At 65.7% G+C, this 224,208-nt stretch carries 216 protein-coding genes, 3 tRNA genes and 5 pseudogenes (3 of these 224 cut by a window edge); 111 read left to right on the top strand and 113 right to left on the bottom strand.

Translation table 11 applies throughout. The features are described 5' to 3' along the window. On the bottom strand, positions 1-4 hold the start of the coding sequence (locus NMQ09_RS03145; RefSeq protein WP_345781276.1) for a uroporphyrinogen-III synthase. It extends 749 nt beyond the left edge of the window; only the first 4 of its 753 coding nucleotides appear in the window; its start codon is at positions 2-4; its stop codon lies off the left edge, out of view. Then, positions 1-1,124, bottom strand: partial view of a hydroxymethylbilane synthase gene (gene hemC / locus NMQ09_RS03140; RefSeq protein ID WP_255192996.1) — the 5' portion only. 16 nt of this gene lie to the left of the window's left edge; only the first 1,124 of its 1,140 coding nucleotides appear in the window; the start codon lies at positions 1,122-1,124; its stop codon lies off the left edge, out of view. The genes NMQ09_RS03145 and hemC overlap by 20 nt, the downstream gene beginning before the upstream one ends. 113 nt (positions 1,125-1,237) lie before the next feature. On the opposite strand from hemC, the gene NMQ09_RS03135 reads away from it, so the two are divergent. Beyond that, the gene (locus NMQ09_RS03135; protein WP_255192995.1) at positions 1,238-1,603 is read left to right on the top strand and encodes a group I truncated hemoglobin; all 366 of its coding nucleotides are present in this window, start codon (positions 1,238-1,240) and stop codon (positions 1,601-1,603) included. 13 nt (positions 1,604-1,616) lie between these two features. On the opposite strand, the gene NMQ09_RS03130 is transcribed toward NMQ09_RS03135, so the two are convergent. The 3 genes from NMQ09_RS03130 to NMQ09_RS03120 form a co-directional block, all read right to left on the bottom strand. Then, on the bottom strand, positions 1,617-2,288 hold the full coding sequence (locus tag NMQ09_RS03130; RefSeq protein WP_255192994.1) for a hypothetical protein: 672 nt from the start codon (positions 2,286-2,288) through the stop codon (positions 1,617-1,619). Between the two features lie 78 nt (positions 2,289-2,366). After that, positions 2,367-4,658 (bottom strand): heavy metal translocating P-type ATPase, encoded by a 2,292-nt coding sequence (locus tag NMQ09_RS03125; protein ID WP_425607254.1) that lies wholly within the window; start codon positions 4,656-4,658, stop codon positions 2,367-2,369. Between the two features lie 2 nt (positions 4,659-4,660). Then, a complete protein-coding gene (locus NMQ09_RS03120; protein ID WP_255192993.1) occupies positions 4,661-5,002 on the bottom strand; it encodes an SHOCT domain-containing protein in 342 nt (113 codons plus the stop codon). Between the two features lie 208 nt (positions 5,003-5,210). Here NMQ09_RS03120 and NMQ09_RS03115 point away from each other — a divergent pair, with 208 nt between their 5' ends. Further along, on the top strand, positions 5,211-6,500 hold the full coding sequence (locus NMQ09_RS03115; protein ID WP_255192992.1) for a M48 family metallopeptidase: 1,290 nt from the start codon (positions 5,211-5,213) through the stop codon (positions 6,498-6,500). Between the two features lie 22 nt (positions 6,501-6,522). On the opposite strand, the gene NMQ09_RS03110 is transcribed toward NMQ09_RS03115, so the two are convergent. From NMQ09_RS03110 to cofG, 3 genes are all read right to left on the bottom strand, one after another. Beyond that, positions 6,523-7,764: a carboxylate--amine ligase gene (locus NMQ09_RS03110; RefSeq protein WP_255192991.1), complete on the bottom strand. Its 1,242-nt coding sequence runs from the start codon at positions 7,762-7,764 to the stop codon at positions 6,523-6,525. 80 nt (positions 7,765-7,844) lie between these two features. Next, positions 7,845-9,665 carry a PAS domain S-box protein gene (locus NMQ09_RS03105; protein WP_255192990.1) on the bottom strand — a complete coding sequence of 607 codons (1,821 nt, stop codon included), beginning with the start codon at positions 9,663-9,665 and terminating at the stop codon, positions 7,845-7,847. A gap of 73 nt (positions 9,666-9,738) precedes the next feature. After that, on the bottom strand, positions 9,739-10,890 hold the full coding sequence (gene cofG, locus NMQ09_RS03100) for a 7,8-didemethyl-8-hydroxy-5-deazariboflavin synthase subunit CofG (RefSeq protein ID WP_255192989.1): 1,152 nt from the start codon (positions 10,888-10,890) through the stop codon (positions 9,739-9,741). 150 nt (positions 10,891-11,040) lie between these two features. Here cofG and NMQ09_RS03095 point away from each other — a divergent pair, with 150 nt between their 5' ends. Beyond that, the gene (locus NMQ09_RS03095) at positions 11,041-12,420 is read left to right on the top strand and encodes an LLM class flavin-dependent oxidoreductase (protein ID WP_255192988.1); all 1,380 of its coding nucleotides are present in this window, start codon (positions 11,041-11,043) and stop codon (positions 12,418-12,420) included. Positions 12,421-12,483: 63 nt separating this feature from the next. Here NMQ09_RS03095 and NMQ09_RS03090 read toward each other — a convergent pair whose 3' ends face one another. The 3 genes from NMQ09_RS03090 to NMQ09_RS03080 form a co-directional block, all read right to left on the bottom strand. Continuing rightward, positions 12,484-16,692: a DNA-directed DNA polymerase II large subunit gene (locus NMQ09_RS03090; RefSeq protein ID WP_255192987.1), complete on the bottom strand. Its 4,209-nt coding sequence runs from the start codon at positions 16,690-16,692 to the stop codon at positions 12,484-12,486. A 1-nt stretch (position 16,693) separates the two neighbouring features. Next, positions 16,694-17,113, bottom strand: a complete 420-nt coding sequence (locus tag NMQ09_RS03085) for a PPC domain-containing DNA-binding protein (protein ID WP_255192986.1) — start codon at positions 17,111-17,113, stop codon at positions 16,694-16,696. A 79-nt stretch (positions 17,114-17,192) separates the two neighbouring features. Then, positions 17,193-17,360: a DUF7556 family protein gene (locus NMQ09_RS03080; RefSeq protein ID WP_255192985.1), complete on the bottom strand. Its 168-nt coding sequence runs from the start codon at positions 17,358-17,360 to the stop codon at positions 17,193-17,195. 403 nt (positions 17,361-17,763) lie between these two features. Between NMQ09_RS03080 and NMQ09_RS03075 the strand changes: the two genes are divergently transcribed. The 6 genes and pseudogenes from NMQ09_RS03075 to NMQ09_RS21135 all read left to right on the top strand — a co-directional run bounded on the left by NMQ09_RS03075 (position 17,764) and on the right by NMQ09_RS21135 (position 24,033). After that, on the top strand, positions 17,764-19,368 hold the full coding sequence (locus tag NMQ09_RS03075) for an ABC transporter substrate-binding protein (RefSeq protein ID WP_255192984.1): 1,605 nt from the start codon (positions 17,764-17,766) through the stop codon (positions 19,366-19,368). A gap of 177 nt (positions 19,369-19,545) precedes the next feature. Then, positions 19,546-20,598, top strand: a complete 1,053-nt coding sequence (locus NMQ09_RS03070; RefSeq protein ID WP_255192983.1) for an ABC transporter permease — start codon at positions 19,546-19,548, stop codon at positions 20,596-20,598. A gap of 1 nt (position 20,599) precedes the next feature. Further along, on the top strand, positions 20,600-21,610 hold the full coding sequence (locus NMQ09_RS03065; protein WP_255192982.1) for an ABC transporter permease: 1,011 nt from the start codon (positions 20,600-20,602) through the stop codon (positions 21,608-21,610). 18 nt (positions 21,611-21,628) lie between these two features. Next, the gene (locus NMQ09_RS03060; protein ID WP_255192981.1) at positions 21,629-22,738 is read left to right on the top strand and encodes an ABC transporter ATP-binding protein; all 1,110 of its coding nucleotides are present in this window, start codon (positions 21,629-21,631) and stop codon (positions 22,736-22,738) included. Continuing rightward, positions 22,735-23,313 (top strand): annotated as a pseudogene (locus NMQ09_RS21140) (ATP-binding cassette domain-containing protein); the annotation flags it as partial. The gene NMQ09_RS03060 and the pseudogene NMQ09_RS21140, both read left to right, overlap by 4 nt. A 54-nt stretch (positions 23,314-23,367) precedes the next feature. Beyond that, positions 23,368-24,033 (top strand): oligopeptide/dipeptide ABC transporter ATP-binding protein, encoded by a 666-nt coding sequence (locus NMQ09_RS21135; protein WP_425607265.1) that lies wholly within the window; start codon positions 23,368-23,370, stop codon positions 24,031-24,033. A 42-nt stretch (positions 24,034-24,075) separates the two neighbouring features. On the opposite strand, the gene NMQ09_RS03050 is transcribed toward NMQ09_RS21135, so the two are convergent. Then, the gene (locus NMQ09_RS03050; RefSeq protein WP_255192979.1) at positions 24,076-24,561 is read right to left on the bottom strand and encodes a DUF7974 family protein; all 486 of its coding nucleotides are present in this window, start codon (positions 24,559-24,561) and stop codon (positions 24,076-24,078) included. A gap of 116 nt (positions 24,562-24,677) precedes the next feature. Between NMQ09_RS03050 and NMQ09_RS03045 the strand changes: the two genes are divergently transcribed. From NMQ09_RS03045 to NMQ09_RS03030, 4 genes are all read left to right on the top strand, one after another. Continuing rightward, positions 24,678-25,529 (top strand): CBS domain-containing protein, encoded by an 852-nt coding sequence (locus tag NMQ09_RS03045; RefSeq protein ID WP_255192978.1) that lies wholly within the window; start codon positions 24,678-24,680, stop codon positions 25,527-25,529. Positions 25,530-25,708: 179 nt separating this feature from the next. Beyond that, entirely contained in the window at positions 25,709-26,068 is a 360-nt protein-coding gene (locus NMQ09_RS03040; protein WP_255192977.1) for an ArsR family transcriptional regulator, read from the top strand. 207 nt (positions 26,069-26,275) lie between these two features. Further along, positions 26,276-28,021 (top strand): glycine--tRNA ligase, encoded by a 1,746-nt coding sequence (glyS, locus tag NMQ09_RS03035; RefSeq protein WP_255192976.1) that lies wholly within the window; start codon positions 26,276-26,278, stop codon positions 28,019-28,021. A 42-nt stretch (positions 28,022-28,063) separates the two neighbouring features. Next, positions 28,064-28,648 (top strand): diacylglycerol/polyprenol kinase family protein, encoded by a 585-nt coding sequence (locus NMQ09_RS03030; protein WP_255192975.1) that lies wholly within the window; start codon positions 28,064-28,066, stop codon positions 28,646-28,648. Positions 28,649-28,670: 22 nt separating this feature from the next. Here NMQ09_RS03030 and NMQ09_RS03025 read toward each other — a convergent pair whose 3' ends face one another. The 3 genes from NMQ09_RS03025 to NMQ09_RS03015 are packed head-to-tail and all read right to left on the bottom strand — an operon-like array spanning position 28,671 to position 31,147. After that, positions 28,671-29,516 (bottom strand): ABC transporter permease, encoded by an 846-nt coding sequence (locus tag NMQ09_RS03025; protein WP_255192974.1) that lies wholly within the window; start codon positions 29,514-29,516, stop codon positions 28,671-28,673. Next, positions 29,513-30,448 (bottom strand): ABC transporter ATP-binding protein, encoded by a 936-nt coding sequence (locus NMQ09_RS03020; RefSeq protein ID WP_255192973.1) that lies wholly within the window; start codon positions 30,446-30,448, stop codon positions 29,513-29,515. Before NMQ09_RS03020 ends, NMQ09_RS03025 begins: the two co-directional genes overlap by 4 nt. Positions 30,449-30,499: 51 nt before the next feature. Further along, positions 30,500-31,147, bottom strand: coding sequence for a helix-turn-helix domain-containing protein (locus tag NMQ09_RS03015; protein WP_255192972.1), 648 nt, complete (start codon positions 31,145-31,147; stop codon positions 30,500-30,502). Positions 31,148-31,258: 111 nt separating this feature from the next. Here NMQ09_RS03015 and NMQ09_RS03010 point away from each other — a divergent pair, with 111 nt between their 5' ends. Continuing rightward, positions 31,259-32,170 carry a DUF6176 family protein gene (locus NMQ09_RS03010; RefSeq protein WP_255192971.1) on the top strand — a complete coding sequence of 304 codons (912 nt, stop codon included), beginning with the start codon at positions 31,259-31,261 and terminating at the stop codon, positions 32,168-32,170. A 190-nt stretch (positions 32,171-32,360) separates the two neighbouring features. After that, on the top strand, positions 32,361-34,004 hold the full coding sequence (locus NMQ09_RS03005) for an HTTM domain-containing protein (protein ID WP_255192970.1): 1,644 nt from the start codon (positions 32,361-32,363) through the stop codon (positions 34,002-34,004). A gap of 98 nt (positions 34,005-34,102) precedes the next feature. Here NMQ09_RS03005 and NMQ09_RS03000 read toward each other — a convergent pair whose 3' ends face one another. Further along, a complete protein-coding gene (locus NMQ09_RS03000; protein ID WP_255192969.1) occupies positions 34,103-34,981 on the bottom strand; it encodes a transcription initiation factor IIB in 879 nt (292 codons plus the stop codon). A gap of 183 nt (positions 34,982-35,164) precedes the next feature. Here NMQ09_RS03000 and NMQ09_RS02995 point away from each other — a divergent pair, with 183 nt between their 5' ends. The 5 genes from NMQ09_RS02995 to NMQ09_RS02975 all read left to right on the top strand — a co-directional run bounded on the left by NMQ09_RS02995 (position 35,165) and on the right by NMQ09_RS02975 (position 39,610). Beyond that, the gene (locus tag NMQ09_RS02995; RefSeq protein ID WP_255192968.1) at positions 35,165-36,301 is read left to right on the top strand and encodes a thiolase family protein; all 1,137 of its coding nucleotides are present in this window, start codon (positions 35,165-35,167) and stop codon (positions 36,299-36,301) included. Positions 36,302-36,373: 72 nt separating this feature from the next. After that, positions 36,374-36,640, top strand: a complete 267-nt coding sequence (locus tag NMQ09_RS02990) for a PLD nuclease N-terminal domain-containing protein (protein ID WP_255192967.1) — start codon at positions 36,374-36,376, stop codon at positions 36,638-36,640. Positions 36,641-37,101: 461 nt separating this feature from the next. Further along, a complete protein-coding gene (locus tag NMQ09_RS02985) occupies positions 37,102-37,680 on the top strand; it encodes a LemA family protein (protein WP_255192966.1) in 579 nt (192 codons plus the stop codon). A 10-nt stretch (positions 37,681-37,690) separates the two neighbouring features. Continuing rightward, positions 37,691-38,668 (top strand): E3 ubiquitin ligase family protein, encoded by a 978-nt coding sequence (locus NMQ09_RS02980; RefSeq protein ID WP_255192965.1) that lies wholly within the window; start codon positions 37,691-37,693, stop codon positions 38,666-38,668. 165 nt (positions 38,669-38,833) lie between these two features. Next, complete coding sequence (locus tag NMQ09_RS02975; protein WP_255192964.1) at positions 38,834-39,610, top strand: hypothetical protein; 777 nt, start codon at positions 38,834-38,836, stop codon at positions 39,608-39,610. Between the two features lie 48 nt (positions 39,611-39,658). Here the strand turns inward: NMQ09_RS02975 and NMQ09_RS02970 are convergent, their stop codons facing one another. Beyond that, a complete protein-coding gene (locus tag NMQ09_RS02970; RefSeq protein WP_255192963.1) occupies positions 39,659-41,281 on the bottom strand; it encodes an acetate--CoA ligase in 1,623 nt (540 codons plus the stop codon). Between the two features lie 118 nt (positions 41,282-41,399). On the opposite strand from NMQ09_RS02970, the gene NMQ09_RS02965 reads away from it, so the two are divergent. Next, positions 41,400-42,158 (top strand): ABC transporter ATP-binding protein, encoded by a 759-nt coding sequence (locus tag NMQ09_RS02965; protein WP_255192962.1) that lies wholly within the window; start codon positions 41,400-41,402, stop codon positions 42,156-42,158. 27 nt (positions 42,159-42,185) lie between these two features. Here NMQ09_RS02965 and NMQ09_RS02960 read toward each other — a convergent pair whose 3' ends face one another. Then, positions 42,186-43,865, bottom strand: a complete 1,680-nt coding sequence (locus NMQ09_RS02960; RefSeq protein WP_255192961.1) for an aldehyde ferredoxin oxidoreductase family protein — start codon at positions 43,863-43,865, stop codon at positions 42,186-42,188. A 265-nt stretch (positions 43,866-44,130) separates the two neighbouring features. Here NMQ09_RS02960 and NMQ09_RS02955 point away from each other — a divergent pair, with 265 nt between their 5' ends. After that, the gene (locus tag NMQ09_RS02955; RefSeq protein WP_255192960.1) at positions 44,131-44,508 is read left to right on the top strand and encodes an SHOCT domain-containing protein; all 378 of its coding nucleotides are present in this window, start codon (positions 44,131-44,133) and stop codon (positions 44,506-44,508) included. Between the two features lie 38 nt (positions 44,509-44,546). Here the strand turns inward: NMQ09_RS02955 and NMQ09_RS02950 are convergent, their stop codons facing one another. The 4 genes from NMQ09_RS02950 to NMQ09_RS02935 form a co-directional block, all read right to left on the bottom strand. Then, positions 44,547-44,984 (bottom strand): acyl-CoA thioesterase, encoded by a 438-nt coding sequence (locus NMQ09_RS02950; protein WP_255192959.1) that lies wholly within the window; start codon positions 44,982-44,984, stop codon positions 44,547-44,549. A gap of 206 nt (positions 44,985-45,190) precedes the next feature. Beyond that, positions 45,191-46,195 carry an AAA family ATPase gene (locus NMQ09_RS02945; protein ID WP_255192958.1) on the bottom strand — a complete coding sequence of 335 codons (1,005 nt, stop codon included), beginning with the start codon at positions 46,193-46,195 and terminating at the stop codon, positions 45,191-45,193. A 77-nt stretch (positions 46,196-46,272) separates the two neighbouring features. After that, positions 46,273-47,148, bottom strand: a complete 876-nt coding sequence (locus tag NMQ09_RS02940; RefSeq protein ID WP_255192957.1) for a hypothetical protein — start codon at positions 47,146-47,148, stop codon at positions 46,273-46,275. A gap of 156 nt (positions 47,149-47,304) precedes the next feature. Further along, positions 47,305-48,393: a DUF7282 domain-containing protein gene (locus tag NMQ09_RS02935; RefSeq protein WP_255192956.1), complete on the bottom strand. Its 1,089-nt coding sequence runs from the start codon at positions 48,391-48,393 to the stop codon at positions 47,305-47,307. A gap of 438 nt (positions 48,394-48,831) precedes the next feature. Between NMQ09_RS02935 and rnz the strand changes: the two genes are divergently transcribed. Beyond that, on the top strand, positions 48,832-49,764 hold the full coding sequence (rnz, locus tag NMQ09_RS02930; protein WP_255192955.1) for a ribonuclease Z: 933 nt from the start codon (positions 48,832-48,834) through the stop codon (positions 49,762-49,764). A gap of 1 nt (position 49,765) precedes the next feature. Here the strand turns inward: rnz and NMQ09_RS02925 are convergent, their stop codons facing one another. Together NMQ09_RS02925 and NMQ09_RS02920 are read right to left on the bottom strand one after the other, a co-directional pair. Next, positions 49,766-50,221 carry a type II toxin-antitoxin system VapC family toxin gene (locus tag NMQ09_RS02925; RefSeq protein ID WP_255192954.1) on the bottom strand — a complete coding sequence of 152 codons (456 nt, stop codon included), beginning with the start codon at positions 50,219-50,221 and terminating at the stop codon, positions 49,766-49,768. After that, positions 50,218-50,466, bottom strand: coding sequence for a hypothetical protein (locus NMQ09_RS02920; protein WP_255192953.1), 249 nt, complete (start codon positions 50,464-50,466; stop codon positions 50,218-50,220). The genes NMQ09_RS02925 and NMQ09_RS02920 overlap by 4 nt, the downstream gene beginning before the upstream one ends. Positions 50,467-50,610: 144 nt before the next feature. Here NMQ09_RS02920 and NMQ09_RS02915 point away from each other — a divergent pair, with 144 nt between their 5' ends. Next, positions 50,611-52,584 (top strand): DUF460 domain-containing protein, encoded by a 1,974-nt coding sequence (locus tag NMQ09_RS02915; RefSeq protein WP_255192952.1) that lies wholly within the window; start codon positions 50,611-50,613, stop codon positions 52,582-52,584. A gap of 118 nt (positions 52,585-52,702) precedes the next feature. Here NMQ09_RS02915 and NMQ09_RS02910 read toward each other — a convergent pair whose 3' ends face one another. From NMQ09_RS02910 to NMQ09_RS02900, 3 genes are all read right to left on the bottom strand, one after another. Then, positions 52,703-53,092, bottom strand: coding sequence for a hypothetical protein (locus NMQ09_RS02910; RefSeq protein WP_255192951.1), 390 nt, complete (start codon positions 53,090-53,092; stop codon positions 52,703-52,705). Positions 53,093-53,237: 145 nt separating this feature from the next. Then, complete coding sequence (locus NMQ09_RS02905; protein ID WP_255192950.1) at positions 53,238-53,495, bottom strand: DUF8015 family protein; 258 nt, start codon at positions 53,493-53,495, stop codon at positions 53,238-53,240. Between the two features lie 87 nt (positions 53,496-53,582). Beyond that, positions 53,583-53,762, bottom strand: coding sequence for a DUF7470 family protein (locus tag NMQ09_RS02900; RefSeq protein ID WP_255192949.1), 180 nt, complete (start codon positions 53,760-53,762; stop codon positions 53,583-53,585). A gap of 129 nt (positions 53,763-53,891) precedes the next feature. Here NMQ09_RS02900 and eif1A point away from each other — a divergent pair, with 129 nt between their 5' ends. Further along, on the top strand, positions 53,892-54,179 hold the full coding sequence (gene eif1A, locus NMQ09_RS02895; protein ID WP_255192948.1) for a translation initiation factor eIF-1A: 288 nt from the start codon (positions 53,892-53,894) through the stop codon (positions 54,177-54,179). 181 nt (positions 54,180-54,360) lie between these two features. On the opposite strand, the gene mdh is transcribed toward eif1A, so the two are convergent. Further along, positions 54,361-55,275: a malate dehydrogenase gene (gene mdh / locus NMQ09_RS02890; RefSeq protein WP_255192947.1), complete on the bottom strand. Its 915-nt coding sequence runs from the start codon at positions 55,273-55,275 to the stop codon at positions 54,361-54,363. 128 nt (positions 55,276-55,403) lie between these two features. On the opposite strand from mdh, the gene NMQ09_RS02885 reads away from it, so the two are divergent. The 3 genes from NMQ09_RS02885 (at position 55,404) to NMQ09_RS02875 (ending at position 58,038) form a co-directional block, all read left to right on the top strand. Beyond that, the gene (locus NMQ09_RS02885; protein WP_255192946.1) at positions 55,404-55,850 is read left to right on the top strand and encodes a TIGR00725 family protein; all 447 of its coding nucleotides are present in this window, start codon (positions 55,404-55,406) and stop codon (positions 55,848-55,850) included. Between the two features lie 162 nt (positions 55,851-56,012). After that, complete coding sequence (locus NMQ09_RS02880) at positions 56,013-57,263, top strand: MFS transporter (RefSeq protein ID WP_255194546.1); 1,251 nt, start codon at positions 56,013-56,015, stop codon at positions 57,261-57,263. A gap of 43 nt (positions 57,264-57,306) precedes the next feature. After that, positions 57,307-58,038, top strand: a complete 732-nt coding sequence (locus NMQ09_RS02875; protein ID WP_255192945.1) for an Sjogren's syndrome/scleroderma autoantigen 1 family protein — start codon at positions 57,307-57,309, stop codon at positions 58,036-58,038. Between the two features lie 28 nt (positions 58,039-58,066). On the opposite strand, the gene NMQ09_RS02870 is transcribed toward NMQ09_RS02875, so the two are convergent. Then, the gene (locus NMQ09_RS02870; protein ID WP_255192944.1) at positions 58,067-60,487 is read right to left on the bottom strand and encodes a DEAD/DEAH box helicase; all 2,421 of its coding nucleotides are present in this window, start codon (positions 60,485-60,487) and stop codon (positions 58,067-58,069) included. Positions 60,488-60,613: 126 nt separating this feature from the next. Between NMQ09_RS02870 and NMQ09_RS02865 the strand changes: the two genes are divergently transcribed. From NMQ09_RS02865 to NMQ09_RS02835, 7 genes are all read left to right on the top strand, one after another. Beyond that, on the top strand, positions 60,614-60,808 hold the full coding sequence (locus NMQ09_RS02865) for an antitoxin VapB family protein (RefSeq protein WP_255192943.1): 195 nt from the start codon (positions 60,614-60,616) through the stop codon (positions 60,806-60,808). Continuing rightward, positions 60,805-61,023, top strand: coding sequence for a PIN domain-containing protein (locus tag NMQ09_RS02860; protein WP_255192942.1), 219 nt, complete (start codon positions 60,805-60,807; stop codon positions 61,021-61,023). The genes NMQ09_RS02865 and NMQ09_RS02860 overlap by 4 nt, the downstream gene beginning before the upstream one ends. 149 nt (positions 61,024-61,172) lie before the next feature. Further along, positions 61,173-62,039, top strand: a complete 867-nt coding sequence (locus NMQ09_RS02855) for an ABC transporter permease (protein ID WP_255192941.1) — start codon at positions 61,173-61,175, stop codon at positions 62,037-62,039. Next, positions 62,036-62,923, top strand: a complete 888-nt coding sequence (locus NMQ09_RS02850; RefSeq protein WP_255192940.1) for an ABC transporter ATP-binding protein — start codon at positions 62,036-62,038, stop codon at positions 62,921-62,923. Before NMQ09_RS02855 ends, NMQ09_RS02850 begins: the two co-directional genes overlap by 4 nt. A 103-nt stretch (positions 62,924-63,026) precedes the next feature. Continuing rightward, positions 63,027-63,659, top strand: coding sequence for a hypothetical protein (locus NMQ09_RS02845; protein WP_255192939.1), 633 nt, complete (start codon positions 63,027-63,029; stop codon positions 63,657-63,659). Between the two features lie 2 nt (positions 63,660-63,661). Further along, positions 63,662-63,961, top strand: coding sequence for a winged helix-turn-helix domain-containing protein (locus NMQ09_RS02840; protein ID WP_255192938.1), 300 nt, complete (start codon positions 63,662-63,664; stop codon positions 63,959-63,961). A gap of 45 nt (positions 63,962-64,006) precedes the next feature. Beyond that, a complete protein-coding gene (locus NMQ09_RS02835; RefSeq protein ID WP_255192937.1) occupies positions 64,007-64,507 on the top strand; it encodes a TspO/MBR family protein in 501 nt (166 codons plus the stop codon). A 124-nt stretch (positions 64,508-64,631) separates the two neighbouring features. On the opposite strand, the gene NMQ09_RS02830 is transcribed toward NMQ09_RS02835, so the two are convergent. Both NMQ09_RS02830 and NMQ09_RS02825 read right to left on the bottom strand, forming a co-directional pair. Further along, positions 64,632-65,030 (bottom strand): DUF7855 family protein, encoded by a 399-nt coding sequence (locus tag NMQ09_RS02830; RefSeq protein WP_255192936.1) that lies wholly within the window; start codon positions 65,028-65,030, stop codon positions 64,632-64,634. A gap of 418 nt (positions 65,031-65,448) precedes the next feature. Then, positions 65,449-68,628: a cell division protein gene (locus NMQ09_RS02825; protein ID WP_255192935.1), complete on the bottom strand. Its 3,180-nt coding sequence runs from the start codon at positions 68,626-68,628 to the stop codon at positions 65,449-65,451. Positions 68,629-68,816: 188 nt separating this feature from the next. Between NMQ09_RS02825 and NMQ09_RS02820 the strand changes: the two genes are divergently transcribed. Continuing rightward, on the top strand, positions 68,817-69,047 hold the full coding sequence (locus tag NMQ09_RS02820; RefSeq protein WP_255192934.1) for a hypothetical protein: 231 nt from the start codon (positions 68,817-68,819) through the stop codon (positions 69,045-69,047). 686 nt (positions 69,048-69,733) lie between these two features. Here NMQ09_RS02820 and NMQ09_RS02815 read toward each other — a convergent pair. Beyond that, positions 69,734-70,339 (bottom strand): annotated as a pseudogene (locus NMQ09_RS02815) (DUF4397 domain-containing protein); the annotation flags it as partial. 131 nt (positions 70,340-70,470) lie between these two features. After that, positions 70,471-71,202, bottom strand: coding sequence for a profilin-fold protein (locus NMQ09_RS02810; protein ID WP_255192932.1), 732 nt, complete (start codon positions 71,200-71,202; stop codon positions 70,471-70,473). Between the two features lie 198 nt (positions 71,203-71,400). On the opposite strand from NMQ09_RS02810, the gene NMQ09_RS02805 reads away from it, so the two are divergent. Continuing rightward, positions 71,401-72,066, top strand: a complete 666-nt coding sequence (locus tag NMQ09_RS02805; RefSeq protein ID WP_255192931.1) for a helix-turn-helix domain-containing protein — start codon at positions 71,401-71,403, stop codon at positions 72,064-72,066. Between the two features lie 61 nt (positions 72,067-72,127). Here NMQ09_RS02805 and NMQ09_RS02800 read toward each other — a convergent pair whose 3' ends face one another. Further along, the gene (locus tag NMQ09_RS02800) at positions 72,128-72,403 is read right to left on the bottom strand and encodes a DUF8106 domain-containing protein (RefSeq protein ID WP_255192930.1); all 276 of its coding nucleotides are present in this window, start codon (positions 72,401-72,403) and stop codon (positions 72,128-72,130) included. A gap of 502 nt (positions 72,404-72,905) precedes the next feature. On the opposite strand from NMQ09_RS02800, the gene NMQ09_RS02795 reads away from it, so the two are divergent. Further along, positions 72,906-73,529, top strand: coding sequence for a sensor domain-containing protein (locus NMQ09_RS02795; RefSeq protein ID WP_255192929.1), 624 nt, complete (start codon positions 72,906-72,908; stop codon positions 73,527-73,529). A gap of 290 nt (positions 73,530-73,819) precedes the next feature. Here the strand turns inward: NMQ09_RS02795 and NMQ09_RS02790 are convergent, their stop codons facing one another. Then, complete coding sequence (locus NMQ09_RS02790) at positions 73,820-75,124, bottom strand: polysaccharide deacetylase family protein (protein WP_255192928.1); 1,305 nt, start codon at positions 75,122-75,124, stop codon at positions 73,820-73,822. Positions 75,125-75,968: 844 nt separating this feature from the next. On the opposite strand from NMQ09_RS02790, the gene NMQ09_RS02785 reads away from it, so the two are divergent. Further along, the gene (locus NMQ09_RS02785; RefSeq protein ID WP_255192927.1) at positions 75,969-76,406 is read left to right on the top strand and encodes an ester cyclase; all 438 of its coding nucleotides are present in this window, start codon (positions 75,969-75,971) and stop codon (positions 76,404-76,406) included. A 291-nt stretch (positions 76,407-76,697) separates the two neighbouring features. Here NMQ09_RS02785 and NMQ09_RS02780 read toward each other — a convergent pair. Further along, positions 76,698-76,770, bottom strand: a tRNA-Pro gene (locus NMQ09_RS02780). An 84-nt stretch (positions 76,771-76,854) separates the two neighbouring features. Between NMQ09_RS02780 and NMQ09_RS02775 the strand changes: the two genes are divergently transcribed. Further along, positions 76,855-77,112, top strand: coding sequence for a hypothetical protein (locus NMQ09_RS02775; RefSeq protein WP_255192926.1), 258 nt, complete (start codon positions 76,855-76,857; stop codon positions 77,110-77,112). A gap of 2 nt (positions 77,113-77,114) precedes the next feature. Here NMQ09_RS02775 and NMQ09_RS02770 read toward each other — a convergent pair whose 3' ends face one another. The 10 genes from NMQ09_RS02770 to NMQ09_RS02725 form a co-directional block, all read right to left on the bottom strand. Then, positions 77,115-77,756, bottom strand: coding sequence for a DUF7504 family protein (locus NMQ09_RS02770; RefSeq protein ID WP_255192925.1), 642 nt, complete (start codon positions 77,754-77,756; stop codon positions 77,115-77,117). Positions 77,757-77,832: 76 nt separating this feature from the next. Further along, complete coding sequence (locus NMQ09_RS02765; RefSeq protein ID WP_255192924.1) at positions 77,833-79,887, bottom strand: DEAD/DEAH box helicase; 2,055 nt, start codon at positions 79,885-79,887, stop codon at positions 77,833-77,835. 91 nt (positions 79,888-79,978) lie between these two features. After that, positions 79,979-80,650: a DUF8130 domain-containing protein gene (locus NMQ09_RS02760; protein ID WP_255192923.1), complete on the bottom strand. Its 672-nt coding sequence runs from the start codon at positions 80,648-80,650 to the stop codon at positions 79,979-79,981. Continuing rightward, positions 80,647-81,657, bottom strand: coding sequence for an ABC transporter ATP-binding protein (locus NMQ09_RS02755; RefSeq protein WP_255192922.1), 1,011 nt, complete (start codon positions 81,655-81,657; stop codon positions 80,647-80,649). Before NMQ09_RS02755 ends, NMQ09_RS02760 begins: the two co-directional genes overlap by 4 nt. Further along, entirely contained in the window at positions 81,654-82,544 is an 891-nt protein-coding gene (locus NMQ09_RS02750) for an ABC transporter permease subunit (protein ID WP_255192921.1), read from the bottom strand. Before NMQ09_RS02750 ends, NMQ09_RS02755 begins: the two co-directional genes overlap by 4 nt. Before the next feature lie 193 nt (positions 82,545-82,737). Further along, positions 82,738-83,382, bottom strand: coding sequence for a class I SAM-dependent methyltransferase (locus tag NMQ09_RS02745; RefSeq protein WP_255192920.1), 645 nt, complete (start codon positions 83,380-83,382; stop codon positions 82,738-82,740). Positions 83,383-83,544: 162 nt separating this feature from the next. Beyond that, a complete protein-coding gene (locus NMQ09_RS02740; RefSeq protein WP_255192919.1) occupies positions 83,545-83,916 on the bottom strand; it encodes a cupin domain-containing protein in 372 nt (123 codons plus the stop codon). 206 nt (positions 83,917-84,122) lie between these two features. After that, positions 84,123-84,317 (bottom strand): cold-shock protein, encoded by a 195-nt coding sequence (locus NMQ09_RS02735; RefSeq protein WP_246973898.1) that lies wholly within the window; start codon positions 84,315-84,317, stop codon positions 84,123-84,125. A 115-nt stretch (positions 84,318-84,432) separates the two neighbouring features. Then, a complete protein-coding gene (locus tag NMQ09_RS02730) occupies positions 84,433-84,648 on the bottom strand; it encodes a hypothetical protein (protein WP_255192918.1) in 216 nt (71 codons plus the stop codon). Between the two features lie 51 nt (positions 84,649-84,699). Beyond that, complete coding sequence (locus NMQ09_RS02725) at positions 84,700-85,404, bottom strand: carbonic anhydrase (RefSeq protein WP_255192917.1); 705 nt, start codon at positions 85,402-85,404, stop codon at positions 84,700-84,702. A gap of 119 nt (positions 85,405-85,523) precedes the next feature. On the opposite strand from NMQ09_RS02725, the gene rimI reads away from it, so the two are divergent. Next, complete coding sequence (rimI, locus tag NMQ09_RS02720; RefSeq protein ID WP_255192916.1) at positions 85,524-85,997, top strand: ribosomal protein S18-alanine N-acetyltransferase; 474 nt, start codon at positions 85,524-85,526, stop codon at positions 85,995-85,997. Positions 85,998-86,043: 46 nt separating this feature from the next. Here the strand turns inward: rimI and NMQ09_RS02715 are convergent, their stop codons facing one another. Continuing rightward, a complete protein-coding gene (locus tag NMQ09_RS02715; protein WP_255192915.1) occupies positions 86,044-88,701 on the bottom strand; it encodes a hybrid sensor histidine kinase/response regulator in 2,658 nt (885 codons plus the stop codon). A 141-nt stretch (positions 88,702-88,842) separates the two neighbouring features. On the opposite strand from NMQ09_RS02715, the gene NMQ09_RS02710 reads away from it, so the two are divergent. From NMQ09_RS02710 to NMQ09_RS02700, 3 genes are all read left to right on the top strand, one after another. Further along, positions 88,843-89,496: an HVO_0476 family zinc finger protein gene (locus NMQ09_RS02710; RefSeq protein ID WP_255192914.1), complete on the top strand. Its 654-nt coding sequence runs from the start codon at positions 88,843-88,845 to the stop codon at positions 89,494-89,496. Between the two features lie 11 nt (positions 89,497-89,507). Continuing rightward, positions 89,508-90,143 carry a protein-L-isoaspartate(D-aspartate) O-methyltransferase gene (locus NMQ09_RS02705; protein ID WP_255192913.1) on the top strand — a complete coding sequence of 212 codons (636 nt, stop codon included), beginning with the start codon at positions 89,508-89,510 and terminating at the stop codon, positions 90,141-90,143. A 158-nt stretch (positions 90,144-90,301) separates the two neighbouring features. Then, entirely contained in the window at positions 90,302-91,033 is a 732-nt protein-coding gene (locus NMQ09_RS02700) for a protein-L-isoaspartate O-methyltransferase family protein (RefSeq protein WP_255192912.1), read from the top strand. Positions 91,034-91,145: 112 nt separating this feature from the next. Here NMQ09_RS02700 and NMQ09_RS02695 read toward each other — a convergent pair whose 3' ends face one another. Continuing rightward, a complete protein-coding gene (locus NMQ09_RS02695) occupies positions 91,146-91,727 on the bottom strand; it encodes a cysteine hydrolase family protein (RefSeq protein ID WP_255192911.1) in 582 nt (193 codons plus the stop codon). Positions 91,728-91,813: 86 nt separating this feature from the next. On the opposite strand from NMQ09_RS02695, the gene NMQ09_RS02690 reads away from it, so the two are divergent. The 5 genes from NMQ09_RS02690 to ddfA all read left to right on the top strand — a co-directional run bounded on the left by NMQ09_RS02690 (position 91,814) and on the right by ddfA (position 97,962). After that, the gene (locus NMQ09_RS02690; RefSeq protein WP_255192910.1) at positions 91,814-93,457 is read left to right on the top strand and encodes an Hvo_1808 family surface protein; all 1,644 of its coding nucleotides are present in this window, start codon (positions 91,814-91,816) and stop codon (positions 93,455-93,457) included. Between the two features lie 103 nt (positions 93,458-93,560). Beyond that, on the top strand, positions 93,561-95,219 hold the full coding sequence (locus NMQ09_RS02685; RefSeq protein ID WP_255192909.1) for an Hvo_1808 family surface protein: 1,659 nt from the start codon (positions 93,561-93,563) through the stop codon (positions 95,217-95,219). A 42-nt stretch (positions 95,220-95,261) separates the two neighbouring features. Continuing rightward, on the top strand, positions 95,262-96,740 hold the full coding sequence (locus NMQ09_RS02680; protein ID WP_255192908.1) for an Hvo_1808 family surface protein: 1,479 nt from the start codon (positions 95,262-95,264) through the stop codon (positions 96,738-96,740). Positions 96,741-96,813: 73 nt separating this feature from the next. Next, positions 96,814-97,557 carry a DNA polymerase sliding clamp gene (locus NMQ09_RS02675; RefSeq protein WP_255192907.1) on the top strand — a complete coding sequence of 248 codons (744 nt, stop codon included), beginning with the start codon at positions 96,814-96,816 and terminating at the stop codon, positions 97,555-97,557. A gap of 120 nt (positions 97,558-97,677) precedes the next feature. Beyond that, positions 97,678-97,962 carry a DdfA family disk-determining factor gene (gene ddfA / locus NMQ09_RS02670; protein ID WP_255192906.1) on the top strand — a complete coding sequence of 95 codons (285 nt, stop codon included), beginning with the start codon at positions 97,678-97,680 and terminating at the stop codon, positions 97,960-97,962. Positions 97,963-97,970: 8 nt separating this feature from the next. Here ddfA and NMQ09_RS02665 read toward each other — a convergent pair whose 3' ends face one another. Beyond that, positions 97,971-98,858 carry an alpha/beta fold hydrolase gene (locus NMQ09_RS02665; protein ID WP_255192905.1) on the bottom strand — a complete coding sequence of 296 codons (888 nt, stop codon included), beginning with the start codon at positions 98,856-98,858 and terminating at the stop codon, positions 97,971-97,973. A 302-nt stretch (positions 98,859-99,160) separates the two neighbouring features. Here NMQ09_RS02665 and NMQ09_RS02660 point away from each other — a divergent pair, with 302 nt between their 5' ends. Both NMQ09_RS02660 and NMQ09_RS02655 read left to right on the top strand, forming a co-directional pair. Then, positions 99,161-99,589 (top strand): universal stress protein, encoded by a 429-nt coding sequence (locus NMQ09_RS02660; protein WP_255192904.1) that lies wholly within the window; start codon positions 99,161-99,163, stop codon positions 99,587-99,589. A gap of 147 nt (positions 99,590-99,736) precedes the next feature. After that, the gene (locus NMQ09_RS02655) at positions 99,737-100,060 is read left to right on the top strand and encodes a 4Fe-4S dicluster domain-containing protein (protein ID WP_255192903.1); all 324 of its coding nucleotides are present in this window, start codon (positions 99,737-99,739) and stop codon (positions 100,058-100,060) included. Between the two features lie 30 nt (positions 100,061-100,090). Here NMQ09_RS02655 and NMQ09_RS02650 read toward each other — a convergent pair whose 3' ends face one another. Beyond that, complete coding sequence (locus NMQ09_RS02650; protein WP_255192902.1) at positions 100,091-100,255, bottom strand: DUF6757 family protein; 165 nt, start codon at positions 100,253-100,255, stop codon at positions 100,091-100,093. A 132-nt stretch (positions 100,256-100,387) separates the two neighbouring features. Then, positions 100,388-101,167: a PHP domain-containing protein gene (locus NMQ09_RS02645; RefSeq protein ID WP_255192901.1), complete on the bottom strand. Its 780-nt coding sequence runs from the start codon at positions 101,165-101,167 to the stop codon at positions 100,388-100,390. A gap of 175 nt (positions 101,168-101,342) precedes the next feature. On the opposite strand from NMQ09_RS02645, the gene NMQ09_RS02640 reads away from it, so the two are divergent. Beyond that, positions 101,343-101,630: a DUF2795 domain-containing protein gene (locus NMQ09_RS02640; RefSeq protein ID WP_255192900.1), complete on the top strand. Its 288-nt coding sequence runs from the start codon at positions 101,343-101,345 to the stop codon at positions 101,628-101,630. Between the two features lie 209 nt (positions 101,631-101,839). On the opposite strand, the gene NMQ09_RS02635 is transcribed toward NMQ09_RS02640, so the two are convergent. Next, complete coding sequence (locus NMQ09_RS02635; RefSeq protein WP_255192899.1) at positions 101,840-102,847, bottom strand: DUF5784 family protein; 1,008 nt, start codon at positions 102,845-102,847, stop codon at positions 101,840-101,842. 155 nt (positions 102,848-103,002) lie between these two features. Between NMQ09_RS02635 and NMQ09_RS02630 the strand changes: the two genes are divergently transcribed. After that, positions 103,003-103,176 (top strand): DUF5786 family protein, encoded by a 174-nt coding sequence (locus NMQ09_RS02630; protein WP_255192898.1) that lies wholly within the window; start codon positions 103,003-103,005, stop codon positions 103,174-103,176. 105 nt (positions 103,177-103,281) lie between these two features. Here the strand turns inward: NMQ09_RS02630 and NMQ09_RS02625 are convergent, their stop codons facing one another. Beyond that, the gene (locus tag NMQ09_RS02625) at positions 103,282-104,202 is read right to left on the bottom strand and encodes a YkgJ family cysteine cluster protein (protein WP_255192897.1); all 921 of its coding nucleotides are present in this window, start codon (positions 104,200-104,202) and stop codon (positions 103,282-103,284) included. Between the two features lie 99 nt (positions 104,203-104,301). Between NMQ09_RS02625 and NMQ09_RS02620 the strand changes: the two genes are divergently transcribed. After that, on the top strand, positions 104,302-104,535 hold the full coding sequence (locus tag NMQ09_RS02620) for a DUF7561 family protein (RefSeq protein WP_255192896.1): 234 nt from the start codon (positions 104,302-104,304) through the stop codon (positions 104,533-104,535). A gap of 35 nt (positions 104,536-104,570) precedes the next feature. On the opposite strand, the gene NMQ09_RS02615 is transcribed toward NMQ09_RS02620, so the two are convergent. Beyond that, positions 104,571-104,658: transfer RNA gene (locus NMQ09_RS02615), tRNA-Asp, on the bottom strand. Positions 104,659-105,163: 505 nt separating this feature from the next. Here NMQ09_RS02615 and NMQ09_RS02610 point away from each other — a divergent pair. The 4 genes from NMQ09_RS02610 (at position 105,164) to NMQ09_RS02595 (ending at position 109,507) form a co-directional block, all read left to right on the top strand. Further along, entirely contained in the window at positions 105,164-106,300 is a 1,137-nt protein-coding gene (locus tag NMQ09_RS02610) for a hypothetical protein (protein WP_255192895.1), read from the top strand. Positions 106,301-106,399: 99 nt separating this feature from the next. After that, positions 106,400-108,214 carry a helicase C-terminal domain-containing protein gene (locus NMQ09_RS02605; RefSeq protein WP_255192894.1) on the top strand — a complete coding sequence of 605 codons (1,815 nt, stop codon included), beginning with the start codon at positions 106,400-106,402 and terminating at the stop codon, positions 108,212-108,214. A 287-nt stretch (positions 108,215-108,501) separates the two neighbouring features. Continuing rightward, on the top strand, positions 108,502-109,350 hold the full coding sequence (locus tag NMQ09_RS02600; RefSeq protein ID WP_255192893.1) for a prohibitin family protein: 849 nt from the start codon (positions 108,502-108,504) through the stop codon (positions 109,348-109,350). Next, a complete protein-coding gene (locus NMQ09_RS02595; RefSeq protein WP_255192892.1) occupies positions 109,343-109,507 on the top strand; it encodes a hypothetical protein in 165 nt (54 codons plus the stop codon). Before NMQ09_RS02600 ends, NMQ09_RS02595 begins: the two co-directional genes overlap by 8 nt. Before the next feature lie 198 nt (positions 109,508-109,705). Here NMQ09_RS02595 and NMQ09_RS02590 read toward each other — a convergent pair whose 3' ends face one another. After that, a complete protein-coding gene (locus NMQ09_RS02590) occupies positions 109,706-110,239 on the bottom strand; it encodes a winged helix-turn-helix transcriptional regulator (RefSeq protein WP_255192891.1) in 534 nt (177 codons plus the stop codon). Positions 110,240-110,462: 223 nt separating this feature from the next. Between NMQ09_RS02590 and NMQ09_RS02585 the strand changes: the two genes are divergently transcribed. Beyond that, positions 110,463-110,828 (top strand): DUF7471 family protein, encoded by a 366-nt coding sequence (locus NMQ09_RS02585; protein ID WP_255192890.1) that lies wholly within the window; start codon positions 110,463-110,465, stop codon positions 110,826-110,828. 177 nt (positions 110,829-111,005) lie between these two features. On the opposite strand, the gene NMQ09_RS02580 is transcribed toward NMQ09_RS02585, so the two are convergent. Then, positions 111,006-112,172, bottom strand: a complete 1,167-nt coding sequence (locus NMQ09_RS02580) for a class I SAM-dependent methyltransferase (RefSeq protein WP_255192889.1) — start codon at positions 112,170-112,172, stop codon at positions 111,006-111,008. Further along, positions 112,165-113,295, bottom strand: a complete 1,131-nt coding sequence (locus tag NMQ09_RS02575) for a 60S ribosomal export protein NMD3 (protein ID WP_255192888.1) — start codon at positions 113,293-113,295, stop codon at positions 112,165-112,167. The genes NMQ09_RS02580 and NMQ09_RS02575 overlap by 8 nt, the downstream gene beginning before the upstream one ends. A 441-nt stretch (positions 113,296-113,736) precedes the next feature. Here NMQ09_RS02575 and htpX point away from each other — a divergent pair, with 441 nt between their 5' ends. After that, positions 113,737-114,621, top strand: coding sequence for a zinc metalloprotease HtpX (gene htpX / locus NMQ09_RS02570; protein ID WP_255192887.1), 885 nt, complete (start codon positions 113,737-113,739; stop codon positions 114,619-114,621). Positions 114,622-114,666: 45 nt separating this feature from the next. Here htpX and NMQ09_RS02565 read toward each other — a convergent pair whose 3' ends face one another. Then, entirely contained in the window at positions 114,667-114,978 is a 312-nt protein-coding gene (locus NMQ09_RS02565) for a HalOD1 output domain-containing protein (RefSeq protein WP_255192886.1), read from the bottom strand. Positions 114,979-115,310: 332 nt separating this feature from the next. Here NMQ09_RS02565 and NMQ09_RS02560 point away from each other — a divergent pair, with 332 nt between their 5' ends. From NMQ09_RS02560 to NMQ09_RS02535, 6 genes are all read left to right on the top strand, one after another. Next, positions 115,311-115,583 carry a hypothetical protein gene (locus NMQ09_RS02560; protein ID WP_255192885.1) on the top strand — a complete coding sequence of 91 codons (273 nt, stop codon included), beginning with the start codon at positions 115,311-115,313 and terminating at the stop codon, positions 115,581-115,583. 99 nt (positions 115,584-115,682) lie between these two features. Next, a complete protein-coding gene (locus NMQ09_RS02555) occupies positions 115,683-116,687 on the top strand; it encodes a TIGR04024 family LLM class F420-dependent oxidoreductase (protein ID WP_255192884.1) in 1,005 nt (334 codons plus the stop codon). 54 nt (positions 116,688-116,741) lie between these two features. Then, positions 116,742-117,347, top strand: a complete 606-nt coding sequence (gene pspAB / locus NMQ09_RS02550) for a PspA-associated protein PspAB (protein WP_255192883.1) — start codon at positions 116,742-116,744, stop codon at positions 117,345-117,347. Between the two features lie 133 nt (positions 117,348-117,480). Continuing rightward, positions 117,481-118,512, top strand: coding sequence for a DNA repair and recombination protein RadA (radA, locus tag NMQ09_RS02545; protein ID WP_255192882.1), 1,032 nt, complete (start codon positions 117,481-117,483; stop codon positions 118,510-118,512). A gap of 316 nt (positions 118,513-118,828) precedes the next feature. After that, the gene (locus tag NMQ09_RS02540) at positions 118,829-119,515 is read left to right on the top strand and encodes a hypothetical protein (protein ID WP_255192881.1); all 687 of its coding nucleotides are present in this window, start codon (positions 118,829-118,831) and stop codon (positions 119,513-119,515) included. A gap of 585 nt (positions 119,516-120,100) precedes the next feature. Then, the gene (locus NMQ09_RS02535) at positions 120,101-121,405 is read left to right on the top strand and encodes an IS4 family transposase (protein WP_425607253.1); all 1,305 of its coding nucleotides are present in this window, start codon (positions 120,101-120,103) and stop codon (positions 121,403-121,405) included. 394 nt (positions 121,406-121,799) lie between these two features. Here the strand turns inward: NMQ09_RS02535 and NMQ09_RS02530 are convergent, their stop codons facing one another. Beyond that, positions 121,800-122,972 carry an ISH3 family transposase gene (locus NMQ09_RS02530; RefSeq protein ID WP_255192880.1) on the bottom strand — a complete coding sequence of 391 codons (1,173 nt, stop codon included), beginning with the start codon at positions 122,970-122,972 and terminating at the stop codon, positions 121,800-121,802. Positions 122,973-123,155: 183 nt separating this feature from the next. Beyond that, positions 123,156-124,499 carry an ISH6 family transposase gene (locus NMQ09_RS02525; RefSeq protein ID WP_255191950.1) on the bottom strand — a complete coding sequence of 448 codons (1,344 nt, stop codon included), beginning with the start codon at positions 124,497-124,499 and terminating at the stop codon, positions 123,156-123,158. 215 nt (positions 124,500-124,714) lie between these two features. Between NMQ09_RS02525 and NMQ09_RS02520 the strand changes: the two genes are divergently transcribed. Together NMQ09_RS02520 and NMQ09_RS02515 are read left to right on the top strand one after the other, a co-directional pair. Beyond that, positions 124,715-125,650: a hypothetical protein gene (locus NMQ09_RS02520; protein ID WP_255192879.1), complete on the top strand. Its 936-nt coding sequence runs from the start codon at positions 124,715-124,717 to the stop codon at positions 125,648-125,650. 110 nt (positions 125,651-125,760) lie between these two features. Further along, positions 125,761-125,893 (top strand): annotated as a pseudogene (locus NMQ09_RS02515) (ISH3 family transposase); the annotation flags it as partial. Positions 125,894-126,126: 233 nt separating this feature from the next. On the opposite strand, the gene sufU reads toward NMQ09_RS02515, so the two are convergent. Further along, positions 126,127-126,546: a Fe-S cluster assembly sulfur transfer protein SufU gene (gene sufU, locus NMQ09_RS02510; protein ID WP_255192878.1), complete on the bottom strand. Its 420-nt coding sequence runs from the start codon at positions 126,544-126,546 to the stop codon at positions 126,127-126,129. Between the two features lie 180 nt (positions 126,547-126,726). Next, the gene (locus NMQ09_RS02505) at positions 126,727-126,990 is read right to left on the bottom strand and encodes a DUF8015 family protein (RefSeq protein WP_255192877.1); all 264 of its coding nucleotides are present in this window, start codon (positions 126,988-126,990) and stop codon (positions 126,727-126,729) included. Between the two features lie 192 nt (positions 126,991-127,182). On the opposite strand from NMQ09_RS02505, the gene NMQ09_RS02500 reads away from it, so the two are divergent. Then, entirely contained in the window at positions 127,183-128,202 is a 1,020-nt protein-coding gene (locus tag NMQ09_RS02500) for a phosphoribosylaminoimidazolesuccinocarboxamide synthase (protein ID WP_255192876.1), read from the top strand. A gap of 41 nt (positions 128,203-128,243) precedes the next feature. Here the strand turns inward: NMQ09_RS02500 and NMQ09_RS02495 are convergent, their stop codons facing one another. The 3 genes from NMQ09_RS02495 to NMQ09_RS02480 form a co-directional block, all read right to left on the bottom strand. Continuing rightward, complete coding sequence (locus tag NMQ09_RS02495; RefSeq protein WP_255192875.1) at positions 128,244-129,254, bottom strand: histone deacetylase family protein; 1,011 nt, start codon at positions 129,252-129,254, stop codon at positions 128,244-128,246. A 3-nt stretch (positions 129,255-129,257) separates the two neighbouring features. Continuing rightward, the gene (locus NMQ09_RS21045) at positions 129,258-129,689 is read right to left on the bottom strand and encodes a histone (protein ID WP_303842722.1); all 432 of its coding nucleotides are present in this window, start codon (positions 129,687-129,689) and stop codon (positions 129,258-129,260) included. Between the two features lie 63 nt (positions 129,690-129,752). Further along, the gene (locus NMQ09_RS02480) at positions 129,753-131,156 is read right to left on the bottom strand and encodes a single-stranded DNA binding protein (RefSeq protein WP_255192874.1); all 1,404 of its coding nucleotides are present in this window, start codon (positions 131,154-131,156) and stop codon (positions 129,753-129,755) included. Between the two features lie 244 nt (positions 131,157-131,400). On the opposite strand from NMQ09_RS02480, the gene NMQ09_RS02475 reads away from it, so the two are divergent. From NMQ09_RS02475 to NMQ09_RS02460, 4 genes are all read left to right on the top strand, one after another. Further along, positions 131,401-131,473 (top strand) — tRNA-Arg (locus NMQ09_RS02475). A 452-nt stretch (positions 131,474-131,925) separates the two neighbouring features. Then, positions 131,926-132,810 carry a DUF7351 domain-containing protein gene (locus NMQ09_RS02470; protein ID WP_255192873.1) on the top strand — a complete coding sequence of 295 codons (885 nt, stop codon included), beginning with the start codon at positions 131,926-131,928 and terminating at the stop codon, positions 132,808-132,810. Between the two features lie 217 nt (positions 132,811-133,027). Continuing rightward, positions 133,028-133,963, top strand: coding sequence for an ABC transporter ATP-binding protein (locus NMQ09_RS02465; protein ID WP_255192872.1), 936 nt, complete (start codon positions 133,028-133,030; stop codon positions 133,961-133,963). Next, entirely contained in the window at positions 133,960-134,832 is an 873-nt protein-coding gene (locus NMQ09_RS02460; protein WP_255192871.1) for an ABC transporter permease subunit, read from the top strand. The genes NMQ09_RS02465 and NMQ09_RS02460 overlap by 4 nt, the downstream gene beginning before the upstream one ends. 89 nt (positions 134,833-134,921) lie before the next feature. Here NMQ09_RS02460 and NMQ09_RS02455 read toward each other — a convergent pair whose 3' ends face one another. The 6 genes from NMQ09_RS02455 to thrC (NMQ09_RS02430) form a co-directional block, all read right to left on the bottom strand. After that, complete coding sequence (locus tag NMQ09_RS02455; RefSeq protein ID WP_255192870.1) at positions 134,922-135,323, bottom strand: VOC family protein; 402 nt, start codon at positions 135,321-135,323, stop codon at positions 134,922-134,924. A 56-nt stretch (positions 135,324-135,379) separates the two neighbouring features. After that, the gene (locus NMQ09_RS02450; protein WP_255192869.1) at positions 135,380-136,519 is read right to left on the bottom strand and encodes an LEA/WHy family protein; all 1,140 of its coding nucleotides are present in this window, start codon (positions 136,517-136,519) and stop codon (positions 135,380-135,382) included. Positions 136,520-136,675: 156 nt separating this feature from the next. After that, positions 136,676-136,819, bottom strand: a complete 144-nt coding sequence (locus NMQ09_RS02445) for a hypothetical protein (RefSeq protein ID WP_255192868.1) — start codon at positions 136,817-136,819, stop codon at positions 136,676-136,678. Between the two features lie 239 nt (positions 136,820-137,058). Beyond that, complete coding sequence (locus NMQ09_RS02440; RefSeq protein WP_255192867.1) at positions 137,059-137,625, bottom strand: endonuclease dU; 567 nt, start codon at positions 137,623-137,625, stop codon at positions 137,059-137,061. Then, positions 137,625-137,798 (bottom strand): DUF5786 family protein, encoded by a 174-nt coding sequence (locus NMQ09_RS02435; RefSeq protein WP_255192866.1) that lies wholly within the window; start codon positions 137,796-137,798, stop codon positions 137,625-137,627. The genes NMQ09_RS02440 and NMQ09_RS02435 overlap by 1 nt, the downstream gene beginning before the upstream one ends. Before the next feature lie 67 nt (positions 137,799-137,865). Next, the gene (thrC, locus tag NMQ09_RS02430) at positions 137,866-139,119 is read right to left on the bottom strand and encodes a threonine synthase (protein WP_255192865.1); all 1,254 of its coding nucleotides are present in this window, start codon (positions 139,117-139,119) and stop codon (positions 137,866-137,868) included. A gap of 132 nt (positions 139,120-139,251) precedes the next feature. Here thrC (NMQ09_RS02430) and NMQ09_RS02425 point away from each other — a divergent pair, with 132 nt between their 5' ends. From NMQ09_RS02425 to NMQ09_RS02415, 3 genes are all read left to right on the top strand, one after another. Continuing rightward, the gene (locus tag NMQ09_RS02425) at positions 139,252-139,548 is read left to right on the top strand and encodes an SUI1 family translation initiation factor (RefSeq protein ID WP_255192864.1); all 297 of its coding nucleotides are present in this window, start codon (positions 139,252-139,254) and stop codon (positions 139,546-139,548) included. A 51-nt stretch (positions 139,549-139,599) separates the two neighbouring features. Further along, a complete protein-coding gene (locus tag NMQ09_RS02420) occupies positions 139,600-140,097 on the top strand; it encodes a ubiD operon protein (RefSeq protein ID WP_255194543.1) in 498 nt (165 codons plus the stop codon). A gap of 334 nt (positions 140,098-140,431) precedes the next feature. Next, positions 140,432-142,600: a right-handed parallel beta-helix repeat-containing protein gene (locus NMQ09_RS02415; protein WP_255192863.1), complete on the top strand. Its 2,169-nt coding sequence runs from the start codon at positions 140,432-140,434 to the stop codon at positions 142,598-142,600. Between the two features lie 61 nt (positions 142,601-142,661). Here NMQ09_RS02415 and NMQ09_RS02410 read toward each other — a convergent pair whose 3' ends face one another. Together NMQ09_RS02410 and NMQ09_RS02405 are read right to left on the bottom strand one after the other, a co-directional pair. Continuing rightward, positions 142,662-143,120, bottom strand: a complete 459-nt coding sequence (locus NMQ09_RS02410) for a PaaI family thioesterase (RefSeq protein WP_255192862.1) — start codon at positions 143,118-143,120, stop codon at positions 142,662-142,664. A 108-nt stretch (positions 143,121-143,228) separates the two neighbouring features. Continuing rightward, positions 143,229-143,933, bottom strand: coding sequence for a hypothetical protein (locus NMQ09_RS02405; protein ID WP_255192861.1), 705 nt, complete (start codon positions 143,931-143,933; stop codon positions 143,229-143,231). Between the two features lie 215 nt (positions 143,934-144,148). Between NMQ09_RS02405 and NMQ09_RS02400 the strand changes: the two genes are divergently transcribed. The 3 genes from NMQ09_RS02400 (at position 144,149) to NMQ09_RS02390 (ending at position 146,663) form a co-directional block, all read left to right on the top strand. After that, on the top strand, positions 144,149-145,549 hold the full coding sequence (locus tag NMQ09_RS02400) for a serpin family protein (RefSeq protein ID WP_255192860.1): 1,401 nt from the start codon (positions 144,149-144,151) through the stop codon (positions 145,547-145,549). 106 nt (positions 145,550-145,655) lie between these two features. Beyond that, on the top strand, positions 145,656-146,174 hold the full coding sequence (locus tag NMQ09_RS02395) for a winged helix-turn-helix domain-containing protein (protein WP_255192859.1): 519 nt from the start codon (positions 145,656-145,658) through the stop codon (positions 146,172-146,174). 6 nt (positions 146,175-146,180) lie between these two features. Continuing rightward, the gene (locus tag NMQ09_RS02390; RefSeq protein WP_255192858.1) at positions 146,181-146,663 is read left to right on the top strand and encodes a hypothetical protein; all 483 of its coding nucleotides are present in this window, start codon (positions 146,181-146,183) and stop codon (positions 146,661-146,663) included. A 189-nt stretch (positions 146,664-146,852) separates the two neighbouring features. Here the strand turns inward: NMQ09_RS02390 and NMQ09_RS02385 are convergent, their stop codons facing one another. The 4 genes from NMQ09_RS02385 to NMQ09_RS02370 form a co-directional block, all read right to left on the bottom strand. Continuing rightward, positions 146,853-147,125, bottom strand: a complete 273-nt coding sequence (locus tag NMQ09_RS02385; protein WP_255192857.1) for a hypothetical protein — start codon at positions 147,123-147,125, stop codon at positions 146,853-146,855. A 488-nt stretch (positions 147,126-147,613) separates the two neighbouring features. Next, positions 147,614-147,787 carry a hypothetical protein gene (locus NMQ09_RS02380; protein ID WP_255192856.1) on the bottom strand — a complete coding sequence of 58 codons (174 nt, stop codon included), beginning with the start codon at positions 147,785-147,787 and terminating at the stop codon, positions 147,614-147,616. A gap of 166 nt (positions 147,788-147,953) precedes the next feature. Beyond that, entirely contained in the window at positions 147,954-149,018 is a 1,065-nt protein-coding gene (locus NMQ09_RS02375; protein ID WP_255192855.1) for a cytochrome d ubiquinol oxidase subunit II, read from the bottom strand. Positions 149,019-149,021: 3 nt separating this feature from the next. Continuing rightward, positions 149,022-150,449, bottom strand: coding sequence for a cytochrome ubiquinol oxidase subunit I (locus NMQ09_RS02370; protein WP_255192854.1), 1,428 nt, complete (start codon positions 150,447-150,449; stop codon positions 149,022-149,024). Positions 150,450-150,718: 269 nt separating this feature from the next. On the opposite strand from NMQ09_RS02370, the gene NMQ09_RS02365 reads away from it, so the two are divergent. Both NMQ09_RS02365 and NMQ09_RS02360 read left to right on the top strand, forming a co-directional pair. Further along, complete coding sequence (locus NMQ09_RS02365) at positions 150,719-151,813, top strand: rhodanese-like domain-containing protein (RefSeq protein ID WP_255192853.1); 1,095 nt, start codon at positions 150,719-150,721, stop codon at positions 151,811-151,813. A 205-nt stretch (positions 151,814-152,018) separates the two neighbouring features. Further along, positions 152,019-152,255 carry a hypothetical protein gene (locus NMQ09_RS02360; RefSeq protein WP_255192852.1) on the top strand — a complete coding sequence of 79 codons (237 nt, stop codon included), beginning with the start codon at positions 152,019-152,021 and terminating at the stop codon, positions 152,253-152,255. Between the two features lie 47 nt (positions 152,256-152,302). Here the strand turns inward: NMQ09_RS02360 and NMQ09_RS02355 are convergent, their stop codons facing one another. Next, positions 152,303-153,235, bottom strand: a complete 933-nt coding sequence (locus NMQ09_RS02355; RefSeq protein WP_255192851.1) for a DUF8155 domain-containing protein — start codon at positions 153,233-153,235, stop codon at positions 152,303-152,305. 54 nt (positions 153,236-153,289) lie between these two features. Here NMQ09_RS02355 and NMQ09_RS02350 point away from each other — a divergent pair, with 54 nt between their 5' ends. Next, positions 153,290-154,039: a lipoate--protein ligase family protein gene (locus NMQ09_RS02350; RefSeq protein ID WP_255192850.1), complete on the top strand. Its 750-nt coding sequence runs from the start codon at positions 153,290-153,292 to the stop codon at positions 154,037-154,039. Positions 154,040-154,133: 94 nt separating this feature from the next. Next, positions 154,134-154,616, top strand: a complete 483-nt coding sequence (locus NMQ09_RS02345) for a DUF7529 family protein (RefSeq protein WP_255192849.1) — start codon at positions 154,134-154,136, stop codon at positions 154,614-154,616. 9 nt (positions 154,617-154,625) lie between these two features. On the opposite strand, the gene NMQ09_RS02340 is transcribed toward NMQ09_RS02345, so the two are convergent. Next, complete coding sequence (locus tag NMQ09_RS02340) at positions 154,626-155,363, bottom strand: DUF5806 family protein (protein ID WP_255192848.1); 738 nt, start codon at positions 155,361-155,363, stop codon at positions 154,626-154,628. A gap of 218 nt (positions 155,364-155,581) precedes the next feature. On the opposite strand from NMQ09_RS02340, the gene NMQ09_RS02335 reads away from it, so the two are divergent. Next, positions 155,582-157,141: a GAF domain-containing protein gene (locus NMQ09_RS02335; protein ID WP_255192847.1), complete on the top strand. Its 1,560-nt coding sequence runs from the start codon at positions 155,582-155,584 to the stop codon at positions 157,139-157,141. Positions 157,142-157,826: 685 nt separating this feature from the next. Next, positions 157,827-158,249 carry a hypothetical protein gene (locus tag NMQ09_RS02330; RefSeq protein WP_255192846.1) on the top strand — a complete coding sequence of 141 codons (423 nt, stop codon included), beginning with the start codon at positions 157,827-157,829 and terminating at the stop codon, positions 158,247-158,249. Between the two features lie 223 nt (positions 158,250-158,472). Here the strand turns inward: NMQ09_RS02330 and NMQ09_RS02325 are convergent, their stop codons facing one another. Then, the gene (locus tag NMQ09_RS02325) at positions 158,473-159,456 is read right to left on the bottom strand and encodes a replication factor C small subunit (RefSeq protein ID WP_255192845.1); all 984 of its coding nucleotides are present in this window, start codon (positions 159,454-159,456) and stop codon (positions 158,473-158,475) included. 113 nt (positions 159,457-159,569) lie between these two features. Between NMQ09_RS02325 and NMQ09_RS02320 the strand changes: the two genes are divergently transcribed. Beyond that, on the top strand, positions 159,570-160,673 hold the full coding sequence (locus NMQ09_RS02320) for a DUF8173 domain-containing protein (protein ID WP_255192844.1): 1,104 nt from the start codon (positions 159,570-159,572) through the stop codon (positions 160,671-160,673). 20 nt (positions 160,674-160,693) lie between these two features. Here NMQ09_RS02320 and NMQ09_RS02315 read toward each other — a convergent pair whose 3' ends face one another. After that, positions 160,694-161,149, bottom strand: a complete 456-nt coding sequence (locus NMQ09_RS02315; protein WP_255192843.1) for a histidine kinase — start codon at positions 161,147-161,149, stop codon at positions 160,694-160,696. A gap of 119 nt (positions 161,150-161,268) precedes the next feature. Here NMQ09_RS02315 and NMQ09_RS02310 point away from each other — a divergent pair, with 119 nt between their 5' ends. From NMQ09_RS02310 to NMQ09_RS02295, 4 genes are all read left to right on the top strand, one after another. Further along, positions 161,269-161,523 (top strand): DUF8001 family protein, encoded by a 255-nt coding sequence (locus NMQ09_RS02310; protein WP_255192842.1) that lies wholly within the window; start codon positions 161,269-161,271, stop codon positions 161,521-161,523. A 178-nt stretch (positions 161,524-161,701) separates the two neighbouring features. After that, positions 161,702-162,079, top strand: a complete 378-nt coding sequence (locus NMQ09_RS02305) for a helix-turn-helix domain-containing protein (protein WP_255192841.1) — start codon at positions 161,702-161,704, stop codon at positions 162,077-162,079. A gap of 47 nt (positions 162,080-162,126) precedes the next feature. Further along, on the top strand, positions 162,127-163,404 hold the full coding sequence (gene thrC, locus NMQ09_RS02300) for a threonine synthase (protein ID WP_255192840.1): 1,278 nt from the start codon (positions 162,127-162,129) through the stop codon (positions 163,402-163,404). Positions 163,405-163,531: 127 nt separating this feature from the next. Then, complete coding sequence (locus NMQ09_RS02295) at positions 163,532-163,852, top strand: hypothetical protein (protein WP_255192839.1); 321 nt, start codon at positions 163,532-163,534, stop codon at positions 163,850-163,852. Positions 163,853-163,863: 11 nt separating this feature from the next. Here NMQ09_RS02295 and NMQ09_RS02290 read toward each other — a convergent pair whose 3' ends face one another. Together NMQ09_RS02290 and fdhF are read right to left on the bottom strand one after the other, a co-directional pair. Beyond that, a complete protein-coding gene (locus tag NMQ09_RS02290; RefSeq protein ID WP_255192838.1) occupies positions 163,864-164,508 on the bottom strand; it encodes a helix-turn-helix domain-containing protein in 645 nt (214 codons plus the stop codon). Between the two features lie 223 nt (positions 164,509-164,731). Then, positions 164,732-166,843, bottom strand: a complete 2,112-nt coding sequence (gene fdhF, locus NMQ09_RS02285) for a formate dehydrogenase subunit alpha (protein WP_255192837.1) — start codon at positions 166,841-166,843, stop codon at positions 164,732-164,734. 179 nt (positions 166,844-167,022) lie between these two features. Between fdhF and NMQ09_RS02280 the strand changes: the two genes are divergently transcribed. Further along, entirely contained in the window at positions 167,023-167,580 is a 558-nt protein-coding gene (locus tag NMQ09_RS02280) for a hypothetical protein (RefSeq protein WP_255192836.1), read from the top strand. A gap of 74 nt (positions 167,581-167,654) precedes the next feature. Here NMQ09_RS02280 and NMQ09_RS02275 read toward each other — a convergent pair whose 3' ends face one another. Continuing rightward, positions 167,655-168,125: a hypothetical protein gene (locus tag NMQ09_RS02275; protein ID WP_255192835.1), complete on the bottom strand. Its 471-nt coding sequence runs from the start codon at positions 168,123-168,125 to the stop codon at positions 167,655-167,657. Between the two features lie 211 nt (positions 168,126-168,336). Between NMQ09_RS02275 and NMQ09_RS02270 the strand changes: the two genes are divergently transcribed. Further along, on the top strand, positions 168,337-168,714 hold the full coding sequence (locus NMQ09_RS02270) for a GNAT family N-acetyltransferase (RefSeq protein ID WP_255192834.1): 378 nt from the start codon (positions 168,337-168,339) through the stop codon (positions 168,712-168,714). A gap of 39 nt (positions 168,715-168,753) precedes the next feature. Here NMQ09_RS02270 and NMQ09_RS02265 read toward each other — a convergent pair. The 8 genes and pseudogenes from NMQ09_RS02265 to NMQ09_RS02230 all read right to left on the bottom strand — a co-directional run. Next, positions 168,754-169,041, bottom strand: a pseudogene (locus NMQ09_RS02265) (hypothetical protein); the annotation flags it as partial. A 113-nt stretch (positions 169,042-169,154) separates the two neighbouring features. Beyond that, positions 169,155-171,242 carry an NAD-dependent DNA ligase LigA gene (gene ligA / locus NMQ09_RS02260; RefSeq protein ID WP_255192833.1) on the bottom strand — a complete coding sequence of 696 codons (2,088 nt, stop codon included), beginning with the start codon at positions 171,240-171,242 and terminating at the stop codon, positions 169,155-169,157. Between the two features lie 53 nt (positions 171,243-171,295). Further along, the gene (locus NMQ09_RS02255) at positions 171,296-172,054 is read right to left on the bottom strand and encodes a YqjF family protein (RefSeq protein WP_255192832.1); all 759 of its coding nucleotides are present in this window, start codon (positions 172,052-172,054) and stop codon (positions 171,296-171,298) included. 211 nt (positions 172,055-172,265) lie between these two features. Continuing rightward, complete coding sequence (gene leuS, locus NMQ09_RS02250) at positions 172,266-175,115, bottom strand: leucine--tRNA ligase (protein ID WP_255192831.1); 2,850 nt, start codon at positions 175,113-175,115, stop codon at positions 172,266-172,268. A gap of 156 nt (positions 175,116-175,271) precedes the next feature. After that, positions 175,272-176,429, bottom strand: coding sequence for an acyl-CoA dehydrogenase family protein (locus NMQ09_RS02245; RefSeq protein WP_255192830.1), 1,158 nt, complete (start codon positions 176,427-176,429; stop codon positions 175,272-175,274). Positions 176,430-176,513: 84 nt separating this feature from the next. Continuing rightward, complete coding sequence (locus NMQ09_RS02240; protein WP_255192829.1) at positions 176,514-176,870, bottom strand: DUF7344 domain-containing protein; 357 nt, start codon at positions 176,868-176,870, stop codon at positions 176,514-176,516. 84 nt (positions 176,871-176,954) lie between these two features. Next, entirely contained in the window at positions 176,955-181,103 is a 4,149-nt protein-coding gene (locus NMQ09_RS02235) for a PAS domain S-box protein (RefSeq protein ID WP_255192828.1), read from the bottom strand. Between the two features lie 318 nt (positions 181,104-181,421). Beyond that, entirely contained in the window at positions 181,422-181,844 is a 423-nt protein-coding gene (locus tag NMQ09_RS02230; protein WP_255192827.1) for an Hsp20/alpha crystallin family protein, read from the bottom strand. 488 nt (positions 181,845-182,332) lie between these two features. Here NMQ09_RS02230 and NMQ09_RS02225 point away from each other — a divergent pair, with 488 nt between their 5' ends. Both NMQ09_RS02225 and NMQ09_RS02220 read left to right on the top strand, forming a co-directional pair. Next, positions 182,333-183,694 carry a serpin family protein gene (locus tag NMQ09_RS02225; protein ID WP_255192826.1) on the top strand — a complete coding sequence of 454 codons (1,362 nt, stop codon included), beginning with the start codon at positions 182,333-182,335 and terminating at the stop codon, positions 183,692-183,694. Between the two features lie 108 nt (positions 183,695-183,802). Continuing rightward, the gene (locus tag NMQ09_RS02220; RefSeq protein ID WP_255192825.1) at positions 183,803-184,405 is read left to right on the top strand and encodes a flavin reductase family protein; all 603 of its coding nucleotides are present in this window, start codon (positions 183,803-183,805) and stop codon (positions 184,403-184,405) included. 4 nt (positions 184,406-184,409) lie between these two features. Here the strand turns inward: NMQ09_RS02220 and NMQ09_RS02215 are convergent, their stop codons facing one another. The 6 genes and pseudogenes from NMQ09_RS02215 to NMQ09_RS02190 all read right to left on the bottom strand — a co-directional run. Next, positions 184,410-184,802, bottom strand: a complete 393-nt coding sequence (locus tag NMQ09_RS02215) for a DUF5811 family protein (protein WP_255192824.1) — start codon at positions 184,800-184,802, stop codon at positions 184,410-184,412. A 79-nt stretch (positions 184,803-184,881) separates the two neighbouring features. Further along, a complete protein-coding gene (locus NMQ09_RS02210; protein WP_255192823.1) occupies positions 184,882-185,361 on the bottom strand; it encodes a pyruvoyl-dependent arginine decarboxylase in 480 nt (159 codons plus the stop codon). Positions 185,362-185,409: 48 nt separating this feature from the next. Beyond that, positions 185,410-185,970 (bottom strand): metal-dependent hydrolase, encoded by a 561-nt coding sequence (locus NMQ09_RS02205; protein WP_255192822.1) that lies wholly within the window; start codon positions 185,968-185,970, stop codon positions 185,410-185,412. Positions 185,971-186,028: 58 nt separating this feature from the next. Continuing rightward, positions 186,029-186,508, bottom strand: a complete 480-nt coding sequence (locus NMQ09_RS02200; protein WP_255192821.1) for a deoxyuridine 5'-triphosphate nucleotidohydrolase — start codon at positions 186,506-186,508, stop codon at positions 186,029-186,031. A 49-nt stretch (positions 186,509-186,557) separates the two neighbouring features. Then, positions 186,558-187,781 (bottom strand): CBS domain-containing protein, encoded by a 1,224-nt coding sequence (locus NMQ09_RS02195; RefSeq protein WP_255192820.1) that lies wholly within the window; start codon positions 187,779-187,781, stop codon positions 186,558-186,560. Positions 187,782-187,971: 190 nt separating this feature from the next. Further along, a pseudogene (locus NMQ09_RS02190) lies at positions 187,972-188,168 on the bottom strand (hypothetical protein); the annotation flags it as partial. 576 nt (positions 188,169-188,744) lie between these two features. Here NMQ09_RS02190 and NMQ09_RS02185 point away from each other — a divergent pair. From NMQ09_RS02185 to NMQ09_RS02175, 3 genes are all read left to right on the top strand, one after another. Then, entirely contained in the window at positions 188,745-188,978 is a 234-nt protein-coding gene (locus NMQ09_RS02185; RefSeq protein WP_255192819.1) for a MarR family transcriptional regulator, read from the top strand. Positions 188,979-189,148: 170 nt separating this feature from the next. After that, complete coding sequence (locus NMQ09_RS02180; protein WP_255192818.1) at positions 189,149-189,679, top strand: 50S ribosomal protein L16; 531 nt, start codon at positions 189,149-189,151, stop codon at positions 189,677-189,679. Positions 189,680-189,864: 185 nt separating this feature from the next. Continuing rightward, positions 189,865-190,752: an ATP-grasp domain-containing protein gene (locus tag NMQ09_RS02175; protein ID WP_255192817.1), complete on the top strand. Its 888-nt coding sequence runs from the start codon at positions 189,865-189,867 to the stop codon at positions 190,750-190,752. Between the two features lie 15 nt (positions 190,753-190,767). Here the strand turns inward: NMQ09_RS02175 and NMQ09_RS02170 are convergent, their stop codons facing one another. Both NMQ09_RS02170 and NMQ09_RS02165 read right to left on the bottom strand, forming a co-directional pair. After that, a complete protein-coding gene (locus NMQ09_RS02170; RefSeq protein ID WP_255192816.1) occupies positions 190,768-191,163 on the bottom strand; it encodes an Hsp20/alpha crystallin family protein in 396 nt (131 codons plus the stop codon). A gap of 64 nt (positions 191,164-191,227) precedes the next feature. Beyond that, complete coding sequence (locus tag NMQ09_RS02165) at positions 191,228-192,241, bottom strand: type II glyceraldehyde-3-phosphate dehydrogenase (protein WP_255192815.1); 1,014 nt, start codon at positions 192,239-192,241, stop codon at positions 191,228-191,230. A gap of 170 nt (positions 192,242-192,411) precedes the next feature. Between NMQ09_RS02165 and NMQ09_RS02160 the strand changes: the two genes are divergently transcribed. Further along, positions 192,412-193,008, top strand: a complete 597-nt coding sequence (locus NMQ09_RS02160) for a uracil-DNA glycosylase (protein ID WP_255192814.1) — start codon at positions 192,412-192,414, stop codon at positions 193,006-193,008. A 1-nt stretch (position 193,009) separates the two neighbouring features. Here the strand turns inward: NMQ09_RS02160 and NMQ09_RS02155 are convergent, their stop codons facing one another. Continuing rightward, on the bottom strand, positions 193,010-193,297 hold the full coding sequence (locus tag NMQ09_RS02155; RefSeq protein ID WP_255192813.1) for a hypothetical protein: 288 nt from the start codon (positions 193,295-193,297) through the stop codon (positions 193,010-193,012). 136 nt (positions 193,298-193,433) lie between these two features. Between NMQ09_RS02155 and hisH the strand changes: the two genes are divergently transcribed. The 5 genes from hisH to glmM all read left to right on the top strand — a co-directional run bounded on the left by hisH (position 193,434) and on the right by glmM (position 198,612). Beyond that, on the top strand, positions 193,434-194,093 hold the full coding sequence (gene hisH / locus NMQ09_RS02150; protein ID WP_255192812.1) for an imidazole glycerol phosphate synthase subunit HisH: 660 nt from the start codon (positions 193,434-193,436) through the stop codon (positions 194,091-194,093). 54 nt (positions 194,094-194,147) lie between these two features. Then, positions 194,148-195,497, top strand: a complete 1,350-nt coding sequence (locus NMQ09_RS02145; protein WP_255192811.1) for a cytochrome P450 — start codon at positions 194,148-194,150, stop codon at positions 195,495-195,497. Positions 195,498-195,577: 80 nt separating this feature from the next. Next, positions 195,578-196,135 carry an RNA 2',3'-cyclic phosphodiesterase gene (gene thpR, locus NMQ09_RS02140; RefSeq protein ID WP_255192810.1) on the top strand — a complete coding sequence of 186 codons (558 nt, stop codon included), beginning with the start codon at positions 195,578-195,580 and terminating at the stop codon, positions 196,133-196,135. Between the two features lie 142 nt (positions 196,136-196,277). Next, complete coding sequence (locus NMQ09_RS02135; RefSeq protein WP_255192809.1) at positions 196,278-197,198, top strand: cation diffusion facilitator family transporter; 921 nt, start codon at positions 196,278-196,280, stop codon at positions 197,196-197,198. 49 nt (positions 197,199-197,247) lie between these two features. Continuing rightward, positions 197,248-198,612: a phosphoglucosamine mutase gene (gene glmM / locus NMQ09_RS02130; protein WP_255192808.1), complete on the top strand. Its 1,365-nt coding sequence runs from the start codon at positions 197,248-197,250 to the stop codon at positions 198,610-198,612. 36 nt (positions 198,613-198,648) lie between these two features. Here glmM and NMQ09_RS02125 read toward each other — a convergent pair whose 3' ends face one another. Next, entirely contained in the window at positions 198,649-199,782 is a 1,134-nt protein-coding gene (locus tag NMQ09_RS02125; protein WP_255192807.1) for a DUF7118 family protein, read from the bottom strand. A 7-nt stretch (positions 199,783-199,789) separates the two neighbouring features. Further along, positions 199,790-200,158 carry a phosphoribosyl-AMP cyclohydrolase gene (hisI, locus tag NMQ09_RS02120; protein WP_255192806.1) on the bottom strand — a complete coding sequence of 123 codons (369 nt, stop codon included), beginning with the start codon at positions 200,156-200,158 and terminating at the stop codon, positions 199,790-199,792. Between the two features lie 87 nt (positions 200,159-200,245). Here hisI and NMQ09_RS02115 point away from each other — a divergent pair, with 87 nt between their 5' ends. Continuing rightward, positions 200,246-200,566 (top strand): cupin domain-containing protein, encoded by a 321-nt coding sequence (locus NMQ09_RS02115; protein WP_255192805.1) that lies wholly within the window; start codon positions 200,246-200,248, stop codon positions 200,564-200,566. 28 nt (positions 200,567-200,594) lie between these two features. Here the strand turns inward: NMQ09_RS02115 and NMQ09_RS02110 are convergent, their stop codons facing one another. The 4 genes from NMQ09_RS02110 to NMQ09_RS02095 all read right to left on the bottom strand — a co-directional run bounded on the left by NMQ09_RS02110 (position 200,595) and on the right by NMQ09_RS02095 (position 205,650). Then, positions 200,595-201,263 carry a helix-turn-helix domain-containing protein gene (locus NMQ09_RS02110; protein ID WP_255192804.1) on the bottom strand — a complete coding sequence of 223 codons (669 nt, stop codon included), beginning with the start codon at positions 201,261-201,263 and terminating at the stop codon, positions 200,595-200,597. 124 nt (positions 201,264-201,387) lie between these two features. After that, the gene (alaS, locus tag NMQ09_RS02105) at positions 201,388-204,162 is read right to left on the bottom strand and encodes an alanine--tRNA ligase (protein WP_255192803.1); all 2,775 of its coding nucleotides are present in this window, start codon (positions 204,160-204,162) and stop codon (positions 201,388-201,390) included. 126 nt (positions 204,163-204,288) lie between these two features. Next, the gene (locus NMQ09_RS02100) at positions 204,289-205,062 is read right to left on the bottom strand and encodes an FkbM family methyltransferase (RefSeq protein WP_255192802.1); all 774 of its coding nucleotides are present in this window, start codon (positions 205,060-205,062) and stop codon (positions 204,289-204,291) included. A 144-nt stretch (positions 205,063-205,206) separates the two neighbouring features. Then, complete coding sequence (locus tag NMQ09_RS02095; RefSeq protein ID WP_255192801.1) at positions 205,207-205,650, bottom strand: hypothetical protein; 444 nt, start codon at positions 205,648-205,650, stop codon at positions 205,207-205,209. 215 nt (positions 205,651-205,865) lie between these two features. On the opposite strand from NMQ09_RS02095, the gene NMQ09_RS02090 reads away from it, so the two are divergent. Further along, the gene (locus NMQ09_RS02090) at positions 205,866-207,044 is read left to right on the top strand and encodes an aspartate kinase (protein WP_255192800.1); all 1,179 of its coding nucleotides are present in this window, start codon (positions 205,866-205,868) and stop codon (positions 207,042-207,044) included. Here NMQ09_RS02090 and NMQ09_RS02085 read toward each other — a convergent pair. Next, positions 207,041-208,903, bottom strand: coding sequence for a PAS domain-containing sensor histidine kinase (locus tag NMQ09_RS02085; protein ID WP_255192799.1), 1,863 nt, complete (start codon positions 208,901-208,903; stop codon positions 207,041-207,043). The genes NMQ09_RS02090 and NMQ09_RS02085 overlap by 4 nt on opposite strands. Before the next feature lie 265 nt (positions 208,904-209,168). On the opposite strand from NMQ09_RS02085, the gene NMQ09_RS02080 reads away from it, so the two are divergent. Then, the gene (locus NMQ09_RS02080) at positions 209,169-210,515 is read left to right on the top strand and encodes a tryptophanase (protein ID WP_255192798.1); all 1,347 of its coding nucleotides are present in this window, start codon (positions 209,169-209,171) and stop codon (positions 210,513-210,515) included. A gap of 1 nt (position 210,516) precedes the next feature. Here NMQ09_RS02080 and NMQ09_RS02075 read toward each other — a convergent pair whose 3' ends face one another. The 3 genes from NMQ09_RS02075 to NMQ09_RS02065 all read right to left on the bottom strand — a co-directional run bounded on the left by NMQ09_RS02075 (position 210,517) and on the right by NMQ09_RS02065 (position 212,814). Next, complete coding sequence (locus NMQ09_RS02075; protein ID WP_255192797.1) at positions 210,517-210,861, bottom strand: cupin domain-containing protein; 345 nt, start codon at positions 210,859-210,861, stop codon at positions 210,517-210,519. A 114-nt stretch (positions 210,862-210,975) separates the two neighbouring features. Beyond that, a complete protein-coding gene (locus NMQ09_RS02070) occupies positions 210,976-211,425 on the bottom strand; it encodes a universal stress protein (RefSeq protein ID WP_255192796.1) in 450 nt (149 codons plus the stop codon). 78 nt (positions 211,426-211,503) lie between these two features. Next, positions 211,504-212,814, bottom strand: a complete 1,311-nt coding sequence (locus NMQ09_RS02065; RefSeq protein WP_255192795.1) for a mechanosensitive ion channel family protein — start codon at positions 212,812-212,814, stop codon at positions 211,504-211,506. Positions 212,815-212,981: 167 nt separating this feature from the next. Between NMQ09_RS02065 and NMQ09_RS02060 the strand changes: the two genes are divergently transcribed. The 4 genes from NMQ09_RS02060 (at position 212,982) to hisG (ending at position 222,064) form a co-directional block, all read left to right on the top strand. Further along, positions 212,982-213,881, top strand: a complete 900-nt coding sequence (locus NMQ09_RS02060; protein ID WP_255192794.1) for an EamA family transporter — start codon at positions 212,982-212,984, stop codon at positions 213,879-213,881. A 450-nt stretch (positions 213,882-214,331) separates the two neighbouring features. After that, positions 214,332-215,297, top strand: a complete 966-nt coding sequence (locus NMQ09_RS02055) for a phage tail protein (RefSeq protein ID WP_255192793.1) — start codon at positions 214,332-214,334, stop codon at positions 215,295-215,297. A 175-nt stretch (positions 215,298-215,472) separates the two neighbouring features. Beyond that, positions 215,473-220,950: an MSCRAMM family protein gene (locus NMQ09_RS02050; RefSeq protein ID WP_255192792.1), complete on the top strand. Its 5,478-nt coding sequence runs from the start codon at positions 215,473-215,475 to the stop codon at positions 220,948-220,950. Between the two features lie 205 nt (positions 220,951-221,155). Beyond that, positions 221,156-222,064 (top strand): ATP phosphoribosyltransferase, encoded by a 909-nt coding sequence (hisG, locus tag NMQ09_RS02045; RefSeq protein ID WP_255192791.1) that lies wholly within the window; start codon positions 221,156-221,158, stop codon positions 222,062-222,064. 20 nt (positions 222,065-222,084) lie between these two features. Here the strand turns inward: hisG and NMQ09_RS02040 are convergent, their stop codons facing one another. Together NMQ09_RS02040 and NMQ09_RS02035 are read right to left on the bottom strand one after the other, a co-directional pair. Next, a complete protein-coding gene (locus NMQ09_RS02040) occupies positions 222,085-222,435 on the bottom strand; it encodes a DUF7344 domain-containing protein (RefSeq protein ID WP_255192790.1) in 351 nt (116 codons plus the stop codon). Between the two features lie 385 nt (positions 222,436-222,820). Continuing rightward, on the bottom strand, positions 222,821-223,381 hold the full coding sequence (locus tag NMQ09_RS02035; RefSeq protein ID WP_255192789.1) for a TATA-box-binding protein: 561 nt from the start codon (positions 223,379-223,381) through the stop codon (positions 222,821-222,823). A 211-nt stretch (positions 223,382-223,592) separates the two neighbouring features. Here NMQ09_RS02035 and NMQ09_RS02030 point away from each other — a divergent pair, with 211 nt between their 5' ends. After that, positions 223,593-224,208, top strand: the 5' portion of a protein-coding gene (locus NMQ09_RS02030; RefSeq protein ID WP_255192788.1) for a methyltransferase domain-containing protein. The gene runs 446 nt beyond the window's last position; only the first 616 of its 1,062 coding nucleotides appear in the window; the start codon lies at positions 223,593-223,595; the stop codon falls past the right edge of the window.

Here is a 224,208-nt window from a genome sequence, read left to right as displayed (position 1 = left end):
GCATCGTCGATCTCGTCGGCCTCTTTCCGGGCCGCCGCGATCAGGTCGGCCGCGCCGCGGTCGGCGAGGTCGGCGGCGAACTCCCGGGTCGCCTTCGGGTAGGTCTCGACCGGGAGGTCCCGGGTTGCTATCACCGACTCCTGGCCGTCGCGGTCGTACACCTGGACGCTCGCGTGGACGTACTCACCCTGGACAACGGCGTAGATGCCGATCGGGGCGATGCAGCCGCCGCCGAGTTCGGCGAGCAGGATCCGCTCGACGGTCGTCTCCACGCGCGTCCGGGGGTGATCGATCGCTTCCCGGAGCTCGCGGGCGGTCTCGCCATCCTGGGCGGTCACCGCCAGCGCGCCCTGGCCGGGCGCGGGCGCGAACTGCGTCGGCGGGAGCCGCCGGTACTCGACGTGGTGTGCCAGACCGCTGCGTTCGAGGCCCGCCTCGGCGAGGACGATCGCGTCGTAGGCGACGTCGACCTCGCGCCCGAGCGCCTGCTTTTCGATCTCCGAGAGCTCGTCGAACCAGTCGTCGACCGTCCGGGGTTCGTCCTCGTCCTCGTCGTAGTCGGGTTTGTAGCTCTCGTTTCCGACGTTCCCCTTGCGTTCTTTGTCCGCCTCGCTGCGTTCCTCGTGCTCGGCCTGCAGCGCGGGTGCGAGCAGCTTCTCGAGGCGCGTGTCGACGTTTCCGCGAAGCGGCTCGACCTCGAGATCCGACCGGGTCGAGAGCAGCTGCGCCCGCCGACGGAGGCTCGAGGTCCCCACGACGGCACCCTCGGGGAGCTCCTCGAGTTCGAGGCCGTCGGGCGTGACCAGTACGTCGTTCGGCCGGCCACGTTCGGGGACGGCCGCGGTCACGAGCTCGCTCGGCTGTTCGGTCGGCACGTCCTTCATCGAGTGGATCGCGCCGTCGACGTCGCCCTCGAGGACGCGCTCGTCGAGTTCGCGGACGAACGCCCCGGTCTTGCCGAGGCGGTGGATCAACTCGTCTCTGATCTGGTCGCCGGTCGTCTCGACGGTGACGAGTTCGACCTCGTAGCGGCGATCCTCCAGCGCCTCCTTGACGAGCCCCGCCTGTCGTCGGGCGAGCGTCGACCCCCGCGTCGCCAGTCGCAACGTCCCACGTGTTCTCATGGTCACCCCTCGACGCCACGGCGATTAAAAGCGCACGCTCTGGCGGCGGCGAGCTGGAAGCGAACGTGTTCGGACGAAAATTCACGTGTTCTGAACGGTAACCCAACAATCGGATGAGTCAGACACTCTACGAACGACTCGGTGGCGGGGCGTCGATCGCAACAGTCGTGGACGACTTCTACGAGCGCGTGCTCGCGGACGAGCGGGTGGCGCACTTCTTCGACGAAACGGACATGCAGAAACAGCGCGCCCACCAGACGCAGTTTCTCAGCGCCGTCGCCGGTGGACCAGTCGAGTACACGGGCGCGGAGATGGAGGCGGCACACGCCCACCTCGAGATCGACGACGCGGACGTCGACGTGATCGCAGCCCACCTCGAGGAGGCGCTCGTCGCGTTCGACGTGGGCGAGCGAGAACGCAAGGCCGTGCTCGGGGCGTTCGAGTCCTATCGGGAGCCGGTGGTCACCGCGAGCGGTTGAGGTCGACCCCCTGTCAGAGCGCTCGTCGGCGTTTGTACAGGTAGTACGCCGCGAGCACCGGCTGAATCGGCGGGACGAACAGGCTCACGAACGCCAGCCCGAGGTAGCCACCAGGGTTCGGGTTCCAGGCCGTCTTGCGCGTACAGACGTAGGCGGCGTCCTGGTGGATCGCCACCGGAAACGCGCCGACGGCGATCGCACCGGCGATCGCGACCGCAGAGAGGAGCAACCCTGGCAGCTCGAGGACGACCGCGACCGTGGCGACGGCCGAACCGAGCAGGGTCGCGACGAGCGAGAGGGCGACGACGAGCCACCAGCCCGACCAGCCCGGACGGGTGCCGAAGTGGCGGTGTCGCCGGTAGAGGTAGCCGACGCCAGCCGCCGGCGCCCAGACGACCGCGAACGCGGCGTTGAGCCAGGGATTCGGCCGCCAGGCGACGCTCGAACGGGTTCGGATCCGTCGGGCGTCGAGAAACAGCGCGAGCGCCAGCCCGACGGTCAGCAGGGTGTAACCGAAGGTGCTGATCAGCACGAGGGTTAGACCCAGCCCGGGAACGCCCGGATCGAGCTCCCGAACGACGCCGATGGCCCCGACGCCGATCACCGGCGGGAAGAGAAAGCACAGCCGTTCTGCGAGCCTGGCCCAGTTGACCTCCTCGGCACTCGAGCGGACGGCCGGCGTCATCGCTGGACGGGACGTTTCGACCGACGGCGGATACGTTTACCGTTCGCTGCCGGGGGTGAGAAGAGCGGGGCCGCCACGTCACCCTTCGAGGTCCGCCCGTCGGAGCAACTGGGCGTTGATCGCGACGATCACCGTGCTCGCGGACATCAAGATCGCACCGACGGCCGGCGAGAGCAGGATACCGATGGGCGCGAGCACGCCGGCCGCCAGCGGCAGCGCGAAGACGTTGTAGCCCGCCGCCCAGGCGAGGTTCTCCTGCATCTTCCGGTAGCTCTTCCGGCTCAGGCGCACCAGGCTGACCACGTCGCGCGGATCGTTCTCGACGAGGACGACGTCGGCCGACTCGACGGCCACGTCCGTCCCGGAGCCGATGGCGATGCCGACGTCCGCCCGCGTTAGCGCCGGGGCGTCGTTGACCCCGTCGCCGACCATCGCCACGAGGTCGCCTCGCTCCTGTAACTCGACGATCTTCTCGTCTTTGTCCGCCGGCAACACCTCGGCGAAGTAGGTCTCGATGCCCAGCTCCGCCGAGACGGCGCGGGCGACGTCCTCGTCGTCGCCGGTGAGCATCGCGACCTCGACGCCCATCTCGGCTAAGGCCTCGACGGCTTCGACGCTCTCCTCGCGGATCACGTCCGCGAGCGCGAGTGCGCCGACGACCGCGTCGTCGCGGACGAGGTAGACGACGCCCTGTCCGCGCTCGCCGGCCCGGTCGGCGAAGCGCTCGAGCTCGTCGCCGGGGTCGACCTCGAGGTACCGAAGCAGGTTGGGGCCGCCGACGGAGACCGCCGCCTCCTCTCGCGACCCGCCGTCGCCGCCGGGAATCGCGACGGCGTCGGCCTCGACGGTCGCGCGGACGCCCCGTCCCTCGAGCGCCTCGAACCCGCGCACGTCGGGGACGGTGAGGTCCCGCCCCCGGGCCTCCTCGCGGATTGCCTGGGCGATCATGTGCTCGGAGTCGCCCTCGACAGCGGCCGCCAGCGCCAGCGCATCGTCGGCGTCCCAGCCCTCGATCGTCGCGACGTCGACGACGCCCTGTTCCCCCTCGGTGAGGGTACCGGTCTTGTCGAAGACGACCGTGTCGAGCTCTCTCGCCTGCTCCATCGCAATGCGGTCGCGGACGAGCATCCCCTCGCCTGCGGCCATCGTCGTGTTGATCGCCACGACCAGCGGGACCGCGAGGCCGAGCGCGTGTGGGCAGGCGATGACGAGCACGGTGACGACGCGCTCGACGACCGGCAGGCCGAAGCCGACCGCGGCGGTCCAGGCGACGGCCGTGATCGCCGCTACCCCGATCGCCGCGTAGAACAGCCAGCCCGCGGCGCGATCGGCGAGCACCTGCGTCCGCGAGCGACTCTCCTGGGCCTCCTCGACCAGCCGCACGATCCCCGACAGGGTCGTCTCCTCGCCCGTGGCGGTCACGCGAACGCGCAGGCTGCCGTCCCGGTTGGTCGTCCCGCCGATCACCTCGTCGCCCGGCTCCTTCGACACCGGCTTGGACTCGCCCGTGATCATCGCCTCGGTGACGTTCGAGACTCCCTCCTCGACGACCCCGTCGGCGGGAACGTTCGTCCCCGGCCGGACGAGCACGAGGTCCTCGTCCTCGAGGTCGTCGACCGGGACCTCCTCGGTGTCGCCGTCCTCGGTCAGCCGCTCGGCGGTCGCGGGCAGCAACTCGGCGAGTTCGTCGAGCGCGCCCGAGGCGCGCCTGATCGAGCGCATCTCGATCCAGTGACCGAGCAGGAAGATGACGATCAGCGTCACGAGCTCCCAGAAAAAGGGCTCGCCGATCCCGAAGCCCACGGCCGCGAGGCTGTAGCCGAACGCGACGGTGATCGCGAGCGAGATCAGCAACATCATTCCGGGTTCGCGGTTGCGCGCCTCGACGGCGCCCATCCGGAGGAACGGGACGCCACCGTAGGCGAAGATCACGACGCCGAGGACGGGCCCGACGAATTCGCTCCCCGGGAACGCAACGGCCGCGTAGCCGAACCACGCCTGGAGCATCGGGCTGTAGTAGAGCACCGGCAGCGAGAGGACGAGACAGACGACAAAGCGCCGCCTGAACAGGTCCTCGTGGCCGGCGTGATCCACGTGGGCCTCGTCGTGATCGGCGTGTCCCGGGCCGTGGTGGGCGTGGTCGGCCGCCTCCTCGTCCGGATCGACGGCCTCGGTATCGGACTGATCCGCGACGTCGTCGGGTTCGACGCTCCTCTCGGCCTGGCGGTCACCCTCGAGCCCGCACACCCGACAACACGGACAGGTGCGGTCGGTCGGCCGCTCGCCTCGCTCGAGCGTCCGCCCTGGCGCGTGGCCGCCGGAGCCGTGGTCGGTCACCACGTCGTGGGCGTGGTCGTCACCGTCGGACACGGTCACTCACTCCGTTCCAGACGCGTCCGTCGCTCCTCGAACTCCTCGCTCGAGATGTCCCCGCGGGCGTAGGCGAGACGCAGTTCCTCGAGCGCCGGGTCGTCCCGGCCCTGGCTATCCTGTCGGGTGAACGCGGCGTACAGCAGGTAGCCGACGCCGAGGAGCACGCCCAGTGGGACCAGCCACGTGACGAACCACAGCCAGCCGACGCCCGTTCCGTCGTTCCAGGCCCACATGTGCCCGCCCATCATCGGCATCGCGAACGTCATCGCGACCACCGGGACGAGCAGGAGGAGCACCAGGACGAGCAGGACTGCCCTGGTAAGAGAGTCAGTCTCTGTCATAGGAAGAGGTACGTGGAACGACCTAATAGTATCCCCAGTGGTTTCGCGACCGGTGACGTCCGTTTTTTGCGAGGCGTGGATCAGCCGGAGCAACCGGTCGGGCGAGCGACCGGTCGTCCGGCGGTGGCCTCGAGCCCACAGTTACGTCGGTGCAGGCGAACCATTCGTGCGAGAAACCGTTATCCCGCCGGCGCGTCACGCTACGACCATGCTCGCCTACCACGTCGCATTCCTCGTCCTCTTCGTCGGGACGACGGCGTTTTTCACCGCGCTGTCGATCCTGAACCTCCGCTACGGCGCACGGACGCTCGAGCGCGAACGCGACTGGGTCGAGGATCGACTGGACCTCGAGGACACCGACCGGGTCGTCGCCTACCAGCGGGCGAAGACGACGCTCTCTGTGGTCCGGACGTGGGCGGTCGTCGCCCTCGTGCTCGCGGTCCTCTACTCGGGGGTGCTGTCGGCGTTCGTCGAAGCACTCGAGGGACTGGGCTACGGCCCCGTCGTCACCGGTGCGGCCTTCGTCGCCGCGCTGATCGTCGGCCTCCGGCTCTTCTCGGTGCCGTTCGACGTCTACGACACGTTCGTCCTCGAGGAGCGGTTCGACTTCAACCAGACGACGCCGGGACTGTTCGTGAAGGACCTGCTGCTCGGGACGGCCATCTCGGTCGTTTTCGTCGGCGCCCTCGCCGGCGGCGTGCTCTGGTTCGTCGAACTCGTGCCGACGTACTGGCCGGTGGCCGCGCTCGCGCTGTTCACCGCGTTCTCCCTCGGAATGCTAGTCGTCTACCCGCGGGTGATCGCCCCGCTGTTCAACGACTTCGAACCCGTCGAGGCAGGCGAGCTCCGCGAGGCGGTCGAACGCGTCTTCGAGCGCGCCGGCTTCTCCTGTGAGGCGATCTACGTCATGGACGCCAGCCGGCGGTCGGCGCACTCGAACGCCTACTTCACCGGCTTCGGCCGGACGAAACGCGTCGTGCTGTTCGACACGCTCGTCGAGCGGATGGCGCTGTCGGAGATCGAAGGCGTGCTCGCTCACGAACTCGCCCACTGGAAGTTCGGCCACGTCTGGAAGGGCTTCGCCGCAGGCGTCGTTCGCGTCGGGGCGATGCTGGCCGTCCTCTGGTTCCTGCTCGAGACGGCGTGGCTCTACGAGCTGTTCGCCCTCCCCGAGACCGTCTACGCCGGCCTGCTCGTCGGCCTGCTGTGGCTCCAGCCGCTGGCGAAGCTGAGCCGGCCGCTCGAGAACCGGCTCTCGCTGGCTCACGAGCGCGAGGCCGACGCCTTCGCGACCGCGGTGATGGGCGACGGCGAGCCGCTGATCGACGCGCTCTGTCGGCTCACGAGCGAGAACCTCTCGAACCCGTTTCCCCACCCGCTGTACGCGACGTTTCACTACACCCACCCGCCGATTCCCGACCGGATCCGGTACATCCAGGAGCTAAGCGAGGATGATGGAGACGAACCGTCGCCCTCGCCGGTCGGAACGGCCGGCTGAGCGTCGCTCGAGCGTCGTTCGGTCAGCAGGCGCAGTAGTACTCCCGTCCGGAGAACTCCGTCTCGAGCAGCTTCGCCGTTGGGCCCGGATCCGACGGCCGGTAGACCGCGGTCGTCAGCCCGCCGTCGCTCCGCTCGAACGAGCCCGAGGCGAGCGCCCGCCAGTGGGTCCCGTCGAGGACCGCCGGCGTCGAGTCGTCGGTCGCGAGCGCCGAGACGTACTCCTTGAGGGCGACCCACAGCGCCTCCCGGAACGGCTCGGGCTCGTATTCGGCCTCCGTCACGGCGGCGTACGCCGCCGCCGGCAGGTTCGCACCTGCCTCGACGGGCATCCCGATCCACTTCCAGGGCCGGGTGTTGACGTCGAGGAGGACGTACTCGCCCCGGTCGGCGTCGTAGACGAACTCCGCCTCGCTGATGCCGTGGTAGCCGGTTTCTGCGAGGACGTCGAACGCCCGTTCCTCGAGTTCCGGCCGTTCGACCCGTTCGACCGCACAGGAGCTGCCGTACGCCCGGGGGTAGCGCAGCCGCGGGTTCCCGACGACCGAGAGCGCGTCCCCGACGCCGCTCGGGGGCACGTAGGAGCCGACGGAACAGTCCTCGCCCGGGGCCACGTTCACCCGCTCCTGGGCCATGATCCGGACGTCGGCGTCCTCGGCGGCGGCGACGATCTCGGCGAACGCCTCCTCGTCCTCGACCTCGATCACGTTGGTGCCGAGGGCCTCCTCGCCCTCGCGCTTGCGGGCGGGCTTGACTACGAGCGGGAAGCCGAGCGCGTCGGCGGCCTCCTCTGGATCGGTCTCGCGCAGGCGGTACGTCTCGGGGTACGGCACGCCGAGTGCCTCGGCGACCGCGTACAGCGACTCCTTGTCGAGCACGCGCTCGATCCCCGCCGGTCCCGAGAACGGCCGCCGAACGCCGTCGACGTCCGCGCCGGCGTAGGCGTGGACCCACTCGTCCATGCAGGGGAAGGCGACCACCTCCGAGCCGACGGCGTCGACCACCGCCTCGAGGTCGGACTCGAACCCGTCGGCGTCCTCGAGCGGGTACGTGATCCGCCCGGCGTAGTCCACCGCCGTCGACGGCGGCGCGACGCCGTCTCCGGTCCGGTCGAGCGCGACGACGGGCACGTCGAGGGCCTCGAGCGCGCGGGAAACGGCGAGACCGGTGTAGTGTGCGTTCGAGACGATCGCCGGGGGCCGGTCGAACGACGCGTCCTCGAGGTCGGCGAGGAGCGACGCGGTCGACTGAAACTCGGTTGCCATACGGTTCCGATAGCCCCTGCCGAGCAAAAGGACACGACAACCGGCCAGTGGTGCCGACGTCGGTGACGGCCGCGCACCGCTCACCGGACGACGTCGACGCCGGTGAGCTCGAACCGGGCACCGCCGTCGGCGCCGTCGGCGACGTCGACCTCCCAGCCGTGTGCCTCCGCGATCTGTTCGACGATGCGCAGTCCGAAGCCGGTGCCGGACCGTGAGGTCGAGTAGCCGGCCTCGAAGAGTCGGTCGTGATGCTCGCTCGGAACGCCGCGGCCGTCGTCCTCGACGGCGAACCCCCCGTCGACCTCCTCGACGGTGACGGTTACGGCCTCACCCCCGTGTTCGACGGCGTTTCGAAGGAGGTTTTCGAACAGCTGCCGGAGGCGACTTCGATCGGCGCGGATTACGCAGTCGAGGTCGGTGACGAGCGTCGCCTCGGCCGTGTCCACGGTTCGCCAGCAGTCGTGGACGAGCACGTCGAGCTCGACCGACTCGAACGCGCCCACCTGGGCCCCCTCGCGTGCGAGGACGAGCAGGTCGTCGATCAGCTCCTGACTTCGGTCGAGGGCCTCGGCGACGACTTCGAGGTGCTCGCTTTCACACTCCTCTTGGGCCAGATCCAGCCACCCCGTCGCCACGTTTAGCGGGTTGCGGAGGTCGTGGGAGACGATGCTCGCGAACTCCTCAAGCCGGGCGTTCTGGCGCTCGAGCTCGGCCGTCTTCCGGTTGAGCTGCTCGAGGTTGCGTCGTTGTTCGGTGATGTCCCTGGCGATCGCGACGGAGCCGAGGCGCTCGTCGTCGGCCGTCTCGATGCTGCGGGAGTGCCAGGCGAGCGTCCGCTCCTCGCCATCGCGCGTGCGGATCATGGTCACGTACTCCCGGGCTTCCTTCTCGCCGCGCAGAATCGCCGCGGCGTCCTCGGTGATCTCGGCCCGATACGCTTCGTCGGGATAGAGCCACGCCCAGATCCCGTTGTGACCAACGACCTCCGCTGCGGGGTAGCCGCTGATTCGCGCTGCGGCCTCGTTCCAGATCGCGACGTTTCCCTCGGTGTCGAGGACGTTGATCCAGACGTTGGCGCTCTCGATGATCGCCTCCCGGAACTCCGCGAGCTCGGCCAGCCGTCGCTCCCGTCGCTTGCGGTCGGTAATGTCGCGGGCGACGCCCCGGTAGGCGACGGGCTCGCCGTTCTTGACGACGGGCTCGCCGATCGTCCTGATCCACCGCGTCCGCCCGTCTGCCGCGGTGATCTCGACCTCCTCGTCGTACGGCTCGGCCCGCTCGAGACACCGCTCGAGAGTGCGCTGAAACCCCTCCCTGTGATCGGGATCGACGAACGAAAAGTACTCCTCGACCGTCGGCACGGCCCCCTCGTCGGGGTCGATGCCGTGGATCTCGAACAGCCCCCGCGTCCATCGCTGGTTGCCCGTCTCGAGGTCGGCTTCCCAGCCGCCGGTGTCCGCGAGCCGCTCGGTGTGGCGCAACAGCTCCCGTCTCCGGTCGAGTTCCCGTTCGGTCCGCGCCGCTTCGACCGACTTCACGATCCGGTTGGCGAGCACGCCGGGTCGCTCCGACAGGTCGTCCTTTCGCACGTAGTCCGTGACGCCCGCCGAGATCGCCTCGATCGCGACCGCCTCGCTCCCCTCGGCGGTGAGCAGGATGAACGGCAGCCGAGGGTCGACCTCGCGGACGGCGGCGAGCAACTCGAGTCCGTCCACCCGCGGCGCGTCGCGATCGGAGAGGACGCAGTCGACCGCGTCGCTCTCGACCGCGTCGAGCGCGTCCCGGACGCCGGTCGCCGTCCGTACGGAGATCCGGCGGCTCTCACGCTCGAGCGCCGTGGAAACGGCGTCGGCGAACGCGGCGTCGGCGTCGACGTGGAGCACCCGGATCGAGTGGGGCATGCCCCCTGCCTAGACGGCGACGTCTAAAAACGTCCCGGCGAGTGACAGTCGGTTCCGATGGGGCCGTCACCGGTCAGCGCTCGCGTTCCTCGAGCACCGCCCGGTAGCGCTCGCCCGCCGCGTCGTCGGCCGCGAGCGCCTCGCGGATGGGCGGCGAGAGCCACTCCCGGTCGCCCTCGGCACCGTCCGCCAGCACGCCGTCGAAGCGCTCGGGGCGCAACGCGGCCGGCAGGTACCGCTCGTAGATCGGCAGCCGCTCGAGCAGGGGGACGCCCGCCAGCTCGGCGATCAACTCGAGTTCGTCCAGTGCGGGCCAGGCGTAGTCCGGGTTGACGTGGTCGTCGGTGACCGGCGACACCCCGCCGAGGTCGTCGATCCCACAGTCGAGCAGCTCGCGAACCGGCGCGAGGTTCGGCGGCACCTGTACCGACACCTCCTCGGGTAGGGCGTACCGCGCCATCGCCGTCACCCGCCGCAGGGTCTCGCGGTCGGGCGTTCCGCCGCGCCAGCGCTCGTTCTCCCGGACGGGCTGGACGATCACCTCCTGGATATGGTCGTACCGCTCGTGGAGTTCGCGGATGGCGAGCAGGCTCTCCGCGCGGTCTTCCCACGTTTCACCGATGCCCACCAGGATACCGGTCGTGAACGCCACGTCGAGTTCGCCCGCGTTCTGGATCGTCCGCAGGCGCTGGCCTGGCACCTTCGTTCGCGGGCCGGCGTGAGCCGCGACGTCGGCCGTCGTCTCGAGCATCGTACCCATACTGGCGTTCAGGTCCGCGACGGTAGCCATCTCCTCGCGGGTCTGGTCCCCCGGGTTCGCGTGCGGGAGGAGTCCTTCCTCCAGGGCGACCTCGCAAGCCGCCCGCAGGTAGTCGTGGATCGAGTCGTAGCCCCATGCCTCGAGCTGGGCGTGAATCTCGGTGTAGCGATCGTCGGGGTCGTCGCCGAACGTGAACAGGGCCTCCGTACAGCCCGCGTCGGCCCCGTGCCGGCAGATCTCGCGGACCTCCTCGAGCGAGAGGATCGACGCTTGCCCCGGCGGGTCGAAGTAGGTGCAGTAGGTGCAGGTGTACCGACACGCCGTCGTCAGCGGGACGAAGACGTTTCGGGCGAAGGTGAGCTCGGGTGCCGGGGAGACGTCTTCGGAACCGACCTCGAGCAGGCGCTCGACCTCCGCGTCGTCGATCGACAGCTCGACGCCGTACTCGGCCGCGCCCGGGATCATGGTCGGTGTTGTTCGGCCAGTCAATAAGGGCTTACTGTCCACCAGCGCGACGAGGCGGTCTCGCGTGACGCCCACGCCGTGGCGTCACAGATACCGCCAACAACGGTCACGGACTCTCCGCTCTTGGGCGCCCCGACCGTAGCCTCTCCTATGGCGATGCATCTCAACCTCTTCACCATGAACGCCCCCGAACACGTGTCGCCCGGCTCGTGGACCTACCCGGGCGACGGCTCGACCCGCTACACCGACCTCGAGTACTGGACCGAGGTCGCCCGGACCGCCGAGCGTGGCGGGTTCGACGCCGTCTTCTTCGCCGACGTGCGCGGGATCTACGACGTCTACGGCGGCGACCGCTACACGGCGCTCGAGCGTGGCGTGCAGACGCCGTCGAACGACCCACAGCTGCTCGTGCCCGCGATGGCCCAGGTGACCGACGAACTCGGCTTCGCCGTGACGCGGTCGACGACCTACATCCACCCCTACCAGCTCGCCCGCGAGTTCTCGACGCTCGACCACCTGACCGACGGGCGGATCGCGCTCAACGTCGTCACCTCCTACCTCGAGTCCGCCGCCCGGAACCTCGGCTTACACGAGCGTATGGACAAGGAGACGCGCTACGACCGCGCCGACGAGTTCCTCGAGGTCTGTTACGCGCTCTGGGAGTCCTCGTGGGACGAGGACGCAGTCCGGGTCGACGCCGACGCCGGGGTGTACACCGACCCCGACGGAGTCTCGTCGATCGACCACGATGGTGAGTGCTTCACCGTGCCGGGACCCCACGGCTGTGAGCCGTCGCCCCAGCGAACGCCGGTGCTCTACCAGGCGGGCTCCTCCGATCGCGGGCGGGAGTTCGCGGCCGCCAACGCCGAGGCCGTCTTCGCGAGCCAGCCGACGGAAGCGGGCGTTCGCGAGTATATGGCCGACCTCCGGACGCGGGCGGAAACGTACGGCCGCGATCCGGACTCGCTGCGCTTTTTCATCGGGGTCGTCCCGATCGTCGGCGAGACCGAGGAACTCGCGCAGGCGAAATACGAGTCCTACGAAGACCACGTCGACGTCGAGGCGACGCTCGCGCTGTTGTCGGGCTTTCTCGACATGGACCTCTCAAAACTCGATCCGGACCAGAAGGTCGAACACATCGAGACCGAAGCGATCCAGGGAACGATGAACGCCTTCACCCGTTCCCAGCCCGACCGGGAGTGGACCGTCCGCGAGGTCGCCCAGTTCTGTGGCCTCGGAACGACCTCGCCGAAGATCGTCGGGACGCCGGAAACGATCGCCGACGAACTCGAGTACTGGCACGAGGAGATCGGCGTCCACGGCTTCAACGTCAAGGAGGTCGTCCGGCCGGACTCGCTGCGCGACTTCGTCGACCTGGTCGTCCCGGAGCTCCGCGCTCGCGGGCTGCTCTCAGAATCCCAGCCCGGTCAGACGCTCCGGGAACGGCTCTACGAGGAGGACGAGCCGCGACTTCCCGCCGACCACCCGGGCGCACCGGAACGGCGGGCGAACGTCAGCCCGTCCCCGTGAGCGTGGGTTCAGATGGGCGTCGACCCGCCGACTGGGTGATTCCGGACGGATCGACCGATCCGATCACATGAAGTCCGCGATCCCCGACTGCTTGTTTTTGTCGTTTTCGAAGACGCTCTCGAGGGACTTCTCTAAGACCTCGAGGCGCTGTTTCGTGTAGTCCCGGCAGCCATACTCCTCGGCGACCTCGATCGCGGTGTCCATGTACTTGTTCACCGAGCCCTTGTGGACGGTAAGATTCACCCGCCCGCCACACTCCCGGCACACTTCGGTCAGCGGCACCCGACGGTACTTCTCGCCGCAGTCGAGACAGCGGGTCTCCTGGCGGGAGAAGGCCCGAAGATTGCCGATCAGGTCCGGCAGGAAGTGATACTCGATGACGCGTTCGGCGACGTCCGTCTCGTCGACCGCCCGCAGCTTTCGGGAGAGTTCGAGCTGGGCGTCCATCTTGTCCATCATCGAGCCGAGCGTCTTGTACGCCGAGAGATCCGGCCCCATCGCGATGTCGGTCGTGTCGTGGGTGTGCTCGAAGCCGGTGTACTCGAGGTCGGTGCCGAGGGTGTCCTCGGCGATCTCGACGTCGACGTCGCCGGGATCGGCCTGCTCGAGGGTCGCCTCGTAGAACTCGCGGGGGTACTGGGAGACGACGTCCATGTTGTGAGCCTCGTCGTCGATTTCGGCGGGGTCGATGCGAGAGGACATGACGAGGGGTGCGTCCATCTTACCACCCCTCTTATCAGGCAAAAATGATTTACTGAAATTCAACAATCCGTCAAGCAACAACATTACGCAATCCTCGTCACCATCACATTGACCTGTGAGGATCCCATTTGCCGAAAGAGTATGAGATTCCTCTACTTCCAGACAATATACGTAATCAGTATCTGATTCGATAATTTCAATATCGGTGATCGTATCCCAGCCTGTGACGGCAGGCGGATAGTCGTTGATCTCCTTGACGGGACCGAACAGGAAGTCATCGACCGTCCGATCCCCAACGGGCGACGGCGTCGGAAGTTCGTCACCAGGGGAGAGTTCCTGGGCCGATACCGTCTCCGCTTTCCAGTACTCTTGTGAGAGCTGATCGGAGGACTCTTCGTCGAACCGGAGCATCGTGTGATCCGGCGTTACTCGAAGTTCGCGGCCGCTTTCGGTCGTGATCGAGAGGAGATGGTTCGGCGCCGGATGCTTCGAGACGGTCGTTACGCGTTTCGGACAGCACACACCCGTGTACGAGAGGACCCAGACGTCGTCATCGAGGTCCTGGTACTCCGTACCGAAATCGTCCTGCTCCGGGCTCTCGAGTCGATCTTCGACGAAGGTCCGAATACTGGCCCGTCGTGGTCGTTCCTCGGGTGGCAACCCGTCACCGGCTTCGAGTTGCTGTTTGTCGTAAATAGACCGTGGCTCCCCTTCACGATAAACGATCTCCGTCTCCGGGTGGAAGCAGTTCCGACGCTTGGCTGCATGGAAGAACGGGTGGGCGTAGCCCACGGCCGCGCTGGTAAAGCCAACCACGCGGCCGACGGTCGCCGCCGAGGTGTGCGGGGCCATCCCGAAGACGAGCCTGCCCACGAGGTCCTGGCGCTCCTCGAGTTCGTAGAACGGCTCGAGGCCGTAGTACTGCTCGAGCAGGTCGTCGATGAACGCGGCCGTCTTCATCATGTGCTCGGCGGCGCCGTCGGAGAGAACGACGTCCTGGACTTTGAGTTCGACCAGCTGGTCCTCGTGGGAAAGCGGCTCGCCGTAGATGTCTTCCTCGTAGCCGAGCGCCTGGAGCTGGCCGACGGTGACGTCGAGTTCGCTCGCCCGGACCGACGTGACGGGGAGGTCGGTCATGTCGTAGCGGACGGTGCCGTCTTTGAACGTGGAGACGTCGTGTTTCGCCCGAAGGATGCCCTTCTCGACCGGTTCGGGGATCTTGGTCGTCGAGGTCAGTCCCTTCACGCCTTTCAGGATCTCGAAGGCGTTCTCGCGTTCGCCGACCGACTCGAGTGCATCGCGATAGACTGCGTTGAGGTCGACCTCCCGGTGTTCGACGCAGGTCGCCTCGATCTCACAGCGGCCACACTCGACGCGGCCGGCCTCGTCGGGTTCGATCTTCGTCTCACAGCTCGGACAGCGATAGTCGGGTTCGGTACGCGAGCCACACTCCGGGCAGCGGTTCTCGAACGTCTCCGTGTCGCAGTTGTGACAGTACTGGCGACCGATCTCGAGTTCGACGACGCCGGGCGTATCCGACATCGTCTCGGCGTGTTTGCCGGCCTTGGCGACGTCCCGCTGGGCGCCGCCGGCTTCGCCGATGGGAAACAGCGTGTGGACGGCCGGGCTGAGGTCTCTGCTCTCTGATTTCTCCGGACGACCCATCCGGTTGCCGATCCGGGTCGGTGCACGTTCGCGGACCCGGAAGGGGGCGACCTCGTTGACCGCCTCGATCGCGTTCTCCCCATCGGCCCACGTTCGCGCGCGCTCCGTGAGGTCCTCGTCGGCCCACGTCCGCTCGAGGTCGTCGGTCAGCCCCAGCGTTCGGACGAACGGCTTCCAGTCGTCGACCTCGATCCGGCCCTCGCTCTCGCGCTGGCGGTGCTCGACGACGATCGTCTCGAGTGCCCTTCGAGTCTCTTCGGCCCACTCGAGGACGAGCGTCGCGCCGTCGTCCTCGAGTTCGCCCTCGGAGACGGCCTCGGCGAGGGCACAGAACGCCTCGACCGAGAGGTCGTGCCAGAGGTAGGTGTACATGGGGTGAAGCGGCGCGTCGTACGCCTCGGCCCACTCGAGCGCCCGCTCGGCGGTGGGGTGCTCGAGGTCGATCCGGGGGTCGTCCTGGAGTGCCTGGACGTCCGCGCCGGCGGCCGCGAGGTCCTGGATCCACCACTCGGGGACGTAGGAGGCGGGGGCGAGGGGGTGGTTGTTCTCGACGAACTCGCCGTAGTTGACGAGGTACTCGCCGAGGTCGAGGATCTCGACGATTCCGTTTCTGACCTCGAGGGCCTCCTCGGGGTCGTCGATCTGGCGGACGTCGCCGTTGGCGAGTTTGACCGTCGGGCCCTCGATGGTGTCGACGGGGACGACGCCTGCGGCCTTGCCGGGGCGTTCGGTCTTGATCTGGGTCCCCGTGGCGAGGAAGTCGTCCAGCACGTGCATCGCCGCCGGGTGGACGCCCGCGGTTGCGAAGCCGTGGTTACGCGCGCGGCCGTACCGGAGCCGGAAGCCACCCTCGGCACAGGGATGGGAGAAGACCGGCCGGCCGGCGATGAGGTCCCGAAGGAACTTCTTCGACTGCTCGACGCGAGGCGGCCCCGCTGGCTCCTCGGTTTCCTCGGCGCCGTCCCCGTCGCTCTCGTCGCCGTCTTCGTCCGCCTCGTCCGCGTCCGCGTCCGCATCGGCCACCTCCTTCTCGGCGTCGTCCTCTGATTCGGACGCCTCGTCGTCGCCGTAGGTGCCGTCGATGAGGTCCTGGAGCCACGGCCAGTCGATCTCGTCGAGTTGGGAGGTGTAGCGCTGGATCTTCGGAGCCTTGAGGGCGATCCCTTCGGCCATAACGAGACACATCCCGCCACGGGCGGAGTTGGTGTCGACGCGCTCTATATCGCGATAGCCGGAGACCTCCTCGTCGCCGGTGGCCTCCCCGTCGAGCATGATGGGGAGGTGTTTGGCGATGAACTTCGTTTCCGTGTCTTTCGGGGTGTACTGCAGCCCCGTCTCGGAGTCGTACAGCGCGATCTCCTCGGCGTAGCGTTCGATCTCCTCGGTGCGTGCCTCGTACTGCTCGAGCCCGACGAGCGCGCGGGTGTAGTCGGCGACGAGCACCGACAGCGCCTGGGCGGTCCCACCCGCCGACCTGATCGGGCCGGCGTAGTAGACGTTGACGAACTCACTGCCGTCGTCGTTTTTCAGGAGCTCGACCTTGTCGATCCCCTCGATCGGGGCGGCGACGACCCCCTCCGTGAGCAGGGCGACCGCCGTGCGGACGGCTCCCTCGACCTTCCCGGCTTTCGTCTCGTAGTCGCCGACTCTCCCCTCAGCGAAGTCTTTCGCGAGCTCGAGGGCGGCTTCTTCCCGACTCATCTGCCCCTCGAGTTCGCGCACGCGTTCGGCGACGCCGTCGATCCCTAAGATGTTCTCGACGCGGTCGGCCATGTCCTTCGCGACTGGAATCTCGACTTCGGGTTCTGGGTCGGCGCCGCGCCGTTTGGCCTCCTCGGCGACGTCGAACGCCTCGTCGAGACGCGATTCGAGCCCTTCGAAGTACCGTTCGTCTACCTCGCGCATCTCAGAGCCAGAGGTCGAGGTCGGTGGTCTCGTCGTGGGCCCGCTCCAGCGGGTCCTCGAAGGCGCGCATGTGGATCTCGCCGGCGAAGACGGTCGCCTCGTTCAAGTGGCCGGCGACGGCCTCCCCGTCAGGTCGCGAGCAGACGACGTGCGTGTGGGCGAACCGCTCGCCGTCCAACAGGGCGACGTTCCCCACGCAGCTCGCGACCTCGAGTGGTTCGTCGAACTCGACGGGGGCGTACTCGAGCCCGTCCTGGTCGTAGAACCAGAGTTCGGCGTCGGAGACCGCACCGAGGCCGGTGAACCAGGCCGCGTCGGCCTCGACCTCCGCTGCGAGCGATTCGATCTCGGATCGCCACTCCGCGCCCGTCTCGAGGCGGGCGACGTACTCGCCTGTGGGTTCGACGGCTCGGTAGTTCATACGCCGATACTGTGTTCGCCAGTGGAAAAAGATCACCGTTCGCGATCGGGAGTCGATCGTCGTGAACGAATCGGGACGGTTATCGCCACGCTGGAAGTGTCGCCGCCTCGTCGGCAGCCATCGAGAGCCACGCCCCGTCGGCGGAGATGTCCGCGATGACGTACTCGTCGCTGCGGCCGTCAGAGTCGATCGCGCCGACGATCGTGTCGCCAGGCACGTCCGTGTGCCCGTATGGGTTCGACACCATGCTTGTATATCACACACACCATAGTATAAAGTCGTCGGAATCTACCTCCAGTGGTGATCACGACATGCCCGCCAGAGAACGAAGCAGGATCTGGCGAACGCCGGGGGTCGGCAAAGTTTCACGGCCGAGTATCAGATCGACGACACAGATAGTAATTCGGCAGGCACCGGACACAGCGTGTGGTAATTGTAGATAAAAAGTAGCTCATATCAAATATCGGGTGCTCAGACGTTCATTCAACGACAGTAGACAGAGTCGTTCACAGCCGTACACAATGCCCCGTTGAGGCGAAGTACGATTCACCAGAAGCGTGGATCCACGGCAGTTCTGCACCAGGACAGTACTATCAGAATAATCTGAAATACAGAAAAAACTATATAACCGAGGTAGCATTTGTGTGGGTATGTCTCGTCAAGACAACCCACACGGTTTGACGTCGATTACGCGGCGCCGACTCATCGGGAGTGGCGTGGCGGTGTCGGCCGCGTTCCTCGCAGGCTGCATCGGCGGTGACGACGCCGCCGTTCCCGCTGGCGACCGACTCAGCTTCACCCAGCAGGTAGCCCCAATCGAGTGGGACCCGGTCGTTCTCAACGACGCGTACTCCTCTCAGATCACGCAGGTGCTCTACGACGGACTCTACGAGTACGACGTCGGGACTCTCGATCCGCAACCAAAGCTCGCAGCCGACGCTCCAGAGATCGAACGAGACGGCCAGCGGTTCGTCGTCGAACTCCGCGACGGGCCCGAGTTCCACAACGGGGATCCGGTCACCGCCGAGGACGTCGTCCACTCGTTCCTCGCACCCGTCGAGGAGCAGACGGACAACATGCCGGACTTCGACATGATCGAGTCCGCCGAGGCCATCGACGACACGACGGTTCAGTTCGACCTCGAGTACCCGTACGCGCCGTTCGAGACGATCACCCTTCCGACGAGCATCGTCAACTCGGAGGTTCGCCAGAGTGATCCCGACGCGTACAACACGGAGAACCCGATCGGGTCGGGGCCGTACCAGTTCGCCGAGTGGGAAGACGGCGAGTACGTCGACGTCGAGCGCTGGGACGACTACTGGGACGAGCCGAGCCAGGTGGCGGCGATCCGGTACGAGCCGGCAGAGGACGACGCCGGGCGCGTCTCCCGAATTCTCGCCGAGGAGACCGACATTATGGAGGGGATTCCCCCGCAGGACTGGGACGATATCGAGTCCGAAGACGGTATCGAGATCGCGTCCATCGACAGTACGAGCTACCTGTACATGGCGTTCAACTGTAACGAGGGGCCGACGGCCGATCCCGACGTTCGCCGGGCGATCGCCCACTGCCACTCGCGCCGTGACTTCGTCGAGGACATCTTCGGGGAGGCCGCCGTCTTCACCAACATGTCGGTGGCGCCCTCGGTGGCCGAGGAGTTCGACATGCCCGCCGACCAGTTCCTCGAGATGAACTACGAGTTCGATCCCGACCGTGCCCAGGAACTGCTCGACGAGAGCGACGCGATCGACGACGGTGAGGAACTCGACATCATCGTCCCGCCGGACGACATTCGCCAGCAGTGGGCCGAGGTCATCGCCGACCGCCTCGACGAGATCGGCTACGGGGCCAGCGTTCGGCGCCTCGATTGGGACGTGTTCACGGACACGTACCAGTCGGGTGACGCCGACGAGTTCAACATCTACGCCCTCGGCTGGACCGGCGGTGCTGACCCCGACGTGTACTTCTACCAGCTGTTTCACGAGGACAACGAGGGACTCACACAGGGCCACTTCTACGACAATCCGGAGTTCCACGAGAACATCCAGGACGCACGTCGGTCCGTCGACCCCGCCGAACGGAGTGAACTCTACACCGAAATCCAGACCGAGATCAACGAGCAGGCGATTCACCTCCCGGGCTGGAGCGACCTGAACGCAGTCGCCTACGTCGAAGACGCCGTCGAGGGCGTGCACGCGAGTACGTCGGTCTCCACCAACCCGCACCTCGACCACCCGGACCTCAACCTGCTGTAGGCGAATCGGGCGATTGCGACGAGGAGCGGAGCGACGAACCGCCGCCGGTTCGTTCATCGACCGACTGACTACCACACCCGTCCCAAAATTAACAGAAGAGTAGAGTTTCAGCGCACATGGAAATGGTTGTACCCAATATTGCCGAAGTGAGTGTGAGAGAGACGGTAGCGTGATACGATGGGGCTGTTACGATACACGATATATCGACTGATGCAGGCCGTCCCGGTGATGTTCGGGATCGCGGTCGTCACGTTCCTGCTCGTCAATCTGGCGCCCGGTGACCCGGTCGACTACATGGTCGCCGAACAGATCGCCAGCGAGGAGTTGATCGAGGCGATCGAGGAACGGTACGGCCTCGACCAGCCGCTTCACATGCGGTTTCTCAACTACCTTGGACTGCCGTGGTTCCTCGAGGTACTCGGCGTTCCCGGGTTCGAAGAGTCCCCCAGAGGGCTGCTGCAGGGCGACCTCGGCCTCAGCATGTACTACGATCGGCCGGTTAGCGAACTGATGCTCGTCCGGCTGCCACCGACGCTGCTGTTGATGCTCTCAGCGTACGCGTTCGCGATCGTGACGGCGATCCCGCTGGGCGTGCTCGCGGCGAAACGCCGGAACGAGCCCACCGACCACGTCTCCCGAATCATCGCGCTCGTCGGCGTCAGCACGCCGTCGTTCTGGATCGGCATCATGCTGATCATCCTCTTCGGCGTCCACCTCGGCTGGCTGCCGACCGGTCGGCTGGTGTACCCCTGGCGCGACCCCGCTCACTACGGCTACAGCGGCCACCTCGAGTTGTACTACCAGACGATCAGACACCTGCTCTTACCGATGATCGCCCTCGGCACGTTGCAGATGGCGACGATCATGCGCGTCGAACGGAGCGCGATGATCGAGTCGTTCCAGAAAGACTACGTCAGGCTCGCCCGCGCCTACGGCGTCCCCGAACGGACGATCATGCGAAAACACGCGTTCCGCGTCTCCCAGCTGCCGGTCATCACGCTCGTCGGGCTCAACCTGACGAGCGCGATCGGCGGTGCGGTGCTCATCGAGGAGGTGTTCGCGATCAACGGCATGGGCCGGCTGATCATCCAGGCGATCGGGACGTACGACTACCAGCTCGTCCTCGGGACTACCATCGTCGTCGGATTCGTGTTCGTAATCGGCGTCATCGTCACCGACATCGCCTACGCGTACGTCGACCCGCGGGTATCGTACGGGGAGGAGAGCTAACATGGCTGTCGGAGAACAACAGACGGAGAGCGAGACCGAACTCGAGATCGGCGACGGGACGGCGGACGACGAGTTCGAGGCGGACGTCGGCTGGCGGTACACGCTCAGGAAGGTCAAGGCGGATACCACGGCCCGCTTCGGGATGTACGTCATCGCGATCGTGCTGGGCATCGCGCTGATCACCGCCATCGACAGTAACCTCTCGAGGCTCACGCTCGGGCGCGCCGAGAACTTCCTGCTGGCGGAGACGTTCCTCTCACACCCCGAGCGTCACCCCGATCCAGGAGCGACCGAGCGCCGGCTGCCACCGGCGTTCGTCGAGGGTGGAACGTGGGAGCATCCGCTCGGGACCGACCAGAACGGTCGCGACTACCTCACGCGACTCATCTACGGAACGCAGGTGTCCGTGTTCGTGGGGATCGTCGCGACCGGAATCGGACTCGTCGGGGGAACGATCGTCGGCGCAGTTTCGGGCTACTACGGCGGCCGGGTCGACGACGTGCTGATGCGCGCGGTGGAGACGCTGTACGCCATCCCGCCGCTCGTCCTCGTGATCGTGTTCACGGTGTTCGTCAGCGGGGGGAACCCCGACATCACCTACGCCGCCCTCGGCGTCGGGATCGCGTTCATCCCGGTGTTCGCTCGGCTCATCCGCAGTCGGGTGTTGAGCGTCCGCGAGATGGACTACGTCGAGGCCGCACGAGCCGCTGGCGTCAGGGATCGGGACATCTTGCTCCGCCACGTGATCCCGAACAGTTTCGCCCCCGTGCTGGTGCTGGCGACGCTGTACATCGGCGTGACGATCCTCATCGTCGCCGGCCTCTCTTTCCTCGGCTACGGCGCACAGCCGCCGACCGCCGACTGGGGAGAGATGCTCCGCCTCGCACACCAGTACATGCACTCGAACTACTGGTTGAGTATCTGGCCCGGCCTCGCCATCCTGATCACCATCATGGGGTTCAACCTCTTCGGCGACGGCCTGCAGGACGCGCTGGACCCGCGAATCAAGTGAGACGATTATCAATCTACAATGAGTGAAACGATACTCGAAGTGACCGACCTGAAGACGCAATTTTTCACCGAACGCGGCGTCGTCCGTGCAGTAGACGGCGTCTCGTTCGACGTGAAACGAGGGGAGATCGTCGGCCTCGTCGGCGAATCCGGTGCCGGAAAGAGCGTCGCAACCTCGAGCATCATGCGCCTGATCGAATCGCCCGGCGAGATCGTCGGCGGCGAGATCGACTACATGGGCACGACCGTCGTCGGGTTCGAAGAACGCGACGGCGAGCTCGTTCCCCGCGACGAGATGCTCACCGACGCCGAGATGCGCGAACAGATCCGCGGCAACGAGATCGCGATCATCTTCCAGGATCCGATGGAGTCGCTCAACCCCGTCTACACCGTCGGCGGACAGGTTCGCGAGTTCATCGAGCTCAACCGCGATCTCAGCCGCGAGGAGGCGAAAGAAGAGGCGATCGAGATGCTCCGGCGCGTCGGCATCCCCGAGGCCGAGAGCCGCTACGACGACTACCCACACGAGTTCAGCGGCGGGATGCGCCAGCGCGTGCTCATCGCCATGGCGCTCGGCTGCCGACCGAACCTCATCATCGCCGACGAGCCGACGACCGCCCTCGACGTCACCGTCGAAGGGCAGATCTTAGAGCTCGTCGACGACCTCAGGACGGAGTTCGACACGAGTTTTATCTGGGTCACCCACGACATGGGCGTCGTCGCCGAGATTTGCGACCGCGTGAACGTCATGTACCTCGGCGAGATCGTCGAGCAGGCGCCCGTCGACGAGCTGTTCTACGACACCAAACATCCCTACACGAAAGCGCTGTTGAACTCGATTCCCCGGCCGGACCGGACCGTCGACGACCTCGAGGCGATCGAGGGGACGATGCCGAGCGCGAGGAGTCCGCCCGCAGGCTGCCGGTTCCACCCGCGATGCGTCGACGCCCGGGAGGAGTGTCGCGTCACCGAACCCGAGTTCGTCGAGGTCGGCGAAGACGGCGAGCCACACCGGGCCGCCTGTCTCAAACACGGCGACGACGGCTACTGGGAGAGCGAACCGCTCCCGGGGCGCGAGGGCGAGTCACGCAGCGAACGTGAGCGTGGGTCCATGGAGGGACGACGATGAGTTCCGCGCTCGAACAGCTCGAGGACGTCGAAGCGGGCGAGACGCTGCTGGAAGTCGAGAATCTCTCGAAGTACTTCGCAGCCGACACCGGCATCCTCGCGGGACTGTTCGGCTCAGGGGACGTCGAGGCGGTCGACGACGTCAGCTTCGAGATCGAGAAGGGCGAGACGCTCGCGCTCGTCGGCGAGAGCGGCTGTGGGAAGAGCACGCTCGCTCGGACGATCCTCCAGCTGATCGAGCCGACCGCTGGGAGCGTCCGGTTCAAAGGCGTCGAACTGACCGAGCGGTCGTCTCGGGAGCTCCGACCACTCCGGCGAGACATGCAGATGATCTTTCAGGACCCGCAGTCGTCGCTCAACCCGCGGATGAAAGTCGGCCAGATCATCGAAGAGCCGATGAAGGCCCACGGGATGTACACGAAAGACGAACGGCGAGAACGGACGAAGGAGTTGCTCGAGCAGGTCGGACTCGAGCGTGCGTACTACAACCGGTATCCACACGAGTTCTCGGGCGGTCAGCGCCAGCGGATCAACCTCGCCCGGGCGATGAGCACCGACCCTGACTTCATCCTGTGTGACGAACCGGTCTCGGCGCTCGACGTCTCCGTCCAGGCGCAGGTGCTAAACGCCATGCGCGAACTCCAGGAAGAGTTCGGGCTGACGTACCTGATCATCTCCCACGATATGAGCGTCGTCAGGTACATCGCCGACCGGGTCGCCGTGATGTACCTCGGACACGTCGTCGAGCTCGCCGAGAAAGAGGAGCTGTTCGAGAACCCGAAACATCCCTACACGAAAGCGCTCCTCGATGCGATCCCGGTTCCCGACCCCCGGTCTCGAGACGTCCGTGGGACGCTCGAGGGCGACGTCCCGAGTCCCATCGATCCGCCTTCGGGCTGCCGGTTCCGGACTCGCTGTCCGGCGCTGATCCAGCCGGAGCGCTACGGGCTTTCCGAAGACGAGTGGGAACGTGTCCTCGAGTTCGTCCGAGCGGTCGACCGCCGAACGTTCGTCCTCGAGGGTCCGGACGACGGAGAGGGGCGCTCGCTCGCCGCGGTCGAAGCCGACATCGATTCGACGTTCTTCCCCGACGGCCGACCTGGCGGGGACGCAGGGGCGCTCGTCGAGGACGTCTGCCGGCGGCTGGCCGAAGGCGACTGGGACGGCGCGCGTGAACTGGTTCGCGAGGCGGTCGAGACCTCGAGCATCTGTGCACAGGAACGGCCGAGCGCGACGGTCCCGACCCAGCACGGCTCGGCCACGCACGACGTCGCCTGTCACCTGTACCGGGAGTGACCGGGCGTCGCTCGAGGGCGTCTGAGGTGACGGTGACCGAACTCACCGAATAGTGATCGTCGTCGAGTCGCTGGTCTCTGGCGCCGTCGCGACGAAAGCGGCGATTTCGTGGGTTCCGCTAGACGGTTCGACCCACCGGGTCGGTGTCCCGTGTCGTTTGATTCGACCGTTCCACGTCCGGGTGAACGTTCGGGTCTCGCCGGCTCGAAGCGAGAGCGACCGGGCGACGTCGGGGACGTAGATCGGTTCGTCGGTCGCCTCGACGAGCCCGTCCACCGACCAGCCCCAGATTCGAGCGCCCTCGATTCGGACGGTGATCGGGAGTGGCAACCGGTTCGAGACGTCGATCCGGATCTCGACGGAGTCGCCTGGATCGTACACCTGCTCGTCCGTTTCGACCGAGACGGCTAAGGCCCGGCGAGCGATCGACGCCGGAACCAGCGCATCGAGTCCTCGGGAGAACACCGAGGGATCCTGGTCGAAGCCGAACTCGTCGTCGGCGTCGGGCCGTCGCCGAACCCGTGACATATCGGTTCGAGTAGACGTCCCGTCCGTGTTGAACGTTGCGGTCGGCTGCCAGCGACGGTCGTTTTGTCGTCCGGGAAACACTGGCTTTATACTCGGTTTAACCGTACGAGGGTGACATGAACGTAGCCGATGCGATGACCCCCCGCTCGGAGGTGGTGACCGTCGAGTTGCCCGGTACCCGAAACGACGTGCTCGAGTACCTCCAGGAACGCTCGTTCTCCTCCGTTCCCGTCGTGAAATCGACCGACGACGGCCCCGAGTACCGCGGCCTCGTCTCGCGGGACGCCCTGATCGAACAGCCCGACGAGGACCAGCTCGTCATGCTGATGGAGGACGTCCCGACGACGACCGCCGAGGCGACGATCGAGGAGGTCGCGACGCTGATGGTCGAGGAGGGTGCCCGCCGCGTCCCCGTCGTCGACGGTGAGTTCGAGGGGATCGTCACGGTGACCGACGTGATCCACGCGATCGCGACCGGCGACGCCGAGACCGACGCGACCGTGGGCGACCACGCCAGCGAGAACGTGAACACGACCTACGAGGGCGCACCGCTGCCCGTCGCCGAGCGCGAACTCTCCTACGCGAACGTCCCCTACACCGTCGCGCTCGACGAGGAGGGTCGGATGAGCGGCGTTCTCACCGAGGTCGACATCATCGACGTCGCCCGGATCGTCGAGGGGGAGGAATCGACGGGTGACAACTTCCCCGATCAGGACTCCCAGTGGTCCTGGGAGGGCATCAAGGCCGTCGGCAGCCGCTACCTCCCGACGCGGGACATCGAGATCCCCTCCGAATCCGTCAGCGAGTTCATGACCGAGGACGTCATCACGGTCTCGAGTCGGCGATCGGTCGAGGAGGCCGCCCAGCTGATGATCAGCAACGACATCGAACAGATCCCGATGGTCGGCGGCGACGAACTGGTCGGCATCGTTCGCGACGTCGACTTGCTCGAGGCACTGTCGAACTGATCGCCACACCGTCGTGGCGATGCGGTCGGCGTGGTGGTCGTCGGCGGACTGCCGATGATCGATCGGGCGACGCTCGAGCGGCCGTTCCACAACGAACCGTGCACCCGACGACGAGGCGTCATTTTTCGGTCGTCACACAGACGTACAATACTAAGAGCGTGTCGTGCGAACGGGAGGCTATGACGTTACTAGACGACGCGAGCGATCCGATCATGGACGTCGAAGAGATCTTAGAGACCGTCGCCGCACTCGGCGACCCCGACCGATTCGAGCTGACCTACGCGGTGTACGCCGCCGAGGTCGACGGACGCACCCTCGAGGAGATCGCGGCGGACGTCGGTCGCCCGGTGGCGGCCGTCGAGGCAGACGTCGAGGCACTGATCGACGGCGGCGTCCTCGCCGAACGGATGGCGTGTCTGATCGGCGACGACTGTGACGGCGAGCAGTACGAGGTGACCGAGTTCGGGCGGCTCGCACTCGAGGAGGGCGTGCTCGCGCTCTTCGAGGCGGCGGGGGCGATCGGCGAGCTATCTGAGTGATGAACACACGATTGTCGGTGAGCTGAGCACGCGAGCGCCGGCAATCGCTGAACGCGTGTGAACGCGTCACGACGCGACGAAAGTGACTTTTAGGCGGGGTTTCACGGTACGATTGAGTATGAACGCACAGGAGTCGCGGCGATCGACCGACGCCTCGTCGGTTCGGTCGAACGCCCATCGAACGAGTCGAGTCCACACGCGAGAGCTATGAGCGAGGAGGCAACGAGCGAGAAGTTAGTCGAGCTCGCCAAGCGACGCGGCTACTTCTTCCAGTCCTCAGGTGTCTACGGCGGCGTCGGCGGCTTCTACACCTTCGGCCCACAGGGCGCGTCGCTAAAGAGCAACCTCGAGGACGCCTGGCGCGAGCGATACGCTCTCGGCGAGGGTCACATGGAGATCGACGCGCCGACGATCATGCCCGAACCGGTCTTCGAGGCGTCGGGCCACCTCGAGGGGTTCGACGATATGCTGGTCGAGTGTCCCGAGTGTGAGACGAGCTCCCGTGCGGATCACCTCGTCGAGGACAACACCGAGTACGAGGACGCAGAGAGCCTCCCGATCCCCGAGGTCGAGGAGATCATCGCCGAGTACGAACTCGTCTGTCCCGAGTGCGGTGCGGGACTCGCGGGCGTCGCCGTCGAGGACTTCAACCTCATGTTCGCGACGAACATCGGCCCCGGCGACGCCCAGCCCGGCTACATGCGCCCGGAAACGGCCCAGGGCATCTTCGTCGAGTTCCCCCGGCTCAAGGAGTACGCCCGCAACCAGCTCCCCTTCGGCGTCACCCAGATCGGCCGGGCCTACCGAAACGAGATCAGCCCCCGCCGCTCGATCATCCGCACCCGGGAGTTCACCCAGGCCGAACTCGAGCTGTTCATCGATCCCGAGGAGGACGAACCAGAGCTCTCGAGCGTCGAGGACGTCCCCGTGACGCTCTACCCAGCGCCCGAGCAGCAGGCCGACGACGGCGAGCCCATCGAGACGACGATCGGCGAGGCGGTCGCCGACGGCACGATCGCCGACCCCTGGATCGCCTACTTCCTCGGCGTCTCCCAGGAGTGGTACGCGTCGGTCGGCGTCGACGCAGATCGCTTTCGCTTCCGCCAGCACCTCTCGGGCGAGCGAGCTCACTACGCGAGTGACTGCTGGGACGCCGAGTCCGAAATCGACGGGAACTGGATCGAGATCGCGGGCTTCGCCCACCGGGGCGACTACGACCTCTCGAACCACGCCGACCACTCCGGCGAGCGCTTCACCGTCTTCAAGCAGTACGACGAGCCGAAGGTCGTCGAACGCGCCACCGTCGACCCCGACATGAGCTACCTGGGTCCGGAGTTCGGCGGCGACGCTGGCGCCGTCGTCGAGGCACTCGAGAAACTGGCCGAGCGCGACCGGGCCGCGTTCGACGGCGAAACGGTCGAAATCGACCTCGAGGACGAGGCTCACGAGATTCCCGTCGAAAAGACCGGCTTTGCCGTCGACGAGGAGACGATCGCCGGCGAGCACGTCATCCCGAACGTCGTCGAGCCCTCCTTCGGCGTCGACCGACTCGTCTACACGGTCTTGCATCACGCCTACCGCGAGGACGAGGTCGACGGCGAGGAGCGGACCTACCTCGCGCTCGACCCCGAGGTCGCGCCGACCTTCGTCGGCGTCTTCCCGCTCCAGCGCGACGACGACCTCGAGGCCGAGGCGAACGCGATCGCCGCCGAGTTGCGCGCCGAGGGCCTGTCGGTCACCTACGACGACTCCGGTGCGATCGGCCGGCGCTATCGCCGCCAGGACGAGGTCGGCACGCCCTTCTGCGTGACGGTCGACTACGAGAGCCTCGAGGACGACGCCGTGACCGTCCGCGAGCGCGATTCGACCGCCCAGAAGCGCCTCCCGATCGACGAATTGCCGGCGACGCTCGCGGCGTTGCGGGCGGGCGACCTCGCGTTCGCGGAGCTCTAAGTATCGACGAACTGAATATCACGGCGTTCGGAAGACGACTGGATGGCCGACGAACTCAAGCGACGACTGGTTCACGCGAGCGGCGCCGGCCTCGTCGCCCTCTACCTCCTCGCGCAGTTCCTCGAGTTGCCGCTCACCTGGGAGCGCTTTGGCGTCCTGATGGTCGTGCTCGCCCTCGGTGCGATCGGCCTCGAGTTCCTCCGCCTGCGGGTCGGCCTCGAGTGGTGGGTCTACGAGAAGCTCACCCGCGAGTACGAACAGGACCAGTTCGCGGGCTACGGTTACTACGTGGTGAGCATGACGATCGTCGTGCTCGTCTTCGGGCCCGAGGTCGCCCTCCCCGCCATGTTGATGCTCGCGATCGGCGACCCCGTAAGCGGCGCGCTCTCGGACGATACGTTGCGCCGGATCAAGCGCCCGCAGGTGCTCGCCGCGACGTTCGGCGTCATGCTGGTGCTGGCCCTGCCGTTTCTCCCGCCCGCGGCGGCGATCGCCGCCGCCCTCGGCGGGACGCTCGCCGACGGGGTGAAGGTCACTTACGGCGAGTTCGTGCTCGACGACAACCTGACGATCCCGATCTACGCCGCCGTCTTCGCCTGGCTCGCGCTCGAGTTCGTTCCGGTGTGATCAGCGATCGGTGGATCGCCGATCAGAGATCGGTGGCCCGAAAGCGGTGGTAGCCGGCCCCGACCGAGACGACGATCCAGCCGACGAGCACGGCGAGTGCGAATGCCGGCCGTTCGTAGACGGCCGGCTCCGACGGCGGTCTGACGAACCAGCCGCCAGTGAGGTCGGCATCGAATCCGGTGAGCAGGTACGTGTACGCGGCGACGGGATTGATCGCCGCGACGAGTTCGACCCACGCCGGAGTCGTCTCGGGGAACGAGAAGCCGTGGCGGACGTACAGCACGGCGGTAGGAAGCTGTGCCCAGAACCCGAAAAAGAACAGGACGAACGCTCCGAACGCGGCGATCGTCGCCCGGGTCGTCGTTCGGACGACCGCCGAGATCGCGACCGCGAGGGCCGTAAACGTCACGCCGAGGAGCGCGAGGATCAGCGTCACGACGACGAGCCTGACGGGATCGACGGTCACCCCGAATAACGCGGCGATCGGGGTCGCAACGAGCATCGACGCGACCACCGCCGTACAGATCACGATCGATCGCCCCAGGAACGTCCCGAGGACCACCGTTCCGCGGGAGATCGGCAACCCGAGAACGACTTTGAGCGCGCCGGTCGTTCGCTTCTCGACGAGCGAGGACGCGAAGAAGCCGAGCGCGAGCAGCGGCGTCAGCATCGCGAACAGCGGGAGGAGCGTTGGGATCAGCTCGGGCTCGCCGCCGCGGGCCGACGTCGATCGCCCGGCGGCGTAGGTCACGAGCGCCGCGAGGAGGACGAAGATGCCCACGAGGAGGTGGAACTGTCGCTCCCGGACGGTGTCCTGGACGTCCTCGCGGACGAACAGCGCGAGCGTCTCGGGGGACGGGACGGTCACTGCGCGACACCTCGCGTGTAGCGCTCGAACAGGTCTTCCAGGGGCATTTCGCTCGTGGTGACGTTCCGCACGTCGGCCCCGGCGTCGTAGACCGTGGCGACGACCGCTGCCTTCGCCGCGTTCTCGCAGGCGACGACGACGGTCGACCCGTTCGATCTGACGCCAGAGACGCCTTCGAGCGAGCGAACGCGCTCGAGCGCGTCGTCGGGAACGCTCGAGAGTTCGAGGGTGACGGCAGACGTCCCGCCGCTCGATTCGCGCAGCGCGTCGATCGTGTCGACGGCGACGAGTTCGCCGCCGTCGACGATGGCGACTCGGTCACAGACCGCCTCGACCTGCTCTAAAATGTGACTCGAGAAGAAGACCGTCGCGCCGCGGGCGTTCTCCTCGCGGACGATCCGGCGCATCTCGCGGGCGCCGTTGGGGTCGAGGCCGGTCGAGGGCTCGTCGAGGATCAGCAGGTCAGGCTCGCCGACCAGCGCCATCGCGAGCAGGAGCCGCTGAGCCATCCCCTTCGAGTACTCCTCGACGGGGTACGCGTCGGGTCCGCGCATGCCGACGCGCTCGATGAGTTCGTCCGGGTCGTCGTCGGCGCCTTTCGCCTCGATGGCGAACTCGACGTGTTCGCGACCCGTTCGCTCCCCGATCGGGCCGTAGCCGTCGGGGAGGACACCGACGCGCTCGCGAACGGCGGGCCCTTCGGTGGCGACGTCGCGACCGAGGACGCGAACCGAGCCCGCGGTCGGGGCGGTGTAGCCGAGCAGGACGTCGATCGTCGTCGACTTCCCCGCGCCGTTGGGGCCTAAAAAGCCGAAGATCTCGCCGGACTGGACGGTGAGGTCGAGGTCGTGGAGGGCGGTGACCGACCGGCCCCCGAAGAGGCCGAACCGCTCGTAGCGTTTGGTCACGCCGCGAAGTTCGATCGCGGCCATACGACCAACATATCTGTGTAAATGTATTACTCTTCTGATTTATTCAGGGCGTTACGGGCCGACCTCGAGTACCCCCTCGACGGCCCGCGCCTCGCCCCGGCGGAGCAGTTCCGAGGCCGTCGACACCGCACACTCGAGTTCGGCCGCGACGGCCTCGATGCCGTTTCGCCGGGGAACGTCGTAGTAGCCGACGTCGCGTGCGAGCCGGAGGGCTTCGCGCTGTCTGTCGGTGATCGAGATCCCCGTCGTCGAGACGCCGTCACCTACGTGCCGGACGTCCAGGTCGACGCCGTCGGGAACGAGTTCGAGTACTTCCCGGAGATCGTCCGGGTGGCCGACGAGGGTCAGGCGAATCGTTCGATCGGACCGGACTTCGACCGGTGGGACGACCACGACGGTGTCCCGGGCGAGGGCGTCGAACATCGACTCACCGTCAGGCCCGAGTTCCCGGCGGGCGTAGACGAAAAAGCCCTCCGGTGTCGGCGTGACGTCGTACTCGAGCACCGACGCCTGCGCCTCGAGGAGCGACTCGTAGGCGGCCGGCTCGCCGTACACGAACGAGGTGATCGTCTCGACGCCGTCGACGGCCTGCCCGCCGAGGATCAACTCCCGCTCGAGGTCGGGATCGGTACAGAGGAGATCGTGAATCGGCATCGTCGTCTCGGGAGCAAAGCGGAGTTCGACTCGCATCGATCGCATAGCCGGACGTTTCGACTCGAGGTACTTCAATGGCCGATACAGTTCGGGAGCAGGGTGAACGGCGTACCAGGCCAACGTCGGTGTATGCGCAGGCGACTTCCTCGACGGTGGATGCGACGCGGCGTGATCGCTGGAACGATGCTCGCGGTCGCAGCCGTGGCGTACGGGCGGCATCGATCTCGATCGGACTCGGCCCGGCGCGAACCGCCGGCGGCGACCGAACGAGAGGGGGCGGCGTTCCTCGTCCGACGGCGCGTCGATCCCGCCGAACTCGAGTCGCTCCGGGCGCACGTCGCAGGGATCGTCTCGGCGGGCGACCCCGAGCCGGTGCTGGGCCTCGAGGAGGCGACGACGGCGTCGCTGTTTCTCGACCTCGAGGGAGCGGGTCCCGAACTCGTCTGGTACGGAGAGGTGCCCCGGTCGGTGACCGATCGGTGGGACGAGCCGCGTTCGACCGTCGCCGAGGCGTTTCCCGTCGACCACGAGGCGGTCGAATTCGCCGACGAATCCGTGGTCGACCGCGAGTTGCTCGTTCACGCCGCCAACCCCGCCCGTCCCCGAACGGTTGCGAGCGGGGACGGATCGCTCGTCACGGGACCGGACGGAGCGGCCGTCGACGTCGACCTGGTCCGGATGCGACTCAGGCCCGGGCTTCCGGAACGGGTCGCCGACGGGTTCGCGGGGTTCTCGCGGCGCGTCGTCGACGGCAACCTCGAACTCGGGCCGATCGAGCGCTGGAGCGCGGAGATGCTCGACGCCGAGAACATGTACACCGAGTCGGTCTTCCTCGAGCGACGGGCCGACGGCTACGCACTGGTCGGGTACATGGAAGCCGAGGAGATGGCGCGCGTGTACGACGCCTACTACGACACCGAAAACCCCGTCGCACGGGGTTCCGAGATCGTGCTCGGACGGGTTCTCGAGGCGCCCGAGACGATTCTCGAATACCCGCTCGAGACCGACGTCGAACTCCTCGCCCACGCCATCGCCCCCGACCGGCCGCGCCGACTCGAGGAGTGGTGAGCGAAAGCCGATCCACTCGAAGAGTGGTGAGCGAAAATCGAGTCCGAGCGATCGCGAGCAGTCGATTTACCTCGTCCCGTCCGAATCGAATAGTCGGTCCACCTCGGCTCGGCCGAACGACCGACGCCAGCGTCTCCGTCGACAGCTAGTGAGTAACGCCTATATCGCTCGCCTGAAATGACGGATACTGATGGGTCCCGTAACACGTCCCTCCTCCCTCGAGTCGGGCCATCGGCTCTGGCGCTACCTGCAGCGGTGCGTTCGGATCGACACGCGAACGCTGGCGGTCTTTCGCGTTTTCGCCGGTCTCCTCGTCGTGGCCGACCTGTTGCTCCGCTCGCGAAACTTCACGTACTTCTACACCGACGCGGGAGTCGTCCCGCGATCGCTCGCGATGGAGTACTCGGGCTACTCGATCTACCACCTGACGACGAGTTCGACCGTCATCGCCGCGCTGTTCGTCCTCCAGGGGCTGATCGCACTCCAGTTGATCGTCGGCTACAAGACGAAGATTGCGACGGTCCTCACGTTCGCGTTCGTCGTCTCGCTCGACCACCACAACCCGTTCGTCCTGAGCTACGCCGACACGCTGTTCCGACTGCTCCTGTTCTGGGCCATCTTCCTGCCGCTGGGCGAACGCTGGTCCGTCGACGCCGTCCACCGGGAGCGGTCGCCGCGACCGTTCGTCGCGAGCGTCGCCTCCGCGGCGATCCTGGCCCAGATGGTCTTCATGTACTTCTCTAACGGCCTGATCAAGGCGCAGTCGTCGGTGTGGACGAGCGGGGACGCCGCCCCGCTCGTGCTCGCCATGGACGAGATTACCTTCCTGCTGGGCGACGTCGTCAGCCAGTACCCGACGCTGCTCGAGTACGGCGGCCTGCTCTGGTTCTACATGCTCCTTGGTTCGTGGCTGCTCATCGTTTTGCAGGGCCGGCCGCGAATGCTGGTGGTCGCGCTGTTCGTCGCCGGCCACCTGTCGTTCGCCCTCACGGTCCGCATCGGCGCCTTCCCCTACGTCGCCCTCATGGGCGTGTTGCTCTTCTTGCAGGCGCAGTTCTGGGACGACGCCGACGCGGCGCTCGCGGCCGTCGGGTTCGACGCCGCTCGGCTGACCGAGCAAGCGCGGCGCCTCGAGCGAGTCGCGACGGCGATTCCGGACTACCGACTCACGTCCGACCGGGCAGTGGCCGCAAAGCGTGTGACGTACACCGCCGCCCTCGGAATCGTCGTCGTCACCGTCCTGTTCGTCGCCGCCGTGATCCTGTTCAACGTCGCGGCCGTCGTCGCCGCGGACCCAGCGGACGACCGACCGATCGAAGTGCGAGTCGACGAGTCGATCGCGGAGACGCTCGAGACGTCATCCGGCGTCAAACAGGTGGAGTCGGTCGCGACCCAGGTCGGAATCGACCAGCCGGTCGGCTGGGGTGTGTTCGCCGGTCCGAATCCCCGAACGGAAGACCGCTACTACGTCTTCCCGGCTGAAACCGAACGCGGCGAGCGACTCGACGTCTGGAACGATCGGGAGCTGACTTTCGACCGGCCGGGCGACCAGCTGCAGACGCAGTACGGCACCTACCGCGAACGCTTCTACATGAACAGCGTCCGCCGCGGCGGCCACGGCAACGACGTCGCACCGACGCTGGCCGAATACATCTGCGAGCAGTGGTCGGCAGCGCACGACGACGAACTGACACACCTCTCGATGTACATGGTCGGCGAAGACGTGACGCGCGAGACGATCGACTCGCCGGCAGACCGGGACCGAACGTACACCACGATCTACAGACACGGCTGCGGCGACCGGAACCCGAAACTCATCGAGCGGCCGGACTGACCGGCTCGAGCACGGGTCCACACGGGTTGCGTACCGGGCGACTGACACAGCCGCGACCGTGGTGCGAGGAGGTCGGCACTGACGGACAGCGGTGCCGCTCAGGGGAGTTCCGAGAGACTCGAGACGGTCGATCGGATCGTGACCGGCGAGACGTCGGCAACGGCGGCTGCGTCGGCTTGCGTGACGGTGTGGCCGTCCTCGAGCGCGGCGGCGTAGAGACAGGCGGCGGCGACGCCGCTCGGATTTCGGCCGCCGACGAGTCCGGCTTCCTGGAGGCTCGAGACGTACTCTCGAGCACGGTGTTCGATGGCCGTGTCGAGATCCAGGTGAGACGCGTACCGCGGCAGGTACTCGGTCGGATCGATGGGACCGGTCGGGAGCCCGAGTTCGCGGTTGAGGGCGCCGTAGGCGGCTTTGAGTTCTGCCTCGTCGGCGGCGGCGATCGTGACGACTTCGTCGACCGTTCGCGAGATCGAGAGCGTTCGACACGTCGCGTAGACGGCAGCGGCTGCGAAGCCTTCGATCGACCGCCCGCGGAGGAGCCCTTCCGATTGTGCCGACTCGAATAAGGCACACGCCTGTTCTCGAGCGGCGATCGGCAGCGACAGCTGGGCGACGATTCGTCGGATCTCCGTAAAGCCGTGCATCCGGTTCGTGTCGGCTTTCGACGAGAGACGGGCGCGGTTGTGTTCCCTGCGCAGTCGGGCGAAGCGCCGGCGTTTTCGGCCGGTGATCCTCGTTCCCGTCCCGTAGCCGATCTCGGTCGAGAGACCGCGGTCGTGGCGCGAGCGAGTGAGTGGTGCACCGGTTCGCTTTCGGTCGGCGTCGTCGTCTTCGAAGGTTCGCCACTCGGGACCGTAGTCGATGGCGTTCTCCGCGGAGACGAGTCCGCACTCTTCACAGACCGTCTCGGTGGCCGTGATTCGCAGTCGGCCACCACACTCCGGACAGCTCGGTAGGGTGTTGGCTTCTGCCATTGGTAATCTTCCTTCCCCATTGAGTGTTAAATTCACCATAAGATTAATAGATTTCGGAATTGGATCGTCGAACATAACGAAGTTCGATGGCTTCGGCGACGGGGACCGGCATCCGGGTAAACTCAGCGTCCGTCAGCTGCAGTTTTACCGGTGTTTAAGGTCGTGAGGGTAGTTGCGAATTCTATGTCACAGACACCAGTGATCGCACGGGCCGTGCGAACGCCACAGGGGAAAGACGACGGCGTCTTCGCCGACGTGCGCAGTGAAGACCTCTCGATTCCGCTCGTGAACGACATCCTCGCCGAGACCGGACTCTCCGGGGCGGACGTCGACGACCTGATGTGGGGCTGTGCCCAGCAGCGAGAAGAGCAGGACAACAACCTCGCACGCGTCATCGCTTTGCTCTCCGATCTCGGCGAGTCCGTGCCGGGGACGACGATCAACCGCTGGTGTGCCTCCTCGATGGAGGCCGTCATCGCGGCGTCGAACGCGATCCGCGCCGGTCAGCGCGACTGCATCGTCGCCGGCGGCGTCGAGAGCATGTCCCGCCAGCCGATGGGCGAGAGCATCGGCTACCTCCACCCGGAGCTGGCGACGACGTACAACGTCGGCGAACTCCAGATGGGGATGACCGCCGAGAAGGTCGCCGAAGAGTACGACATCTCCCGCGAGGTCCAGGACGAGTACGCCGCCCAGAGCCAGCAGCGCGCCGCGGCGGCGACTGAAGAGGGCCGCTTCGACTCCCAGATCGTCCCGATCGAGACCGAGGAGGGAACGATCACCGAGGACGAAGGGATCCGCCCCGGCACAACGCCGAAGAAGCTCGCCGAGTTGCCCACCGTCTTCAAGAGCGACGGAACGGTCACCCCCGGCAACGCCTCCCAGATTTCTGACGGTGCGGCCGCGCTGCTGATCACGAGCGAGGCGTTCGCCGAGGAACACGACCTCGAGATCCTGGCGACCGTCGGGTCGAACAACGTCGCCGGCGTCGACCCCACCGTGATGGGGATCGGTCCCGTCCCCGCGACGCGCGGCCTGCTCGAGCGTACGGGTCGTGAGATCGACGACTACGACCTGGTCGAGCTGAACGAGGCGTTCGCGAGCCAGACGGTGTACTGCCGCGACGAACTCGGGATCGACCCCGATCGGTTCAACGTCAACGGCGGCGCGATCGCGCTCGGACACCCGCTCGGCGCGTCCGGCGCGCGGCTCCCGGTGACGCTGCTCCACGAACTGCGCGAGCGCGGCGGCGGTCGCGGGCTGGCGACGCTCTGTGTCGGCTTCGGCCAGGGTGCGGCGATCGAGCTCGAGGTCGAGTAACGAGACTGGCCTTCGGTGAGACGCTCGCCGATCCAGCACGTGATTTACAATCGGTGGCGTCGTACGCTCCCTATGAGCACCGCACTTCTGCTGTTCCTGATCGCGTTTCCGTTGCTGTGGCTCTGTGTCCTCTCGGCAGTCACGTACTACGACGCGACCAGGATCGGCATGAACAGGCCGCGAAAGTGGGCGCTGATCGTCCTCCTGATACCGTTGTTCGGCCTGTTCGCGTACCTCTTCGAGCGGAGCGAACTGTCCTACGACCCGGAAACGGATCCCTACGCACAGGGAACGTACAACTTCCACCCCTCACGCGCGGACGAGGATCGGGACGAGTGAGCGGTCCACAGGAGGTTGGGTGAGATACTAACACCACCATATGTGATCACACGTATGTAGAAAGCGGTTATACGTCACCCAAATGGATCTGGAGCCTTGCCGACCAGTACGACTTCCTAGACGGACCCGTCGACCTGCCCGTTCTGTACTCGTTGAAACGAGTTCCGCCCGGTCACAGCCGAGCGGTCAGCCTCGGCCTCGTCGACGAAGCTGACCGCCGATGGTCGTGACCGGATGTGCAACGACGTTCAACGGTTACTATAGGACGCCTCGACGGCCCCGACGTCGGGGTCGTCGTCGCTCGAGCGGCTCGCGTTCTCGGGGGCAGCACCGTCTCGTCGCTGGCGTTGACGTCCGTTTCCAGATCTCGTCGGTGCTGTCCTCCTGCACTGGTTTTCCGTGGACGCGAATCGTGATCTCCCACAACACTTTTGATATTTCATCATAGTCTGTCAGCAACGATGTCACTAACACTCGTTCTCGTGGGGGTGTTCGTAGTTGGCGTGGTCCTGGTCCTGTTCGTCGGGTACGGAATCAGCACGTACAACACCCTCGTGAGTCTCAAGAAACGCGTTGATCAGTCGAAACAGAATATCGACGTCCTGCTCAAGCAGCGACAGGACGAACTCACCAAACTCATCGACGCGGCTTCTGAGTTCATGGACCACGAAAAAGAGCTGCTCACCGAACTCACCGAAGCCAGAGAACGCGCCGAGCAGGCCGAAACGCCCGGTGAACAGGCTACCGCGGACCAGATGGTTCGAAACGCCATGGCCACGTTCAACGCTCGAGTCGAGGAGTATCCCGACCTGAAGTCACAGGGCAACATGATGCAGTTCCAAAATCGCATCAGCGACATCGAGAACCAGATCGCCGACCGACGGGAGTTCTACAACGAGACGACGACGCGATACAACACGCGAATCTCGCAGTTCCCGTACGTTCTCATGGCACGACAGTTCGGCTTCACGGCGAAAGAGCTCTTCGAGGCGTCCGAAGAGGACAAAAAAGACGTCGACGTCGCAGCGGCGTTCGCCTGAAGTGAGTTCGATGGTGAGCACACACGTCAGTACCCCTGCGCCGTTGAACGTCGTTCGGGAGGAGCCTGGGGTGTTTCTCATCGTCCTGTTTTTCTTTCTCGCCGGGTTCGCGATCATGGCTGTCGGCGCCAAACAGTTCCAGACCGGACGGCTGATCAAGAACACGCCGCCAGAACGGGTTCGGTCGATGGCCGTCGGCCGAACCGAACTCCACGGCACGGCCCGGAGCGCTGGCGTCGTCTTCGACCAGCCGTTCACACCGGGCAAATGCCTCTACTACAAGTACAGCGTCCAGGAAGAACGGGAGTGGAAAGAGCGGAACAAAGACGGCGAGACCGAGACGAAACGCCAGTGGAAGACGGTCTCGAGTCACTCGCTGGCGGCGCCGTTTTACCTCGACGACGGGACGGGAGAAGTCCTCGTGCTCGGGAACGGCGGCGCGAGCTACCACATCTCCGGGGACAACCGACTGAGCGAAACCTTCAGGAGAGGGAGCAAGCAGGTGCCCGGCAAGTACCGGCGGAGTGTCGACACGTCCGTCGACGTCGCCGAGGCGATGCCGGAGGACGTCGAACTCGAGTCGTTCAACCTCTCGACGCGGATCGAAGAGAAGCTGCCGCTGGTCAGCGTCGGCGGCTCGGGCAGTCGAAAGCGCGCTCGGACCAGCGGTTCACCGAAGCAGCCGACGTACAGGGGAACCGGCCGCGGACGGGTGAGACGGCGGCGGATCAGACAGGAAGTGCTGCCGGTCGACGAGGAGGTGTACGTCTACGGCGCCGCGACGATCCGCGACGACGCGGGGGGGTCGAACGAAGACCGACTCGTCATCCAGGGCGACGACGACACCGGTCGATTCATCGTCTCCTGTCGAGACGAATCGGGGCTCTCGCGACGGTTTCTCCTGGTGGGATCGGGGTACGTCCTCTTCGGACTGGTCGTCAGCACGATCTGTGTCGCATTCTTGGCCCAGTGGTTCGTTTCCGCGTAAACGGATCCAGTCGCTTCCCGGGACGATCGGCCCCGGACCTCGAGTCGGCCGTCGCCACGGCGTTCGCCAGCCCGGCTGTACGCGACGACCGACGCCAACGGGGGTCGACCGTCGGTTCGGTGCTCGTCCGACACGTTTAGCGTCGCCCCCGTGAAATGGACGAACGTGACAGACCGGGAGACCGAATCGGTTCGATCGGACGAGGTCGCCGAGCGCGAGTCGACTGCCGCCGAGGCGTCGAACTCCGCGAGATCGATCGCCGACGAGCAGGCAGACTCGTTCTTCGCGGTGGGTGACGCCGGCCCGACGACGGGCGAACCCGCCATCGGAGGGGGACGTGCTCACGCTCGAATCGTCGAGGCGGCAGTCGTCCCGGTCGAGGACGTCCCCACCGACTACCCGTGGGAGCTCCGTACCGACTCGGCGCTGGCGCTGACCGTCGAGTTCCCCGGCGGGACGCAAGCGATCACGTACGTCGAATACCGAGAGAACGGTCAGGACCCCCGGTTCGCCCGCGTGCTCGAGGTCGCCGGTCCGCGTTACGGCTCGTACGCAGATCTCTACGGCGAACGCCTCCTGCTCGAGGTCGTCGACGGCTACTGGGTCCCCTACGTCCCGCCGAGTGGGCCGCGGGGTTCGCCAGTCGGCGCCTACGGCGTCTGGTTCGGGCTTGCGTTCAACCTGCTATCGATACTCGGCGTCATCGTCGGCGGCGGCTGGCTCCTCACCGCCGCCTGGTTTCTCCTCGCGTTTCTCCTGGTGAACGTCCTCCTCGTTCCCGCCGCGACGCTGACCGACGCGTGGTATCTGGAGTCTCACACCGACTGGGGCCACGCGCCGCTGTTCTGGGCGACGTGTAACGCGGTTCCGCTGCTCAACGTCCCGGTCTCGGCCTGGTACCTCGCCACGAGGATGGGCGTTCGGTCGATCAACGGCCGATGAGGGTCCCGCGTCGACGACGAACCAGGTACAAACCGAACGAAAAGCCGATCAGACCTCGTGGCGCTCCCGTTCGACCTGTCGAAGTTCGACCCGCCTGATCTTCCCACTCGAGGTCTTGGGTAACTCCTCGACGAACTCGATCCGTCGCGGGTACTTGTACGGCGCCGTCTGTGCTTTCATGAACGCCTGAAGTTCGTCCGTCAGCTCCTCGCTCCCCTCGTAGCCCTCAGCGAGGACGACGTAGGCTTTGACGACGCTCCCGCGCTCTGCGTGAGGGCTGTCGACGGCGGCGGCCTCGGCGACGGCGTCGTGGCTGACGAGGGCGTCCTCGACCTCGAAGGGGCCGATGCGGTACCCCGAGGAGATGATGATGTCGTCGGCCCGTCCCTCGAAGTAGAAGTAACCCTCGGCGTCGCGGCTCGCGAGGTCGCCCGTGCGGTAGTACTCGCCGCCGAACGTTCGGTCGTCGAGGGTGGGGCTCTCGTAGTAGCCGTCGAAGATGGCCGGGGAGTCGACGGGGACCGCAATCTCACCGATCTCGTCGGCCTCGACCGCTCGTTCCTCGTCGACGTCGATAATCGTCGTCCCGACGCCCGGCGTCGGTTTGCCCATGCTGCCGGGTTTCACGTCGATGCCGGGGTAGTTCGTCACCAGCGCGACGGTCTCCGTCTGGCCGTAGCCGTCCCTGGGCGTGACGCCGAACGCCTCCTCGAAGCGGTCGATCGGTTCGCGGTTGAGGGGTTCGCCCGCCGAGAGCGCGTCGGTGAGCGCGAGGTCGTAGGCCCCGAGGTCGGCGTTCGCGAACATTCGGTACTGAGTAGGGACGGCACAGAGCCGGGTGACGCCCTCGGTTTCCAGCACCTCGAGGAACGTCTCGGGCTCGAACTCGCCCTCGTAGAGCAGCTGGCTCGCGCCCGTCGTGAGGCCGACGCCGACGGGGCTCCAGAACCACTTCGCCCAGCCCGTGCCCGTGGTGGCCCACAGCAGTTCCTCCTCGAGGTCCGTGTCCTCGTCGATTCCCCACCAGTAGGGGGCGTTGATCCGGCTGAAACAGTACATCCAGCGGTGTTTGTGGAGGACGGGTTTGGGCTGGCCAGTCGTTCCGCTGGTGTAGTTGATCGACATCGGATCCTCGGCGGCGAGGTCGGGGCCGTCGTACGCGGTCGGCTGGTCGTCGATCAGCTCCGCAAACGAGGGGTGGGCCTCGCCGTCGCCGTCGAGGACGATCACCCGCTCGAGCGGCGTCTCCTCGAGGACGGGCTCGACCATGTCGGTGAGCGAGTCGTGGACGACGATCGTCTCCGCCTCGCAGTCGGTGGCGCGGAACGCGACGTCCTTCGGGCGGAGCATCGACGAGCAGGGGACGAGCAGCCCGCCAACCGCGAGCGCGCCGAGCTGGATCGCGAAGGCGTCGGGGTGGCGCGGGAAGAGGTGCAACACCCGGTCACCGCTCCCGACGCCGAGATCCTCGAGGGCGTTCGCGAACCGGGAGGCGTCGTCGCGCACGTCGGCGTAGGTTCGGTCGGCGCGTTCGCCCCCGGCGTCTACGTAGCGAACGGCGAGCCGGTCGCCGAACGCCTCGGCGTGGGCGTCGACGACGGCCGGGATGGCGTACGCATCGGGAACGTCCCACTCGAACGCTGAGACTTCGGTGTCGTAGTCGGTGGCCATGTGAAATACGTCACCGAATACCACTATCAAAGTACTGTCCGTTAGCCCTCTCAGTGGCTCCACGCACGCTGAAACGGGTGGGCACCGTTATTACGCTCGCCAGACGAGTTTCCGTCGAATGACCGACCTCGCCATCGAAACCCGGGCACTCACCAAGCGGTACGGGGACGCGACCGCCGTTTCCGACCTCTCGCTTTCGATCGAACCCGGGACGGTGTACGGCTTTCTGGGACCCAACGGGGCGGGCAAGACGACGACGATGCGGATACTGACCACGCTCACCCGTCCGACGTCGGGAACCGCGCGCGTCGCCGGCCACTCCATCGAGGATCGCGACGCCGTCACCCCGCACATCGGCTACCTCCCCGAGGAGCCGCCGCTGTACGACGAACTCACGGGTCGCGAACAACTCGAGTACGTCGCCGGCCTTCGCGACCTCCTCACCGCGGCATCGGCCGAGCGCATCGACCGGCTGCTCGAGCGCTTCGACCTGCTCGAGGAGGCGAACAAGCGCATCGACGCCTACTCGAAGGGGATGCGCCAGAAGGTGGGCGTCATCCAGGCCGTCCTCCACGATCCGTCGGTCGTCTTCCTCGACGAACCCACCAGTGGGCTCGACCCCCGGGCGGCACGGACGATGCGCGAGACGATCGCCGACCTCGCCGACCGGGAGATGACGGTCTTCCTCTCGACGCACATCCTGCCGGTCGTCGACGAACTCGCGGACACCATCGGCGTCCTCCACGACGGACGCCTCGTCGCCGAGGGCCGTCCCGGGGAGTTGAAACGGCGCGCAGAAACCGGGGCAGCGCGGAGCCTCGAGGACGTCTTCCTCGAGGTCACCGACAAGCCGACGTACGGGGAGCCGTCGGCGTGACGCCGGCGGTCGCGTAGCCGCCGTGGATCAGTCGTCCGCGGGCGCGCCGGCCTCGACCTGCTCGCTCGAGACGGTGCCGTCGTCGTTCCAGCCGCGTTCGGCGTAGTACTCCTCGAGCGCCGCCTCGAAGTCGGGGAGGTCGTAGGGGAGGGTGTCGTCCTCGCGGTCCATCCCGCGCTGGTTGTTGAAGTGGCGTTCCATGTCGATGACGCGGCCGCCGATTTCGAGGAGGTCCTCGTAGTCAGCGTCGAGCAGCGTCGAAAGGCGCTCTTCGTTGACGAAGTCCCGGGAGAACTTACAGAGCACGGCACTGTCTTTGATCGCGTTCAGATTCTCCTTCTCGACGACCTTCGGCGGCTTGCCTTCGAGTCCTTCCTTGTCCATCGCCTGCTCTTCGTCGACGAGGGGGTACTCGAGTGAGTAGAACTCGGCGTACATGTGATCGGCGCCGCGGTTGGAGGTGGCAAAGGCCAGCCCCTGGCCGTTGAGGGTGCGGCCGTCGTGGGCTGGGAACTCCATGCCCTTGACGGTCCAGTTCTCGACCTCGAGTTCGTCGTAGAATCGGTCGATTCCCTCCGCGAGGACGTCGCCGACGCCGTCGCGGTGAGCGATCTGTTCGACGAGGTCGTGGATTAGCTCGACGTTGCCGAATTCGTCCTCGCTGGCGAGATAGGCCGCGACGACGTCGCCCGCCGAGATGGTGTCGAGCCCGAGTTCGTCACAGAGCTTGTTCGATTTCATCACGTCGACGATGTCGTCGACGCCCGAGTTCGAGCCGAAGGCCATGACGGTCTCGTACTCCGGCCCCTCGGTCTCGAGGCCCGTCTCCTCGTCGCGGGTCGGGAGTTTGCAGGCGAACGCACAGGCCGAACAGGTCCCCTTCTTGTACTTTTTCTCCTCGACGCGATCGCCGCTGATACCCTGGGCACCGTCGAAGGAGAGTTCGGAGAAGTAGTGGGTGGGGAGGGCGTTGACGGCGCTCGCGAACTCCGTCATCGAGGAGGTGCCCTGGCGTTTCATGATGTGGTCGGACTGGGCGGCCTCGCGGTGGACGTCCATCTGCAGCGGCGGGATCTCGACCTCGGGCGTCGAGTCGCCGTCGAACGTGATCGCCTTCACGTTCTTCGCACCCAGCACGGCACCCAGGCCGCCGCGGCCGAACGCTCGCTCGCGCGAGGTCATGAGCGAGGCGAAGCGAACCTGGTTCTCGCCGCCGGGACCGATCGTCACGGTGTGGTCCTCGGAGAGGCCGTGTTCGTCCTCGATGTAGGCACAGATCTCCGACGTTTCGGCTCCCTCGAGCTCCGGCACTGCTTCAAACTCGACGCCCTCGTCGGTGACGTGGACGATCAGGAGTTCGTCGCTCGCGCCCGTGAGCTCCACCGCACCGTAGCCCGTCGCGGTGAAGTTCCGCGAGAGGAAGCCGCCCGCGTTCGAGGAGAGCAACCCGTCGGTGAGCGGGGAGACGGCCGTCGCCGACATCCGTCCCGTGAAGCTCATCGTCGAGTGCTGGAGCGGCCCCGTCGCCAGGTAGAGGCGGTTTTCCGCGCCCAGCGGGTCGACGTCGAACGGAATCCGGTCGTGGGCCAGCTTCGTGCCGACGGCTCGCCCGCCGACGAACGACTCGAGGACGTCGTCGATCGCCTCGGTCTGGTACGTCCGCTCGCCGACGTCGATCGAACACAGTGGGCCTTTTGCGTGTTTCATGTGGAACTACTGCACGCCGAATCCGCAAAACCGTACCGGTACGCAATCGGACCTCCGTACCTGTGGGGTCGCGGGACGCGGGACGAGCCCTGGGCCGACCTCGTCGAGTGTCCACGATTTTCACCGAGACGGCCGTGGCGGCGCGCTCGGTACCATCCTCACCGACGAGAGCGGAGCAGCGCGGAACCGCTGAACACCACGGCGGGCCGTCGACACACGGCGGGCCGTCGACAGGTTTTTGAACCGATCACGAAAGATCACGTTCATGACGCCCAACGAGGACGAGGATCGGACGACGCTGCTCATCGGGCTGGTCTCGCTCGGGATCGGTGCCGCGATGATCGTCCTCGGTCAGCCCGCCGGTCCGCTCTCGAACCTCGGGGTGGCGATCCTCCTCCTCGGCTGGTTCGTCGTCACCCCGCTGTACCACTTTCGGCTGTCTCGGAATACCGACGACACCACCGACGGGCCGGCGAACGAGGACGATCCGCTAACGGTCCTCAAGCAGCGATACGCGGCCGGCGACCTCTCGGAAACCGAGTTCGAGCGGAAACTCGAGCACCTGCTCGGCCTCGAGGACGTCGACCTCGACGACGGCGCTCACGACGACTCGGCTGTCGGCCACGAACTCGAGGTCGACTGACGATCGTTCACCCGTCTGGGAGCCGGTTTCGGCCGGTCTCACTCCGCGATCTCGAGCGCCCGCTCGCGCAGCCGCTCGCCTTCCTCGGTCTCGACGGTGAGGTCGGGAACCGGCGTCGGCGTCCCGTCGTCGTCGACGGCGACGAACGTGAACGACGAGCCGGTCGTCTCCTCGAGGTCGCCCGTCCGCGGCGCCTCGCGCCAGGCCCGGAGTGCGACGTGAACGCTCGTTCGCCCGGCGTCGTAGACGTACGACTCCACGAGCGCCGTCTCGCCGACCGGGATCGGCCGCTTGAAGTCGAGTTCGTCAACTCGCGCGGTGACGCAGGTTTCCCCGGCGAAGCGCATCGCCGACATCGCCGCGACCTCGTCGAGCCACTTCATGAGGTTGCCCCCGTGGAGTGCTCCGAGGTTGTTGGCGTGATTCGGCTGGACGCGAAACCGGTTCCGGATGTGTGTCTCGAGGACGGCCACCATAGCTGAGCTGCGAGTGCGGGGAGGATAAAACCGATCGCTCGAGGCCGCCGGCCGAGACTCATACTACTGGACAACAGTCAGTAACCACTCGATCGCGCTGTGACCGGCCGTCGGACTCGCTGACGGCCGATCGCGTGCGGTCGATGTCGGACTCGCTGACGGCCGGTCGCGTGCGGTCGATGTGGGAACCGTTTTGTCCGGCAGTATCAGTCGTCCCGACCGAGCTCCGCGAGCAGCCGCGAGACGTGGACCCGGTCGCTCGTCCCCTCCTGCATCTGGAACTCGATGTCGGCGACGAGGCGGTGGATCCGGGCGAGTTCGGTCCCCTGATAGCGCGAGCGGGCGACCGAGAGAATCTCCTCGAGCACCTCCTCCCCGTCTAACCCCTCGTCGACGAGCAGATCGTCGAGCGTCTTGCGGGCGTCGGTGAACGCGCCGGCCTCGGCGTCGTCGAGCATCGATTTGACCTCCTCGTCCAGGCCGACGGCACCGAGCGTCTCGTAGGCCGCGCTCATCGTGAGCTCGCCTTCCTCGAGCGCCGTCGTCTGGGCGGCGAGAATCGCCCGCCGGAGGTTGCCGCCCGCGTAGCCCGCGACGAACTCGAGGCCGTCGGGGTCGTAGGCGACGGCCTCGGCCTCGACGATCCGCTCTAAGACGGTCACGATCTCCTCACTCGAGGGCGCGCGCATCGAGACGGGGAAACACCGCGAGCGGATCGGCGGGATGAGCTTCGTGGGCTGGCGCGTACCGATGATAAACTGGGTGGTGCGGTGGTGTTGTTCCATGATCCGGCGGAGCGCCTGCTGGAAGTCCTCCCGGACGTCCTCCGCGTTGTCGAGTAAGATCGTCTTGTACGTCCCCGAGACGGGCGCGTAGCTCGCCGACTCCTTGAGGACGTGGTTGATCATGTCGCGTTTGGACAGTCGCGAGCGGCCGACGAGGAAGTGCTCGAACCGTGGGTCGTTTTTGATCTCCGTCTTCGTCCGACCGAAGAAGTCGGCAACGTTGATCTCGATCAGGTCGTTGTCGGGGTCATCGTGCGCCTCGCGAGCCAGCGCGCGCGCCGCCGCCGTCTTCCCACAGCCCGGCGGCCCCTGGAGAATCAGGTTGATCGGCTCATCGACCGCCCGCGCCAGGTACTCGCGGGCGTCGTCCTGGGACAGCTCCTCGAGGGCGGGCGCGTGCGTCTCGGTCCACAGCGGCGCGTCCATCGGCCCCAGGTAGGGACGGTGGCGGTAAGAATCGGTCGATTGTCCGGCTGGTGCGTCGTGGCCGCTCGATCGTGTCGTCAGGCGAGCGCCAGCCCCGCCCAGCAGAAAAACAGTCCCAGCAGCCCGGTCACCAGGGAGCCGTACACAGCGACGGGCGGATTGGCCGCCGCGAGCAGCCAGATCGCGGCGGCGAGGCCGAGAAAGGACAGCCCGATCCCGACCGCCACGAGCCTGACCGCCCGGTTCGACGACCGCGGCTCCGCCTCGTCCGCCTCGGCAGCCTCGAGCGCCCGGTCGAGCGCGTCGGCTGCCTCGGGCGTCAGCGTGAGCCACGACGGCGTGGAAAGTCGCCTCGTTCCCGACCGGTAGGAGAGCCAGTAGACGACCACGTCGCCCAGCCGGCGTCGCCGGACGGTCTCGACGGCCTCGAGCGGGACGGCGCCAGTGCGGTACTCGAGCGACGGCTCGTCGGGGTCGACCCGGCCCCAGACGACGAAGCCGGAGGCGATCGGCAGGAGGACGAACCAGAGCACGACGTAGGCGAGCAGCGCACGGCCGTCGAACCGGGCGAGCGCGACCAGCGCCAGCGCGCTGAGGACGATCGAAGTGATCGCACCGCGCCAGGAGAAGGCCTCGGCGTAGCGGTCGGCCAGCGGCTCCTCGGGGTCGGCGGCGGAATCGGGCACGAAGAGCGAGCGCGGCGGGCGCGTCTCGGACCGGATCGCCGGCCAGAGGTAGAGTACCGAGAACGGCCCGCCCACGAGGACGAGCAACACGAGGAACGCGAACCGGCCGAACTCTCCCTCGAGCGCCGAGGCGAGCGCGCCGCTGGCGACGAGGCCGAACGCGAGGAGGCTGCCGCCGCCGAAGAGGCCGAGCCAACCGTAGACGACCCAGCGGACGAACCGCGAGTTCGCCGCGTCGATTCGCCACTCGACCCGTCGATCACTCATTACGGTTTCGGAGTACGAATCGGCGTCCGATAAGCGTGCTGTCCGTTCTCAGCTGGCACCCGTTCTCGTGCGTCGCTCATCGATCGCGTCGCTCATCGATCGCGTCGCTCATCGATCGCGTCGCTCATCGATCCGGACGTCAGTGAGGGTACTCGCTCACTCATCGTCGTCCTCGTCGGCTTCCTCGGCAGTCGCCGTCGCGTCGACGCGCTCGCCGTCTTCCTCGAACGGTTCTGCCTCGTCGAGTTCGGCCGGCTCGCCCTCGTAGAGGACGACCGTCAGCTCCTCGCCGTCGTCTACCTCCTCGTCGAAGCCGACCGTCACCTCGGCGTGTTCGCCGGCCTCGAGCGGATCGCTGGTCCCGACGACGTCGCCGGTCTCGTCCTCGATGGCGACGAAGCCGTCGTCCGGGAGCGTCGCGTCGACGGTCACGCTCGAGGTGCCGGCCTCGAGCACCTCGATGGTCGCGGGGCCGTCGTAGATCACCTCGAGCTCGCCGAGTGCGCCGTCGTCGGTCGTGTAGACGCCATAGACCTGCTCGCCGGGCTCGAGGGCGCTCCCGTCGACTTCGAAGGTGAGCTCGCGCGTCTCCTCGGCCTCGAGTGCGAGGATCTGGCGCTCGAGAACCTCGCCGCTGACGCGGAGTTCGACGTGCTGGCGCATCTCGACCTCGTTGGGGTTTCTGATCTCCGCGACGACTTCGAGCGTCTCGTTCGTTGTGACCGACTCGGGGGCGTCGACCGATTCGACGAGGAACGACGTGCTCGGCGCCTCCTCGTCGAGTCGTTCCTCGACCGTGACCGTCGCGGTGTCGCTCACGGGGTAGCCGTCCTCGACGTAGGGTCTGTCCTCCTCGCCGTCGGTCTCCTCGAACGCGAACGTCTCGTCGTCAGTCGTATCACGGTGGACGGTCGCCGTTAGCTGGCCGAGCATCTCGAGGTCGTCGTCTTCGCGTTGCTCGACCGTGACGTTCTCGTGCTCGCCGGCGCCGAGATAGTCGGAGACGCCGACGATCGTTCCCGTCCCGTCATCGACGACGACGAACCCACCGTGTGAGAGCGAGACGTTGTCGATCGTCACGGCCGTCCCGTCGCCGGTCTGGTCGGTGAACTCGATCGACGCCTCGGGATCCTCGACGACCTCCGAGCCGAAGAGTTCGGGGGCCTGTCCGACGACCGCTCCGGCCGCGATGACGATCGCGACGGCGATCAGAACCGCGAGGAGCCGCTTCAGCGTGCCAAACATCCCTTTCGCGTGCCGTTGATGGGTTTCGTGTTCATCTCTCCTGTCCCATCGACCTGTTCCGGGACGATGTCGAAGATGGTATGCGCTCGAGCCACGTAAATTGCCCCGTTCGTTGCACGTGCAAGCCGGTCGTTCGAACGGCTAGCCCCCACCTACGCAATTTACGGCGTGAATTCGACGGACTGAAGCGAGGTGACAGGCGTCGAGGAACGCTCGCTGATGGTGCTTACGAATGGTCGAATTCGATTCTCGACGGCGGTGCATCGAGCGATCCGGCGTTCAAGCCGGACGTTCTCGTCGCTCGAGTCCACGTTGTGGCCGGCCGAGACCGATCGCCACCAGTTCGGACGCGAGCCGTATCCGCCCCGTTCGGGACACGTCGACTCGCCCGGGTCGGATTCGAAGCCGGTTTAGCCCCGGCGAACGGAGACGCGACCGATGCCACTGCGCGTGACGTTCCTGGGGACAAGCGGGGCCATCCCGACGACCGAGCGAAACCCGAGCGCAGTCCACGTCGCTCGCGAGGGCGAGGAGTTGCTGTTCGACTGCGGCGAGGGTACCCAGCGTCAGATGATGCGCTTTGGCACCGGCTTTTCGGTCTCACAGCTGTTCGTCACGCACACCCACGGCGACCACGTCCTCGGCATTCCGGGGCTGATGCAGACGCTCGACTTCAACGAGCGCGAGGCACCGCTCACCATCCACGTCCCGCGGGGGCGCCGTCGAGAGGTCCGCTCGCTCGTCCACGCCCTGGGCAACCGACCTTCGTTTCCGGTCCGCATCGAGGAGGTCGCCGGCGGGGACGTCGCCCACCGCGCCGACGAGTACGCGGTCCGCGTCTTCGACGTCGACCACGACACCCGCGCCGTCGGCTACGCCCTGGTCGAGGACGAGCGCAAGGGCCGGTTCGACCGCGAGCGCGCCGAGGAACTCGGCGTCCCCGTTGGCCCCAAGTTCTCACGGCTCCACGAGGGCGAACCGGTTGAACTCGAGGACGGCACCGTCGTCCGGCCGGAGCAGGTCGTCGGCGAGCCACGCCCCGGCCGCAGCGTCGTCTACACCGGCGACACCCGTCCGACGGTCGAGACCGCCGAGGTCGCCGACGAACCCGACCTGCTGATCCACGACGGCACGTTCGCCGACGACCGCCTCGAGCGCGCGCTCGAAACGGGTCACGCGACGGCCCGCGGCGCCGCCCGGATCGCCCAGGCGGCCGAAGCGAGACGGCTCGCGCTCGTGGGCACCTCCTCGCGCTACGCCGGCGACGTCTCCGCACACCTCGCCGAGGCCAGGGACACCTTCGACGGCGAGGTGCTGATTCCGGACGACGGAGACACACTCGAGGTGCCGTATCCGAACGCCGGGGAGTGAGTCACCGTGGGACGACCGTCAGTCCGAGGGTCTCGAAGTCTCCGTCGTACGCCAGTACGTGATCGACGTTCAACTCCCGCATCGTGACGGCGATCATGTGATCGGTGAACGAAATCCCGTGGTCGTCGTACCGCTCGAGCGCGTCCCCCACTGCGTCGAAACGTGATTCGTTCTCGTAGACGAGTTCGATCGCGCCTGACTCGACGATCCGCTCGAACGCCTCCCACGCGATCGACGGCGTCGCCTTCGACTGGAGTAGCGTGACGAGTTCGTCGACGACGTAGGTGTTCGTGTAGAGCGGTCGATACGGAGTCGATCCCGTCACAATCCGGTCGAAGAACGCCTTCGTCTCCTCGTGCTCGTCTGCCCGTGGATGAAAGTACGCGAACAGCCCGCTCGTATCGAGAAAGAGTGGCGTCGGTCCGTCCTGCAACGGCTCGAATCGCGTCGTCGTCATTTGTCTCCGTACAGGTACTCGTCAGTCTTCGTGGCCGTCACGCGTTCGTCGTCGACCTCCGGCGGCCGGTACGAGAAGAACGGATCGTCCGGGTCCGGTCGATCCCTCGAGCCGACGTACTCCTTCGCCGCGTCCCGCAACGCCTCCTTGAGCGTCTTGTCCTCTCGCTGCGCGATCGCTCGGAACCGTTCGTACTCCTCCGGGGAGAGTGCGGTCTGGACGACGGTCTTTTCCGATTTTCCCATGGCCATGGCCACCTCCATGAACATAGACACTCGGCCCACATCAATCGCTCGGCTGGGTCGTCCGTGACGAAACACTCGAGTCGGTCTCGACCTCGACTCGAGTCCCGCGCCGGATTTATACCGCGGTACCCCTTACCACCGTCCGTGAGCACGCGAACGAGTGCGCTGGACGCGGTCGTTTTCGGGGTCGACATCCAGAGCGGCGACGTGCGTGGTGACTCGCCCTCCTACGCGCTGGTCGTCTACGACGGCGAGGACCTCGAGCGCGACGTCGTCTCCTACCGGAAGCTGTGTCGGTTGATCGAGGCCGAGGAGCCCGCCATCGTCGCGACGGACAACATGTACGAGCTCGCGACGGATAAGGACGCGCTCGTCCGATTTCTGGGCTCGCTTCCCGCCGAAACGAAGCTCGTCCAGGTGACGGGTGCCGAGCAGCCCGAACCGCTCTCGCGGGTCGCAAAGCGTCACGGCATCCCCTACGCCAAAGAGCCGATGGCCGAAGCCGAGGCCGCCGCCCGGCTGGCCGCCCACAACGTCGGTCACGAGGTCTCCGCGTTCACCGACACCACGGAGGTCAAGGTCTCGAGGGGTCGCTCGACCGGCAAGGGCGGCTGGAGCGCCGACCGGTACACCCGACGCATCCACGGCGCGGTCAAGCGCGAAGCCCGCGAGGTGGAGGGAGCACTCGAGGCGGCGAACCTCGAGTACGAGACGGAGATCCGTGAGGCCTACGGCGGCTACGCGAATGCCGTCTTCACGGTCGAGGCCCGACCAGCCGACATCCCCGTCTCGACCCGTCGCTCGGGCGACGTCCGGATCGAAATCGAGCGACTCCGGCGGGACGGCATCGAGTTCCGCCCGCTGGCGAAACGGCGCGACCACGTCATCGTCGGCGTCGACCCCGGGACGACGACCGCGGTCGCGATCGTGAGCCTCGACGGCGACGTCCTCGACGTCTGGAGCTCGCGGCTGACCGATCCCGCCGGGGTCATCGAGTGGATCGTCGAGCGCGGCCGGCCGGTGATCGTCGCCGCGGACGTGACGCCGATGCCCGAAACGGTCGAAAAGTTCCGCCGGAGCTTCGACGCCGCGGGCTGGACGCCGGATCGGGACCTGCCGATCGACGAGAAGCAACACCGCACCCGCGAACATCCCTACGAGGACGACCACCAGCGCGACGCGATGGCCGCCGCGCTGTCGGCGTTCGACGCCCACGAAGACCAGTTCGAACGCATCGCCAGAAAGCTCCCGCCGGGGATCGACCGCGGCGAGGTGATCGCCCGCGTCGTCGCCGGTGAGGAGAGCGTCGAGGCCGTCCTGCGCGACCTCGAGGGCGAGGAGGAACCCGACGAGGAAGAATCCGACCACCAGCCGCGGGAACCCACCGAGGAAGAACAGCGGATCCGCGACTTAGAGCGCCAGGTCGACCGGCTCCAGTCGCACGTCTCGACGCTGGAGGAACGAGTCGAGGACCGCGACGAGCAGATCGAGGACCTCGAGGCCGAACTCGCCGTCACCCGTCGCGAGGAGCGCCGGAAGGTGCTGAAAGAGCGGGAGGTCACTCGCCTCGAGCGAAAGGCCGATCGACTCGAGCGCGAACGTGACGAGGCCCGCGACGAGGTCGCAGAACTCGAGCGGAAAGTCGAGCGGATGAAGGCGCTGTGGAAACTCGATCACTCGAACTTCAGCGACGTCTCGGCGAAAAAGGAGGGGCTCGTTCCGGTGAAGGTGGTCGAGAAGTTCACGAAGGGGGCGATCCGTGAAGCACACGAGAGCTACGGACTCGTTCCCGGCGACGTCGTCTACCTGCGCGACGCCAGCGGCGCGGGCACGTCGACGGCCGAACAGCTCGCGGAGTTCGAGCCACGGGTCGTCCTCAAAGACGGGGGCCTCTCGCAGGTCGCCGACCGGATCCTGTTCGATCACGGGATCCCCGTCGGTCCCGCCGACGACGTCGCGATGCAGGAAGTCGACGAACTCGCCGTCGCCCGGGAAGACGACGTCGAGGCCGTGATCGACGACTGGCACGACCGCGCGAAAGATCGCAAGAAACGCCGGACGACCGCGATGGTCGACCGGCTCATCAGCGAACACCGGGCCGGCGACAACGAGGCCTAATGTCGCTTCGCGGCCGGCTCGTCCGGTTCTGGATGGCACTCGAGCGCCGCGTCGCGAACCCGGCCGTGGCTGCGATCCGCCGCTCGTCTACGAGGAAAACAGCACCGACCACACCACATTATCGAGTGCTTTGGATAAACTGAACGCCACCTTGCCAGATGAGTAGATAGCCGAAAATCAAGCCGACTACGAACGCGACTGGAAGGTACAGGCCAGCGGTTACGGGGTCGGGAGGGGCTACTAACACTCCGACATAACCGATAAGGGTTGCAACAAACACCGTTCCGACTGCGCTCTCTTTTCGACCAGGGGAGGTACGCCGAGGTCCAATCTTCTTTCGATAGACAAGGTAGAGAACCGCCGGGATTCCTGCAAGCGCGATAACAGCGATCCCCCAGAAAACTGGCGTCTTACTGCCTCTGTCACTTGCATCGATCGTAACCCACCAGCCTAGCAAGACGAGAGACAGTATCGTGTTCAATACTGGGAGGGCCAGTAGATATTCCATACATATCCGATTCGACACTCTATTATTTATCCCTTCCTAAATATATATATGACAAAATTATTTAAATGGTTAATGGCCTATGAATTAAAACGTTTGGTCAGTGAGACCGAAGCAGCCAAACGCTCGAGTGCCTGACGCGACCGACTCACTCCGAGGGTGACTCGAGCGGCGACAGCACCTTCGGCACCTCCTCGACCGCCACTTCCTCGGTGAGGTCCTCGGCCTCGTCGACGGGGCCGTTGACGAACAGCGCGTGGGCGACGAACGCGATCGCGACGACGCCGAACAGCGGGACGGCGACCTCGAACGCGATCGCCGTCGTGAGCCCGATCACAGCGCCGAGTCCGAGGCTGGCGATGATGCAGAGCAACACGAGATCGTAGTAGTGAAGCGAGTAAGCCATGGTGGCCATACGGGCTCGAGCCTCAAAATCGTTCGGAGCGATGGGTGTCCGTGACGCTCTCGAGGGGGGTGACGTCTCGCCGGTCGATCAGAACATCCCCCAGGCGCTGAGCATGCTGGTGACGAGCGACTTCACGACGAGGCCGAGGCCGGCGAGCACGAGGGCGATGCCGGCAGCGATCTGGAGGTTCGCGTGGGCCACGACGGCGATTCCGACGACGAGTGACAGGACGCCGACGATGCCGACTGGGCCGAGGTTCCTGAGCATGACCCGGACTGCTCGTGGAAGCGCCATAAACGCCGTGATTCACAGAGGGCACACGAAGCCCGCGCCGTAAGCCGGTTCAGCCGCCAGAAACGATAAAACGTTAAACGCCTCGGCCGCAAACGTCGGGCCATGAGTGGCGACGAGGGCGGTCGCAAGAACCTCCGAATGCCCGAGGAGGACGAAGTCTTCGCGACCGTCACGGACATGCTCGGGGCGAACCGCGTCAAAGTACGCTGTGCGGACGGGAAAGAGCGCACCGCGCGCATTCCCGGCAAGATGCAAAAGCGCATCTGGATCCGCGAAGACGACGTCGTGCTCGTTTCCCCCTGGGACTGGCAGGACGAGAAGGCGGACATCACCTGGCGCTACGAGAAGAACGAGGCCGACCAGCTGCGCCGGGAAGGGCACATCCAGTGACGACGAGCTGGTACTGATGACTCGAGCGACCGATGTCGACTCGAGTAGCCGAGACGCACTGCTTCTATCGAGACCGAGCGCGGCTCCGATCTGACGTCGACGATGGCGACGCCGATCGAGCGTCACGCTCGAGGGCCTGGACTGCGAAAAGCGGCCAGTGAGATGGTGAGCGCCCCGGCACCTACGCGATCTTCTCGTACTGCTCTGCGAGCTTCTCGGCGGCTTCGCCGAGTTGTTCGCGCTCGAACGCCGAGAGCTCCCACTCGACGATCTCCTCGACGCCCCCGGAACCGAGCTTGACGGGGACGCCGAAGGCGGTGTTCTCGTGGCCGTACTCACCCTCGAGGACGACGCTCGCGGGCAGCACTTCGCCGGTGTCGTGCAGGACGGCCTCGACCATGTGAGCGACCCCCGTGGCGGGCCCCCACTCCGTCGCGCCCTTCTTCTCGATGACGTTCATCGCGCTGGTTTTGAGCTCGCCCAGGATCGCTTCTTTTTCGTCTTCGGAAACGTCGAGGTCCTGGCCGTCGACCCGAACTTTCGAAAAGACGGGGACCTGGGCGTCGCCGTGTTCGCCGAGGATCGTCGCCTCGACGTTTTGCACCGGCGCGTCGTAGCGCTGGGAGAGGACGTAGCGGAATCGGGCGGAGTCGAGTCGGCCGCCGAAGCCGATCACCTGCTCGCGAGCGCGGTCGCCGACCTCGTAGAGGTGGCGGTTCAGGAGGTCGACCGGGTTCGAGGTGGTGATCGTGACGAAGTCGTCGTTGTACTCGGCGAGTGAGGCACCGATGTCGTCCATGATCGGCGCGTTGTCGCCGGCGAGGTCGATCCGGGTCTGGCCCGGCTTTCGCGGGATGCCCGCCGTGATGACGACGACGTCCGAGCCCGCGGTGTCCTCGTAGTCGCCCTGCCGGACGACCGTGTTGGCGTCGTAGGCGACGCCGTGGTTGACGTCGGCTGCCTGGCCGACCGTCGTGTCCTCCATGTCCGGAATGTCGACGAAGACGAGCTCGTCGGCGATCCCTCGCAGTGCGATGTTGTAGCCGGCCGCGGCGCCGACCGTGCCGGCCGCGCCGACCACGCTAACTTTCGTCATACCACGTGAAGCTCCAGCCGGTACGGCGTTAAATCCGTCGAATACTGTATGATTTGTGATGAAAGGCCGGGTGTCGTGTCCCGACCCAACCCGTCACGTTCATCCGTGCCGGCGCCGCGCTCGAGGACATGCGCGTGAGCGTCATCGGCGGCGGATCGATCACGGACGACGAGGCGGCCGTCGCGGAGGCCGTCGGCCGGGAACTCGGCCGACGCGGCCACGCGGTCGTCTGCGGTGGACTCGGTGGCACGATGGAAGCGGTCTGTCGCGGGGCGAAAACCGAGGGTGGCGAGACGATCGGAATCCTCCCCGTCGAGGACCGCGGCGCCGCGAACGAGTACGTCGACACGGCGATCGCGACCGGACTTGGCCACGCCCGAAACGCCCTCGTCGTGCTCAACGGCGACGGTGTGGTCGCCCTCTCGGGGAGCCACGGCACGCTCACGGAGATCGGCTTCGCGGGCATCTACGACCGCCCGGTCGTCGGCCTCGAGAGCCACGACGTCCCCGGCGTCGAGCCCGTCGAGACGCCCGCCGAGGCGGTGGACCGACTCGAGGACGCCCGGGATCGGTGAGGAGTTCGCGTCACAGATCACAACCGTTTTTGACCGACTCTCGAGAGAGTCGGTGTGAGACCGCGCGAGGACCGAAGCCGGGGAGCACCCGCTGAGTCGACGGATTCAGGAGCCACTGAAGGCGGACGGTCGGATTCGGGGGCCGACGCCACCCAGTTCTGGATCCTCTATCTGACGCGATTCGCCGAGGGATTCGGCTTCATAACGCTGTTGACGCTGCTGCCGACGTACATCAACGTCCTCGATCCGCAGGCGACGACGATCCTCGGGATCACCATCAGCGCCGGGTTCGTCATCGGGATGTACACGACAGGGTTCACCCTCGCACAGACGCTCGCGGTCGTTCCGCTGGCCTGGGCCGGGGACCGGTTCGACAAACGGACCGTACTGCTGTGCGTGCTCGCCGTCGGTGCCGTCGTCTACGCGCTCTTCCCGCTCGTGGACTCCTCTGGGTCGTTCATTCTGGTCCGGGCCCTGCAGGGGATCGCCGTCACCGGCGCCGGGCTGATGACGCTCTCGCTGGTTGGCGAACTCGCGTCGGTCGGGACGCGCGCCGACCGGATCGGGAAAGCGAACGCCGCGTCCTTTCTCGCCTCGATCGTGGGCTCGCTCTCGGCGGGCTGGATCTTCGACGCCGTCGGCTTCGGGCCGATCTTCACGATCATCGTCGTCCTCGTGGTCGTCGCGTGGATCGGCCTGTTCACCACCCTCGAGTCCGACGACACCCGGATCACGGGCTTTCCGTTCGCCGACCTCGCGCTCAATCGCAAGCTCCTGACGATCACGAGCTTCCGGGCCCAGTACGCCTTCGCGGTGACGATGGTCCGGACGTGGGTTCCGATCTACGCGGGGACGGCCCTCGCCGGCGGCGGGCTCGGGGTTGCGGCGACCGCCGTCGCCGTCACCGTCACCGCCGAGAAGGCGACGAACATGGTCGGCCAGCTGTTCACCGGCCGGCTCTCGGACGGCTACGGCCGTTCGCTGTTCGTCTTCGCCGGCGGGGGCACCTACGGCCTGATCGCGATCGCGATTCCGCTCTCACCGGCGATCGGCGCCGCGATCGGGACCGGAGTGAGCCTGCCCGTCCTCGGCGACGTTCCCCCGGCGTACCTGCCGCTGGTCGTCTGTTCGGGGCTGCTCGGCGTGGCCGACTCCTTTCGTGAGCCGGCGAGCATGGCACTGTTCGCCGACGAGGGAACGGACCAGGGTGGCGTCGCCTCGAGTTTCGGCATCCGAGAACTCGTCTGGCGGCCGGGCTCGGTGCTGGGGCCGCTCATCGCCGGCTGGCTCATGGTCGAGGTGAGCATGGCGTCGGTGTTCTACGTCGGTGGCGCGTTCGCGCTCACCGGCGCGCTCACCTTCCTTGCGATCCTCGTCGCCGACCACGGCCGTCGAGCGCTGACGGCCTGGTGAACTATCCGTAGCCTTTTCGACCGATGACGGCCTTGTCTCTTCCATGAGCGACTTCGACAAGGAAGCCGAGCGCGAGAAGCTTCGGAAGAAGTACGAGCGCGACAAACGCGACCGGGAAGCCACCCAGCGGATGAGCGACCTCCTGCTCAAGGGGGCGACGATGACCAACACCCACTGTGACACCTGTGCGGACCCCCTCTTTCGCCAGAACGGGGTGACCTTCTGTCCCTCCTGTCACGGGGGGCCCGAGGCCGTCGAAGGACCCGACCTCGAGGAGTCGGACGACGAGGTGGCTGAATCGGCAGCCGAAGAAGAGTCGGCGGCAGAGACGGCTGACAAGGGCGAGGCCGAGGCCGAGGACGCCACGGCCGCCGAGTCGCGAGCCGAGCCGGAGCCGGCCACCCCGACGGCCGACGAGGAGAAAGCGACCGAACCGCCGGCGTCCGCCTCCGAGGAAGAACGGACGGACTCGAGTCGGACCGCGGACGCGAGCGTCGTCCGCCACACGACACCACCCCGTCGGACGCCGCCGTCACAGCAGTCGTCCGGCCGTCGCGAGGAACGCGTCGACAGGGGCCGGCGAACCCGCGAGCGAACGGGCCGCCGTTCGAGCCCACCGGTCGACGCCGACCTCGAGACGGCCCGGGCGTCGCTCACCGAAGCGCTCGAACGCTTCTCCCGCGAGGCGGCCGAGACCGACGACCCCCGGTACGCGCGCGACTGCCTCGAGGCGGCCCGCGAAGCGGCGGAAGCGCTCGCGGTGCTGGGTCGGTGAGGCGAGCCCCACGAACGGTTCGAGCGGGTCAGCCCGTGTAGTCGCTCCCGACGACCTCGCGGATTCGCTCGGCCGTCACCTTCCCGACGCCGTCGGCTTCCATCAACTCCTCCTCGGTGGCGATCATCACCGCCTCCACGGAGCCGAACTCCTCGAGTAACGCCCGTGCCGTCACCGGCCCGATCTCGGCGATCGAGGAGACGACGTACTCCTGCTGTTCGCCGAGCGTCTTGGTCCCCTTCTCGCCGTGGACCGACACCGACCGACCCGAGGTCTCCTGTTCCCGGCCGGCGATCACCGCGAGCAGCTCCATCGTGTCGGCCTCGCTCTCGGTTCTGAGCACGCTCGCGCCGAAGTCCACCGCGAGGCTCGAGAGCGCCCCGCGGATCGCGTTCGGATGAATGTCGCGCTGTTCGTAGAGCCCCTCGCCCTCGACGAGCACGATCGGCCGCGAGTAGTTTCGTGCCATCGCGCCGACCTGCTCGAACACCGACCGATCGTCGCCGACGAGCGAGTCGACGAAGTCCGCCGTCGACTTGCGCTCGACGACGACGCGATCGGAGAGCACGTAGTCGCCCACGGCGAGCGTCTCGAGGCGAATCTCGACGTCCGCGCGCCTCGAGAGCTCCCGTGGAACGTCCGAATCCATCTCTCGCTGGTCGGCGACGATCTCGATCGTTTCCGCCTCCTCGTCCGGCGTCGGTGGCTCGACGTCCCCGGTGCCGGCTTCGGCGTCGCCGTCGTCCACGTCGGCGAAGTCCTCGAGCCCCGGCTGCTTCGCAACCCCCTTGCTTCCACTCGAGACCCCGCTTCCGTCACCGGGTTTTTCCGTTCCGTCGTTCACTTTCGCCCCGGTCTCGAACGCCTCGAGCGACTGCTGGCTCGCGTCCAGTTCCTCCTCGATCTCCTCGGCCACACCCTTCAGCTGACGCAACTCCGACTCCATCTCCTTTTCGCGCCGGCGGGAGATCCAGAAGTACGCCTCGTCACGAGTGTCCTCGGCCATCAGGACGACGACGCGCCCTTTCGACTGCCGGCCGGTTCGGCCCTTGCGCTGGATCGACCGGATCGCGGTGGGGACGGGCTCGTAAAAGAGCACGAGATCGACCTCGGGGACGTCGAGGCCCTCTTCGGCGACCGACGTCGAGACGAGCACCTCGAACTCGCCAGCCCGGAACTCGTCGAGCACCGCCTGTTGTTGGTTCTGGGTCATGCCATCGGAGCCCTCGCGGTCGCCCTGGCCGACGAAGCGCTTCGCGTCGAAGCTCGTGCACAGGAAGTCAGTCAGCGCCTCGGCCGTGTCCCGCGACTCGGTGAAGACGATCACGCGCTCGCCGCCCTCGAGGCCGAGCGTCTCGGCCAGGAGCATCCGCGTCTTGCGGTACTTCGGGTGCAGCTGGTCGAACGACTCGGCTTTGCGCATCGCCTCTCGAACCCGGGGATCGGAGACCATCCGCTGGCTCGCCTTCGAGGCGCCCGACGTCCGGGCCTGGTTGCGCTGGCGCTCGAAGTACCGCCGCAGAGCCTCGACGCTCTGAGTCTCGACCAGGGTCACGGCCTGGCGCAGTTTCATCACCTCCGCGTGGATCGACATCCCCTTGTAGCCCGTCGACTGGTCGTTGCCGATCAGCTGCTGAAGCTCCGCGCGCATCCGGTTCAGGTCCGACTGGGACTGATCCGGCTTCGTCGAGCGGGCGATCCCGAGCTCTTTGAGCTTCTCGAGTCGGTCCGTGATCACCTCGTTCAGCGCGTCGCGGATCTCGAGCACCTCCTCGGGCAACTCGATGCGTTCCCACTCGAGGTCGGTCTCGTGGGTGAACTCGGCGACGTCGGCGTCCTCCTCGGTCATCACCTCGACCTCGTGGAGGCCCAGGTTCTCACAGACCTCGAGGATGGCCTCCTCGTCGCCGCCCGGCGACGCGGACATCCCCGTCACCAGCGGCTCGCGTGCGTCGGCGTGGTAGCGTTCGGCGATGTAGTTGTAGGCGTAGTCGCCGGTGGCGCGGTGACACTCGTCGAAGGTGAGATGGGTCACGTCCCGGAGGGAGATTCGCGAGCCGACGAGGTCGTTCTCGATCACCTGCGGCGTCGCCATGATCACGGTCGCCTCCTCCCACAGTGTGGCCCGATCGTCGGGGCTGACGTCGCCCGTGAAGACGACGATCTCCTCGTCGGGAATCCGGAGCGCTTCGCGGTAGAAGTCGGCGTGTTGCTGGACGAGCGGCTTGGTGGGTGCGAGCATCAGCGACTTCCCACCCACTTCGTCGAGCCGTCGAGCGGTCACGAGCAGACTCACCGTCGTCTTACCCAGCCCCGTCGGGAGACAGACGAGGGTGTGATCGTTCGCCGCTGTTCCGGCGAGTTTCAGCTGGTAGAGGCGTCGCTCGAGGAAGTTCGACTCGAGCAGCGGGTGCTCGATGGAAGGGACTTCCTCGTCCGTCGTAGCCATTGGGACGGGATTCGAGCGCGCCGTGGTTAAGGGTTCTCGTACCGCGGTGAAAGTGGTCAGGCCGGATCGGGAAAACGGCCCTGTACACTGGTCCGTATACAAACGGCTATAAGCAAGACCATCCGCGTGGACGACGAGACGCACGCGGCGCTCGAGGCACTCAAGGGCGAGGACGAGACCTTCGACGACCTGCTCTCGCGTCTCGTCGAGGACCGGCGCGAGACGGTCCGGGACGGGGCCGGGCTCTGGGCCGGTACCGACGCGGCCGAACGCGCACGGGAGAAGCGCAAGGAGATGAAACGCGGCGTCGGCGACCGATGACGGTCTACGACAGCAGCGTCCTCATCGACTGCCTCGATGGCGTCGATGAGGCCGTCACGTACGTCGACGACCACCTCGACGAGCGTGCCGTCGCCCCACCGCTGGTACTGTTCGAGGGCTACCAGGGTGAGGTGTTCAAGAGTGGACCCGCGGACTTCGACACCGATTTCGACGCTCCCGGGATCACCGACGTTCTCGAGGTCGACTTCCTGTAGGCACCCTACACGGCGATACGGTCGACACCACCGGGTTACGGGTGACGTTCGAGTACATCTGTTGTTTAGCTGCCCATTTGCTTTGTGCTACAAAGTACATTTATTGGCAATGCTTATTGCACAGGAGAGTTATTTGTAACACGAGAACGATGACGGCCGACACGACCACGCTGTCGACCCCGACCGGGAGACGCGACCTCGAGCGGTGGACGAGCCAGTCGCGGGCGTTCACCGAGCGCTACGTCCGGGAGCTGTTCCGGGACACCGGCGTCCTGTTCTGGACCATCGGCTTTCCCGCCGGCTTCTACCTGCTGACCATCCTGGTGTTCGTCCCCGGCGACGTTCCAGCGGACGTCGAACCGTACGTGAAAGCCAGTATTGCGGTCAGTTACGGCACCTTTGGAGCCATCATCGCCGCGCTCAACAGTTTCAGCGAACAGCTCGGGGCGGACCTCGAGGCTGACCGCTACGTCCACTTCCGGGCACTCTCGATCGCACCCACTGCTGACCTGGCGGGACGGATGGTCGCCGGGGCCACCCTGGCGCTCGTCGCGTTCGCGGTCGTCCTTCCGATCGGCGTCGCGACCGGCGCGAGCTTCGACCTCCGCTCTGGGTTCTCGCCGCTTTACGTCCTCGCAGCGCTCGTCACGTTCGCGGTCTTCTGGATGGTCGTCGCCGTCGTCGTCTCCGTCGCCGTTCGTAACTCCCGCTACGCCTCGATCATCACCGTCAGCCTCGCGCTGGTGGCGTTCATGCTCTCGGGGTACAACGGCACGGATCCCTCCGTTTTCCACGGGCCCGACTGGTTGCTCAACTGGATGCCACACACCCTCGCCACGCGACTGGTCGCCCACCACCTCGTGGTCCCGCCGTCGGCGGAGATTGGAATCGCGCCGCCGGTGGCCCCCGACGCGGCCGTCGGGCTCGCCGTGCTCGCCGCCTACGCCGTACTCGCCCTCGGCGTCGGGATCGCCACGACGCGTCGCGTCCTCTACAAACGGGAGGTGATGCCGTGACCGACCTCGCACTGTCCGGAACGGGCCTACACAAGACGTTCGGCCCCGACGACCAGATCCTCGAGGGCGTCGACCTCGAGGTCCACGAGGGCGAGATCCTCCTTCTGATGGGTCCCAACGGCGTCGGGAAGACGGTCCTGCTGTCGTGTCTCGCCGGGAGCGAACGGCCCACCGAGGGGGAGATCGAGGTCTTCGGACAGCCTCCGCAGGCGGCCGCCGGCGACACGCTGGGCTTTCTGCTCCAGGATTCGGTCGCCGTCGAGACGCTGACCGGCCGGGAGAACGTCGACTTCTACGGCCGAGTTCAGCCCCGATTTACCGACCGCTGGGAGAGCTACGTCGAGGAGCTCGGGCTCACGGCCGACCTCGGAAAACTCGTCGAGACCTACTCCGAAGGGATGAAACGGAAACTCGAGTTCGCCCTGACGATGAGCGCGGACGTTCCGCTTTACTTGCTCGACGAGCCGACCGCCGGCGTCGACCTGACGAACGTCCAGCGGTTTCACGACGTCGTCCTCGAGCGCAACGCGGCCGGCGCGACGGTCGTGCTCTCGAGTCACCGCCCGATCGACGCCACCCTCGCCGACCGCATCGCCTTCATGCCCGACGGGACGATCTCAACGGTCGGCACTCCCGAGGAGTTACTCGAGTCGGTGCCGCCGGTGGTTCGCGTCAGCGGGCGGTCGGCGATCCGCACTGCACAGACGTACGTCGTCGACGGCGAGTTGTTCCCGCTTGGCGGGGAGGCACGCGGCTTCCTCGCCGCCGACAGCGACCTCGAGACCCTCCGGGCGGCGATCGAGGGAGGCGACAACGCCCGCGTGACCGAGGTCGAACCGAACTACACCGACCTGTTCAACTACTACGTCCACGTCCAGCCATGACCGATCGACACTACGGACCGACAAACCCACGAACTGCCAACAAAACGGAGCCGCCACGTCTCATCCCCTCCGAGGCCGGAACGATCCGTTCTGAGGTGAGGAGATGACCGACGACGGCGAGGTCGACGTCGACGCGCTCCGGGCCGACCTCGAGGGGATCAAAGACGCGATGGGGCTCCACGAGCGCTATCCCTCGCAGTTCCAGCTGTGGCTCGTCTACGCGCCGCTGACGATGCTCGCCGCCTTCGGCTCACAGGCCGTCGTCACATACGAACTTCCCGGCTGGGGCCACGCCGCCGCCTGGGGAGGGTTCATGGGCGCCGGTGCTCTCTACGCGTGGTACGTCGGCGACGAGTACGACGAACCGGAACGTGGCCCACCGAAACCGGGCACGAGGGTTCAGCTCCTGGCGATCGTCGGCTACCTGCTCGCGGTCCTGTTCGTCGTGAGCCCGTTCCTCGAGGACGCCACGGCACTCGTCGAGAGCGCCACGATCTTCGCGCTCGTCGTCGGCGCCGTCGGGGCGAGTTACGTCGTGACGGGAGCGACCCTCGCCGCCTACTACGTCCGCGACCGCGACAGGTACGCCTTTTATATCGGCGGTGCCTGGATTCTGGTGTTCGCAGTTGCGATGGTACGGATCCCCTTCCTCCAGGAGTGGGGATACGCGGTCTTCGGCGTCTGCTACGCCGTCTACGGCGTCCTCGCGTACCTTTCGCTGGCTCGAGACAGCTGACGATGGACCTCGACAAACTCGTACACCAGCCGACCCGGTTACAGATCTTCGCGTACCTCTATCGCCACGGCGAGACGGCGTTCCCAGAACTCGTCGAGGCACTCGAGGTCACCGAGGGGAACCTCTCGAGTCACCTCGGCCGGATGGAAGACGCCGGGGCCGTCCACGTGGAAAAGCAGTTCGTCGACCGCAAGCCCCAGACGACCTACGAGCTGACCGACGAGGGTCGCGAGCTGTTCGAAGAGCACGTCGCGGCCCTCGAGTCGCTCATCGAGGGGCTGTCGGCGGACGACGACGGATGACGACCTCGAGGAACACGTTATCCGCGTTCGACCCGTAGTGGGGACATGGCGACGGACACGGCGAGTGGCAGCTCCCTCGAGCGCGACGAGCTCCTGCGAGCGATCGGTTTCGTCCTCCTGATCAACGTCGTCGGCAGCGTTCCCGGCATCCTCTCGAGTCCCGACAGCCCGTGGTTTCGCGCCCTCGAGAAGCCCACCTTCTACCCGCCCGAGATCGCCTTTCCGGTCGTCTGGACGCTCCTCTTTACCCTGATGGGCGTCGCGTTGTGGCTCGTCTGGCGCAGCGACGCGGCCGGCCGGCGGCTCGCACTCGGGCTGTTCGTCCTCCAGATGGCGTTCAACGTCGCCTGGACGCCCGCGTTTTTCACGCTCGAGGAACTGCTCCTCGCCCTCCTCGTCATCGTGGTCCTATGGATGCTCGTCGTCGCCACGATCGTCGCGTTCGACCGGGTCGATCGTCGGGCCGCGGCGTTGCTCGTCCCCTACCTGGCGTGGGTGACGTTCGCCGCCGTGCTCAACGCCGAACTCTGGCGGCTGAACGCCTGACGTCACCCTGTCTCGACAGTTTTCGGACCGAAGAAATCGATCAGCGGGAACGGCTCGACCGGGTATCGGTAGTTGCCTCGAGCAGCGACGTCCTCGAGGCTGACAATCACCGATAGTACCTCGATCAGCTCGTCTCGGCTGCCTCGGCGTTGTCAGCGGGAGTCGGCAGCTCGCAGCTGCGCATCTCCTCTGGCATCGGATGGTCGGTGCCCGACGCGAACTTCGGATACGGCGTACTCTTGTGCTCTCGGCGTTCGAACGCCACCGCCGCCTCTCGTGCGCGTCGGAACGCCTCACGCTGGCTGTCGACTGGCACCGTCCGCACGACGGTGACCGAATCGCCGTGTTTCACCTGCAATCGGAGCGCAAGAAACGCGCCGAACTCGGTCCCCTCGAACAGCACCGCGCGACCGAACCGTCTCACGACGGCTGTTTCGTACGCGTTACAGGTATTCCAGAGCGTCCGTCGCGCGTTCGGCGAATCGGCGACGACGAGCATCGCGCCCCCTAAATTCCCGTTCATTTCAACCATAAGTAATCTCCACATTATAAAATTCCTTGGCATACTGTCAAATTTGGCAGTGTGGTTCGCCACAAGATATAGTAACCGTTGAAAGTCATTGCACACCCGGTCACGACCATCGGCGGTCTGCCTCGTCGACGAAGCCGAGGTAGACCGCTCGGCTGTGACCGGGTGTAACTCGTTTCAACGAATACGATAGCAACTGGTCACCAGTGCACCTGCGAGGAGTGTGTACGCCGCTCCAGTTGGGAGCGATGGTGGTCGTCGAAACGGATACGACCTGAGAACCCGGGAACCGACGCTCGCCAGCGAGTCGATACGACGCCGGTCGTCGCCTCTCAGCCCGCTGGGTGGCGGCTCGTACCGATTCTCGCCGTCCCGGTGGGACGATCATCGGTACACAGTTACACCCACCCTATCAGGTCGTCCGCAGGTGATCGGTGCTCGGCTCGTACACCTCGCCTTTCTGTTTGAGCTTCTCGATCTCGTGCTCGGCTTTCGACTCGTCCATGCCGATCTCCCCTGCCCGCTCGAGCACCACGTCGATCGGCGCCCCGTCGTCGTACTCCTCCTCGACGTCGGCGATCAGTCCCTTGATGTTCTTGATCCGGTCGCGCTGGGACTTCGAGGTGCCCGCCTCGACGATGTCCGCGTCGAACTCGCCCGTCTCGGGATCGACCCCGATGTCCTGCAGACACGAGCGCACGATCTCGATCACTCGCTGGGCGTCCTCGAGTTCGACCGTATCCGACAGGCGCACCCGCGCGCTGGCCTCCGAGAGCCGAACCAGTCCCTCGAGCTTTCGCGCCGTCACGGGCACCGGCGCGTCCTCGTCGGTCCCCTTCGAACGCAGATCGACGTAGAAGTCCCGGATCGCCTCCCGGGCCGCCTCGGTCATCCGCGGGTGGCAGTTCTGCTTGGCGTAGGCGATGTACTTGCGCAACAGCTCGGCGTCGATCACCGGGTCGACCTTCGCGGTCATCGCCTCGATCTCCTCGGTGCTGACCTCGAGGGAGGTCATCTCCCGTTGCTGGGTCGTCAGCTCGCCCGCGTAGTTCGTGTTGATGATGTGCTCTGCGAGGTCGCGGTCTTTCTCCTCGTCGGGCTGGTCGGTGACCGTGAAGATGAGGTCGAACCGCGAGATGAGCGCCGGCTCTAAGTCGATCTGCTCGCCGATCGGCTCGTACTGGTCGAACCGGCCGTACTTGGGGTTCGCCGCGCCGAGCAGCGAGCAGCGGGACTTGAGCGTCGCGTTGATGCCGGCTTTCGACACCGAGATCTTCTGTTGCTCTAAGGCCTCGTGCATAGCCGAGCGGTCTTCGGAGTTGTGGACGACCATGCCGTTTGCGAGGAAGTTGTGGGTTCCGGAAACGGTGAGGTCGTAGACGGACTCCCGGTCGCCGCCGTCGATTCGTCGGACCTCGACGATCTCTCGTGGCTCGACGTCACGGAGACTCGAGTCGACCGACGAATCGGCGAGTACGGCACCGCCGTCCGTCGCAGCGATGGACTCACTGCGTGGCGCGAGCGTGTCGTCTCCAGGCTCGAGGTGCTCCGCGGCTCGTTCGACGACGTGGCCGTTCTCGTAGACGAAGAACGGGTGGTCGGACGTCGATCGAAGCCGATTCCCGTCTTCGGTGACGACTTCGATCAGTTCCGCCGGAGCGTCGTACTGATGGACGGCCGTCACCGGACGTTCGATGATCGCGCCGTCTTCGGTCATCGTCCGAACGGAGATGTCCACGTCGCGAATTGTCCGACCGTTCTCGAGGTGTTCGATCGTCCCTTCCAGCTCGTGGGATCGCGCCACGTCCCGAATCGGAACGGTCGATCCGTCGGCCAGCTCGACGAGTGTCTCGCCCGTCACACACCGCATCTTGTCGAGCTCGTCGACCGCCGCGATCCCCTGGTCGGCGAGCACGAGTGCGCCGGCCTCGAGCGTCCACTGCTGGCCGTCGCCGAAGTCGTCGCGTACCGCAGCGGCGGTAAGCCCAGCTGAGCTGCTACCTTTGCCAGACGTGTAGACGGAGCGGGGGGCGATGTTTTGGATATACCCGAGCATCTGGGAGTTGTGCGAGACGATCCCGTTCGAGACGTAATTGTGCGTGCCTTCGACCTCGAGGTCGTACACCCACTCGTAATCGGGTTCACTCGTCTCGATCGAGACGATCGAGTCGGTCGTTGCCCGACGACGGTGTACACCACCGTCGGCAATCACGTCATCCGCAACCTCTCCGGAGACTCCCCCTTTGGGCTCTGCCGCGACACCATCCCCGACGGACAGTTCGTCGGCACGGATCGCTTCGTATCCATCAGTCGGATCAAAGACGAACAGGGGATGGGACGGCGTCACCTCGAGTTCTCGTCCACTCGAGGTTCGAATCCGGTACATCCGATCCGGAGCCTCGCGCTTCCAGACCTTCGTGGCACGCTGTGGGGCGATCGATCCGTCGTCCTGTACCGATGGAACCTCGAGATCGATCTCGTCCCACCAGCCGTCATCGATCGGTTTGGGATCCTCGAGGTTCGATTCCACGAGAGTTCGGATGGGCACCTCGCGGTCGTCGGCCAGTGTCACACATGTATCACCCGAGACACATTTACCAGTACCAGGATCACCAATCAGTAACATGTGCAGGTCACCCCGGATCCTCGAGCCGTCGGGCAGTTGCTTCGTCACGCCGGAAAAGAGCTGGAGGATCATCGCGAGTTTCTCGTCGTCGTAGCCGAAGATCGCCGGCGCGATGGAGCCGATCATCTTCTCGTAGATGTCGTCCTCACCCGAGAGGCGGACGATCTCCTGTTTGTCCTCCTCGGTGATGTCCATGTCCTCGAACTGCTCTTCGTCGACGTCGACGGAGATGCCCTCCATGTAGAAGTCGAAGATGGGCGACTTCTCCTGCTGGTTGCCCTGTTGCTCGAGGCGGAGGACGCCCACAGCGGAGACGTGGTCGCCAGGGGTCACTTCGCCGGTGATGTCGTCTTCGACGTGGACGTCGATCGCCTGAGGAGTCTCCCCCCCTCTGAGCCCTTCGGGGCTCTCCTGGATGCGGAGTTTCTGGGCGTCGACGAACTCGGACTGGTCGAAGTTTACCCGGAAGGGTCCCTGTCGTTCACAGCCCTGGCACTCGTGGGGTTCCTGGAAGTCGCCGGTCGATTGGGGGACGCGATTTAAGGTGCCACAGAGCTGGCACTCGAAGGCGGCCTCCTCGATCTTCGGGCGGACGTCCGTGGCCTTGCGAATAATCCCGCGCACCTGCACGAGTCTGTTCATGTGGCGGGCGCGGATCTCACGGATCTCGGGCGACTCGGAGTCGGGGAGATTCCGGATCCGGACGTGTGCCTGGCCGAGGCTCACGTCGATCGGGAGGTCGTACAGTCGGAGGGCCTCCTCGGCGTAGCGCTGGAGCTGTTCGGGCTGGTTGAGGTAGTCGTCAGCCAGATCGGGGTCGAACCGGTAGAGGTCGTTCCAGTCGACGGAGAGCGAGCGCTGTTCGTTGGGGTACCGTTGCGCAAGCTGTTTGACCTCGTTGTCGTAGTAGTTCCGGAAGAACTGCTCGAACGCGTCGACGAGTTCGGAGTTTCCCGCTTGCGCCATTGCAGGTGGCTAGGTCCGCCATACGGTATAAAGGGTCGCAAACCGGACCGGAAGTGGTCGGGCGAACAGGTGTCGACCGGGTCGCTCGAGTGCCGACTGCCCGAGAGACGAAACCATCAGGAACTCCCGAATGTAGCCGCGAGAGGCCACTAGGGAGACTTTTGTCCGTCGGTGATCTACAGAAGTGGATGACCCAACGTCGCATGCCACCACGGCTCGAATCGAACGCGGAACTGGCTGAGCGAGTCGACGCGCTCGGGCGTCGCCTCGAGCAGGTCGAGCGGACGCTGGCGGCAGTCACGCGCGACGCGACGGGCGTCTCGGTCGCCGGCCCCTGTGCGAGCTGTCAGCGGAGTCTGTTACTCGTCCGGGATGGGGTGCTCGAGTGTCCGGCCTGTGGACACAGCCGGCCGCTGTGACGGTCGACGGCGGCAGCTGATACTGCCGGACAAAAACGGTTCACACATCGATCGCACGCGACCGGCCGTCAGCGAGTCCGACGGCCGGTCACAGCGCGATCGAGTGGTTACTGACTGTTGTCCAGTAGTATGAAAACCCACCACGGTGATGGAGGACGTCGGTGAACGCGCCGACCGGTCGACGCCCCAGACGATCAGTAGTCGTTCTCTTCGTCGTCGTGATCGTTTTCGACGGGTTCGTCAGGATCGTCTTCCGGGACGTCCTCTTCGGGCTCGTCCTCCGGGACAGCATCGTCGTCGGGGTCGTCTTCCGGGACGTCCTCTTCGGGCTCGTCCTCAGGCTCCTCCTCGGGCGCTTCTTCCGGCGGCTCGTCCGGCATCACCTCGGGTGGCTCCTCGTCGGCGAACGGGCCGTCGACGGTGACGTTCACGTCGAACGCCGGCTGGTCGCCCTCGGGCATCAGGTAGCCGATCGCGTAGCCGGTGTAGGCCGTTGCGGGCGCGAGGTCGACGCTGACCGTGAAGACGGCCTCCTCCATCTCGTCGACTGGGAGGTCGTCGTCGACGTCGTTCTCGTCGTGATCGGCATCGTCGTCGACGTCGTTCTCCTCGACATCGTCGTGGTCGTCAGCGGCGTTCTCGTCGTGATCGGCAGCGTCGTCGGTGGCGTCGTTCGCCATCGGTTCGTCCGCTGCCGGGCGAACCTCGAGTTCGTACTCGCCGACCGGCAGTGGGACGTAGTCGGTGGCGTCGCCGAAGGAAACGTTCGCAAACAGGGATTCCTCGGCACCGGCGGGGAAGACGTCGACCGCCGGGGCGTCGGGCGAGGCGTGGACGAGCCGGGCGAGTGCGGCGCCCGCGTCGACGAGCACCAGCGGTTCGAAGGTGCCGGCCTCGAGTTCGCCGATGGCCGCGATCGTGTAGAACGCCTGGCCGAGTTCGACGTCGCCTTCGAAGGCGACCGTCTCGGGGTCGCCGGCGGCCGTCACCTCGACGGTGTAGGTGCCGGGATCGATCTCGAGGTAGTCGGAAACCTCGTCGTACGCGAGGTCAGCGAGGACCTGCTCACCGTCGACGTAGACGTCGACGTTCGGGGCGTCGGGGGAGAAGTGTCCGACGCGGACGGCCGCACCGGCCGGGTCGACTGGTTCGACCTCGTCGTCTTCTTCCTCGGCGTCCGGCTCGCGTTCGTCGTCTTCGTGTTCGCCAACGGCGAGGACGGTGCCGCTCGCGGCGAGGGTTGCGCCAGCCGCCCCGAGGGCTCTCAGCGTCGTGCGTCGTGTTACGCTCATGATGCACCCGATACGGGGGGTGCTGACCGGAAAAACTCGTTAGTCAGTAGTCCTGATTGTCGAGTCGTTTACTCGAGCGACCCCGGCGTAGGGTGTCCATGACGTCGGAAACGGCCGGCTACACGTGACGGTCACGTCGACGAGTCGAACGTGATCCGTGATACGTCCGCCTCGAGCTCGTCGACGTGGTCGTTGAACGCCTCGACGAAGCCGGCGACCTCCTCGGCGTAGCGGCGGACGTCGAGCGCCGACGGCTGGCCGTACTGTGAGACGAGGTAGGTGCCGCCTTCCCCGCCGACGCGCAGGTAGGAGGCGGCGTCGCCGTCCCACTTCAGCTCCCAGCGCGTTCCCGAGACGCGCGCGGTGAACGTGCCGTACTCGCCGTCGTGTCGGTGGAGTTCGCCGGCCATCGCGTCGGCGACGTCGCGGATGCGGTCGGCGATCCGATCCCGCTCAGCGACCAGCGACGCCGTCGACGCGGGTTCCGGAAACTCCGTCGGCACGTCGTCGAGGACGCCCTCGAGCGACGCGACGTGGTCCGCGTAGGCGTCGACGAACGCCCCGTAGTCGGTCATCGCCGTCGCGAGCGCCTCCGGCTCAGGCGGCGACTTCGAGGAGACGACGTACGTCTCCGACCCCGAGCGCGGCTTGTACCGCAGGTACTCGACGTCGCCCGCTTCGAACTTCAGCGTCCACGTCCCGGCGTCCGTCTCGAACGTCTCGCTCCCGTACTCGCCGCCGTCGAGCACGGCGAGTTCGCGTGCGATGCGGCCCGCATGTGCGCGAACGCGAGCTGCGACCTCGTTTCGACGGGTCGCCGCCTCGTCGGCCTCGTCGACGGCTCTCTCGAGTTCATCGGTCATTCGGCGGTCAGAAGCGTGGCGGGCGCTTAAGCGTGTGGTTCCAGCGGGACAGCGCCCGCGAGGCCAGTCGTGGACGCTCGTCCGATGAGCACCCCACTCGAGACGACCGTCGTTCGGCGGAGACGTTCAGGTAGACCCTCGCTAACTGTTTTGGAAACGGGGTTAATTCGCTGGTCCGGCTACGATGGCTGAAGACCCATGACGACAGTAGCAGATCTCCACGTACCCGCGACGGACACCGTACTGGGATCGGTGTTCGAATCGAACCCGTCGATCGTCTGTGAGATGGAGCAGGTGATCGCATCCAGCGGCCACCGGCTGTGGCTCGCCGGTGCGACGCGAGCGGAGATCGAATCCGCGCTCGAGGCCGCACCATCCGTGGCGTCGCACACGCCCGTGCTGGACAGCGAGGAGCGGTGGCTGTACGAGGTCGAGTTCGCCGACAGCGGCGTCAACGTCTTCGAGCTGATCGCCGACGAAACGGGGACGGTGCTCTCCGCGTCGGCCGCCGACGGGCGGTGGCACCTCACGGCCCGGTTCGCGGATCGCGAGGACGTCAGCCGTGTCTACGATCGGCTCGTCGACCGGGACGTCACCGCGAACCTCGTTCGACTCACCGACCTCACCGAGACGCAGTCGTCCACGACCGGACTGACGCCCAAACAGTACGAGACGCTCGTCGCCGCCCACGAGTACGGCTACTTCGGGATCCCCCGGGAGACGTCGATGCAGGAGCTGGCCGAACAGCTCGGCGTCTCACACCAGGCGCTCTCCGAACGGCTGCGCCGGGCCTACCGTGCGCTCGTCGCCACGGAGTTGAACGCCGCCGAGGACGGGGACGCCCCGCCGATCGAGGCGAAGTGACCGACGCGAATCGATCCAGTACGTTTTCGACGACCGTCCCATCGGAGAAGTGACCACGGCGTCAGAACGACGGCGTCGCTCGACAGTACCAGGTCGTCCACTGTTCGACCCAGTCGGCGTACAGCGACGTCCACTGGGCGGCCGCCCCCGTCGCACTGTGAGCCGGCCGGCTCGCGATCGTCGTTCGGCAGACGGGACACTGATAGACCAGCGCTCCCCGCTCGCGACGAACGAGCCAGTCGCCGTCGACGAGACTCTCGTGCTCACACTCGAGACAGAAGAGCACCGACTTTCGAGACCGCGGTCGCTCATCCGGCGACGAAGCTGAACGGGTCATCGGTCGAACGACCCTACGGCGAGTGATAACGGTGCCGTACTAGGAATTGGGGAGGAATTTAACCACGCGGTCGGTGACCGCCGAACTCGAGCTGGACGCGATGCGACTGGCGGACTCGAGCTGGACGCGATGCGACTGGCGGACTCGAGCTGGACGCGATGCGACTGGCGGACTCGAGCTGGACGCGATGCGACTGGCGGACTCGAGCTGGACGCGATGCGACTGGCGGACTCGAGCTGGACGCGATGCGACTGGCGGACTCAAGCTGGACGCGATGCGACTGGCGGACTCGACGGACGGACGCAATGCGACCGGCAGACTGGACGGACGCGACTGGCGGACTGGATGCGAGCGGCGAGTCGATGAATCTAACATATAACTGTTGTGCAGGGTTAGCGGGCCGGGAGTCGTGGGAGCCGTTATACGGCCGTTGGGCCGCTACGCTCAGGTAGCGATGCACGCAACCGAGACACTCGATTCAGAACTCTCACCCCGTCGACTAGTGACCGCCCCGTTGCGGGCGCGAACCTACCTGAACCTCATCTACCTCGTGCTGGCGTTCCCGCTCGGGCTGGCGTACTTCGTCGGCGTGGTGGTGGGACTCTCGACGGGGGTGGGAATGGCGATCACGCTCGTCGGTATCCCGCTGCTGATCGCGACGATCCTCGGCGCGACCATCGTCGCGGCGTTCGAAGCCCGCCTGGCGACCCACCTCGTCGGCGTCGACGTCCCGCTCCCGGAAGCGGTCCGCGACGGCTTTCTCATGGACGAGGACGACGGCGTCCTCGAGGCCCTGAAGCGGCTGCTGACCGCGCCGACGACCTGGACGAGCGTGCTGTTGCTGGTCGTCAAGTTCGTCTACGGCGTCGTCGCGTTCACCCTGCTGGTCACCGTCGGCGCGGTCGTCGCCACGCTGCTCGCGGCGCCGCTGGCGTACGACCAGCCCGGCGTGACCTACCAGTTCGGCACGTACACCGTCGAGACGCTGCCGGCCGCCCTCGTCCTCTCCGGTACTGGCGTCGTCCTCACGGTGCTCGCGCTCAGCCTGTTCAACCTCCTCGCGATCGGAGGCGGCCTGCTCAACGCCGCCCTGCTCGACGTCGGCCTCGAGCAGGAGCCGTGTTAAGGGGTTGCACAGTAAGAACGGCCGCTTTTTCTGCTCGAGTGCGTACAGTATTGTGGTCCTAGAACGGACGACACGTCGCCCACGTGTTCCTGAATTTTCTAGGACCACTCCAGCACGCCGGCAGCGAACGCTGTGGCGCCAACGGACCGGTAGCGGCCGGTCTGACGCCGTTGGCACGTGGTGAGCGGAATCGAATCGGTCGGCGACGACGGAGTCGGCCGCTCGGCCGGGCCGTCGGACTCGCTGACGGTCGGTCGCGTGCGATCGATGTGTGAACCGGTCCGACAGTATCAGTAGACGTACTCGTCGGCCATCTCCTGGGGCGTGATTACGTCCAGTTCGCCTGCCGATACGAGTTCGTCGAGGTGGGCGGCCGTCTCCTCGAGGCCCTCGATCGACTCACTCTCCTCGAGTCGGTAGAACGGAATCGTCGTGATGCCGCCGAGTTCGGCCGTCCAGTCGAGCAGTTCCGCTGCCTCCCCGGCGTCGGGGCTAGAGGCCACCGAGCAGAGATGCGGGTTCGCCGCGTAGCCCTGAGATCGGGCGTCACCTGCGAACGCCAGGTCGTAGTGCTCCTGGACGAGCTGGTACGACTCCGCGTCGTATCGCGAGCCCGGGAACGCGAAGAACCGAGCGCCGTCCTCGTAGCCGTGCTCTTCGAGCCAGTCGATCGGATCGACGATGTCCGACTCCCGCTCGGTCGAGCCAGCTTCGTCCAGGGGAGCCCCGCGAGCCGAGTAGCTTCCGATCGTCCAGCCTGCACCGGCGAGCGTCTCGACCTGCGCCTCGGTCAGTCGGTCACCCGAGGCCTGGTCGTCGGGGCGGATTCGGTCGGTCGGGACGAACACGGTCGCCGGGAGGTCGTACTCCTCGAGGATCGAGAGCCCCTCCGTGTAGTGCGTCTCGAAGCCGCCGTGGAACTGGAGCATCACCTTGCCGGTGGTGGGTCTGGGGACGAAGTGGAAGTCGTCGACCCACAGCGACCCCTCGACGTCTTCGCCGAACCAGTGGATGATCTGGAGGAGCGTCACCTCGGTCAGGTCGGGCGCTCCACGAACTCGAGTGAGCCCGAAGTTGTGGCGAACCAGTGGCAGTCCGGGACGAACTCGCTGGCTGTACTCGACGTAGTCGCCATCGCTGTCTTGCAGCTGGATGAGGACCGTCCCGGTGCGATCGGCGGCCATAGCGAGTCCGGGAGCGACGTCGGTGACGTCGATCGAGTCGTCCAGCTCGCGGCGGACCCGGACCTGGCCGTCGTCTTCTCTCGGCCCGAGGAGCGCCGACTGGGAGCCTTCGTAGTAAAATTCCGTCTCGGCGTCGATGGAGCCGATGAATTCGTACCACGGGTCGAGCGCTTCGAAGTCGTCGAACGTTCCGACCAGTTCCGAGTGGTCCCCGTCCGACTCTTCGTCCTCGTCTTCTCCCTCCGATTCTTCCTCGTCTTCCAGTTCCTCGTCCCCGTTTTCGTCCTCGAGTCCGTCGTCGTCACCGACATCGTCGTCCCCGTCGTCGGGACTCTCGCCGCCCGCACACCCAGCGAGCACGAGCCCAGTAGCCGTCACCGTCGCAGTCGTGAGATACGTTCGTCGCTTCATTGGTACATCCTGCAGTGACTCAGGCCAGACGAATTGTTATGCGCGGGGGTAGTCAGAATCGAACGTTCTTACTGCGAACAGGGTCACCAGTAACCGAATCGAACGGGTGGGACCGAGCTCGGAACCGACGGACGGGGCGTTGCCAGCCGTCTCGAGACCGGCGCGACGAGGTGACGAGACCACCACCGAGGCGGTGTCCAGCGTTCGCGCGTTCCACTGGTCGCCCGTGCTCAGAGGGTTCCCATCACACGCCCGTTCAATCCGTCCGTATCACGTCGGTGGCGAGCGTACGCTCGTCGTTCACGACGCCAATCGTGACTGTCCCCGTATCCGATCAAAACACCGATGTCGACGTGGCCGTGGCTGCAATCGACACCGGAGAACGCGACGGCGTTCGTGAACGTTTCGACGCGATTTCGGCTGCGGCACCGGATGCATCGCAACCACGTAAGGGAGACGTATCGCCGACAGCCGTCGAACTCGAGCCGGGTTCAGTTAGAATCAGATAGTGGAACCACTGACGACACAGTTCGTCGCCTGACCGCTATAGTACTCGTTGAAACGATTTACACCCGGTCACAGCCGAGCGGTCAGCCTCGACCTTGTCGACGAGGCTGACCGCCGATGGTCGTGACCGGGTGTGCAATGACTTTCAACGGTTACTATAGGTCGGACGCCCAGAAGGGAACCGGCTGACTGGGAGATTACGCTCGAGCCATCGCGTTCGTCGGTGGCTGCCAAACCGTATCCTGGGCGACTATAGGGCGATACAGCAATCGACGCGACAGTACTTTCATACAGGAATCACTTATCACGGTCACGGTCGAGTGAATAGCAGTTTCCGATGACTACTCCACGCGAATCTGGATCGAAGGTGACCCCCGCCCACCTGATACTTCGAGAGGTCTGGAGCACGGGCGACGTGGCGCTGATCGACGACCTGCTCACGGACGATCACGTCCACCACGAGCCGCTCCTTCCGGAGCCGCTCGAGGGCCGGGAGCCGCTGAAAGAGTGGATCGAGACGGTTCGGGAGGGAGCACCCGACCTGACGAAGACCGTCGGCGAGACGTACGTGGACGGCGATGCGGTGATCGTCACGTACACCGCGACGGCCACCCACGAGGGCGACATCCTCGGAATCGCGCCGACCGGCCGATCGATCGAGGTCGACGGCGTCTACGTCCACCAGGTCGAAGACGGCAAACTCGCCGAAACCACCGATTCGTGGGACGCGTTCGGCCTCTTCGCCCAGCTCGGTGCGTTTCCGGAGGTGAGGTGAGCGGGATCGGAAGACGGCGTCTCGACGACTCGTGGCTCGAGTCCGAGCCCGATACGCACCGCTGTCCGTCGGTTCTGACCCACCCGTAACTCGATCTCGGGTGTGCCGGGCACTCGGTACCGCAATCCGTATGAACGGGCGCTCGTGCGTTCTGTACTCGTCTCTCGTGGAGTTGCTCGCAGCGAGAATGGGACCGCGCGGATTTGAACCACGGTCGGAGCGAAGCTCCTCCCTGATTCAAATCCGCGCGCTTTCCAGTCCCGCTGCTCACGGGATTGTTCGCAGCGAGAATGGGACCGCGCGGATTTGAACCGCGGTCACGGGCACCCAAGGCCCGAAGTATACCAGGCTAACCCACGGTCCCGCACCAACACTTTCGAGCGAGCACCATAAAGGGTTTCGTTCTGCGTCGGAACCGCTTTTCGCGCTACCGAGCGTAACTGCTGGCATGAGTGGTGTCCTCGAGCTCGCCGTCCTGAGTGTCCTCCTCGTACTGGTCGCCGGCGTGGCGGCAGTGATCAACGCCGTCAGGCCGTTCATCGCCAACGCGGTCGTGGGGCTGCTCGTGTTCGTTCTCGCCGACGTGCTCTTCGGACTCGAGGTCGCACTGACGGTGCTCGCGGTGGCGATCGTCGTCCTCGGCGGTGCCCCGGGGGCGGCGCTCGTCCTCTTGCTGTCGGCGTTCGGACTCGCGTTCGTCCCCTGACGTTAGTTCTCGAGGCGTCGTGCGAGTTCCTCGTCCGTCGCCTCCGAGATCGACCCGGCTGTGGTGATGCCCTCGAGCGGATCGTCCGAGGCTGGCGTGGCGAACAGCTCGGCGACGTCCTCGTCTGAAGCCTCCGGAAGCGGTTCGCTGGCGTCGTCGAACCGCGATCGATCGACAGCGGCGTACGTGGTCGCGCCGACCTGCTCGAGTCGGGCGAGGAGGGCGTGAACGAACCGGAAGGCCTTCTCGGGGGGAGCGACGCGGAGGAGGCGCTCGAGCGATCGAACGGAGACGACGATCCGGTCGACGCCCGCCCAGCGTTCACAAAAGCGGCTCACCGAGACGCCGATCGCCCCGAGGTCAGTCGGATCGGAGATCACGTCGATGGCGACCGGCGCCGAGCACTCTGGAAGAGAGTCGGCGACAGACTGGAGGACGTCCCCCACGGCGACGACGCCGCGTGTTACCGACGCGTCGTCAGCAGTTCCCACCGCAGCTCGCTGATCGGGGAACGTAACCGTGAGCTCGGCCAGGTCGCCGTTGCCGGGATCGATCGCTCGAGGGTTACCCGGTTCGGTCCCGCCGGTGTTGACGAACAGGACGCTCGACGACGGCTCGAGCACGGTCGGTGCCCGTCCCTCCATGACTCTCCCCCTTCCGTTTTGATGGAGGGAGAACCGTACCTTGGTCGTTGTGGCCGTTCGGTCCCGGGAGTCGGCGTCACCGATCGGCGTCGCGCAGTTCGATGGTCGCGACGAGGTCGTAGGGGTGGGCGTTCTTGCGGATGCCATCGAGCAGCGCGAACGCCTCGCCGGGATCGAGGAAGTGTTCGGTGACGACCCGACCCAGCGGCGTCGGCTCGAAGCCGTCGAGAAAGTCGTACTGCAGGAGCTTGCCGAGAGCGTGTTTCGTCGGGACCTCGCCGAGCATCCGGTCGTTGAGCCGTTTGGCTGCCTTCCCGCCGACGGTGACGTTCGCGAGCGTCTCCTCGACGGCGGCGTCCTCGTCGTAGTAGGTCATCACCGACTCCATCTCCCCCTTGAGGAGTTTGAAAGCGATCTCGTCCTCGGTTCCCTCCATCGAGTTGTGGTAGGAACAGTCCGGCTCCACGAGAACGTACACCTTCCCCTCGTCGTGATAGTCGGGCCGACCCGCCCGCCCGAGCATCTGGTGGAACTCCTGGACGGAGAGCCACTCGATACCCATCGCCAGCGAGTCGAAGACCACCTGCGAGGCCGGGAAGTCGACGCCCGCCGCCAGCGCCGCCGTGGTGACGACCGCCGCCAGCTCCTGGTCGGCGAACTTGCGCTCGACCGTCTTCCGGCGCCTGTAATCGAGTCCGGCGTGGTACGGGGCGGCCGAATACTCGAGTTTGCGGCTGATCTCGTGACAGCGCCGTCTCGAGTTGGTGAAGATGATCGTCTGGCCGCGATAGCCCTTCGAGGACTCGGTGTCGAACTCGCGTTTGACCAGCTTGTTCTCGACGCTGATCTTCTCTCGGCCGTCGGCGAAGGTGACGTGGCGCTCGATGGGGACCGGCCGCTCCTCGAACTCGATGAGCGTCGCCTCGAGTGCACCCGCGAGCTGTTCGGGGTTGCCGACGGTCGCCGAGAGGTAGATCCACTGCGCCCCCTCGTAGTCGTCCTGTCGCTTCGCACGTCGTTCGCAGGTGTATTTGAGCCGCGAGATCAGACCGTCGAGGCGGTGACCGCGCTCCTCTTCTTTGAGCGTGTGGACCTCGTCGATGACCACCGTGCCGATGTCGCCTAAATCCTTGCCCGTCCGGAGGGCGTGGTCGATCCCCTCGTAGGTGCCGACGATGACGTCGGCGTTCGGGTCGAACCGGTTGCCCGAGTCGGTGATCCGGCTCGCGCCCACCCGGATCGAGACGTCCACGAGGTGGCCGTATTCGTCCTCGAAGTCCTCGTGTTTCTGGTTCGCCAGCGCGACGAGCGGGACGAGAAAAAGCATCTTCCCCTTGCCCTCGAGGACGCGGTTGAGCCCCGCGAGTTCGCCGACGAGGGTCTTCCCCGTCGCCGTCGCGCTCACGACCAGCTGGTCGTCGCCCTCGAACAGACCGTTCTCGGCTGAGAGGCTCTGGACGGGGAGGAGCGTCTCGAAGCGGTCCTCGAGCAGCGCCTGGAGGTCGGGGTGGAGGTCGAGGGTGTCGACCCTGACGGGGTCGACTTCGTCGGTCGTCGCGCTGATCGTGTCGAACTTCGTCAGGTCGGGATCGAGCCGTCCCTTGAGCAGGTTGACGATCCGCTCTAAGTCCTGCACCTCGAACATGAGCTCCTCGAGGCGCTCTTTCGCCGCGCCGGTCACCGAGCCAGTGTAGGAGAGCTGGCGCTCGAGTTCCTGTCGGGCGCAGTCGGCACAGATCCAGTCGTCGCCGTCCTTGATCGCCGTCTCCGTCGTGATCGGCGAGTACCGTCCCGCCGAGGCGCAGTAGCGACAGGTCCGGACGACCTTCGCCTCGAGCTGGTAGCCGTCGAGCATCGCCTGGAGCTCCCGTCGCCCCTCACGGGAGGTCTGCTCTGAGATGCGAATGCGTTCGGCCCGCCGGGCCAGTTCGACGAACTCGTTTGGCTGGCGGGGTTCCTCGCTCGAGCCGCGCTTGACGCGGAACTTCGATGGGCGGGGGCCTGCGTCGGTTTCTGCGAGGCCGAGTTTCGCCCGGAACAGCCGCTCGTCGTCCCGGATGGCGACCACGAAGTAGTCGTTCCCGGTCTCGTGACAGAACAGGGTATCGAGCGCGGCGACCTGCTGGGACACTGTCCGTTCGTACTCGCGCGGCGTACTTGAGCGGTTCGAAACGGCGTTTCACACGCGTCGGTTCGAGCCTCGAGAATCGGTCGTCGTGGGGTTAGACGAACGGAATCCGGCTCCGGGTGTCGATCTCGAAGTGGATCGGTGGATTGAGGCCGGTACCCGCGAGCGTGGAGTCGTCGTCACCGTCGGCGTCGGCCGCGTCATCGCCGTTTCGCTCGTCCGAATTGGCCCGACGGTACGTGACGACGTCGTCGCCCCACCCACCGGCGAGCGTGTACACGCCCCCATCCCGTGGGACGTCGTCACCGTGGATATCGTAGTCGAACGAGACCGTTTCGTTCGGCTCGATCGGCGTCAGGAGTTCGTCGCTGTCGACGCTCGTGCCATCGGATCTGACGTCCACGTGGGGGCTTGCTTCGTACTCCTCGCTCCACAGCCCGACGCGGGCGCTCCCGACGTCCGTCTCGGTTTGCAACTGGAGCATCCCGAACGGGGCGACGCCCCTGCTCACGAGTTCGAGTGGCTCGTCGCCGTCGTTGGTCGCTGCGAGTTCGAACGAACCCGGCGAGCCGATTCGGATGTCGGGATCGAGCACCGCGACGTCGAACGACAGCGGCTCGTCGGTGGTCGTCGACTCCCGTCTCACGTCGACGATCGTGTACTCGGTGTCGGCCAGACACCCTGCGAGCGAGGCGGTGGCACCGACGGCCGACGCCAGGAGAGCTCGACGTCGAAGCGTCGACTGGCCGGCGCGTTGGTCGCTCATCGGCGCTCACCTCCGGTCGGCGCCTCGTCCGTGTGGGCGACGAAAATCGACTCGATCGACGGTTCGTCAACCGCCGACCACGTGACCGGGATTCCTGCCCGCTCGACCGCCTCGAGGACGGCCTCGCGACGGTCGATCGACCCGAGTCGAACGACCAGCGTCTCGTCTGTTCGATCGCCCCCACGCTGGGTCGGCTGGGCCGCCGCTGCAACCGCCCGCTCGGCCGGCACCGACGCGTCGACGACGCCGTCGACGTCGGCGGCGATCCGGCGAGCGCGCTCGAGGTCACCGTCGACGACGAGTTCGAGTTCGGTCGCCACCGACGCGCGCTCGCGAAGCTCCTCGAGCGTTCCCTCGGCGACGAGCCGACCCTCGTGGAGGATGCCGAGTCGGTCACAGACGAGTTCGACCTGCCCCAGAACGTGACTCGAGAAAAAGACCGTCGCGCCACGGTCGTTCTCCTCGTGGACGACCTCGCGAATCGTCCGGACGCCGTGGGGGTCGAGGCCGGAGAACGGCTCGTCGAGGATCAGCAAGTCGGGGTCGCCGACGAGCGCCATCGCGAGCGCCAGCCGCTGGCGCATGCCCTTCGAGTAGCCGCCGGCTGCGTCGTCGATCGCGTCCGCGAGTCCGACGCGCTCGAGGAGGGCTGCCGGACTGTCGTCCGTTCCTTTCGTGTCGATCACCAGCCGCAGGTGGTCGCGACCGGTTCGATTCCCGTACACGCTGAAGCCGTCCGGAAGGATGCCGACCCGCTGGTGGACGGCGACGACGTCCGCGCGTGGATCGCGCCCGAGGACGCGAATCGAGCCGTCGGTCGGTCGGGCGAAGTCCATCAGCAGATTGATCGCGGTGGACTTGCCGGCGCCGTTCGGTCCGAGGAAGCCGTAAATCTCGCCCGCCTCGACGGTGAGCGAGAGGTCGTCGACGGCCGCCGTCGAGCCGTAGCGTTTCGTCAGCCCGTCCGTCTCGATGGCGGGCCTCGAGTCGCCGTCGGCCGACGTCACGTGAGATCACCCCGGCTGAACCGGTAGTACGCGATCGCGAGCGGCACCAGCCCCCAGGCGGCGAGGACGAGCAACCCACCCGCTTCGTGGAGGTACGGCGGGACGGTTCCGGGATCGAACGTCGTCTCGACGACGAGGACGTTCGTGTTCACGTTCGGCTGGCGTTCCTGTAACACGCTATTGTGGAAATCGGCGGAGTTGCCGACGTCGAGGATCCAGTTCGTCACGGTGTTGTACGCTCCGGACGGGGAAAGGCGCGCGAGCAGGAACAGCCCGCCTTCCGCCGGGGGATTCGACGGATCGACGGGAACGCCCGTGAGTCGTGAGTAAAGCGTCACGGACAGGAACTGCCAGGCGAGTTCGAAGATCAGTATCAGACCGACGAACAGCGTCGCCGCCGCAGTCGTCGTTCGCTCGACCAGTGCCGAGACACTGACGACGATCGAGACGAGCACCGTCACGTAGACGAGCGTCACCGCGAGGACCGCCAGGTAGCGCAGCGGCGAGAAGAGGCCGTACTGGACCGCGCCGAGGACGGTGACGGCGACGAACGAGAGGACGGCCGGAATCGCAATGGCGGCCGTCCGCCCGACGAGTTTCCCAGCCAGGATCTCGCCGCGGGTGAGCGGCAGTCCGAGGACGAACGTGAGGCTACCGGACGTCCGGTCGCCGACGATCGCCTGATAGCCGAGCACCACGGCCGCGAGCGGGAGCAACAGCCCGGCACCGAACTGCACGAATCCAATCGTCATGTCGGGACCGAGCCCGTCCCAGGTGTCGTACGACGGTCGATACGTCCACAGGAGGAGGGCCAACGCGAGCAGCCAGACGCCTTTCGAGGAGAGTAACGCCTTGCACTCCTCGCGGGCAAGGGGGTACCATCTCATTGGTAAATGTAAATATACAAACCAGATTGATAGTAATATCGGTTGGTGTGAGAGTTGTGACTCCGCGGAAGGGACAGTCTACGCAGGCGTGGATTCGGCTGCACCCAGCCCTCCCCGGTATCGACGGGAGACGGCTGCACACCCTCGAGTTCGGGCGTGGAGCCAGTCGTAATCGGGGAGCACGCTCGAGGGGTCACGGCCGGTCAGCTCGCGCCGTCGTGGCGATCACGAGGTCGGGACCCCAGACGGGGCCGGTGACCGCGTGATCGACGTCGGTCCATCCCGCCTCGCGGAAGAGCCGCGTCCCTTCCTCGGGGTCGTAGCGGAAGAAACACGTCGCGTTGAGCCACTCCTGGACGTTCCGCGCCGGGTTCCACGGCGAGAACGGCCGTCGATTGAACCCCATCACGAGCACTTCGCCGCCCGGCTTCGTGACCCGGCGGAGTTCCCGCAGCGCCTCGAGTGGGTCGTCCCAGTAGAGGATCGAGCCGACCGAGACCACGACGTCGAACGTCCCGTCCGCGTAGGGGAGGCGGTCGACGTCGCCACAGACGAACGAGACGTCCTCGAGGTCGGCTTTCCCCGCGGCAGTCTCGAGCTGCGGAACGCTCAGGTCGAGCCCGTGGACGGACGGGACGTCCGGCTCGAGGTGGCGGGTCGTCTCACCCGTCCCACAGCCGACGTCGAGGGCGCGCTCGGCCGACTCGAGGTCGAGCCGATCGATCGCCGACTGCTGGATCGCGTCGGGCCAAAACAGCGACGGGACGACGGCGTCGTAGCCCGGCGCGAGCAGGTCGAACCAGCGGCGAGCAGCCTCGCGTTCCTGCAGGACTCCCATGGCGGTTCGATGGGGACAAGCAGGCATAACGGTTGGCCGTGCACGAGCAACGACCGCAGCCGGTACTCGAGGAAGCTACTCGCTGCTCCAGGAAGCTACTCGCTGCTCCAGGAAGCTACTCGCTGCTCCAGGAAGCTACTCGCTGCTCGAGCCCCGGTCGACTCACTCGAGTAGCTGGATCTCGTCGTCGCCGTTGGGCACGGCGCAGATGAACGCACCCGACTCGTCGCCCTCGTTGCGGTACCAGTGGACGACGCCGGCGGGGATCAACAGCGAGTCGCCGGCGCTCACGGGGTACTCCTCCTCGCCGATGCCGACCGTGTACTCGCCCTCGAGGACGTACTGCTCGTGTTCGACCTCGTTCGTGTGCTTTGGCACCTCGGCACCGGGCTCGAGTCTGAACCGGCGGATCGCGAAGTTCGGCGCGCCGTGCTCGTCGCCGATCAGGACGCCCTTCTCCATCCCGTCGGCAGCCCCGACGGCTTCGTACTCGATTTCGTTGCGTCGGCGGATCAGCGGTTCGGGGTCGGTCATGTCCCAGTGTGGGCGGGCAGGGAACAAAACGTTGGCTCATACGGGCTGCTGTACCGGGTTACCGACCCGACTGCGACCGTGCTACGGCTGAGTCCGAACTGGCCGACAGTGGTGTGTATGACGCGAGCCGTTCGACCGACGGATACGGCCGTCGCTCGAGGGCGTAAAATACTGCAGTTAAGTGCCGATTCGTCCGCGAATTCGCCTTACAGGCGCTCGACGTTCGTCGCGCGCGGGCCCTTGGGGGCCTGCTCGATATCGAACTCGAGCTCCTGTCCTTCTTCGAGATCCGGGCCGCCGATGTCTTCCATGTGGAAGAACACGTCGTCGTCCGCGTCCTCAGTCGAGATGAATCCGTAGCCGCCAGTGTCGTTGAAGAAATCAACGGTTCCTTTCGCCATTGCTTCTAAAGAGAACGGCCCACCACGTATAATACTTCCGTCTCGAGGGAAACGCCGTTCCCGGGTTCGGTGAGTCGCCTCGAACGGATACTCGCCGAAATGGTGCCACTAGTTGTCACGCACCGTCGTCGGCCAGTCGGTAGATCGACAGCGAAACGGCGTACACCACGATGTAGAGGAGAAAGCCGACGACGAGGCCGACGAGTTCGACGGTCCCGATGGCGCCCGGACGGACCACGGCGAGGACGGCCAGTGCGAGGGCGAAGACGACGACCGTGAACGCGCCGACGGCGTAGTAGAATCGGGCGTCCGACTCGAGGATCGTTCGCATACCGTCCGATTGGGGAGGCGACCGCAAAACGCTGCTGGCAGCGGCGAGTCGTCAGTAGAGCAGACTCGAGACGGCGGGTTCGTACTCCGTCGGCAGTCCCTCGGCGATCGCCGACGGCTCCGTCACGCCGTCGTGGTTGACGAGGTAGGCCCGGCCGGCGTCCTCCCCGTAGACGCCGTGGAAGTCGTAGACGAAGCCGTAGACGGGAACGTCGTCGGGGACGTCCTCGGACTCTCGGAGGAACTGCGCCTGGTGGTCCACGTTGTACTCGACGAGCTGGTTGATCACCGTCTCCTCGTCGGCGTCGCGGTCGACCAGGCCGCTCTCGAGGCCCGCCTCGATCACGGGGACGAGTAACTCGACCCACTTCGTGACGCCGAGGGGACCCGGCGGTTCGGCACCCGTCGCAACCTGGTAGGCGGCGGTCACCGCGCCGCAGCCGGTGTGGCCGACGACGGCGACCGCCTCGGTTCCGGTGTAGTGAATTGGGTAAAGGAGACTCCCGTCGACGATCCGCTCGCCCTCGTGGTCGTCCCAGACCTGGTTGCCGATGTTGCTCGGGGTGAACACCGATCCCGGACGCTCCGTGTGCCACATCCGTTCCTGTGGGACTCGTGAGTCCGAACAACAGATCGTGACGACGTCCGGGTGCTGTTCCTCGCGGACGTCCTCGAAGTAGCCCGCTGGCAGTTCGGCGACGTGGTCGGCGTTGCCCGCGAGCAACGCGAGCAAGATCTCGTCCGATCCTCCGGTCATACGTGAACTCCCGACGAGCGACTCCAAAAGGGTTGCTTCTCGAGGAGATTGGGGCCGGCTCCAGCAGGAACGACGCCGGGACCGGGGGGTATTTTACACGCCGAGCCGTCAGTTCGGCCGTGACGTTCTCGGCAGCCGGCGTGAACGACCTCGTCGTGCGCCAGGCCGAGCGTGCCGACCTGCTCGCGATCGTTCGCATCGAGCGAGCGTCGTTTCCACAACCCTGGCCGTACGACGCGTTCGAGGGCTTTCTCGGCGAGCCGGGTTTTCTCGTCGCCGTCGAACCGGACGGGGCGATCGCCGGCTACGTGGTCGCCGACGTGACGCCGACGCACGGATACCGGATCGGCCACGTCAAGGACGTCGCCGTCCACCCGGATCGGCGACAGACGGGCGTCGGATCGGCGTTACTCACGCACGCGATCTCGTCCCTGGCGGCACAGGGCGCCGACACGGTCAAACTCGAGGTTCGCGAGTCGAACGACGGCGCACAGCGACTCTACCGTCGCTTCGGCTTCGACGAACTCCGGCGCGTGCCGGGCTACTACGAGAACGGCGAGGACGCCATCGTGATGATCCGGGATCTCAGGTGAGCCGGGATGCGTCGAGCGACTACGGACCGGACGCCGCGTCGAGCGACTACGCCGTCGACAGCTCGACGACGAAAACGGCGCCGCTGGGATCGTTGTCCTCGACCCAGACGTCGCCGCCGTACGCCGAGACCATGACGTCGACGAAGTAGAGCCCGAAGCCCGTCCCGGCGCTGGTGGCGCCGGTCTCGCCGCGGTCGAAGATCCGCTCTTTGAGGTCGTCCGGGACGCCCGGCCCGTCGTCGGCGACGCGCAGCGTCGTCGTCTCTGAATCCCGGTCGACGGCGATCGAGACGTGCGGTTCGTCCCCATCGTGGTGTTTTACCGCGTTGAGCACCAGGTTATCGAGGACGTCCGCGAGCAGCGAATCGGCCAGCACCGGCGCGTTCGACGGTGCGTCGACTGATACCACCGCATCGGGGCAGGAGTCGGCGAGCGCGTCGGCTCGCTCATCGACGATCGTAGCGAGGTCCACCGGCGACAGCGAGGGTTCGTGGTCGTCTGACAGCCGCTCGAGCACCGATCGAACCCGCTGGGTCAGCTCGACGACGTCGCCCGCGCGCTCGTAGACGGCCTCGGCGTACGGGTATCGATCGTCGTCCTCGGGGAGCGAGTCGAGCAGGAACTCGGCGTTCCCCAGGACGATCGTCATGCCGTTCAGCATGTCGTGGCGCAGCAGGCTGTTGAAGAACTCGATCTGGTCGGTGTACTCTTCGAGACGCCGGTGTTGGTCCTCGAGCGTCCGCTCGCGTTCGCGACGCTCGGTGACGTCCTGGACGACGCCGATGGCCCGTCGGGGCTGGCCCTCGTCGTCGAACTCGATCTCGGCTTTCTCGCGGACCCACCGGGTCCCGCCGTCGACCACGATCCGGTGTTCGATGTCGTAGGGCTCGCCCTCGAGCGCGCCCTCCCAGGCCCGGTCGACGAACGCCCGATCGTCGGGATGGACGAACGAGAGGAACTCGTCGTGGCTCAACGGTCCCTCCTCGGGCGACCGACCGAAGATTGTGTGCACCGCCGCAGACCACCGGATCTCGTCCGCGGTGACGTCCGTGTACCAGCTCCCGAGCGTGGCGACCGCCTGGGCCTGTCGGAGGTGCGCCTCGCGTTCGCGCAGTTCGGCGACGGCTTCCTTGCGCTCGGTGACGTCCTGGATGACGCCGTCGAAGAACACCTCGCCGTCTTCCTCGACCCGCAAGGCGGTGACCGACACCCAGATCGCCTCGTCCTCGAGCGTCCGGAGGCGGAGCTCCTCGTCGACGAGAAGGCCCTGCTCGAGGAGCCGTTCGCTGAACGCCGCCCGCTCGTCCGGATCGTCGTACAGCTCGTTGACGGGGCGCTCGAGGAGTGCCGTCTCGTCGGCGGCGTCGAACAGCTCGACCATCCCCGGATTGACGAGCTCGAATCCGCCGTCGTCCCCGGGCGTGTTCCGGTAGACGCCGACGGGAACGTTCTCGACGATGCGCTCGTAGCGCTCGAGTTCGCGTTCGTGTCGCCGCCGCTCGGTGACGTCGCGGTGGGTCGCGAGCGTCGCCGGCTCGCCGTCGTACCGAATGCGTGAGATTCGAACGTCGGTCGTCACGCGCTCGCCGTCGCCCGTCACGAGGTCGACGTCGTACCGTCGCGGTGGCGATTCGCCCCGAATTCGTCGCTCGTAGCGGGCTAGAACGAGTTCACGGTGCTCAGGGGCGATGATCTCCTCGAACGGACGACCGAGCAGCGCCGACTCGGTGCGACCGGTCAGCTCGGTGAACTCGTCGTTGACGAACCCGTACTCGCCGTCCTGGACGATGACCACCCCGTCCGGGCTCTGCTCGACCAGCGTCTCGTACAGCGCCCGCGCCTCCTCCAGTTCGCACTCGCGGTGTCTCACCTCGGTGACGTCCCGGGCGATCGCGAGGAACTGCTCCCCGTCGGGCAGCTGAATTCGGCCCAGGTTGACCTGGACCGGGAACTCGGAGCCGTCCGCTCGCCGGTGTCGACCCTCGAGGGTCAACGGCTCGCCGAACTCGTAGGTCGCCCAGAGCTTATCGAGTTCGTCGTGGTCGATGCCGACCTCGACGTCCTGGACGGTCAGCTCAAGTAGCTCCTCGTGATCGTAGCCGAGGCTCTCACAGGCCCGGTCGTTCGCCTCGAGGATCGCCCCTGCCTCGTCGTGAACGATGATGGCGTCCGGCGAGTGCTGAAAGAGCGACTCGAGGCGCCGTTCGGCCCGCTCACACCGGTGTCGCTCCGCGTAGTTCCGGACCCGTCGCGCGAGGAGCGGTGCCCGCCGCTCGTCGAGCGGCCCCTCGAAGACGTCGGTCACCCCCGCCTCGAGCGCGTCGAGCGGATCGACGGCGACCCCGTCGCCGGCGACCAGCACGACCGGGAGCTCCGGATCGTGGCGTCGAACGCGCTCGAGGACGTCGAGGCCCGCTGGGCTCGGCTCCGACGTCGAGGTCACCGAGACGACGCAGTTCGGTCCGTCACCGTCGAATCGGTCGTCGAGCGCGTCGACCGTCGCCGTCTCTACCGTGATCGGTTCGTCCGTCGCCGCCACCCGTGACCCAATCCGCCAGGACTGCTCGTGGTCGTCGGAGACGACGAGGACCTCGGCCGCGTCGGGTTCGTTCCGACGCCCCTGGTCCGCCGTCGACGCTCCGTTTGCCTCCTGCACACGGTAGCCCAGGCAGTCAGCTACCTTCAGCACTGGGGTATCAGCCATCGCGTCAATTTACTTATGTTGAACCACATAGTGGTTTACAGAATCGAGGTCCGAGCCGTCCGGACTCGAGACAGGCAGACTGGTGGGACGACCCGCGAGCCCGTCCAATCGCCTTTTAGGGCCGGGCCGTCTACGCCGACCATGAGCGAGATACCGGACCGACTGGCGACGCCGTGCCCGGCGTGTTCACCGGACCTCGAGACGGTCCACGAGGTCCTCTCACCCGGCGGCGGCGCGCTGACCGTCCGCTGTGGGGAGTGTGGCCACGTCCACAAGGTCCAGCCCGAACCCGAACGCGAGGAGACCCTCGACGTCGTCGTCTCCCAGGGCGGTGAGTCGTTCACCGCGAACGTCACGACGCCCGCCGAGGAGACCGTCGCCGTCGGCGACGAGTTCTTACTCGAGACCGAAGAGCTACTCGCGACCGTCCGCGTCACGAGCGTCGAGGTCGACGAACAGCGTCGCCTCGAGGCGGCGCCGGCCGAGGAGATCGAGACCGTCTGGACCCGTGAGGTCGACAACGTCGAAGTGAACGTCACGGTCCACCCGAAAGACGGCTCGAGAGACGACAGTCGGAGCGTCACGATGTACGTTCCCGGCGACTACGAACTCGAGGTCGGCGCCGTCGAGGAACGCGGCGACGAGGAGTTCGAGATCGACGCCGTCGTCGTCCGCAAGGACGCCACGGGCTACGACCGTGATCGGTACGAAATCGAGGGCGACGTCGTCTTCGCAAAGGACGCAAAGCGCGTCTACAGCTACGATCAGTCGAGTTCCGCCTGGTCCGCCTGGTGAGGTGACCGATCGTGAGCGACGAGTACGCCGACGAACGCCGGCAAATGGCCAACGCGCTCGCTCGCCGCTCCCGCGTCACCGACGAGCGCGTCCGCGATGCGCTCGCGACCGTTCCGCGCCACGAGTTCGTCCCGCCAGCCCAGCGCGACCGCGCCTACGACGATCGGCCGCTGCCCATCGGCGACGGCCAGACGATCAGCGCCCCCCACATGGTCGCGATTATGGCCGAGAAGCTCGACCTCGAGCCCGGCGAGCGCGTCCTCGAGATCGGCACCGGCTGTGGCTACCACGCGGCCGTCACCGCCGAACTGGTCGGCGACGAGGGCGCGGTTTACAGCGTCGAGTACAGCGACGAGCTCGCCAGCGAGGCCGAGAACCGGCTCGCCGACCTCGGCTACGACGTGGCGGTCCGGGTCGGCGACGGCCGCGAGGGGTGGCCCGAGCACGCGCCATACGACGCCGCCTACCTCACCTGTGCGGCCCCCGCGTTCCCCGACGCCGTCGTCGACCAGGTCCGCCCCGGCGGCCGACTGCTCGCCCCGCTCGGGACGGCGTTCCAGACGCTGGTGTTCGCCCGCAAGCGCGAGGACGGCTCGCTCGAGACGCGCGAGCACGGCGGCGTCCAGTTCGTCCGAATGCGCGGCTAGTTCGGGCGATCAACGCTGAACGAGAACGAGCGTCCTCGAGCGACGAGTCGACGCCGCCGAGGCCGAACGCGCCGGTGAACGGCCGAATCGCGCGACTGAGGGACGACAGGGACGGGCGTAAGCGCGCCATTGATTAGCGTCGGAGCGGTAGCCTGGCTATGGACCCCGCGGTGCTTAGAGAGGACATGGTCGACAGCCTCGAGCACGAGGCCAAGGCCGTCCTCACCGACGACGCCGTGGGCGTCGCGATGCGAGACGCCCCCCGCCACGCGTTCCTCGACGACGAGCGGGCCGCTTACGAAGATCGCGAGCACGAACGCCTCGGCACGCGCGTGCTCGCACCGAGCGCCGTCGCGCGACTGGTGCAGGCACTCGAGCCGCGGCCGGGAGACGCGACGCTCCTCGTGGGCGTCGGCGTCGGCTACACGGCGGCCGTCGTCGCCGAACTCGTCGGCGAGACGAACGTCCACGCGATCGATATCTCGCGGCCGATGGTGTACGAGGCCCGCGAGAACCTCGCCCGGGCGGGCTACGAGGGCGTGCTCGTCGACTGCCGGGACGGCGCGCACGGGCTGGCGGAGTACGCGCCGTTCGACCGAATCCTGGTCGAGGCGGCCGCGTTCGACCCGCCGCGGCCGCTGCTCGAGCAACTGCGCCCCGACGGGCGACTGGTGTTCCCGCGAGGCGGACAAAAACAGCGACTCGAGGCGATCGAGGCCGACGGCAGCCGCGAGACGTACGGCCCCGTCTCGTTCGACCCGCTGCTGATCGAGGGCGAACAGACGGGGGCGATCGAACGGAACCGGACCGAGCGAGAGGACCTCGAGTTTGCCCGCCAGCGCGCCGAATCACGACGGGGCTGGGAACAGGAGTGGATCGAGTGGGACTAGCGAGTCCACACGGGGGTGGTGGCCGTCAGTTCAGACGGATCGATGTGACGATGTACCGACCCAATCGCCCCACGGCCGCGGTTGGGCCGGAACTGACTCACAGCGGTCCGTATCAACTGGGACTCGAGAACTCGAGGTCCTCGCTCTCGACCACCTCGCCGAACAGCCAGTCGGCGTGCGCTAAGGCGTACTCGTGGTGGTCGTCTTCGATCGCGCCGATACAGTCGTGAACCAGCAGCGGCCGGAAGTCTCGCAGGCCGGCGCTACCGCCGGTGTGGAGCACGCAGACGTTTGCGAGCGTGCCACAGAGGGCGAGGTCCGTGATTCCGCGGGCGGAAAGCCAGCCCTCGAGTTCGGTCTCGTGGAACGCGTCGTAGGTGTGTTTCTCGACGATCAGGTCGGCCTCTTCGGCGGGTAGTTCCTCGACGATCTCGGCCTCCCACGAGCCCTCGAGGACGTGCTCGCCCCAGCGTTCGAACTCGTCGTAGTAGTGGGCGTCCTCGAACTGTTCGGGTGGATGGACGTCGCGAGTGTAGACGACCGTCACGCCGGCCGCCTGGGCCCGGCCGACGAGTTCGGCGATCGGCTCGATCACCGCCTCGCTGCCGGGAGCGTACAACGAGCCGTCGGGGTGGCAGAAGCCGTTTTGCATGTCGACGACGACGACCGCGGTGGTGTCTGGCTCGAGGTGCATACGAGGTGCTACGGACGCGACGCAAAAAACGCCCTCGCCGCCAGAGCCTTTATTTCGGCCCCGTCCAAACGGCAACCACGAACGAAATGAAGAGATCGAGTGCACTGGTCCTCGCACTGCTGGTCGTGACGTCGCTGGCGGCGATGCCGCTGGCCGTCGCAGGCGATGGCGGGCCGTCGACGGACGTCGCGAACGTCCACGCCGACGCACCCGTCGTCACCGACGTCACGTACGTCGGCGAGGACGACGATCCGAGCACCGACGGGACGATCGGCTACGTCGAGGGGATCAGGTACGACGACGAGTTACCGATCGACGAGCGCGACGACGCCGTCGTCGCCGAAGCCGAACTCGAGGCGGTCGTCTACCGGTCGATGGCCCGCGTCGAGGTGATCCGCGAACTCACCTTCGAAGAAGACGTTCCGGTCGAGGTCATCACCCGCGAGGAGTTCGCCGCGGAGGACGCCCAGTTCGGCGACCGCTCCGAGGCGGACCGCCTGTTCGAGGAGGTACGGCTCGAGGCGCTGTTCATGGTCGATCGAGAGACTGACGCCATCGACGAGTTCGAGACGTTTTACGGCGACGCGGTCAACGGCTACTACGATCCGAACGCAGACGAGATCGTGCTCGTCTCGGACGACCTCGAAAACCCGGAGCTGAACGAGGTCACGCTCGGTCACGAGCTCTTACACGCCCTCCAGGACCAGCACTTCGACCTCCAGCAGTACAGCCGCGACACGACGAACAAAGACCACGCCAAACTCGGGCTCATCGAGGGTGACGCCGTCTGGATCGACACCCGATACGAACAGCGATGTGAGTCGGACTGGGACTGTGTCACCCCACAGACGTCGCCCGAGCCGCCCGCGGAGTTCAACGTCGGGCTCTACCTGCTGCTGATCCAACCGTACGACGACGGGCCCGACTACATCGACGCCCTCCGGTTCGACGGCGGCTGGGAGGCCGTCAACGGCGTCTACGACGAACCGCCGACGAGCAGTTCGGAGGTCATCCGCCCCGGCGAGGAGCGCGAACCGGTGGCGATCGACCTCGAGGACACCTCGAGTGACGACTGGGAGCCTCTCGAACGAGAGCGCGCCCCCGACTACGACGTGTTCGGAGAGGCGGCGATTGCCGCGATCTTCATGCACCAGACGCTCGAGTCGCCGGGGTCGATCGGCGTCGAGCAGGAGGCGATCTTCGACGGGTTCACCTCCCTCAACTTCGATCACCCCGTGACCGACGGCTGGGCCGGCGACGAGTTCGTCGTCTACACTGCAGGCGAGACGCCCAACGAGGCCGCGTTCGTCTGGCAGACCGAGTGGCTCGACGAGGACGAAGCCGAGGCATTCCACGCGGGATACCGCGAGCTACTCGAGCACCACGGCGCCGAGCAGGTCGGCGAAACGACGTTCGTGATCGACGACGGCTTTCCCGGTGCGTACGACGTCGACCACAACGGCGAGACGGTGACGATCGTTCGTTCGCCCTCGGTCGACGACCTCGCCGACGTTCGCGCGGACGTCGACGTAGAAGCGCTCGAGCCGGCTGACGCGGACGGTGACGAGGAAGACATGACTGACGCGGACGTCGGCGGTGAGGAAACGAGTAGAGCGGACGTCGATGGTGAAGACGCAAGTGGAGCGGACGACCCCGTTCCCGGGTTCGGCATCGTCGTCGCGTTCGCCACCGTGTTCGGCGTGCTGTTCGTGATCGTCTACCGCGATTGAGGCCGAGTGAGAGACGTTCTCCGCGTTCGAGGACGGTCCAGAGACGGCTCGTGAGGGTGACCGCCGTATTTTTGACAGTCGCCTCCAAATAGGAGGCATCGTCATGATCTCGAGACGCGCGCTGGTTCTCGCGCTCCTCGTGGCGGTGTCGATGACGGCGGTTCCGCTCTCGGCAGCCGCCGTCGATCCCGGGAGCCAGCACGCGGAGGAGAACGTCTCCGAGACTGCCGATCCGGAAACACCGCCGGCCACCGTCACCAACGTCACGTACGTCGGTGAGGACGACGATCCGAGTACGAACCGCACGATCGGCTACGTCGAGGGGATCAGGTACGACGACGAGTTACCGATCGACGAGCGCGACGACGCCGTCGTCGCCGAAGCCGAACTCGAGGCGGTCGTCTACCGGTCGATGGCCCGCATCGAGGTGCTCCGCGAACTCACCTTCGAAGAAGACGTGCCAGTCGAGGTCAGCAGCCGCGAGGAGTTCCAGGAGGAGACCGAACAGCGGTTCGAGAACGTGACCGACGAGGAACGACTCGCTGAAAACCTGCGATTCGAAGCGCTGTTCATGGTCGATCGGGAGACGGACGCCGTCGCGGCGTCCGAGGCGCTGTACGGCGGCGCCGCCAACGGCTACTACGACCCGAACGCAGACGAGATCGTGCTCGTCTCGAACGATCCCGAGACGCCCGCGTTGAACGAGGTCATCCTGGCACACGAGTTGCTACACGCCCTCCAGGACCAGCGCTTCGACTTGCAACGCTACGAACGGCAGACACAGGACCAGCACAACGCCAAGAACGGGCTCATCGAGGGCGACGCCGTCTGGGTCGAAACCGAGTACGAGGAGCGCTGTGAGGAGACGTGGGTCTGCGTCCTCCCGAGCGACGACGAGGCCGGGGAGGGCGTTGACGAGAGTCTCAGCGAACTGCCGGCGGAGTTCAACTGGGGGATTTACTTCACCCTCTACCAGCCCTACAGCGACGGCCCCGCCTACATCGAGTACCTCCTCGAGGAGGGCGGCTGGGACGCCGTCAACGCCGCCTACGACGAACCGCCGGCGAGCAGTTCGGAAGTCATCCGTCCCGGCGAGGAGCGCGAACCGGCGCCGATCGAGTTCGAGGACACCTCGAGCGACGACTGGAATCGTCTCGAACTCGAGAACGAGACGGCGTACGAGTCGTTCGGCGAGGCGGCGATGGTGTCGATGCTCTCCCACGGCGCTCTCGATCGCTCCGCGGACGCGTCCGTCGTCACGCTCGGGGAGTTCGTCGCCACCGACGAGCAGGGATACATCGATTCGATCGAGTACGACCAGCCGTACACGAACGGCTGGGCGGGCGATACGTTCGTCGCCTACGCCACCGACGCGGAGACGATCGACGAGAGCGGATACGTCTGGCAGACGACGTGGACCTCCGTGACCGACGCCGAAGCGTTCGCCGACGGCTACCTCGAGTTGCTCGCCATCAACGGCGCCGTCGACGTCGACGACCGTCAGGATACGTTCGTCATCGAGACCGGCTTCCCCGGGGCGTACTACGTCGACATCGACGGCGAGACGGTGACGATCGTCCGTGGACCGTCGGTCGACGCCCTGCCGAAGATTTACGAAGGGGCCGCCCCCGACGGCGAGGACAGACTCGACTTCGAAATCCACGCAATCGAACCCGGCGACGCCGACGACGAGGTGCGTGGCTTCGGCGTTACCGCTACGGTCGTCGCCCTCCTCATCGCGATGGCGATCCGCCGTCGCTAACCGCTGGGGCGGGCGCCATCAGACATGCCCCACCATCCACCAATGCGAAGATACACACTCATCGCTGTCGTCGCGCTCGTCGTGCTGAGCGGCTGTGCGGCGCCGGTTTCGGGCCCCGTCGATCCCGTCGAGGCCGACGGTTCACTCGGCACCATCGCCGGCTACGCCCACGACGACGTCCTCGGCGTCGACGGGACCGAAGCGCTGAGCCAGGCCGAACTCGAGGCCGTCACCTACCGGGCGATGGCTCGACTCGAGGTGCTCCGCGGCCTCGAGTTCGAGGAGGACGTCGAGGTCGAGATCGTGAGTCGCGAGGAGTACCGCGAGGAGACCGGATGGGCGGACGAGCCGGCGTCGGCGTTCACGAACGAGCTCTGGCGGGCCACGTTCGTCGTCGACGGCGAGACGGACGTCAACGAGGCGTACGACGAACTGTACGGTGCGGCCGTCGCCGGCTACTATTCGAACGGGGAGATCGTGCTCGTCGCCGACGATCCCGACGCCATCACGGTCGATCGACGGGTGCTGGTCCACGAACTCGTCCACGCCCTGCAGGACCAGCACTTCGGACTCGGCCGAGAGGGCGAGACCCTCGACGAGCGGCGAGCCGAGCTCGGGTTGATCGAGGGCGAGGCCGAGTACCTCCCGGAGCGCTACGACGAGCGCTGTGGGGAAGAGTGGGAGTGTCTCGAGACGCCCTCCCGGACCGTCGCCGAGCCCACCGACCGGGGGTTCAACGTCGGTCTCTTCCTCTCGATCTTCGCCCCCTACAGCGAGGGGCCGACGTTCGTCGCCCACCTCCACGAGACCGGCGGCTGGGAAGCGGTCGACGCCGCCTACGACGAGCGACCGGCGAGCACCTCGCAGGTGATCCACCCCGAACGGTACCCGGACGACCGACCCCTCGAGGTGACGGTCGAGGACCGATCGTCGGGCGGCTGGGCGCCCATCGTCGAGGACGGGGACGAGAACGAGAGCGAGGCCGTGGTCCGGACCGAAACCGTCGGCGAGGCGACGCTCTTTGCGACCCTGTGGGCCAACGGCGTCATCGACCGACCGCTGACCGAGGGCGCCGGCGAGTACTCGCCGTACAACTACTCCCACCCGATCACCGACGGCTGGGCTGGCGACACGTTCGTCGCCTACGAGCACGAGGACGGTGAGACGGGCCACGTCTGGACGCTCGCCTGGGAGACCGACGAGGACGCCGAACGGTTCGCGGCGGCCTACGGCAACCTCCTCGAGCAAAACGGCGCGACGGAACTCGAGGACGGCCTCTACCGGATTCCCGACGGCGACTTCGCCGGCGCCTACTACGTCGCTCTGGAGGGCGACGTGGTCACGATCGTCGGCGGCCCGGACGTGGAGGCACACGAGGGAATCCACGGCGTCGAGGTCGACGGGTCGCTCGAGCCGTCGGTCTCGACGCAGAGCGTCGCTGGGCCCGTGGCGGCGGGGCTCGAGACCGTTCCCCGGACGCCCGCTGCGGGAGCGGCTGCGATCGCTGGACCCGGTCGCTGAGCCAATGTGACGTCGGTCATCCCGCGCGCGTAACGGGTGGCTTTTTATGCCGACCGTTCGTATCCCGAGTCATATGTTCAAGGCCATCGTGAGCGCGGAAACGCTCTCCAGCGCGCTCGACTCGGTGAGTGTGCTGGTCGACGAGTGCAAGATCCACCTCGAGGAGGAGGGCCTCGCGATCCGGGCCGTCGATCCCGCCAACGTCGGGATGGTCGACCTCTCGCTCGACGCGACCGCGTTCGAGTCCTACGAGGCCGACGGCGGGCTGATCGGCGTCGACCTCTCGCGGCTCGAGGACATCGCCGGCATGGCGGAATCCGGCCAGCTCGTCCAGCTCGAACTCGACGAGGAGACCCGCAAGCTGCACATCCAGATCGACGGGCTGGAGTACACGCTCGCGCTCATCGACCCCGACTCGATTCGACAGGAACCCGACATCCCGGACCTCGACCTGCCCGCCCAGGTGGTCTTAGAGGGCAAGGACGTCAACCGATCGGTGAAGGCGGCGGACATGGTCTCAGACCACATCGCCCTCGGCGTCGACGACGGGGCGGAGTACTTCTACGTCGACGCGGAAGGCGACACCGACGACGTCCACTTAGAGCTCACCGACGCGGACCTGATCGACCTCCAGGTCGGCCCCGCCCACTCGCTGTTCAGCCTCGACTACTTAAAGGACATGAACAAGGCGATCCCCGGCGACACCGAGGTCACCCTCGAGCTCGGCGAGGAGTTCCCGATCAAGCTCCACTTCGCGTTCGCCGAGGGACAGGGGCAGGTCACGTACATGCTCGCCCCGCGCATCCAGAGTGACTGACGGCCGTCTGCAGGGGTAGTTCATCCGTTCCGGGCCGGCTGACCGTCAACTCGTCCGGACGGATAAAAGAGCCACATAGTAAGGATCGATTCTACCTCGCATCCCGTTCACGGAACGACAATGGCCGACCCCATCGACGACACACCGGAGCCCGCGCCAGCGCACGAACGGCGGTTCGATCCGGCCGAGCGGCCGAGCGAGGCCGTCGTCACCGCCGTCGCGGCGGTTTCGGGCGTCTCACCGACGGCGCTCGAGCCGCTTTTCGACGCGATCGAACCCGACGCACTCGACTCGCTGGTCGCCCACGCCCAGCGCACCGGCGCCCCCGGCGAGCACCGCATTCGGTTCTCCTACGCCGGGTTCGACGTCCAGGTTCGCGGCGACGGCGTCGTTCGACTCGAGTGAGCCGCGAGCTACGGCGACCGCGAGCGAGCCGTCGATCGTTCGTGTTCGTCGAGAAACGCGAGCAGCGTCTCGTTCACCCGATCGGGCTCCTCGATGAAACAGAGGTGTGAGCCACCCTCGATCGTCTCGAGACGGCTGTTCGGGAGCTTCTCGTGGAGCAGGCGCGCGTTCTCGACCGGCACCACGCGGTCGTCGGTTCCGTGGAGGAGCAGCGTCGGCGTGCGGAGTTCCCAGACGCGATCGCGCACGTCGAAGTTCGCTCCGGCAGCCGCCTGCGCCACCCGTGCCGGTTCGGCGGCGTCCTGCTCGAGTCGCCACTCGAGGATGCGATCGATCAGGTGCGGGTTGCGGTTGGTAAAGCGGTCGCTGAACGCGGGGCGCATTCGGTGACGGATCGTCTCGCGCTCGCTGGCCCCCTTCGGAGCGTCGAAGATCACCTCCCGGGTCTCCTCGGGCATCGCCACCGCGTCCTCGCCACCGTGGGTCGTAGACAGCAGCGTGAGCGTCTTCGCCCGGCCGTACTCGAGGGCGTACTGCTGGGCGATCATTCCACCTAAGCTCGCGCCGACGAGGTGAACGTCGTAGAGGCCGGCGTCGTCGAGGACGGCCTCGAGGTCGGCGGCCAGCCCCTCGACCGAGTAGCCGGCGAGTGTGTAGATGATCGGCGTCCGGAGCTTCCCGGGGAGCTTCGTCACGAGCCTCGAGAGGCCGTCGTCGGATCGGCCGGTTCCCCGGTTGTCCGGTGCGACCACCTCGTGCCCGCCGGCGACAGCCTCGCGTTGCCAGCGCCACATCCACCGTCCGTAACCGAGCCCCTGGACGAACACGACGGGCTCGCCCGCTCCCTGCTCGTGCTCGTAGTAGATCGACACGCCGTCTCGAGTCGCCCGTGGCATATCCCAACCGACGCGACGGGGGTTCTTGAAATCGTGTGTCGAAGCCGGACGGTCTCCGGGGACGGACGATCCTGCCGTCGGCCGGTATAGTACCCGTTGAAACGAGTACGATATAGTAACCGTTGAAAGTCATTGCACACCCGGTCACGACCGTTGGCGGGCAGCCTCGCCAACGAGACCGAGGCTGCCCGTTCGGCTGTGACCGGGTGTAAATCGTTTCAACGAGTACTATAGCAGAACGGCCACCGAATACTGTGACGAGCAGTACACTTTTGCCCCGCGCGGCACTCTCGAGTGATAGTATGCCAACGTACGACACAATCGTCGTGCCGACCGACGGCAGTCGGCCGGCGAACCGGGGACTCGAGCACGCACTCGCCATCGCCGCAGACAACGACGCCGACGTCCACCTCGTCAGGATCGTCGACAGCGGGCGCTACGGCGAGGCAACGGCGTTGACGAGCTACGAAGTCGCCCTCGAAAAACTCGAGGACGAGGCGGCGTCGGAACTGGAGTCGATGGCCGAGCGCGCCCGCGAGCGCGGCCTGACCGTCGAGTGTCACTGTTCGCGCGGCACGCCCCACGAGCGGATCGTCGAACTCGCCGAGGACGTCGACGCCGACCTCGTCGTGATGGGGAAACACGGCGAGGGCCAGGCGGAGACGCCCCACCTCGGCAGCGTCGCCGACCGGGTGATCCGGAGCACCGATCGGCCGGTGTTCACCGTCTGACGCGGGTGTGGCACGCGTTCGTGCAGGAAGGCACGGGACGCTGCTGAGTGGCCGATGGCACGGCCCCGCCATCGGTCGATCAGATCGCACACCGGCGCCGGCGGGTCCATACTTTTATGTACGCGTCACGCGTTTGGCCTGTTAGCAATGGCCATAGATCCACAATTCCACGAAAACCGAGAGAAAGTGGGCGAAGAAAACGGCGTCGCCGTCTGGGGACCGGTCGACGAGCCCGAGCAGCTGGGAATCCGCGGCACGCACGTCGCGGTCGACTACGACCTCTGTATCGCGGACGGGGCCTGCCTCGAGGACTGTCCGGTCGACGTCTTCACGTGGGTCGACACACCGGACCACCCCGAGAGCGAGCGAAAGGCCGAGCCGACCCACGAGGCCCAGTGCATCGATTGTATGCTCTGTGTCGACGTCTGTCCGGTCGACGCGATCGACGTCGACGCCGGCCGTACCGCCTGAGCAGTCGTTACTCTCGGCAACCGCCGTCTGTTACTCCGCGCGGTCGACGTCGACTTTCTCTTTCAGGGCTTCGAGCCCGTCAGCCTCGGCGAGTTCCTGCAACCGCTCGCGGAAGTGTTCCTCGCAGAGACCGACCTTGACTCCGTCGGATTCGGCAGCGAAGGCGGCCTCGCGGTCGCAGTAATGACACTTCATGCCCACACGTACGGGGGCGTTCGGTTTGAACCCTCCGCATTACCCGCCTCTCCCCGGCGCATTACCCGCCTCTCCCCGGCGCATTACCCGCCTCTCACCCCTGCTCGCGAACCCGCGCTCACGTAGACGTCATCACGGCGCCGGGAGCTCGAGCGCCCGGAACTGCGCCGCCGAGAGGCCGGCGAGCCCGAGGCGCTCGTCGTGGGCGTCGCTACCGCCGGTGACGAGGACGTCGTGGCGGTCGACGACCCGTTCGACCGGTTCGGTGTCGACCGCGCGCCCGTAGGGGTAGTGTCGCTCCACGGCGTCGAGGTCGGCGACCAGCTCGAGTGCACTCGCCGGGTCGCGGTAGCGAAGCGGATGGGCGAGCGAGACGATCGGACACGCCTCCTCCAGGGTCCGTCGACCGCGGTCGAACGACGGGACCCATCGGGGGACGTAACACGGCTTCCCGGCACCGATCAGGTGGTCGAACGCGCCCTGGTAGTCGTAGTCGGCGTCGGGATGGTCAGCAATTGCGCGGGCGACGTGGGGACGACCGAAGCCGCCCTCGACGTCGATCGCGAGATCGATTCCGAGTCGGTCCTCCACGCAGTCGACGATCGCCTGTCCACGCTCGAGACGGTTGCGCTGGATGTCCTCGACGAGTTCCTCGAGGGCAGTCGTCGGCGTGACGCCGTAGCCGAGCAGGTCGACTCGGTCGCCCCCATCGGGCTCGACGCGGAGTTCGATCCCGTGGACGATCGTCACGCCATCACGTTCGACGACCGGTCGCTCGAGAGGCTGCAGCCGCTCGTGGTCCGTGAGCCCGACGACGCTGACGTCGGCCTGCCTGGCGGCGGCGGGAACGGCCTCGAACTCGAGCGTCCCGTCGGAGCGGGTCGTGTGCACGTGGAGGTCGGCGTACGGCATACGCAACTCGAATCACGGACGCCCTATAGCCGTTTCTCCGTCACGCTTCATGCCCATCGAGGGTCGTGTTCACGGCGGTCATTCTAGGCCACCTAGGGAAGATAAGGTCTTCCGGAGGCCTAGAGAACGTTTATGGACAATGTTTATAATTATCGTTCACAGAAGTTCGGGCGTAATGCTGCTCAATGGCACCGGCGAGGTCATCGACGCCCACGAGTATCCCGCGACCACCGAGGAACTGATCGAGACGTGCGGCGAGCACTGTCTCGAGCTCCCCAACGGCTCCGAGACGGTCGCCGAGGTACTCGGCCGGCTCGAGTCCGAAACGTTCGAGTCGCCGGAGGACGCTCGCTTCGCGGTCTACTCCGCGGTGAGCGACAAGGCCGTCGGCCGCGTCGGCTACAGCGACCGCGACCCGACCCCGCTCGGCAGCCCCCACGCGCCCGAGCCGATGTCGTTCTAGTGCTTTGTCAAGCCAGATCTGCAGGGTCGAATCCGTCGCCGAAGGCCGGTTCGACCCTGCAGTCGACGCTTGACGGAGTACTAGGCGCCACCGCGTCCGACGCGAGTTCGAGATCCAGTACACGCTGTTTTCGATCCCACTGTCACCAGAACGCAAGAGCGGTGCCTCCGCTCGAGGTGGGATGGCTGATGAGTGTTGGTCCGAACGGGTCAGTCGACGAACTGGAGTGCGTCGGCGAGCTTGAGCGGGACCGAGCCCTTGCTGTAGGCTTCGATGCGGCCGTTCGGCCGGGCGCGGTAGACGACGGCCGGGCGATGACGAACCTCGGGTCGTTCGCCTTTGACGGCGGCCCAGCTGTCGTCGCGGAAGCTCGAGCAGTCGACGAAGAGGACGGCGCCGCCGCCGTGTTCGGCGAGCTGGCCGTTGGTCTTGGTCTCGGCGGTGTCGCGAACGGCGGCGACGGGGCCGGCGGCGGCGCGGTTCGCCGGCGGCTGGGGACGGGTGACCTCGACTAAGACGTTCGTCGAATCGTCTCTCGCGCGGTAATCGAGCGAGTGACCGGTCGCCACCTCGATCTCGGGGGTGATGTCGTAGCCCGCGTCGGCGAGCAGTTTCGCGGCGATGAACTCGCCCATCGTGGCGCTCATGCGTACCCGATCGACGTGGTTGCTCGTGCCGAGCTTGCCCGACATGACGTGCCGGTACTCGTCGAGGACCCCCGCCCGGAAGAAGTCCTCGAAAAAGCGCATCGACTCCCGGCGGCCGGCGTCGGGGAAGCCGGCGGCGTGTTCGCGGAAAAAGGCCCGCGTCGACTCCCGACCGTCTTTGGACATGAAGACGGGGAGGAAGTACCACGAGATGTAGGGGTAGTCGGCGAGCCACGGATCTTCCTCGTGGAGGTCCGCGAGGAGTTCGCGCTGGGCCCATCGCGACACCTTGAAGGGAATCTCGCGCCAGCCGTATTTATCAGTCCGCCAGAGTGAACTCGGCGTCTCGGTGTTCCCCATCCAGTAGGCCTCGCCGTCCCTACGAGCGAACAGCGCGACGTCGCCGTTTTTCATCTCGAAGCGGTGGGTTTCCCACCCGCCGTTGACGTCGAAGCGGGGGGAGACGGCTCGAGCGCCGATGTTTCTCCGAAGCGGGTGCAGGATCTCTTGTCGAACCCGGTCTGCACTCCAGGACTGAGGCGAATATCGAAAGCGAAGCGGCCGTGCCACGGCGGTTGGTAGGTGAGCCGGCGGCATACGTCTTCCGACCGCCGAACGGCCGCCGATCCGGTCGGCGTGGGTCACGTCCGCCTCCAGAAGTGTACGAAGCGTGAACGACCGTTACATTAATAACCGAGAACTGCCAACAAATGAGTGTAGTTACCATGTCAATGGGTGCCTATGACGAAGACGAGCACGAGCGCCGTGAGATGCAGGCCTCCAAGGTCGACACCGACTTCGACGACGAGCGGACGATCTATCACGGAAAAGTCGAGTACGACTCCGGCGACTCCGCGGAAGCGCTCCTAGACAAGTTCGAGGAGATCAAATCGAGTTAGTCGCCTTTTCGTTCCGACGCCGTGACGACCACGCAAGCGGCGTCTACGGACTGGAGTCCAGCCACCGAGCAGCCCCGACCCGCCCTGCGGTTGCTCCGGGGACAGTCACAGCGAGCCGTCTCGGCCACGTGTCGTCTCCGACGATCCTCCCTCGAGGGCGTCCCAGCCGGGCGTCCCCGGCGCACCCCGTGCGTCCTCGATGCGGTCGGCCAGCGTCGCGTCCGGGTTCTCCCCCTCGAGCCGGTTCCACTCGTCGATCGCCCGGCCAGCCCACGAGTCGGCCTCGAGCGCCCGTGTTTTCGCGTCCTCGTAGTGTGGCTCGGAGATCGCGAGCGTGCCGGGACTCGAGGCGGCGGCGACAGCGACGAACTCCGCGCGGTCTTCGGTCGTCAGCTCGCCGCGCACAGCGCGCTCGACGACGCCCTCGAGGTCGTCGGGTCGGGGGTGGACGAACACCTTCCCGCCGATCGCCTGCTGCCCGAGGAGCAAGCCATCGGTCTCACCGGGATCGTCGTCCAGCAGCCGCTCGCCGCCGAAGGCACCTTCGACGCGCTCACACTCGGTTTCCTGTTCGAGCGCGAGGTTGTGGGCGGGGTATTCGCCACACTCGGCGGGGTAGCGGTCGTCGTCGTGGATCCGACACTGGAGCGTCGTCGGGTCGAGGAAGACGCAGGTCGGCAGCCACGTCGCCGTCTCCAGGTCGAACGGCGCGACGGGTTTCGGTGGCTTTCTGAGCCCGACGAAGAACGCCGGGCGCCCCGCGACCGCCGCGACCTCTCGGCCGTCGATGACGACTCCCTCCGCGTCGTCCGCGGCCTTCCACAGCCGCGGCGTCAGCGCGTCAGCGAGGCCAGACTCGAGAAACGACCGAACTTCGTCGCGCTCGAGCGGGACGAGGTTGTACGTCTCGTCGAGCGGTTCGCGTGGCCCGTGTCGTTCGTGTTCGACCTGCGCACGGCCCGCTACGTCGAGTAACGGCCGCCAGTCGATGCAACAGCCCGCACAGCCAGCACAGTCCACCTCCATGGTTCGGTGTACGATCGATGACTCCTTAACGGGTGTGCTGGCCGACCGTGGCTGTGACGCAGGGGAACGGTTTTCACCACTCGAGACTGACGGTCGTCCATGGCGAAAGCAGCGTGCGACGGCTGTGGTCGAGCGATCACGGTTGCCGGTGGCGTCGCCAACCTCTGGACGTTCGGCGATCGCGACGGCAGTGATGGAACCGCGTTGACGCTCGAACTCGAGGACGGGACAACCCACACGCTGTGTTTTCCCTGCGTCGAGGCGCTGCCGGAGAACCCATCGCTCGAGGACATCGACGCGCTCGAGACGCCCGACGCCGCGGACGAATCGTGAACCCGTGACGACTGGCGTCCGACAGGGGTGGTGAGCGGAAGGGGTGGGATTCGAACGCCACGAGGCCAGAAGCCGCCGCGGGTCGGATGACACCGCGGTGCCCTACCACTGAGCTACCCTTCCGTACACGCAGCTGTGGGTCGAGTTGGTATTAGTAATCGACCGGTTACTCAGGCGTACGTGACGATTTCGGTCTCGAGTCGGCCACCCCCGCCCGGCGACTGGCGGACGACGGTTCGTCCTGGAAGTGGTGGTCTGTAGCCGGCCTACTTCTCCCGACGTCTCGGATAGGTTGTCACCAGCGGTGATTACTGTTCAGAGAGAAATCGGTCGTCGACAAACCGGCGTTGCTCGACCTGCTACCGGAGATTTCCGAACCTCGGCGCGGACCAGTGTGCGTGAAAAAGCTAACCTTACGCGCCGATATGAAAAGTATCCCACACTAACCAATCACTCCAAACAATTATAAAGTCAGTTGTGGTGAGGTGTACTGCAATATGAAGTACCGGGTAGGGGAGTCCCGAAACGGGCGATTCGCGCGCGAATCGCTCGGGGATACGAACCAGGGGGGGAATCGAATGTGGGGCCGAGTAACCGCGTCGACAACAAGCCATCGACGGCACCGACGATGACCGACGGAGGGACGACCGCCGATTGTCGGAAGTCGGCGACTGGCGACGGTGGGGCGCAGACGTCGTCGGGCCGCGATCGACCGCGTCTCGACTCCGGGTTCGACGTCTACAGGGTGACGATTCGGTTCGCGACGGCGTCGTCGCCGAGCGATCGAGCTGCCGTGGTGCGCGAACTGGCCGAGTACCTCGTGGTCCTGTCGGATCACGATAGCCGGTCCTCGCTGGCCGATCGATCCGTCTCGATTCCGGTCGCGACCGAACACGACGTCGCAGTCGTCCGAACCGCGCTCGAGGAACTTCCGATCGTCGATCACGTCACGGTGACCGACGACGACCGCATCGCGTCCCGGCTGACCGCGGCGCAGCGATCGGCGCTGGCGGCCGATCACGAGCGCTCCGGCTCGTCGCGGACGGCGTTCGGTGACGTCAAGCGACGGACCGATGCGCTCGACGTCCACGAACTGCTCGACGATCCGGAGTACATCGAGTTTCTCGACGACTTCGGCGAGCTCACCGGTCCCGAAGACGAGGTGACGCTTACCGAGCTGCTGACCGACGCCGACTCGAGCGAGGCGAGCGATCGGTCGGCTGTCGACTCCTCGAACGACGCGACCGTCGACGGAGAAAGCCAGTCGACAGCCCGTCGTACCGTCGCCGAACGGCTCATCGACGAACTCGAGCGCGAGCAGGTGAGCGACGAGCAGCGACAGCAGCTTCGGGAACTCTTCGGTACAGCGCCCCCACCGAGCCTCGAGGCGCGGGTTACACACCTCCAGTCTCGGTTTCACGAACTGTCGTCGTACATCGACGCGATGGAGGCGTTCATCGACGACAACGGCGACGCCGCGACGCTCCTCGAGGAGCTGCGCGCAGATCTCGATGCGCTCGGGGAGGCCGTCGAGGCACTCGAGCGGTGCCAGTCGGCGCAGCTGAGCCGGCTGACGGCGATCGACGAGGAACTCGAGCGCCTCGACGACCAGACCACGACGCAGGTCGCCGCCGTCGAAGACTCCGTGTCGGCGTCGGTCGACCGTCTCGAGGACCGCCAGCAGGCCATCCAGACCGAGGTCGAAACGCTCACGGAGCGATGGGAACAGCTCTCGACGCTGTTTCAGTCCACAGGTCGCGAGTAACGCGGCCGAGGAGTCGGTGTCGGCTCGACACCGATCGTACCCATCAGCGTCCGAGACGCTTCGTAGCCTTTAGGGTTCGACCGATCGGTGACGTAATCAGTGAACCCCGAGCGGATATTCGAAGCCTTCCCCGCGCCGAGTTACCGCGGCAACCAGGAAGGAGCCCTCCGTGACATCCGCGACGCCTTCCTCGCGGGAAACGACGTCGTGCTGGTTCGTGCGCCGACAGGCAGCGGTAAGTCCCTGCTCGCGCGGGCGGTCGCGGGCTGTGCCCGACGCGTCGAGGAGGCCGAGCCGAGCGAGGCCAGCGGCGCCTACTACACGACGCCACAGGTCTCCCAGCTCGACGACGTCGCCGGCGACGACCTGCTGGCAGACCTCAACGTCATCCGCGGGAAGTCGAACTACACCTGCATCCTGCCGGGCGAACTCGACACGCCGGTGAACCAGGCCCCCTGCGTTCGCGAGCGAGGCTACGACTGTTCGGTGCAGCATCGGTGTCCGTACTTCTCCGATCGAGCCATCGCCTCGAACCGCGAGATCGCGGCGATGACGCTCGCGTACTTCATGCAGACGGCGGGCAGTGAGGTGTTTCGCAAGCGAGACGTGGTCGTCATCGACGAGGCCCACGGCCTCGCCGAGTGGGCCGAGATGTACGCGACGATCCAGCTCGGCCCCCGCACGGTGCCGTTCTGGGACGAGCTGCGAGTGCCCGCGGTCGACGGCGTCGAACGCGCTGCCCGCTACGCCGAGAACCTCGCCCAGGTCTGTGCCCGCCGCAAGGACGAGCTGCTCGCCCAGGAGACGCTCACCCCGGCCGACGTGCGCGAACGCGACCGCCTCCAGGAGCTGATCGGCGAGCTCGAGTGGTTCGTCAAAGACTACCGCGATCCGATGAGTCCGACGACGTGGCTGGTCGATCAGGCCGACCCCTCGGGCGCTCGAGGGAGCGACGACGGGACCGAGGACGACGAGGGCGGTCCGCTCACGATCAAGCCGATGAACCCCGAACGCTACCTCCACCACACGATCTGGGACCGGGGCAACAAGTTCGCCCTCCTCTCGGCAACCATCCTCAACAAGGAGGCCTTCTGCCGGGGCGTCGGACTTGACCCGTCGACCGTCGCGCTCGTCGACGTCGACCACACGTTCCCCGTCGAGAACCGGCCGTTCTACGACGTCACCCAGGGGAAGATGACCTACGAGCACCGCGAGGAGACCCTCCCGAAGATCGCCCGCACGATCGTTCAGATTATGCAACGCCACCCCGACGAGAAGGGGCTGATCCACGCCCACTCCTACGACATTCAGGAACGCCTCGCCTCGCTGCTCGCAGACTTCGGCGTCGGCGAGCGCGTCCGGGCCCACGACCGCGACAGCCGGGACGCCGACCTCGAGGCCTGGAAGGCCTCGCCCGAGCCGGACGTCTTCCTCTCGGTGAAGATGGAGGAAGCGCTCGACCTCAAAGGCGACCTCTGTCGCTGGCAGGTCATCTGCAAGGCTCCCTTCCTCAACACGAGCGACTCCCGCGTCGCCCACCGACTCGCGGAGGGCCAGTGGGCCTGGTACTACCGCGCCGCCCTCCGGACCGTCATCCAGGCCTGCGGCCGCGTCGTCCGCGCCCCCGACGACCACGGGGCGACCTACCTCGCAGACTCGAGCCTGCTCGACTGCTTCGAACGCGCGCGAACCGACATGCCCGACTGGTTCGCCGCGGGCGTCGACCGGATGACCCGACCCGACCTCCCCGAATTCGAGCCGCGGGCGGCGCTCACTGGGTCGTCAGGTGGCTCCTCGAGCGGCCCGGACGACTCCGGCGGCCTCGAGCGCTCCGGCCAGGGCTACGGGCGTCGTCGTCGCCGGCGGTCCTCGAGAGACAGTCCGCTCGCGGACGTCTGGGAGACGGACGGCTAGCGACAGCTCGATCGTCAGTCGGATCGGGTGGTCCACGGGCAGCGTTCTCGACGGTGGGACGTCGCCGGCCACACGTGCGCACACACTCCGAAACTGGCTGTGCTCTCACGGTTAGAGAAGGAGAACCGCTGCGCACCACGTATCGGCCAGTTTTTTGTCAAAGCTATACGATAGATGGTATTTTATGAGGCGCTTCAGTCTATGAGAAGCTAGTTAACAACACTCAATACTGATGTTTTAGCAGTGAATCGATACACCCAAATGTTCGTACTAAACAACTACGAGTGATGAAAGCAGAGAGACAGTTACAGATCCTGGCGGTAATCGGTCTCGTCATGGTCTTACTCGGCGGGATCGGCTACCTCGCCATGGTGGCCAGCGTGGACGAGGGAGAACGTGGCGTGATGAAAGCACAGGGTGCGGTGACCGGCGACATTCTGGACCCGGGCTGGCACTTTCCACTGATTCCGTTCTATCACTCGGTCGAGTACATCGAGATTCGACCGCAGACGTACACGATGAGCGGTGACATCCACGACGGTGACGTCGACGAAGAGGACGCAGTGGACTTCCGCTCGGCCGACCAACAGCACGTCGGTGCGGACATCACCGTCCGGTACGCCGTCGTCGAAGACGAAGTACACGAGTTCCATCGAGAGTGGAACACCATCAATCAGTACGAACAGCGGTTGCTTCGTCCCGAGACGATCGATACCGTCGCGCGGGAGGCGTCGGCGCTCAACGCCACCGAAGCGAACTCGCGGGACGGTCGTGAGCGGCTCGGCGATATCATCGCCGAAGAGTTGCGATCGGAGTCGCCGTCGTACGTCGAGATCGAATCCGTCCAGGTCCGAGACATCCACTTCGACCCGTCGTTCGAATCGGCCCTCGAAGAGGTAGAGATCGCCCAGCAGGAAGCCGATGCCGAACGGACCCGTGCCGAAGGTGACGCGGACGCCGAACGGATTCGCGCCGAAGGTGAGGCCGACGCACTCCGAGAAGTGCAGGAGGCGCTCACGGAAGAGAACCTCGCACTCGAGCAGATCCGGGCCTACGACGAGGGAACGGTCTACGTGATCGACGGCGAGACGCCGGTCATCCTCGATCCGGAGGACGTGGAGGCGACGGATGATTAGGGCCGTGTTCTTCGCCGGGCTCCTCCTGCTCGGGTTAGTGGCTGTACTCCTGCTCTACCGTATTTCGGTACGCAAGATCGATGCGGAGGCGGAGCTGAAAAAACGGGAGATGGAACACGAAGAACGAGCGAAGCTGTTCGAAGACGAGGAGCTGTAACGACCACGACGCTCCCGTGACCGATCGTCGCCTCGCTCGGGAATCACCGGGTGTGCGGCGTCCGACCGCAACTGGAGCACTCGATCGTGAGCCACGACGAAACCGTGCTCGGCGATCCTCAGAACCGTCACGTTTCGACTCCCGGTTTCGATGGGAGAGCGCTCGTCACGCCAGTCTCAGCCGGACCCCCTCGAGCGCCTACCGGCTCTGGACCGGCGCCGCGTCCTCGAGGAGCTGGTCGACGAGGCGGGTGAAGCGATCGACGAGCCGGTCGGCGACCGAGGGCGTGACGCGCGCCAGTAGCTTGCCGGTTCGCTCGGGGTTGGCGAGGTGAAGCGTCACCCGATTTCGCTCGCCGTACTGCTTCTCGACGAGCTCGCACTCGAGGAGGTGGCCGAGGTGCCACTCGAGCGTGCTGCGGGCGATCTCGAGTTCGTCGGCCACCTCGTCCGGCCGGGCCGGGCCGTACTCGATGAGGTAGACGAGGACGTCGCGGCAGGTCTCCCGGCGAAACAGTGCGAGCGCCCGTCGGTCCCAGTCGTCGTAGTCGGTCGGGTAGTAGTGGGTTCGTCCGTAGAGCTCCTCGGAGACGATCTCGCCCGAGCGCAACAGCCGCCGGACGTGATACTGCGTCTGTCCGGCAGCCAGATCGAGCTCCCGGACCAGCGCGTTGAAGTGAATTCCCGGATCGGTACTAACTCGCATCCTGATATTGTGTCGTACGTCACTCATGTTCTGGTGCCTCGCCAGTAGACTCCTTACAGAAAACCAGCCACGACGTGACAATGGGGGTATCTCTGGTTACCAGAATCTGGGAATGGCTGGAGGGGTTATACACGTCTGCTGACTAATATTCCGATCGTCCGTCACAGTCGCCGTTCGGTGCCGGTTTCACCGACCGTTCTGGTGCCCTAGAACGACGACACACCGCGGTCCACGAGCCAGTGATTCGACCATGACTCCAGATGTAACGCTCGCGCTCTCGATGCTGTGCTGGGACGAGGTACGCCACTCGCCGTTCCTCCACGGCGTCCTCCTGCTGGCCGGAACCGGGACGACTGTCCTCTTTCTGCTGGGAGTGAGTGCCTACTACCGGCGGCGATCGACGACCTACCTGCTGATCACGCTGGCACTCGGCGCCCTCGTCGTCAGGACGATCGTCGGGACCGGGACCGTCCTGGGAATCGTTCCGATGGGGCTCCACCACCTCGTCGAGCACGGCCTCGACGTCGTCATCGCCGCGCTGTTGCTCTGTGCGATCTACGCGAACGGCTCGAGCCTCGAGCAGCCAGCCGACGGTGACCGAAACGACCGACGGTGACGCCAGAGCCCACCTTCAACCGGTGTATCGACCGCTTAGAAGAGATACATCGCCGGCATGGCGACGATCGAGGTCGCCATCAGGATGGCGAACAGCAGCGCGATGGCCTTGTTCATCTTGCTCATACGGAACGCATTGCGCTCCTGATGCATGAATCTCACGACCCACCAGTTACCATCACTCGACCTGCACGTCGACGACGACGTGGGAAACGCCGGCGCTATGACTTTTCACCCGGCGCGTCTCGAGCACCTCGAACGTTCGCTCTGCCTCGTCGACCGCGGACTCGAGGCGCTCGAGCGGCCGCTCCCACAGTCGCGAGTCGGGCGTGGCCTCGTGGTAGTGGAGGATTCCTCCGGAAACGAGCGACGAGAGGGCGTCCGGAAGGAACTCCTGAGCCTCCTCGCGGCGCGTTCCGTGACCCTCGGCGTCGATCCCGTCGGCGCTGCCGTAGTAGCCCATGACGACGCGGTCGGCCTCAACCTCGCCGGCGAGGTCGCGACAGTCGGCACGGTAGGCGTCGACGCGGTCGGCGACGTCGTTGAGCACCGCGTTCTCGAGTAAGTAGCGAAACGAGGCGGGGTTCACTTCGGTCGCCGTCACAGTCGCGCCGGCACGAGCCATCGGCAGGGTGAAGTAACCGATGCCGGCGAACATGTCGAAGACGCGCTCGTCCGGCTCGACGACCTCGCCCATGCGCGCCCGTTCGGCCTGGTTACCCGGCGAGAACAGCACCCGCGCCGGATCGAGCGCGTAGCGCGTCCCGTGCTCGGTGTGGATCGTCTCGGTGTCCCGCCGGCCCGCGAGCAGCCGTCGCCTCGGCTCGCGGTGGGTTCCCGCCGTGCCGTCGTTCGCGACTCCCTCGTCCGCCAGCACCGACTCGGCCCCCTGGACCTCGAGCAGCGTCTCGCCCAGCTCGCCCTCGTCGGGACAGCCCTCGGGAACGCGGACGACGATCACGTCGCCGATCACGGCCCAGGACTTCGGCGCCGACTCGAGGTCGGCGTCGCTCCAGCCGCGGTCGGCGAGGCGGCCCTCGAGGCCCCGGTTCCGGGATTCGGGATCGACCTGCCGGATCACTTCGCGAACCCGCGTCTCTGCCGGTGGGTCGGTCACCGGCAACGCCACGGTGTCGACGTCGTACTCGCGAACGCGCCTCGAGTCGTCGTAGACGCACTCGGCGCGCAAAGACTCGATGGCGGCCTCGGAACGGGGTTTGTCGACGACGACGGCGAGCGGTTCCGGATCGTTGCCCGGTTCGACGGTCGAATCGACGCTCGAGTCGGCGCCGGGCCGCCTCGAGTCGGAGTCAGATCGTCTCGGGTCGGCGTCGTCGTCACCCATTGCCGGTGCCGTTGTCGGGGAGGATGTGGAGTCCGGCGCGGCTCTTGAGGACGGGAACCGTCTCGGCGTCGGGGGCAAAGTAGTCGGGACGGGCGATCGTCTTCGCCTGGTACGTCTCGGGATCGAGCACCTGGACGGCGTTCTCGTCCTCGACGGTGACGACGGTCGTCTCGACGGCGTCGTCGACGTCGCCGAGTCGTCGGGCGTCGGGCGAGTTTCCCTCCTCGTAGCTCGCCTCGTAGCGTTCGCCGGTCGTCAGCCGCGTCCCCTTGAGGTTGCCGTGGGCGCTGCGGACGAGGACGGGTCCGTCGCCGTCGTCTTTCAACTCGATGACGTCGCCGGGCACGTACGGCGGCAGGCGGACGGCGAACGTGACGCGGTAGACCTCGTTGCCGTCGGAGTCTTCGGTCACGAGCGTCTCCGCGTCGGTGACGGTGCCGCCGAACTCCTCGACCATCTTGTTCGCGATCTTTTTCCCGATCTTGTTGGTCGAGACCCGCATGTTCAGCCCGTCGGGTGTCTCGTTCGTTTCGGTGATGAACGCGTTGCGATCGCCCGTCGCTTCCATGTCGGCGACGATGCGCTCTGCGATCTCTTTCGCTCGCTCGAGTTCCTCGCTCGAGGGCGTCCGATCCTCGGCGCGAATCTGGACGATGCTCGCGTAGTAGTCGCCGGCGATTCGGCCACACCGGGTACAGGTCTGCCGGGAGATCTTGACGGGAACCGTCACCTGCTCTTCGACCGGCGTTCCCCGCACGACCCCGGTGAAGTAACAGTGCATCCGGATCGTGTTCTGGTCGACCTCCTCGGGTTCGACCTGCCAGGCGACGTCCTCGACGTCGACGTGGACCGCGAGCGCCTCGCTCACTTCATCGATGGCGACGTCGGTGTAGTCTTTCGCCCCGACGTCGACCCACCGTCGGCCGCGGTGGACCGCCCCACACTGCGAGCAGACGCGCACGTCGATCCGGTCCGGAGCGTCGACGAACTCGAAGTCGTCGAAGTAACAGGCATCACAGAGATCGACCTCCGCCCCCGGCCTGAGCGGATCGGACGCGTCGCTCTCGGACCGGTCGGGCACCGGTGCCCCACAGCGGGGGCAAAACGCACGCGTATCGGTCATGCCCCCCACTTTGAGGCAGACCGAGTTAAGCGGTGCGTTCGTCGTTTCCCGGCTCCCGCGTTCGATTTCACCACGTGAGAACTCCACACGAAATCGAGGGGTTGGTTTCCGAACGATTATTCAGGCACGTTCTGGAGCAGTGCTGGACCACACTCCGTTCAATCAGCCTCCGTTGAGTGGTTTCGGCAGGCTTCCGGTGTTTCGAACGTCCATGCGAGGACGAGCCACACCGGCTGGACCTTCCTCTCGAGTGGAACGCTCCCCCGCAGGTCTGACGGCCGTCAGACGATCGCGAGACAGGTCGTGTCAGACGTGTTTCAGTCGCCCGGTTTCCATGCGAAACGAGGGGGTCCGGCGCGCTCGAGTGATCGACTCACAGGCCCCGGTTTCGCGTAGAGCACGCCGGTGGCACTTAACTCGTCGGGCCGCCTCTAGTCGACCATGGACTGGAAGCCGGACTGGGGACTACGGTTCCGGATGTTCGTCACGATGTTCCTGTTGTTCGTCCTCTACATCGTCTTCGCGAGCGTGATCACCGCCTACGTCGGCGGCGGACCGTCGCTTTTCATCGTGCTCTTCGCGAGTTTCTCGCTCGTACAGTACTACTTCAGCGACACGCTCACCCTCAAGAGTATGGGTGCGAAAACGGTCTCGGCCGAGGAGTATCCACAGCTCCACGCCTCGGTCGAGCGCCTCTCCCAGCAGGCCGACCTTCCGAAGCCGAAAGTCGCCGTGATCGACTCGCAAGTTCCCAACGCGTTCGCCACGGGTCGAAACCAGAAGAACGCCGCCGTTGCGGTGACGGTGGGACTCATGCGGACGCTGAACCGCGAGGAGCTCGACGGCGTGATCGCTCACGAACTCGCCCACGTGAAAAACCGGGACATGATGGTGATGACGATCGCATCGTTCCTCTCGACGATCGCGTTCATGATGGTTCGCTGGGGCGCGATCTTCGGCGGTGGTCGCGGTCGGGGCGGTCGCGGCGGCGGCGGCATCGCCGTCGCGATCCTCGTCTCGCTGCTCGTCTGGATCATCAGCTACCTCCTCATCCGGGCGCTGTCGCGCTACCGCGAGTACGCCGCCGACCGCGGGGCTGCCGCGATCACCGGTAACCCGTCGGCGCTCGCCTCGGCGCTCATGAAAATCTCGGGTGAGGTCGACAAGGTCCCCGACAGGGACCTGCGCGAGGAGGCCGAGATGAACGCCTTCTTCATCATCCCGCTAAAGTCGGGCGTCGTCGGAAAGCTGTTCAGCACCCACCCACCCACCGAAAAGCGGATCGAGCAGCTCCGGAGCCTCGAGCGAGAGATGACCACCATCTAACCACCATTGCTCGAGTCCCATCGCTCGAGTGAGGAGCCAGGCCGATCACTCGAGTCGGCGGACGGTGACGAATCCGTCACCAGAGACGGTCACGGCGCACTCGTCGAGCTGGAACCACAGGTGGCCTCCGTTCCGCCGGGCGTCGTCGCTGCGGGGTTCGAACAGTTCGTCCAGCGCGTCCGGGTCGACGACCTCGTAGAGCACCTCGAGCTCCGTGGGGGGCTTCCGGGAGCAGTCGGCGACGGCGGAGACGATGGCGGCGGCCAGCGATCGGTCGCCGTCCCAGTCGTGGTGGAAGTGAGTCGTACTGGCGGGCGGCTCTGGGCACGTGTGAGAGTTGTTACTGGTTGCGTTCATGCGGAACACCCTGTCGCGTGTGAGTCTCTGGTGTGCTGACAGGGATACACTGCTACCACAGTGGATACTATAAAACCCCGTCAGACAAATTCCACTCATTTGTCTCACAAAATAATGTCGATCTCTCGCGGGGTGTGGGTTTTCGTCCGCGGTCTGTCTTACGGCGTTCCCGCTTGCGATTCGTGTCGCCCCGTCGACGCACGGTTGCGATTCCGACCGTCTGTCGACCGATTCGTGCCTGTCTTCGGTCGCTGCCGAGAGCGGCCGCGCTCGAGGGCTCACATAGATGGCGACAGCTATATTTGATTGTGACCCGCCCGTTATCACGTCACATGCATCCCTCCCGGCTGGTGTCGCTGTGTTGTGCTGGCGTCGGCGTCCTCTTCGTCTCTCAGACTGCCGTCGGATCGTTCCAACTCGATCTCGAGCACGGGTGGCGGCTGTTCGGCGGCGTGGCGCTCGTCGTCGCCAGCCTCTACGCGGCCGTTCGGTACGAGACCGAGCCGATCGTCACCGAGTACGGTCCGACGACGTACCTGCTCGTCGGTGTCGCGCTCGCGTGGATCGGGACGCTGGCGGCGCGACTCGCGCTCGGACTCTCCTAACCCCCCGCCGCCGCTGCTCGAGCGATCGATACCCATCGCGTGACCCCAGTCCGTCGCGTGACCCCGGTCTTTACTACCTCGAGCGCGCCATCGGTGCACATGCCAGCACATAGCCGCGACGTCGTCCTGCCGCTCAACGAGTACGACAGCATCGACGAGGCCGTCTCACTCGCCCGGCGGGCGGAGGACCTCGAGTACGGATACGTCTCGATCGGCGAGACGGCGGGCCGGAACGTCCCGCTCGTGTTGAGCGTGATCGCCGAGCGCACCGACGAGATCGGCATCGCCGACGACGTCCTCTCGCCCTTCGCCCGCTCGCCTGCCCTTCTCGGCCAGACCGCCGTCACGCTCCAGGAGATAAGCGGCGGGCGCTTCCGTCTCCGGCTGGGGGCCTCCTCGCCCGCGCTGACCGAACGGTGGCACGGCGTCGACTTCGACCGCCCGCTCCGGCGCGTGCGCGAGGCCGTCGAGATCGTCCGCCAGGTCCAGGCCGGCGAGCGACTCGACTACGACGGCGAGATGTTCTCCCCCAGTGGATTGACACTCGAGTGTGAACCCCCAGCGCAGCCGGCTCCGGTCGACGTCGCTGCCCTCGGCCCGAAGGCGACGGAACTCGCCGGCCGCTTCGCCGACGGCTGGGTGCCCCAGCTGTTGCCGTACGAGCAACTCGAGGCGCGCCTCGAGGACCTCGAGCGCGGGGCCGAACTCGGCGGCCAGGACCCCGACGAACTCCGCGTCGCGCCGCTGTTGCGCTGCTGTGCCCTCGAGGACGGCGAGCGCGCCCGCGAGTACGCCCGCTCCCAGCTGGCGTTCATGATCGCGATCTACGGCCCCTACTACCGGGGAGCAATCGCCGACGCCGGCTGGGCTGATCTCACCGAGACGGTCAAAAATCGGTGGCACGAGTCGGGTCGGGAGGCCGCCGTCGAGGCGGTCACCGACGACTTACTCGAGGCGGTCGTCGCCGCCGGGACGCCCGAGGAGGTTCGCACACAGGTCGAACGGTTCGAATCGATCGACGGCGTCGACGCCGTCCAGATCGGCTTCTGTGGCGGGATGAGCGAGGCAGAGCGCGAACGGACCCTCGAGGCGCTGGCGCCGTAGCCACCTCACCGGCGGACGGGGACGTTAAAGAGGACTGCCACCGCTTTTCGACGCATGGGACTACTCGACGGACTCCGCGCCGTCCTCGGCCTCCGCGCCGAGGCCGACGCGAAACGCGACGCCCACCCCGACGACCTCTTCGGGATGAGCACCGCCTACCTCACGATGGAGGCCGACCTCGGCTACGAGTCGATGAACGAGGGCGCGCTCTGTTTTGCCGGCGTCGACTCCCGTCGCTTTCGCGACGCCGTCGACGAGGTCGAGGCCATCCTCGAGGCCGGCCGCGAGGAGACCGGCACCGACTTCTCGGTCACCGAGGACGATCACGGCTACCACTGGGTGATCCTGTCTGACTCCGATCCCGAGGACCTGATCACGAGCCTGCACTTCGCCGCCGACACGTTCATCGAACACGGCTACGGCTCGCGCCTGCTCGCAGCCGTCTTCGGCTACGAAGACCACGAGGGTCCGGCCTACTGGATCTACTCCTTTCGCCGGGGCGCCTACTACCCCTTCGCCCCCCGCTCCGGCCGCGAACGCGACTCGAGCACCGAGTTCACCCTCGAGGCGGCGCTGGACGGCGAACTCGAGCTCGAACGCGAAAAGGAGTACTGGTATCCGCTGTGGCCGAGCCAGAGCGGCCGCCGCCCGTGGGAGTGACCGCGGACCCGAAACTCGTCTTCTCGCATAAACCCGTGGCTCGGCGCTCGACTCACCCGGTCGCCGTCCACCACTTTCACTTTCACTCTCCTGTTAACGAGGGTTTATGAGGGATCCGGCGCAAGGCCAGAGCATGGCAGACGTAGACCTCGAAACCCTCCCCGGCGTTGGACCGGCGACCGCAGACAAACTCAAAGACGCTGGCTACGACTCCTTCGAGAGTCTGGCCGTCGCGGCTCCCGCCGAACTGTCGAACACGGCCGACATCGGTGACTCCACGGCGGGTGACATCGTCCGTGCGGCCCGTGACGCGGCCGACATCGGTGGCTTCGAGACCGGCACGACGGTACTCGAGCGACGCAACGAGATCGGCAAGCTCTCCTGGCACATCGACGAGGTCGACGACCTCCTCGGTGGGGGCGTCGAGACCCAGTCGATCACCGAAGTCTACGGCGAGTTCGGTGCCGGCAAGTCCCAGGTCACCCACCAGATGGCCGTCAACGTCCAGCTCCCCAAGGAGGCCGGCGGCCTCCACGGTCGCGTCATCTTCGTCGACTCAGAGGACACGTTCCGGCCCGAGCGGATCGACGACATGGTCCGCGGGCTTCCCGAGGAAGCGATCGAGGCCGCTCTCGAAGACCGCGAGATCGAGGGCTCCCCGGACGACGAGGAGACACTCGACGAACTCGTCGACTCGATGCTCGAGAAGATCCACGTTGCAAAGGCGTTCAACTCCAACCACCAGATGCTGCTCGCCGAAAAGGCGAAAGAGCTCGCGAGCGAGCACGAAGACTCGGAGTACCCCGTCCGCCTGCTCTGTGTCGACTCGCTCACCGCCCACTTCCGCGCGGAGTACGTCGGCCGTGGCGAACTCGCGAACCGCCAGCAGAAGCTCAACAAACACCTCCATGACATCGACAAAGTGGGCAACCTCTACAACGCCGCCATCATCGTTACCAACCAGGTCTCCTCGAACCCCGACGCCTTCTTCGGCGACCCGACGAAGCCGATCGGTGGCAACATCTTGGGCCACAAGTCGACGTTCCGGATCTACCTCCGCAAATCCAAAGGCGACAAGCGGATCGTCCGCCTCGTCGACGCGCCGAACCTCGCCGACGGCGAGGCCGTCATGCGCGTCCAGGACGCGGGGCTGAAACCCGAGTAACGACAAAACTCTAGGTCGTATCCCAAACTCGTCTAGAGTCGGAACTAATCCCTGTGGAAACGGAGTTACCTCTGATACCTTGCCCGAAGTGACCCACGCACGCCACAATCGACGCGCAGTTCACAGTTAGTCTCGACCCAGACAAAACGTCACCGTCTGTCACACTCGCTTTGTCTCTCACTGTGATTCAGTTCGAGGCGGCGATCCGAACGATTTGGGGGTGTGGTTTTTGAACACGTTGCACCGAGAGATTGCGAGTTAGACCACACATAAAATAGTGGGTTAAATATATAATAGTATAGATAAACTTCGAAGTATGGGTAACAACCCTACCCAGACAAACAGGCCAGGTGTGTCGCGTAGGAGAGTACTTCAATCAGTGGCAACTACATCTACAGTGGGTGCGAGTGCTCTTAGCGGCGTTGCTAGGGCGGATGATGAGAACATTTGCGAAAAGTATAAATCAGCCAATAGTTTTAACAATGCGATCGACGAAGAAGAGGAATTCATTAACGCACTTCTCGAGTTCATCGATGGAAAGTGTGACGAGTTCGATCGATACGTCGATACAGTCTCTAAACCAGATGAATTTGGAGAGGGAGAGATCATAACAAAGAGAAAAAGCGGAGAAGAAACCGTTCCTCAACTGAATCTGATCAGAAAAACGGCTAGCGGCCCACTCAACATTGTACTATACCCAGATTCAGACGACGATCCTTTCGCAACACGAACTGTCGAAAAAGAAGACGAACTAGAACGGTTCACGATAAGTAAAGAAGCGGACAGTGGAGTCGAAATCGAAAAATCCACAAAACATCTACCTGAGGAGTCATCTCCAGATATTGGTTACGACTGCCCAATAACCTGTCCGACAGATGATGAATGCTGCGAATGTGTCGAAGAGTGTGTCAGCTGCTGCAACGAAAGTTGTACACCTGTATACACATACGGATGCAACTGCTGTCAGTACACTAATCCTAGTTGCTGGGGAGATTGTTACTAAGAATGACTATACAAAAGCGATTTACCAACCCAGACAAAGTAACGGTAATAGTATTCCTCGCACTACTAGCATTACCTATTCAGTATTTCGTGTTCATACTACTTTTCCCCGACGGAGGACTTGCAACAGTCAGATCTGTATTGGATAACCTCACAGAACTAGTACTATACCCAGTAAACCTTCTACTTAGCATCTTAGCCCCACCCCTCGAATCAACCCCTCTAGTTAGCCAAGGACGTTTCCAGGGAGCGATTGGGTTTATTACGATCCTGGTTTATTTCTACCTTATCAGTGTAGTTGTTAGCTCCTTCTTCGATCTCATTACCAGCCAAATGAATTACAAGAGTGATTGATACGGTCTGTTGTAATTCATTGGTCGTGTCCCAAACTCGTCTAGAGTCGTAACTGACTCCTGTGGAAACAGGGTCACCTCTGGTATCCAGCCCGAAGTGACCCATGCACGCCACAATCGACGCGCAAGTCACGGTTAGCATCGACTTCATCCGTCTTTAGTTAGGCGCAAAACCGCACGATAGCGTCGGCTTATCGGAGTTGCTTTTTCGAAGGAATGAGGAGGCGGAAGATGTGCAGTCTAACCCCTCCTCACAGGAAGTGGAACGCCATCTCACTAACTTCCTTCCATCTGAAGCGCTCGAAGACCACGCCGATGCCGTCGGCGTGGTCGAGCGCGATCGGAAGCTGCAGATTCCACCGCTCGTCTGGTCATTTGCGTTCGGCTTCGCTGGTGGCGCAAGCCGAACGCTCGCCAACTTCAGACGAAGCTACAACTCGACTGCAGACAAGACATTGTCCGCAGGAGGCTTCTATCAGCGGTTGACGCCGACTCTCGCAGAGTACCTCTGCGACCTCGTCGAGTACGGGCTCGACGAGGTCGCTGTTCCTCACACCGTCTCAGAGGAGTTCAACCGATTCAGAGACGTGATAATCGCAGATGGAACGGTTCTCCGGCTCCATGAGTTGCTTGCTGAGGAGTACGAAGGTCGCCGTGATGAGCAGGCTGGAGCACGGCTCCACCTGCTCCACAACGTCACTGAGCAGACGATCGACCGGTTCAGCGTCACAGATGAGAAAAGACACGACAGCACGCAGTTCGAGACAGGATCGTGGCTCGAAGGTCGGCTAGCGATCCTTGATCTGGCCTATTTCAAGTACCGGCGGTTCGCGTTGATCGACGAGAACGACGGCTACTTTGTGAGTCGACTGAAACGCAGCTCTAACCCGGTTGTGACCGACGAACTTCGGGAATGGCGCGGCCGCGCCATTTCCTTGGAAAGGAAGAAAATTTACGACGTCGTGGACGATCTCTGTCGCAAATACATCGACGTCGAAGTTGAGATCGAGTTTGACCGGAGAGAGTACGCGGGCACGCAGTCACGCGATACGAAACGGTTCCGCGTCGTCGGCGTCCGCAACGAGGACGCCGACGACTACCACCTGTACATCACGAATCTCTCACGCGAAGAGTTCCTGCCGGAGGATCTAGCGACGATCTACTGGTGTAGGTGGGAAGTAGAACTACTGTTTCGGGAGCTGAAGACGCAGTACAGGCTGGATGAGTTCGATACGACGAAGAAGCACGTCGTAGAGATTCTGCTGTACGCGGCGCTGTTGTCCTTGGTTGTGAGCCGTGAGTTGCTCAGTCTGGTCATCGAACACGCAGATGATGAGCTCGTGTTCCCGCCGGAACGCTGGGCGGCGACCTTCTGGTCGCACGCCCAGCTCATTCTCTACCGGTTGAGTGACTACCTCGGGTACTCTCCACCGCCACTGCTTGATCGGCTGATCGCCGACGCGCAGAAGATCCACAAACAACGGCCGGTTCTCCAAGAACAGCTCGCTACCGCCATCAAACCGGCTGCTGAGGCCTAACTAAAGACCAATGTATGGCACACAGACAAGTATTAGTTGGTGGAAAAGAAAGACTTAAATCCAACCACATATTATATAGATATATGTCGTATGAGGTGGCTCAAGCTGTTGTGAAAAACTCTGAAATGATCCATCTACTTTACAAGAATCTAATGTATAAGCGAGAATTGGCAGAAGAGATGGGGGTTTCAAAGAGCACTGTCGGTACTTCCCGACGATCGCTTCGTGAGTTGTGCTGAGTTACGGTCAACTGGGGCAAACGCTGGTGTGGTAGCTGAGCGAAGGACGAAATAGAGCTCTTGGGTGAAGAAGTCCGGGGTGAGAAAGCTGAGCTACGCTGTTCGAGGCGAATGCTGTTGCTCATTGGAGGCTTGCCCAAGGCCGCGGGCTGGCGTCAGCCCGCGGCCGATGCGTACGCTTCTGGCACACCTGTTCCGTTCATCTCGATCTCCCAGGTCCGCTCTAGCTCTTCCTCTAATGCGTGTCTGATCCAGTCAGAGAAGGTCTTGAACGTGAATTCCTCGGGCAGGTCGCGCCCGCCCCGCCGGGGGCGGGCGACGACCGCCCATCGAAGCACAAGCCAGAGGTTCTCCAACAGGAATCCAACCAGGACGAACGCAAAGCGGATGATTGGGTCTTGTGTCGTCGTTACCACCCGTGCTTGGCGAAATACACGGTAGCTCGTTTCGATCGCTGACCGTTTCCGATAGAGTCGTTCGACTTGTTTCGGCGTGCGATCGGCCAGATCGCACGCTACATAGCCTCGAACGACTTCGCCGCTTTTCCCGCGATCTCCGGCGTGATAGGAGACAGCGACCGCGAGCGGGAACTGGAATTCCCGCTCGCGGCCTTTGTACATCCGATAGGTCGTCATGTACGAGCAGTGCGTATCCAGCTTCTTCCTCATGCGCTTGCCCTTCTTTTGGACGGGTACGACAGTCGCAGCAATCTCCCGCGAACGACGCAGGATACGTTCGTTGTAGAAGCCACGATCAGCCAAGAGAAGGTCTATCTCGAAGGGATAGGCTTCGACGCGGTCGAGAACGCGCTCGACCGCGTCGGCTTCCTTCTCATCGCTCCGGACGTACGTCATGGCCAACGTCACCGGCTTCCCGTTCGAGACGAGATACGCGGTACAGTACCGGTGACACGTCGTTGTTCCGTCTTTCGCGTGCATGCGACAGAGTTCACCTTCTTCATCGGCGTGCGTTCCATGATAGGGGTTATCGACGAAGTCGATGGAGACGATCCTCGACCGGTCAGGGTCGAGGATCGTCATCGCTAACTGCATGAGAAGGCGGTTAGCAACCCGCTCAAGCCACTCCCGGTTGAGCGTATGGAGCCAGTCCATGACAGTGTCATCACAGGGGGCGTTGTCGTTGTCCTTGCACGTCTCCCAGATGGACGTCTGGTTGACCGCTGCAAGAATGACGACAGCCCAGATCTCGCCGGGATCGAGGGGCGAGCCCTCGATTCCCGGCAGCGGGAGCTGACAGATGACGTCTTTCGCTAAGTCTTTGACGTCCGAATCCGAAAGAACACCGTCTGGTTGAGGTATGGTGAACACATTCTCTCAACCGGACATTCTCCCAATCAGAGCAACGCTTTAGCTTCGGCTCTCACACCGGTCGGGAAGTACCGACTGTGTATAACGCGCACAAGCAGCTCGAAACACATAATTTAGTCACAAAAAGAAGTGGGAAATATACGCTGACGAAACAAGGAGAATTTGGTCCCGTCACAAACTCGTCTAGAGTTCGCCTCTGGTAGCGTCAACTGACACCTCCATTGTGATGGCTGTTTTGGCTGATCGCTCGAGCAGTTCGTCGGCGAACGCCGCGAACTGCTCAGGATCGGCATATCTCACGAGATTAAGCCAGAGGAGCGATTCTAGGCCGGATTCTGTCCATCGCATCCACTGGTTTTTACACCGTTTCGAGATTTCTCCCATGGCTCGTTCAACCACGTTCGATGTCCACGGTATCTCTTGTCCCTCGAGCGCGAGTTCGGCGAATGTCACGGTTGCTTGTGCCCATTTTCGGAGGTACGCCGCTGCTTTTGGAGAGTCCTGTTGCTCTAAGCGCCACGCCTCCTTCGTGAGGTTTTCGAGCGTTTGGTCGATCCGCTCGCGGATCGCCAAACGCTCATTCTTCGGTGCGTGAAGCGCAACTGAGTTCTTCAGATGAAACAGGTCGTTAGTGACGTCTGAGGCGATCTCTTTCCGCTTTTCAAGTGGGAAAGTACCGTCCTTCCACAGCTTGTACTTGAGCGTTCGACCAACGTGAACAAGATCGAGCTGGTGAGATCGATAACTGGCTTCGAACGCATCAACGAGGGAGTTTTCGCTGTCACTGACGACCGCAGCGTCGTCAGTGACCGCTTCCTTTTCCTTGAGATCTTCTGCTGTCTCAGCCCACGGTTCGTCCACATTGACGTCTAAGAGCGTGGTTTCCGTGTCGTCACCCTCGGTGATCTGTCCGAGGGTGACGTTGACGTCGTGGTGCGTGCAGTGGTCCTGCTGGCTATGACACTTCGTTCCGTCAGGAACGACAGTGTCTGCGTTCGTCCCAGGAAGCCGATCACGAACGAAGTCACCGAGTTTGCTGCCGTACTCACGGACTCGGCGGTTGATCGTCGTTCTCGAAGGCATCGGAGTGAAGCCGTCGCCGTGGGCGACGGCATCACGAAAGCTGAGCGACGTAGCGAGTTCGGTACTCTGGAGCGAAATATCCTCTTGATAGATGCGCTGCCCGTCGAATTCGATGAGATCTTCGAGAGGGCGGAAGTAGGTAGGATCGTCACCGGTGGCAGCGGTGTCTTTGACGTGATGAAGGGAAAATTCGTGCTCTCCTGCGGTTGTCACAGCTGTTCGTGTTGTGGTTCCGGCGCGCTGGAAACGGCGATCGCCGTTTCCGCGCGCGTGCTTCTCCCCACAGTACGCCTCGACGAGGCGCTCGTCGAGGCTTTTGACAAGCTCCTCGAGGATCGTCGCCTCGAGGTGAAGCTCTGTGAAAGATTCAGCGAGAGTGGCAAGCGGTAGCGTTTTGTCTAAGTCGATGCTAACCGTGACTTGCGCGTCGATTGTGGCGTGCATGGGTCACTTCGGGCTGGATACCAGAGGTGACCCTGTTTCCACAGGAGTCAGTTACGACTCTAGACGAGTTTGGGACACGACCGAGAATTTGCTGCAGTCGTTCATTATGGGTTCCTCAATCAACTGTATTATATAAAATCCAGTGAAAATGTTTTGTGAAGAGTATTTAAATCAATTAGTTAAATATATAATTATACAAGGACACTTTGAGATGTATGTCGGGCAGAAACGACAATACTGACCCCGGAAGTGTAGATAACACCCGCCGAACATTCCTTGGAACTGTTGCAGTGAGTGTCGGATTCGCTGGCTTTGGTTTAGGGACTGTTGTCGCGAAATCAGGGCCAAGCGTAGACATGAAAGATTTTGCTGTGGGTGGTCGAAAAAGCACGACCGTCGAAATCAGGCCAGAAGAGGTGGTCGTCAAAACGATAAAGCAAAGCCCAGAACTCAAAGAGCGGTACGGAGACGATAAAATACAGAATATTGAAACTTATGAACGCCCTGAGCCGGAAAGGGACGATCTTCCTCAAGAAGATACTATCGTTGAGACGGGAATGTGGAGAGGGTTCGTCGCAAAAGAGGATGAGTGGGTCACCCTGGCCGAATCAGACAATGCTGATCAGTTGATGTTCTCGCCCGAAGAAAAGAATGAGAGCGATATCGAAGTGAATTACCCAGACGAACACCCGAAATACTACCATAACAACGAAGATAACACCTTTGTCCTCAGTGGACCGATCAATCTGATTGGTAGTGTCCAATTTGATGATGCCGATCATTGTGCAAGTAACATCGCAAGTAATGGGACTGGGAGTTATACCTGGACTACATCAGTAGCTGATGCAACTCGGTACGCCCTGACTGGCCTTCAGTTCCAGGCTCATGAGTCATCTGTCGCTTCAGGTCCACTCGGAATTACTGGAAGAACGCACGGGCGGTTGTGGAATTCGAGCAGCCAAGTGCTTATTGCAGCACATGAAGACAATTGGGTTCCTCACGAAGCAGTCTCATATAAAGAGTCTGAAGAGCGGATCGACAGCTTCATGGAATCCAGCTTTAACCACTACGATGCCAATAATGCCGAAGATCCTGATGGAAACCAACTTCTTGATCACGATGGTGAGGTAACACTGGTTTTCGAGACGTAATCTCTTCCAACGTAACCATCGTGCAATTTCCCATCTACAGATTGAGATACTGTTACTTGTCTACGATACGTTCTATTCTCGCAATACGAAGTCTTTGTTTTCGGGACCAAATAGAGTTGCTCTTGGCTGATCGTGGCTTCTACAACGAACGTATTCTACGACGCTCACGGGAGATTGTCGCGACTGTCATTTACGTCCAAAATAGGCAAACGCATGAAGAAGCTGGGCACACACTGCTCGTACAGCGTCCGGAAAGCATCGGCCATCGTATGTGGGTTGAAACCACGGGACAACTGCGACATGATCCATACCTCGACGAGCTCGACAGACTCGATCTGAAACTCCATGATAACTGATCCGATCCATACTGACAGAAAAGTACGGAAACAGCGAGCCGACCAACTGATGGAGACAAAGAGCCCAGAAGCTGGACGAAGTCCTATGACGAACGACCCGAACAGACCAGTTATCCAGTATTAGTCTTCGGTTGTCGTCTTCTCCGACTCGAGTTCGCCGCGGTAGATCTCGGCGCCGTCCTGAGCGACCTTCTCGGCCAGAACGGCACACTTGATCCGCATCGGCGAGATCTCGACGCCGAGCATGTCGACGACGTCGTCGCGATCCATCTCGAGCAGTTCGTCGACGGTCTTGCCCCGGAGTGCAGACGAGAGCATGCTCGCCGACGCCTGGCTGATCGCACAGCCGTCGCCGGTGAACGCAACCTGTTCGATCGTCTCGCCGTCTTCCTCGAGGCGGACGTCCATCCGGATCTCGTCACCACACATCGGGTTCTCACCGACGTGGGAAAACGTGGGATCCTCGAGCTCCCCGTAGTTTCGGGGGTTCTTGTAGTGGTCGAGGATCTGCTGTCGGTACATATCCGAGCCCAGTCCCATGTTGTATTCGGATACGGAAGTGTGCTGTAAAAGGGTTCCGGGGCTGTTCGACCAGTGTTACCACGATCGGTTACGAGTTGCGGTTGGAGCGGGGAAAAATTCCGACGAGTCGGCGATGAGCTAGCACATCTGGTTACGACACGACGCTCTCGAACCGCCCGCGATCGCTCCTCGGCCGACTTACGACGGGGGCTCCTCGGTTGGCGGATTCCGGTAACAGACGTCGACGATCACGAAGAGCGCGACGAGCGTCGACGGAACGATCGCCGTGAGCAGCCCAGCGCCGAGTGCGTACGCACCGAGCAGTGCAACCGCGAACGCGAGCGGGATGAGCGCGAGTGCGACGTCGTACCGTGTCGTCGCGGCGAGGCCGTCGGCCAGCGTCTCCAGCTGGTCTCGGCTACTGCCGTGACGACCGAGCAGGGACTCGTCTATAAGTCTCACCTCGGAAACCGAGCGTACGACACTGCGTCGGAAAAATCCAGTGTGGGTCTCCATCCCAGGATTCGACCCGACTCACCCGCGCTCCTGCGCGGCGACAGTCGTCGGTTTCCGATCCGAGACTGAAACCTTCTTGACCCGTCGCCCCGGCAACTCGAGTATGTATCGTGGCGGCCGCCCGGCGAGGTGTTTCGCGTGACGAGTGTCAAGGAGTTCCGGATCGAGGAGGAGGCGACGGCTGATTCGGTCGGTCGGGGATCGTTCGTCTTTACGGACGCCTACTCGGTGTTCGACTGGGGACAGATGCCCGACCAGATTCCGGACAAGGGCGCGAGCCTCTGTACGATGGGTGCGTTCAATTTCGAGCGACTCGAGGAGTCCGGAATCCCAACGCACTACCGCGGCGTTGTCGAGAACGGAGACGTCCTCTCGCTCGAGGACGCGTCCCGTCCGCCCTGGGAGATGGCGATCGACCTCACGCAGGTTCCCGACCTCCCACACGAGGGCCGGGCGTACGATTACGACGCCTACCACGCCGCGGCGGGCGAGAACTACCTCGTCCCCCTCGAGATCGTCTTCCGCAATCGCGTGCCCGTGGGCTCGAGTCTGCGGCGACGGACCGAGCCAGCCGACCACGGCCTCGACTTCGAGACGTGGCCCGCGGAGGCCGTCGACCTCGAGGAGCCGATCGTCGAGTTCTCCACGAAGTACGAGGAGGGCGACCGCTATCTCGATCGTGAGGAAGCCGATTACATCGCCGGCGTGGCGGAGATCGACGCCCTCGAGGTCATCGCCCGCGAGGTGAACCGAGTCGTCACCGAGCAGGCCGAATCGGCGGGGCTGGTTCACGAAGACGGCAAGATCGAGTGTCTGTACTACGACGGCGAGATCCGCGTCGCCGACGTCGTCGGTACGTTCGACGAGAACCGCTTCAGCTACGAGGGGACCCAGCTCTCGAAGGAGGTGATCCGCCAGTACCACAAGCGAACCCAGCCCGGGTGGGTCGAGGCCGTCGAAGCTGCGAAAGCCGAGGCGAAAGCACGCGACGTCGCCGACTGGAAGGCACTGTGTGAGGCCGAACCGGAACCGCTCGAGGAGGACGTCGTCGACACTGCCCGCGACATGTACTGTGCCGGCACCAACGCCTACACCGGCCTGGAACTGTTCGACGCACCGCCGCTCTCGAGCGCGATCGGGGCGCTGCAGCGGCTGTAGCGATCTTTCGCCGTCGAATTCAGCGCGTTTTGGAGCCGTCGTCAGTACTCGAGGTCGTGGGCGTCCGCGATGTCCGCGAGGATCTCCTCGACGGCGTCTCTCACCTCACCCTCCTGCTCGATCGGTTCGCGGCCGTCGAACGTCTCGTGGACTAGGGCGATACTCTCGGCGAGTACGTCCAGCGCGTAGCCGCCCTCGAGGACGAACGCCAGGGCGGCGTCGGTCGCCTCGGCCGCAGATCGAAGCCGGTCGGTCATCAGTGCGTACGTTTCCGTCGGGAGCCGAACCCGCGAGATGGGATCGTGACGGTGGGCGTCGAAGCCCGCGCTGACGAGCAGGAGGTCGGGGTCGTACGACTCGAGGGCGGGGCAGATCAGGTCGTCGAATGCCGCCAGATAGTCGACGTCGTCGGCGCCGGCGGGCATCGGGAGATTCATCGTCGCCCCCTCGCCGTCTCCCTCGCCGACCTCGTCGACGTCACCGGTTCCGGGGTAGAGGCCACCCTCGTGGATCGAGACGAAGAAGACGTCGCCACGATCGTAGAAGAGGTCCTGGGTGCCGTTGCCGTGGTGGACGTCCCAGTCGACGATCGCGACCCGGTCACAGTCGAAATCGTCGAGGGCGTGCTGGGCGGCGACCGCGACGTTGTTGACGAAACAAAAGCCCATGGCGTCGTCGTACACTGCGTGGTGACCCGGCGGCCGTCCGAGCGAGAACGGCGTCTCCCGGCCGTCGTCACCCTCGAGTGCGCGCGCTGCGGCCCAGCAGGCCAGTCCGGCGCTCTTGACGGCTGCATCCCACGTCTGGGGCACCGCCGTCGTGTCCGGATCCCAGTTCCCGCCACCGTCCGCACAGAACTCCTGGACCGACTCGACGTATCCCCGGTCGTGAACGGCAGCGATCGCTTCGACGGAGGCGGGATCGGCGTCGGTGTATTCGACCCCGTGCTTGCGCTTCAGACCCTCACGGATCGCCCGGAGCCGGTCGGGCGTCTCCGGGTGGCGGGGGCCGGGATCGTGCGCGAGACAGGTGTCGCTGTAGCCGAATCGCATCGGTCACTCGAACAGCGAGAAGTACGTCTCGATGTCCTCGGCTTTGATGGTTCGTCGGTCGGCGTGACGGGCGAGTGTCGCCGCCGCTCGGGCGACGTTGTCGGCGTAGTCTTCGAGAATGTCAGCGAGGGCGACGCGCGCTTCCATCGAGACGCGGTAGCGACCGTCGATGTCGATCCGTGCGATCCGGTCGACCGGCGCGACCGGCAACTCGAGATCGTCCGTGTCGACGACCAGCTCGACGCCGAAGTCCTCCGCCATCAGCGTTTTCCGGCCGTCTTCGGTCGCCCGTTCTGCCGCGTCGGCTGCGAGTTCGGCACCGTGTTCCTGGATGCGCTTTGCGAGCTCCTTCGACGCGTCGGCGCTCACCCGGAGGCCCCCCGCGTTCCGCCGGATGATCGTGTCCACCGGAGCGAACGGCAACTCGACGTTCATACTGTAACGCGTGCAGTTGACACCCTTAATCGTTTTCCTAGTGGGATCGGACTCGTAGCCGGCTCAGAAGACGTCGTTCGCCTCGAGTCGCCCATCCCGGACGACCCCGCGGGCAGTCACTTCCTCGCCCAACCCGACGTCGGCGTCGGTCTCGACGCTCATCGTCTCCTCGCCGTTGTCGAGGACGACCGGACTTCCCGCCTGGACGACGACGCCCGTGAACTCGAGTTCCTCGCCGTCGTCGGGGTCGTCGTCGCTCGCTGCCTCGGCGGATGCGTCCGCGCTCGCGTCGCCGCTCGAGCCGTCGGCGAACGCCGAGAGCCCCGCCGACTCCTCGGCCGTCTCCGCAGGCTCGGCTGGCCCGCCACCGTCGAGCACCGTGATCGTCGAGCGCCAGCCCGCCGACGCCTCGAGGTCGTCCTGCCAGCCGTCTTTGATCTCGACGTCCGCGAGTGCGACCTCGTCACCCGGGCCGACGTCGACGTCGGCCTTCTCGCCCCACATCGCGACGCGGATGTCGCCCGTGGCGTCCTGCACCCGGACGTTCCGGACCTGGCCCTCCGAACCGTCGTCGCGGTCGAACGTCCGTTTCGGATCGGCCGACCGGACCACGCCCGCGATGTCCACCGTCTGGCCGATCTCGAGGCTCTCGATCGGCGTACTGTCGGGGACGTACTCGACCTCCTCGTCGACCTCCTCGACAGCCCCGCGATTGCCGACGTGGAGCTCGAGGGCGCCGTCGCGCTCGCGGACGTAGCCGTCGACCACCTCGACCGTCGTGCCGGCCGAGAGGTCCTCGGCGCGATCGGCCTGCTCGTCCCAGAGCGTCACCCGCACGCGCCCGGTCGAGTCCCCCAGCGTGAGGTTCGCCACCTTGCCCTCAGAACCGTCGTCCCGATCGAACGTCCGGATCGAGTCAGTGTCGAGGACGAGGCCGACGAGGTTGACGTTCGAGAGGCCGAGCGAGAGGTCCTCGACCTGGTGCGTGTCTGAAACCGTCACGTCGATCTCGGTGTCCTCGTCGACCTCGACGTCGTCGACGCTCACCTCGACGCCCGAAAAGCCCTCCTTCGGCCGACCCTTGATCCGCAGCACCTGTCCCTCCTCGAGTTCCTCGATCGCGGCCTCGGCGTGCTCGTCCCAGAACGCCGCGCGGACGGAACCGGTCTCGTCGGCCACCTCGACGTTCACGACGCGGCCGTCCTCGTCCTCGCCGTCGCGCTCGAACGTCCGCAACTCGCCGATGGCCGTCACCTTCGCGACGAACTTCGCCTCCTCCATCCCCGGCTCGACGTCCGCGACGCCCCCGACCTCGCTCTCGCCGAGTTCGTGAGCGACGAGCATCGCCGCCGTCTCCTCATCGGCGAGTCCGCCCATCTGCTCGACTTTCGCCTCGACGGCCTCGCGAAACTCCTCGAGGGAGACGTCGGCCTCGAGGTCCTCGTAGACACCCTCGATGTCGCTCATTCTATGCTCGTGCATGAGCACCCCGCGCATAAACGTTGTCGTTGTCCAGTCGTTCAGAGCCCGTCGCCCTCGGTGACATAGCCGGAGATGGGCCCGTCATCGTACGTAAACTCGAGGATGGACGACTCGAGCGTGGCGCCAATGTCTGAGGAGCGTGAGCAGTTCACGTGTGGGTGAAACCGGCAGACAGTACCGGGACGGCTTTCGAAAGGGCTTTAACCGGAACCGCACTACGTGTAGTTGAGTCCTGATAGGGTAGTGGACTATCCTATTGGCTTGCGGAGCCAATGACCGGAGTTCAAATCTCCGTCAGGACGCTCACTTCTTGCGAGTGCTTCACTGTCGTTCAGCACTCGCTTCGGCGTTCGGTCCTGACGTGCTCCACGCTCGCTTCGCTCGCGTGGAACTCCGTCAGGACGTTTTCACGCGACAAACTCACGAGCGCCGCGTAGCGGCGCGAGTATCCGTCGCGTGAAAACGGAATACCGGAGATTTGAGCAGACGAGTCGCAGCCCGGGAGCGCAGCGACGCGAGCACCCCGGAACGTCTCGACGAGTTCAAATCTCCGGAAGACGCTCGCTGCCGCTCACGTCTTCCGTGCCCAGCGCTCGTTTCACTCGCGCTGGACTCCGTCAGGACGTTTTCAGGGAACGACAGGGCGGATGGTGCAATCACGCGCCGGACACCGGACAGTGGACAGGGTTTTCCCCTCACGCTTGAGAGTACCACGTACGCTACTCGAGCCGATCACGATCGGCTCCATCGAATCATGCCCGACTCAAACGACGTGCACGTCGACCAGGAGGTGATCGACGCCATCGGCTCGCTCGGGAACCGGACGCGACTCGAGATTATGCTCGCGCTGGCCGAAGCCGAACGGGAACACCGGACGCAGTCGTACGCGATGAGTTTCACCGACCTGTACCGGGCGGTGGACGTCGACAGTACGTCCCAGTTCTCCTATCACCTCACGCGACTCGTCGGTCGGTTCGTCGCCGAGACCGAGGACGGCTACCACCTCACGTACGCCGGCAGCAAGGTCGTTCGGGCGGTTCTCTCCGGAAGCTACGAGAGCGCCCCCGACTTTGGGACCGTCGAGGTGGCTGGGGTGTGCGTGTTCTGTGAGGCGGCGTCACTCGTCGCGACGCAGGACGACGACCTCCTCGTCGTTCGGTGCACCGCCTGTGACTCGCCGCTCGTGACGGACTCGCTCTCCCGAAGTCAGGCCCGCAATCGTACCCCGTCGGAGATCGTCACCAGCTCCGGCTACCGGATCTGGGGATCAGCCGTGCAGCTCCGGGGCGACGTCTGTCCGGAGTGTCACGGCCGGGTCGACACCGTCCTCGAGGAACACGAACTGGACGGGCGATCGACACACCTGCTCGCCAGCACGTGTCCCGAGTGCTGGCTGGTGCTCCGGCTGCCCCTCGAGATCGCAGCTGCGTTTCACCCCGCCGCCATCGGATTCTTCTGGGACCACGGCGTCTCGCTGCTCGATCTGACGCTCTGGGAGGTGCTCGAGTACGTCACGTCAGGGGCGCTGGCGGCCGAGGTCGAGTCGGTCGATCCGACGGCTGCGACGATCGAACTCACGCTCGACGAGGAGACGCTTCGATTGCGGATGGACGAGACGCTGACGATCACTCCCACCTAACTGGCGATGGCGACCGGTCCCCCCTGTCGGCCGTCCGTCCGCGATCGGTCACAAATCAGTCAGGTCCGATCGGTCGTCTCTCAGGACGTCCGTCTCAAGCGAATTTGAGTAGCAGCGTTGTCAAAATGTAGATAGGGTGATAAGACTTATCCACACCGGCGTTCAGGCGACGGTATGCACGACGGACAGACAGTGAGCGATACCATGGTGATCGACGATGGCAGCGATTGAGATCGACGGCCTGACGAAGCGGTTCGGCGACGTCGTCGCCGTGGACGGGCTCGACCTGACCGTCGAAGAGGGCGAGATCTTCGGATTTTTAGGCCCGAACGGGGCGGGGAAGTCGACGACGATCGACACGCTGCTGGATTTTATCCGGCCGACCGAGGGCACCGTAACCGTGCTCGGACACGACGCCCAGGCTGAGGGGCAGGCCGTCCGCCAGCGGACCGGCGTCCTCCCGGACGCCTACCACGTCTACGATCGGCTCACCGGCCGCCAGCACCTCGAGTTCGCCCGCGAGCTGAAAGGCGTCGACGAGGACCTCGAGGCACTGCTCGACCGGGTTCGGATCGCCGACGCCGCCGACCGGAAGGCAGGCGGCTACTCGAAGGGGATGCGCCAGCGGCTGGTGCTCGCGATGGCGCTCGTCGGCGACCCCGACCTGCTCGTGCTCGACGAGCCCTCGACGGGGCTCGACCCGAACGGCGCCCGCGAGATGCGCGAGATCATCCGCGAGGAGAACGAACGCGGGACGACGGTGTTCTTTTCGAGTCACATCATGGAGCAGGTCGAAGCAGTCTGTGACCGCGTCGCGATCATCGACCAGGGCCGGCTCGTCGCCGTCGACACGATCGACGGGCTGCGCGACGCCTCGGAGACGGGCGAGACGCTGTACGTCTACGTGCCGACCCTCGAGGAGAGGATCGTCGAGGACGTGGCTCGACTCGAGGGCGTCGGGAGCGCGTCGATCGACGACGGCCGGCTGCGCGTGACCGTCGACGGCGTCTCGAAGTTCGCCGTCTTACACGCCATCGACGCAGACGTCGCCCCCGTCCAGGACTTCTCCGTGGCCAGGTCGTCGCTCGAGGACCTGTTCGTCCGGTACACGACCGAGAACCGTGAGGCCGAGAAATCGGAGGTGCGGGCATGACGTGGCTCGCCGTCGCGAAGAAGGACTTCCGGGACGCCGTCCAGTCGCGGGCGCTGTGGGCGCTCGTCGGCGTTTTCGTCGTCCTCTCGGTCGTCTCGACGTACGCGTACGTCGAGGTCCCCGAGATGTTCGGGTCGCCTGCGGGGGCGACCGTCGGCGGATTGATCTTCTTCACGGTCGGCCTCACCGGGCTGTTCGTGCCGCTCGCAGCGATCGTGGTCTGTTACAAGTCCCTCGCTGGCGAGCGGGAACTGGGAAGTGTCAAACTCCTGCTCTCACTCCCGACCGATCGGCTGAACGTCTTCGTCGGAAAGGTCGTCGGACGCGCGGCAGTGCTCGCGTTCGGGCTGGGCGTCGGGCTCGTGGTCGGCCTCGGGTTCGGATCCGCGATGCTCGGCGACCTCGAGTTCCTCCCGATGCTCGTCTTCGTGCTCGTCACGCTGGCGTTCGCTGGCGTCTACGCGGCGATCGTGGTCGGCCTGTCGGCGACGACGGGCTCGACCTCGCGGGCGACGACGCTGGCGCTCGGCTTCTTCGTCGTCTTCGAACTCCTCTGGGACGTCGTCCCGATGGCCGTCCTCTACGTCGTCGAGGGGTTCACGTTCCCCGCCGAGATACCCGACTGGGTGTTCCTCATCACGCAGCTCTCGCCGTCGTCGGCGTACTTCTCGACGGTCGTCGCGCTGCTGCCCGACCTCGCGGGGGCCGTCGGCGCTGACCCGGCTCAGGCCGGTGCCGGCGTCGAGGTCACGCCGGCCGAAGCCGACCCCTTCTACGTGAGCCCCGAGGTCGGCATCGTCGTACTCGCACTCTGGCTCCTCGTCCCGTTCGCCGTCGGCTACTACCGGTTCGCCGCCGCCGACCTCTGAGGACCGTTGTACGATAGGCATTCAGCTGGTCGGTTTCGACCGCGCGTCGCTCCCACCGCTGATCGACGGTGGCAGGGGCACTCCACCCGTCAGGGTGGGGACTGGACGCAGAAGCCGTTCTCCTCGGGATCGCGCATGACCGTCCAGGTCTCGGTGTAGGGGCCGGTGGTCTCCGTCTTCGTCTCGACGACGGTCGCACCCAGTTCGGTCAGCCGCTCGACCTCCGCTTCGCGATCCTCCGTCTCGAGGTCGAGGTGAATCGGGAGCTGCTCGGGCGACGAGCGTGGCAGCTTCTTGAAAAACAGCCGCGGTCCACGCCCCGTCGGGTCGACGGCCGCAGCGGCTGCGTTGCGGTCACCGCCTTCGGCCTCGATGGCCTCGAGGAGATCCGGCGGAGCCTCCTGCACCTCGTAGTCGATCGCCGCGGCCCAGAACTCTGCGAGGCCACCGGGATCGTCGGCCGCGAACGTGATGTTGCCAATCGATGCCATAGTGACACGACGGGACACGCCAGCAAAACTGTGTGCCTCCTCGCAGCCTCGAGGCGTCAGGACGCCGGCTCGAGGACGCCGACCAGCAGCCCCTCCCACCAGTCGGTCTCGAGCAGGTCGATCGTCGCCCCCACGCGCTCGAGGTCCTCCCCGGAGAGCAACCAGGGGGCGAGGGCACAGCCCTCTCGCTCGAGGCCGGACTCCTGGTCGACGAAGATGGCGGTCTGCATCTCGTACGTACAGCGGACGGCCTCGCCGTCGGCGGGGACGGTCACGGTGTGGCCGTTGACCGACACGGCCAGCTGGGCGGTGAACGCCACGACGCTGCGTTCGTCGGCGTCGACGTGGGTCGCGAACCACTCGGCCACGCGGTCGTTGTCGAGGGTGATCGCGAACGTGAGCTCCTCGGTCTCGCCCGGCAGGATGATCGCGTCGTCGGGGCCCTCGAGCACCTCGGCGTCGCCCGCGTCCCAGGCGGCGACCGGGACGTCGTTGAGCTCGAGGTCGCCCGTGAAGGCGGGCGTCGCGAGGGGGTAGGGGTTCGGGTTGTGGACGTGAAACGTCGCGTGGAGTTCCGTCTCGTCCTCGGTCACCGCGCCCCACTCGGCGTCGGTGTCCTCGATCACGACCCTCGGTTCGACCGTTTCGGTCACTGGGCCGTCGTCGAGTTCGACCGGCGAGGCGGTGTGTTCGCCCTCCATCTCAGTCAGCGAGTCAGCAATTAGCTCCTCGAGGTCGGTCTCGACGGTGTCCGTGTGGGTTCCCGTGGGCGACCCCGAAAGTGGGCCGACGCTCACGTGCGTCTGTGCCTCGACCGCGAGGTCGCTCACCTCGTCGTTCTCGATGTGCGTAACCCACCACACGGGGATGCGCTCGTAGTAGAGGTCCGTGTGGAGGGTCGTCGTGTGGTTCCCCTCGGGGACGTCGATCCCCGCCTTCGATCCCTCGGCGAGGCGCACGTCGTTCAGCGCGAGCGCGTAGTCGAGGGCGGCGTCGCCGGCGGAGAGACCGGGATTCGGATTGTCGATCCAGACCGTCGTGACGACCTCGATCCGCTCGTCGTCTACCTCGCCCCAGGCATTGTCCTCGAGGCCTGCGTCGGGAACGCCGAGCACGCCCGCAGCGAACAGTCCGCCGAGCAGGACGGCCACGCCGACGACGAGCGCGGCGACGACAGCGGCAGCGCGTCGGAACATAGGCGGGAAACCGAGCGCCCCAGAATAGGTTTTGTGGATTCACCCGCGTTCATGTCGACGTGCGGTCTCGTTCAGAGTGGTAGATTTGGGAGTTCTAACGCGACTTCACAGAGAGGTCCGGACGCGACCCCCGAAGGAATTCGCGAACGCGAGCGGCTACCGACGGACCACGAACACCGCGATTCCCAGCACCAGGAGCCCGATTCCCCACCAGACCGAATCGCCCGGGAGCACCGTGAGGACGAGCGTGACGATTCCCGACGTGATGAGCGACCAGCCGATCGTCGTTCGATAGGTCATAGAGCGACGTACCCGGGCGAGCCGGTTGTGTCTTTTTCACCGTTTTCGGAACGTCAGCGATGGCGAGTCGATCGATCGTCGCGTCGCTGTCGAGACGTCACCAGCAATCGAGAGGGGCGGGCAACTCGAGGTCGGTTCCGTCGTCCCTCGAGTCCCGACCTGGCTGTCGCCCCCCGAATTCTGATCCGGCCCTCACCCCTCGAATCTCGACCGGCACGCCACGAGCCCCGAACCGACCGTCACCCCTCGAGTTCCCGACGGTACTCGTCACCGGCACGGGCGGCCAGTCGGGCGACTCGAAGGGGTTCCGGACGGCCGCCCTCGGGCGTGAACGCACGGACGACGGTCGCCGCTTCGTTGGCCTCGAGGCCGACTGCGCGCACGTACACCGTCTCGTCACCCACGTCGACCGCCTGGCGGGGCGGCAGGGCGCGGTAGCGCTCGAGTCGGTCCGCGAGCTCGTCGTCGGAGAAGGCGTCGCGGAGGCCGGCCTCGAGGCCGTCGTCGCTCGCCTCGAACGTGACCGCGAGGACGGGTCGGCCGGCGCGTTCGTGAATCCGCGAGAGGTCGAGGAGGTTGTACCACGCGGGAGCGACGGCCCCGAGAAAGACGTAGCGGACGTCCTCCCGTGCGAGCCGGTCTGTGAGCGAGCAGACGGCGTCGGTCGCGTCCGTGCCGCCGACGGTGCACGACGCGAAGGCGAACTCGTCGACGACCCGATCGGCGCGGACGACGACCCCTGCCAGCGTGCTTCGCTCGTCGCGAAAGGATTCTGCGACACCCAGCGCCCGGACGCCGGGTTTCATCACTCCTCGTCTTTGATCTCTTTGAGGCGTTCGATCAGCTCGTCGCTCGAGGCACCGTTTTCGAACTCGATCGTCCCCTCGTGGGCGTGTTCTTCGGCCGTCACCCCGTCGTCCTCGTCAAAATCCGCGTCGGGTTCGCGCTGTTCGGATTCGTCGTAACTACCGAATCCCATGCAGGTGACTGTACGCGACTGAACGGCAAAAATTCCACGGGTCAACGCGATTCGCGCGGTGGCCCGGTCAGGGTTGTGACGCCGACTCCGTCTCGGCGTCGTAGCGCGTCGTGACCGCAGAAAGCGTCGGTTCGATGCTGGTGACGCCGTCGGTCGCCCGTTTCGCGCTCGCAGTGTCTTTCAGGCCGAAGCCGGTGACGACCGCGACCACGGTCTCGTCGGGCGCGATGATTCCCTCTTCGACGGCTCGCTGAATCCCCGCGATCGGCGCCGCGCCCGCCGGTTCGGCGTAGATCCCCTCACTGCGTCCGAGGAGCGTTTCGGCCGCGAGGATCTCCTCGTCCGTGACCGTGACCGCGGTGCCGCCGCTCTCCTCGAGCGCACGGCAGGCTTTCAGGGTGTTGCGCGGCCGGCCGACGGCGATGCTGTCGGCGAGCGTGTCGGCGATCTCGTCGACGTCGTCGTGCTCGTGGAAGGCGTCGTGGATGCCGCTGGCGCCCTCGGCCTGGACGCCGAGCATCTTCGGCGTCTCCTCGACGAAATCGAGGTCAGCGAACTCGGAAAAGCCCTTCCAGCAGCCGGCGATCGTGCAGCCGTCGCCCATCGAGAAGACGACCCAGTCCGGCACCTCGCCGCGGGTCTGTTCCGCGAGTTCGTGGCCCACCGTTCGCTTGCCCTCCACCTGGAACGGATTGATCGCCGCGTTGCGGTTGTACCAGCCGTACTCATCTGTGACCTCGAGGCTGAGGTCGTACGCCTCGTCGTAGCTGCCCTCGACGGCGAGGACGTCGGCCCCGTAGACCAGCGGCTGGACCAGCTTGCCCTCCGGGGCGTCGCCGGGGACGAAGATCCGGGCGTCGAGCCCGCTGCGGGCGGCGTAGGCGGCCAGCGAGGCGGCGGCGTTCCCCGTCGAGGCGCAGGTGACGACGTCCCGGCCGTGCTCGCGCGCGATCGTCACGGCGACGCTCGAGGCCCGATCCTTGAAACAGCCCGTCGGATTGGTACCGTCGTTTTTGATTCGCATCTCGACGCCGAGTTCCTCGCTCAGCCGCGGCGTCTCGAGTAGATCGGTACCACCCTCGCCGAGGGTGACGACCGCGGCGTCGTCGGCGACCGGCAGGAAGGCACGGTACTTCCACTGGGAGTCGATGTTGCCGTCGAGCTCCTCGTCGAACCGATCGAGGATCTCGTCGTAGTCGTATTTCACCTCGAGAATCCCCGCGACCCCCTCGTGTTCCGGACAGGTGTAGATGATCTCCTCGGGGTCGTAGGTCTCGCCGCAGAGCGTGCACTCGAGCGTGCGGACGTGTGGGAGTTCCATACCTGGGACTCGAAGTGAGAGACCGAGAATCCATCGACTTACGAACCCGCTCGAGAGACCTGTCGGTTGGCCGATAGTCACTCGAGCCGACGGGTGAACAACGCTTTGTCCGTCGCGCTCCTCGGTTCTCCTGTGCCCGAGGACGATCCACTCGACGACCTGCTCGACGAACTCGACGCCCACGGCGACCTCGAGACGGCCGCGCAGGTGCTCTCGATCCGCATGGAAAAACGCCGGTACGGCAAGCCGGTCACGATCGTCGAGGGGTTCGACCTGCCTCCCTCAGAGGTCCAGTCGATCGCCTCGGACCTCAAACGGTCGATGGGAACCGGCGGCACGGTCGACGACGGACGAATCGAACTGCAGGGCGATCACCGCGACCGGGTGCCCGACCTGCTTCGCGAGCGCGGATTCCAGGTCAGGGAGTGAAGACTGCAGACGTTTAAGTCGGCACACCTCCGATTCTCGACCGTGAGTGGGATGGCCAGAGAATACATCACGTCGCAGGCGGAGCTCCCCGAAGACAGTGACGAGGTCATCACGCTGCAGGTGACCGACGCAGAGACGAAGGAGATCTTTCGGACGGAAGCGCGCGTCGCCCGCTCGGCGGCACGCTTATCCGATCCCGTTTCGCTCACCGTCGTCAGCGGCCCACACGAGAATCAGCGCGAGCAGTGGTACGCCGAGTTCCTCTCCGAACGGGAGGTGGGACCGATCGACGACCGGCTGCTTCGGCAGTGTGCCAGGGAGACCCAGTCGACCACTGACGTAGTCAACACCCGCTCGAGCGACCTCAAGACGTTACTGGCGTACCTGGTCGAGACGGGCGAGTACGAGTCGACGTCCGAGGCGACGCGCGCGCTGCTCATGGACCAGTTCGCCGCCGAGTATCCCACCCTCGTCGAATCGTACCTCGAGGTGAAATCGGAGTTCGACCGGGACGAACTCGCCGACGCGCTCAGCAGCGGACGGCGGTGATCGGCGTCGCCAACGGGAAACGCCAGTGACCGACCGACTACGAGTTCGGTCCCGTTCCCCGGTAAGTTACTCATAGGTAATGGCACGGTCACCGACTGGTAAGCTAAATGTAAAGTAACCTTATAGTGAATTTAGCGAGCAGATGAGTGATCCCGAGTACACGTCTCCCCGTCGTTCACACGATTACGACTGTGGTGGAGCCGACCGCCGACCGACCAGTAACCGATCGATCCGTGAGCCGGTACGGCCCGGGTGGCCAGGGGGTCGACGGATAGGGAGAGCGGCCGTCGCCCTCCTCGCACTCGCGCTGTTCGGAGCGCTCCTCGTCGGAGCCGTGGGAAGTGCGAGCGCTGGGACTGATCAGGGCGTCGCCACCAGCGACTCCGGATCGATTGCCGACTACACGGACGACGATGGCGTCGTCGACACCAGCGGCCTGCGCGACGCCATCGACGACTGGCGAAACGGCGACGCCGACACCGACCTGCTTCGCGACGTGATCGACGCCTGGCGAAGCGGCGAGCCCGTCGTCACCGTCGAGAACGTCGACCTCGACACCACTCACGTGACACTCCAGGATGCCATCGACGAGGCCGAGGTCGGAAATACGCTCGAGCTCGGCGCAACCACGTTCGCCGAGGACGTCACCGTCGACGTCGACGGGCTGACCCTCCGAGGGACGGACGCTGGTGAATCGACGATCGATCCCGCCGAAATCGGCATTACGGTCGAGGCCGACGAGGTCACGCTCGAGGGACTTACCTTCGCGCTCGACGACGAAGAGGCCGACGAAGTGGACGGTGTCCACGTCACCACGGGGGCGACGGCTGTCACGATCGTGGACAATACGTTCCAGCAGGAACAAGCGGACTTCTCGACGAGAGTCAGGGGAATCTACCTCGAGGGTGCCGACGCGACGGTCGAAAGCAACGCGTTCGAGGGAGACGGTTCCGCTAATACACCTGGGATACGGCTCCGGACCGCCAGCGAAGCGACGATCGCCGCCAACGAGTTCACGGAAACGAGTACGGGTGTCTGGGCGTCCGGTAACGACGCCCGCGTCGAAGACAACACCTTCACGGACGTGTCCTCCTGGAGCATCCGCACTATTTCAGGCACGCAGGAAATCGTGAACAACTCGATAGATGGCGGGAGCTCCGGCATCTGGCTCAGTGGCGGCGATGTGGTGACGATTACCGAGAACGAGTTCGAAACCACCAGTAGCGGGATTCGGTACAATGGCCATAGTGTCGATGCGACGATTACGAACAACGTTTTTACCGGTGCAAATTTCGGGTTCTACGTTTCAGACTTCCCTGACCAGCACGTCGGCGGCATCGAGCTGCACTGGAACACCATCGCCGGCAACGGTGAGGGTGTCAACGCAACCCACGGAGAGGGGACGCTCGACGCCACGGACAACTGGTGGGGTGACGGGAGTGGACCGAGCGGCGAGGGCCCGGGCGACGGCGACTCGGTGACCGAGAACGTCGTCTACGATCCGTGGCTCGGGGCCCAGCCGGGCCAGACGATCACGGGTGCCGTCGGCGCGACCGACTTCGATCAGGGACAGGAAAGTGTCACCCAGACCCTCGGCGCGGTCGACGGCGGCGAGCCCATCGAGATCGACTTCGGCCCACACGACGTCTCGACGGCCGTCGTCCGGGTCGACCTGAGCGAGCTCCCCGCGACGATCGACGACGAATACCGATTCATCCTCGATGGGGCGTCGGTCGACATCGACGACGACGATATCACGAACGCGGAGGTGCACTACGTTCCCGTGATCGCGGGGTCCGACGAGGCGGCCATCTGGCTGGACGTCGAGGATCGGTTCGTCACGATCGAGGAGTTCTCCCTGACCGGCCTCGACACCCAGAGCGTCGTCACCAGCGACGAGTTCAGTTACGACGTGACGCTCACGGACGTCACCCTCGCCGACGGTACCGACGTAACGGACGTCAGGGAGACGACGGAGACCCAGTCGTTCGAGATCGTCCCCCCCGAGCAGACGCTCTCGGTCGACGGCGCGTTCGACGTGAGCGAGCTCGCGACTGGCGACGAAACCGCAACCCAGTACTTCGGCGACGCGGAAGACTTGACGATCGACCTCAACCGGGACGACGTCTCTACCGTTCAGGTCAACGTCGATCTGACGCCGCTGGTCGACCGGGACGTCGACCTCGACGGGGCGGATCTAGAGAACGTCGACGTGGGTACGAACTCAGTCGCTAACGTGCCCACTGGCGTCTGGCCGGATCGCGAACGAGCCAGTGTTCGAATCGCGGACCTCGACGGCGATCGGACCGTCGAACTGTCCAGCTTCGAGATGGTCGACGTGGACCTGAGCGACGCCGAATCAGGTGATGGGTTGGCGTACGAAATCGAACTCGACCAGCTCTTTATCGAGCTTCCAGGAGGCGGGGCTCAACACCAGCCTGGCGCCTACAATTTCGAGGAGATCGTTACTGACGAGTTCGACATCGAATCCTCGAGCAGCTGATCCCCGCTTCTAACGCACGTCGGTGACGACTCGCGGGACGTCGACCTCGAGGACGCGACGATCAGTCCTCGCGAAACAGTCGGTACGCACCCTGGCCGGTGGCGACGGCTTTCGGCCCGTCGTCGGGCGTCGGGCTCTCGACGACGATCTCGGTCACGCCGACGCTCGAGCCGGCACGCACCACGGTCGCCGTCGCAGTGAGGTCGCCCGTCGCGGGGCGAAGGTAGTTGACGTTCAAGTTGATCGTCGCGACGCCGCCGGCGAAGGGATCCTCGAAGTCGGTCCGGAGGGCGAGTCCGCCGACGGTGTCGACGAGCGTCGCGGCGACGCCGCCGTGGATGTCCGGCGTGCCGTTGGCGCCCGGGCGGACGTTCGTGAGTTTGTCATCGTAGGGGAGCGCCATCGTCATCGTCCCCGGGCCGACGTCCTCGACGGTCGCCCCGAGCCACGAGAGAAACTCGTGGTACTCGTCGATGTACTCCTGGAGGTACGACGCCATCGTCTCGTACTCGTCGGTCATACCGCTCAGTGGGCGATCCAGGGGTTTGTGTCCACCGCTTGTCTCGTTTTCCCCGTTGAACGGCGTTTACGCAAACCGGCGGACCGACCGCGATCCGCGGGTCGGTCGTCAACCCCGTCCCCACACCCGGACCGTTCGCGTGTCGCTGTCGTCGCCGGTCGTGACCGTCACGGGGAACGAGACGTCCTGCCTGACCGGGTACGTCTCGTACCGGAACGTGAGCCGCCTGGTCGCGCCGCCGGAAAGCGACACCGACTCGGCGTCTACCTGGTCCTGATCGCTCCCGACGAGGAGCCGTGCGGTTCCGCTGGTCGACGTCGTCCCGGTGTTCTGCACGTCGGCGGTCACCTGGAGCCAGTCGCCGGCGTGAACGGGATCGTTCGTCCCGACGATGGACACGTCGAGCCCCGGGCTCGGTGGTCCGTTCGCGTAGACCTCGACGGTCGTCGTGTCCGAGTCGGTCCCAGCCTCGACCGTCACCGGAAACGAGACGTCCTGCCTGACCGGGTACGTCTCGTACTCGAGGCCGAGGGCCGACCGCCCACGGGGTTCGATCCACACCTGTTCGCTGTCGACGATCTCGTCGCTGACCTCGAGCACGACGTCTACGTTCGACCCGGTGTACTCGAGGTTCCAGACCTCCGGCGAGACGTGGAGGACGTCGCCTGCACCAACCGGGCTGTTCGTGGCCTGGATCGTGACGCTCGTCGATACCTGTGCGCCCGTTCGTGCCTGCCCCGTCCCGCTGGCGACGACGGTCGCCCCCGCGCCCCCAACGAGACCGAGGAAGGTGCGTCGGTCGTACCCTCCCATGGTGTTCGCTACCGTTTTCGAAATCAATCAATTTTATTGGACGTTCGAGTGACACTCAGAGTCAGTGATGCGACTGTCCGGCGCCGGTCGACCAAGCCCGACTTCGACGACGGAGCGGGTCCGGAATCCTCGGTCAGTCGGTGGCGGCTACGCAAGCTCAAACGCGCGTTTCACCGTGGAGAAGACGTTTATCCGTTCCCGAGGGACGTCGATGCATGACGCTCGACAGGCGAACCGTGCTGGCGCTCTCTGGCGCGCTGGTGGCGGGAGCCGCCGGCTGTCTCGGGTCCGGAGACGACGACGGATCGAACGACGACGACACCGGATCCGGGGCGGACGACGGAACCGGACGCCAGCCCGACGACGGCTTCGACGGCTACGACGTTCCCGAGTTTCCGCAACTGGACCTCGTCACCGATCCCGACGTGGACGAGGCGGCCCTCGCCGCGCAGGTCAGGGGCAACGTCGCGTTCACGCTCGCGTTGCTCGAGCGACTCCGCGAGGAGGAACCGGCGGAGAACCTCTTCGTCTCGCCGTACAGCGTCTCGGTCGCGCTGGCGATGACCTACGCCGGCGCGCGCGGCGAGACCGCCGAGGGGATGGCCGACGCCCTCCGGTTCGAACTCGAGGGCGAGGAACTCCACGCCGCCTTCGGCGCACTCGAGGACGAGTTCGCTCGCCGCAACGAGGACGGCGAGGAGGTCGAACAACCGTTCGACGACGCCGGCGACGAGAACGACGGCCCCGCCTTCCAGCTGAACACCGCGAACGCGCTGTGGGGCCAGGAGGGGTACGGCTTCCGTGAGGCGTTCCTCGAACTGCTCGAGGCGTACTACGGCGCGGGGATGCAACTCGTCGACTTCGCGGGCGACGCGGAGGCCGCCCGCGAGGAGATCAACGCGTGGGTCGAAGCGGAGACGAACGATCGGATCGAGGACCTCCTTCAAGAAGGAGACGTCAGCGACCTGACCCGGCTGGTGCTGACCAACGCCATCTACTTCCTCGCGCCGTGGCGCCACGACTTCGACCCCGCGGAGACGGCGCCGGGGCCGTTCACCGGCCTCGACGGCGAGGAGACGGAGGTCGACCTGATGCACCAGACGGCGGAGCTCCGGTACGCCGAGGTCGAGGGTCACCAGCTCGTCGAGCTCCCCTACGCGAACCGCGACACCAGCATGGTCGTCATCCTCCCCGCCGAAGGGGAGTTCGAGGCCTTCGAGGAACGGTTCTCGGTGGATCGACTCGCGATCATGCTCGAGGAGATGTCCCAGCCGGAGGTCGATCTCACGTTCCCGAAGTTCGGGATCGAGTCCCGATTCAGCCTCCTCGAGGTGATGGCCGATCTCGGGATGCCGCTGGCCGGGGATTTCAGCGGGATGGACGACGAGGGCGGCCTCGAGATCGGCGAGATCGTCCACCAGAGCTTCGTCGAGGTCGACGAGGAGGGGACGGAGGCCGCGGCCGCGACGGCCGTCGTGATGGACGAGAGCGCGCCCGCAGATCACGTCGAGATGGTCGTCGACCGACCGTTCCTGTTCTACATCAGGGACCGGCCGACGGAGACGCCGCTGTTCTGGGGACGCGTCGTGGACGGGGAGACGTTGCAGGAGGAGTGAAAACGGGTTGATAGACGTCGGCGTATCGGCCGTCTACGGTTCGCTGCAAATCAATATGTTGCCTAGAGGCGCAATATACTATAGCACCCGGCCCGTATCGAATCGCATGAGCCTCGAAGACGGTTCCCACGAGGAGACGCTCACCCGCCTGCGCGAGGCGGCGATGACGGTCCGGGAGCCGCGAAACGCGGGCGAACTCGCGGACACCGTCGGCGTCGCGCCCAATACGGCGCGAAAGTACCTCGAGCAGCTCGTCGACGCCGGCCTCCTCGAGACCGTCACGGTCGGTCGGGAGACTCGCTACGCGCCGAACCGGAAGCGACAGTACCTCGACCAGCTGCGCGCGCTCACGGAGGAGTTCACGAAGGAGGAACTCACCGCCGAGCTCGCCGCGATTCGCGACGACGTCGACGCCTGGAAACGCGAGTACGACGTCGACTCGCCGGACGAACTTCGAATCAGCCTCGGCGAGGAGGGCCTCGACGCGTCCGATCGCGAACGACGGACCCTGGACGCGGAAGACTGGGAGTACTTCGATCGCCGAGCGACGATGCTCCAGCAGGCGATCGCACTGTACGACTCCCTCGAGGCGGCCGACTCGAGTCGCCCGCGGTCGACGGCGTAGTCGACGATGCCGGACGACGCCGCGGGAGAGACCCACCTCGATCGCTTCGAGATCCACAAGCGGATTCGCAACCGACTCGAGCGCGCGCCCTTCGTCTCCCAGGTCGACGCCCGCCCGAGCCCGATGCGCCCGACGAGCGTTCGGGCGACGATCGACACCACGGTCTGGTTCGGCGAGGACTACCGTGCGCCGACGGCGATCCTCGAAGTCGAGTGGCGGCCCCGTCCCGCTCGGGACTGGTTCAGAATCCAGTACACCGAGGCGGATGCGACCTGGTCCTGCGGCTGGCACCAGGACGGTACCCACGACGACCTCGGTCCGAACCACTTCCAGGTCGACCACGAGGGGTGGGACACGTCACACCGAGAACCGGCCGCCTTCGACGATCCAAATCCGATGGCCGTCCTCGAGCGGTGTCTCGAGGAACTCGAGTCACGGATTCCGGAACTGCCGGATGGCGTCGGTGGGGTCGACGGAGACTCCGGGTAGTGTGCCGGAGTCGTTCCCCGAGAACGACCGGTCGCGATCGTCGGCGATCGCGTCTTCGAGGGCCGTGGTGATGGACGAAAGCGCGCCCGCGGATTACGTGTCGTACTCGATTTCGGCGTCGCCGCAAAAAATTCGCGTTCGAGAGGGGAGGCGCGACAGTCGGGTCACGCCGGGACAGTTCTGAACCGGTTACGCTTCCGGTTCGGGTTCTTCGCCCTCTTCGGTCTGGGCGGCAGCGTCGGCCGTCGGTTCGGAGTTCTCCGGCGAGTGTTGTCCGCCGCAATTCGTATTCGAGTTCGGCTGTCCGCCCGCACTGAGGATCGCCCCGCTTCCGGGTTCGAAGCAGTACACCGGGCTTCCCAGCGTGCGAGCTTTCGGGTCGTTGCGGGACGATTCCTCCCAGTTGATCTCGCCGTCGTATCCCTCCACCTCTACGTCGACGTCACCTGGGTTGTCCGTCATCCGTCTTTAGCTAATACTCAGGAGGGTGTCATACAATAGTTCTCAAGCGAATAATTCCAGCCTTTAGGCTGCAAATTGAACCCCGATACGGCGTTTTCAGGAAGTGAGGTGCAGAATGAGTCCCCTATAATCACCAGATAGGGGGTGTGAGACGTATTCTATGACACCCTGAATACTCAGAGTAATACCGAATAACACCGTTTTGGAGGTGGGTTTCGTCAGTATACGACCGCTGCGGGGCGAAAAAGCAGTCTCTGCATTATCTGTACTGTTGACTCTCAGCCGCATCAGCGGTTCAGCCGCTAGATTCGTTCGACTAATACCATTAAGCATAATTCTGCCACGGAGTATAACCAGCAGTATTAGCTAAAGACGAATGGGGACGCGAGAAGGTCGAACGCGAACTCGAGGAGCTACGCCAGACGCCGGTGCCGACTGCGGAGTCGGCGCCCGACGTCGAATCGGAACTCGAGTAACCCGTAGCGGTTCTATCGTTTCAGCTCCACCGCGAGGTCGCTCTCGATCCACTGCGTCGACGGTCGGTCGGCGCCGACGAGGATATACGAGCCGTGGCCCGTCGTGTAGAGTTCGTCGCCCTCTGTAGCGGTGTCGCGTTCGTCGTGTTCACCAGCGGCGTCGTCGTCGATTCTGCGGTGACTCATTCAGTCTCTCACCTTCGTCCCTCGGTAAGGAGGCGACCCGGATAACCCGGGAGCCTGCTATCTCAGGGAGCCACGCGCTTTCTCGTCGAGGGAGGGGCCGCTCACGCGCGGTTTTCGTTCGCGTGGACGATCGCGACTCGAGTGTCCCGACGGTGGCCCGGCTCGGTCACTCGGAGCTCCCGTACCCCTCGCCGACCTCGACCGGCCCGGAGAACACCGAGTACAGGTACCGGAAGTAGAGCAACACGAGCACTAACACCGGAACCACGACGACCGTGAGGACGTTGAGCGCGAGCGGTGAGATCACCGCTTCGCGGACGGTCGTTCCGGTGGCCGGGTACAGGGTGGGGTAGAGAAAGAGAGCCACGAGGACGACGAGCGCGGCGGCGACGCCCCCGGTGGCGACGAACCAGCCGGTCGTCGCGTCTCGGGCGGCGGCGACCGCCCCGATGGCCAGCAGGACCACTGTCGCGACGACGACGGCCACGACGGGGGCCGAAAGCAGCGTCCCGCGGACGCCGAGCGGGTCGGTGACGAACACGACGGCGAGTAACAGGACGACGGTCACGAGGTAGCCGACGCTCGCGTACAGCCCGTAGGTGGCCATCTCCTCGCGGAGGTCGCCAGTCGTCTTCATCCCGAGGTAGGCTGCACCGGCCGAAATCGACAGGAAGACGATCGCCACGCCGGTCAGCACGCTCGGGAGGCCGAGCGTTCCCGTCCCGAACACCCAGCTTCCCGCGAGGGTGCCGATGAACAGCGGCGAGAGGAAACTCCCGACGACGAACCCGCGACCACAGGCGCGCTTCCACTCCGGGTCGTCCCGCTGTTCGCGGAGTTCGGGCGTCACCCCGCGCAGGATGAGCGCGAACACGACCGCGAAGATCAGGAGGTAGTGCTCGCTGAGCAGTGCGGCGTACACCGGCGGGAACGCCGCGAGCAGTACCGTCCCGAACGCGACGAGCCAGACCTCGTTGGCGTCCCACACCGGCCCGAACGCCGCGAGTAACAGTTCGCGCTCTTCTTCGTCCTCGCGCGTCGCGTAGAGCATCCCGATCCCGAAGTCGAATCCGTCGAGGAACACGTACATCCCGAGGGTGAACAGCAACACGCCGAACCAGAACTCGGGGAGGCCGGGGATCAGGTACTCGTCGACGGGAACGACGGGGCCGAACGATGCCGGGGAGTCCGTTCCCAACACGGCGGTGACGAACGCGTGCGCACCCTGCATCGGTCACACCTCCTCCGGGCTACCGGACGCCCGGTCGGCTGCTCGCTCCCGTTCGGCGCGCTCGAGGCCGTCAGTCTGCACGCGATCGAGTTCGTCGTCGACGATCCACCTGACGACGACGAGGAAGATGACGACGAGGATGGCGTAGGCGACCGCGAAGGCGGAAAGTGAGATCGTCACCTGGGTCGACGTGAGCGTCTGGGAGACGCCCTCGCTCGTAAGCTGCACGTCCTGGATGATCCAGGGCTGGCGGCCGATCTCGGTGACGTACCAGCCGACGATGGTCGCGACGAAGCCGAGCGGGATCGACGCCATCAGCGCCTTCAGGAACCGGCCCCGCTCGAAGAGCGTCCCCTTGCGCATCCGGTAGACGCCCCACAGGCCGAGGGCGATGAACCAGAAGCCGAGAAACACCATCGTCCGGAACGACCAGAAGACGTACGCGACCGGCGGGTTCTGCACATCGAACTCCTCGAGGCCGTAGACGACCCCGGTCGGATCGGCCTCGGCGAGAAACGACGCCAGATATGGAATACTGACCGTGAACAGTTCCTCGGCCCGCGGGTCGGTGATGTCCGCGAGGTTCCGTGGGAACGCGAGGAGGTGCAGCGGGGCGCCCTCTTTGGTCTCGTACAGCGCCTCCATCGCGGCGAACTTCATCGGCTGGGTCTGGACGACGTGACGGGTGTACATGTCGCCGTGGATCACCTGGAAGATCGAGGTGATCGCGAGGACGCCGACCGAGAGCTTGAGCGTCCCGCGCCAGGGTTCGCTGTCGGGGTTCGTCCAGACGAAGTAGGCGGCGACGCCGGCGACGAAGAGCGTCACGGAGATCACCGCGGCGTTCTGCATGTGGACGTACATCCAGAACAGCCGCGGGGTGAAGTACGCCGCGATGGGATCGGTGAGGACGAGGCCTGTCACGCCGTTTTCCTCGATCAGTTCGTAGCCCTGGGGCGTCTGCATCCAGGAGTTGACGATGAGGATCCACAGCGCCGAAAGCCACGCACCGACCATCACGAGCACCGACGAGAGGACGTAGACGCGGTCGCTGACCCGTTCGCGGCCGAACAACAGGACGCCGAGGAAGACGGCCTCGAGGAAGAACGCCATCGTCGACTCGAACGCGAGGGGGCCGCCGATGAGTTCGCCGGCGGACTCGGCGAAGACGGGAAAGTTGGTCCCGAACTGGAAGCTCATCGGGATGCCCGTGGCCGTGCCCATCACGAACCCGATGGCGAAGATCTTCGTCCAGAACGACCGCAACCGCTCGTACTTCTCACGACCCGTCGAGATCTCTTTATACGTGAAGTAGACGATGTAGGGGGCGAGCCCGACCGAGAGGGCGGCGAAGACGATGTGAACCGAGAGCGTGCCGCCGAACTGGATGCGACTCCCCAGTTCGGGGTCGATCAACAGCGGCTCGATCACGCGGTCTCACCTGGGTCGCGGACGGGCCGACTGCGTTCAAACCGGCAGACAGCGTTCATCGATGACATATACCTCACAGGACGTCTACTCAATCTCGAGTGATAAAGCTTGGACCCCTATCGTTGAGAAGCTACGGCGCTTCAGCAGAACGAACGCGGGCAGCTATGGCCCCGAACGTCAAGGGCCGTTCGCCGTCGGAGACGGCCGCGAGTGACCGACCGGCGAAAGAGGTGTATAGCCACGGCCGCTAACTACCGCTACAGATAGGAATGGATCAGGACGAACTCGAGGAGACACTCAGCGACCTGCCGCCCAGTTCGAAGTACATCCACCAGACGCTGACGCTCCAGGGGCCGATGACGCTCAAAGACCTGTCAGTGGAAACCTTGCTCTCCACCCGGACGGCCCGGTACGGCCTCGACAAACTCGAGGACGCCGGGCTGATCGACTCGTCACCAGCGTTGCACGACGCTCGCCAGACCTGTTACCGACTCGCCGACGAGGTCGGCGAGGACGACCACGACCACCGATCGCTGGTGACCGTCGAGTGGGTCAGAGAGCGGCTCTCGGCGTTCGAACGGGACGATCCCGACCTCGTCCTCGTCGAGGCCGACGACGAGTACGACCGCGGCCACCCGGTGGGAGCGGTCCAGATAGACATCATGAACGAGCTCGTCGACGTCGGTGGCTGCGGACTGGCCGACCAGTCGACGTTCGAAGCGTTCGTCGGCGAGCGCGGCATCACCGAGGACAGCACCGTCGTGATCTACAGCACCGAGGGAAACCAGTTCGCGGCGTACCTCTACTGGCTGTTCAAGTACTACCGGCACACAGACGTTCGACTGCTCGACGGTGGCAAGGACGCCCTGCTGCGGTCGGGCTGTCCGCTGACCACCGAAGAGCCCGACGTGACTCCCCGGGAGTACGTGGCTCAGCCCCCGGACGAACGGATTCGGAGCTACCGCCGAGACGTCGAGGCGGCGCTGTCCCGGGAGATCGCCATCGTCGACGTCCGCTCGCCAGCGGAGTACGAGGGCAGGCGGGCACGCCCGTCGAGTGACCTCCCGGAGGCACGGACCGCCGGACACATCCCCGGGACGATCCACTTCCTGTGGTCCGAGGTCGTCGACGACGACGGCCAGTTCAGGGACGTCGACGAACTCGAGCAGATCGTCGAGGACCACGGGATTACCGACGACACGGAGACGATCGTCTACTGTCACTTCGGCGAACGATCCGCCGTCGTCTGGTTCGTCCTCTCGGAACTGCTCGAGTACCGTGACGTCTCGAACTACGACGGGTCGTGGATCGAGTGGGGGAACCTGATCGGCGCACCCATCACCGTCGCACCGGAGGAAAGCTGATCGCCCCCACGCCCCTGTTCTCGAGATCGCCGTCGACGTGATCGGTGCACAGCCGGTCGAGGCGCTCGTCTCCGGTCGAGTCGTGTCGGCTGTCGCAGTGACGCGCCGTGTGGACGGATCCGCGCGAAGCTCCTCGTTTTCGCACGGCTCGAGTACGCTGGACGGTGGAGCAAGCGTTAAGCCGGTCGATAGCATCGATTGGTGCATGTCGACGACCGACTCGTGTGCGGCCTGTGGCGAACCGCTCGAGGCGGGAACCTACGCCTGCCCCGAGTGCGGAAACGCCCCGAAGCGGGCGGTGAGAAAGAACGGCGCGCTCGTGTTCCTCGCCGGTGTGCCGCTGTTTTTCCTCAATCCACCGATCGGGGTGATCCTGGGGATCGTCGGACTCTTCGTCCTGTTCGGTTCGTGGTTCACGTCCCCGACCCGGCACGTCGCGTGACCGATCGTACCGAACGCGTGACCTGGAGTCTGTCGACTCTCGAGCGGTTACGCGTTACGCCCGGTCGAACGGTTACGCGTCCTCGGACGCTTTTTTGAATCCGACGTCGGCCGCACGCGGACCGAAACCCGATCGCCGACGGTCAGGTCGTGGCCCGGACAGATCAGCTTCGCCCCGAAGTCGGCGTCTCGAGCGCAGAAAAACGAGAGGCCGGTGATCGCCTCGCCGTCGACGGTGACGGTCACGTCGTCCCAGGCGACGGTCCGATCCGTCGCCACCCCGAGCCGGTCCCCGTTCAGCCGGACCGTTTCGTTCGGCCCCTCGAGCGACCCGCCGGGGCGCTCGAGCAGGCCGCCGCCGTCGTAGTGGGGGAGGCCCCCGTCGAGGACGCCCCCGTCGTCGGCGGCGATGCCGACGAATTCGGCACCTGGAGTCGGGTGGCGTGGCGCGTCGAGGAGGGCGTACGTCTCGCCCGTCTCGACGACCGTTCCGGTGCCGTCCCAGGCGAGCGGGCGAACGGTCGTCTCGAGGGCGAGCGGCAGCGAGCCCGCGGCACGGTGGAGGTTCTGTGCGGGATTCCGGAAGCCGACGTGGAGGTGGTTGTCGACCCAGGGGGCGAAGAAGCCGGCACGGACGAGTTCGCCGAGATTCTGGCCCGCCGCTACCCGGTCGCCGGCCGAGACGGCGGGGTCGACGTGGAGGATTCGCGCTACGAGCCCCTCGACCGTGGTCGGGCCGTCGCACTCGAGCAGAATCAGGTGGTCGTGGTCGGGTGCGTAGGGTTTCGGGGGCGCGCGAACGGTCCGCGTCTCGAGGACGGTGCCCGAGACGGGGCTCGGCGCGGCGGTCGTCCGCCCGTCCCGGCCGGTCCCCGGGTAGAGGTCGATCGCACACCCCTCGTCGTGGGCGGGGTACGGCGAGTTGTACAGCGTAAAGCGGGCGTACCTGTCGAGCAGCTCGTCGCCGAGGGTGACGGCCATCGGCCGTCGGTCGGTGCCGGGAGGGTTTAGCCCCGTCGGCTCCAACGGCCGGCCATGCGCGTCTTCAGGGGCCGGGCCGGAACGATCGAGGCCGACCGCGCCGCGAGCGAGCGACTGCTCGAGGTCGCCGCGGCCGGCGAACCCGCGGTTCGGGTCTGGGCCCCCCACCGGCAGGTCGCCTTCGGTCGGCGCGACGCCAGACTCGAGGGATACGAGCGCGCCCGGGACGCTGCCCGAGAGCGTGGCTTTCCGCCGATCGAGCGCAGCGTCGGCGGGCGGGCGGTGGCCTACGACGGCGAGACGGCGCTGGCGTTCGCCCGCGCGGAACCGATCGCGGACTTCCGACGAGGGACCGACGAGCGCTACGAGCGGCTCACGGCCGACGTCGAACGAGCGCTCGCCGCCCTCGGCGTCGCGGTTTCCCGCGGCGAACCCGATCACTCGTTCTGCCCCGGGGCGCACTCGCTGCAGGCGAGCGCGTCGGCGGGCGGGGGCAAACTCGTCGGCATCGCCCAGCGCGTTCGCAGCGACGCCGCCCTCGTCTCGGGCATCCTGCTCGTCGACGCGGCGACCGACCTCGCGGCGGTGCTCGAGCCCGTCTACGGCGAACTAGACGTACCGTTCGACCCGCAGTCGGTCGGGTGCGTCGCGGCCGCCGGCGGGCCCGCCGACCCGACCCGGGTTCGCGAGGTACTCGAGGCCGCCCTCGTCGGCGGCCGACCGATGGTCGAAGAACGCATCGGTCGTCGACTCGTCGACAGCCGCGGCGAGGTCGCCGACGACCGCACCGACGGTCGTCAGTGAGGACACTCGGGGGAACCCTTTTCCGGCCGAGGCTCCCCGGTTCGAGTATGGACACGCGACGGGGGCCCGAAGGGGTTCGGTGCGGGGGGAGTAGATGACCGACGTCGAGGAGCACGGAGCGGCCGATCCCTGGGCAGAACTGCTCGAGGACGCCGAGTCGATCGCCGCGGAGTACCGCGAGTACGGCTGGAACGCCCTCGTCGTCCCGACGGCGGAGACGGCGTTCGTCGCCGAGGGCGAACGGGCCGGGATCAACGCGTTCGTTCCGGAGGACGCCTACGAGCCCGTCGAAATGGCGGTCGAGCACGACGGGTCGACCTTCGACCGAGCGGACGTCTACCGACGGACCGTCGAGGAGACGACGTACGTCCTCGCGGTCGAACTCGACGAGCCGACCGAGACCGTCGTGGCCGTCCCGCTCGCGTACTCGCTCGAGCACGCCAGTGCGGTCCTCGAGACCGCGCTCGAGGAAGGACACCTGCCGGTCCACGTCCGCCCGCCGTCGGTCGACGCCTGGGTGTCGTTCTCCCACGCCGATCCAACGCTGTTCGTCGACGCTGAGGAGCTCGAACGGTAACGAGCCGAACTACTCGTCGTCCTCGCGCTCGCGTAACTCCCGGCTCGCCTCCCGAACTTCTCGCATCACGCTCGAGATGCGCTCTTCGGCCTCGAGTTCCTCCTCGACGGTGAGGTCGACGCCCTCGACCTCGAGGAGGAATTTGGCGACCTCGGTGGCCTCGTACATCACGTCGTCGAGCTCCTCGGCGGTGAAGAAGTCACACATCGCGCCGTAGAGGAACGTCGCGCCGGATTTTCGGACTTTGTCCTCGAAACTCGACCGGGCCTGGTTGACCGCCTGCGGGGTGTAGGTGTCGGTCATGAACGGGACGAGTTCGGGCAGGTTCTCGCCGATCTTGGTCATCTCGACGCCCGTTTCGGTCCGGAAATCAGAGCAAAGGCGGGCGATGGCCCACTCCCGGGCCGTGACGTATGTCCGATCACGCAGGAACTCGTTGACCCGGTCGTACTGCGCGCCGTCCATCTTCTTGAATCGGGCGTACTTTCGCACGTCTTCCGGTACCTCGTCGGCCTCGTCGACGGCGTCGGGATCGGGAACGCCCGGCATCGGCCCATCGTTCGTCGTTGGGCCGCCACCGCCGGCTCGTTCGTCGGCGTCGCTCGCGCCGGGGTCCTCGTCGGCGTCGTTCGCGCCAGGATCCTCGTCGGCGTCGACGTCGCTCGCGCCGGGGTCACTCGAGTCGTTCGTCGACGGTTCGTCGTCGCGGCTCGCGTCGACGGCGTCACCGGCAGCCTCCTCGTTCATGCGCTCTTATTTCCAAACGTTCGAAATAAGGATTGTCCTCGTCGAGAGCCGAGTTCTGGCCCCACCGTCGGCGGCGTCGGCCGAACTCGATCATGTCATAGTTCGATCTGTTCCAGCCACATGTAAGTCACATATCCATTAGATATTTATCCGGGTTATGCGCCATCTACGTACGGTACGGCGTTTGCCGACCGCCCAAAAAACCCCCTTCGGATCGCATGATCGACACTGTGCTGTACGTCGCCGCGTCCAACGCGGCAGCCGACGACGGAGCGGCAGAACTCGAGCGCGCCGGCTCGAGTCTCGCGGTCGAGCCGGCCGTCGACATGGAGAAGATCCATGGATACGCCCGCAGCGTGGACTGCGTCGTCTTCGCCGAGACGCCGACGACGCCCGAGGGCGCACACCTCCTCGAGGTGCTCGAAGCCTGCGGGTCGACGCCGGTCGTGCTCTACACCGACGCGGCGTTCGGGCCGGCGGTCGCCCGATCGACCGACGGCGTCGAGGGGTACGTGCGCCGCGAGGGCGACGCGTCGGTATCCCACCTCGCCGACGAGATCGCCTGGGTGTGCTCCGCTCCGGACCGGCCACCGTCGGCGGAGCCGGCAATCGACCAGCTGCACGAACTGGCCAGCCGGCTGCGGAACTGTCGGGACGAGGACGCCGTTCTCGAGGCGGCGATCGAGACCGCCGGAGAGGTCGTCGAAGCTGACGCCTGGGTGGCCTTTCTGTGCGAGTCTCGCGAGGACGGCGACTGGCTCGTCCCGGCGGTGGTCTCGACGGAGGCGTCGACTGACGACGTCCGGGACCGACGGACGGACGAGGGCGTGACCGGGAGGGCGTTCCGAGAGGGACAGGCGTACCGCGTCGACGACGCCGACGAAATGGTCGTCGGCGAACGCGAGCCATACCAGTCGGTGATCGCCGTCCCGATCGCCGAGTTCGGCGTCTTCCTGGCCGTCGCCGAGCGATCGGACGCGTTCGGCGAAGCCGATCTCACGTTCGCCGAGCGACTCGGCACCCACGTCTTCACGGCGCTCTACCGCCTCCGGCTCGAGGAGCAACTTCGAAACCGACACAGAGACGCAACCAGACTCGAGGAGGACGTCGCCGAACTCGAGGAAACCGTCACAGACCTCGAGGAAGACGTCGCCCGGCTCGCCACAGCGCGTGCGCGACTCGAGACGGCGTTCGACGCCGTCCCGGCCCCCGTCGTTCGGTACGAGGTCGTCGACGGGACGGCGGTCGTCAGCGAGGGCAACGAGCGGTTCGAGGAAGTCTTTTGCGACGAGCGAGCGACGAACGGTGGAACGCCCCTCGAGGACGTCCTCGCCCCGCCGGCGGGCGCGGGCGAGGCGACCGACCTGAACGACCGCCTGCTCGCTGGCGAGTCCCAGCGGGTCGTCGCTCGCCAGTCGGCCGGAACCGAAAGCCGACCGTTCGTCGTCCACTCCGTCCCGCTCGCAGACGGTTCGCGGGGTGTCGCCATCTGTACCGACGTCACCGAGCAGGATCGGCTCGAGGAGGAACTCGCCGACCGGGACGACCGACTCGAGGAACTCGCCGAGTTCGTGAACGAGGAGCTCCGTCCCCCGCTGAACGTCGCCCGGGCGTACCTCGAGATCGTCACGGAGACCGACGATCCCGAGCACTACGCCGAGATCGAGGACGCCCACGAACGACTGTGTGAACTCCTCGACGACGTTCAGGTGCTCGCCAGCGACGAGAACGCGGACGACGACGCGAAACGAGCAGAAGAGTTCGTCTTCGGTGTCTAATATCAGCTTTTCACAAAGTGTTCTCAGGAAATCAAGTTGCATATGAGCGCTTCCGGCGAACCGCAGTCTTCGATTGTATGACATCCTCCCCGGCGTAAACAGTAGACGCCGAACCTAATTTGCGGCGTTGCTGGTAGGGTGGCTATGGCCAAGACGGCCGAAGTTAAACAAGTCTGTCGTGCCGCTTCCACCGTCGTGTACCTATAGTAGCCACTGAAAGTCATTGCACACCTGCTCGCGATCAAGCGGCCAGAACTGGCAGTGTAAGCCAGTTCTGGCCGCCCCACTGCGAGCAGTGTGTAAACTAATTCAGTTGTTACTATAGCAGAGGGTGTCATACAATAGTTCTCAAGCAAATAATTCCAGCCTTTAGGCTGCAAATTGAACCCCGATACGGCGTTTTCAGGAAGTGAGGTGCAGAATGAGTCCCCTATAATCACCAGATAGGGGGTGTGAGACGTATTCTATGACACCCTGATAGCACTCAATTTCGATATCAAACCCTGTGGGAACTATACGAGAGAAGAGTTCTGAACGTCTTCTCTCGTGTCGCTTCAACTCTTGTTTCAGTTATTGTAGCACTAAAATTACTCTTTTTCACCTTATTTAAATATGCTAACACACTAGTGCTCTGTGAAGGAATATTGGCATAGAAAACACTATAGCCTAGTGAAATGACTTGCAGATGACTGAGAACATGGGCAATGCAAACAGTGTTGAGTGGGTCCGTAGGGTAGAGCTTGCACTGGCGATCCTGATCCTTCTGTTCGCCGTACTGTTCCGTACCGTCGATCTCTCTGGTGTCGTCCTCGACAACGAACTCCTGGGCGCAGGCCTGTTCTTTGGGGTACTCTTTTTCCTTCCGCTGGGGCTCGCCATCGTCTCGTTACTTTCTGCAGTCTTGGCAAAATCGACCGTTCGCTCGTATCTGGCTGGGGCTGTCGCGACGGTAGCGCTGCTTGGCGTTCTCGGCTCCTGGACCCTGTACTTCTTGCTCGGCAGTGGCGGGATAGTGGTCGGGCACCTCCTCTCGGTTGCGTTTGGAGTGATCCTTGCTGTCGTAGTCCTGCTCACACAGGCAACGACAGTGGTCGGTAGCTATCGTTGAACGTCATTGCACCCCCGATCGCGAACCAGCGGCCAGCACGAACGCTGCTGGCCGCTCGAGTGCGAGCGGTGAGTAAATCGTTTCAATGACGACTATTGGCCTCAACGGCCGTCTGGATCGAAGGCGAGGCGAGTCGTTCTCGAAAAGTCGGTCACTGCTCGTAAAGTACCTGGTACCGAAATTCGTCTGACTGCTCGGCTGGTTCGAAATCGGTTCGAAACCGCTACTCCTCGAGCGCGAGCGACGCCAGCATCGCCTCGAGCTGGAGCCGTTCGTTCGCGCCCTCCGTGATCCGGTAGTCGACCTCGCCGAGACGCTCGAGGAGTCGCACGGTCGCCTGCTCTGGCAGGTCGAACTCCCAGACCGAGCGGTGGAGCTGGTCGATGACGTCGCCGCCAGCGAGCCCGCGGTCGGTGAGCAGCGTCTCGAGGGCCGCGCGGGCGGCGGTGAAGTCGCCGTCGATGGCCTGTTCGACCATCGCCTCGACCTCCTCGGGACGGGCGGTCGAGGTGATCGCGAAGACCGACTCCTCGTCGACGACGTCGCCCATCACGGCCGCAGCCTGCAGGCCGTTGATCGCCTTGCGCATGTCGCCTGCGGCGGCGTAGACGACGGCGTCGACGCCGTCGTCGGTGAGTTCGATCCCCTCTTCGGCGGCGATCTCGCGGATCTGGGCCTCGACGGCCTCGTCGCCGAGTTCGGTGAACCGGAAGACGGCACACCGAGATTGAATAGGATCGATGATCTGACTCGAGTAGTTACACGAGAGGATGAAGCGGGTGTTGTGAGAGAACTGCTCCATCGTCCGGCGCAGGGCGGACTGAGCGTCGCTCGTGAGCGCGTCGGCCTCGTCCAAGAAGATGATCCGGTAGTCGTAGCCGCCGAACGAAGAGCGCGCGAAGTTCTTGATCCGATCTCTGACGACGTCGATACCGCGCTGGTCGGAGGCGTTGAGCTCTAAGAAGTTCTCGCGCCAGTCGTCGCCATAAATTTCACGTGCGATCGCGACGGAGCTGGCGGTTTTCCCCACACCTGCTGGACCGGCAAACATGAGGTGGGGGACCTCGTCCCGTTCGATGTACCGTTTGAGCCGGGGGATGATGTCGTCGTGGCCCTTGACGTCCGCGAGTCGCTCCGGGCGGTACTTCTCGATCCAGACCTCGGTCCGGCCCGTCGGTGCCGCAGTCTCGGCGTCGGCCTCGCTCATAGCCGGGCTAAGGGGGAGGCCGAAGATAAAACGACCGACGTCGTTCGCTCGAGTCCTCCAGACACCTGTCTGACCACTGTACCTTTAAGCCGTCAGCGGGTCTCTGTTCCGATATGCACTCGAAACGCGCGCGTCGAGCGGCGCTCGCGCTCGCGGTGGTCGCCGTGGTCGTCCTCGGGATGGCTCCCGGCGCCGTCGCGGCCCAGTCCGAATCCGGCATCGCCGGCACGGTCGTCGTCGAGGAAGGTGAAACGGTCGAGGAGGTCAGCGGCATCGCGGGCAACGTGATCGTCGACGGAACCGTCACGGGTGACGTCAGCGGCGTCGCCGGCAACGTCTACGTCACCGGCGACGTCGGCGGCAACGTCGACACCTTTGGCGGCAACGTCGAGATCACCGGGACCGTCGGCGGCGACGTCAATGGCGCAGTGGGCAACGTCGTGATCGCCGATGGGGCGACGGTCGGCGGCGAGGTGAATCTCGCGGCGGGCACCGTCCTCATCGAGGGGACGATCGACGGCGACGCCTCGATCGCCGCAGACACCATCACGCTCGGCGAGGAGGCGTCGATCGGCGGCGACCTGACCTACGACGGCGACCTCGAGGGCGAGACGGACGCCGTCGCGGGCGAGGTGACCCGCGACGAGTCGCTCGGCCCCACCGGCTTCAGCATTACCGGCCCGGGAATCGAGATCGTGCCGTCGCTCGAGCCGCTGACCACTGTGCTGTCGGCCGTCTACGCCTTCTTCCTGAACCTCGTCCTGGGTGCGGCCCTGCTCGCGCTGTTCCCCCGGTTCTCCGCAGACGTCGCCGACCGCGTGGCGACCGATCCCGTCCGGAGCGGCCTGGCGGGCCTCGCGGTCCTCGTAGGCGTGCCGGTCCTGTTGCTCGCAGTCGCGATCACGATCATCGGCATCCCGTTCTCGATCGTCGGCGCGTTCGCGTTCGCGTTCGTCGTGTGGATCGGGGTCGTCTACGGCCGGTTCGCCGTCGCCGCGTGGCTCCTCGAGCAGGCCGACGTCGACAACCGCTGGCTCGCGCTCGTCGTCGGCCTCCTCGGTGGAGCGATTCTCACGCAGGTGCCGTTCATCGGCGGACTGGTCAACTTCCTCGTCTTCCTGCTCGGGCTCGGCGCGCTCGCCGTCGCCCTCTATCTCAGACGCCAGCAGCCCGACGCGCCTGAACCCGTCGAGTCAGGGGAGCCGACGGTGGACTGAGTCCGGCCCCCGGTCGGCCCCTATTGGGTGAGAGCACCGTACGCCACGCCCAGGATCAGTCCGTAGACGGCGTGGCCGACGAGGCTCCCCACGTCGAGGTTCGGGACCATCTCCGGCATCCCGAGCCAGATCGGCATGACGACGACCGCGAGCGTCGCCCAGACGATGAGGCCGTACCCGAGACCAGCGCCCGCCGCAGCCCCGACGCCAAGGTCGGATCGGCCGACGCCGGCCAGAACGGCCGCGAAGACGACGCCGAGGATCGCTCCGTGGGAGACGTGGACAATCCAGCCGGCGATCCCGCCCTCGAGGCCGTACATGGAGGGAATCATCATCTCGAGCATCTCGGGTGCCGTCGCGATCATCAACACGCCGAAAGCGACGCTGCCGAGGATGCCGCCGACGACGCCCGCCTGCCACGCTTCGAGTCCAGTTTCAGTTGCTACCTCTCGTTGGCTCGCCGTTTCCGATGCCATACCGTCCGACACACCATGGGCGTGTGTATCACTGGCGCGGAGGTGTGTGAGCGATGCACGACCGCAGCCGGCACCGAGCGGGCAAAAGTTCTTTTCCTCGGTCCACCGATTCACACGCCATGGCGAACCCGCTCCGGATCGGCGAAGGCGAACTCGAGGCCGACGCGATCCTGGAGGTGCTCCACGAGGGGCGATGGGTCGTCGTCACGACGACGGTCATGGGCGAGGAACACGAGGTGACGCTTCGACACGATGGCTCGACGTATTACTGCGATACGCCGACGCGACTCCATCGCCACGAGAGCGAGGCGGAGATGCGGACCTGCATCCGACGGATGGGGTACGGGAAGGAGGCGGCGACGGACGGCGCGTGATCGACTGCGGACTGCCTCGAGCGCGTAACCTTTTGACCGCCACGTGCTATAGTAACAACTGAAACGGTTTACACACTGCTCGTAGTGGAGCGGCCAGAACTGGCTTATTCTGCCAGTTCTGGCCGCTTGATCGCGAGCAGGTGTGCAATGACTTTCAGTGGCTACTATAGTACCCCTCATGGACGAGCGCCCTCGGCATCGACTCGGGGAGTTGATGGAGGAGTCAGATCCGTCGTTCGAAACCGTGATGAGCTGCGTCTTCGGGATCGAAGAACACGAGACGAGGACCTACCTCGTCCTGCTCGGCTACCCGGGGAGCACGATCGAGGAACTCGCGGCGGTCTTAGAGCGCGACCGGAGCACAGTCAACCGCTCGCTGGCGACGTTGTGCGATCGCGGACTCGTCCAGCGCGACCGACGACTGCTCGACGGCGGTGGCTACGTCTACCAGTACACCGCGATCGCGCTACCGGAGGCGAAAGAAGCGCTCCACGAGGCACTCGACGCCTGGACGGCGACGGTCCACGACGTGATCGACGAGTTCGACGAGGAGTGAGCGCGGAACCCGCCCACTTTTCCCCCTCGAGGACCTCCCGGCGGCTAATGAGTCTCAGTCTCTCCGCCGAGACGCCCGACGTGTCGGCCGACGCGGTCGACGGCGTCTGGCTCGAGTGTATCGAGTGTGGCGAAACGTACGCCCCGTTCGAGGACATCCGCTACACCTGCGACGAGTGCGACGGCTTACTCGAGGTCCGTTACGCCGAGCCGGCGACGTTTTCCGAGTTCGAGGGCGAAGGCGTCTGGCGATATTCGGCAGCGCTGCCGCTCGACGAAGGCGTCTCGATTCAGGAGGGGGCGACGCCGCTGTACGAGGTCCCCCGGCTCGAGGCCGACGTCGGGGTCGAGGCCCTGCGGATCAAACACGAGGGGATGAACCCGACGGGCTCGTTCAAGGACCGCGGCATGACCGTCGGCGTCGCCGTCGCCCGCGAACTCGGCGTTGACCGGCTGGCGTGTGCCTCGACGGGGAACACGAGCGCTGCGCTGGCGGCCTACGGCTCCCGCGGCGGCGCGGAGGTGCTCGTCCTCCTGCCGGCCGGCAAGGTCGCCGCCGGCAAGGTTGGCCAGGCCGCCCTCCACGACGCGCGCATCCTCGAGGTCGACGGCAACTTCGACGCCTGTCTCGACATCGTCCGCGATCTCGCCGACCGCGGGGAGGTCTACCTGCTCAACTCGCTGAACCCCTTCCGGCTCGAGGGCCAGAAGACGATCGGCCTCGAGATTCTCGAAGCGTTCCAGGCCGACTACGGCACCTGGCCCGACCGGATCGTCCTCCCCGTCGGCAACGCCGGCAACACCTCGGCGCTGTACAAGGCCTTCCGCGAACTCGTCCAGGCGGGCGAACTCGAGCCCGAGGAGGTGCCCAAACTCACGGGCGTCCAGGCCGAGGGCGCGGCGCCGATGGTCGAAGCCATCGAGAACGGCGCCGACGAGGTCCGGCGCTGGGAAGAGGTCGAGACGATCGCAACCGCGATCCGGATCGGCAACCCGGTGAACGCCCCGAAGGCGCTCCCCGGCATCCGTGAAACCGGCGGCACCGCCGTCTCGGTCACCGACGAGGAGATCACCGACGCCCAGCGCGAGCTCGCCGCGGAGGGCGTCGGCGTCGAACCCGCCTCCGCCGCCTCCGTCGCCGGCCTGCGGAAACTCCGCGAGGAGGGCGTCGTCTCAGCCGACGAGCAGGTCGTCTGTCTCACCACCGGTCACCTGCTCAAAGACCCCGACGCAGCCGCCAACGCGGGTAACGAACCCGAACCCGTTCCCGCGAGCACGGACGGCGTGCTCGCGAGCCTCGCGAGCGAGCGCTCGTCGGATCAATAGCTCCGACGGCGTGCGCGAGCACCTGCAACACTGAACCGGTCGCTGACGCACGCACGACTCGTGTCTGACACGTCTGACGCGCGACTGACTGAGCTTTTTCCCGGCTCACGTACTAGTCCTGTCTGCGATGTCCACCCAGCATCGTCCCGCTGACCACCCACCCAGATCGCCGCCCGACGAGCCGACTCGAGCGGCGACCCCTTCGAGTCGAATCACCCCTGCTGAGACCGACCTTCCCGACCGCGTCGAACGCCTGCAGTTACAGGCGCGAATCGCCGCCCTCGAGCGCTCGCTGGCCGAGAGCGAGCGTCGCCGACAGGCCATCGTCGACCAGTACGAACTGGTCCTCGACGACTGCGTCCACGAGAAGCGTTCCCCGAGCGAGTCACGAGCCAACTCCGACGAGATGTTCCCTCGACTCCGTCGACTGCTCCCGATCGTCGGATAGCCCGCCCTACCTTATTTTTCGAGGAGCGTCGACTCGACGAGCCGGCCGGTTCCTCGCCGGATGCGGCCGCCGACGGCCGTCGGCGAGATGCCGAGACGCTCGGCGAGTTCCTCGAGTGAGGTCTCACGGGGCTCCTCGAAGTAGCCCGCTTCGTACGCAGCCACCAGCGCGTCACGCTGGTGGTCGGTTAGCTCCGGAGCGAAGCCGTTCGTCCACTCGTCCTGGCGGAACATCCGGTAGAGTTCGAACGAGATGCCCTCGCGCTCGCAGTACTCCCACAGGTCGGCGAGCGCCTCCCGGTCGGGGAGGTGGAGTCTGACGGCCCAGCCCCGATCGGTACTCTCGGCTTTCAGCATCAGCCCACCGAGTGCGGCCGTCTTCGGCGAGATGAGCTTCGTCTGCTCGGTGTGGCGGAGCCGATAGAGGCGCACCGACTCGAGGTCGTCGACGAGCACCCAGCTGTCGACCGTCTGATCTCGCTCGAGCGCCTGGTCGAACCGCTCGTCGGCGCCCTCGACGAGGAAGAAGAACAGCCCCGTCTCTGGGTCCGTCGTGGTGTGAGAGACGACCTCGATTGAGACGTCGGGACAGCGACGGATCGTCGGCGCCAGCGCGAGCTCCGGATGGGCGACGTCGGCGATGGCGACGAGGCTCACGGTCGGTCGCCTCGACTGCCGGACGCTGGCGGGACGCACCAGCCGGAGCGAGCAGCCGCCGAGCGATCGAACGCGAGCGGGGTGTGAACGTTCTCACCGATCATACTGTTAGTAACTGGCACAGTCCAGCGCTTAACCGTTTGCGTCCATCGTCGACTGAACGTCAGGGATTTCGAGGTGAGTTCCGAGTCGGGTCGTCTCGGGAACACGTGAAGGAAGCGGGTCAGTCGTCGGCGGGTTCGGCGCCGGTCGGCTCGACGTCGACCGCGATCTCGGCCGCTGCGGCTTTGTACTCGGGGATCTTCGCCCGTTCGTCGAGGACGTCGTTCGTGAGTTTGTTGGCCGAGGCGGCCGCGAAGTGCGGCGTCGTCCAGATGACGCCCTCCTTGATGTCCTCGGTGACCTGCGCTTTGACGGTGATCTCCCCACGCCGGGAGCGGATCGTCACCTCGTCGCCGTCCTCGATGCCGTACCGTTCCGCGTCGTTCGGATGGACGTCGACGAAGTTCTCCGGTTTGACCCGGTTGAGCGTCGGCGACCGGGTGCTCATCGTCCCCGTGTTGTAGTGTTCTTCGAGACGGGCGGTCGTCAGCACCAGCGGATACTCCTCGTCGGGCACCTCGGCGGGCGGCTGGTGGCGCACGCCCTCGATGTGGCCCAGTCCGTTCTCGGTGTCGAACTCGTCCTCGTAGAGGTAGAGGTCGCCCTCGTCGCCCGGCTCGTAACAGGGCCAGTGCAGCCCCTCCTCACCCAGCGCCTCGTACGTCATCCCGTGGTAGATCGGACACACCTGCCGAAGCTCCTCGAAGACCGCCTCGACGTCCTCGAAGTCGAATCCCTCGTCAAAGAGTCGGGTACCGACCTCCGAGAGAATCTCGAGGTCGTGTTTCGTGTTCGGGTGGACCTTCTCGACGCCGCGCATCAGCTGGACCCGTCGGTCGGTGTTGGTGACGGTGCCGCCGCGTTCGGCCCACGTCGTCGCCGGCAAGATGACGTCGGCGTACTCCGCGGTTTCGGTCGGGAAGATATCCTGAACGACCACGAACTCGAGCTGTTTGAACCGTTCGGCGACGACGTTGGCGTCCGGCTCGGACATGATCGGGTTCTCACCCATGATGTAGAGGCCGTGGACCGACTTGCCGGACTCGTGGGAGATCTCGACGTTCGTCAGGCCGGGCTCGTCGGGTACCTCGAAGCCCCAGACCTCCTCGACGGCCTCGCGGGCCTCGTCGTCGTCGACGAGCTGGTAGCCGGGGAGGACGTTCGGCATCGCACCGACGTCACAGGTTCCCTGGACGTTGTTCTGACCGCGAAGCGGGTTGACGCCGGTACCCGGCCGGCCGACGTTGCCTGTGATCAGCGCGAGGTTGATCTCGTTCTGGACGTTGTCCACCCCACTGGTGTGCTGGCTCATCCCCATCCCGGTGAAGATGGTCGCGTTCTCGGCCGTCGCGTACGTCTCGGCGGCGCGTTCGATCGCCTCGAGCTCGAGGCCACACTCCTCGGCCGCGGATCTCTTGTCGAAGTCCTCGAGTGTCTCGACGAGGTGGTCAAAGCCCTCGGTTCGCTCCTCGATGAACGCCTCGTCGATCCAGTCGTTCTCGAGGACCGTCTTGAGCACGACGTTCAGCAGGGCGACGTCGGTCCCTGGCTTCACCTGGAGGTGCTGGTGGCGGTCGGTCTCGTCGATCTTGAACGACCGCGTGGTCTTGTTCGCGTGTGGGTCGACCTGGATGACGGTCGCCCCCTCGAGCACCGCCTGGCGGAAGTACTGGCTGTTGGCGATCGGGTGCTGTTCGGCCGGATTCGCCCCCTGGATCCAGAGCACGTCGGCGGCGTCGCGGAGGTCTTCCATGCTGTTGGTCATCGCCCCGGCACCCAGGCTGGTGCGCAGCGCCCAGACGGTCGAGGCGTGACACATCCGCGTGCAGTTGTCGACGTTGTTCGTCCCGTACCGGCGGGCGAGCTTCTGGAGGAGGTAGTTCTCCTCGTTCATCACCTTCGAGGAGCCGTAAAAGCCCATGGCGTCCGGGCCGTGCTCCTCGCGGATGCGCTCCATCTCGGAGACGATCAGCTCGTAAGCTTCCTCCCAGCTGGCCTCGCGGAGTTCGCCGTCGTCCTCGCGGATCAGTGGGTCGGTGAGTCGATCCTCGTGGTCGACGACTTCGGTCGCCGCACCGCCTTTGATGCAGATCCGCCCCTCGTTGACCGGGGCGTCACCCCACGGCATGAACTGCATATCCCCGGGCTCCTCGCCCGGTTTCACCTGGATGCCGCAGCCGACGCCACAGTACGGACAGATCGTCTTGACGGGATCCTGTGCGTCACCGGACATTGGTGCTCCCCTCGCTGTGATGGCTCATTCGTCTGTGATAGACGGGCTCACGCCACAATAATGTGTCCCCGAGCTCTCGGGAACTGAACCGTTTCACTGCGGTTTCGGGGCCGAGAACCGAGTCGACGACCGCGAGGAGGGAAACGTTCACCAGCGCGGACGTCGAAGTGGGCGCGTCGATGACACTCACTCGGTCGACCGTCGAACGCGCCGCCGAGGCGTACCGCGAGGAAGAACCCCTCTATCCCGTCGAGCAGGAGGGAGTTGAAACCCTCCCGGCGGCGCTGTCGACGGGCGAGTTCGGCCGCCGGGACGCCGAGTGGGTCGTCAGGTGGTACTACCGGCGCTTTCTCGGCGCGATTCCGAACGACGAACGCCGGGCCGCCGAGGAACGGTTCCGGCGCAACGACTTCGAAACCGTCCTCGAGACGGTCACCGACGCCGCCGACGCGGCCGACGCTGGCGCGGCGCTCGAGCGACTGACGACTCTCGAGGGCGTCGACGTCCCTGTGGGCTCAGCCTTCCTCTTTCTCCTCGACCCCGAGCGGTACGTCGTCGTCGGGGAACGCGAGTGGACGGTCCTCGAGGAGAACGACGAACTCGAGAAACCCTACCCCGACCCGCCGTCGATCGAGGAGTACGAGACGTACCTCGAGCGCTGTCGCTCGCTCGCCGACCGGTTCGAGTGTGAGCTATGGACGCTGTACCGGGCGCTCTGGCGGCTGTGGAAGGCGTAGTGGTGCACTCGAGTCGCTCGATCCGTCCGAAAACCGTCCCGGGAGCGGACTCGAGTTGCGGAGCCAGAGCCCGGTTACTCGGCTTCGCGGTCGGCGTCGCTCGTGGCGCCCTCGAGTTCGATCGTGAATTCGGTGTTGGCGGCGTCGAGCGTGTACGTCTCCTCGACGGGCTCGAACTCGCCTTCGGTGCTCTCGACGGTGACGGTGACGTCGCCGACCGGGAACGCGACTTCCACCACACCGGCTTCGATTTCGGCGCCGAACGAGTGGTTGCGGCCCCCATCGACTGCGGAGAGCCGCCCGTCGATGCCGTGGGAGACGGGCTCGCCGTCTTCGGTTTCGAATCGGAGAGTCAACGTCTCTCTGTCCGGAATCTCGAGGTCCGGCTCGCCGTTGGTTTCGTCGTTGGTTTCGTTGCCGTTTTCGTCACCGTTTTCGTCGCCGTTTTCGTCACCGTTTTCGTCGCCGTCACCGAGGCAGCCGGCGGCGAAAACGGCGGTGAGGGCGGTCGTGGAGGCGATAAACGTTCGGCGGGATTCAGGCATTAGTTTCCCTCTGAATCACGTATATAAATATGTCACGGCATCGAGTTTCAGTGGTAAGAGGAGCCATGCACAGCGTGAAGCGGTACCACCGATTCCGAACGCGAAACGCGTCTCGAGAGCGTGACGCGTGACTCGCTTCCCCACAGCCAGCAGCCGACGCGGGTCGACCGAAAGCCGGAGGGTTTTGACCACCCCCCGCCAACCGTCGGTCGTGATCGTCCGCGCTGCTCGTCCCGACGAACGCCTCGAGGTACTCCGACTGCTCGACGCCGCGCTACTCGAGGTCGAGGGCGTCGACGCCCGACTCGAGGCCGGGGACGTCCTCGTGGCAGTCGACGACTCGAGCGGCCGGCTGGTCGGCACGATCGTCCTCGAGCCGGAGCCAGGCGGCGCACACGTCTCGGCCGTCGCCGTCAGGCGTCGCCGACGCGACCGGGGGATCGGCACCGCGCTGATCGAGCGGGCGCTCGAGCGCGAGGGACGGCTCACGGCGCGGTTCGACGAGCGCGTCAGGCCGTTCTACGAGTCACTCGAGTTCTCGATCGAACGGATCGACGAGCGACGCTACCAGGGGAAGCGCGGCGGATGAGTGGCGAGTGAACGAGGCGGTGGGTGAACGGCCCCGTCAGTCGGCCGCGTCCTCGCCGACGGCCTCGTCCGCTCCCGTCTCGCCGGGAGCAGACTCGTAGCCGAGTTCGAACCAGAGCCGCGCCGTGCAGCTCATCGCTTCCTCGTCGAGTTCCGTCTCCCCCTCCCGCTGGTCGAGATAGCCGTTACAGCGGCCGTGTGTGACGACGTTCGAAAGCGACGCAGCCGACCCACACTCCGGACAGTCGACGTAATAGCGGCCCTCGTCGGTCTGGTGCCAGGCGTCGGGTGTCAGTTCCATATGCGCGGCGTCGCCGGAGTCGCTCATGACTCGAGCGAGGCGACGAAGGGGGATAACCGTCGGCCCGGAGCACGCAACCCGCCGATAGCCGACCGCCGAACGCGCTCACCGCCGGCTCGCCCACTCGAGGCCGGTTCCGATCACTCGAGGTCGAGACCGTGCTCCTCGAGGAACGCCCGGAACTCGCCGGCCGTCTCGTCGAGGACCGGCACGTCGTTCGCCTCGGCGTCCTCGCGCTTTCTGGCACCCGGGTTCTCGCCGATCACGAGGTAGTCCGTGTTGCCCGAAACGCTGCTCGTGGCGTTCGCGCCGTGGGCCTCGACGAGTTCCTGGGCCTCGCTGCGGGTCAGCTCGGAGAGCGACCCGGTGAAGACGACCGTCAGCCCCTCGAGTTCGTCGCCGCCCTCGCCCTCGGCCGCGGCGCCGTCTGCCCGCGGTGAGACGTGCTCGAGGAGGTCGTCGACGGCCGCGGCGTTGGCCTCGCTCGCGAAGAAGTCGCCGATCGCCTGAGCGACCGTCTCGCCCACGTCGTCGACTTCTTCGAGCCGTTCTGGCTCCTCGAGAGCCGTCGCGCTGAGCGCCTCGAACGAACCGAGCTCGCGAGCGAGGTTGCGAGCCGTCGTCGGGCCGACGTGGGGGATGCCGAGTGCTGAAAGGAAGCCCGACAGCGGAGGTTCACGACTGGCCTCGAGTTCAGCGAGCAGGTTGTCGGCACTCGTCTCGCCCCAGCCCTCGAGTTCGAGCAGCTCCTCGCGCTCGAGCTCGTAGAGGTCGGCGACACTCCCGACCAGGTCGGCGTCGACCAGCTGGCGGACGGTTCGCTCGCCGAGCCCCTCGAGGTCGAGGCCGTCGTCGCTCGCGTAGTACTCGATCGAGCGGCGGAGCTGGGCGTCGCAGGCCAGCCCGCCGATGCAGTAGGCGATGGGTCCCTCGCGCTCGAGCGGACTGTCACAGACGGGGCACGTCTCGGGGAGCTCGTAGTGACCCTCGCTGCCCTTCTCGAGCACGTCCTCGACGTAGGGAATGACGTCGCCAGCGCGCTGGACCCGGACCGTGTCGCCGACGTTCACGTTCTTCTCGGCGATCTCCGCCGGATTGTGCAGGCTCGCCCGCGAGACCGTCACGCCGCCGACGTCGACCGGCTCGAGCAGTGCGACGGGCGTCACCCGGCCCGTCCGGCCCACCTGGACGGCGACGTCGGCGATCGTCGTCACCTCCGCTCGAGCGGGGAACTTGTAGGCGAACGCCCAGCGGTCGTGCCGGGCCGTCTGGCCGAGTTCCTCGCGAGCCTCGCGGTCGTCGACTTTGATCACCACGCCGTCGATCTCGTAGGGCAAGTCGTCTCGCTCCTCCAGCAACCGGTCTCGATAGCTGATCGCGTCCTCGATCGAATCCACGCGTTCGACCCGGTCGTTCGTCCGTAAGCCGTAGCTGGGGAAGGTCCGCAGTTCCTCCCAGTGGGTGTCTTCGAGCTCGCTCGCGTCGAGCACGTCGAAGTAAAAAACAGAGAGGGGTCGTTCGGCGACGACCGACGGATCGAGCTGGCGAATCGTCCCCGCCGTGGCGTTCCGGGGGTTGGCGAAGGGGTCGTCGCCGCGCTCGAGTCGCTCGCGGTTGTACGCCTGGAAGGCGTCTTTCGGCATGTAGACCTCCCCGCGGACGGCGAAAAAGTCCGGTGGGTCGTCGTGTAACCGCCCCGGCACGGAGCCGATCGTTCGGGCGTTCCGCGTCACGTCGTCGCCCTCCCGGCCGTCGCCACGGGTGACCGCCCGCTCGAGCCGGCCGTCCTCGTAGACGAACTCCATGGAGACGCCGTCGAACTTGGGCTCACAGACGTACCGGACCTCGCCGACCTCGCGACGGACCCGTTCGTCGAACTCCCGGACGTCGGCCGCCTCGCCGCTCTGGGCGATCGAGAGCATCGGCGCGACGTGCTCGACCGTCTCGAACGCCTCGAGTGGCTCACCGCCGACTCGCCGGGTCGGGCTGTCGGGGTGGACGAGGTCGAACGCCTCCTCGAGTTCCTGCAGGCGGGCAAACAACGCATCGTAGGTCCGGTCGGCGACGATCGGGTCGTTCTCCACGTAGTACCGGCGGTCGTGCTCACGGATCGCCTCGCGCAACTGCGCGACCTGTTCGCGGGCGTCCTCCTCGTCGAGTTCCTCGACCGGCGCGAAGTCGGTCGGTGGCTCCCTGAGGTAGGGGTTCTCCTCGTCGGCGACGGACATGGCTCGAGCGTTCGTACCCACGGCCTGTAAAACCGCCGTCGTTCGCTCGAACGTTACCGTTCCTGGCGCAGCCGACGAACGATCGAGCCGGTCATCGAGAGTTCGCCGCTGAAGAGCGCGAGTGGCTCCTCCTCCCCGCCCGGAAGGCCGTTCGACTCGAGCATCGTGTTCTCGTGGATCGTCGCCGTCGCGGACTGGAGCGGCCACGGCGCGTGGGCGATCTCGCCGGTCAGCACGTCACCGTCGCGAGGGGCGTAGAAGCGTCGCCGCGCCGTGAGCCAGTGCTCGAGCGTGCCGGGGTCGGCGTAGAAGATCTTGCCGTCGGGTTCGTACGTCGCGGAGAAGCGGGCCCCATCGTCAACCCGGATGCTCGAGAACGCGACCCGGTCGTCGTCGCCGGAGACGTTCATCTTGGCGTGGTGGACCGGCAGCCGAGTCGCTCGCCTGACGCCCCGCGCGATGAAGGCGTTGCCGACGTCGATGCTGAAGAAAAAGAGTCCGGGCGTCCCCTCGTGGCGGACGTAGGTCCTGACGTTGAGCTCCGGGAACGAGAGCCGCGAGAGTCCTGGCGAGCCGCGGAGTCCAGCCCTGGCGAGGACGAACGGCAGGACGCTCACCCACGCCTCGCCGTTGCGCGTCTCGAGCTCGAGCGGCGCCGGGACGTGCGGTCGGAGCCGGTCGGGGGAAACGGGCCAGTGGAGGTAGAGACCGTCGCGCCAGGTCATCGAGAAGAGGTGCGGCGTCGTCGGCCCCGCAGCCCACCGCGTCTCACGGCGTGGCTCCTCGAGGGCTGTATCCTGCGCGTCGGTCATCCTCGCCGCCCGTCAGTGTGATCGCTTCGGTTCCGTCCCGGTCCCCCAGTCGACGGCGCGGTCGGTCGGCCCGCCGTCGGTCGGCACTCACGCAGTGTGCGATTTACGCGACCCATACCGGGCACACGTCGAACACGGCGATAAAGGACAAGACGCGTCTCAGGTGCTGTGAACGCCGGGACGTGACTCGAATTTCGGGAACGATCCGGCTTCAGTCGAGGTGGATCGCCGGCCGGAACGGCTTCGCGTGGCGGGCCTTCTCCGCCGGGTCGACGGGGTCACCGTCCTCGGCGTACACCTCGACGTCGGCGTCGAACTCCGCGGCGAGGAACGCGGCGGCGTCCTCGTAGACGGTCAGTTCGTCGACCGCGGCGAGCGTCTCGAGCGTGTCGTCGTCGCGCTCGCGGACGAACTCGACGAGGTCGCCGACGAGCTGGTTGACAGCGTCACCTTTCTCGCGCAGCTGTTCGTCCTGCATGACCGTGCCCATGACGGCGCCCTGGTTCGGCCCCTCCGCGACTACGGTTTCGAAGACGGTTCGCTTCCAGTCGGCGGCCGTGTAGACGCGGATCGTCTCGGGCTCGGCGTCGGTGACGTCGACGATGTCGCGGACGTCGTCGACCAGATCCTCGATCAGTCCCTCCTCGGCGATCACGGCCGGGTCGTCGAACTCGGGGACGGGTTCGGGCCACGGGACGTCCTCGGCGGGCTCGCCCGTCAGGCGCTCGTGGAGCTCGTTCGCCAAGAACGGGATAAAGGGCGCGAGCAGGCGCAGGCGCGTCTCGAGTGCCGTCCGGAGCGTCCACCGGGCGCCGGGGCGCTCGAGGTCCGTGCGCCGCCGGTACCACTTCAGATACTCTTCGAAACGGTAGAAGGCAGTCTGGCTCGCCGTGCGCGTCTCGAAGCGCTCCATCGCGTCGGTGGCTTCCCGCACCGTCCGCTGGAGGTGAGCGAGCAGCCAGCGGTCGATCCGCTCGAGGTCGCGCTCGCCGGCTTCGGCCTCGATGACCTCGAGCGACCGGTTCCAGAACCGCTCGAGCTGGTTGCGGGTCGCGCCGACCTCCTCGGCCCGCCAGTCGAAGTCCTGCCAGGGCTCGGAGCTGTTGAGCAGGAAAAAGCGGACGGTGTCCGCGCCGTACTCGGAGACGGCGTCGTTGGGCAACACGACGTGGCCCTTCGAGGAACTCATCTTCTCGCCCTCGAGCAAGCCCATCCCCATCACGGTGATGCCCTCGGGCCACTGCGCCTCCTCGAACAGCTCCGCGTGGTGATAGAGGAAGAAGGTGAGGTGGTTCGAGATCAGGTCGGGACCCGAACAGCGGAAGTCGAGGGGGTACCAGTACTCCCACTCCTCGCGCAGCTCGAGCGCCCGCTCGTCGGTCTCGGCGACCGCCTCGGGGCCGAAAAAGAGGGTGTCGAAGAACTCCGTCGTGAGCGCCTCGGCGGGGAGCTCCTCGAGTAAGTGGGCGACGGTGTAGTAGGACATGTAGATCGTCGAGTCGCTGAGGGGCTCGATGATGAACTCGTCGTCCCACGGCAGCGGCGTTCCCAGGCCGTAATTGCGGATGCAGGGCCACTCCTGCAGCCAGTCGACGGTGTGTTCGTACTGTTCGCGGGTGTTCTCGGGGATGGCATCGAGGCGCTCGATGGCCTTCCGGGTCTTCCCCTTCCACTCCTCGTCGTTGTACCGCAGGAACCACGTCTCCTGATTCGCGACGACGACCTTGCCGCCGGCCCGCGAGATCACGGGCTCGGGGAAGTCGTACATCGCGTCGAACGCGCCCTGGGACTGGAAGTGGGCCTTCAGGTCGTCGCGGACGTCCTCGACGACCTCGCCGCCGTACTCGCCGTACTCGTCGGAGAGCACGCCCTGGTGGAACTCGCGGTTGTAGACCTCCTGGGTGACCTCCTTCAGGCCGGAGTCGGTCGCCGAATCGATGCCCGCCGACTCGACGGCGTCTTTCGCAGGAATCTCGCCGTAGCTCTCGATCGAGAGGATCGGGATCGGTTCGATTGCCTCGACGTCGGCGGGATCGATGCCGTACTCGCGCAGGCGCGCTTCGTCCGCCGTCGCCTCCTGCAGCGCGAGGTAGTCGTCCGGGCTGTGTGCCGGCACCGACATGACGACGCCCGAACCGCTGTCGGGGTCGACGAAGTCCGCGGGGAGGACCAACACCTCGTCGCCCGTGACGGGGTTGGTCACCGACTCGCCGACGTACGCTTCGCCCGTCGTCTCGCGTTCGACCTCGACGTCGCGTTCTTGCAACTCGAGTTTCTCGACGGCCTCGACGGAGACGACCCAGCGCTCGCCGTCGACCGTCGCCTCGACGTAGTCGGCCGCGGGGTCGATATAGGCGTTCGTGACCCCACGGACGGTCTCCGGGCGCAGCGTGGCCATCGGGAACACCGTCCCGTCGCCCTCGAACTTCACCAGCGTGTACTCCTGGAACTCGACCTCCTCGCCCTCGAGTAAGTCGTGGGTCGTCACCGGATTCTCCTGCACCGTACAGTACTTGACCGGGTGCAGTCCCTTCTCGAGCAGGCCGCGCGCTCTGAGCGTCTCGTACTGCCAGGTAATAAAGCGCTGGTAGCGCTCGTCGTTCGTCGTGAACTCCCGGCGCCAGTCGATCGACAGGCCGAGCTCTTGCATCCCCTTCTTGTAGCTGCAGTCGGCCTCCTCGATGAAGTAGCGGGCGTAGCCCATCGGCGTCTCGAGGTCGGTCAGGTCCTCCTCGGGGACCTCGAACGCCGTCTGGAGGCTCTCGATCTGCTCTTCGTCGCCTTTCTTCAGCCGCTCGACGGCGCCGACGATCGGCGTGCCGGTGACGTGCCAGCCCAGCGGGAAGAGGACGTTGTCACCGCGCTGGCGGCGATAGCGGGCGTAGACGTCCGGTACGGTGTACGTTCGGGCGTGGCCGATGTGCATGCCGCCGCTCGGATACGGGTAGGCCACCGTCACGAACGTCGGGTCGTCTCGGCCGTCGGGGTCAGCCTCGTACTGTCCCGACTCGGCCCAGCGGGCGCGCCACTCGGCCTCGAGTTCCTGCGGGTCGTAGCTCATGCCCGCTCATTGTTCGGGACGGGGTAAAAGAACTACCACATCGACGCGGCGGCAGTCGTGAAACGTTCGATCGACGCGTCGTCGTCTCGACGAAAGGTCACCGCTCGAGCCTGTCAGGCCTCGAGTCGGGTGTTCCACCCCGAGCTACCGACCGACTCACGAGAGCAGGTCGTCGGCGATGATCTTCTTTTGGATCTCGCTCGTCCCCTCGAAGATGCGGGTGAGCCGGGCGTCCCGCCAGTAGCGCTCGACGTCGAACTCGGTGGTGTAGCCGTAGCCGCCGTGGATCTGGATCCCCTCGCTCGTCACCTCCTCGGCGATCTCGCTCGCGAACAGCTTCGCCATCGCTGCCTCCGCGCTCGCCCGTTCGCCCTCGTCGACCGCGTCGGCGACCAACAGCGTCAGCGCCCGGGCGGCCTCGACCTTGGTCGCCATCTCCGCCAGGGAAAAGCGGATCGCCTGGAAGTCCGAAATCGGCTGGTCGAACTGAACGCGTTCCTGGGCGTACGTCAGTGAGTCCTCGAGCGACGCCTGGGCCAGCCCGACGGCGCGGGCGGCCGTGTGGACCCGTCCCTCCTCGAAAAAGTCCATGATCTGGTAGAAGCCCTGGCCCTCCTCGCCGCCGACGAGTTTATCCGCGGGCACGCGAACGTCGTCGAAGTTGACCTCCCAGGTCTTCCAGCCGTGGTAGCCGATCTTGTCGATCGGACTCCCGCTAAGCCCCTCGCGGTCGAACGTGCCGGCCGGTTTCTCGACGATGAACCCCGAGATGCCCCGGTAGGCGGGCTCCGCGTCGGGGTCGGTGACGGCGTAGGTGAGGATGAAGTCCGATCCCTTCGCGTACGTACACCACATCTTCTGGCCGTTGAGGACGTACTCGTCCCCCTCGCGCTCGGCGCGCAGCCGCATGTTCGAAACGTCGCTGCCGGCGTCCGGTTCGCTGATAGCGATCGATTTCAACAGCTCGCCACGGGCCATCTTCGGCAGGTACGTCTCCTTTTGCTCCTCGGTCGCCCCCGCGAGACTCTGGCCGCGCGCGATGATACTGCCGACACTGAGCCAGCCGCGGGAGAGCTCCTCGGCGATCACCGCGTACGCCTTGAGGTCGAGCCCGAGCCCGCCGTACTCCTCGTCGATCAGGATGCCAAAAAAGCCCAGCTCGCCGAGCTGGTCGATCAGCTCGTCGGACATCGGCTCCTTGCGGTGGTCTCGCTCCCTGGCCTCGGGGACGACCTCGTTCTCGACGAATCGACGGGTCTCATCGCGGAACAACCGATGTTCGTCCGAGAGAACGACGTTGGAGAGATCGTTCATCAAGTGAGTGTCTACGACGAACGATCATTAATGTAACCCCCTCGACAGCCACTAAACCGGTCCACCTCCGTCCCGGTTCGCACGTTACGCCTTACAGCGAGCCCAGGTCTCCTCGAGCGTCGCGTCTGCCACGTCGAAGAATCGGCCGCAGTCGACGATGCCGGTCTCGGGATCGTGGTCGACGATTCCGGCGGTTGCGAGCCTCGGCAGGTGCTGGTGGCGAAGCGAGACGTGAACGCGCTCGCGCGAGGCGTCCGTCTCCACGCCACGCTCGAGGACGCGAGCGGCGAGGTCGGCTTCGGCGAGCGGCGACCGATCGCTCAGCACTTCGACCACGACACATCGGCGGGTGCTCGAGAGTGCGTCGAAGAGATCGACGACTCGTGGCGTCGATCGATCGGCCTCGTCGAAGTCGTCCGGCAGACCGAACTCGCTGCTCATCGTCCCTACTGATTGGTTCACATCTCGATAAGTTCTAGCCCTAAAATATTAGTAACTCATTAGTGTCATTTTCTGTGATAGAAGCTACCCGGATTCGTCGAACAGGGCATCGAAGAGTTTCCGCTCGGCGGCTCGAACGTGCTGGTGGAACGTTGGTGGGGCGATTCCGAGGGAGTCGGCGATGTCTTCGCCGGAGCTGTGTCGTGGCCACTCAAAAAAGCCCGCGTAGTAGGCCGTCTCGAGCGAGGCTCGCTGACGATCGGTCAGTTCCTCGGCCCAGGCCCGTCTGATCCCTCGCGACGAACTGCTCGTCGTCGATGCCTGCCGCCGGGCGATCGCCTCCGCGCCGGGGTAGACGTCCCGGATCGAGTCGATCACCTGGCGAACGTCGCTTCCCTGGGGGACGTGGGCCGTCATCCAGAGAGTGCCGTCGTCGATCGCCAGTCGACCTCGAGAGCCCCCGTACGGAGAAAGCGCCGACAGGAGCGGTGATTCGGACATCCGCAACTCGAACGTGACGTCGCCGAATCGGTCGGCGATCACCGTGGCGGTCTCCCAGTGAGGCCGACGATCGACCAGCTCCTCGAGCGTTCGCAAGCCGGCCTCGCTCGTCGTGCCGTAGACGAGATACTCGGAATCGCCGACGGAAACCGTTCGGTCGAAGTCGATCCGGTCACGGCAGTCGACGTCCATCGACTCGAAGAAGTCACGAACCAGGATCTCGAGTTCGATCACGTCGTCAGATAGCAACGCGCGCTTGCGCTCGACGGCGGCGATGGCGTGGCCGACGAGCTCGCCGAGCTGGCCGACGACGGTCCGTTCGTCCTTCGTGAACGCGTTCGGGCGGTCGGCGTAGACGCTCAGGACACCGTAGAGCGTCTCCTCGTGGACGATCGGGATCGCCGCCGCGGACTGGACGTCGTCCGCCTCGACTCGCTCCCGCCAGGGCTCGTACGGCGCCTCAGCGAGGACGTTCTGTGTCGTCTGTATCTCTCGATTCTGAACGGCCGTACTGGTTGGACCGGTATCACCGTCGGTGGGATCGAGCGGGATCGTCACGTCCTCGAGGAGGGACGTCGTGCCTGCCTGCGCCCGTGGTCGAACCGTGTCCGTCCCCCGGTCGACCGCTCCGATCCAGGCGAACAGGTACGAGTCCGAGTCGGCGAGCCGTTCACAGACGATCTGCTCGATCTGCTCGCGCGTCGATTGTTCGATGATCGCGTCGGTCGCCTCCCGGACGACGCCGTTGAGTTCGTTGAGCGCCGCGAGCTGTTCGCGCTGTCGCTCGAGTTGTCGTTCGCGTTCGACCCGGTCGCTGATGTCGCGGGCGACGCCGATCCGACCGCGGAGTTCACCGTCGTCGTCCGTGAGGACGGTGATGCGGCTCTCGGCGGGCACCAGCTCGCCGTCCGGCCGATGGACGAGCGCGTCGAGCGACGCGTGCGATCGCCCGTCGTCGGCCGCGAGTGCTTCGGCCAGCCGCCGCGCCTCGGCCGTCACCGCCTCGCCCGTGATCAGCGAGGCGTGTTCCCCGAGCAGCTCCTCCCGGCTGTAGCCGGTCAGCTCGACGTGGGCGTCGTTGACCATGACGAATCGGCCGTCCTCGTCGAGGACGAAGACGCCGTCTGAGATCGTCTCGACGATCGTCTCGTAGCGCTCGAGTTCGCGCTCACGTTCGCGGCGCTCCGTCACGTCCTCGATGACGAACACGACGCCGTCCGGTGTTCCGTCGGTATCGACGAGCGGGGCGCCGCTGGTCGAGAGCCAGACGCGGTCGCCGTCGGGCCGACGAACGCTACTGAGTTCGTCGAACACCGGCTCGCCGGACGCCATGATCCGTGAAAACGGACGGTTCTCAATCGGTTCGCCGTCGGCGTCACGCTCGTCCCACTCGGTACCGTCGTAGGCGAGGGCGTTCAGCTCGCGTTTCGTTCGACCGAAGATCTCCTCGGCGCGCTCGTTGGCGAATCTGAGGTTCCCCTCGGCGTCGACGACCGTGATCCCGACCGGGCTCGTCTCGACGATCTGTTCGGTCAGCTGTCGCTCCCGCCTGAGCGTCGTCTCCGTGCGCATCCGGTCGATGGCCGATCCCAGGACGCTCGCGACGCTCTGCACGAAGTTCACGTCGTCGTCGGTGAACTCGCGAGGATCGACGTCGTGGACTCCGAGGACGCCCCACTGTTCGCCGACCGCGCCGACGATCGCGCTGATCCCGCTCGAGACGTCGTGGTCGACGAGCAGGTCGGGGCTCGAAAAGCGCGTTTCGTGGTCGAAGTCGTCGACTGCGATCGGTTCCCCCGAGACGAGGGTGTAGCCGGCCTGGGAGCGCTCGTCGGTCGAGACCGTCGCCGAGCCGACGACGCCCTCGTCCCAGCCGACGCCGTGGCGGACGATCAGCTCCGGCGCGTCGGACTGGCGCTCGAGCACCTTGCAGTACGCCACGTCGAGAACGTCGGCGACGAGTCGGGTTGCCTCGGCCATGAGTTCGTCGAGGTCGTCGGTCTCGAGGGCCCGTCGGCCGAGCGTCGCCACGGCTCGTTGCTGACGGGTTCGACACTCGAGTTCACGTTTGCGCTCTCTGCGTTCGGTGACGTCCCGAAAGTACACGGAAAGACCGGTTTCGGAGGGATAGACGTTCGCTTCGACCCAGGCGTCCGCGGTGGCGGAGTACTCCTCGTACGTGATCGGTGTGCCGGTCTCCATCGCCCGTTCGAACCGCGCTCTCCGCTCTGGATTCGGATACTCCGTCCAGAGCTGTTTCCCGAGGAGATCGTCGGCAGATCGATCGAGAAACGCCTCGGCGTATTCGTTGAGGTAGGTGAACCGCCACTCGTCGTCGAGCGCGTAGAACCCGTCCGTGATCCGCTCGAAGACGTCCTCGAGTTCGCTCCGGAGGTCGTCGCGTTGGCGCTCGAGTCGGTCCGCCTGCGTTTTCAGCTGCGTGACGTCGGTCGCGGTGGAGACGACGTACTCGGGGTCGCCGTCCTCGCCGGCGATCGGCGTCGCGTTCACCGAGAGCCACCGCGTCCCCCCGTCTCGAGACTGAAGCTGGAGATCCCGGCCAGCGACCGGTTCACCCGTCTCGAACACCCGATTGACCGGTCGCTCTTCGAACGAGAGGCGCTCGTCGTCGGCGTCGAACATCGGCCGGTCACCGACGGTGTACGCCGCGACGTCCTCGTCGTCCTCGAGATCGAGAAACGCCGCTGCGCGCTCGTTCAGCCGTTCGATCGAGCCGTCGGGCTCGAAGACGGCGATTCCGACCGGACTCGCGGCGAGGACGCGCTCGAGCAGTTCGCGTTCGTGCTCGAGTGCGTCCTCGGTCTGCAGTCGAGCGATGAGCCCGCCGAGGCCCGAGCCGACCGAGACGACGGTTTCGACCAGATGGTCGTCGACCGGCAGTCGCTCGGCCGTCGCGAACACCAACACGGCGAAGACGTGTCCGTCGGCGACGACGGGCGCGCCGAACGCGGTGTCGAGACCGACCGCCTCGGCGAGGTCGGACCGGACGAAGTCGTCGCCACTCGAGACGTCTGCGAGCCACTCCGGATCGCCCGACGCCCAGACTCGACCCGGCAGTCCCTCGCCGCGAGCGAAAGTCGTCCCCGACGAGTGCTCGCCGAATCGACGGAACTCGGCAGACCCACAGTGGGCAACCGTCGCCCGTTCGATCCGGTCGGCGTCGCTCATCGGGAGCCACGCCTCGCCGTACTCCCAGCCGATCCGTTCACAGACGGTCCGAAGAACGGACTCGAGGCCGTCAGAGAGCGACGTCGCAGCGGCGATCCGACGGCTCGCTGCGTGCTGAATTCGGTGCCCGTCGACGGGCTCGAGTCGGTCACGACTCGCCACGACGGTGGCGATCGCTCCCCGGAACTCCCCGTCCGACTCGAGGCCGGCGAACCGCCACGTCGTCGGCACCGTTTCGCCACCCGCGGTTCGAAGCGACCACTCGACCGTGACGACGTCCCGACCTGGCTCCCGGAGGCGCGAGCGGACCACCCCGAATCCGTCGGCCGTCGGTCCGTGCAGCACGCTCGAGAGCGGAGCACCCCGGAGTTCGCCGCGATCGTAGCCGCTGAGTTCGACAAACGCGTCGGCGACGTCGACGAGCCGGCCGTCCGCGTCGACCTCGAGCACCGCCTCATCGACGGCGTTCCGAAGCGCCAGGTACCGACGGCGTGCCGGATCCGCCGGGGCAGAAGACGCGTCGCCAGCTGGACGGTCGTTCATATCCCGCCTCAGTAAGCCGAGCGACATAAAAGTCGTGGGGCGATAGCACACTACGTGCGTACAACTGACAGTCCTCAGAGCGAACGTGTCGACGAGCGTCGACGGCGCAGTCACCGCCGAGAACGGGTTCCGAGCCGATCGAGCGGACTCGTCTGCGATCGGGTGGACCGTCGGGCCGGTCGACGGTGATCGCTCGGACGGGGAGCGATCACCGGTCCCGAATCACAACAGTCCGTCAGAGGGACCAGTGGAGTTGCGTACCGCCGATCGCTGACCCCGCCGCTAGCGATCGGCGGTAAATAGTTCCAACAGTCCCTCTCAGTCGATGTCGATCTGCTTCGACTCCTCGCCTTCGGACTCCTTCGGGAGCGTCACGGTCAGCACGCCGTTGTTGTACGACGCCGTCACGTTCTCCTCGTCGACGGGTTCGGGCAGGCGGATCCGGCGACTCGCCGACCGCTGGCTGCGCTCTCGACGGAGGTACTGGCCTTCCTCGTGTGCGGTACGTTCCTCGTGACTGGCCTCGAGCCGAAGCGTCCCCTCCGACAGGGTCAGTTCGATGTCGTCGGTCTCATAGCCCGGCAAGTCCGCCGTCACGACGTACTCGTCGTGAGCGTCCGCGACGTCGACGGCCACGTCGCCCGGAACGGGGAGCCCGCCTCCCCGGGTCATTCCTTCTTCGACCTGGCTGCTCAGGCGATCGAGCATCTCCTCGAGTTCTTCGAAGGGGTTTCGCCGCATACGCTACCGGTACGCGCTCGAGTGAGATAAATTCTGCCCAGCCCGGGAGGACAGATCCGGGACGGTTACTCCTCGTCTTCGGGTTCCGCTTCGTCCTCGTCGTCGGTCGCCTCGAGGGCGTTCTCCGGTAAGTCGTCGATGTCGTAGCCAGGGATTGCCATACAGCAATGCATGTTCCAAGGTAGCATATAGCTATGGAGCTACAGGGAGAGCGATAGTACTCGTTGAAGTGAGTACTATAGTAACCGTTGAAAGTCATTGCACACCCGGTCACGACCGTTGGCGGGCAGCCTCGCCAACGAGGCCGAGGCTGCCCGTTCGGCTGTGGACGGGTGTAAATCGTTTCAACGAGTGCTATAGAGGGCAACAGAAGCCGAAATCGAAGCGCCCCGTCGGCAGCCCCGCACAATCGACGATCGGGAAAGGTCAAACGACCGTTTCAGCTTGGGGTGACGTGATATGTTCGGACCCGAATGTCTCTGGTACCGATGACGACGAACCGGCGCGACGTCCTCGCGCTCGCAGGAATTACGATGGCAGCCCTCGGAGGTTGTACGATGACCGACACCGACGACACGGATTCGGAACCGTCGCCGGAGCCGAGCGGTGGAGACGCACCGATCGACGGTCAGCTCCTCTCGGCCGACGTCGATCGAGCCGCTCCCGCCGTCTCCGACGACGCACTCGAGGCGCTCGTCGACGGGGTCAACACGTTCTCCCTCGCGTTGCTCGGCGAACTCGCCGACGACGAGGAGACGAACCACTTCGCGTCGCCGTACAGCGTCTCGCTCGCGCTGGCGATGGCGTGGGCGGGGGCCCGCGGCGAGACCGAGACGGCGATGGCCGACACGCTCGCGTTCCCTCACGACCAGCAACAGCTTCACGAGACGTTCAACGCCCTCTCCCAGTCGCTCGAGGAGGACACACCGGCCGACGGAGATGACGAGGACGAGGACGCCACCGAGTTCACCCTCCGCATCGCGAACGCGATCTGGGGGCAGGCCGACTACCCGTTCGGCGACGCGTTCCTCGAGACGCTCGCGCGCAACTACGGTGCCGGGCTGCGAACCCTCGACTTCGAAGCCGCACCCGAGCCTGCCCGGGCGGAGATCAACGACTGGGTGGCCGAGGAAACCGAGGACAAGATCGAGGAGTTGCTCCCCGAGGGCTCGGTCCACGGGGACACGAAACTCGTGTTGACCAACGCCATCTACTTCCTCGCGAACTGGGCGAACCAGTTCGACGAGGACGAGACCGAGGACGGACCGTTCACCGCCCTCGACGGGAGCGAGTCCACCGTCCCGATGATGCACCAGCATCTCCGGACGCGCTACGCCGCCGTCGACGGCCACCAGGTGCTCGAGTTACCCTACGAGGGCGACGCGACGATGGTCGTCTTCCTCCCCGCCGCGGGTGAGTTCGAAGCCTTCCGCGACTCACTCGACGTCGATCGGCTCGACGAATTACTCGAGGCGACGGCCGACGCGAGCGGCGACCTCGCACTCCCCCGGTTCGAGTTCGAGTCCTCGTTCAGCGTCCGCGACGCGCTGGCCGCACTCGGTATGGAGGTCGCGTTCACCAACCAGGCGGACTTTACGGGAATGCTCGAGTCGGACGAGTCGGCCCCCTCGCTCATGATCGAGGACGTCTACCACGACGCCTACGTCGCCGTCGACGAGGAAGGAACGGAGGCCGCCGCGGCGACCGGCGTGACCATGGTGCCGACGAGCGCACCCGCCGAAACGTTCGACGTAACCGTCGACCGGCCGTTCCTCTTCGCGATCCGTGACGACGAGACGGGGAGCCTGCTCTTTCTCGGCCAGGTCGTCGACGCCGGCGAGGCCCAGTAGCGAACCGTCGAGGCGGACGTCGACCGACGGGGGCTGCCGATGCTGGCTCCGGCCGCCGTTCGCCGGAGCCCGAGCGATTATGGCCGCGTGAGCGAAACGACCCTCGACATGGAGACGTTCGCCCCCGCAGCCGTCGACACCGACGTGAACAGTCGCGTAATCAAGTCGCTCGTGAGCCCCCGGCCGATCGCCTGGGTCAGTACCGTGAGCCCCGACGGCGTCGACAACCTCGCGCCGTTCAGCGCGTACAACTACGTCAGCTCGAGTCACCCGCTGCTGATGGTCAGCACGGGCGTCCGCGAGGACGACGATGGGGACGAGGAGCTGAAGGATACGGCGCGAAACGCCGTCGACACCGGCGAGTTCGCCGTCAACGTCGTCACCGAGGACGTCGCCGAGGCGATGGACCGGACGGCCGCCGCGCTCGAGCCCGAGGAGAGTGAGTTCGACGCGTTCGACCTCGAGCGGGCGCCGTGTCGCGAAATCGCGGCCCCACGGGTCGCCGACGCCATCGCCACGATGGAGTGCTCGCTGTTCGAGACGATGCGCGTCAAAGACCGGCTGGTGCTGTTCGGCGAGGTCGAGTGCGTCCACCTCGCAGACGAGCTCCTCACCGACGGCGAGATCGACGCGACGACGTTCGAGACAGTGGGGCGACTCGGCGGGCCGTACTACACGGTGGGCGAGCACGCCGACCTCGAGCGACGCTGACCGATCACTGGGCCGTCGGCGTCACGTCGTCGCCGACGGCCAGCTTCACCTGGAGCGCCGCGCTGGCGGCGAGCCCCCGGGCGACCTCGTCGCGATCGTCTGCGTCGATGAGTTCGTCGCGATCGTCCTCGAGTGCGGGGGTGAAGCCGGCGCTGACCGGATGGCCGATCGGCGGCTGAACGGCGACGGTCACCTGCGGCCCCGCGATCCCCGTCGAGATCTCGGCGTCGACGACGTACTCGTCGGGTAAGAGCTCGCGGGTACGGGCGGCGATCCGGGAGACGTCCCGCCGAAGCGTCCGGCGCTGCTCGCCGGAGAGCTCCGGCACGTCAGTCGCTGCCCGGTGACCCGCTTGCGTCACACCCGGTAGCCCCGCGTAGGGCGTGTTCCCGTTCATAAGAATTCGTTACCGTTCGTACCCGGCCAGGTCGTAAAAATGATTCGGCTCGAGAAGCGCTACCACAGACCAAAGGAGGCTACAGAATCGGATCGCTCTCGCCGTACACAGCCAGCACGACCGACGTGGTGTACGTGCCCGATTCGGCTTCGCTCGACTCGACGCGGACGCTCGGCTCACCCAGCTCCCAGTCCCGGAGTTCGCTCCCGGCAGCGAGTCCCTCGAGGACCCGGTTCTCGACGTCGGCCGCGTCGATCTCCCCCGACGCCTCGTAGAACAGCCCCGGCCCGTCGTCGACCGACTCGACCCAGCCCAGCGCCGCGGCGACGCTGCTCGGGCCGGCGGCCGTTGCCCGCGCTTCGACGACCGTCAGCCGTTCGCCGGCGGGCCCGAGGTCGGGAGCGGTGCCGACGGCCTCGACGTCGACGCCGGCGGGGATCACCGACGAGACGGCGACGAGGTTGTAGTTCTCGACGCCCGCGTCGGCGAGGGCGGCGTCGTAGGAGGACATCTTCGTCGGGGCCGAGGCCGACCCCCAGACGATTCGGATCGTGCTCATGGCCGTCCGTCGGGGACCGCCGGCGTAAGGCCTTGCGATTCTCGACCGTCACTCGAGCCAGTCGGGGCTCCACCTGGCGATCCGCCGCCGGGCGAGTGCGTAGGCGATCGAGACTGCAACGCCGACGACGACGAGCGCCTCGAGCCAGCCGTGACCGTCGACGACGACGAACGCGGGGACGGCCAGCGCGACCGCCAGCGCGGCGTCCTCGGGCGCGCCGTCGTAGCGGATCCACCGCCGGGGACGCACCCACCGCCGGCGCCAGTGGTCGTAGACGGCGCGCTCGGTGGGGTTCGTCCACGGATCCATCTCGAGGCCGCCGCCGAAAGCGTCGCTCGCCGCGTGGAGCCAGGCGGCGACGGCGACCGCCGCAAGCGCGACGGTGACGCTCGAGGGGACGAGAGCGGCGACGCCGACCGCGGGGACAGCACCAAGGAGCCCGTAGACAGGAAAGTGCAGCGTTCGGCGGTGCTCGAGGACGAGGTCGAAGTCGGGGGCGATCCCGCCGAGGAGCGCGCCGACGGCGAGGGGGACAGCGAGCTCGGGAACGGCGTAGGCGACCGGGGCGACGACGGCGAGTCCAGCGAACGCGTGCGTCGTCGCCATCATGTCGTGGCCACCTACGGGCTGGGAGGAGAAAACGGTACGCGAACCGGTCGCATCAGTATCACAGATTTTCGCCCTGGTACGATCCGTCGTACACCGTCTCGTGGTCGGCCTCGGTCAGCACGAGCTGGGCGATCCGCGCGCCGCGCTCGAGTTCGACGTCGTGGTGGACCTGGAGCAGTCCCTCGCCGCGGCCCTCGTAGCCAGCGTCCCACACCGCCGTGTTCAGCATACAGGAGTTGCGCAGCAGCGACGACCGCGGGTAGAGAAAGCCGACGTGACCCTCGGGGATGTGGATGCGCTCGCCGTAGCGGACGACGTAGGCGCCGGGCGGCAGGTAGTAGGTCGTCGGCACCTTCTGGTCGAGCTCCTCGAGCGGGCGGGCGATCCGGTCGCCGATCTCCTTGCCGTCCCGGCCGATGCGGCCGGGCTCGCGCTGTTCGAAGACGACGTCGAGCGTGAGGTCGACGCCGTTGGGCTGGACCTGTTCGTCGGCGATCGGCGAGACGTGGTCGGCGACGAAGGCTCCAGATCGGTACATGTCCCCGTGCGCGCACGGCGGGAGAATAAACGTGTCGCGTTGGAGCCGGTCAATCGGCCGTGCGGTCCACCCGCGAGGGATCCACCGAGCCGCTCTGCTGGACGACGTTCAGGGCGGTCATGACGTCGGTCCGGGAGACGAGCCCGACCAGGTCACCGTTGTCGCGTGCGTAAGTGCCGAACGCCTGATCGTCCCGATCGACGACCAGCAGCCGGCCGATCCGTTCCCGTTGCATCCGCTCTAAGGCGTCCATCGCGTCCGCGTTGGGACCGATCGTCTCGAGATCGGTCGTCATCACGTCCTCGACCCGGTAGGCGTCGCGTTCGATGGGATCGACCTCGCGGGCGTCCTCGAGGGTCACGAGCCCGATGAGATGACCGTTCTCGAGGACGGGATAGCCCGTGTGACGTTCGCTGAACATCCGGTGGATGAGTTCCTCGACGGTCGTCTCGGGAGCGACGGTGTGAAGGTCGGGCGACCGCGTCATGATGTCGTCGACGGTGATTCCCTCGAAGGCGGCTTTCATCACGACCTGCTGGGCCTCACTCGAGGCGGCGATGTAGACGAAGAAGGCGACGCCGATGAGGATTATGTTGAGCCCGACCAGGCCGAACAGGCCCATGGCGATGGCGAACAGTTTGCCGACGCTCGCGGCCTGCTGTGTCGCCCGTGCGTAGGGTCGGTTGCGAGCGAGCAGTGCCCGGAGGACGCGCCCGCCGTCCATCGGGAACGCGGGAAGCATGTTGAACACCGCGAGCGCGACGTTGAGGACGGCGAGGTAGCCGAGGACGAACAGCACGCCGTCGAGGGTCGCCGCGGCGACGAGGTCGCCGAGCACCGGCGGAGCCAGCAGAAACAGCCCGTAGGAGACGACGCCGACGAGAACGCTGACGATCGGCCCGGCGATGGCGATGTTCAGTTCCTGGCGCCAGTCCTCGGGCATCTCCGAGAGGGCGGCGATCCCGCCGAACAGCCAGAGCGTGATCGAATCGATCGGGTAGCCATACCGCTGGGCCGTGATCGAGTGGCCGAGTTCGTGCAGCAAGACGCCGACGAACAGCCCGATCGCGGCGGTCAGTCCGAGCACCCACGGCGTCAGACCACCGGTGATGGCGTCGGCGGCGATGTCGGCTTCCCAGAGCAGATTGAGGATGTCGACGACCGGCTCGATCTGGGCGCCGATGAGATACGCAAACAGCGGAAGAACGAGCAGAAACGTCAGATCGAGCTTGATCGGGATGTCGAACAGTGACCCGATCTGGAAACTCTTCATACTGAGCGATAGTGGCGGAATCGTCTTAAACGCGCTGCCGACATCGGTCTTCCCTCGACGCTCTTCGGTCGTCTATAGTACTCGTTGAAACGAGTTACACCCGGCCACAGCCGAACGGTCAGCCTCAACCTCGTCGAAGAGGCTGACCGCCGATGGTCGTGACCGAGTGTGCAATGACGTTCAACGGTTACTATAGCGGAATACGTTGACGGCGACGTAATCGACGAGGCCACGGATCGGTGCGCCGGTCCGGTTCAGTCGCTTCTTTCCCTGGTTTCCGCAGTAGTTTCCGTCGAAGCTGGAAGGCTCTGAGACGCTGTGTGAGTTTATCCCTCGAGATGCCTCGATGTGGCTCTCGCAGGTATTGACGTGGACGTCTTCATCGGCAGGGCGACAGATAAGCGGCATCAAGAATCTCCTGCAGAAGAGCAGATATTAAATCCTGGCGAGGCCTGAACTTTTATGATAAGAGCAAAAATCTAATATATGAGCGTATCCCTGCGATATGGTTAGAGAATATGATCGGCGTTCCAGAGATATTGGTGATATTGTTAACAATATTGGCACACCTTGTGTTCATATTCATTGGAGTGTGGCTCTACGATCAGATCTTCGGCCGCAGATCGTCTGGAAAATCGTAAATCCTCAGCAACTACATCTCCTGTTCATTTCGTCGTACTGTAATGTGCCTATCTATGAAAGTCAATACCTGCCCTGATAGTTGATGACAACCATATAGCGTCAGAATTATAGAGAAGAGCGAGGTATCACCGGCAACGGAACCCGGTGCGGACGATGCCATTGGGGTAACCGCCGACCGATGTCGTCCTCGCGACGCCATTTCCCTCCTGAGAGCGACGCAGCTCCACCCAAGAAATTATATAATCACATTATAATAATCTAGCTATACCCTAGTCCATAGGGGCTAGACTTATATCTCTGAACGGAGTTCGTGTGAATACGATGATAGAATCCCAGCCCCAGCTCACCGAAACACAGCTCGAGCCGATTCCCGACGAGATCGTCTCGCCGCAGGCGAAGCTCGTCTACCTCTACCTCGAGGCGGCCGACGAGGCGACGGTCGACGACTTGAACGAGATCCTCGCGATGAAGAAGATCGACGTCCTGAGCGTGCTGAACTGCCTCTCGAGCAAGGGGCTGGTCGAGATCGACGGCGAGCGCGTCGAACTGCGCTGATTCTGTCGGAGCCGAGTGGTCGTTCGGTGTCGAGCGACGCCGCCGGTCGCGACGGCGGGTAGAACCGGTCACCCTCGAGGTCGCCGACGGAGAGATCGACGACGCCAGGGCGTCCACCGACGGTTCGAAGGCTTTATCCGCGCGGTAAGCTTCGTTCCGGATAAGTAACCATGGCCGACAAACCCGCCTCCATGTACCGGGAGATCAGTAAACCGGCCTACACGCGCCGTGAGTACATCACTGGCATCCCGGGTTCGAAGATCGCACAGCACAAGATGGGAGACATCAACGCTGACCCCGACGACTACCCCGTCCAGGTCAGTCTCGTCCTCGAGGAGGAGTGCCAGATCCGCCACGGCAGCCTCGAGGCCTCCCGCCTCTCGGCGAACCGCCACATGCTCAAGAGCGCCGGCGAGGGCAACTACAAGATGATCCTCCGAAAGTTCCCCCACCACGTCATCCGCGAGAACAAGCAGGCGACGGGTGCGGGTGCCGACCGTGTCTCCGACGGGATGCGCCAGTCGTTCGGGAAGATCGTCGGGACGGCCGCTCGCATCCAGCGGGGCGACCGCCTCTTCACCATCTGGTGTGACGTCGACGACGCCGACTTCGCGAAGGACGCACTCCGACGCGCCTACAACAAGATCTCGCCGCCGTGCCGGGTCGTCGTCGAGAAGGGCGAAGAAGAGCTGATCGCGTAACGCCTCGCTGCGTTCTTCTCCGTCGAATTGCCGTCGACAGCAGAGCGGCCGGTTCGACCCAGCAGACCGACCGGTACTGGTGTTGGGATCCCCACCGATCGAACGGACGGCGAGAGCCACTCGAGCGCACTCGTCGACCCTGCCGGCTCGTGCAGCTTTTTCCTCCCGGACGCACAGTCTCGGGTATGATCGACCTCGCCGTCGTCAACCGCAAGGAGACGTTCGAGCGGATGCGCGAGCCGCTGGCGGACCGGGGAATTCGCTGTCACCACGTCCCCGTCCGGGAGCGGACGATTCCGCTCGGTTCGGACGCCCCGTGGTCGCCCGACGACTTCGACGTCGGCTTCGTCTACCCCGGGCGGCTGATGGAAGGCGGCGTCGCCGACGCCCTCCTCTGCGTGCCGTGGCTCAACGACCGCGACGCCGTGGTCACCTCGCGGAACAAAGCCGGCGTCCTCGCCCGCCTCGAGCGCGCTGGATTCTCAGTCCCCGAGTCGGTGTTCGTCTCGAGCCCCGTCGACGAGGCCGACCTCCGGGCGGTGTTCGAGCGGTTCGAACCGCCGGTCGTCGTCAAGCCCAACTCGACGACCCGAGGGGTCGGCGTGGCGAAGGCTCACGACCTCGATTCGTTTCTCGGGATCTGTGACTACCTCTCGCTCGTCCACGACTACCGTGCGACCGGTGATAAGTCGTTTCTCGTCCAGGAGTACCTCCCCGGAGCCGTCGACTACCGGGTGATGACCCTCGAGGGTGAGTACGTCGGCGCGGTCGAACGGCGACTCCCCGACGACGCCCGCGAGCGCGGTCAATGGAAACACAATGTCCACCGGGGCGCGGCGGCCTCGGGGATCGACCTCCCCGCGCCGTGGCGGGAGCTCGCCGAATCCGTGGCCAGCGAACTCGAGATTCCGTTCCTCGGCGTCGATCTACTCGTCACGGATGACCGGGTGGTCGTCTCCGAGACGAACGCTCGGCCGACGATCGACGCGGCGACGAAGTACGAGCCGGACTTTTACGATCGACTCACGGCGGCGATACGCGCGGCTCGGTCGGAGACGGGAGACAGCAGCTGAGACGCCGACCGAACGTTACTCGAGGGTGATGTCCGAAGACTCCTCGGCGGGGTCGAAGACGATCTCGAGGACGCCGTTGTTGTAGGTGGCGGTCGCGGTGTGTTCGTTCACCCGGCGAGGGAGGGTGATGCGTTCGTCGTACTCGCGGTGGTCGCTCCGGGCCGAGATCGTGAGCGTCTCGCCATCGCACTCGAGGTCGATGTTCTGCTTTTCGACGCCGGGGAGGTCGGCGACGACGCGAATCGCCTCGTCGGTCTCGTGGACGTCGACGTGGGTGTCCATCCCGAAGCCGGTGTCGACGTTCGCCTGTGACTCGAAGTTCACGTTCGCGCCGCTCATCATCTCGTTCATCATCCGCTCGATCTCGCGAAAGAGGTCGTCGAAGGGATCGTCGCGGTCGTCTCGGCGCATGGACGGACGTAGTAGGCGACGTAGCAAAAACCTTCTGTCGGTGCTAGTTGTTGAACTCGAGCGACTAGAACCCGACGCCGAGCGTTTCGTCGGTCGTCGCCATGCTCTCGTCGGCGTCGGCGAGGCCGGTCACGGCACGGATCGCGTCGACGTTCTCGGGTACGACGTCGGACTCCTGGTGGATGCCCTGGAAGAAGTAGAGATCGCGGCCGACGGTGGAGATCGACTCCTCCCAGATGCAGTTCTCCCAGAGGTCGCCGCGCGGCCGACCCGCGTCTAAGGCGTACTCCTTGAGCTTCCCGCTGCCGTCGATGGCCATCCGTTCGGGGATGAGGAACAGTCGGTTCTCCCCGGCGAACAGCTCGCGGACGTCGGCGGCGTCGACGTCCGTCTCGAGCGTGACGTTGACGCTGTGCATGTGCATCATCGTCGCGGGCACCTTCATCCCGAGGGTGTCGATCTCGAGGTCGGGGAAGATGGTGTTCACGTCGGGGCCGTGGTGGGAGGGGAGGGTGACGGGGTTCGGCAAGATGTCGTTGATCGGGCCGCGGGAGGTCTGGCCGGGGTCGCCGCCGCGTCGGACCAGCGTCGCCCGGACCTTCTCGATGCCGTAGGCCTCCTCGAGCGGCGCGACGATCCGCGAGAGCCCGGTCGTGTTACACGAGACGACGCGGACGTGATCGGCGTCGGCCGCGTCCGCGTAGTTCGCGCGAGCGTTGAAGCTCACTTCCGCCAGGTCCTTGGCCTCGCCGCCCTGGTAGAGCGCGGGGGTGTCGTAGGCCTCGTACAGCTCCTTGTTCTGGGCGCCGACCCCCGAGGGCGTGGCGTCGACGACGACGTCCGCCTCGTCGATCAGGTCCTCGACCGGGCCGGCGATCTCGAGGCCGGCCTCCCCGAACTGGTCGGCGCGCTCTTCGATCGCCGCGTAGAGGGGGTACTCTTTCGCGATGGCCTGTTCGGCCTCGAAGTTCGGCCGCGTCTTCGCGACCCCGAGCACCTCCATGTCCGGCTGGGCGCGGACGGCGTCCGCGACGCGTTTCCCGATCGTGCCGTACCCGTTGATGGCGACCTGTAGCATGTACTGAGGAGTCCTGTACCGAGGCGGATAACCGTTTCGAGGCTTCTCGAGCGATTCGTACTCGGGTGAGAGTTGTGTTTGAACCGCACCACCGGGGTCCCGCCACAGATCGACGCCGACCAGCACCTGCGACCCGAAACACGTAGTACCGGCCCGAAAGAGACCGACACATGGACGAACAGATGGAGGGGGTATGCGTCACCGCCTGCGAGCGGTGTCCAGCACTCGTCGAGTCGCGAAGCCGGATCGTCAACGGGACCGGCCCCGAGGACGCCGACGTCCTGTTCGTCGGCGAAGGGCCGGGCGCCCAAGAGGACAGCGAGGGCGAACCGTTCGTCGGCCGGAGCGGATCGGTGCTCGACGACGGCCTCAGGCAGGTAGGCCTCGCCCGTGCGGACATTCGGATCACCAACTGCGTCCGCTGTCGCCCGCCCGAGAACCGCGACCCCACGAAGACCGAACTCGCACACTGCCGGGAGTACCTCGAGCGCGAGATCGAGCTGGTCGACCCCGAGGTGATCGTCACCCTCGGCAAGGTACCGACGGAACACTTACTCGAGCGCTCAGCGGCGGTGACCAAGGAGGCGGGCACGCTCGAGGAGATCCGGATCGGGGAGACGCCTCGCCGAGTGCTGATCTGCGTCCACCCGGCGGCGACGCTGTACGACCGCAGCCAGTCGGAAACGTTCGAGGCGGCGCTCGAGCGGGCAGCCGACCTCGCGGGCGTGGACTCGGGGAGCGGGCAGACGCGACTCGACGGCTTCTGAACTAGTTCCGAAACCGATCCAGGAGACTCGAGTTCGTGTCGGCGTTCACGTCCGAGTTCGCGGAGTCGTCCTCAGAGCCGAGCCGGCGCCGGATCCAGGTGCGCGGGCCGCCGATCCGGCGGACGAGGTACGACGGGAAAAAGAGGGCGACGACGCCGAGGGCGAAGAATCCGACGCCGCCGATCGTCTGACCTGTCCGGATGAACTCGAAGCCGACGATGAACATCGGCCCCGCCATCGACAGCCCCACGGCGATCTCGAGCATCTGCAGGATTCCCGGACCTCGCATTCGGGAGGAGCTAGCGGCTGGCCGTGCTTAATCGCAGCGGTTGCCACGCAGCGAACGACGACGTCGCCTCGCTCGTCGCCCGCAAATTCGGTCACCAAGGGCAACGCACTTGCCCACCCGCTTCCCAGCCTCACGCATGAGCACGAGCACGTCCGCCCCCGAGGAGACGCTGGCCGAGGTCGTCGTCGTCGACTACGGCCTCGGGAACCTCCGCAGCGTCACGCGGGGACTCGAGCGCGCCGGCGCCGCCGTGACGATCACCGACGACCCCGACGCCTTCGCGGCGGCCGACGGGGTCGTCCTCCCCGGCGTGGGGGCCTTTCGAGAGGGCATCGAGAACGCCGATCCGATCCGCGAGGACCTGCTCGCGGTCGCCGAGCGCGGCCAGCCGCTGTTTGGCATCTGTCTCGGGATGCAGATGTTGCTCACGACGAGTGAGGAAGGCGACACCGAGGGCGAGTCGGCCGTCACCGGCCTCGACCTGATTCCGGGGACCAACGCCCGGTTCGCCGAGGGGCAGAAGGTGCCGCACATGGGCTGGAACGAGTTGTCCGTCGAGCGCGACCACCCGCTCGTCGAGGGAGTCGACGGGCAGTACGCCTACTTCGTCCACTCCTACTACGCCGTCCCCGACGACGAGGAAGCGACCGTCGCGACGACCGAGTACGGCCTCGAGTTCCCCTCGATCGTCGCGGACGAAGCGGGCAACGTCTTCGGCACCCAGTTCCACCCCGAGAAGAGCGGTGAGACGGGGCTGCAGATCTTACGGAACTTCGTCGATCTCTGTGCGGAGTGAGTCGGTTTCGAGCGTTGGGCCAACGTTCTTGACCGCTCGAGCCCTGTTTCTTCTATGCGTTCCCGTCCAGCACCCCCAGGACCGAACGGCGCACCTGTCGTGGGCGTGCTCCCTCGGTACGCCCGCGACCCCTTCGCCTTTCTGACGGCCGTCCGTCGCTCCTACGGCGACGTCGCGGCGTTCGACCTCGGGCCGATCCGGACGCACCTGCTGACCTCACCGGACGCGGTCGAGCGGGTGCTCGTGACCGACGAAGACGCGTTCTCGAAACCCCGATTTCAGACGGATGCCCTCGAGGAACTCCTCGGCGACGGGTTGCTGTTAAGCGAGGGCCAGCAGTGGCGCGAGCGCCGGGACCTCGCCGGGCCGGCGTTCGCCCCCGACCGAATCGCCCGACTGGGACCCGTGATGGCCGACCGGGCGACCGCGATGGTCGACCGGTGGGAGCCCGGCGAGGTCCGGAACGTCGAGTGGGAGTTTACCCGGACTACCCTCGAGATCATCGTCGAGGCGATGTTCGGGGTCGACCTCTCTCCCGGCACGGCGAAACTGGTGGGACACCTGCTCGAGCCCATCGGCGCGCGGTTCGAGCCCGACCCGCGACGGGCGCTGGTGCCCGACTGGCTGCCGACGCCCGAGAACCGCCGATTCGAGCGGTCGATCCGGCGACTCGAGGAGGTCGTCGACGACCTCGTCACAGCGCGCAAGCGCCAGGGAATCGACGCGGACGACGCGGATCTGCTGGCCCGACTGCTGTGGGCGCAGGAGGCCGGCGCGATCGACGAGCAGGGCATCCGCGACGAGCTGTTGACGATGCTGCTGGCCGGCCACGACACGACGGCGCTGGCGCTCACGTACACGTTCGCGCTGCTCTCTGACCATCCGGACGTCGAGGCACGCGTCCACGCGGAAGTCGACGACGTGCTCGCGGGCGAGGCGCCGACGGCGGCCGACGTCCGCCGGCTGACCGAACTGCGAAACGTCGTCCGGGAGTCCCTGCGGCTCTATCCACCCGTGTACGCGATGTTCCGGGCGGTCGACCGGGACGTCGAGCTGGCGGGCTACGAGATCCCCGCCGGCTCGTTCGTCCTGCTCTCCCAGTGGGCCACCCACCGCGACCCGCGCTACTTCGACGACCCCGAGGCGTTCGACCCCGACCGGTGGAACGCGCCGACTCACCCCACGTACGCCTACTTCCCGTTCGGGGCCGGCCCGCGCAGCTGTATCGGGAAGGGCTTCGCCACTCTCGAGGCCGCGATCCTCGCGTCGGTCGTCGCCCAGGAGTACCGACTCCGGCGGGTCGACGACGGCCCGATCGAACTGCGCGGATCGCTGACGGCCCACCCGAAAGGCGGAATGGAGATGCGCCTCGAGCGGCGGACGGACGGGCCAACCGCCGGCTGATCGGGTGGACTCGATCCGCACCGGTGATCGGCGGGTTTCGATCCGCACAGGTTCAAGAGCTGCGACGACGAACGACTGCCATGCGACTGTTCGTCAGCGTCGACCTCCCCGACGATCTCGTCGAGGCACTCACCGACGTGCAGGCGGCGTTCGCCGACGCGAGCGGGTTGAACTTCACCGACCCCGAGCAGGCCCACATCACCGTGAAGTTCCTCGGCGACGTCGACGAGGATCGCGTTCCCGACCTGTGTACCGAACTCGAGGCCGCGGTCGCCGACGCGGGCGTCGAACCGTTTCCGGCCCGCTTCGGCGGCCTGGGCGTCTTCCCGAGCCTCGAGTACATCAGCGTGGTCTGGCTCGGCCTCGAGGACGGTGGCGAGGAGCTGACGCGGCTGCACGAGGCCGTCGAGGAACGGACGACGGCGATGGGATTCGACCCCGAGCGTCACGACTTCACCCCGCACGTCACCCTCGCGCGGATGGAACACGCCGGCGGGAAGGAGCTGGTCCAGGAACTCGTGGCCGAGCGCGATCCGACGGTCGGTGAGACGACCGTCGAGGAGCTTCGGCTCACCGAGAGTACGCTCACCGCCGAGGGACCAGTCTACTCGACCGTCGAGTCGTTCCCGCTCGAGTGAACTCCCGCGCGACCGAACGCGTATCCGGCCGGCCCCAGGCTGATCGATTAGCCGCCCCTAACGAACGAGACGGCCCGGTCGAACGATTCGCGTTCACTTCTCGAATGCCAAGGCTGAAGTTTAGACTAGCTCTAAAACGTGTATGGGCGACGACGCCGAGCGCACTCGGTTCGCTCGAGCGGCGTGGGCGAACGTGCTGGGAAACGCAGCGAAGATCGTCGTGGAGGGAGCCGTCGGCCTCGCCTTCGGCAGCGTGGCGCTGCTCGCCGACGCCGCTCACTCCGTTGCCGACCTGATCGCGAGCGTCGTCGTGCTGATCTGGGGCGATACCCGCTTCAAGGACCCCGATGCGAACCACCCCCACGGCCACGCCCGAATCGAGCCGCTGACGGCACTGTTCGTCGGGGCAGTGATCGTCCTCCTGGGAACCAACCTGCTGTACGAATCGATCCACGGACTGGCGTTCGGCGTCGACGCGGTGTTCAGTCCCCTCCTGCTCGGCGCGCTGGCGTTCGCGATGGGCAGCATGTACGCCGTCTACTGGTACACCGCGACCGTCAACGAGACGATCGGGTCGACGGCGCTGTCGGCGCTCGCCGCGGACTGTCTCAACGACATCTACACGTCCATCGCCGCGACCGTCGGCGTCGTCGGCCTGTTCCTGGGGTACCCGATGCTCGACCCCATCGCCGGTGGGCTGGTGAGCGTCCTGGTCATCTACCAGGGGGTGAGCATCGCGCGAGAGAACCTCGTGTACGTCGTCGGTGCGGCGCCACCCGACGACCAGCGGGACGCGGTCCGTCGACGACTGCTCGCCCACCCCGACGTCGAGGGCGTCCACGACCTCGTCGTCTACTACGACGGGCCCGTCCTCGAGGTCGAAGTCCACGCCGAGGTCGACGGCGAGCTCACGCTCCTTGAGGCCCACGACCTCGAGACGGAGTTACTCGAGTCGCTTCGCGAGGTCGAAGACGTCGGCGACGCCCACGTCCACCTCGACCCGTCCGGCATCGGCGAGTGGAAAGACGCCGAGGAGGGCCGCGACCCGCGACGCGACCGATGATCGCGCACATCCGGAATCACTTTGGGGACGCCATACCGAGTACATCGTAATGGAAGTGTTCGGATCGAGTGGGACGCGGGGTGTCGCCAACGAGGAGGTGACGCCGGCGTTCGTCCTGCGCGTGGCGAAAGCCGCGGGGACGGTCTGGGGGTTCGACCGGGTCGCCGTCGCCCGGGACACGCGACTGACGGGACGGATGCTCGCCGACGCGGCCGCCAGCGGGCTGGCGAGCGTGGGGGTCGACGTCGATCGGGTCGGCGTCGTCCCGACGCCGGGGGTGCAAGCGTACGCCGAGCGCGAGGGGATCCCGGCGATAATGATCACGGCCTCGCACAACCCGCCGAAGTACAACGGCGTCAAACTGATCGGCGAGGACGGGGTCGAACTCGCCGTCGCCGACCTCGAGCGAGTCGAATCGACGTTACTCGAGGAGGTGTTCGCGACCGTCCCGTGGAGCGAGATCGGCCGGATGCGCGAGGTCGACGGCGTCGGACGGGCGTACGTCGAGGAGGTGCTCGCCGCCGTCGACCGCGACCGTATCGCCGACGCCGAGTTGACCGTCGCGCTCGACCCCGGCCACGGGGCGGGCTCGTTGACCAGTCCGGAGATCTTCCGGGAACTGGGCTGTCGCGTCGTCACCGTCAACGGACAGGCCGACGGCCACTTCCCCGGTCGCGATCCGGAACCGATCCCGGATAACCTCGGCGACCTCGGCCGGCTCGTCAGCGCGGCCGGCGCCGACGTCGGCATCGCCCACGACGGCGACGCGGACCGGGCGATCTTCTTCGACGAATCCGGCGCCTACGTCGAGGGTGACGCCACCCTCGCTGCCCTCGCCGCCGCTACACTCGAGGCCGGCGACGTCACCGTCTCGGCCGTCAACGTCTCCCAGCGGCTCGTCGACGTCGCGAACGACGTGGGTGCCGACCTCGAACTCACCCCCATCGGCTCGACGAACATCATCACCCGCATCCGCGACCTCGAGGCCGACGGTCGTCGGGTGCCGATCGCGGGCGAGGGCAACGGCGGCATCTTCTTCCCCGACTACCGGCTCTCCCGAGACGGCGCCTACACGGCCGCCAAATTCCTCGAGCTGATCGCAGACCGACCCGTCAGCGAGGTCGTTGCCCCGTACGGGGGCTACGTCAACGATCGACGGAACGTCGCCTACGAGTCGACGGCCGAGCGCGAGGCAATGCTCGAGGCGGTGGCGACCTTCGCCCGCGAGGCCGACGCCGAGTTGAACACCCGAGACGGCTACCGCCTCGACTACGGCGACGCCTGGGTGCTCGCCCGCCCCTCGGGCACCGAGCCACTCGTGCGCGTCTACGCCGAGGCCCGTGAGGAAGGGCGGGCACGCGACCTCGCGGAGGGAATGTACGACGCCCTGCTCGAGGCGAAAGCCGACGCCTGATCACGGTTCGATTGTTCGGCGTGAAAGGGAATCGCGTTACTCGTCGTCCTGCTCGAGCGCTGCCCCGATCGCCGTCCGCTCTCGACGGAGCGACTCGAGTTCGTCCTCGAGTCTGCCGTCGGCCAGCCGCTCGCGTTCGTCCTCGCTCAGCTGATCGATCGCGACGGCCGCCGTCTGCAGGCGGTCGTAGTCGGGGTCGTAGGTCAGTTCCTGAATCGTCCGGAGGATGGCTATCACGTCCTCGTCGGCGACGCGGGCGACGAACGGGCGGCGCTCGCGGACCTGAAATCGGAGCGTCGCCGCGTCGGCCGGCGGCCACGGGATCGTCAACGGCTCGGCGTCGATGCCGGTGAGGTAGGTCCGTCTGGTCGCCACGTTCCGCTTGAGCGCGTCGGCGTCCTCGACGAGGTGGTCGAGTTTCGATCGCGAGTAGTCGGCGTACTCGAGCAACTCCGGGATCGTGGATTCGCCTGCCGGCGACTCCGAGACGTACGCCCGGAGGTCCTCGGGCGGCCGTTCGAACTCGACTAGCGGGTAGAGGCGGCTGCGCTCGAGCAGCGCGAACACCTCGCGGGCGGAGGCCGAGGCGACGTAGTCGGTAACGGCCTCCCGGACGGCGTCGTTGTACGCCTCGATCGGCTCGCGGAGCCGCTCGACCGGCGCGTCGAGGTCGACGGTCGCCAGCTCGAGCGTTCGCTCCCGATCGGCGATCTCCGCCTCGAGTTCGCGGAGGCGGAGCCGAGCAGCTTTCCGGGCCTCCTCGAGTTCCTCGCGGGCCGCCTCGCGATCCGCGAGGAGTCGGCTGAACGCCTCGGCCGGCTCGAGGGCAGCCTCGGCGCGCTCGAAGTCGTCCTCGCTGAGTCGGCGCTTGTCGATCGCGTCGAGGGCGGCCTCGAACGCGTCGCGTCGGTAGAGGTCGTCCGGAAGTCCGTCGACCAGCGCGGCGAACTGCCCCTCGAGCTGGACGTACGCCGCGAAGTTCTCCCGGCCCGTCCCCGTCGCCCGATCGACGTAGTCATCGAGCAGTTTCGCGGCGTTCCGGTAGGCCTGCGCAGCGGCCTCGACCGTCTGCTCGCCGTGGTCGTCGATCTCCGCCTCGAGGGCGGCGAGACGCTCGCGCGCTCGCTCGAGGCGGGCGACGGGCTCGGGTCGAGCGACGGATTCGCTCATGGCAGGATCACTCGTACACTGCGTCGGGGTCGAAGACGCGCTCGCCGACGTCCTCACCGTCGATCGTCCGGAAGAAACACGACCGGCGACCCGTGTGACAGGCCCCGCCCTCCTGTTCGACGAGGTAGAGCAGCGTGTCTTCGTCGCAGTCGACCCGGACCTCCTCGACGCGCTGGACGTGCCCGCTCGTCCCGCCTTTCTGCCAGAGTTCGTCGCGACTGCGCGAGTAGTAGTGGGCCAGCCCCGTCTCGCGGGTCCGCTCGAGCGCCTCGGGCGAGACGTACGCGAGCATCAGCACCTCGCCCGTCTCGGCGTCCTGGGCGATAGCGGGGACGAGTCCGTCCTCGCCGAAGTCCACCGCAATGCCGTCGTCCATGTACGAGGGGATGACCGTCCGGCGGATAGGTCTTTTGCCACCCGCAAAGGCTTATCCGGCTGTCCGTGGCAGGACTTCCCGACAGCCATGACCGAGTACACCAAGACGAACTACCACGACGTCGACGACACGAACGGCTTGCACTTCCTCCGGGACGAACTGGACTGTGAGAACGTGGGCGTGACCGTCCTCGAGGCCGACCCCGGCTGGGAAGGGAAAGAACACGACCACGAGGAAGAGGGCCACGAGGAGGTCTACCTGCTGATCGAAGGCGAGGCGACTGTCACCATCGAGGACGAGGCGGTCGACCTCGAGGAAGGCGACGCGATCCGGATTCCGCCGGAGGCGACCCACCAGATCCACAACGGCGACGTCGAGAGTCGCTTCGTCCTGATCGGCGCGCCCTGAACGGTCGGACTATCCTTCCGTACCCGTACTACTGCGAATGCTGACGAGCCAATGTATTGAGGAGGAGTTCTTTCTGTCCGCGTCGGAGGCGTTCTGACAGCGCCGTTTTCGAGATGCCGAGTTCCTCGGCGACCGTCGCCAGCGTCGCCTTCCGGGGCTCGTCGAAGTACCCCTTCTCGAGCGCCGTGAGAAGCGCTTCTCGTTGCGCAGTCGTCGTGCCGTACTTACTTTCGAAACCGATGGTACCGTCTACCTGTTCTTCCTCATACAAGTTCAACAACGTAAACTCCCGGTCCCGTTCGAGACTGCCGTCTCGTAACTGGACGACAGCATCGCGCGTTGGAAACCGGGCGAGAAGTTCCTCCCGTTCGGCCGTTGCTGTAAGCCGGATAATCGTGATGTCCTCCTCGACGGAGACGGAGTGGAGCGTTTTGCGCTGCCCTTCTGCTGAAAGCTCCAGCCGATACAGGCGTGCATCCGGCAATTCGGTGAGACAATCGTAGGTGTCGATCTCCGGATCGGCGGTGAGCGCGCGCTCGTACCGCTCGAAGTCGTCGCCCGTCGCCCAGATGATCATCCGCCACGGTTCGTCCTCGAGCGACCGAATGTCCTCGAAGAGCAGTTCCATGTCGGGAACGGCTTCCAGTGCCGCCTGTCCCGGCGGCGGACCGACCTCCGCTCTCCCAATGAGGGCCATACGTACTCGTTCGCGCTTCCAGCAGATGTGCATTTAGTTCCGACTGTGGTGACGCGAGCGTACGGTCGAACAGCCGGCGACGAACGACGTGGAACTGGAGAAAGAAAAACGCCCGAGCGAACCGTCAGACGTTCTGGACCTGCCGGAGCACGTCGGGGGCGTCCTCGAGGGCGTCCTCGAGTGCGTCGACGTCGGGGCCACCACCCTGGGCGAAGTCGGCGGGGCCGCCGCCGCCGCCGCCGACTCTCGCGGCGAGTTCGCCGACGACCTCGCCGGCGTTGACGCCCGCGTCGTCGGGGACGGCGACGACGAACTGGGCACCTGACTCGCCGCTTGCGAGGACGGCGATCTTGCCGTTCTCGGCGAGGGCGTTCGCCGTGGCGCGGAGTTCGTCCATGTCGGTGTCGAGACGCTGGATCACGGCCGTGGCGTCGCCGACGTCGACTTCCTCGCCGCCGCCACCGCCGCTGGCGCGGGCCTCGGCGAGCTGTTCTTTGAGTTCCTCGAGCTGTTTACCGCGATCTTTCCACTCCTCGAAAAAGCGCTCGGCGGTCTCGGGAACCTCGTGCGGGGAGACGTCGAGGATCTCGGCGGCCTCGTAGAGGGCGTCCTCGTCGCGCTGGCTGGCCTCGATGGCGGCCTCGCCGGCAGCGAACGTGATGCGTTCGACGCCGTCCTGGACGCGCTCGGTCGAGAGGATCTTGATCGCGCCGACGTCGCCGGTGCGGGCGACGTGGGTGCCACCGCAGGCCTGGACGTCCTCGTCGACCTGGATGAGCCGGATGTGCGTCCCCGGTGGGATGCCACCCTGGTAGATGTCGAAGCCGTATTCGGCCTCGGCCTCGTTGCGGTGGGGCCACTCCTGGGTGACGGTCGTGTTGTCCATCACGATGGCGTTGGCGATGCGCTCGATCTCTTTGACCTCCTCGCGGGAGATGCGCGCGTAGTGGCGCAGGTCGATCCGCGAGCTGTCGACGCCCTTCTGGGCGCCTGCCTGGCGGATGTGTCCCCCCAGGACCTGCCTGGCGGCGTGAGCGACGACGTGCGTGGCCGTGTGGTGGCGCATCAGCCGGCGCCGTCGGGTGCCGTCGACCTGGCCGTTGACGAACTCGCCTTTGCCAAGCGGTTCGTCGGTCCGGTGGAGGACCACACCCGATTCGATCTGGACGTCGCGGACGTCGACGGTCGTGTCGTCGGTCGCGAGCGTTCCGTGGTCGGCGGGCTGGCCACCGCCTTCGGGGTAGAACATCGTCTGGTCGAGGACGACGTCGTAGCCCTCCTCGCGCTCGAAGACGTCGAGTACGACCGCCTCGAACTGGGTTCGCCTCTGGTCGTCGTAGTACAGTTTCTCGGTCTCCGGCAGGTCCTCGAAGCGTTCGTCGGTTTCCTCCTCTGCCGCCTCGAGTTCGCCGGCCGTGTCGTGGCGGGCCGCGACGAGGCTGTAGAAGTCGTCGGGGACGTCGACGTCGGCACCCACATCGGCGGCGATCTCCTCGACCATATCCGGCTGGAGGCCGTGGCTGTCGTAGAGCTCGATCAGTTCCTGGGTCGGGATCGGCTCGCCGCGTTCTGCGTACTCCTCGGCGATCGCCTCGACCCGGCGGCTGCCGCGTTCGAGCGTCTCGCGATATTTCTCGAGTTCGGTCCGGACGACGTCGCGAATCGTGTCGCGGTTTTCGTACTCGAGACGCTCGGCCTGCATGTCGACCAGTTCGTCGAGCGGGGCGTCGACGCCGACGGTATCACAGAGGCGTTTCGTCCGCCGGAGCACCATTCGCGCGAGGTAGCCCGTCCCGACGTTCGAGGGGACGATGCCGTCGCCGAGCATGTACGCGAGCGTCCGGCAGTGGTCGGCGATGGCGTAGACGTCCTCGAGGGGTTCGACGAGGGCGGTGAGCTCCTGAGTCGAGACGCCGAGTGCGTCGGCGATGTCGCCGCGGGCGGCCTCGACGTCGTCGACGTCGTCGATGTCGAGGTTGCCAGAGAGGCGGGCGGCCCGGCCCACCAGTTCGGCTTCCTCGTCGGTGTGCTCGATGCCCGCGTTCTCCTTGAGGAAGGCGATCATCTCGGGGTAGACCGCCTCGTACACCGTCGGCGTCCCCTGGCTCATCCAGGTCCAGCGCTCGAGCCCGTAGCCCGTGTCGACGATGTAGGTGTCCATGAACGAGTAGCGGTTCCCGTCTTTGAGCTCGTACTCGCCCTCGGGGTCTTGCTCCATACACATGAAAACGAGCGTGGCGAGCTCGAGCCCGCGGTAGATGACCTCGATGGCGGGACCGGCGTTGCCGCCGCCGACCCACGGGTCCTCGATGTAGACGACCTCCTCGATGTCGACCCCCAGCGAGGCGAGCAGTTCGTCGCAGTAGGCAACCGTCTGATCCTTCCAGTAGACCTCGCCCTCGTAGGCGTACTCGTCCTCGGCGTCCTCGCGGACGTTGAACGCGTGGTGGGCCATCATCTCGAAGGCCATCGTGTGTCGACCCGTCTTGCCGACGTTGTCGATGTCCTGCATCCGAATGCAGGGCTGGCTCACTGTCAGGGGGTTCGCCGGCGGGGGCGTCTCGCCGCTCGTCACGAGCGGCTGGAAGTCGTAGATCGACGCCTGGGTCAGCAGGACGTCGTCGCGCCAGCGATTCGCGGCGACGGGATAGGGGTCGATCCGTTCGTGATCTCGGTCCTCGAAAAAAGAGAGGAAGATCTCGCGCATCTCCTCTAAGCTGTACTCCTCATCGAACCCCGGGTTGTCGATAAAGTCGTACTCCTCACACGGCGGCTCCCCGCAGGTCTCCCGGTCGTGGTCGCGCGTCCAGAAGTGTACCCCGCACTTCGGGCACGCCTTCCGCTCGAATCCCTCCTCCCGGAAGTACTCGAGGCGGTACTCTTCCTCCAGGTCACTCATTTGTGTATACCCTTGGCCAGTCGGTCGGTAAAACAGTTCCGCAACGGTCACACCGGAAAATATCGCACCCGATGAGCGTCCGGGCCGGCGAATCGAACCGCCTGTTGTGGCTGGGGCCACGGTCCGTCACGCGACTCGGTCGTCGGGGTCACACCGCCAGTAGCCTTCGCGCTCCTGGACGACGTACGGTCGGTCGGCGAACAGCGACCGAAGTTCGCCGGGAACGTCGCCCTCGAGTCCATCCTCGTGGACCTCGAGGAAGATCGTCGGTCGGTGACGCTCGAGCGTCTCCCGACCGCCCCGGAGGACGGCCGGGGCGGCCCCCTCGACGTCGAGCTTGAGGACGTCGGGTGCCGGGAGCGAGCCGCTCAAGTCATCGAGGCACTGGACAGAGACTGTAACGACCCCGGCGACGGACGCCTCCCAGCGGCTCGCGCTCTCGGGATCGAACGCGGAGAGTTCGGGGTACGTCGAGCGGTAGAACGGCCGCTCACCGGCCTCGTGGCCGAGCCCGCAGGCGTGAACGTCGATCCGGTCCTCGAGGCCGTTCAGTCGGACGTTCGCCCGGAGGCGGTCGACGGTCGAGGGGGCGGGTTCGAACGCGACGACCCGTCGGTCGGGAGCCCCACTCGCGAGCGCGAGTGCGTAGACGCCGACGTTCGCGCCCACGTCGTAGATCACGTCTGCCGGCCCGCAGTGGTCGGCGAGTTCCGCGAGCATCCGGTCGTCGCCGTGTCGGGGGAGGGGCTCGTAACACCGGAACGTGCCGGCCGGCGTTCGGTTGGCCCGGGCGAGCCACTCACGCTCGTAGTTGGCGCGGGTCAGCCGGTGGTAGACCCCGTAGGCGACGCCACGCGCCCGGTAGAACGCTCGCGTCGCGATCCCGACGTCACTCGCCATGTGTCGATCCGAGAGACGACCCCCTCACTGTTGGTCGTTTCGGCGAGTCGGCCGGCGCTCGAGGGCGCGGACGGACCCAACTTCGCCATCGGCTCGAGCCGGCCATAAACCGGATGCTCGAGCGGTCGTGACGGCGTCGGTCGATCAGGAGTCGGGCTCGAGTCGAAATCGCACCGTCCGGGCACCGTCGAACTGCGGCCCGAGGCCCCCTTCCTCGAATCCGAGTTCTCTGGCGGCTTCCATGACGGTGTCGTCACCGAGGGGAACCAACACCTCGACGGCCATCGACTCGCAGTCGGCGAACCGGACGGGTTCGGCGAGCAAGCGTCGGCAGGCCGCCTCGGTGCCGTCGATCTGGGTGACGTGAACCGTTCCCGCCTGCGCGTCGAAGCTGATGAACCCGAGGATGTCCTCCGGACTCGAGCCCCCGTACCGCGTGGCGTCGACGTCCGCGTTCGGATCGTGCGACCCGTCCTCGGCCACGCGCACCGTCCGGTCGTGGACGAGGTTACGCATTACGTCCGTCGGCGCGTCGGCGATCGCCGCCAGCGCGTCGGCGTCGGCCTCGAGTGCATCCCGTACGTTCATTGGCGTGTGTCAATGCCACCCACGAATATAAATCCCGGCCGACGCCGACCTGTAGCGAGAGGCGGCCTCGAGACACCCGTTCGCCGCCGACGGCGCCACCGCAACACGCCGATCGGTAAATTTCCGGAGGGAAGGAACAGTTATCTGCACCCTCAAGTAACGAACCCTCACATGAGTGTATCCACCAGCGCTTCACGCAGCCGTGGGGTGACGTCATGCGCGTCGTAGCGAAGTTCGGCGGGACGAGTCTCGGCAGCGGCGACCGGATCGACCGCGCCGCCGACTCCGTCGCCGCCGCCGTCGAGGACGGTCACGAGATCGCCGTCGTCGCCAGCGCGATGGGCTCGACGACCGACGACCTCCTCGAGGAGATCACCTTCGAGGCCGGTGACCAGGACCGGGCCCAGATCGTCAGCATGGGCGAACGGACGTCGGTCCGGATGCTCAAGGCTGCCCTCTCCGCCCGCGGCGTCGAGGCCCGCTTTCTCGAGCCCGGCAGCGACGACTGGCCCGTCATCACCGACGAACACGGCGAGGTCGACGTCGAGGAGACCAGAACGCGCGCCCTCGAACTCGCCGAGGAGATGGACGAGGTCGTGCCGGTGATCACCGGCTTCCTCGCCGAGGCACACGACGGAACGGTCACGACCCTCGGCCGTGGCGGCTCTGACACCACAGCCGTCATGCTTGGCAAGTACATGGAGGCCGACGAGGTCGTCATCGTCACCGACGTCGAGGGCGTCATGACCGGCGACCCGAACGTCGTCGAAGGCGCGCGCAACGTCGGCGAGATCTCCGTCGACGAACTCCGGAACCTCTCGTTTCGCGGCGCAGAGGTCGTCGCCCCCTCGGCGCTCTCGTACAAAGGCGGCAATCTGGGCGTCCGCGTCGTCCACTACCTGCACGGCGATCTGCTGACCGGCGGGACCAGCATCGAAGGCGAGTTCGAGAGCCTCGTCGATATGCGCGAGCAGCCCCTGGCCTGTCTCACCGTCGCTGGCCGGGCCATCCGCAATCAGCCCGGCGTCTTCCAGTCGCTGTCGGCGGCCCTCGGCGACCACGACGTCAACATCGACGCCGTCGCCAGCGGCGTCGACACCATCACGTTCTACGTCGACGTCGACGAGGCCGAGTTCGCCGAGAACATCCTCCACCGGGAGGTCATCAAGCAAGACGCCCTCTCGAGTGTCACCCTCGACGATCCGCTGGCCGTGGTCCGGGTCACCGGCGGCGAACTGCCCAACCAGCCCGGCGTCATCAGCGAGATCGTCAATCCGCTCGCAGAGGCTCACATCAACGTCCACGACCTCATCACGAGCGCGACCAGCGTCGCCATCTTCGTCGGCTGGGCCGACCGCGAAGAGACGCTCGAGATCGCCCAGGACCTGTTCTAGGACCTGTCGCGGTCGTTTCCAATCGAGTGCTCAGCTCTCGGCAATTCGACCGTGAAGATCGCCCCTTCCGGCTCGTTGTCTTCGACCCACACGCTTCCACCCCACCCCTCGAGGAGCGTGGAAACGAGATAGAGTCCGATACCCGTCCCCTCACTTTCGATCCCTTTCTCACCTTTTCCGAAGATCTCAGCTCGCTGTGCCTCGGGGACACCTGGCCCATTGTCGGCGATCCGTACTTCCACGTGATCGGCACACATCGTCGCCGAGACGGCGACCTCGGCTCTCTCCTTGTCGTTGTGCTGGATGGCGTTTTTTAGTAGATTCCGGAACACTGACTCGAGCAGCTCGTCGGCCAGTACGGTCACGCGGGGAAGCTCCCCGTCGACGGAAACCTCCGCATCCGGAAACGACGTCGCTATTCCCTCGAGTTGCCGTTCGAGGACTCGCCAGAACGCGACGCCTTCTCGGCTACTCTCGGTTTGGAGCATCACTTCGGCCACGTCCCGGGCCGTTTTCGTCAACTCGACGGCGTTGTGTGCGCTCTCGAGGACGGTGTCGAGATACTCCTGCCCCTCCGGATCGACGTACTCCTCGAGGGTCTGGGCGTACGCCAATACGAGTTGCAGGTCGTTTCGAATGTCGTGGCGGACCATCTGGTTGAGCACTTCCAGGTCGTCGCGCTGATCCTCGAGGCGCTGTTCGTACTCCTTGCGTGCCGTAATGTCCTGGATGACGCCGTCGAAGTACGTCTCCCCGTCGACGGTGGACACGATCGCCGAGACCGACCCCCAGAACGTCTCACCCGACAGCGTCTCGAGTTCGAGTTCCGCCTCGGTCACCCGACCGTTCTCCTGGACCGCCTTCGAGAACGCTTCCCGTCGTACTGAATCGACGTACAGCCTGCTGACGGGCTGGTCGAGCAACTCCTCCGCTGAGTCAGCGTCGAACATTTCGACCATCGCGGGATTGATCTCGACGAAGGTCCCGGCCTCGCCGGCGGTGTTCCGGTAGATGCCGACGGGGACGTTCTCGACGAGTTCCTTGTGACGCTCGAGTTCGCGCTCGTACTCGACTCGCGCCGTGATGTCGTGGACGATCGAAAAGAGGAGGGTCCCATCCTCGAGACCAATCGGCGAGGAGTGGACCTCCACCGTCCGCACGTCGCCATCGGCGAGTTCGTGATCGAAGACGAAGTGATTCCGGTCTTCCCGCTCGGCTCGCCGCCTCTCCCTGGCGACTTCTTCGGGGGAGAGACGATTGATCTCTTGAATCTTCTTCTCCGTGAACTGGTCGACCGAGTAGCCGTAGAACTCGGTTGCGGCCTCGTTCGCGTTTCGAATCGCCCCCGTCCCCGGATCGATCAACAACATCGGTGCGCTGTGGCGCTGGAACATCGTCCGGAACCGTTCTTCCCGTCGACGCAGGCCTTCCTCCGCGTTCTTGCGCTCGGTGACGTCGTTGAGAACCGCCATGAACCCCTCGATCTCGCCGCGCTCGTCGAAGACCGGGGCGATAGTCTGGTAGGCCGTATACTGTTCACCGTTTTTGCGGCTGTTGACGATCTCCTCTTCCCAGACCTCGCCGGCTCTGATCGTCTCCCAGAGGGCTTCGTAGTACGGCTCGTCGCGTTCACCGGATTTGAGAATCCGCGGGGTTTCCCCGAGTGTCTCCTCGGCAGGGTAGCCCGTGAGCTTCTCGAACGCGGGATTTACGTACTCGATGACCCCGGCGGGGGACGTCATGTACACCGCGTGGCCGGACGACTCGACGGCCCGCCGAAACCAGGACAGGTCCCGGCCTCGTCGCTCGGCGGCGTCCGCGTCGGCGTTCGACGACCAGCCCCCCAACTTCTCTCCCATATCTGTCTGTTCGTTTCGCCGTTATTAAGCAAACGGAATAGTATCCAAACCCACACATGTTGGGATGCTGTTACGGCTGTGGTCACGAGCGCCCGACTGCGGCCTTTGAGATCCACCCACGACTGAAGATCGTGGGCTTTCTCCCCGAGCCTCTGTAACAATCCGTTCATCGACCGCCGAACTCGCTCGAAACACGCCGCCTCGAGTCCCCGACACCCAGTTTCCCTCAGCAGGATTGAATTCCAACCCACGCGTTCGCGGGGGTATGGTCACCTACAAGGCCCGGATGGTCGAACGAATCTCCCTCCCCTCTCGAGAGTACCGCGAACGCGCCCTCGAGCAGGCCGGCTACAACGTCTTCAACCTCGCCTCCGAGGACGTCTTCGTCGACCTGCTGACCGACAGCGGGACGGGGACGATGAGCGAAGCCCAGTGGGCCGCACTGGTCCGCGGCGACGAGGCCTACGCCGGCTCGTCGAGTTTCGACGCGCTCGAGTCGGCCGTCGCGGACGTGATGGGCTTTTCCCACGTCGTCCCCGCCCACCAGGGCCGCGGCGCCGAGAACGTCCTCTACGGCAGCCTGCTCGAGGAAGGCGACGTCGTCCTCAACAACACCCACTTCGACACCACACGGGCGCACGTCGCGAACCAGGGTGCCGATCCCGTCGACTGCCCGGTCGAGGAGGCTCGCGATCCGGACTCGCCCGCCCCGTTCAAGGGAGACTTCTCGCTCGAGCGCGCCCGGGCGGTCGTCGAGGAGGTCGGCCGCGAGCGCGTCCCGGTCGTGGTCCAGACGATCACGAACAACTCGGCGGCCGGCCAGCCGGTGAGCGTCGAGAACACCCGTCAGGTGCGGGCGTTCGCCGACGAGATCGGCGCGACGTTCGTGATCGACGCCTGCCGGTTCGCGGAGAACGCCGCCTTCGTCCGCGAGCGCGAGGCCGACTACGCCGACGCGTCGGTTGCCGAGATCGCCCGCGAGCAACTGGGCTACGCCGACGCGCTGGTGATGAGCGGAAAGAAAGACGGCCTCGCGAACGCCGGCGGCTTCGTCGCCACGAACGACGACCTCATCTACGAGCAGTGCAAGCAGCGGGCCATCCTCTACGAGGGCTTTCCCACCTACGGCGGGATGGCCGGCCGCGACCTGGCGGCGCTGGCCGTCGGCCTCCGGGAGGCCGTCGAAGATGCCTACGTCGAGGACCGACTCGAGCAGGTTCGCCTGCTGGGCGACCTGCTCGTCGACGCTGGGATGCCGATCTACGAGCCGACCGGCGGCCACGCGGTCTACCTCGACGCCGAAGCCGTCTTCCCACAGCTCCCCGCCGAGCAGTTCCCCGGCCAGGCGCTCGTCTGTGAACTCTACCGCGAAGGCGGCGTCCGGGGCGTCGAGCTCGGGAGCTTCGCGTTCCCCGGCACCGACCGCCCGGAGCTCGTCCGGCTCGCACTCCCGCGTCGGACCTACGGCCGCGAACACTTCGAACACGTCGCCGATACCGCCACTGCCGTCCTCGAGAAGCGCGAGACGGTGTCGGGACTGCGGATCGAAACCGAGCCCGAAATTCCCGAGCTCCGCCACTTCACCGCCGAACTCGAGCCGGTTCGATCCTGAATCAGCGCTCGAGCTCCTCTTCGAAGAAGACGGCCCGCTCGTCCCCGTCCACCCAGGCATCGTGCCCCGGCGGAATCAGGGCGACGTCGCCCGCTGAAAGCGTTTCACGGGCACCGTCGTCCATCTCGACGGTCATCCGACCGGCTACCACGTACAGCCGGTGTGGAACTGGACACGTCTCAGTTCCCAGGGCAGGAGCGTTATCCCTGGAAAACAGCCATCCCGGCTCTACTGTCGTCAGCCAGAACGTCCGCCCGTCGAGCTGGACCCGTTCGCTTCGACCATTTTCGAACGAAACCGTCTCGTCCGGGGTCTCGAACGATTTCACCATTAGCTCGCCCACCATGACGTATGCTAGAACAGCACGTGTCCGAATAACGGTTTCTGAGCCAGGGGTGACGGAAACGCGAGAACGCGACGGGGTTCGACGTCGAACGGTCGGTGACCGCCGCAGCGAACGTCACTCCTCGACTGGCGTCTTGACGACCGTCACCGGCCGCGAGGAGAGGCGGACAACGCGCTCGGTGACGCTGCCGAGCAGTCGTCGGTACTCGCCCGGCCGATCCTTCGATCCCATCACGATCAGGTCGACGTCCTCCTCGTCGGCGTAGGCGATGATCGCCTCGTGTGGCCCACCGTGGCGGATCGCCGTCGTGACCTCGAGGCCCGCCTCCCCAGCCCGTTCGGTGACGGCCTCGAGCGCCTCGTCGCCCTCCTGCTCGAGGGCGGACTCGAGGCCCTCGAGTTCGTGGACGTACTCGTCGCCGGCGTAGGAGGCGTAGACGTCGCTGTCGACGACGTAGAGCGCGTACAGGTCGGCGTCGTGTGCTGCGGCGAGCTCGATCGCGTGGTCGGTCGCCCGTTCGGCGCCCGTTCCCGCGTCCGTCGGGAGGAGGATTCGGTCGTACATCAGCGGGACATACGCGACGGACGACAATAATGGTAGTCCTGGCCCCGATCACGGGCGGGTCGGGACGCTCGTGGCGACTCACCCCGAGTCGTCGCGTGGGGCGTCTGGGGCATCCGAGGAATCGACAGCCGATGGCGTCCGGTCGTCGGCAGGCGACGTCCCGTCTGCAGTCGGTGGCGTCCCGTCGGCGGTCGAAGCGGGATCGGCAGCCGACAGCCGGTCGTCGAAGCGGTGTTCGGTCCCGTCGTCCAGGAAGCTGAGTTCCCGCTGGGGGAACGGAATCGTGATCCCGGCCTCGTCGAAGGCGTCGTAGACGCCGCGGTTGATCTGATCGACCGCGCGCTTTTCGACCAGCGGGTGGTTGATGTACAGCCGGAGCTCGAACACCAGCGCCGAGTCGCCGAACTCCGAAAAGAGCAGCTTCGGCGCCGGCGAGTCGCGGACGAGCGGGCACTCCCTGGCGACCTCGATGACGAGTTCCTCGACCTCGTGATAGTCGGTGCCGTAGGCGGCTGTGATCGGAATTCGCAGGCGCATGTGGCGCTGTGGAGCGCTCTCGTTGACGACCTGCGTGGAGTTCAACACGGCGTTCGGCACGGTCACGAGCAGGTTGTCTTCGGTCAACACCGTCGTACTCCGGATGCCGACGTCGGTGACCGTCCCGCGCATCTCGTCGTCGATCCGGATCACGTCGCCGATCTTGTACGTGTTGTCGAAGTAGAGGGCGACGCCGCCGATCAGGTTGCCGATGGCGTCCTGGGCGGCGAAGCCGAGAACGATACCGAGGATGCCGGCCGAGGCGAGAAACGGCGTGAGCTCGAGCTCCCAGATCGAGACCACCAGCAACCCGGCGCCGACGACGATGGCGATCGTCCAGAGGTTCTTGAAGATCGGGGCGAACTCGTACTCGACGCCCGTCTCGTTGACGTACTCGATCCAGCGGCCGCCGATCCGGACCGACGCCCGCGCCCAGAGCACCACCAGCGCGGTCGAGACGACGCCGACGAGGACGGCACTCGACTCGACCAGGTCGAGGACGACCAGGTCGATGACGACCAGACTGAGATACACCCCGAACAGCGCGATGGTGGCCGCCAACGGGGCGTGGATCTCCTCGAACACCGCCCGCCCGAACGACGTGGTCGCCCGCTCCTCGGAGCCCGCCAGCCGTCGACGACTCCACCACTGAACGAGTCGAGCCAGCAGGTACGAGCCGACGAGAATAACCGGGACCGCAAGCCACGACCGGCCGCCGGTGGCCGACTCGAGCCACGCGGCGAGCGCCTCCGACCGGGCGGTCGAGCCGAGCGTCGCGAGCACCGTCAGGACGAGGTCGTAACTCGACCACGGGAACGAGCCCGTCTCGGCGGGCGTGAGCGGGAAGCTCATCGAGACACGGCTGCCCGGTAATCGATCGACTACCTTAACTGTTCGCCGACAACTCGACGTGCGTTATCCCGCGTCGTCTCGGCGTGACGTTCCGGTACCGGAACGCTAACCCCGCTGCCGTTCCCACGTCCGCCGATGACCGTCGGTCCGCGTTCGGGGGACATGCCGTGACGAGCGCCCCGCTCGAGGTCGTCGTGCTCGCGCTCGTGCCGGCGGTGTTCTGGGGATTCGCCCCCATCTTCGACAAGCGAGGGATGGCCGCTGGCGGCGACTCGGTCCAGGCCTCGCTGGTGGTCGTGCTCGTCGAACTCGTCATCTACTGGACCACCATCGTGCTGTTCTATCGGGGCGGTGCGTTCACCGGCCTCACGACCGAAGTGTTGCTCGTCTTCGTCTTCGCGGGCGTGATCGGGACGGCGCTAGGGAGAATCACCATCTTCGTCGGCGTCGACCGTGTGGGCGCAAGCCTCAACAGCGCCATCCTGAGCACGCGGCCGCTGTTCGCGACCGTCATCGCGCTGGCCGCTCTCGGCGAACCCCTCGGCCCCGTGACGGCCGTCGGGATCGTGATCCTCGTGTTCGGCCTCTCGGTCCTCGCGCTCTCTCGCGGCGGCGACCTCGAGGGCTGGACCGTCCGTGACCTGCTGTGGCCGATCGCCGCCGCCGCGACGTTCGCCGTCGCCAACGTCGCCCGCCGATACGGCATGCTCGAGACACCGATCACCGCGCTCGAGGCGGTGACGATCAACGAGACCGCCGGGCTCATCGCCCTCCTCGCGTACGTGCTCGCCCGGGGCCGGACGCGAGAGATGGTCTCGATGCCCCGGGAGACGTACGTCTACTTCCTCGGTAGCGGCCTGCTGACGACCGTCGCGATGCTCTCGCTGATGGCCGCGCTCGGACTCGAGGAGGGACGCATCGCCATCGTCGATCCCCTCGTGGCGACGGCGCCCTTCTTCACGATCCTCTTCGCGGCCGTGTTGCTCCGCGACCTCGAGCGCGTGACTCGAGGGGTGGTCGTCGGGGCGACGCTGATCGTCGTCGGGGCGGTGTTGATCACGATCTGAGGGCACCGAGACGCCGGAACGCTGGATCGATCCGCGATGGGGTATGTGCGTCTGGTCAGGAGCCGTTCACCGTCACGCTGGACCGGGACGATCCGAGAGCCTGAACGGTCTCCAGCTGGATCTTGTGGCCGAGCAAGCGGAACAGCCACCCGACGGTCAGCGCCTCGTCGGTCACGACGAGCGCCCTCCGGGCCCGAGGAGTCGGTTTCGGCCACTCCCCAGGTGCTTCACGATTACCACCATCCGAACGCGGGTCGCGACGACCCGCGGAAATTGACAGTGTGACAACAGCAACGCCGTGCTGAGAACAGTTATTCACAATCCACTACAACTCTGGCTGTTCGATCACCACTCTCCCCGGAACCCGTCGATGGAACGCAGCCGAGTGTGGGCCTATCCGACGAGTCACGGGGAAACGACGACGGTACGAACACTGACGACACGATATTCATGCACGACACAAAAAACGGAGAGACGGCAGGCGATGGTTCGCCGTCGCTACAGCAGTTGATCGACCACGAGGGAACCACGTTTTCGGTCGCGAATGCGGACACGCGGCTGGAACTCGAGTCCGTCGACACGTCCTGGGACGTCACCGAGGGGTGGGAGCGGTTCACGCTGGTGTTCGACGCCGACGAGGGAACGGCGCTGGAACAGGACACCTACCGCCTCGAAGGTGGTGGACTCGACCCGTTCGACGTGACACTGGGCCCTGCGGCGACGCTCGATCCGGACGCGACGCGCTACGAGGCGGTGTTCAATCGTCGCACGCCCGACCGTGACGCCGCTGACCTGCTCGGGAGTTCACAGGAAGCCTCGCCCGACGGTGGGGACGTGGACGGTCCGAACTCGACGGACGACGCGAGCGGTCTCGGAATCGGCATGGAGCCGTACCTCGGGACCGTTGGGATGTTCGCGGGGAATTTCGCGCCACAGGGATACATGATCTGCAACGGTACGACGTTACAGGTCTCTCAGAATCAGGCGCTGTTTTCGCTCCTCGGGACGACCTACGGCGGGAACGGACAGACGACGTTCGAGATTCCAGACCTTCGGGGTCGCACGCCGATCGGGGTGGGTCATGGAGGCGGTCTCACTCCCCGGCAACTCGGAGATTCGGGTGGCGAAGAGAAAGTCGTGCTGGAGCAGAACCAGATGCCCCATCACACACACGAGCTGAAAGCGAACCTGCCCGTGAGTCGGCAAGGAGCCGATGAGCAGTCGCCGGTGGGGAACGCACTCGCACGAGTTTCAGGTGATGCCGACATCTACACGGGCAGCGGGGCGAATGCAACGATGGACGTCGACGGCACGATCCATCCGACGGGAGCTGGAATGCCCCACCAGAACATGTCGCCGTTCCTGGCGCTGAACTACGTTATCGCGATACAGGGCATCTACCCGCAGAGACCCTGACCGGCAGTCCACGGAGATCCCCGGTTTTGGTCGTCGGTAGCTACTTCGACCGAAGCTGGAGGCGACGCGCGGCTCGACACTTCGGCAGGAGATAAATGACAGTGTTCGAGCAGTAACTGAGTGCTGTAATTTTCATTGAGAAAGTGATATAGATGTATAGTATCTTGAAGAGGTGATGAGTGTTAGACGGGTTCTAAGGTTACTTGGGGTGTTCCTGATTGTCGGCTGTGTCGTCCTCGCCGGGGGAGTGATCGGCGCGGCGGCTGACGGCAGTACCGGTCCCATAGCGAGTGGTCCGGCCGAACGAGGGGGAACAGCGCTTTCGAACCTGCAGGAAACGAGTTCGGAAGAGGGGAGTCTGGGGCCCAATTTACTGGATAATCCCCAGTGCATCGTGGATGGGCAAGGAGAGGGTGAAGAACCGCTCTACTGGACCGTAGAACAGGGCGAGCTCGAGTGTAACGAGCCCGAAAACCAGTTCATGCCCGACCCGATCGAAGGAGAGTATGTCTTCATCGATTGGGAGGATCTAGAACCTTCGACAGACGAGTCTGTCGCCACGCAGACGGTTCCGGTAACGGGCGGTTCGGGGTATCAGTTCAGCGTGTGGGTCGGGTCGGACGACGTAACAGACGACTACGCCCAGTTCGAGGTGCAGTTTCTCGACGACGGTACCCCCATCGACGACGGACTGATAGACAGCGGTGAGTTCCAGCCCGAAGACCACACAGAACCCGACCAGTTCGTCGAGACGACGGTCGCCCCGGAGAACGCCGACGAAGCGGTCGTTCGAATTATACTGGTAAACGGTGGAGATTTTGATCTCGATAGACCGCTGCTCTGGGCAGACGACGTCCGATTGCAGGAGTTCAGCGACGCACCGACGGCGTTCGACGTCGATGGTGTCGAGACGGGGATCGAGCAAACCCTTGCTCCCGACTGGACGCTCTTCGATGACGAGTTCGGTGAGGACGAAGATGACCGCGGGTTCGACGACTCCGGAGAACTCACTCACTTCGGCGGTGGCGACCTCGGTGGGAGTGTCACTGACAACGCGGCGGGAGAAACAGTCGGGCTCGCCGGTGGCGACTTACAGGTCAACGCCGACGGCTCGTTCAGTTTGACGAACCCGACGCAGACGGGGACGTTCGCGTTCGAGTATCGACTGGGCTATGAGGGCGACCACGACGATGCGGCGGTCGAGATCGAAATTCTCGATCACGAATTGGAGAACCCGCTGTGTGACGAGTGGGATAGCAACGCGCAGGACCAGCCCATCGGGTGGGATGGGGAAAGTATCTCCTGTCATGACCTCGAGGATCTACCGTGGACCGACACCGATCACACGGCCGTCGGAGAGCGGTCGTTCACGGACAATTACATCCTGCTGGACGACGAGGTCCACACCGAACAGACCGTCTACGTCGTCGGTGGGGAAACGTACACCGTTTCGGGACTGTACGGAACTGACTCCGACGACTACTCCGGGGAGGTCGAGTTCGAGTACCTCGATTCGGACGGCCACGTGATCGCGGATGAGGGTTTCACACTGGAGGACCTCCAGTCCGAATCGACCACGGATTTCGACCGATTCACGGAGACCACTGACGCGCCCGACGACGCGAAACGGGCGACGCTCCGGCTTACGGTCGTCCGCCCGAGTGGACACGAAGATCCTGCAGGCGTCTACTTCGACGACCTCTCGATCGAGGACGATGATCCGAGCGAGGATCCCGTAAACGCCCGCGACGTCGAAACCGAGGTCGGCATCTATCATACGTTCGACCCCGACGACACGCTGTTCGATGACTGGGGCAACGGGGTAGACGAACTGGGGACTCCCGAAGCTGAACTCGTAAACTTCGGCGGTGGCGACCTCTCGGGAAGCGTGACCGACCACGATCCCGGTGAGGAGATGTCGTTTGCTGGCGGGACGCTCACCGTCGAAGCCGACGGCTCGTTCAGCCTCGAGGAACCGACCGACGTCGGGGCCCACACCTTCGAGTACGAGATCGAGAACGAACACGACTCGAGCACTGCGACGGTCGAGATCTGGGTGCGAGACAGTACCCTGTTCGACACCGACTGTGACCCGGACTCGTTCGACGCGTGGGATGACGTCTCGCCGTCGGGCGGTGGAATCGGCTGTATCGACCCACAGCGCTCCGGAGAGGTCGATCCGAACGGCGAACAGAACCCCCCGGTTCCGCCGTACGCCATCGGGGACACGGTCGGCGACGGCGAGGACGCCAGCGCCGAGCAGACGGTTCCTGTCCGGCCCGGATTCACGTACGAGCTGGCCGGATACGTCGGAACCGAAGAGACGCCCGAGGACAGTTACGTCACGCTCGAAGTCGACTACCTCGACGAGGACGGAACGGTCCTCACCGTCGACGAGGAAGCCGACGTCGACCTCTCCGAGATGCGTTCCGAGGAAACGACGGAGTTCGACGCGTTCTCGGATACGACTGTCGCTCCGGAGGATGCGACGCACGCAACGGTACGGATTCACGTCAACAACGCCGCCGAGATGGACCTCGGTGGAGACGCCTATGCACGCGCGTACGTCGATGACCTCTCGTTCGACCTGCTTGGAACTCCACCCGAAGCGAACGACGCCGATCTCGAGGTCGATGCTGCCGACACGCTCACCACCTCCGTCGTCGAGGATCACGGTCACGGCGCCGACGACCTTGGCGAACCGGACGCAGAAGTCGTGAGTTTCGGCGGCGGCGACCTCGCTGGCGACGCGACAGAGTACAACGCCGGTCAGACGACCGCCCTCGCTGGCGGTGACCTGACGATCGAGTCCGATGGCTCGCTCGAGTTCGTCGCACCGACCGAGCCCGGAACGTTCGCGTTCGACTACCGCCTCGAGAACGACGCGGGATACGACGAGGCGACGGTAACAATCGAGGTCGAGTCATTGACCGTCGACGGCACTGTCACCGACGCGGTTGCCGACGGAGAGCCGGGCATTGCGGACGCGACAGTGACGCTCGACCACGAGGACAGCGAGGAGAGCTACGAAACCGAAACCGCCAGCGATGGCTCGTACGAACTCGCGGTCGGGCAGGTGGGCGAGTTCGTCCTGACGGTCGAAGCATCCGGATACGAGATGAAAAGCGCTCCCATCACCCTCGACGGCGGAGACGAAACCCGCGACGTCGGCCTGACGGGGAACGCGTCGGTGAGCGGCACCGTCTCGGATACGACGTTCGAGACGGGCATCGAAGACATCGAAGTTGCCGTCGAGAACGGACTCGGGGCGTACACCGCCGAGACGGACGACAATGGCGAGTACACCGTCGAGAGTGTGCCCGGAACGGGCGAGGAGTACGCGGTGACCGTCGATCCAACCGGCTGGGACGGGAACTCGACAACTGTGACCATCGACGATGGCGACGACGTGACCGACGTAGACTTCGAAATCACCGGCGATGGGCGAGATTCCATTGCGCTCAGCGACTGGAAAACGGGCGAGCCGCTCGAGGGAGCGACGGTGCGCATCGAACACGAGACGTTCGGCGTCGCCGAGGACGCGTTCACGGCAGACGGCGACGGAAACATGAAAATCGTGCTCCCGGGCGGCTTCACGTACGGGTACACGTTCTCACAACCGGGGTACGATCCGGTCGAGATCCCGGTCCGCTCGTTCGGTCCTGGCGATGAACTGTCGGCAAACTATGTGCTGGGCGGCAACGCCGAGATCGACGGGAAGATAACCGACGCAGAAACCGGTGGGGGGATCGGGGGCGCGACCGTGACCGCCCAGAACGGGACGGGGGCATACGAAGCGACGACGAGCGCCGACGGCACGTACACCATCGAGAACGTTCCCGGTGGACACGACTACGACGTCGAAATCGAGGCGGACGGCTACGACACCGTCGTCGAATCGGACGAGTCCGTTGGAGACGAGGCGACCCACACCCTCGATGCCGAACTGACCGGGACCGCAACGCTCAGCGGGACCGTTACGGACGAAACGTTCGGAGCGGATCTCGACGGCGTGGAGGTCGAAGTGTCCGGCGAGCAGGAGTACGTCGTCGAGACGGACGAGAACGGCGAGTACACGGCCACCGTCGCCGGAACCGGTGAGGAGTACGTCGTGACCGTCGATCCCGATGGATGGGGCGAAACGAGTGAGACCATCGAGCTCGGCGACGGGGAAACTGAGACCGACGTCGACTTCGAACTCGCCGGCGACGCGGCGATCGAGCTCACGGTCGAAGACGCCGAAACCGGGAGTCCGATCGACGGGGCAACCGTGATCGTAACGAACGGGACGCTCGGTGAGAGTGATTCGTTCGAGACCGACGACGATGGCGCGGCCGAACTGGCGCCGCTTCCGGGCGGGTTCACCTACGACTTCACGATCGAAGCCGACGGCTACGATGACGGCGAGCTGACCGACGTGTTCCTCACGGAAGATACGTCAGCGAGTCGAACCCACGGCCTGTTCGGAAACGCCGGGATCACCGGGCAGGTAACCGACGAGGTAACCGGTGGTCCGGTCGATGGCGCGACCGTCACCGCCGAGAACGGTGCCGGAACGTACGAGACGACGACCGACGAGGGCGGCGAATATTCGCTCGAGAACCTCCCCGGAACCGGCGAGGCGTACGACGTGGCGGTCGACGCCGAGGGCTACGAATCGGTCCAAGAGACGGTCGCCGTCGGTGACGAGGCGAGCGAGGTGCGAGCGTTCGTCGTCTCGGGCGACGCCGAGCTCACCGGCACGGTGACCGACGCACTGACCGGGGAAGGAATCGACGGGGCGACCGTCACAGCCGAAAACGGTGCCGGAGCGTACGAGGCGACGACCGACGAGGACGGGAAATACACGATCGAGAACGTCCCCGGCGAAGAAACGTACGAGCTCACGGCCGCCCACGAAGCGTACGAGACAGCGAGCCGAGCAGGCGTAGCCGTCGACGCTGGCGAACAGCAAACCGAGAACCTCGAGTTCGAGCCAGTCGGGCGGGCGACCGTCGTGGGAACGGTGAGCGACGAGGTGACGGGCGCGGCAGTTGCCGACGCAACCGTAATCGTAGAACTGGACGACGCAGCTACCGAGATCGAATACGAAACGACGACCGATGCGGACGGCGGCTACGAGGTGGACGAAGTCATCAGTGGATACGGCTACACCGTCACGGTCGTTGCGAACGGCTACGAACGCGTTTCCGAAGCGACGACCGTCGACACTGACGGCACGATCGAAGTCGACGTCACCGCGGCTGGAAACGCGTCCGTGAGCGGCATCGTCGAAGACGAGGCGACCGGCGCCGCGGTTCCCGACGCCGTCGTCGTCGTCGCCGGCGAGCAAGGCGAGTACATCGCCGAGATGAACGCTTCGGGCGAGTTTAGCGTCGAGCAGGTCGCCGGAACGGGCGAGAGCTACGAGCTGTCCGCGAGCGCACCCGGCTACGCGACAACCACGATGACCCTCGAGGTCGGCGACGGGGACGTACTCGAGGACGTGCTCGTCGAACTACCCCACGAGCTCGCACCGTACGCCGACGACGACGGAATTGTCCAGACAGACGGGCTCCGGAACGCGATCGACGACTGGCGAAGTGGAAGTGTCGACACCAACCTGCTGCGTGCGGCGGTCGACGCCTGGAAAACCGGCGATCCGATCGACTGAGACGGATCGTTGTGACGATTCACCGGCTCGTTGTGACGATTCACCGGATCGTTGTGACGATTCACCGGCTCGTCACAGCGATTTTACCGGCGCAACCACACCACGTCGCGGTTGGACCGGAACTGACCCACAGCGGTCTGTATGAAGCGGTCCGACCAGCGCCGATGGAAAGACAGTTGCCGCCCCACCCCCAAACACGTCCCACATGCGAATCGCCGTCCCCAACAAGGGCCGCCTGCACGATCCGTCGATCGACCTGCTCGAGCGGGCGGGGCTCCATCTCGAGAACGGGGCCGACCGCAGGCTCTACGCCGCGACGGTCGATCCGGACGTCACCGTGGTGTTCGCCCGCGCGGCCGACATCCCGGAGTACGTCGCCGACGGCGCGGCCGACCTGGGGATCACGGGGCTGGACCAGGTCCACGAGGCGGGCGTCGGGAACGTCGAAAGCTTACTCGACCTCGAGTTCGGCCGGTGTCGGCTCGTGCTCGCCGCCCCCGAGGACGGCGACGTCGAGACGGTCGAAGACCTCGAGGGTGGCACCGTCGCGACGGAGTTCCCGACGATCACGCGCAACTTTTTCGACGACGCGGGCGTCGAGGCCGCCATCGTCGAGGTGTCGGGCGCGACCGAACTCACGCCGCACGTCGAGATGGCCGACGCTATCGTCGATATTACCAGCACGGGCACGACGCTGAAAGTCAACCGCCTGGCCGTCCTCGAGGAGGTGCTCTCGAGTTCGGTCCACCTGTTCGCCCGCGAGGACGTCGTCGACGACCCCAAGGTCGAGGAGGTCCGGACGGCGCTCTCGTCGGTGATCGCCGCCGACGGGAAACGGTACCTGATGATGAACGTGCCGAAAGCGCGACTCGAGGACGTCCGGGAGGTCATCCCTGGCCTCGGCGGGCCGACGATCATGGACATCGCCAACGACGGTGAGTCGAGCGACTCACCGAGCAGTCAGAACGCGTCGCGTTCTGCCAACGGTGGTGGAGAAAAAGTCGCCGTCCACGCCGTCGTCGACGAACGGGACGTCTTCGAGACGATCACCGACGTCAAAGCCTGCGGCGCGAGCGGGATTCTGGTGACGGAGATCGAGCGGTTGGTCGAGTAATCGGGATCCGAGCGCCGACGTTACTCGAGTGCCGACTCGAGTTCGGACAGCTGCGCGGCCGGAACGACGAGCCCCCGGAGCCGTTCGTACTCGAGCAGTCCGTACTCCTCGAGCAGGGGCAGGTGAGTCCGCCGGAGCGCCGCGTGGACGCGCTGGCGCTGCTCGAGGAGCGTGCTCCCGAGCGTCGCGTCGTGCTCGGCGTCGGCGATTTGGCTGACCAGCGTCCGAACGGCGACCTCGTCGTCGGCCTCGAGCACGTACCGGAGCACCGCCCGGCGGCGGTCGTTGCACAACACGTCATCCCAGCGCGGGCGCGAGTGCTCGTCGAGCCGGAGTCGATCGGAGACCGTCGTCGGTCCGTAGAGAGTCATGGTCGACTGACGATCACCAGGACGAACATCCGAATAAACGCGGTCGGTCGTTTCGACGAGTCGAGTCGGATTCAGGCGAATTAGCACCGTTCAACGCGGGTCGAAACAGCCGTTCGTGGCCGATTCGGGGTCGGGTCGGCGAGTCGAGAGATCGGCGTCGAGTCCGAACCGTTCACGATCGCGAACCGATACGAACGCGGCGAGCGGACCTGAACTCGAGCGAACTGGGCCAGCGAAGCGAAACATGCGAACGACTGGGGCAGCCGATTCAACGCGCGTGAGCTGGCGCTCGCAGAACGTAATCAGACAACCGGTTCGAACGCCCGCTACGATCCGTCGACCGGCGCCGACGCTCGCTCGCGGCGGCTCCGCGGGGGACGTCGCGTTACTCGAGCAGGCCGAGATCCTCGAGCCGGGAGACGATCTTGTCGACGGCGTGCTCGGCGTCTTCGGGCTTCTTTCCGCCGGTAATAACGAGTTTACCGGAGCCAAAGAGCAGGGCGACGACCTCGGGATCGTCGAGGCGGTAGACGAGGCCGGGGAACTGCTCGGGTTCGTACTCGATGTTCTCTAAGCCGAGGCCGATGGCGATCGCGTTCAGGTTGAGGTTCCGTCCCAGGTCGGCCGAGGTGACGATGTTCTGGACGACGATCTCGGGATCCTCGTTCACCTGGATCTGGAGTTCGCGCAGTTTGTCGAAGACGATGCGCAGGCTCTCGTGGACGTCGTCGGTGCTTTTTGCACCCGTGCAGACGATCTTGCCCGAGCGGAAGATCAGCGCGGCGGACTTGGGATTCTGCGTGCGGTAGACGAGCCCCGGGAACTGCTCGGGGTCGTAGTCCGCCCCTTCCAGGTCCATCGCAACGCTCTGGAGATCGAGTTCCTGTCCGATACCGGTCGACGCCACCACGTTTTCGATGTTGATGGTCTCCTTCGGATCCGTCATTATTCGCTTAAAAAGACGTATTTAAGGTTTATAAAGGTTAGTACCGCTGTCTGATATTTCCGGTACGTGACCACGGCAACCCACCGCTCATAGTCACCGGTTCACTCCCCGGAATTCGAGGGCAGGAACGTCGATGCGGTGGGTCGAGCGGGGGTGTCCAGAGTCTCCCAAAACGGTAGGCTCATAGCGCGCGCGAAGCGACGGTTCGAGTGTGTACCTGCTCGAGTTCGGCGGCGAGGATGACGCGTTCGCAGCCTGCGAAGCGCAAGCGGCCGCCACCGGCGTCCGGCGGATCGCGCCCGGCCTCGCCGTCGCCCGCGGGATCGTCCCCGAACGAGTCCGGGGGCTGGCCTACACCCACCGCGCGAGCGAACTCCTCGGACGCGCCGACGCCGACCTCGAGAGCGCCCGGGCCGTGCTCGAGGCGGCTCCGGCGGATCGGGAGGGGACCGTCGCCGTCCGTGCGACCGACGTCCACGGCTCGAGCGGCGTCGACACGCAGCGAGCCGAGCGCGTTCTCGGGAGCGTGCTGGTCGATCGGGGCTTCGCGGTCGACCTCGAGAATCCCGATCACGTCCTCCGGGTCGCCTTCTCCGAGGGCGAACCCGAGGGCGACGACCGCCTGCAGCCGGCCGAAGGAGCGTCGGAGAGCGAGTCGGCCTCGGTCTGTGCGCTCGGCTGGCTCGCGGCCGAGAGCGTGCGTGACTTCGGAGAGCGCAAGCCGACGGAGAAACCCTTCTTCCAGCCCGGCAGCATGGACCCGCTGCTCGCGCGCGCCGTCGCGAACGTCGCCGGCGCCCGGCCCGACCGGACGGTCCTCGACCCGA

Source organism: Natronobeatus ordinarius (genome assembly GCF_024362485.1).
Classification (GTDB): domain Archaea; phylum Halobacteriota; class Halobacteria; order Halobacteriales; family Natrialbaceae; genus Natronobeatus; species Natronobeatus ordinarius.
The sequence above is the reverse complement of the archived record's forward strand: the minus strand, read 5'-3'. Positions and strand labels throughout refer to the sequence as shown.

Excerpts from the sequence above, each read along its gene's own strand:
- NMQ09_RS02950 (WP_255192959.1), bottom strand. The coding sequence starts at position 44,984 with ATGGTGGCCGTCCTCGAGACACACATCCGGAACCGGTTTCGCGTCCAG.
- NMQ09_RS02840 (WP_255192938.1), top strand. The coding sequence starts at position 63,662 with ATGGACCTCGACAAACTCGTACACCAGCCGACCCGGTTACAGATCTTC.
- NMQ09_RS02585 (WP_255192890.1), top strand. The coding sequence starts at position 110,463 with ATGACTCCAGATGTAACGCTCGCGCTCTCGATGCTGTGCTGGGACGAG.
- NMQ09_RS03085 (WP_255192986.1), bottom strand. The coding sequence starts at position 17,113 with ATGAACTACCGAGCCGTCGAACCCACAGGCGAGTACGTCGCCCGCCTC.
- NMQ09_RS02800 (WP_255192930.1), bottom strand. The coding sequence starts at position 72,403 with ATGACCCGTTCAGCTTCGTCGCCGGATGAGCGACCGCGGTCTCGAAAG.
- NMQ09_RS02900 (WP_255192949.1), bottom strand. The coding sequence starts at position 53,762 with ATGCTCAGGAACCTCGGCCCAGTCGGCATCGTCGGCGTCCTGTCACTC.
- NMQ09_RS02390 (WP_255192858.1), top strand. The coding sequence starts at position 146,181 with ATGCCGGACGACGCCGCGGGAGAGACCCACCTCGATCGCTTCGAGATC.
- NMQ09_RS02100 (WP_255192802.1), bottom strand. The coding sequence starts at position 205,062 with ATGGCGAGTGACGTCGGGATCGCGACGCGAGCGTTCTACCGGGCGCGT.
- NMQ09_RS02920 (WP_255192953.1), bottom strand. The coding sequence starts at position 50,466 with ATGGGAAAATCGGAAAAGACCGTCGTCCAGACCGCACTCTCCCCGGAG.
- NMQ09_RS02985 (WP_255192966.1), top strand. The coding sequence starts at position 37,102 with ATGTCACTAACACTCGTTCTCGTGGGGGTGTTCGTAGTTGGCGTGGTC.
- NMQ09_RS03045 (WP_255192978.1), top strand. The coding sequence starts at position 24,678 with ATGAACGTAGCCGATGCGATGACCCCCCGCTCGGAGGTGGTGACCGTC.
- NMQ09_RS02830 (WP_255192936.1), bottom strand. The coding sequence starts at position 65,030 with ATGAACGGGAATTTAGGGGGCGCGATGCTCGTCGTCGCCGATTCGCCG.
- NMQ09_RS02340 (WP_255192848.1), bottom strand. The coding sequence starts at position 155,363 with ATGAACGAGGAGGCTGCCGGTGACGCCGTCGACGCGAGCCGCGACGAC.
- NMQ09_RS02790 (WP_255192928.1), bottom strand. The coding sequence starts at position 75,124 with ATGAAGCGACGAACGTATCTCACGACTGCGACGGTGACGGCTACTGGG.
- NMQ09_RS02115 (WP_255192805.1), top strand. The coding sequence starts at position 200,246 with ATGACCGAGTACACCAAGACGAACTACCACGACGTCGACGACACGAAC.
- NMQ09_RS02280 (WP_255192836.1), top strand. The coding sequence starts at position 167,023 with ATGACACTCACTCGGTCGACCGTCGAACGCGCCGCCGAGGCGTACCGC.
- NMQ09_RS02225 (WP_255192826.1), top strand. The coding sequence starts at position 182,333 with ATGACGACGAACCGGCGCGACGTCCTCGCGCTCGCAGGAATTACGATG.
- NMQ09_RS02305 (WP_255192841.1), top strand. The coding sequence starts at position 161,702 with ATGGACGAGCGCCCTCGGCATCGACTCGGGGAGTTGATGGAGGAGTCA.
- NMQ09_RS02845 (WP_255192939.1), top strand. The coding sequence starts at position 63,027 with ATGACCGACGACGGCGAGGTCGACGTCGACGCGCTCCGGGCCGACCTC.
- NMQ09_RS02960 (WP_255192961.1), bottom strand. The coding sequence starts at position 43,865 with ATGAAACACGCAAAAGGCCCACTGTGTTCGATCGACGTCGGCGAGCGG.
- NMQ09_RS02970 (WP_255192963.1), bottom strand. The coding sequence starts at position 41,281 with ATGGCCACCGACTACGACACCGAAGTCTCAGCGTTCGAGTGGGACGTT.
- NMQ09_RS02820 (WP_255192934.1), top strand. The coding sequence starts at position 68,817 with ATGACCCAACGTCGCATGCCACCACGGCTCGAATCGAACGCGGAACTG.
- cofG (WP_255192989.1), bottom strand. The coding sequence starts at position 10,890 with ATGATCCCGGGCGCGGCCGAGTACGGCGTCGAGCTGTCGATCGACGAC.
- NMQ09_RS02990 (WP_255192967.1), top strand. The coding sequence starts at position 36,374 with ATGAGCACCGCACTTCTGCTGTTCCTGATCGCGTTTCCGTTGCTGTGG.
- NMQ09_RS02035 (WP_255192789.1), bottom strand. The coding sequence starts at position 223,381 with ATGACGGATCCGAAGGAGACCATCAACATCGAAAACGTGGTGGCGTCG.
- NMQ09_RS02200 (WP_255192821.1), bottom strand. The coding sequence starts at position 186,508 with ATGTACCGATCTGGAGCCTTCGTCGCCGACCACGTCTCGCCGATCGCC.
- NMQ09_RS02835 (WP_255192937.1), top strand. The coding sequence starts at position 64,007 with ATGGCGACGGACACGGCGAGTGGCAGCTCCCTCGAGCGCGACGAGCTC.
- NMQ09_RS02630 (WP_255192898.1), top strand. The coding sequence starts at position 103,003 with ATGTCAATGGGTGCCTATGACGAAGACGAGCACGAGCGCCGTGAGATG.
- NMQ09_RS02735 (WP_246973898.1), bottom strand. The coding sequence starts at position 84,317 with ATGGCGAAAGGAACCGTTGATTTCTTCAACGACACTGGCGGCTACGGA.
- NMQ09_RS02170 (WP_255192816.1), bottom strand. The coding sequence starts at position 191,163 with ATGCGCCGAGACGACCGCGACGATCCCTTCGACGACCTCTTTCGCGAG.
- NMQ09_RS02730 (WP_255192918.1), bottom strand. The coding sequence starts at position 84,648 with ATGCGAACGATCCTCGAGTCGGACGCCCGATTCTACTACGCCGTCGGC.
- NMQ09_RS02295 (WP_255192839.1), top strand. The coding sequence starts at position 163,532 with ATGTCCACCCAGCATCGTCCCGCTGACCACCCACCCAGATCGCCGCCC.
- NMQ09_RS03135 (WP_255192995.1), top strand. The coding sequence starts at position 1,238 with ATGAGTCAGACACTCTACGAACGACTCGGTGGCGGGGCGTCGATCGCA.
- NMQ09_RS02040 (WP_255192790.1), bottom strand. The coding sequence starts at position 222,435 with ATGACTCTCTACGGACCGACGACGGTCTCCGATCGACTCCGGCTCGAC.
- NMQ09_RS02580 (WP_255192889.1), bottom strand. The coding sequence starts at position 112,172 with ATGGGTGACGACGACGCCGACCCGAGACGATCTGACTCCGACTCGAGG.
- leuS (WP_255192831.1), bottom strand. The coding sequence starts at position 175,115 with ATGAGCTACGACCCGCAGGAACTCGAGGCCGAGTGGCGCGCCCGCTGG.
- ddfA (WP_255192906.1), top strand. The coding sequence starts at position 97,678 with ATGGCCGACCCCATCGACGACACACCGGAGCCCGCGCCAGCGCACGAA.
- NMQ09_RS03115 (WP_255192992.1), top strand. The coding sequence starts at position 5,211 with ATGCTCGCCTACCACGTCGCATTCCTCGTCCTCTTCGTCGGGACGACG.
- NMQ09_RS02760 (WP_255192923.1), bottom strand. The coding sequence starts at position 80,650 with ATGAGCGACCAACGCGCCGGCCAGTCGACGCTTCGACGTCGAGCTCTC.
- NMQ09_RS02965 (WP_255192962.1), top strand. The coding sequence starts at position 41,400 with ATGACCGACCTCGCCATCGAAACCCGGGCACTCACCAAGCGGTACGGG.
- NMQ09_RS02870 (WP_255192944.1), bottom strand. The coding sequence starts at position 60,487 with ATGGCTACGACGGACGAGGAAGTCCCTTCCATCGAGCACCCGCTGCTC.
- NMQ09_RS02085 (WP_255192799.1), bottom strand. The coding sequence starts at position 208,903 with ATGGGAGAGAAGTTGGGGGGCTGGTCGTCGAACGCCGACGCGGACGCC.
- NMQ09_RS02215 (WP_255192824.1), bottom strand. The coding sequence starts at position 184,802 with ATGAACGGGAACACGCCCTACGCGGGGCTACCGGGTGTGACGCAAGCG.
- NMQ09_RS02320 (WP_255192844.1), top strand. The coding sequence starts at position 159,570 with ATGCACTCGAAACGCGCGCGTCGAGCGGCGCTCGCGCTCGCGGTGGTC.
- alaS (WP_255192803.1), bottom strand. The coding sequence starts at position 204,162 with ATGAGTGACCTGGAGGAAGAGTACCGCCTCGAGTACTTCCGGGAGGAG.
- NMQ09_RS02375 (WP_255192855.1), bottom strand. The coding sequence starts at position 149,018 with ATGCAGGGTGCGCACGCGTTCGTCACCGCCGTGTTGGGAACGGACTCC.
- NMQ09_RS02995 (WP_255192968.1), top strand. The coding sequence starts at position 35,165 with ATGTCACAGACACCAGTGATCGCACGGGCCGTGCGAACGCCACAGGGG.
- NMQ09_RS02175 (WP_255192817.1), top strand. The coding sequence starts at position 189,865 with ATGATCGACCTCGCCGTCGTCAACCGCAAGGAGACGTTCGAGCGGATG.
- NMQ09_RS21045 (WP_303842722.1), bottom strand. The coding sequence starts at position 129,689 with ATGAACGTCGAGTTGCCGTTCGCTCCGGTGGACACGATCATCCGGCGG.
- NMQ09_RS02855 (WP_255192941.1), top strand. The coding sequence starts at position 61,173 with ATGACGGCCGACACGACCACGCTGTCGACCCCGACCGGGAGACGCGAC.
- NMQ09_RS03070 (WP_255192983.1), top strand. The coding sequence starts at position 19,546 with ATGGGGCTGTTACGATACACGATATATCGACTGATGCAGGCCGTCCCG.
- NMQ09_RS02525 (WP_255191950.1), bottom strand. The coding sequence starts at position 124,499 with ATGCACGCCACAATCGACGCGCAAGTCACGGTTAGCATCGACTTAGAC.
- NMQ09_RS02775 (WP_255192926.1), top strand. The coding sequence starts at position 76,855 with ATGAGTGGTGTCCTCGAGCTCGCCGTCCTGAGTGTCCTCCTCGTACTG.
- NMQ09_RS02710 (WP_255192914.1), top strand. The coding sequence starts at position 88,843 with ATGAGCGAGATACCGGACCGACTGGCGACGCCGTGCCCGGCGTGTTCA.
- fdhF (WP_255192837.1), bottom strand. The coding sequence starts at position 166,843 with ATGTCCGGTGACGCACAGGATCCCGTCAAGACGATCTGTCCGTACTGT.
- NMQ09_RS02070 (WP_255192796.1), bottom strand. The coding sequence starts at position 211,425 with ATGTACGACCGAATCCTCCTCCCGACGGACGCGGGAACGGGCGCCGAA.
- NMQ09_RS02255 (WP_255192832.1), bottom strand. The coding sequence starts at position 172,054 with ATGACCGACGCGCAGGATACAGCCCTCGAGGAGCCACGCCGTGAGACG.
- NMQ09_RS02750 (WP_255192921.1), bottom strand. The coding sequence starts at position 82,544 with ATGAGATGGTACCCCCTTGCCCGCGAGGAGTGCAAGGCGTTACTCTCC.
- NMQ09_RS02460 (WP_255192871.1), top strand. The coding sequence starts at position 133,960 with ATGACGTGGCTCGCCGTCGCGAAGAAGGACTTCCGGGACGCCGTCCAG.
- NMQ09_RS02540 (WP_255192881.1), top strand. The coding sequence starts at position 118,829 with ATGGGTAACAACCCTACCCAGACAAACAGGCCAGGTGTGTCGCGTAGG.
- NMQ09_RS02405 (WP_255192861.1), bottom strand. The coding sequence starts at position 143,933 with ATGGGAGGGTACGACCGACGCACCTTCCTCGGTCTCGTTGGGGGCGCG.
- NMQ09_RS02145 (WP_255192811.1), top strand. The coding sequence starts at position 194,148 with ATGCGTTCCCGTCCAGCACCCCCAGGACCGAACGGCGCACCTGTCGTG.
- sufU (WP_255192878.1), bottom strand. The coding sequence starts at position 126,546 with ATGGGACTGGGCTCGGATATGTACCGACAGCAGATCCTCGACCACTAC.
- NMQ09_RS02355 (WP_255192851.1), bottom strand. The coding sequence starts at position 153,235 with ATGGCCGTCACCCTCGGCGACGAGCTGCTCGACAGGTACGCCCGCTTT.
- mdh (WP_255192947.1), bottom strand. The coding sequence starts at position 55,275 with ATGACGAAAGTTAGCGTGGTCGGCGCGGCCGGCACGGTCGGCGCCGCG.
- NMQ09_RS02675 (WP_255192907.1), top strand. The coding sequence starts at position 96,814 with ATGTTCAAGGCCATCGTGAGCGCGGAAACGCTCTCCAGCGCGCTCGAC.
- NMQ09_RS02860 (WP_255192942.1), top strand. The coding sequence starts at position 60,805 with ATGACGGTCTACGACAGCAGCGTCCTCATCGACTGCCTCGATGGCGTC.
- NMQ09_RS02940 (WP_255192957.1), bottom strand. The coding sequence starts at position 47,148 with ATGAGTGATCGACGGGTCGAGTGGCGAATCGACGCGGCGAACTCGCGG.
- NMQ09_RS02090 (WP_255192800.1), top strand. The coding sequence starts at position 205,866 with ATGCGCGTCGTAGCGAAGTTCGGCGGGACGAGTCTCGGCAGCGGCGAC.
- NMQ09_RS02875 (WP_255192945.1), top strand. The coding sequence starts at position 57,307 with ATGAGCGACTTCGACAAGGAAGCCGAGCGCGAGAAGCTTCGGAAGAAG.
- NMQ09_RS02665 (WP_255192905.1), bottom strand. The coding sequence starts at position 98,858 with ATGCCACGGGCGACTCGAGACGGCGTGTCGATCTACTACGAGCACGAG.
- NMQ09_RS02660 (WP_255192904.1), top strand. The coding sequence starts at position 99,161 with ATGCCAACGTACGACACAATCGTCGTGCCGACCGACGGCAGTCGGCCG.
- thrC (WP_255192865.1), bottom strand. The coding sequence starts at position 139,119 with ATGGAACTCCCACACGTCCGCACGCTCGAGTGCACGCTCTGCGGCGAG.
- NMQ09_RS02910 (WP_255192951.1), bottom strand. The coding sequence starts at position 53,092 with ATGGAATATCTACTGGCCCTCCCAGTATTGAACACGATACTGTCTCTC.
- NMQ09_RS02935 (WP_255192956.1), bottom strand. The coding sequence starts at position 48,393 with ATGTTTGGCACGCTGAAGCGGCTCCTCGCGGTTCTGATCGCCGTCGCG.
- NMQ09_RS02925 (WP_255192954.1), bottom strand. The coding sequence starts at position 50,221 with ATGACGACGACGCGATTCGAGCCGTTGCAGGACGGACCGACGCCACTC.
- NMQ09_RS02715 (WP_255192915.1), bottom strand. The coding sequence starts at position 88,701 with ATGGCTGATACCCCAGTGCTGAAGGTAGCTGACTGCCTGGGCTACCGT.
- NMQ09_RS02560 (WP_255192885.1), top strand. The coding sequence starts at position 115,311 with ATGCATCCCTCCCGGCTGGTGTCGCTGTGTTGTGCTGGCGTCGGCGTC.
- NMQ09_RS02640 (WP_255192900.1), top strand. The coding sequence starts at position 101,343 with ATGCTGCTCAATGGCACCGGCGAGGTCATCGACGCCCACGAGTATCCC.
- NMQ09_RS02245 (WP_255192830.1), bottom strand. The coding sequence starts at position 176,429 with ATGAACGATCTCTCCAACGTCGTTCTCTCGGACGAACATCGGTTGTTC.
- NMQ09_RS03105 (WP_255192990.1), bottom strand. The coding sequence starts at position 9,665 with ATGCCCCACTCGATCCGGGTGCTCCACGTCGACGCCGACGCCGCGTTC.
- NMQ09_RS03000 (WP_255192969.1), bottom strand. The coding sequence starts at position 34,981 with ATGGCAGAAGCCAACACCCTACCGAGCTGTCCGGAGTGTGGTGGCCGA.
- NMQ09_RS02050 (WP_255192792.1), top strand. The coding sequence starts at position 215,473 with ATGAGTGTTAGACGGGTTCTAAGGTTACTTGGGGTGTTCCTGATTGTC.
- NMQ09_RS03030 (WP_255192975.1), top strand. The coding sequence starts at position 28,064 with ATGGCCGACGAACTCAAGCGACGACTGGTTCACGCGAGCGGCGCCGGC.
- NMQ09_RS02210 (WP_255192823.1), bottom strand. The coding sequence starts at position 185,361 with ATGAGCACGATCCGAATCGTCTGGGGGTCGGCCTCGGCCCCGACGAAG.
- NMQ09_RS02275 (WP_255192835.1), bottom strand. The coding sequence starts at position 168,125 with ATGCCTGAATCCCGCCGAACGTTTATCGCCTCCACGACCGCCCTCACC.
- NMQ09_RS02745 (WP_255192920.1), bottom strand. The coding sequence starts at position 83,382 with ATGGGAGTCCTGCAGGAACGCGAGGCTGCTCGCCGCTGGTTCGACCTG.
- NMQ09_RS02620 (WP_255192896.1), top strand. The coding sequence starts at position 104,302 with ATGGCGAAAGCAGCGTGCGACGGCTGTGGTCGAGCGATCACGGTTGCC.
- NMQ09_RS02385 (WP_255192857.1), bottom strand. The coding sequence starts at position 147,125 with ATGACGGACAACCCAGGTGACGTCGACGTAGAGGTGGAGGGATACGAC.
- NMQ09_RS02685 (WP_255192909.1), top strand. The coding sequence starts at position 93,561 with ATGATCTCGAGACGCGCGCTGGTTCTCGCGCTCCTCGTGGCGGTGTCG.
- hisH (WP_255192812.1), top strand. The coding sequence starts at position 193,434 with ATGAGCACGAGCACGTCCGCCCCCGAGGAGACGCTGGCCGAGGTCGTC.
- NMQ09_RS03010 (WP_255192971.1), top strand. The coding sequence starts at position 31,259 with ATGCGACGCGGCGTGATCGCTGGAACGATGCTCGCGGTCGCAGCCGTG.
- NMQ09_RS02315 (WP_255192843.1), bottom strand. The coding sequence starts at position 161,149 with ATGGCATCGGAAACGGCGAGCCAACGAGAGGTAGCAACTGAAACTGGA.
- hisG (WP_255192791.1), top strand. The coding sequence starts at position 221,156 with ATGCGAATCGCCGTCCCCAACAAGGGCCGCCTGCACGATCCGTCGATC.
- NMQ09_RS02595 (WP_255192892.1), top strand. The coding sequence starts at position 109,343 with ATGATTAGGGCCGTGTTCTTCGCCGGGCTCCTCCTGCTCGGGTTAGTG.
- NMQ09_RS03110 (WP_255192991.1), bottom strand. The coding sequence starts at position 7,764 with ATGGCAACCGAGTTTCAGTCGACCGCGTCGCTCCTCGCCGACCTCGAG.
- NMQ09_RS02380 (WP_255192856.1), bottom strand. The coding sequence starts at position 147,787 with ATGAGTCACCGCAGAATCGACGACGACGCCGCTGGTGAACACGACGAA.
- ligA (WP_255192833.1), bottom strand. The coding sequence starts at position 171,242 with ATGTCCGTCGCCGACGAGGAGAACCCCTACCTCAGGGAGCCACCGACC.
- NMQ09_RS03080 (WP_255192985.1), bottom strand. The coding sequence starts at position 17,360 with ATGGTGTCGAACCCATACGGGCACACGGACGTGCCTGGCGACACGATC.
- NMQ09_RS02600 (WP_255192893.1), top strand. The coding sequence starts at position 108,502 with ATGAAAGCAGAGAGACAGTTACAGATCCTGGCGGTAATCGGTCTCGTC.
- thpR (WP_255192810.1), top strand. The coding sequence starts at position 195,578 with ATGCGACTGTTCGTCAGCGTCGACCTCCCCGACGATCTCGTCGAGGCA.
- NMQ09_RS02575 (WP_255192888.1), bottom strand. The coding sequence starts at position 113,295 with ATGACCGATACGCGTGCGTTTTGCCCCCGCTGTGGGGCACCGGTGCCC.
- NMQ09_RS02690 (WP_255192910.1), top strand. The coding sequence starts at position 91,814 with ATGAAGAGATCGAGTGCACTGGTCCTCGCACTGCTGGTCGTGACGTCG.
- NMQ09_RS02065 (WP_255192795.1), bottom strand. The coding sequence starts at position 212,814 with ATGAGCTTCCCGCTCACGCCCGCCGAGACGGGCTCGTTCCCGTGGTCG.
- NMQ09_RS02350 (WP_255192850.1), top strand. The coding sequence starts at position 153,290 with ATGCGCGTCTTCAGGGGCCGGGCCGGAACGATCGAGGCCGACCGCGCC.
- NMQ09_RS03005 (WP_255192970.1), top strand. The coding sequence starts at position 32,361 with ATGGGTCCCGTAACACGTCCCTCCTCCCTCGAGTCGGGCCATCGGCTC.
- NMQ09_RS02980 (WP_255192965.1), top strand. The coding sequence starts at position 37,691 with ATGGTGAGCACACACGTCAGTACCCCTGCGCCGTTGAACGTCGTTCGG.
- NMQ09_RS02945 (WP_255192958.1), bottom strand. The coding sequence starts at position 46,195 with ATGGACGCGCCGCTGTGGACCGAGACGCACGCGCCCGCCCTCGAGGAG.
- NMQ09_RS02610 (WP_255192895.1), top strand. The coding sequence starts at position 105,164 with ATGACCGACGGAGGGACGACCGCCGATTGTCGGAAGTCGGCGACTGGC.
- NMQ09_RS02470 (WP_255192873.1), top strand. The coding sequence starts at position 131,926 with ATGCCCGACTCAAACGACGTGCACGTCGACCAGGAGGTGATCGACGCC.
- NMQ09_RS02480 (WP_255192874.1), bottom strand. The coding sequence starts at position 131,156 with ATGAGCGACATCGAGGGTGTCTACGAGGACCTCGAGGCCGACGTCTCC.
- NMQ09_RS02655 (WP_255192903.1), top strand. The coding sequence starts at position 99,737 with ATGGCCATAGATCCACAATTCCACGAAAACCGAGAGAAAGTGGGCGAA.
- NMQ09_RS02095 (WP_255192801.1), bottom strand. The coding sequence starts at position 205,650 with ATGAACGTACGGGATGCACTCGAGGCCGACGCCGACGCGCTGGCGGCG.
- NMQ09_RS02700 (WP_255192912.1), top strand. The coding sequence starts at position 90,302 with ATGGACCCCGCGGTGCTTAGAGAGGACATGGTCGACAGCCTCGAGCAC.
- thrC (WP_255192840.1), top strand. The coding sequence starts at position 162,127 with ATGAGTCTCAGTCTCTCCGCCGAGACGCCCGACGTGTCGGCCGACGCG.
- NMQ09_RS03075 (WP_255192984.1), top strand. The coding sequence starts at position 17,764 with ATGTCTCGTCAAGACAACCCACACGGTTTGACGTCGATTACGCGGCGC.
- NMQ09_RS02555 (WP_255192884.1), top strand. The coding sequence starts at position 115,683 with ATGCCAGCACATAGCCGCGACGTCGTCCTGCCGCTCAACGAGTACGAC.
- NMQ09_RS02195 (WP_255192820.1), bottom strand. The coding sequence starts at position 187,781 with ATGAAGAGTTTCCAGATCGGGTCACTGTTCGACATCCCGATCAAGCTC.
- NMQ09_RS02330 (WP_255192846.1), top strand. The coding sequence starts at position 157,827 with ATGACTGAGAACATGGGCAATGCAAACAGTGTTGAGTGGGTCCGTAGG.
- NMQ09_RS03015 (WP_255192972.1), bottom strand. The coding sequence starts at position 31,147 with ATGCGATCGATGCGAGTCGAACTCCGCTTTGCTCCCGAGACGACGATG.
- NMQ09_RS02155 (WP_255192813.1), bottom strand. The coding sequence starts at position 193,297 with ATGCGAGGTCCGGGAATCCTGCAGATGCTCGAGATCGCCGTGGGGCTG.
- glyS (WP_255192976.1), top strand. The coding sequence starts at position 26,276 with ATGAGCGAGGAGGCAACGAGCGAGAAGTTAGTCGAGCTCGCCAAGCGA.
- NMQ09_RS03020 (WP_255192973.1), bottom strand. The coding sequence starts at position 30,448 with ATGGCCGCGATCGAACTTCGCGGCGTGACCAAACGCTACGAGCGGTTC.
- hisI (WP_255192806.1), bottom strand. The coding sequence starts at position 200,158 with ATGGACGACGGCATTGCGGTGGACTTCGGCGAGGACGGACTCGTCCCC.
- NMQ09_RS02400 (WP_255192860.1), top strand. The coding sequence starts at position 144,149 with ATGACGCTCGACAGGCGAACCGTGCTGGCGCTCTCTGGCGCGCTGGTG.
- NMQ09_RS02825 (WP_255192935.1), bottom strand. The coding sequence starts at position 68,628 with ATGGCGCAAGCGGGAAACTCCGAACTCGTCGACGCGTTCGAGCAGTTC.
- NMQ09_RS02455 (WP_255192870.1), bottom strand. The coding sequence starts at position 135,323 with ATGGCATCGATTGGCAACATCACGTTCGCGGCCGACGATCCCGGTGGC.
- NMQ09_RS02650 (WP_255192902.1), bottom strand. The coding sequence starts at position 100,255 with ATGAAGTGTCATTACTGCGACCGCGAGGCCGCCTTCGCTGCCGAATCC.
- NMQ09_RS02220 (WP_255192825.1), top strand. The coding sequence starts at position 183,803 with ATGGAGACGTTCGCCCCCGCAGCCGTCGACACCGACGTGAACAGTCGC.
- NMQ09_RS02445 (WP_255192868.1), bottom strand. The coding sequence starts at position 136,819 with ATGACCTATCGAACGACGATCGGCTGGTCGCTCATCACGTCGGGAATC.
- NMQ09_RS02770 (WP_255192925.1), bottom strand. The coding sequence starts at position 77,756 with ATGGAGGGACGGGCACCGACCGTGCTCGAGCCGTCGTCGAGCGTCCTG.
- NMQ09_RS02625 (WP_255192897.1), bottom strand. The coding sequence starts at position 104,202 with ATGGAGGTGGACTGTGCTGGCTGTGCGGGCTGTTGCATCGACTGGCGG.
- NMQ09_RS03120 (WP_255192993.1), bottom strand. The coding sequence starts at position 5,002 with ATGACAGAGACTGACTCTCTTACCAGGGCAGTCCTGCTCGTCCTGGTG.
- NMQ09_RS02360 (WP_255192852.1), top strand. The coding sequence starts at position 152,019 with ATGTCGACGACCGACTCGTGTGCGGCCTGTGGCGAACCGCTCGAGGCG.
- NMQ09_RS02365 (WP_255192853.1), top strand. The coding sequence starts at position 150,719 with ATGGATCAGGACGAACTCGAGGAGACACTCAGCGACCTGCCGCCCAGT.
- NMQ09_RS21135 (WP_425607265.1), top strand. The coding sequence starts at position 23,368 with ATGCGCGAACTCCAGGAAGAGTTCGGGCTGACGTACCTGATCATCTCC.
- NMQ09_RS02955 (WP_255192960.1), top strand. The coding sequence starts at position 44,131 with ATGACGCCCAACGAGGACGAGGATCGGACGACGCTGCTCATCGGGCTG.
- NMQ09_RS02235 (WP_255192828.1), bottom strand. The coding sequence starts at position 181,103 with ATGAACGACCGTCCAGCTGGCGACGCGTCTTCTGCCCCGGCGGATCCG.
- NMQ09_RS02420 (WP_255194543.1), top strand. The coding sequence starts at position 139,600 with ATGGCCAGAGAATACATCACGTCGCAGGCGGAGCTCCCCGAAGACAGT.
- NMQ09_RS02695 (WP_255192911.1), bottom strand. The coding sequence starts at position 91,727 with ATGCACCTCGAGCCAGACACCACCGCGGTCGTCGTCGTCGACATGCAA.
- NMQ09_RS03065 (WP_255192982.1), top strand. The coding sequence starts at position 20,600 with ATGGCTGTCGGAGAACAACAGACGGAGAGCGAGACCGAACTCGAGATC.
- NMQ09_RS02905 (WP_255192950.1), bottom strand. The coding sequence starts at position 53,495 with ATGGCTTACTCGCTTCACTACTACGATCTCGTGTTGCTCTGCATCATC.
- NMQ09_RS02520 (WP_255192879.1), top strand. The coding sequence starts at position 124,715 with ATGTCGGGCAGAAACGACAATACTGACCCCGGAAGTGTAGATAACACC.
- NMQ09_RS03090 (WP_255192987.1), bottom strand. The coding sequence starts at position 16,692 with ATGCGCGAGGTAGACGAACGGTACTTCGAAGGGCTCGAATCGCGTCTC.
- NMQ09_RS02435 (WP_255192866.1), bottom strand. The coding sequence starts at position 137,798 with ATGGGATTCGGTAGTTACGACGAATCCGAACAGCGCGAACCCGACGCG.
- NMQ09_RS02410 (WP_255192862.1), bottom strand. The coding sequence starts at position 143,120 with ATGACCGACGAGTACGAGACGATGGCGTCGTACCTCCAGGAGTACATC.
- NMQ09_RS02230 (WP_255192827.1), bottom strand. The coding sequence starts at position 181,844 with ATGCGGCGAAACCCCTTCGAAGAACTCGAGGAGATGCTCGATCGCCTG.
- NMQ09_RS03040 (WP_255192977.1), top strand. The coding sequence starts at position 25,709 with ATGACGTTACTAGACGACGCGAGCGATCCGATCATGGACGTCGAAGAG.
- NMQ09_RS02055 (WP_255192793.1), top strand. The coding sequence starts at position 214,332 with ATGCACGACACAAAAAACGGAGAGACGGCAGGCGATGGTTCGCCGTCG.
- eif1A (WP_255192948.1), top strand. The coding sequence starts at position 53,892 with ATGAGTGGCGACGAGGGCGGTCGCAAGAACCTCCGAATGCCCGAGGAG.
- NMQ09_RS02440 (WP_255192867.1), bottom strand. The coding sequence starts at position 137,625 with ATGAAACCCGGCGTCCGGGCGCTGGGTGTCGCAGAATCCTTTCGCGAC.
- NMQ09_RS02160 (WP_255192814.1), top strand. The coding sequence starts at position 192,412 with ATGGACGAACAGATGGAGGGGGTATGCGTCACCGCCTGCGAGCGGTGT.
- NMQ09_RS02125 (WP_255192807.1), bottom strand. The coding sequence starts at position 199,782 with ATGAGCGAATCCGTCGCTCGACCCGAGCCCGTCGCCCGCCTCGAGCGA.
- NMQ09_RS02465 (WP_255192872.1), top strand. The coding sequence starts at position 133,028 with ATGGCAGCGATTGAGATCGACGGCCTGACGAAGCGGTTCGGCGACGTC.
- radA (WP_255192882.1), top strand. The coding sequence starts at position 117,481 with ATGGCAGACGTAGACCTCGAAACCCTCCCCGGCGTTGGACCGGCGACC.
- NMQ09_RS02725 (WP_255192917.1), bottom strand. The coding sequence starts at position 85,404 with ATGACCGGAGGATCGGACGAGATCTTGCTCGCGTTGCTCGCGGGCAAC.
- NMQ09_RS02740 (WP_255192919.1), bottom strand. The coding sequence starts at position 83,916 with ATGACCGACCCCGAACCGCTGATCCGCCGACGCAACGAAATCGAGTAC.
- NMQ09_RS03050 (WP_255192979.1), bottom strand. The coding sequence starts at position 24,561 with ATGTCACGGGTTCGGCGACGGCCCGACGCCGACGACGAGTTCGGCTTC.
- NMQ09_RS03060 (WP_255192981.1), top strand. The coding sequence starts at position 21,629 with ATGAGTGAAACGATACTCGAAGTGACCGACCTGAAGACGCAATTTTTC.
- NMQ09_RS02080 (WP_255192798.1), top strand. The coding sequence starts at position 209,169 with ATGGTCACCTACAAGGCCCGGATGGTCGAACGAATCTCCCTCCCCTCT.
- NMQ09_RS02135 (WP_255192809.1), top strand. The coding sequence starts at position 196,278 with ATGGGCGACGACGCCGAGCGCACTCGGTTCGCTCGAGCGGCGTGGGCG.
- NMQ09_RS02075 (WP_255192797.1), bottom strand. The coding sequence starts at position 210,861 with ATGGTGGGCGAGCTAATGGTGAAATCGTTCGAGACCCCGGACGAGACG.
- NMQ09_RS03130 (WP_255192994.1), bottom strand. The coding sequence starts at position 2,288 with ATGACGCCGGCCGTCCGCTCGAGTGCCGAGGAGGTCAACTGGGCCAGG.
- NMQ09_RS02680 (WP_255192908.1), top strand. The coding sequence starts at position 95,262 with ATGCGAAGATACACACTCATCGCTGTCGTCGCGCTCGTCGTGCTGAGC.
- NMQ09_RS02185 (WP_255192819.1), top strand. The coding sequence starts at position 188,745 with ATGATAGAATCCCAGCCCCAGCTCACCGAAACACAGCTCGAGCCGATT.
- pspAB (WP_255192883.1), top strand. The coding sequence starts at position 116,742 with ATGGGACTACTCGACGGACTCCGCGCCGTCCTCGGCCTCCGCGCCGAG.
- NMQ09_RS02325 (WP_255192845.1), bottom strand. The coding sequence starts at position 159,456 with ATGAGCGAGGCCGACGCCGAGACTGCGGCACCGACGGGCCGGACCGAG.
- NMQ09_RS02495 (WP_255192875.1), bottom strand. The coding sequence starts at position 129,254 with ATGCGATTCGGCTACAGCGACACCTGTCTCGCGCACGATCCCGGCCCC.
- rnz (WP_255192955.1), top strand. The coding sequence starts at position 48,832 with ATGCCACTGCGCGTGACGTTCCTGGGGACAAGCGGGGCCATCCCGACG.
- NMQ09_RS02180 (WP_255192818.1), top strand. The coding sequence starts at position 189,149 with ATGGCCGACAAACCCGCCTCCATGTACCGGGAGATCAGTAAACCGGCC.
- NMQ09_RS02395 (WP_255192859.1), top strand. The coding sequence starts at position 145,656 with ATGAGCCTCGAAGACGGTTCCCACGAGGAGACGCTCACCCGCCTGCGC.
- NMQ09_RS02645 (WP_255192901.1), bottom strand. The coding sequence starts at position 101,167 with ATGCCGTACGCCGACCTCCACGTGCACACGACCCGCTCCGACGGGACG.
- NMQ09_RS02335 (WP_255192847.1), top strand. The coding sequence starts at position 155,582 with ATGATCGACACTGTGCTGTACGTCGCCGCGTCCAACGCGGCAGCCGAC.
- NMQ09_RS02885 (WP_255192946.1), top strand. The coding sequence starts at position 55,404 with ATGCGCGTGAGCGTCATCGGCGGCGGATCGATCACGGACGACGAGGCG.
- NMQ09_RS02310 (WP_255192842.1), top strand. The coding sequence starts at position 161,269 with ATGGCGAACCCGCTCCGGATCGGCGAAGGCGAACTCGAGGCCGACGCG.
- NMQ09_RS02785 (WP_255192927.1), top strand. The coding sequence starts at position 75,969 with ATGACTACTCCACGCGAATCTGGATCGAAGGTGACCCCCGCCCACCTG.
- NMQ09_RS02240 (WP_255192829.1), bottom strand. The coding sequence starts at position 176,870 with ATGAGCAGCGAGTTCGGTCTGCCGGACGACTTCGACGAGGCCGATCGA.
- NMQ09_RS02345 (WP_255192849.1), top strand. The coding sequence starts at position 154,134 with ATGACCGACGTCGAGGAGCACGGAGCGGCCGATCCCTGGGCAGAACTG.
- NMQ09_RS02805 (WP_255192931.1), top strand. The coding sequence starts at position 71,401 with ATGACGACAGTAGCAGATCTCCACGTACCCGCGACGGACACCGTACTG.
- NMQ09_RS02565 (WP_255192886.1), bottom strand. The coding sequence starts at position 114,978 with ATGAACGCAACCAGTAACAACTCTCACACGTGCCCAGAGCCGCCCGCC.
- NMQ09_RS02205 (WP_255192822.1), bottom strand. The coding sequence starts at position 185,970 with ATGATGGCGACGACGCACGCGTTCGCTGGACTCGCCGTCGTCGCCCCG.
- NMQ09_RS02590 (WP_255192891.1), bottom strand. The coding sequence starts at position 110,239 with ATGAGTGACGTACGACACAATATCAGGATGCGAGTTAGTACCGATCCG.
- glmM (WP_255192808.1), top strand. The coding sequence starts at position 197,248 with ATGGAAGTGTTCGGATCGAGTGGGACGCGGGGTGTCGCCAACGAGGAG.
- NMQ09_RS03095 (WP_255192988.1), top strand. The coding sequence starts at position 11,041 with ATGGCGATGCATCTCAACCTCTTCACCATGAACGCCCCCGAACACGTG.
- htpX (WP_255192887.1), top strand. The coding sequence starts at position 113,737 with ATGGACTGGAAGCCGGACTGGGGACTACGGTTCCGGATGTTCGTCACG.
- NMQ09_RS02110 (WP_255192804.1), bottom strand. The coding sequence starts at position 201,263 with ATGGCCCTCATTGGGAGAGCGGAGGTCGGTCCGCCGCCGGGACAGGCG.
- NMQ09_RS02810 (WP_255192932.1), bottom strand. The coding sequence starts at position 71,202 with ATGACCGATGAACTCGAGAGAGCCGTCGACGAGGCCGACGAGGCGGCG.
- NMQ09_RS02165 (WP_255192815.1), bottom strand. The coding sequence starts at position 192,241 with ATGCTACAGGTCGCCATCAACGGGTACGGCACGATCGGGAAACGCGTC.
- NMQ09_RS02450 (WP_255192869.1), bottom strand. The coding sequence starts at position 136,519 with ATGTTCCGACGCGCTGCCGCTGTCGTCGCCGCGCTCGTCGTCGGCGTG.